Source organism: Micromonospora sp. WMMD1274 (assembly GCF_049179035.1).
In the GTDB taxonomy this organism is placed as follows: domain Bacteria; phylum Actinomycetota; class Actinomycetes; order Mycobacteriales; family Micromonosporaceae; genus Micromonospora; species Micromonospora tulbaghiae.
Map to the genome: position 1 here is coordinate 7,266,932 of NZ_JBMHMG010000001.1, position 192,513 is coordinate 7,459,444.

The 192,513-nt window shown below is 73.5% G+C and carries 142 protein-coding genes and 1 pseudogene (1 of these 143 running past the window's edge); 71 read left to right on the top strand and 72 right to left on the bottom strand.

Annotated features, from left to right (window positions below):
* Both ACN27D_RS34350 and ACN27D_RS34355 read left to right on the top strand, forming a co-directional pair.
* Window positions 1-2,339, top strand: partial view of a carboxyl transferase domain-containing protein gene (locus ACN27D_RS34350; RefSeq protein WP_421501017.1) — the end only. It extends 3,127 nt beyond the left edge of the window; 2,339 of the gene's 5,466 nt are visible here — the last part of the coding sequence; the start codon falls outside the window, past its left edge; it ends in the stop codon at window positions 2,337-2,339.
* A gap of 138 nt (window positions 2,340-2,477) precedes the next feature.
* Window positions 2,478-2,870 (top strand): SCO5389 family protein, encoded by a 393-nt coding sequence (locus ACN27D_RS34355; protein ID WP_120569497.1) that lies wholly within the window; start codon window positions 2,478-2,480, stop codon window positions 2,868-2,870.
* 39 nt (window positions 2,871-2,909) lie between these two features.
* Here the strand turns inward: ACN27D_RS34355 and ACN27D_RS34360 are convergent, their stop codons facing one another.
* Entirely contained in the window at window positions 2,910-3,314 is a 405-nt protein-coding gene (locus ACN27D_RS34360; protein WP_013286817.1) for a Fur family transcriptional regulator, read from the bottom strand.
* A 229-nt stretch (window positions 3,315-3,543) separates the two neighbouring features.
* Here ACN27D_RS34360 and ACN27D_RS34365 point away from each other — a divergent pair, with 229 nt between their 5' ends.
* From ACN27D_RS34365 to ACN27D_RS34375, 3 genes are read left to right on the top strand one after another with little or no spacing between them, the layout of a single operon-like run.
* A complete protein-coding gene (locus ACN27D_RS34365) occupies window positions 3,544-4,101 on the top strand; it encodes a copper chaperone PCu(A)C (protein ID WP_121683734.1) in 558 nt (185 codons plus the stop codon).
* Entirely contained in the window at window positions 4,098-5,324 is a 1,227-nt protein-coding gene (locus tag ACN27D_RS34370; protein WP_421501018.1) for a Dyp-type peroxidase, read from the top strand. Before ACN27D_RS34365 ends, ACN27D_RS34370 begins: the two co-directional genes overlap by 4 nt.
* A gap of 20 nt (window positions 5,325-5,344) precedes the next feature.
* On the top strand, window positions 5,345-5,932 hold the full coding sequence (locus tag ACN27D_RS34375; protein WP_421501019.1) for a copper resistance CopC family protein: 588 nt from the start codon (window positions 5,345-5,347) through the stop codon (window positions 5,930-5,932).
* Between the two features lie 117 nt (window positions 5,933-6,049).
* On the opposite strand, the gene ACN27D_RS34380 is transcribed toward ACN27D_RS34375, so the two are convergent.
* From ACN27D_RS34380 to araB, 9 genes are all read right to left on the bottom strand, one after another.
* Window positions 6,050-7,039, bottom strand: coding sequence for a LacI family DNA-binding transcriptional regulator (locus ACN27D_RS34380; protein WP_199733094.1), 990 nt, complete (start codon window positions 7,037-7,039; stop codon window positions 6,050-6,052).
* Window positions 7,040-7,356: 317 nt separating this feature from the next.
* Window positions 7,357-9,435, bottom strand: coding sequence for an RICIN domain-containing protein (locus tag ACN27D_RS34385; RefSeq protein ID WP_421501020.1), 2,079 nt, complete (start codon window positions 9,433-9,435; stop codon window positions 7,357-7,359).
* Window positions 9,436-9,683: 248 nt separating this feature from the next.
* Window positions 9,684-11,186, bottom strand: a complete 1,503-nt coding sequence (araA, locus tag ACN27D_RS34390; RefSeq protein WP_120569493.1) for an L-arabinose isomerase — start codon at window positions 11,184-11,186, stop codon at window positions 9,684-9,686.
* A gap of 26 nt (window positions 11,187-11,212) precedes the next feature.
* Window positions 11,213-12,205 (bottom strand): galactofuranose ABC transporter, permease protein YjfF, encoded by a 993-nt coding sequence (yjfF, locus tag ACN27D_RS34395; protein WP_091417258.1) that lies wholly within the window; start codon window positions 12,203-12,205, stop codon window positions 11,213-11,215.
* On the bottom strand, window positions 12,202-13,272 hold the full coding sequence (locus tag ACN27D_RS34400; RefSeq protein WP_120569492.1) for an ABC transporter permease: 1,071 nt from the start codon (window positions 13,270-13,272) through the stop codon (window positions 12,202-12,204). The genes yjfF and ACN27D_RS34400 overlap by 4 nt, the downstream gene beginning before the upstream one ends.
* Window positions 13,269-14,810 (bottom strand): sugar ABC transporter ATP-binding protein, encoded by a 1,542-nt coding sequence (locus tag ACN27D_RS34405; protein WP_121683731.1) that lies wholly within the window; start codon window positions 14,808-14,810, stop codon window positions 13,269-13,271. The genes ACN27D_RS34400 and ACN27D_RS34405 overlap by 4 nt, the downstream gene beginning before the upstream one ends.
* Before the next feature lie 73 nt (window positions 14,811-14,883).
* Window positions 14,884-15,879, bottom strand: coding sequence for an ABC transporter substrate-binding protein (locus ACN27D_RS34410; RefSeq protein ID WP_120569490.1), 996 nt, complete (start codon window positions 15,877-15,879; stop codon window positions 14,884-14,886).
* Between the two features lie 97 nt (window positions 15,880-15,976).
* Complete coding sequence (locus ACN27D_RS34415) at window positions 15,977-16,660, bottom strand: L-ribulose-5-phosphate 4-epimerase (RefSeq protein ID WP_199733093.1); 684 nt, start codon at window positions 16,658-16,660, stop codon at window positions 15,977-15,979.
* Window positions 16,657-18,339, bottom strand: a complete 1,683-nt coding sequence (gene araB, locus ACN27D_RS34420) for a ribulokinase (protein WP_421501021.1) — start codon at window positions 18,337-18,339, stop codon at window positions 16,657-16,659. Before araB ends, ACN27D_RS34415 begins: the two co-directional genes overlap by 4 nt.
* A gap of 639 nt (window positions 18,340-18,978) precedes the next feature.
* Between araB and ACN27D_RS34425 the strand changes: the two genes are divergently transcribed.
* A complete protein-coding gene (locus tag ACN27D_RS34425) occupies window positions 18,979-20,634 on the top strand; it encodes a glycoside hydrolase family 27 protein (protein ID WP_120569488.1) in 1,656 nt (551 codons plus the stop codon).
* Between the two features lie 59 nt (window positions 20,635-20,693).
* On the opposite strand, the gene mmsB is transcribed toward ACN27D_RS34425, so the two are convergent.
* The 7 genes from mmsB to rph all read right to left on the bottom strand — a co-directional run bounded on the left by mmsB (window position 20,694) and on the right by rph (window position 30,589).
* Window positions 20,694-21,944, bottom strand: a complete 1,251-nt coding sequence (mmsB, locus tag ACN27D_RS34430) for a multiple monosaccharide ABC transporter permease (protein ID WP_120569487.1) — start codon at window positions 21,942-21,944, stop codon at window positions 20,694-20,696.
* Window positions 21,941-23,479, bottom strand: coding sequence for a multiple monosaccharide ABC transporter ATP-binding protein (gene mmsA, locus ACN27D_RS34435; protein WP_120569486.1), 1,539 nt, complete (start codon window positions 23,477-23,479; stop codon window positions 21,941-21,943). The genes mmsB and mmsA overlap by 4 nt, the downstream gene beginning before the upstream one ends.
* Before the next feature lie 83 nt (window positions 23,480-23,562).
* The gene (gene chvE, locus ACN27D_RS34440; protein WP_071094585.1) at window positions 23,563-24,702 is read right to left on the bottom strand and encodes a multiple monosaccharide ABC transporter substrate-binding protein; all 1,140 of its coding nucleotides are present in this window, start codon (window positions 24,700-24,702) and stop codon (window positions 23,563-23,565) included.
* Between the two features lie 201 nt (window positions 24,703-24,903).
* Entirely contained in the window at window positions 24,904-26,256 is a 1,353-nt protein-coding gene (locus tag ACN27D_RS34445; RefSeq protein WP_252448085.1) for an endo-1,4-beta-xylanase, read from the bottom strand.
* A gap of 184 nt (window positions 26,257-26,440) precedes the next feature.
* The gene (locus ACN27D_RS34450) at window positions 26,441-27,535 is read right to left on the bottom strand and encodes a 12-oxophytodienoate reductase (protein WP_358171632.1); all 1,095 of its coding nucleotides are present in this window, start codon (window positions 27,533-27,535) and stop codon (window positions 26,441-26,443) included.
* Window positions 27,536-27,577: 42 nt separating this feature from the next.
* Window positions 27,578-27,946, bottom strand: coding sequence for a MerR family transcriptional regulator (locus ACN27D_RS34455; protein WP_091417166.1), 369 nt, complete (start codon window positions 27,944-27,946; stop codon window positions 27,578-27,580).
* Window positions 27,947-27,994: 48 nt separating this feature from the next.
* Window positions 27,995-30,589: a rifamycin-inactivating phosphotransferase gene (gene rph, locus ACN27D_RS34460; protein WP_421501022.1), complete on the bottom strand. Its 2,595-nt coding sequence runs from the start codon at window positions 30,587-30,589 to the stop codon at window positions 27,995-27,997.
* A gap of 299 nt (window positions 30,590-30,888) precedes the next feature.
* On the opposite strand from rph, the gene ACN27D_RS34465 reads away from it, so the two are divergent.
* Both ACN27D_RS34465 and ACN27D_RS34470 read left to right on the top strand, forming a co-directional pair.
* Window positions 30,889-35,037 (top strand): SpoIIE family protein phosphatase, encoded by a 4,149-nt coding sequence (locus ACN27D_RS34465; RefSeq protein WP_421501023.1) that lies wholly within the window; start codon window positions 30,889-30,891, stop codon window positions 35,035-35,037.
* Window positions 35,034-35,333: an STAS domain-containing protein gene (locus tag ACN27D_RS34470; protein ID WP_120569480.1), complete on the top strand. Its 300-nt coding sequence runs from the start codon at window positions 35,034-35,036 to the stop codon at window positions 35,331-35,333. Before ACN27D_RS34465 ends, ACN27D_RS34470 begins: the two co-directional genes overlap by 4 nt.
* Window positions 35,334-35,418: 85 nt before the next feature.
* Here the strand turns inward: ACN27D_RS34470 and ACN27D_RS34475 are convergent, their stop codons facing one another.
* Window positions 35,419-36,300 (bottom strand): universal stress protein, encoded by an 882-nt coding sequence (locus ACN27D_RS34475; RefSeq protein WP_358171627.1) that lies wholly within the window; start codon window positions 36,298-36,300, stop codon window positions 35,419-35,421.
* 21 nt (window positions 36,301-36,321) lie between these two features.
* A complete protein-coding gene (locus ACN27D_RS34480) occupies window positions 36,322-39,015 on the bottom strand; it encodes a cation-translocating P-type ATPase (protein ID WP_421501024.1) in 2,694 nt (897 codons plus the stop codon).
* A gap of 109 nt (window positions 39,016-39,124) precedes the next feature.
* Between ACN27D_RS34480 and ACN27D_RS34485 the strand changes: the two genes are divergently transcribed.
* The 4 genes from ACN27D_RS34485 to ACN27D_RS34500 all read left to right on the top strand — a co-directional run bounded on the left by ACN27D_RS34485 (window position 39,125) and on the right by ACN27D_RS34500 (window position 41,949).
* Window positions 39,125-39,937, top strand: coding sequence for a hypothetical protein (locus tag ACN27D_RS34485; RefSeq protein ID WP_421501025.1), 813 nt, complete (start codon window positions 39,125-39,127; stop codon window positions 39,935-39,937).
* Between the two features lie 41 nt (window positions 39,938-39,978).
* Window positions 39,979-40,167, top strand: a complete 189-nt coding sequence (locus ACN27D_RS34490) for a ribonuclease (RefSeq protein WP_120569477.1) — start codon at window positions 39,979-39,981, stop codon at window positions 40,165-40,167.
* A 35-nt stretch (window positions 40,168-40,202) separates the two neighbouring features.
* The gene (locus ACN27D_RS34495) at window positions 40,203-40,676 is read left to right on the top strand and encodes a hypothetical protein (RefSeq protein WP_120569476.1); all 474 of its coding nucleotides are present in this window, start codon (window positions 40,203-40,205) and stop codon (window positions 40,674-40,676) included.
* A 76-nt stretch (window positions 40,677-40,752) separates the two neighbouring features.
* Window positions 40,753-41,949 carry an MFS transporter gene (locus ACN27D_RS34500; protein WP_421501026.1) on the top strand — a complete coding sequence of 399 codons (1,197 nt, stop codon included), beginning with the start codon at window positions 40,753-40,755 and terminating at the stop codon, window positions 41,947-41,949.
* 48 nt (window positions 41,950-41,997) lie between these two features.
* Here the strand turns inward: ACN27D_RS34500 and ACN27D_RS34505 are convergent, their stop codons facing one another.
* Window positions 41,998-44,202 carry a carbohydrate-binding module family 20 domain-containing protein gene (locus ACN27D_RS34505; RefSeq protein ID WP_421501027.1) on the bottom strand — a complete coding sequence of 735 codons (2,205 nt, stop codon included), beginning with the start codon at window positions 44,200-44,202 and terminating at the stop codon, window positions 41,998-42,000.
* A 410-nt stretch (window positions 44,203-44,612) separates the two neighbouring features.
* On the opposite strand from ACN27D_RS34505, the gene ACN27D_RS34510 reads away from it, so the two are divergent.
* Window positions 44,613-46,259, top strand: coding sequence for a right-handed parallel beta-helix repeat-containing protein (locus ACN27D_RS34510; protein ID WP_421501028.1), 1,647 nt, complete (start codon window positions 44,613-44,615; stop codon window positions 46,257-46,259).
* A 42-nt stretch (window positions 46,260-46,301) separates the two neighbouring features.
* Window positions 46,302-46,802, top strand: coding sequence for a DUF421 domain-containing protein (locus tag ACN27D_RS34515; protein WP_421501029.1), 501 nt, complete (start codon window positions 46,302-46,304; stop codon window positions 46,800-46,802).
* A 66-nt stretch (window positions 46,803-46,868) separates the two neighbouring features.
* Here ACN27D_RS34515 and katG read toward each other — a convergent pair whose 3' ends face one another.
* From katG to ACN27D_RS34530, 3 genes are all read right to left on the bottom strand, one after another.
* Window positions 46,869-49,145 carry a catalase/peroxidase HPI gene (katG, locus tag ACN27D_RS34520; protein ID WP_358171617.1) on the bottom strand — a complete coding sequence of 759 codons (2,277 nt, stop codon included), beginning with the start codon at window positions 49,143-49,145 and terminating at the stop codon, window positions 46,869-46,871.
* The gene (locus ACN27D_RS34525) at window positions 49,142-49,597 is read right to left on the bottom strand and encodes a Fur family transcriptional regulator (protein ID WP_421501030.1); all 456 of its coding nucleotides are present in this window, start codon (window positions 49,595-49,597) and stop codon (window positions 49,142-49,144) included. The genes katG and ACN27D_RS34525 overlap by 4 nt, the downstream gene beginning before the upstream one ends.
* A gap of 139 nt (window positions 49,598-49,736) precedes the next feature.
* Window positions 49,737-50,738, bottom strand: coding sequence for a glycoside hydrolase family 11 protein (locus ACN27D_RS34530; protein ID WP_013286852.1), 1,002 nt, complete (start codon window positions 50,736-50,738; stop codon window positions 49,737-49,739).
* 526 nt (window positions 50,739-51,264) lie between these two features.
* On the opposite strand from ACN27D_RS34530, the gene ACN27D_RS34535 reads away from it, so the two are divergent.
* Window positions 51,265-52,848, top strand: coding sequence for a ricin-type beta-trefoil lectin domain protein (locus tag ACN27D_RS34535; protein WP_421501031.1), 1,584 nt, complete (start codon window positions 51,265-51,267; stop codon window positions 52,846-52,848).
* A 31-nt stretch (window positions 52,849-52,879) separates the two neighbouring features.
* Here ACN27D_RS34535 and ACN27D_RS34540 read toward each other — a convergent pair whose 3' ends face one another.
* The 5 genes from ACN27D_RS34540 to ACN27D_RS34560 form a co-directional block, all read right to left on the bottom strand.
* On the bottom strand, window positions 52,880-53,359 hold the full coding sequence (locus ACN27D_RS34540) for a hypothetical protein (RefSeq protein ID WP_013476423.1): 480 nt from the start codon (window positions 53,357-53,359) through the stop codon (window positions 52,880-52,882).
* Window positions 53,360-53,403: 44 nt separating this feature from the next.
* Entirely contained in the window at window positions 53,404-55,056 is a 1,653-nt protein-coding gene (locus ACN27D_RS34545; protein ID WP_396853885.1) for a class I adenylate-forming enzyme family protein, read from the bottom strand.
* A gap of 116 nt (window positions 55,057-55,172) precedes the next feature.
* Window positions 55,173-55,937 (bottom strand): ABC transporter permease, encoded by a 765-nt coding sequence (locus ACN27D_RS34550; RefSeq protein ID WP_013476421.1) that lies wholly within the window; start codon window positions 55,935-55,937, stop codon window positions 55,173-55,175.
* Window positions 55,938-55,960: 23 nt separating this feature from the next.
* On the bottom strand, window positions 55,961-56,935 hold the full coding sequence (locus ACN27D_RS34555; protein WP_121685340.1) for an ATP-binding cassette domain-containing protein: 975 nt from the start codon (window positions 56,933-56,935) through the stop codon (window positions 55,961-55,963).
* Window positions 56,936-56,983: 48 nt separating this feature from the next.
* Window positions 56,984-58,180 carry a glycosyltransferase gene (locus ACN27D_RS34560; RefSeq protein WP_421501032.1) on the bottom strand — a complete coding sequence of 399 codons (1,197 nt, stop codon included), beginning with the start codon at window positions 58,178-58,180 and terminating at the stop codon, window positions 56,984-56,986.
* A gap of 71 nt (window positions 58,181-58,251) precedes the next feature.
* On the opposite strand from ACN27D_RS34560, the gene ACN27D_RS34565 reads away from it, so the two are divergent.
* Window positions 58,252-59,190 (top strand): 3-oxoacyl-[acyl-carrier-protein] synthase III C-terminal domain-containing protein, encoded by a 939-nt coding sequence (locus tag ACN27D_RS34565; RefSeq protein WP_421501033.1) that lies wholly within the window; start codon window positions 58,252-58,254, stop codon window positions 59,188-59,190.
* A 995-nt stretch (window positions 59,191-60,185) separates the two neighbouring features.
* Here ACN27D_RS34565 and ACN27D_RS34570 read toward each other — a convergent pair.
* From ACN27D_RS34570 to ACN27D_RS34595, 6 genes are all read right to left on the bottom strand, one after another.
* On the bottom strand, window positions 60,186-61,211 hold the full coding sequence (locus ACN27D_RS34570; RefSeq protein ID WP_421501034.1) for a histidinol-phosphate transaminase: 1,026 nt from the start codon (window positions 61,209-61,211) through the stop codon (window positions 60,186-60,188).
* Entirely contained in the window at window positions 61,211-62,485 is a 1,275-nt protein-coding gene (locus ACN27D_RS34575; RefSeq protein WP_421501035.1) for an FAD-dependent oxidoreductase, read from the bottom strand. The genes ACN27D_RS34570 and ACN27D_RS34575 overlap by 1 nt, the downstream gene beginning before the upstream one ends.
* Window positions 62,482-64,182: a prenyltransferase gene (locus ACN27D_RS34580; RefSeq protein WP_421501036.1), complete on the bottom strand. Its 1,701-nt coding sequence runs from the start codon at window positions 64,180-64,182 to the stop codon at window positions 62,482-62,484. Before ACN27D_RS34580 ends, ACN27D_RS34575 begins: the two co-directional genes overlap by 4 nt.
* Complete coding sequence (locus ACN27D_RS34585; RefSeq protein ID WP_121685334.1) at window positions 64,179-65,216, bottom strand: UbiA family prenyltransferase; 1,038 nt, start codon at window positions 65,214-65,216, stop codon at window positions 64,179-64,181. Before ACN27D_RS34585 ends, ACN27D_RS34580 begins: the two co-directional genes overlap by 4 nt.
* Window positions 65,213-66,232 carry a polyprenyl synthetase family protein gene (locus ACN27D_RS34590; protein WP_421501037.1) on the bottom strand — a complete coding sequence of 340 codons (1,020 nt, stop codon included), beginning with the start codon at window positions 66,230-66,232 and terminating at the stop codon, window positions 65,213-65,215. Before ACN27D_RS34590 ends, ACN27D_RS34585 begins: the two co-directional genes overlap by 4 nt.
* A gap of 252 nt (window positions 66,233-66,484) precedes the next feature.
* Complete coding sequence (locus tag ACN27D_RS34595; protein WP_421501038.1) at window positions 66,485-67,510, bottom strand: methyltransferase; 1,026 nt, start codon at window positions 67,508-67,510, stop codon at window positions 66,485-66,487.
* 161 nt (window positions 67,511-67,671) lie between these two features.
* Here ACN27D_RS34595 and ACN27D_RS34600 point away from each other — a divergent pair, with 161 nt between their 5' ends.
* Entirely contained in the window at window positions 67,672-68,535 is an 864-nt protein-coding gene (locus ACN27D_RS34600) for a TauD/TfdA dioxygenase family protein (protein WP_121685331.1), read from the top strand.
* 7 nt (window positions 68,536-68,542) lie between these two features.
* On the opposite strand, the gene ACN27D_RS34605 is transcribed toward ACN27D_RS34600, so the two are convergent.
* On the bottom strand, window positions 68,543-69,754 hold the full coding sequence (locus tag ACN27D_RS34605) for a cytochrome P450 (RefSeq protein ID WP_421501039.1): 1,212 nt from the start codon (window positions 69,752-69,754) through the stop codon (window positions 68,543-68,545).
* Window positions 69,755-69,911: 157 nt separating this feature from the next.
* Between ACN27D_RS34605 and ACN27D_RS34610 the strand changes: the two genes are divergently transcribed.
* Both ACN27D_RS34610 and ACN27D_RS34615 read left to right on the top strand, forming a co-directional pair.
* The gene (locus ACN27D_RS34610; RefSeq protein ID WP_421501040.1) at window positions 69,912-71,075 is read left to right on the top strand and encodes a nucleotide disphospho-sugar-binding domain-containing protein; all 1,164 of its coding nucleotides are present in this window, start codon (window positions 69,912-69,914) and stop codon (window positions 71,073-71,075) included.
* Window positions 71,076-71,085: 10 nt separating this feature from the next.
* Complete coding sequence (locus ACN27D_RS34615; RefSeq protein WP_364806477.1) at window positions 71,086-72,288, top strand: cytochrome P450; 1,203 nt, start codon at window positions 71,086-71,088, stop codon at window positions 72,286-72,288.
* Between the two features lie 4 nt (window positions 72,289-72,292).
* Here the strand turns inward: ACN27D_RS34615 and ACN27D_RS34620 are convergent, their stop codons facing one another.
* Complete coding sequence (locus ACN27D_RS34620) at window positions 72,293-73,702, bottom strand: condensation domain-containing protein (protein WP_421501041.1); 1,410 nt, start codon at window positions 73,700-73,702, stop codon at window positions 72,293-72,295.
* A gap of 65 nt (window positions 73,703-73,767) precedes the next feature.
* Here ACN27D_RS34620 and ACN27D_RS34625 point away from each other — a divergent pair, with 65 nt between their 5' ends.
* The 3 genes from ACN27D_RS34625 to ACN27D_RS34635 all read left to right on the top strand — a co-directional run bounded on the left by ACN27D_RS34625 (window position 73,768) and on the right by ACN27D_RS34635 (window position 76,129).
* Complete coding sequence (locus ACN27D_RS34625) at window positions 73,768-74,448, top strand: 4'-phosphopantetheinyl transferase family protein (RefSeq protein WP_421501042.1); 681 nt, start codon at window positions 73,768-73,770, stop codon at window positions 74,446-74,448.
* Window positions 74,449-74,522: 74 nt separating this feature from the next.
* Window positions 74,523-74,804 (top strand): phosphopantetheine-binding protein, encoded by a 282-nt coding sequence (locus ACN27D_RS34630; RefSeq protein ID WP_121685325.1) that lies wholly within the window; start codon window positions 74,523-74,525, stop codon window positions 74,802-74,804.
* An 11-nt stretch (window positions 74,805-74,815) separates the two neighbouring features.
* Window positions 74,816-76,129, top strand: a complete 1,314-nt coding sequence (locus ACN27D_RS34635; RefSeq protein WP_121685324.1) for a glycosyltransferase family 2 protein — start codon at window positions 74,816-74,818, stop codon at window positions 76,127-76,129.
* 16 nt (window positions 76,130-76,145) lie between these two features.
* Here the strand turns inward: ACN27D_RS34635 and ACN27D_RS34640 are convergent, their stop codons facing one another.
* The 4 genes from ACN27D_RS34640 to ACN27D_RS34655 form a co-directional block, all read right to left on the bottom strand.
* Window positions 76,146-77,384 carry a beta-ketoacyl-[acyl-carrier-protein] synthase family protein gene (locus ACN27D_RS34640; protein ID WP_421501043.1) on the bottom strand — a complete coding sequence of 413 codons (1,239 nt, stop codon included), beginning with the start codon at window positions 77,382-77,384 and terminating at the stop codon, window positions 76,146-76,148.
* 65 nt (window positions 77,385-77,449) lie between these two features.
* A complete protein-coding gene (locus ACN27D_RS34645; RefSeq protein WP_121685322.1) occupies window positions 77,450-77,710 on the bottom strand; it encodes an acyl carrier protein in 261 nt (86 codons plus the stop codon).
* 96 nt (window positions 77,711-77,806) lie between these two features.
* Window positions 77,807-79,060 (bottom strand): cytochrome P450, encoded by a 1,254-nt coding sequence (locus tag ACN27D_RS34650; protein WP_421501044.1) that lies wholly within the window; start codon window positions 79,058-79,060, stop codon window positions 77,807-77,809.
* Window positions 79,051-80,013 carry a PaaX family transcriptional regulator C-terminal domain-containing protein gene (locus tag ACN27D_RS34655; RefSeq protein ID WP_421501045.1) on the bottom strand — a complete coding sequence of 321 codons (963 nt, stop codon included), beginning with the start codon at window positions 80,011-80,013 and terminating at the stop codon, window positions 79,051-79,053. Before ACN27D_RS34655 ends, ACN27D_RS34650 begins: the two co-directional genes overlap by 10 nt.
* A 255-nt stretch (window positions 80,014-80,268) precedes the next feature.
* On the opposite strand from ACN27D_RS34655, the gene ACN27D_RS34660 reads away from it, so the two are divergent.
* The 25 genes from ACN27D_RS34660 (at window position 80,269) to ACN27D_RS34780 (ending at window position 104,192) form a co-directional block, all read left to right on the top strand.
* Entirely contained in the window at window positions 80,269-81,639 is a 1,371-nt protein-coding gene (locus ACN27D_RS34660; protein WP_421501230.1) for a PHB depolymerase family esterase, read from the top strand.
* Window positions 81,640-81,784: 145 nt separating this feature from the next.
* The gene (locus ACN27D_RS34665) at window positions 81,785-82,165 is read left to right on the top strand and encodes an ArsR/SmtB family transcription factor (protein WP_421501046.1); all 381 of its coding nucleotides are present in this window, start codon (window positions 81,785-81,787) and stop codon (window positions 82,163-82,165) included.
* The gene (locus ACN27D_RS34670; RefSeq protein ID WP_421501047.1) at window positions 82,119-82,586 is read left to right on the top strand and encodes an SRPBCC family protein; all 468 of its coding nucleotides are present in this window, start codon (window positions 82,119-82,121) and stop codon (window positions 82,584-82,586) included. The genes ACN27D_RS34665 and ACN27D_RS34670 overlap by 47 nt, the downstream gene beginning before the upstream one ends.
* Complete coding sequence (locus ACN27D_RS34675) at window positions 82,579-83,004, top strand: DUF6069 family protein (protein ID WP_421501048.1); 426 nt, start codon at window positions 82,579-82,581, stop codon at window positions 83,002-83,004. The genes ACN27D_RS34670 and ACN27D_RS34675 overlap by 8 nt, the downstream gene beginning before the upstream one ends.
* Before the next feature lie 135 nt (window positions 83,005-83,139).
* Window positions 83,140-84,270, top strand: a complete 1,131-nt coding sequence (locus tag ACN27D_RS34680) for an ABC transporter permease (RefSeq protein ID WP_120569458.1) — start codon at window positions 83,140-83,142, stop codon at window positions 84,268-84,270.
* Window positions 84,267-84,992, top strand: a complete 726-nt coding sequence (locus ACN27D_RS34685; protein WP_252448045.1) for an ABC transporter ATP-binding protein — start codon at window positions 84,267-84,269, stop codon at window positions 84,990-84,992. Before ACN27D_RS34680 ends, ACN27D_RS34685 begins: the two co-directional genes overlap by 4 nt.
* Window positions 84,993-85,054: 62 nt before the next feature.
* The gene (locus tag ACN27D_RS34690; protein WP_421501049.1) at window positions 85,055-85,639 is read left to right on the top strand and encodes a TetR/AcrR family transcriptional regulator; all 585 of its coding nucleotides are present in this window, start codon (window positions 85,055-85,057) and stop codon (window positions 85,637-85,639) included.
* A 488-nt stretch (window positions 85,640-86,127) separates the two neighbouring features.
* Window positions 86,128-88,155: an FAD-dependent oxidoreductase gene (locus ACN27D_RS34695; RefSeq protein WP_421501050.1), complete on the top strand. Its 2,028-nt coding sequence runs from the start codon at window positions 86,128-86,130 to the stop codon at window positions 88,153-88,155.
* A 63-nt stretch (window positions 88,156-88,218) separates the two neighbouring features.
* Window positions 88,219-89,295: a class I SAM-dependent methyltransferase gene (locus tag ACN27D_RS34700; RefSeq protein WP_123109425.1), complete on the top strand. Its 1,077-nt coding sequence runs from the start codon at window positions 88,219-88,221 to the stop codon at window positions 89,293-89,295.
* Window positions 89,295-89,606, top strand: a complete 312-nt coding sequence (locus ACN27D_RS34705) for a hypothetical protein (RefSeq protein WP_120569453.1) — start codon at window positions 89,295-89,297, stop codon at window positions 89,604-89,606. The genes ACN27D_RS34700 and ACN27D_RS34705 overlap by 1 nt, the downstream gene beginning before the upstream one ends.
* Complete coding sequence (locus tag ACN27D_RS34710) at window positions 89,606-89,992, top strand: hypothetical protein (RefSeq protein ID WP_421501051.1); 387 nt, start codon at window positions 89,606-89,608, stop codon at window positions 89,990-89,992. The genes ACN27D_RS34705 and ACN27D_RS34710 overlap by 1 nt, the downstream gene beginning before the upstream one ends.
* Before the next feature lie 132 nt (window positions 89,993-90,124).
* A complete protein-coding gene (locus tag ACN27D_RS34715; RefSeq protein WP_123109427.1) occupies window positions 90,125-91,234 on the top strand; it encodes an ABC transporter substrate-binding protein in 1,110 nt (369 codons plus the stop codon).
* A 25-nt stretch (window positions 91,235-91,259) separates the two neighbouring features.
* Window positions 91,260-92,090, top strand: a complete 831-nt coding sequence (locus tag ACN27D_RS34720) for an ABC transporter ATP-binding protein (RefSeq protein WP_181726621.1) — start codon at window positions 91,260-91,262, stop codon at window positions 92,088-92,090.
* A gap of 12 nt (window positions 92,091-92,102) precedes the next feature.
* Window positions 92,103-92,963 carry an ABC transporter permease gene (locus tag ACN27D_RS34725; RefSeq protein WP_123109428.1) on the top strand — a complete coding sequence of 287 codons (861 nt, stop codon included), beginning with the start codon at window positions 92,103-92,105 and terminating at the stop codon, window positions 92,961-92,963.
* 100 nt (window positions 92,964-93,063) lie between these two features.
* A complete protein-coding gene (locus tag ACN27D_RS34730; RefSeq protein WP_358171589.1) occupies window positions 93,064-93,810 on the top strand; it encodes an SDR family NAD(P)-dependent oxidoreductase in 747 nt (248 codons plus the stop codon).
* A gap of 35 nt (window positions 93,811-93,845) precedes the next feature.
* Window positions 93,846-95,210 carry a M20/M25/M40 family metallo-hydrolase gene (locus ACN27D_RS34735; RefSeq protein WP_421501052.1) on the top strand — a complete coding sequence of 455 codons (1,365 nt, stop codon included), beginning with the start codon at window positions 93,846-93,848 and terminating at the stop codon, window positions 95,208-95,210.
* Window positions 95,207-96,034 (top strand): alpha/beta fold hydrolase, encoded by an 828-nt coding sequence (locus tag ACN27D_RS34740; protein ID WP_358171586.1) that lies wholly within the window; start codon window positions 95,207-95,209, stop codon window positions 96,032-96,034. The genes ACN27D_RS34735 and ACN27D_RS34740 overlap by 4 nt, the downstream gene beginning before the upstream one ends.
* Window positions 96,031-96,495: an Ohr family peroxiredoxin gene (locus tag ACN27D_RS34745; protein ID WP_358171585.1), complete on the top strand. Its 465-nt coding sequence runs from the start codon at window positions 96,031-96,033 to the stop codon at window positions 96,493-96,495. Before ACN27D_RS34740 ends, ACN27D_RS34745 begins: the two co-directional genes overlap by 4 nt.
* Window positions 96,482-97,471 (top strand): EamA family transporter, encoded by a 990-nt coding sequence (locus ACN27D_RS34750; protein ID WP_358171584.1) that lies wholly within the window; start codon window positions 96,482-96,484, stop codon window positions 97,469-97,471. Before ACN27D_RS34745 ends, ACN27D_RS34750 begins: the two co-directional genes overlap by 14 nt.
* Before the next feature lie 45 nt (window positions 97,472-97,516).
* On the top strand, window positions 97,517-98,374 hold the full coding sequence (locus tag ACN27D_RS34755) for an IclR family transcriptional regulator (RefSeq protein ID WP_121685366.1): 858 nt from the start codon (window positions 97,517-97,519) through the stop codon (window positions 98,372-98,374).
* Window positions 98,367-99,566, top strand: coding sequence for a CaiB/BaiF CoA transferase family protein (locus tag ACN27D_RS34760; RefSeq protein WP_252448003.1), 1,200 nt, complete (start codon window positions 98,367-98,369; stop codon window positions 99,564-99,566). Before ACN27D_RS34755 ends, ACN27D_RS34760 begins: the two co-directional genes overlap by 8 nt.
* Window positions 99,567-99,597: 31 nt before the next feature.
* Window positions 99,598-100,437, top strand: a complete 840-nt coding sequence (locus ACN27D_RS34765) for a cyclase family protein (RefSeq protein ID WP_421501053.1) — start codon at window positions 99,598-99,600, stop codon at window positions 100,435-100,437.
* Complete coding sequence (locus ACN27D_RS34770) at window positions 100,430-101,836, top strand: MmgE/PrpD family protein (protein WP_358171580.1); 1,407 nt, start codon at window positions 100,430-100,432, stop codon at window positions 101,834-101,836. The genes ACN27D_RS34765 and ACN27D_RS34770 overlap by 8 nt, the downstream gene beginning before the upstream one ends.
* 22 nt (window positions 101,837-101,858) lie before the next feature.
* Entirely contained in the window at window positions 101,859-103,322 is a 1,464-nt protein-coding gene (locus ACN27D_RS34775; protein WP_357894403.1) for a dihydroorotase, read from the top strand.
* 12 nt (window positions 103,323-103,334) lie between these two features.
* Entirely contained in the window at window positions 103,335-104,192 is an 858-nt protein-coding gene (locus ACN27D_RS34780; RefSeq protein ID WP_421501054.1) for an HpcH/HpaI aldolase/citrate lyase family protein, read from the top strand.
* Window positions 104,193-104,313: 121 nt separating this feature from the next.
* Here ACN27D_RS34780 and ACN27D_RS34785 read toward each other — a convergent pair whose 3' ends face one another.
* The 7 genes from ACN27D_RS34785 to ACN27D_RS34815 all read right to left on the bottom strand — a co-directional run bounded on the left by ACN27D_RS34785 (window position 104,314) and on the right by ACN27D_RS34815 (window position 112,885).
* Window positions 104,314-105,213 (bottom strand): ROK family protein, encoded by a 900-nt coding sequence (locus ACN27D_RS34785; protein ID WP_120569439.1) that lies wholly within the window; start codon window positions 105,211-105,213, stop codon window positions 104,314-104,316.
* Window positions 105,214-105,308: 95 nt separating this feature from the next.
* Window positions 105,309-106,763, bottom strand: a complete 1,455-nt coding sequence (locus ACN27D_RS34790) for an argininosuccinate lyase (RefSeq protein WP_421501055.1) — start codon at window positions 106,761-106,763, stop codon at window positions 105,309-105,311.
* Between the two features lie 47 nt (window positions 106,764-106,810).
* Complete coding sequence (locus ACN27D_RS34795; protein WP_252447938.1) at window positions 106,811-107,632, bottom strand: creatininase family protein; 822 nt, start codon at window positions 107,630-107,632, stop codon at window positions 106,811-106,813.
* Complete coding sequence (locus tag ACN27D_RS34800) at window positions 107,620-109,368, bottom strand: ABC transporter permease (protein ID WP_121685373.1); 1,749 nt, start codon at window positions 109,366-109,368, stop codon at window positions 107,620-107,622. Before ACN27D_RS34800 ends, ACN27D_RS34795 begins: the two co-directional genes overlap by 13 nt.
* The gene (locus ACN27D_RS34805; RefSeq protein ID WP_393380021.1) at window positions 109,365-110,438 is read right to left on the bottom strand and encodes an ABC transporter ATP-binding protein; all 1,074 of its coding nucleotides are present in this window, start codon (window positions 110,436-110,438) and stop codon (window positions 109,365-109,367) included. The genes ACN27D_RS34800 and ACN27D_RS34805 overlap by 4 nt, the downstream gene beginning before the upstream one ends.
* Window positions 110,439-110,499: 61 nt before the next feature.
* Window positions 110,500-111,552, bottom strand: coding sequence for an extracellular solute-binding protein (locus tag ACN27D_RS34810; protein ID WP_358171576.1), 1,053 nt, complete (start codon window positions 111,550-111,552; stop codon window positions 110,500-110,502).
* A gap of 250 nt (window positions 111,553-111,802) precedes the next feature.
* Complete coding sequence (locus ACN27D_RS34815; RefSeq protein ID WP_357894391.1) at window positions 111,803-112,885, bottom strand: ROK family transcriptional regulator; 1,083 nt, start codon at window positions 112,883-112,885, stop codon at window positions 111,803-111,805.
* 589 nt (window positions 112,886-113,474) lie between these two features.
* Here ACN27D_RS34815 and ACN27D_RS34820 point away from each other — a divergent pair.
* Entirely contained in the window at window positions 113,475-116,192 is a 2,718-nt protein-coding gene (locus ACN27D_RS34820) for a sugar-binding protein (RefSeq protein WP_421501056.1), read from the top strand.
* 94 nt (window positions 116,193-116,286) lie between these two features.
* On the opposite strand, the gene ACN27D_RS34825 is transcribed toward ACN27D_RS34820, so the two are convergent.
* The gene (locus ACN27D_RS34825; protein ID WP_421501057.1) at window positions 116,287-116,868 is read right to left on the bottom strand and encodes a VanZ family protein; all 582 of its coding nucleotides are present in this window, start codon (window positions 116,866-116,868) and stop codon (window positions 116,287-116,289) included.
* A gap of 588 nt (window positions 116,869-117,456) precedes the next feature.
* Here ACN27D_RS34825 and ACN27D_RS34830 point away from each other — a divergent pair.
* Both ACN27D_RS34830 and ACN27D_RS34835 read left to right on the top strand, forming a co-directional pair.
* Window positions 117,457-117,753: a DUF1540 domain-containing protein gene (locus tag ACN27D_RS34830; protein ID WP_120569438.1), complete on the top strand. Its 297-nt coding sequence runs from the start codon at window positions 117,457-117,459 to the stop codon at window positions 117,751-117,753.
* 152 nt (window positions 117,754-117,905) lie between these two features.
* Window positions 117,906-118,688: a DUF2470 domain-containing protein gene (locus ACN27D_RS34835; RefSeq protein WP_421501058.1), complete on the top strand. Its 783-nt coding sequence runs from the start codon at window positions 117,906-117,908 to the stop codon at window positions 118,686-118,688.
* 134 nt (window positions 118,689-118,822) lie between these two features.
* Here ACN27D_RS34835 and ACN27D_RS34840 read toward each other — a convergent pair whose 3' ends face one another.
* From ACN27D_RS34840 to ACN27D_RS34850, 3 genes and pseudogenes are all read right to left on the bottom strand, one after another.
* A complete protein-coding gene (locus tag ACN27D_RS34840; RefSeq protein ID WP_421501059.1) occupies window positions 118,823-120,238 on the bottom strand; it encodes an FAD-dependent oxidoreductase in 1,416 nt (471 codons plus the stop codon).
* Between the two features lie 97 nt (window positions 120,239-120,335).
* A pseudogene (locus ACN27D_RS34845) lies at window positions 120,336-120,656 on the bottom strand (ArsR/SmtB family transcription factor); the annotation flags it as partial.
* A 31-nt stretch (window positions 120,657-120,687) separates the two neighbouring features.
* Window positions 120,688-120,849 carry a hypothetical protein gene (locus ACN27D_RS34850; protein ID WP_158614806.1) on the bottom strand — a complete coding sequence of 54 codons (162 nt, stop codon included), beginning with the start codon at window positions 120,847-120,849 and terminating at the stop codon, window positions 120,688-120,690.
* A gap of 77 nt (window positions 120,850-120,926) precedes the next feature.
* Here ACN27D_RS34850 and ACN27D_RS34855 point away from each other — a divergent pair, with 77 nt between their 5' ends.
* The 5 genes from ACN27D_RS34855 to ACN27D_RS34875 all read left to right on the top strand — a co-directional run bounded on the left by ACN27D_RS34855 (window position 120,927) and on the right by ACN27D_RS34875 (window position 124,143).
* A complete protein-coding gene (locus ACN27D_RS34855) occupies window positions 120,927-121,310 on the top strand; it encodes an ArsR/SmtB family transcription factor (protein ID WP_121685380.1) in 384 nt (127 codons plus the stop codon).
* Window positions 121,311-121,389: 79 nt separating this feature from the next.
* Complete coding sequence (locus ACN27D_RS34860; RefSeq protein ID WP_421501060.1) at window positions 121,390-122,115, top strand: helix-turn-helix domain-containing protein; 726 nt, start codon at window positions 121,390-121,392, stop codon at window positions 122,113-122,115.
* Entirely contained in the window at window positions 122,112-123,197 is a 1,086-nt protein-coding gene (gene arsB / locus ACN27D_RS34865) for an ACR3 family arsenite efflux transporter (RefSeq protein WP_121685381.1), read from the top strand. Before ACN27D_RS34860 ends, arsB begins: the two co-directional genes overlap by 4 nt.
* A gap of 58 nt (window positions 123,198-123,255) precedes the next feature.
* The gene (locus ACN27D_RS34870; protein ID WP_091416802.1) at window positions 123,256-123,663 is read left to right on the top strand and encodes an arsenate reductase ArsC; all 408 of its coding nucleotides are present in this window, start codon (window positions 123,256-123,258) and stop codon (window positions 123,661-123,663) included.
* 117 nt (window positions 123,664-123,780) lie between these two features.
* Window positions 123,781-124,143: an ArsR/SmtB family transcription factor gene (locus ACN27D_RS34875; protein ID WP_121685383.1), complete on the top strand. Its 363-nt coding sequence runs from the start codon at window positions 123,781-123,783 to the stop codon at window positions 124,141-124,143.
* Window positions 124,144-124,204: 61 nt separating this feature from the next.
* Here ACN27D_RS34875 and ACN27D_RS34880 read toward each other — a convergent pair whose 3' ends face one another.
* A complete protein-coding gene (locus ACN27D_RS34880; protein WP_162958995.1) occupies window positions 124,205-124,378 on the bottom strand; it encodes a hypothetical protein in 174 nt (57 codons plus the stop codon).
* A 433-nt stretch (window positions 124,379-124,811) separates the two neighbouring features.
* Here ACN27D_RS34880 and ACN27D_RS34885 point away from each other — a divergent pair, with 433 nt between their 5' ends.
* Entirely contained in the window at window positions 124,812-125,486 is a 675-nt protein-coding gene (locus ACN27D_RS34885) for a pyridoxamine 5'-phosphate oxidase family protein (protein ID WP_421501061.1), read from the top strand.
* Between the two features lie 24 nt (window positions 125,487-125,510).
* Here ACN27D_RS34885 and ACN27D_RS34890 read toward each other — a convergent pair whose 3' ends face one another.
* On the bottom strand, window positions 125,511-126,419 hold the full coding sequence (locus ACN27D_RS34890; RefSeq protein WP_233586076.1) for an NB-ARC domain-containing protein: 909 nt from the start codon (window positions 126,417-126,419) through the stop codon (window positions 125,511-125,513).
* A 315-nt stretch (window positions 126,420-126,734) separates the two neighbouring features.
* On the opposite strand from ACN27D_RS34890, the gene ACN27D_RS34895 reads away from it, so the two are divergent.
* From ACN27D_RS34895 to ACN27D_RS34920, 6 genes are read left to right on the top strand one after another with little or no spacing between them, the layout of a single operon-like run.
* Window positions 126,735-127,178 (top strand): cupin domain-containing protein, encoded by a 444-nt coding sequence (locus ACN27D_RS34895; RefSeq protein ID WP_421501062.1) that lies wholly within the window; start codon window positions 126,735-126,737, stop codon window positions 127,176-127,178.
* Window positions 127,171-128,535, top strand: a complete 1,365-nt coding sequence (locus ACN27D_RS34900) for a class I tRNA ligase family protein (RefSeq protein WP_421501063.1) — start codon at window positions 127,171-127,173, stop codon at window positions 128,533-128,535. The genes ACN27D_RS34895 and ACN27D_RS34900 overlap by 8 nt, the downstream gene beginning before the upstream one ends.
* Entirely contained in the window at window positions 128,528-129,571 is a 1,044-nt protein-coding gene (locus tag ACN27D_RS34905; RefSeq protein WP_421501064.1) for an NAD(P)/FAD-dependent oxidoreductase, read from the top strand. The genes ACN27D_RS34900 and ACN27D_RS34905 overlap by 8 nt, the downstream gene beginning before the upstream one ends.
* Window positions 129,571-130,830, top strand: coding sequence for a lysine N(6)-hydroxylase/L-ornithine N(5)-oxygenase family protein (locus ACN27D_RS34910; RefSeq protein WP_421501065.1), 1,260 nt, complete (start codon window positions 129,571-129,573; stop codon window positions 130,828-130,830). Before ACN27D_RS34905 ends, ACN27D_RS34910 begins: the two co-directional genes overlap by 1 nt.
* 5 nt (window positions 130,831-130,835) lie before the next feature.
* Window positions 130,836-131,210 carry a hypothetical protein gene (locus tag ACN27D_RS34915; protein ID WP_252447919.1) on the top strand — a complete coding sequence of 125 codons (375 nt, stop codon included), beginning with the start codon at window positions 130,836-130,838 and terminating at the stop codon, window positions 131,208-131,210.
* The gene (locus tag ACN27D_RS34920; protein WP_120569426.1) at window positions 131,203-131,898 is read left to right on the top strand and encodes a LysE family translocator; all 696 of its coding nucleotides are present in this window, start codon (window positions 131,203-131,205) and stop codon (window positions 131,896-131,898) included. The genes ACN27D_RS34915 and ACN27D_RS34920 overlap by 8 nt, the downstream gene beginning before the upstream one ends.
* Window positions 131,899-131,959: 61 nt before the next feature.
* On the opposite strand, the gene ACN27D_RS34925 is transcribed toward ACN27D_RS34920, so the two are convergent.
* The 3 genes from ACN27D_RS34925 to ACN27D_RS34935 are packed head-to-tail and all read right to left on the bottom strand — an operon-like array spanning window position 131,960 to window position 137,044.
* Window positions 131,960-133,483 carry a class I SAM-dependent methyltransferase gene (locus ACN27D_RS34925; protein WP_421501066.1) on the bottom strand — a complete coding sequence of 508 codons (1,524 nt, stop codon included), beginning with the start codon at window positions 133,481-133,483 and terminating at the stop codon, window positions 131,960-131,962.
* A 34-nt stretch (window positions 133,484-133,517) separates the two neighbouring features.
* Window positions 133,518-135,326: an ABC transporter ATP-binding protein gene (locus ACN27D_RS34930; protein WP_421501067.1), complete on the bottom strand. Its 1,809-nt coding sequence runs from the start codon at window positions 135,324-135,326 to the stop codon at window positions 133,518-133,520.
* Window positions 135,323-137,044: an ABC transporter transmembrane domain-containing protein gene (locus ACN27D_RS34935; protein WP_421501068.1), complete on the bottom strand. Its 1,722-nt coding sequence runs from the start codon at window positions 137,042-137,044 to the stop codon at window positions 135,323-135,325. Before ACN27D_RS34935 ends, ACN27D_RS34930 begins: the two co-directional genes overlap by 4 nt.
* 167 nt (window positions 137,045-137,211) lie before the next feature.
* Here ACN27D_RS34935 and ACN27D_RS34940 point away from each other — a divergent pair, with 167 nt between their 5' ends.
* Window positions 137,212-139,242: an acyl-CoA dehydrogenase gene (locus tag ACN27D_RS34940; RefSeq protein ID WP_421501069.1), complete on the top strand. Its 2,031-nt coding sequence runs from the start codon at window positions 137,212-137,214 to the stop codon at window positions 139,240-139,242.
* A gap of 36 nt (window positions 139,243-139,278) precedes the next feature.
* On the opposite strand, the gene ACN27D_RS34945 is transcribed toward ACN27D_RS34940, so the two are convergent.
* The 3 genes from ACN27D_RS34945 to ACN27D_RS34955 form a co-directional block, all read right to left on the bottom strand.
* Entirely contained in the window at window positions 139,279-140,256 is a 978-nt protein-coding gene (locus ACN27D_RS34945; RefSeq protein WP_421501070.1) for a DUF1700 domain-containing protein, read from the bottom strand.
* On the bottom strand, window positions 140,253-140,591 hold the full coding sequence (locus ACN27D_RS34950; RefSeq protein ID WP_421501071.1) for a PadR family transcriptional regulator: 339 nt from the start codon (window positions 140,589-140,591) through the stop codon (window positions 140,253-140,255). The genes ACN27D_RS34945 and ACN27D_RS34950 overlap by 4 nt, the downstream gene beginning before the upstream one ends.
* A 94-nt stretch (window positions 140,592-140,685) precedes the next feature.
* The gene (locus tag ACN27D_RS34955) at window positions 140,686-141,030 is read right to left on the bottom strand and encodes a hypothetical protein (RefSeq protein WP_364806590.1); all 345 of its coding nucleotides are present in this window, start codon (window positions 141,028-141,030) and stop codon (window positions 140,686-140,688) included.
* A gap of 293 nt (window positions 141,031-141,323) precedes the next feature.
* Here ACN27D_RS34955 and ACN27D_RS34960 point away from each other — a divergent pair, with 293 nt between their 5' ends.
* From ACN27D_RS34960 to ACN27D_RS34980, 5 genes are all read left to right on the top strand, one after another.
* Complete coding sequence (locus ACN27D_RS34960; RefSeq protein ID WP_421501072.1) at window positions 141,324-142,553, top strand: cellulose binding domain-containing protein; 1,230 nt, start codon at window positions 141,324-141,326, stop codon at window positions 142,551-142,553.
* 288 nt (window positions 142,554-142,841) lie between these two features.
* A complete protein-coding gene (locus tag ACN27D_RS34965) occupies window positions 142,842-145,034 on the top strand; it encodes a BTAD domain-containing putative transcriptional regulator (protein ID WP_421501073.1) in 2,193 nt (730 codons plus the stop codon).
* Window positions 145,031-147,097, top strand: coding sequence for a BTAD domain-containing putative transcriptional regulator (locus ACN27D_RS34970; protein WP_421501074.1), 2,067 nt, complete (start codon window positions 145,031-145,033; stop codon window positions 147,095-147,097). The genes ACN27D_RS34965 and ACN27D_RS34970 overlap by 4 nt, the downstream gene beginning before the upstream one ends.
* Window positions 147,098-147,217: 120 nt before the next feature.
* Complete coding sequence (locus ACN27D_RS34975; protein ID WP_421501075.1) at window positions 147,218-147,613, top strand: DUF4190 domain-containing protein; 396 nt, start codon at window positions 147,218-147,220, stop codon at window positions 147,611-147,613.
* Between the two features lie 197 nt (window positions 147,614-147,810).
* A complete protein-coding gene (locus ACN27D_RS34980) occupies window positions 147,811-148,218 on the top strand; it encodes a four-helix bundle copper-binding protein (RefSeq protein WP_358171543.1) in 408 nt (135 codons plus the stop codon).
* Window positions 148,219-148,287: 69 nt separating this feature from the next.
* Here the strand turns inward: ACN27D_RS34980 and ACN27D_RS34985 are convergent, their stop codons facing one another.
* The 13 genes from ACN27D_RS34985 to ACN27D_RS35045 form a co-directional block, all read right to left on the bottom strand.
* Window positions 148,288-150,795: a hypothetical protein gene (locus ACN27D_RS34985; protein WP_421501076.1), complete on the bottom strand. Its 2,508-nt coding sequence runs from the start codon at window positions 150,793-150,795 to the stop codon at window positions 148,288-148,290.
* A 1-nt stretch (window position 150,796) separates the two neighbouring features.
* Window positions 150,797-151,432, bottom strand: coding sequence for a helix-turn-helix transcriptional regulator (locus ACN27D_RS34990; protein WP_174361720.1), 636 nt, complete (start codon window positions 151,430-151,432; stop codon window positions 150,797-150,799).
* Window positions 151,433-151,551: 119 nt separating this feature from the next.
* The gene (locus ACN27D_RS34995; protein WP_369752305.1) at window positions 151,552-151,851 is read right to left on the bottom strand and encodes a YbaB/EbfC family nucleoid-associated protein; all 300 of its coding nucleotides are present in this window, start codon (window positions 151,849-151,851) and stop codon (window positions 151,552-151,554) included.
* A 50-nt stretch (window positions 151,852-151,901) separates the two neighbouring features.
* The gene (locus ACN27D_RS35000; protein ID WP_357139920.1) at window positions 151,902-155,189 is read right to left on the bottom strand and encodes a right-handed parallel beta-helix repeat-containing protein; all 3,288 of its coding nucleotides are present in this window, start codon (window positions 155,187-155,189) and stop codon (window positions 151,902-151,904) included.
* A 4-nt stretch (window positions 155,190-155,193) separates the two neighbouring features.
* Complete coding sequence (locus tag ACN27D_RS35005) at window positions 155,194-158,247, bottom strand: hypothetical protein (RefSeq protein WP_357139918.1); 3,054 nt, start codon at window positions 158,245-158,247, stop codon at window positions 155,194-155,196.
* Between the two features lie 7 nt (window positions 158,248-158,254).
* The gene (eccB, locus tag ACN27D_RS35010; protein WP_357139915.1) at window positions 158,255-159,610 is read right to left on the bottom strand and encodes a type VII secretion protein EccB; all 1,356 of its coding nucleotides are present in this window, start codon (window positions 159,608-159,610) and stop codon (window positions 158,255-158,257) included.
* 6 nt (window positions 159,611-159,616) lie between these two features.
* The gene (gene eccD, locus ACN27D_RS35015; protein ID WP_030268281.1) at window positions 159,617-161,026 is read right to left on the bottom strand and encodes a type VII secretion integral membrane protein EccD; all 1,410 of its coding nucleotides are present in this window, start codon (window positions 161,024-161,026) and stop codon (window positions 159,617-159,619) included.
* Window positions 161,027-161,039: 13 nt separating this feature from the next.
* Complete coding sequence (gene eccCa / locus ACN27D_RS35020) at window positions 161,040-164,999, bottom strand: type VII secretion protein EccCa (protein ID WP_013476339.1); 3,960 nt, start codon at window positions 164,997-164,999, stop codon at window positions 161,040-161,042.
* Window positions 164,996-165,394 (bottom strand): hypothetical protein, encoded by a 399-nt coding sequence (locus tag ACN27D_RS35025; RefSeq protein WP_013286984.1) that lies wholly within the window; start codon window positions 165,392-165,394, stop codon window positions 164,996-164,998. The genes eccCa and ACN27D_RS35025 overlap by 4 nt, the downstream gene beginning before the upstream one ends.
* Before the next feature lie 2 nt (window positions 165,395-165,396).
* Window positions 165,397-168,924: a hypothetical protein gene (locus ACN27D_RS35030; protein WP_421501077.1), complete on the bottom strand. Its 3,528-nt coding sequence runs from the start codon at window positions 168,922-168,924 to the stop codon at window positions 165,397-165,399.
* A gap of 42 nt (window positions 168,925-168,966) precedes the next feature.
* On the bottom strand, window positions 168,967-169,803 hold the full coding sequence (locus tag ACN27D_RS35035) for a hypothetical protein (protein ID WP_121685091.1): 837 nt from the start codon (window positions 169,801-169,803) through the stop codon (window positions 168,967-168,969).
* A 132-nt stretch (window positions 169,804-169,935) separates the two neighbouring features.
* On the bottom strand, window positions 169,936-170,238 hold the full coding sequence (locus ACN27D_RS35040; RefSeq protein WP_013286988.1) for a WXG100 family type VII secretion target: 303 nt from the start codon (window positions 170,236-170,238) through the stop codon (window positions 169,936-169,938).
* A gap of 37 nt (window positions 170,239-170,275) precedes the next feature.
* Complete coding sequence (locus ACN27D_RS35045; protein ID WP_091416604.1) at window positions 170,276-170,596, bottom strand: WXG100 family type VII secretion target; 321 nt, start codon at window positions 170,594-170,596, stop codon at window positions 170,276-170,278.
* A gap of 252 nt (window positions 170,597-170,848) precedes the next feature.
* On the opposite strand from ACN27D_RS35045, the gene ACN27D_RS35050 reads away from it, so the two are divergent.
* Genes ACN27D_RS35050 through ACN27D_RS35060 form a run of 3 tightly spaced genes read left to right on the top strand, consistent with a single transcriptional unit; the run spans window position 170,849 to window position 192,349 of the window.
* Window positions 170,849-171,259, top strand: coding sequence for a YbaB/EbfC family nucleoid-associated protein (locus ACN27D_RS35050; protein ID WP_121685092.1), 411 nt, complete (start codon window positions 170,849-170,851; stop codon window positions 171,257-171,259).
* On the top strand, window positions 171,256-172,152 hold the full coding sequence (locus ACN27D_RS35055) for a WXG100 family type VII secretion target (RefSeq protein WP_421501078.1): 897 nt from the start codon (window positions 171,256-171,258) through the stop codon (window positions 172,150-172,152). Before ACN27D_RS35050 ends, ACN27D_RS35055 begins: the two co-directional genes overlap by 4 nt.
* 25 nt (window positions 172,153-172,177) lie before the next feature.
* Entirely contained in the window at window positions 172,178-192,349 is a 20,172-nt protein-coding gene (locus tag ACN27D_RS35060) for a DUF6531 domain-containing protein (protein ID WP_421501079.1), read from the top strand.
* Window positions 192,350-192,513 lie beyond the last annotated feature (164 nt).

A 192,513-nucleotide genomic window follows, 5' to 3' on the forward strand; every position in this document is an offset into this window, starting at 1 on the left:
CGCAGCAGGTACGCCGCCTCACCACCACCGTCGCCGGGCGTGGTGGCGCGGTGATGCACCACCACGTCACGTTCCGCCCGGCGGAGGGCGGCGGGATGGCCGAGGAGCGGCTGATCCGCGGCCTGCACCCGTACATCGCGCAGCGGATGCAACTGGAACGGCTGCGCGAGTTCGACCTGACCCGGCTGCCGTCGCTGGACGAGGAGGTCTACCTGTTCCAGGCGGTGGCCCGGCAGAACCCGTCCGACCAGCGGCTGGTGGCGTTCGCGCAGGTGCGTGACCTGACCGAGCTGCGGGAGCAGGACGGCCGTCTGGTGGCGCTGCCGACCACCGAGGACACGGTGGCGGCCTGCATCGACTCGATCCGCCGGGCGCAGTCGCGGCGGCCGTCGAAGTCGCGGTTCCCGACCAACCGGATCGTCGTCTACGTGTGGCCGCCGAGCGAGCTGACCCGCGAGGAGATGGAGCTGATCGCCGGGCGGGTACGCCCGACCACTGTGGGCGCCGAGCTGGAGGAGATCCTGTTCATCGCGCGGCAGCGCGACCGGCGTACCGGCGAGCTGACCAAGGTGGGCGTGCGGATCACGTTCGACGTGACCGGGCACGCGCAGCTGACGGTCGGCGAGCCGCCGGCCGAGCCGGTCGAGCCGCTGGACGACTACCGGCTGAAGGTGCTGCGGGCGGCCGGGCGCAACACGGTCTACCCGTACGAGCTGACCGGCCTGCTGGGCGACTTCGTCGAGCACGACCTGGACGCGGACCACCAGCTGGTGCCGGTGGACCGGCCGAAGGGCCGCAACAGCGCGGCGATCGTAGCCGGTGTGGTGACCACCCCGACGCTGCGGCACCCGCAGGGCGTGACCCGGGTGGTGCTGCTGGGCGACCCGACCAAGTCGCTGGGCGCGCTGTCCGAGCCGGAGTGCCGGCGGGTGATCGCCGCGCTGGACCTGGCGCAGCGGATGGGCGTGCCGCTGGAGTGGTACGCGTTGAGCGCCGGCGCCCGGATCTCGATGACCTCCGGCACCGAGAACATGGACTGGGTGGCCGCGGCGCTCAAGCGCATCGTCGAGTTCACCCAGGACGGCGGTGAGATCAACATCGTGGTGGCCGGCATCAACGTCGGCGCCCAGCCGTACTGGAACGCCGAGGCGACGATGCTCATGCACACCAAGGGCGTGCTCGTCATGACGCCGGACTCCGCGATGGTGCTCACCGGCAAGCAGTCGCTCGACTTCTCCGGCGGCGTCTCGGCCGAGGACAACTTCGGCATCGGCGGCTACGACCGGGTGATGGGCCCGAACGGGCAGGCGCAGTACTGGGCGCCGGACCTGCCGGCCGCGCGGGACGTGCTGATGGCGCACTACGACCACACGTACGTCGCGCCGGGCGAGCACGCCCCGCGCCGGGCCGTCACGATGGACCCGGTGGACCGGGACGTCTGCGGCTATCCGCACGCGGTGGCCGGCAGCGACTTCGCCACGGTGGGCGAGATCTTCTCCGCCACCGCCAACCCGGACCGCAAGAAGCCGTTCGACATCCGTACCGTCATGCGGGCGCTCGCCGACCAGGACCACCCGGTGCTGGAGCGGTGGGCCGGCATGGCCGACGCGGAGACCGCCGTGGTGCAGGACGTGCACCTCGGCGGCATCCCGGTGTGCCTGCTCGGCATCGAGTCCCGCTCGGTGCCCCGGCACGGCTTCCCGCCCACCGACGGCCCGGACACCTACACCGCGGGCACGCTGTTCCCGCGCTCGTCGAAGAAGGCCGCGCGGGCGATCAACGCGGCGAGCGGCAACCGGCCGCTGGTCGTGCTGGCCAACCTGTCCGGCTTCGACGGCTCACCCGAGTCGATGCGCAAGCTGCAACTGGAGTACGGCGCGGAGATCGGCCGGGCGATCGTCAACTTCCGCGGCCCGATCGTGTTCTGCGTGATCTCGCGCTACCACGGCGGCGCGTTCGTGGTCTTCTCCAAGGCGCTCAACCCGGACATGACGGTGCTGGCGATCGAGGGGTCGTTCGCCTCGGTGCTCGGTGGCGCGCCCGCCGCGGCCGTGGTGTTCGCCGGCGAGGTCGCCGCCCGCACCGCCGCCGACGCGCGGGTACGCGACCTGGAGGCGAAGGTCGCCGCCGCGGCCGGCACCGAGCGGGCGACGCTCACCGCCGAGCTGGACGAGCTGCGCTCGTCGGTGCGGGCGGAGAAGCTGGGCGAGGTGGCCGCCGAGTTCGACCGGGTGCACAGCATCCAGCGCGCGGTCGAGGTCGGTTCGGTCGACGCGGTGATCCGGGCCGCCGAGCTGCGTCCCCGCGTCATCGAGGCGATCGAGGCGCGCCTGCGCTGACACGTTCCATCGCCGGACGGCGGGCGGGCCTGCGGGTCCGCCCGCCGTTTCGCGTGCGCCGGTGCTTGACGGGCCGCCGGTCGCGTGGTGTGCTCAGTTGGTAATGGAAACCGTGTTCTTTAGCGCTCCGGAGGAGACATGTCGCTCACCGTTCCGCCCGCCCTGCTACACGCCGCCGAGACCGGTCCCGTGAACGAGGAGGAGTTCGTCGCCTGCGTCCGCGACTCCCTGCCGTACGCCTGGGAGACGGTCAGCCGGGTCGCTGCCGACCTGGCCGCGTCCGACGCCGAGTTCGCCGACAACGTGGTGCCGCCGCCCGGCGACGCCGAGCGCGGGCAACTGCTGCGCGCGCTGGCCAGCGACGCGATCCGCGCCGGCCTGGAGCGGCACTTCGGGGTGACGCTGGCGTTCCAGAACTGCCACCGGGTCGCGGCGTTCCGCCCCGGCGCGGGAGGCTCCGAGGCGTACCGCCGGTTCACCTCCAGCCGCGGCCAGTTGCTCAACCAGTCGCCGGCGCTGCGCAACTGCTGACCGGACGCGCGGGCGGGCCACCGCCCGCCCGGGCACCGCTCAGGCGGCGCAGCGGTCGCAGGTGCCGAAGATCTCCAGGGTGTGCCCGACGTCGGTGAAGCCGTGCTGGGCGGCGACCTGGTCGGCCCACCGCTCGACGGCCGGGCCGGCCACCTCCACGGCCCGGCCGCAGCGGCGGCAGACCAGGTGGTGGTGATGGCGGCTCTGGCTGCACCGGCGGTAGAGGTGCTCGCCGCCGGGCAACCGCGCCGAGTCGATCTCGCCGTTGTCGACGAGCATCTGGAGCGTCCGGTACACGGTGGTCAGGCCGACCTTCGCCTGCCGCTGGACGAGCATCTGGTGCAGCTGCTGCGCGCTGTGGAAGCCGTCCAACTCCCGCAGCAGCGCCAGCACCTCGGCGCGCTGACGGGTGTTGCGGGTCGCCCCGGTCGTCGCCTGGGTCACCGTCGCCTCCCTCGTCCGGGCGCCCGCCCGGCACCCTCGTCCGGCCGCGGCCGCGCCCGGCGCGCCACGTGACACCCGGAACCATTATGCCTTCCGGCCGCACCGCCGATCCCGGGTCCGGGACGCTCCGCCGCCTGCGGTGTGACGTGCCCGACCGCCCCGGCCGGAACTATCCGGCGTGCCGCGCCGACAAACGGTACGAACACCGGATCTTCGAGGGGACGACGTCATGCCCAGCACCACCAGCCGCCGCTTCCTGCGCCCGGCGGCCCTGATCGGCGCCGCCGTGCTCGCCGCGTCGGTCACCGCCTGCGGGTCCTCCGGCACGCCGTCCGCCGCCCCGCCGGGCTCGGCGTCGGCGTCGGCGAGCGCGGCGGCGGGCGTGCTCACCGTCAGCGACCCGTGGGTGAAGGCCGCCGACAAGGGCATGACCGCCGCGTTCGCAACGCTCGCCAACGACGGCGACACCGACGTCACGATCACCGGGGTGACCACCGACGTGTCCCGGGCCGAGATCCACGAGATGGCCATGACCGACGGGACGATGACGATGCGGCAGAAGCAGGGCGGCGTCGTCGTCGCCGCCCGCTCCCGGGCCGCCCTGGAACCCGGCGGCGACCACCTGATGCTGATGGACCTGACCCGCCCGGTGCGGGCCGGCGACCAGCTCGACATCACGCTCACCTTCGCCGACGGCCGGACCCAGACGTTCACCGCCGTGGCGAAGCCGTTCACCGGCGCCCAGGAGACGTACGCCCCCGGACACGGCGCGAGCCCGGCGTCATGACCGGCACCGGCACACCCGCCCGCCGGGTGAGCCGGCGTGGCCTGCTCACCGGCGGCGCGATGGCCGCCGGGGGCGCGCTGACCGGCGCGGGCGCCCTCGCCGTCGTCCGTCCCCAGGGGGTACGCCCCGACGACGCCGTCCCGGTGGCACACGTCGGCAGCGCGGTCGAGCCGTTCCACGGCACCCGGCAGTCCGGCGTCACCACCGACCCGCAGGCACACGCGGCGTTCGTCGCGTTCACGCTGCGCCCCGGCACCGACCGGGCGGCGCTCGGGCGGATGCTGCGGCTGCTCTCCGACGACGCGGCCCGGCTCACCCAGGGCCGCCCGGCGTTGGCCGACACCGAGCCGGAACTGAGCGTGCTGCCGGCCCGGCTCACCGTCACGTTCGGCTTCGGCCCCGGGCTCTACGCCGCCGCCGGGCTCGACGACCGCCGGCCCGCCTCGGTGGCCGAGCTGCCCGCGTTCGGCATCGACCGGCTGCAACCCCGCTGGTCCGGCGGGGACCTGCTGCTCCAGATCTGCGCCGACGACCCGCTCACCGTCGCCCACGCCCAGCGGGTCCTGGTCAAGGACAGCCGCCCGTTCGCCGTCGTCCGCTGGGTGCAGCAGGGCTTCCGCCGGGCGGCCGGCGCCGAGCCGGGGCGTACCCAGCGCAACCTGTTCGGGCAGCTCGACGGCACCGCCAACCCGAAGCCCGGCACGCCGGCCGACACCGCGGTGTGGGTGACTGACGGACCGGACTGGCTGCGCGACTCGACGACGCTCGTGGTGCGGCGGATCAGCATGAACCTGGAGACCTGGGACCTGCTGGGCCGCACCGACCGGGAGCTCGCCGTCGGGCGGCGTCTCGACACCGGCGCGCCGCTGACCGGCCGGGCCGAACACGACGAGCCGGACTTCGCCGCGCTCGGCCCGGACGGGCTCACCGTCATCCCCGACTTCTCGCACCTGACCCGGGCCCGCGTCACCGACGACCGGCAGAAGATCCTGCGCCGGCCCTACAACTACGACGGCGTGCCGACTCCCGAGGGGAACGCGGACAGCGGCCTCGTCTTCGCCTCGTACCAGGCCGACGTCGCCCGCCAGTTCCTGCCCGTCCAACGCCGGCTCGCCGAGCGCGACCTGCTCAACGAGTGGACCACCCCGATCGGCTCCGCCGTGTTCGCCGTACCGCCCGGCTGCCCCGAGGGCAGCTGGATCGGCCGGCAACTGCTCGGCTGACCACCACAGGAAGGCGCGTCATGCGTACCCGTTCCGTCACCGCGCTGCTCGCCGCGGTCCTCACCGCACTGCTGCTGGTCCCGGCCACGCCCGCGGCGGCGCACAACTCGCTCCAGGAGGCCACGCCCGCGCGCGACGCCCGGCTCACCGCCGCGCCGACGCAGGTCACGCTGCGGTTCCTGCAACGGCTGAACCCCTCGTTCACCACCATCACGGTCAGCGACGCCGGTCAGCGCACGGTGCCCACCTCCGCACCGGCGGTGGACGGCGCCACCGGCACGGTGACGATCGACGAGCCGCTGGGCAACGGCACCTACACCGTCGCGTACCGGGTGGTGTCCCGCGACGGCCACCCGGTCCAGGGGTCGTACCGCTTCACCGTCGCCGACCCGGCCGCGCCCGCGCCGTCCGCTCCCGCGTCGTCGGCGGCTCCCGCGTCGACCGGCACGGACGCCGCGGGCGAGCCGGATGCCTCGGTCGCGCGGTCCGGCGACGACGACCGGCCGGTCGCGCTGCTGGCCGGTGGGGCGGTCGCCGGGCTGCTCGTGGTCGCCGGGATCGCGCTGCTGGTCGCGCGCCGGGCGCGCGCTCGTCGCACTGACCACTGACGACCGGACCGCACGGCGGGATCGCGGCGGGGTGCACGGGCCCTCGGCGGGCCGGCCCCGGGTGAGTGAGCGCCGGCCCGTCGGCGGGCCGGCGACGGTGAGCGGGCCGCGAGCGGCTCAGCGGGCGGGCGGCGGGCCGACGCTGCGGCGCGGCACCAGCGTCGGCGCGATCGTCTGCCGCAGCGGCCCGACGGTCGGCGACTCGATCTGTGCCAGGAGCAGGTCGAGGCTGGCCGCGGCGACCGCGCCGAAGTCCGGCCGCACCGTGGTCAGCGGCGGGATGAAGTACGCCGCCTCGGGGACGTCGTCGAACCCGACCACGCTGATGTCGTCGGGGACGCGGCGGCCGTGCTCGTGCAGCGCCCGCAGCACGCCCAGCGCCAGGTGGTCGTTGGCGGTGAAGACGGCGGTGACCTCCGGCATCCGGGCCAGCATCTGCCCGCACCGGTAGCCCGCCGCCGCCGACCAGTCGGCCGGGACCAGCGGCGGGATCTCGGCGCCGGCCTGCCGCAGCGCCTCGCGCCACCCCTCGATCCGGCCGGCGCTGTCGAACCAGTCCGACGGGCCGGACACGTGCCACACCGTGCGGTGCCCGGCGGCGAGGAGGTGCTCGGTGGCGGCCCGGGCGCCGGCGACCTGGTCGACAGTCACCAAGGGGATCGGCCGGCGCGGGTCGCCGTCGACAGTCACCAGCGGCACGTCCTGGGGCAGCCGTTCCAGCGCCTCCCCGGCGGACTCGACCGGCGCGATGACCACTATGCCGGCGACCCGGTGCGCCAGGTGCCGTTCCACGGCGGCCGAGATGGAACGGTGGTCGAGGTCGCGGACGCTGCCGACGCTCACCGCGAAACCGGCCTCGGCGGCCGCCTGCTCCAGCGCGGCCAGCAGTGACGCCGGACCGTAGAGCGTGGTGTTCTGCGCGACCACGCCGATCACCTGGGACCGGCCGGTCACCAGTGCGCGGGCCGCGCGGTTGGGCCGGTAGCCGAGTTCGGTGATGGCGGCCTGCACCCGCAGCCGGGTCTGCTCACGCACGTTGGGATGCCCGTTGAGCACCCGGGAGACCGTCTGGTGCGACACCCCGGCGAGGCGGGCCACGTCCGTCATCGCAGGACCGCGCACGGCCACCTCACTTTCGCCACTGCCCGCGGCCACACCCGGTCGATCTCGACCGGACCGGCCCGGGTGGCGACAGTCTACGCCAGCGGTCCCATCGGTATCGGCACCGTGGATCGACCGTTCACATCGTGGCGCGGCGATATCGCGGAATCGACCGACGGCTCATTCCCTTCCGTTACGCAGCGGCGTGAACAGGCAGCTCGGGAGCTGTGGAATTGAGCCCGGGGTGCGGCATTTCCGGTGATTGCCGGTGCCCCACCCCGGGCTATTGAAGATGTGTCAACGGCCGCGAATGGTGACCGTTGTCACGGTGTTGTCAGCGAGAACTGCCGCACCGTCACCGCGCCACCCAGCGATTGGGTGGCGTAGTTGAAGAAGCCGAACCGGTACCCCATGAAGAACTGCCACGCGTTGTTGAGCGTCAGCGCGTTCCCGAGCGGTACGAAGTTCACCCCGTCGGTGCTGTAGGAGAACCGCGCCTGCCGTCCGGAGCCGGGCCGGATGTCGGCGTTGGCCCGCAGCCAGATCCGCCCGCCGGACACCGCCGCACTGGCGATCTCCGTACCGGTGCTGGTGGTGTTCCAGTTGTTCGAGCCCATGGTCAGGCCGTTCGTCATCACCACCCGCGTCGCGCCGTTGTCCCGCCGTACGCCGATCCAGGCCGAACTGTCGCGCAGCATCGCCAGGCCGGCCCGGTCACCGTCGCGCATGCCCGAGTAGTCCAGCTCGATCGTGCCGGTCGAGGTGGGGCCCTGGATGCGGTGGGTGAGCGTGTTGCGGGCCCGGTACAGGTCGTTCGTCACACTGGCGGTCTGCAGGCGCAGGCCGTTGTTCACCGACCACCTGCTGTTGTCCGGGTTGTGGTTCCACTCGTACTGCACGCCGAGCGTGGTGCCGGAGAACGTGTCGGTGCCGGTGAGCGGCTTGACCGGGCGGGTCGGCAGCGGGTTGGGGTAGCTCGCGCCCCAGGTGCCGTTGACGGTCTGCACCTGCGGCCAGCCGTCGGAGGTCCAGGTGATCGGCGCCAGCGTCGGCATCCGGCCGCCCGGGTAGGCGTCGGTGAACGCCATGTAGTACCAGGCGCCGGTCTGCGTCTGCACCAGCCCGCCCTGGTGCGGCACGCCGCCGCCGGAGATCGGGCCGGGCAGGTTGAGCAGCACCTGCCGCTGCTCGTACGGGCCGAACGGGCCGTTCGTGGACTTCAGCACGTACTGGCCGTTGGCCGGACGGGTCAGCCAGATGTAGTACGCGCGGTTGCGCTTGTAGAAGCGCGCGCCCTCCAGCGTGCCGATGCTCGACGGCGTCTGGTAGACCTGCTGGGCCCGGACCTGGCTGCGCCCGTCGGCGGAGAGCTGGGCCACGCTGATCGTGCCGTTGCCGTACGCGACGTACATGGTGTCGTTGTCGTCGATCAGCATGCCGGCGTCGTAGTAGCAGTTGGGGATGGTGGCCAGGCGGCTCCACGCCCCGTCGACGGCGCCCGCGGTGTAGATGTGGGTCTGCGCGAAGTCGATGCACCCGGCCCAGTAGAACGTGCGGTTGCTCGGCCGGTAGTTCAGCGTCGACGCCCAGATGCCGTCCACGTACGCGTGCTCACTGCTGCTCAGGTCGTACTTCGAGCCGAAGTCCAGCCGCGGTACGGAGTGCCCGGCGAACTCCCAGTTCACCAGGTCCCAGGAGCGCAGCACCGGCGCGCCCGGCGAGTAGTGCATGGTGGAGGCGGACATGTAGTAGACGTCGCCGACCCGGATGATGTCGACGTCGGCGAAGTCCTGCCAGACGGCCGGGTTGGTGAAGCTGCCGCCCGGGGTGCCCGGGTTGCCGGGGTTGTCGCCGACGCGGACGAGCTGCCACTGCTGGTTCGCGCCGTTCCAGTCGTCGTACTGGACGATGTTGCCGCCGTCGGCGGTGGAGGCGTTCTGCACCTCCACCACCTTGTTCGAGTTCCGGTTGATCAGCCGGACGTACCCGCTGTCGGAGTCGGCCAGCCGGAACTGCTGGTTGGTGCCGCCGTGGTCGGTCCACTGGACCACCGCCGCGCCGTTGGCGGTGGACGCGCCGGTCACGTCGAGCACCTTGCCCGAGTGCCGGGAGCGCAGCCGGTAGTAGCCACCGCCGGAGTCCACGAACTGCCACTGCTGCCAGGCGCCGTCGTTGCGCGTCCACTGGGTGATCCGCGCGCCGTCGTTGGTGGCCTGGTTGTACAGGTCCAGCGCCTTGCCGCTGTTGCGGTTCACCAGCACGTAGTACGCGCTGGTGTCCACAGTGGCGGCCGATACCGGCGCCGGTACGGCGCCCACCACCACGCCGCCGACAAGCAGCGCCACCACCCCGGCCAGCAGCCGGGACAGGCTTCCACGCCCACGGGACAGTCGAGCCGTCACCACGATCCTCCTTCGTCGACCGGAGCCCGGGCGCGGCGGCACGCGCCGACGACGGCGGCGTTATCGCTAACAGCGACGCCCACCCAGGCGAGAGTCGGATCCCTGGCAACTGCGGCGCAGATCGCGCCCGGAACGGCCCGCGAGCGGTGCCGGTGACCCTATCCATCGACTGTGAGCGATAACATGCCGTTCGTCAAGGCGTAACGTGCGGCCCGCCGCGCGGGCCGGCACGGACGGCGGGCGGCGGCTCAGAAACCCCGGGCGAGCCGGTAGTACGCCTGGTTCCAGCGCAGCTCGTCGGCGAAGCGGTGCGGGCGCGTCTCGGCGTCGATGACCACCAGTTCGGTCCGGGCCATCGCGGCCAGGTCGCGCAGCTCCTCCACGCCGACGGCCTGGGAGAGCACGGTGTGGTGCGGTGCGCCGGCGGTGATCCACGCCTCCGCCGAGCCGGCCAGGTCGGGCTGCGGACGCCAGACCGCGCGGGCCACCGGGAGGCGGCGCAGCGGGTGCGGCGGCGGCACCACGTCCACCGCGTTGGCGACCAGCCGGAACCGCTCCCCCATGTCCGCCATGCCCAGCACGACAGCCGGGCCCGGCGCCGCGTCGAACACCAGGCGTACCGGGTCCTCCCGCCCGCCGATGCTCAGCGGGTGCACCTCCGCGCTCGGCACGTCGGCGGCGATGCTCGGGCACACCTCCAGCATGTGCGCGCCGAGGATCAGCTCCTGACCGAACGTCAGGTCGTAGGTGTAGTCCTCCATGAACGAGGTGCCGCCCGGCACGCCGACGGCCATCGCCTTGAGCGTGTGCACCAGCACCGAGGTCTTCCAGTCCCCCTCGCCGCCGAAGCCGTAGCCGTCGGCCATCAGGCGCTGCACCGCGATGCCGGGGAGCTGCCGCAGCCCGCCGAGGTCCTCGAAGTTCGTGGTGAACGCCCGGAACCCACCGGCGTCGAGGAACGCGCGCAGGCCCAGCTCCTGGCGCGCCGCGTACCGCAGGGAGTCGTGCCGGTCCCCACCGGGCCGCAGCTCGGACGCGACGCGGTAGGTGTCGTCGTACTCCTTGACCAGGTCGTCGACCTGGGCCTCGGGCACCTGGTCGACGGCGGCGACCAGGTCGTTGACGCCGTAGGTGTTGACCGAGACGCCGAAGCGCAGCTCGGCCTCGACCTTGTCCCCCTCGGTGACCGCGACGTCGCGCATGTTGTCGCCGAAGCGGGCCAGCCGCAGCGTCCGCACCGCCGACCAGCCGATCGCGGCGCGGGCCCACGCCGCGACCCGCCCGACGACCCGCGGGTCGGTGACGTGACCGGCGACGGTCTTGCGGGCCACCCCGAGCCGGGTCTGGATGAACCCGAACTCCCGGTCGCCGTGCGCGGCCTGGTTGAGGTTCATGAAGTCCATGTCGATCTCGTCCCACGGCAGCGCCACGTTGGCCTGCGTGTGCAGGTGCAGCAGCGGCGTGCGCAGCGCGTCCAGCCCGGAGATCCACATCTTGGCCGGGGAGAACGTGTGCATCCAGGCGATCACCCCGACCGCGCCCTGCGCCGCCGCGTCCCGGCAGGCCGCGAGGATGTCCGCGCTGGAGGTGAGGACCGGCTTCCAGACCACGCGTACGGGGATGTCCGGCGACTCGTCCAGGCGCGCGGCGATCTGCCGGGACTGCTCGGCGACCTGCCGCAGGGTGTCCTCGCCGTAGAGGCCCTGGCTGCCGGTGAGGAACCAGACCTCGGGCTGGGGGTGAGTTGCCATGTTGTTGCCTTCCGCGCTAGGAACCGTCACTTGAACCGGATGCCGATGAGGCGCTGGAGGAGGATGAACGCGAACAGCAGGCCGCCGATCACGATCTTGGTCCACCAGGAGTTGAGGCTGCCGTCGAACGTGATCAGGGTCTGGATCACGCCCAGCACCAGCACGCCGAGCACGGTGCCGAAGACGTACCCGGAGCCGCCGGTGAGCACGGTGCCGCCAATCACCACGGCGGCGATCACGTCCAGCTCCATCCCGACGGCGATCAGCGGCGCGCCGGACAGCGTGTAGAACGACAGCAGGATGCCGCCGATCGCCGAGCAGAGCCCGCTGATCGTGTAGACGGCGATCCGGGTCCGCGCCACCGGCAGGCCCATCAGCAGGGCCGACTGCGCGTTGCCGCCGACCGCGTACACGTTGCGGCCGAACCGGGTGTACGCCAGCACGTACGCCGCGATCAGCACCACCGCGAACGCGATCAGCACGCTGATCGACACGAAGTTGCCGGCCGGGTCGCCGATGCGCTGCTGCGACATCGAGGTCCAGAAACCGTCGGTGATGGAGATGGAGGAGTCGCTGATGAACGTGCACATGCCCCGGGCGAAGAACATCCCGGCGAGTGTCACGATGAACGGCTGGATCTCGAAGAAGTGGATCGCGCAGCCCATCAGGAAACCGAGCGTCGGGCCGATCAGCAGCGCGATCACCAGCACCAGGGCCGCGGGCAGGCCGTCGCGCAGCAACGACGCCGACACCATCGCGGTCATCGCCACCACCGAGCCGACTGACAGGTCGATACCGCCGGTGAGGATCACGAACGTCATGCCCACCGCGACGACGAGCAGGAACCCGTTGTCGATGAAGACGTTGAAGACGACCTGGACGTTGGAGAAGGCGCGGTACTGGGACACGCCGATGCCGTACATGACCAGCAGCAGGGCGAGCGTGGCCAGCACCGGGACGTGCCGCCGGGGCAGGCTGGGCCGCCAGGACCGGCCGGTGGTCAACGACGTGCTGCTCATGCCGGCACCTGCTCCTTCTCCCGCTGCGGGGCCGCCGGGCCGGGTTCGGCCCCGCGCCGGCGCCGGCGCAGCCGGGCCCGGAACGCCGGAGCCTGGACGAGGCAGACGGCGATGACGACGACCGCCTTGAACAGCAGCGACGTCTGCGGCGAGATGTTCATGGCGTACACCGTGGTGGTCAGGGTCTGGATGATCAGCGCGCCGAGGACGGTGCCGCCGAGGGAGAACCGGCCGCCGGCCAGCGAGGTGCCGCCGATGACGACCGCCAGGATCGCGTCGAGCTCGATCCACAGACCGGCGGCGTTGCCGTCGGCGCTGGAGACGTTGGCGGTGACCATGAAACCGGCGAGCGCCGCGCAGACGGCGCTGATCACGTAGACGAGGAAGACGATGCGCCGCGACCGGATGCCGGCGAGCCGGCTGGCCTCGGCGTTGCCGCCGACCGACTCGACGATCAGCCCCAGCGCGGTGCGCCGGGTGAACGCGGCCACGAGCAGCGCGGCGGCGAGCGCGATCAGGATGGCCAGCGGCAGCGTCAGGAAGTGCCCGAGCCCGATCGCCCGGTACGGACCGGAGTTGATGGTGATGATCTGGCCCTCGGTGACGAGCTGGGCGATGCCCCGCCCGGCCACCATGAGGATCAGCGTGGCGATGATCGGCTGGATGCCGATGACCGCCACGAGTATCCCGTTCCACGCGCCGAGCACGAGCGCGGCGCCGAAGGCCAGGGCGAGCGCGGTGGCCACAGTGGCCGGGCTGTTCTGGTCGGCCGCCCCGCTGATGTGCAGGCAGGCGATCGCGCCGCTGATCGCGCAGAGCGAGCCGACCGACAGGTCGATGCCGCCGGTGGCGATGACGAGCGTCATGCCGAGCGCGACCAGGATCAGCGGCGCGCTCAGCCGGAGGATGTCGATCGGCGTGCCGTACAGATGGCCGTTCTTGACCTCGACGGCGAGGAAGCCGGGACGGTAGACGGTGTTCGCGGCGATCATGACCACGAGCACGAGTGCCGGCCAGAACAGGCGGTGGCCGGTCAGCGGGCGGAGGCGGTCGGCGACGGCGGTCATCGGGTCACCTCCTCCCGGGGCGTTCCACTGGCGATGGTGCGCATGACGCGGTCGGCGTCGAGCGTGTCGTCGTTGTCGAGCTGGGCGACCATCTCCCGGTCGCGCATGACCGCGACCCGGTGGCTCAGGCGCAGCACCTCCTCCAGCTCGGCGGAGATGAACAGCACCGCCATGCCGCCGTCGGAGAGCTGCACCACCAGCTTCTGGATCTCGGCCTTGGCACCGACGTCGATGCCGCGGGTCGGCTCGTCCAGGATCAGCAGGCGCGGCTCGGTGATCAGCCAGCGGGCCAGCAGCACCTTCTGCTGGTTGCCGCCGGAGAGGTTGCGCACCGGCAGCTCCGGGTTGGCCGGGCGGATGCTCAGCGCCTCGACGTACTTGCGGACCAGCTCGTCCTGGCGGCGGCGCGGGATCGGCCGCAGCCAGCCGCGCGCGGCCTGCATCGCCAGGATCATGTTCTCCCGGACCGTGAGTTCCGGGACGATGCCCTCGGCCCGGCGGTTCTCCGAGCAGAACCCGACGCCCTGGCCGATGGCCTGGATCGGGTTGCGCACCGGCGCCCGGCCGCCGTCGAGCCGGACCTGGCCGTGGTCGGCCCGGTCCGCGCCGAAGATCAGCCGTGCCACCTCGGTGCGGCCGGAGCCGAGCAGGCCGGCCAGGCCGACCACCTCACCGGCGTGGATGCGCAGGCTGAACGGGGCGACCGCGCCGCGCCGGCCCAGCTCGGCGGCGTCCACGAGCGGGGCCTCGTCACCGGCGTCGACGGTGGCGCGCTTCTGCTGCTCGTCGAGCCGCTCCAGCACGTCCAGCTCCTGCCCGATCATCTTCTCGACCAGGCTGAACTGCGGCAGCTCCTCGGTGCGGTACTCCCCCACGAGCCGGCCGTTGCGCAGCACGGTGATCCGGTCGGCGATGCCGTAGACCTGGTCGAGGAAGTGGGTGACGAACAGGATCGCGATCCCCTCGTCACGCAGCTGCCGCATGATCCGGAACAGCTGCGCCACCTCGCCGGCGTCCAGGCTGGACGTCGGCTCGTCCAGGATCAGCACCCGCGCCCGCACGTCGATCGCCCGGGCGATGGCGACCATCTGCTGCACCGCCAGCGAGTACGAGCCGAGCGGCGCGGAGACGTCGAGGTCGAGGTCGAGCCGGGCCAGCAGGTCGCGGGCCCGGCGGCGCATCTCGCCCCAGCGCACCGCGCCGAAGCGGCGGGGTTCCCGGCCGATGAAGACGTTCTCCGCCACCGACAGGTTGGTGCAGAGGTTGACCTCCTGGTAGACGGTGCTGACACCGGCCGCGGCGGCCTGCATCGGACCGGTGAACGAGACCTGCTCGCCGTCGAGCGTGACGACGCCCGCGTCGGTCCCGTAGACGCCGGTCAACACCTTGATCAGGGTGGACTTGCCGGCGCCGTTCTCGCCCATCAGGGCGTGGACCTCGCCCGGGAACAGCCGGAAGTCGACGTCGTGCAGCGCGCGGACCCCGGGGAAGGTCTTGCTGATGCCGGTCATGGTCAGGACCGGACGGTTACCCGTCATCCCATCGGACCTCTTCTTCGACGGTGGTGGTACGGGGGCCGCCGTCGGTTGCGACGGCGACCCCCGGGGTGACTCAGTACTTGCGGTTGGGCAGTGCCTCCTTGGCCTGCTCCTGGGTGAACGTGGTCTCCTCGGTCTCGATCCGGGCGGGCACCTCCTCGCCGGCCTTGACCTTCTTGACCAGGTCCATCAGCTGCGGGCCGAGCAGCGGGCTGCACTCGGCGATGAAGTTGAACTTGCCGTCCGCGAGGGCCTGCATGCCGTCCTTCACCGCGTCGACGGTGATGATGGTGATGTCCTTGCCGGGCGTCTTGCCGGCCGCGGTGATCGCCTCGAGCGCGCCCAGGCCCATGTCGTCGTTGTGCGCGAAGAGCACGTCGATCTTCGGGTTGGCCTTGAGGAACTGCTCCATCACCTGCTTGCCGCCGGCGCGGGTGAAGTCACCGGACTGGGAGGCGACGATCTTCAGGTTGGGGTTGGCGGCGATGGCCTCGGCGAAGCCCTTCTTCCGGTCGTTGGCCGGCGCCGAGCCGGTGGTGCCCTGAAGCTCCACGATGGTGACCGGGCCGGACGCCGCCTTCTTCTGCTCCACCAGCCACTCGCCGGCGAGGCGGCCCTCCTTGACGAAGTCCGAGCCGAGGAACGTCTTGTAGAGCGACTTGTCGGCCGAGTCGACGGCGCGGTCGGTCAGGATCACCGGGATCTTGGCGTCCTTGGCCTCCTTGAGCACGGTGTCCCAGCCCGACTCCACCACCGGCGAGAAGGCGATCACGTCGACCTTCTGCTGGATGAAGTTGCGGATCGCCTTGATCTGGTTCTCCTGCTTCTGCTGGGCGTCGTCGAACTTCAGCTCGATGCCCGCCTCGGCCGCCGCCTCCTTGATCGAGGTGGTGTTGGCGGTACGCCAGCCACTCTCGGCGCCCACCTGGGAGAAGCCCAGGACGATCTTGTCGTTGCCGTCGCCGGAACCGCCGCCGGTGTCGCTGTTGCCGCACGCGGCCATGCTGGCGGCGAGCAGCACGCCGGCGAAGGCCGCTATGACCGTGCGTGCCGTGCTCCTGCTTCTCATCGATTCTCCTCCGGGGTTGGATGTTCCGGGCGCGCGACCGGTGGGAACCGGCGCGGCCCGGGTGTGGTGGTGGGGGGGTGCGCGGCGCTGTCCGGGGTCAGGGCGCCGGCGGGCGTTGGCCGTACACGTTCTGGTAGCGGTCGTAGAGCGAGTCGATGTCGGCCGGCGCGATCGGCACCGGCTGCCCGAGCGCGCGGGCCAGGTGTGCGGTACGGGCGACGTCCTCGCACATCACCGCGGCCTTGACCGCCGCCCGGGCGTCGCGGCCGATGGTGAAGACGCCGTGGTTGCGCATGAGCACCGCGGGTGATCGGTGCCCGGACAGCGTGCTGACGATGCCCTTGCCGATGTCGTCGCCGCCGATCAGCGCGAACGGCCCGATCGGGATCTCCCCGCCGAACTCGTCGGCCTGCGCGGTCAGCCAGCACGGGATCGCCTCGCCGCGGGCCGCCCAGGCGGTGGCGTATCCGCTGTGCGTGTGCACGACGCCGCCGACCTCGGGCATCGCGCGGTAGACGTAGGCGTGCGCGGCGGTGTCGCTGGACGGGGCGCCGTCGCCGTCGACGACCGTGCCGTTGAGGTCGCAGACCACCATGGCCTCGGCGGTCAGGTCGTCGTAGTCGACCCCGCTGGGCTTGATGACCATCAGCTCCTGACCGGGTACGCGGGCCGAGACGTTGCCGGCGGTCCAGGCCACCAGGTCGTAGCGGGTCAGCTCGCGGTGCAGGCGGGCCACCGTCTCGCGCAGCGCGGCCACCTGGCGGGTCACCTCGGTGTTCATCCGACCACCTCCAGGGTCGCGGGGGCGCGGTCCGCGGCGGCGTCGACGGCCGCGTTGCGGATCGCCCGCAGGCGGAGCATGACGTCGTTCGCGCCGCGACCGAAGTGGTCGTGCAACGCGCGGTACTCGGCGTACAGGGCGTCGTAGGCGCGCACGTTCTCCGGTACGGGCCGGTAGACGGCCTCGTCGATGCGCCCCATCGCGGCGGACGCCTCGTGGATCGTCGGGTACGCCCCGGCGGCCACCGCCGCGTGGATGGCCGAGCCGAGCGCCGGGCCCTGGGCGGAGCCGATGATGCTCAGCGGCCGGTTCGTGACGTCGGCGTAGATCTGCATGAGCAGCCGGTTGGAGGTGAGTCCACCGGCCACCACCAGGTCGTCGACCGGCACGCCGGCCTGCGCGAACGCCTCGACGATCATCCGGGTGCCGTACGCGGTGGCCTCCAGCAGCGCCCGGTAGACGTCCGGCGGCCGGGTGGCGAGCGTCAGCCCGACGACCATCCCGCTGAGGTCGTGATTGACCAGCAGGGACCGGTTGCCGTTCCACCAGTCCAGCGCCACCAGCCCGTGCGCGCCGACCGGCTGGGCGGCGGCGGCCTCGGTGAGCTGCTCGTGCGAGTCGAAACCGGCCGGGGCGGCGTGGCGTACGAACCAGCCGAAGATGTCCCCCACGCCGCTCTGCCCGGCCTCGAAGCCCCAGGCGCCGGGGCTGATGCCGCCGTCGACGACACCGCACATGCCCGGCACCTCGGCCGGGTGCGTGCCGTTGAGGACGTGGCAGGTGGAGGTGCCCATGATGGCGACCAGCCGGCCGGGCCGCAACGCCTGGGCCGCGGCGGCGGTGACGTGCGCGTCGACGTTGCCGGCCGCGACCGCGATGCCCTCGGGCAGCCCGGTCCAGGCGGCGGCGCGGGCGCTGAGCGAGCCGGCCCGCGCGCCCAGCGGCAGCAGCGGACCGTCCAGCTTGGTCACGAAGTCGGCGAAGCCGGGGGCGAGCGCGGCCAGGTAGTCGGCCGACGGGTAGTGGTCGTCCTGCCGGATGCCCTTGTAGCCGGCGGTGCAGACGTTGCGCGTCTCGGCGCCGCACAGCTGCCACACGATCCAGTCGGCGGCCTCGATGAAGCGCTCGGCCCGGCGGTAGACCTCCGGGTCCTCCTCCAGGATCTGCAGGCCCTTGGCGAACTGCCACTCCGCGGAGATCTTGCCGCCGTAGCGGCCGAGCCACGGCTCGCCGCGTTCGGCCGCCAGCGCGTTGATCCGGTCGGCGTGCGGCTGCGCGGCGTGGTGCTTCCAGAGCTTCACCCAGGCGTGCGGCCGGTCGCGCAACTGCGGGATCTCGCACAGCGGCGTGCCGTCGGCGAGCGTCGGGAGCACGGTGCAGGCGGTGAAGTCGATGCCGATGCCCACCACCCGGGACGGGTCCACGCCGGCCTCGGCGAGCGCGGCCGGCACCGCGTGGCGCAGCACGTCGCGGTAGTCGTCGGGGTCCTGCAGGGCCCAGTCCGGGGGCAGCGCCGGGCCGCCGTCGGGAAGCGCGGTCTCGATGACCCCGCGCCGGTACTCGTGCACCGCCGTACCCAGTTCGGCGCCGTCACGGACGCGGACCACCAGTGCCCGCCCGGACAGCGTGCCGAAGTCGACGCCGATCACGTACCGGTCGGACGCGTCCACTTCGCTCATTTGCACCTCCGCCGTGTCACGGAGTTAGTGTTAGCGCTCACATATACATCCGTCAAGACACGTCCAAGCAACAGCTGCGTAACGAGCGGCGGCGCCCGGAACCGGCGTCCGCCGCCCCGCACGGACCGGCCCGGCCGCCGGCCCAGAGATCCACGCCGACGGCGCGGCCAGACCCCGGACCGACGGCCTGTTAGCGACAACAATCGATGGAACTTCCGGAAAATCTCTCGGCACTTCCGCCACCCCTGACCCGAGCCCTCGGACGCCGCCGCGGACCGCTCAGAGGGCCGCTCAGCGGCCCTTTTTCTCGCGACGACGCCCTCGGCAGCCGGTCGCCGCAGGCCACCCGAAGGTGGTGAGCCTATTTACAGTGTTTGATGTCAGCGATAACATTTCGCCATCCCCACACACTGTGGCGCCGCTGTCCGGGAAACCCCGGCGCCGCAGCCGGGCGGCGACGGACGGCGACCCCGTCGACCGCCGGAACCCCACCACCCACGAGCGCCCGCCGGCACCGACCGGCCGCTGGAACTGCCGTGCCGCATCCGTCCCCTGGACCACGGGCGACGCCGTGCGACCGGCGGGCCGCTCCCCTCCGGGCGCCGGCACGGACGGCGCCCGGCCACCGAGGAGGACGCAGTGCGCAAATGGACCCGACGGACGCTCGCCGTCCTGGGTGTCGCGGCGGTGGCGCTCGCTGCCACAGTCACCGACCAGGCCGTGGCCCCACGCCCCGCCCGGGCGCTGGACAACGGCGTCGCCCGGACCCCGCCGATGGGGTGGAACACCTGGAACACCTTCGGCTGCAACATCAACGAGACGCTCATCCGCCAGACCGCCGACGCGATCGTCGCCAACGGCCTGCGCGACCTCGGATACAAGTACGTCGTCGTGGACGACTGCTGGTTCAACCCGAACCGGGACGCGCAGGGCAACCTCCAGGCGCACCCGCAGCGGTTCCCCAGCGGGATGAAGTCGCTCGGTGACTACCTGCACGCCCGCGGCCTGCTGTTCGGCATCTACCAGGTGCCGCTGGACAAGACCTGCGCCCAGGTCGGCGGCGCGTTCCCCGGCGCCACCGGCAGCCTCAACCACGAGTACCAGGACGCGCGGCAGTTCGCCGCCTGGGGCGTGGACTACCTCAAGTACGACTGGTGCTCCGGCACCGGGACGATCAACGACCAGGTGGCGCGGTTCGGCATCATGCGCGACGCGCTGGCGTCCACCGGCCGGCCGATCGTCTACAGCATCAACCCCAACAGCTACCACGCCAAGACCGGGCCGCAGCGCAACTGGAGCGACGTGGCGAACCTCTGGCGGACCACCGAGGACATCACCAACGCCTGGAACACCGGCCAGACCAACGGCTACCCGATGGGCATCCAGAACATCGTCGACGTCACGGTGCCGCTGGCCGGGTACGCCGCCCCCGGCGGGTTCAACGACCCGGACATGCTCGAGGTGGGCAACGGTGGCATGAACGACACCGAGATGCGCAGCCACTTCGCGCTCTGGTCGATGCTCGCGGCGCCGCTGATGATGGGCAACGACGTACGGTCGGCGAGCGCGGCCACGCTGGCGATCCTGCGCAACGCGAACCTGGTCGCGATCAACCAGGACACGCTCGGCCGCCAGGCGGTCCAGGTCTCCTTCGACGGCACCCGGCGGGTGCTGGCCAAGCCGCTGGCCAACGGCGACGTGGCGGTCGCCCTGTTCAACCAGGGCAGCTCGACCACCACGGTCTCCACCACGGCGGCGGCGGTCGGCAAGAGCGGCAGCTCGTTCACGTTGCGCGACGCCTGGACCGACGCCACCTCCAGCAGCAGCGGCGCGATCTCCGCCAGCGTCCCGGCGCACGGCACGGTGGTCTACCGGGTCAGCGGCGGCGGCACCACCACCCCGCCGCCGGTCCCGACCACGTTCCGGCTGCGCAGCGAGTCGTCCGGCCGGTGCCTCGACGTCGACAACGCCGGCACCGCGAACGGCACCGGGACGCTGATCTGGGACTGCCACAACAACGCCAACCAGCAGTTCACCGCCAACGGGCAGGCGTTGCAGGTGCTGGGCAAGTGCCTGGACGTGCCGACGAACGCGACGGCCGGCACCCGGGTGCAGATCTGGGACTGCAACGGCGGCACCAACCAGCAGTGGACGATCAACGGCAACGGCACGGTGAGCAACGTGCGCTTCCCGTCCCTGTGCCTCGACGTCGACAACGCGGGCACCGCCAACGGCACGCGGGTGATCGTCTGGACCTGCCACGGCAACACCAACCAACGGTGGAGCCGGGTGTGAGCGGCTGCGGCCGGTGAACGGCGGTCGGCCGGACGAAGGGGCGAGCGTCCGGCCGGCCGTCACCGGGCGCCGGCGGCCCGGCGCTTGTTCCAGATGTCGAACGCCACCGCGACGAGCAGCACCAGGCCCTTGACCACCGACTGGACGGACTGGTCGACGCCCATGAGCTGCATCCCGTTGCTCATCACCGCCATGATCAGGCCACCCACCATGGCGCCGACCACGGTGCCGACGCCGCCGGTGACGGCAGCGCCGCCGATGAACGCCGCCGCGATCGCGTCCAGCTCGAACATGTTGCCCGCCGCCGGCTGGGCCCCGTTGGACCGGGACGAGTAGATCACGCCCGCCACGGCGGACAGGAAGCCCATGTTCACGAAGATCCAGAAGTTGACCCGCTTCACCCGTACGCCGGACAACATCGCCGCGGGCAGGTTGCCGCCGATCGCGTACACCTGACGGCCGAACACCGTACGGCGGGTGAGCAGGCCGTAGACGAGCACGAGCACGGCGAGCACGATCAGCACGATCGGCAGGCCCCGGGCGTGGGCGAGCTGCCAGGCGAACCACATGACCACGGCGCCGACCACCACGATCCGCAGGACGAACAGCGGGAACGACTCCACCGGCTGCTCGTGGCGCACCCGGGCGACGCGGGTGCGGAACACGCTCACCGCGTACCCGACCACGGCGAACGCGCCGATGAACAGCGTGAAGGCGTCGAAGCCCTGGCCGCCCAGCAGTCCGTTGAGGAATCCGGCGGCGACCCGCTGGTACTCCTCGGGGAACGGTGACAGCGAGATGTTGTCCAGCACGCGCAGCGTCAGGCCACGGAACAGGAGCATGCCGGCCAGGGTGACGATGAACGCCGGGATGCCGGCGTACGCGACCCAGAGCCCGTGCCACGCGCCGACCGCGACGCCCACCGCGAGCGCGGCCAGGACGCCGGCCCACCAGGGCATGCCCTCGCGGATGACGAGAACCGCCGAGACCGCTCCGGTGAGCGCCACCACCGATCCCACGGACAGGTCGATGTGCCCGCCGATGATCACGATGACCATGCCGATCGCGAGCACCAGGATGTAGGAGTACTGAAGGACGATGTTCGTCAGGTTGCCGGGGCTCAGCGAGACGCCGTCGGTGAGGACCGCGAACAGCGCCACGATCACCACCAGGGCGATGTAGATGCCGCTCTGCCGCAGGTTGCCCAGGATCAGCGCACGCGGGTCGCTGGTGCCGGTGTGCAGGGTCGCCGCCGCGCCGGTGTCCGGGGTGGCGATCTTCGAGGCGGGGGGAGGCTTCGTGCTGGTCATCGGACGAGATCCCTGTCCTTGGTCATGAGTTCCATCAGGTTCTCCTGGGTGGCCTCGGCCACCGGCATCTCCCCGGTGACCCGGCCGGCCGCCAGGGTGTAGATGCGGTCGCACATGCCGAGCAGCTCGGGCAGTTCGGAGGAGATGAGCACGACGGCCTTGCCGTCGGCCACCAGCCGGTTGACGATCGTGTAGATCTCGAACTTCGCGCCCACGTCGATGCCCCGGGTCGGCTCGTCGAGGATCAGCACGTCCGGGTCGGTGAACAGCCACTTCGCCAGCACGACCTTCTGCTGGTTGCCGCCGGAGAGCTTGCCCACCACGGACATCACCGTCGGCGCCTTGATGTTCATGTCGCGCCGGCCCCGCTCGGCGACCTGGATCTCACGGTTGCCGTCGATCCAGCCGCGCCGGGCCAGCTTGTCGAGCGCGGCGGCCGAGATGTTTCCCCGCACGTCGTCGATGAGGTTGAGGCCGTAGTGCTTGCGGTCCTCGGTGGCGTACGCGATGCCGTTCGCGATCGCCTCGGCCACCGTCCGCGCCCGTACCTCGCGGCCCCGGACGAAGAGCCGGCCGCTGATGTCGCGGCCGTACGCCCGGCCGAACACGCTCATCGCCAGCTCGGTGCGCCCGGCGCCCATCAGGCCGGCGATGCCGACGACCTCCCCGGCCCGTACGTGCAGCGAGGCCCGGTCGACGACCAGGCGGTCCTGCGTCGGGTGGCGCACCGACCAGTCCTCGATGCGCAGCACCTCGTCCCCGGGCGTCACGCTGCGGGTCGGGTAGAAGGCGGCCAGGTCGCGGCCGACCATGCCGCGGATGATCCGGTCCTGGGTGACGGCGCCGTCGGACATGTCCAGCGTCTCGACGGTACGGCCGTCGCGGATGACAGTTGTCGAGTCGGCGACGGCGGTGATCTCGCCGAGCTTGTGCGAGATCATGATGCAGGTGATGCCCTGGTCGCGCAGCCGGCGCATCAGGTCCAGCAGGTGCGCCGAGTCGATGTCGTTGAGGGCCGCGGTCGGCTCGTCGAGGATCAGCAGCCGCACCTTCTTGGACAGCGCCTTGGCGATCTCCACGAGCTGCTGCTTGCCGACGCCGAGCTGGATGACCGGGGTGACCGGGTTCTCGTGCAGCCCGACCGACCGCAGCAGCGCCGCGGCCTCCGCGTTGGTCCGGTGCCAGTCGATGAGCCCGCCGCGGCCGCGGCGCTCGTTGCCGAGGAAGATGTTCTCGGCGATCGACAGGTACGGCACCAGGGCGAGTTCCTGGTGGATGATGACGATGCCGCGGGCCTCGCTGTCCTGGATGCCCCGGAAACCGACCGGCTCGCCGTCGAAGACGATCTGGCCGTCGTAGCTGCCCGCCGGGTAGACGCCGGACAGCACCTTCATCAGGGTGGACTTGCCGGCGCCGTTCTCACCGCAGATCGCGTGGATCTCGCCGCGCCGTACGGCGAGCGAGACGTCCTGGAGCGCGGTCACGCCCGGGAAGGTCTTCGTGATGCCACGCATCTCGAGGATGTGATCGCTCATGGGTATCCGTCCTGCTCGTGGTCGTGGTGTCCGGAGCGGACGGGCCCGGTGGCGCGGGTGGCCGCCGGGCCCGTCGCCGCGGGTCAGCCGGCCCGGCCCGCGGCGACCTCCTGCTCGGTCAGGTAGCCGGAGTCGATCAGGACGGACTTGATGTCCTCCTTGTAGACGGTCTGCACCGGCAGCAGGAACGCCGGCACGACCTTGACGCCGTTGTTGTACGCCTTGGTCTCGTTGGCCTTCGGCTCCTCCTTGCGCAGGAACGCCTCGGCGGCGATGACCGCCTGTTCGGCCAGCAGCCGGGTGTCCTTGAACACCGTCGAGCTCTGCACGCCGTCGTTGATGAGCTTGACCGAGGCGACCTCGGCGTCCTGGCCGGTCACCACCGGCATCTTCTTGGCGCCGCCGCGGTAGCCGGCGTTCTGCAGCGCGGTGATGATGCCCCGGGACAGGCCGTCGAACGGCGAGAGCACGCCGTCGACCTTGCTGCCGTCGTTGTAGCTGGAGGTGAGCAGGTCCTCCATCCGCTTCTGCGCGGTCTCCTGCTGCCAGCGCAGGATGGCGGCCTGCTCGATCTTGGTCTGCCCGGACTTGACCTTCAGCGTCCCGGCGTCGAAGTACGGCTTGAGCGTGTCCATCGCGCCGTTGAAGAAGAACCCGGCGTTGTTGTCGTCGAGCGAGCCGGCGAACAGCTCCACGTTGAACGGGCCGGTCGCGGTGCCCTTGGCGCCGTCCTTGGTGAGCAGGCCGAGCCCGACCAGGAGCGCGTTGGCCTGCGCCACGCCGACCTTGTAGTTGTCGAAGCTGACGTAGAAGCTGACGTTCGGGCTGTTGCGGATGAGCCGGTCGTAGGAGATGACCGGGATCTTCGCCGCCGCGGCGGCCTGGAGCTGGCCGCTGAGCGCGGTGCCGTCGATCGGGGCGATGACCAGCACGTCCGCGCCCTGGGTGATCATCTGGTCGATCTGCTGCGACTGGGTCGGGATGTCGTCCCCGGCGTACTGGAGGTCGACCTTGTAGCCCTTCGCCTGGAGCTTCTCCTTCACCGAGTTGCCGTCGGCGATCCACCGTTCCGAGGTCTGCGTCGGCATCGAGACGCCGATCGTCAGGTCGCCGGGCTTGGCCGAGCTGGTGTCTCCGCCGCCTCCCGCGCCCTCGCCGCTGCAGGCGGCCAGGCTGATCGCGAGCGCGGCACCGCTGAGTGCGGCCAGAAGTCGTCTGCGCACGAGCGTCCTCCCTGTCGTGGCGGTCCCTGTGACACAGGTAACCCTCACGGGGAGTGTTAACGCTCACAAGTTGCCCCGTCAACCAATCGCGCGAAATGCGCATGTCTCTTTCTCGTAACAGAGACGGCAGTCCAGGTCGGACGGGACGGCGTGGCGGGGCACCGCGGGGGCGACGGCGCACCGCCCCCGCGGTGGCCCGGCTCAGGTCGCGGAGCAGGTGGGCGTCATGCCCGATCCGCTGCCGTTGCCCTGGAACCCGAACTCGGTGCTCTGACCGGCGCCCAGCTGGCCGTTGTAGTCGACGTTGGTGAACCGCACCGTGCCGCTGTTACCGCTCGCGGTGGCACTCCAGGTGTTGGTGATGCTCGCGCCGCCCGGCAGCGTCATGGTGACAGTCCATCCCCGGGTGCCCGACGAGCCGGCTGTCACCTTCACGTTGGCGACGAAGCCACCGGTCCAGGAGTTCAGCGTCACCGATGCCGTACACCCGCCCTGACCCGGCGGCGGCGTGGTCGGGTTGTTCGGCGGCGGAGTCGTGGTCGGCGGCGGGTTGTTCCCGCCCGCGTTGAGCGCGTCCAGCACGGCGTTGTACGCCGCCTTCTTGTTGCCCGAGCAGTCGAACAGCAGCGCGTTGTCCGAGCCGCGCCACGAGTCGCAGTCCCGCACGCCCCACACCGTGATGCCGGTGCAGCGCGACACCGCCAGGCAGGCGCGGGTGACGGCGGCGTAGATGTTCGCCTGGTTGCCGCCGGTCATCACGTCCAGCTCGGTGATCTGCACCTCCACGCCCAGGTCCGCGAAGCGCTGGAGGTTGGCCTGGTAGTCACCGGGAAGCGTGGTGCCCAGGTGCGACTGGAAGCCGACGCAGTCGATCGGCACGCCACGCGACTTGAAGTCGCGCACCATGTTGTAGATGCCCGTCGACTTCGCGTTGATGCCGTCGGTGTTGTAGTCGTTGTAGCAGAGCTTCGCGCCCGGGTCCGCGGCGCGGGCCGCCCGGAACGCGGCCTCGATCCAGTCGTTGCCGGTGCGCTGCAGGTTCGAGTCGCGACGCCCGCCGCTGCCGCCGTCGGCGAACGCCTCGTTCACCACGTCCCAGGCGTAGATCTGCCCTCGGAAGTGGGTGGCGACCTGGGTGACGTGGTTGATCGCGGCGTTGCGCAGCGCGCTGCCGGACAGGCCCTGCGCCCACGACGGCTGCTGCTGGTGCCAGAGCAGCGCGTGCCCGCGCACCGACATCCCGTTCGCGCGGGCGTGACTGACCAGCCGGTCGCCGCCGCCGTAGCTGAACCGCCCCTGCTGCGGCTCGGTGGCGTCCCACTTCATCTCGTTCTCGGCCACCACGGAGTTGAACTCGCGGTTCAGCACCGTGGCGTACGTGTTGTCGGACAGCTTGCCGGTGGCGACAGCGGCGCCGAAGTAGCGGCCCTTCTCGGCTGCCGCCGCGCGCAGCGTGGTGCCGGCGCTCGCGGCCGGCGCCAGGGCCACCGCCATCCCGGCGGCGAGCGCGCCGGCCAGGATGCCGGTGGTCAGCAAGGCTCTCTTTCGTCTCATGCGGATTCCTCTTCCGGGGGTTGCGCGATGGTGGTGGTGCGACTCCTCGACCCCCGCGTCCGGTGGCGGTGGTGTCGAGGTACGACCAGCGCGGCTCGCCCGGTGAGCCTTGCGGCGCTCGTGCCCTGCCATCGACTGTGAGCGATAACATCCCCCGGCGTCAACCCCTGCGGGCACCCCGGTCCTAGGGGTACACGTCCTCGTGCGCCTTGCGGTAGTCGGCGATCTCACCCAGCCGTCCGGCGGCGGCGTGCGTCACCCACGCCGGGTTGCCGAGCAGCGCGCGACCGAGCGCCACCAGGTCGAACTCCCCGTCCGCCAGCCGCGCGGTCAGGCCTGCCACCGACTCCGGACCGTCCGGGCGCAGGAAGTCCCGCCGCAGCCCGACCGAGCCCACGGTGATCGACGGCAGACCGGTGAGACGCTTCGCCCATCCGGCCAGGTTCAGCGCCGAGCCGGGGAACACGGGCTGCCAGAAGCGACGTTGCGAGGCGTGCAGGACGTCCGCGCCGGCCTCGGCGAACGCGGTGAGGATCTGCGCCAGCTCGGCCGGGCTCTCGGCGATCCGCGCGTCGAACGCCCGCTCCTTGAACTGGGAGAACCGCACGATCACCGGGTGACGCGCCGGGACCTGCGCGCGTACCGCACGCACCACGGCCGCCGGGAACGCCGCCCGCCGCGCCGGTGAGCCGCCGAACGCGTCGGTCCGGCGGTTCGTGTACGGCCACAGGAACTCGTCCAGCAGGTAACCGTGCGCGGCGTGGATCTCGATCGCGTCGAACCCGGCCCGCACCGCGACCCGTGCCGCGTCCGCGTACGCCGCCAGCAGCACGTCCGCGTCCGCTGCGGTCATCGCGTGCGGCGCCGGGCGACCCGGCTCGCGTACCCCCGAGGGGGTCCACGCCGGACGGCCGTCCACCGGCTCGCGCAGGCTGCCCAGGTGCCACAGCTGCGCGGCGATCCGGCCGCCGGCGGCGTGCACCGCCTCGACCACCCCCCGCCAGCCGGCCTCCACGGCGCCGGCGGTCATCCGGGGCACCGTGTCCTCGTGCCCGGCGCTGGGATGGTCGACCAGCACGCCCTCGGTGACGACGAGGCCGATGCCCGCCGCGGCGCGGCGCCGGTAGTAGTCGGCCATCTCCGGCGTCGGCACGCCGCCCGGCGCGCGGTTACGGGTCATCGGCGCCATCACGAAGCGGGACGGCAACGACAGTCCGGCGACGGTGACGGGTGCCAGCAGCGGCGCCACCGGCGATGCGGTGTCCAGGGTCGCGTTCATGACCCGACGCTAGGAGTTGACACCGGTGTCAAGGGCAAGCGCTCAGGCGGCCGGATCCCGGGTGTCCTCGGTCACGCTCATGTCGGACACCACGTCGTCGAGCACCGCGACGGCGTGCGCGAGCCGTGCCATCTCCGCGGTCATCCGGGTCCGCTCCTCCCGCAGCCGGTCGGTGAGCCACGAGGTGCGGATCTCCGGATCGGTCACGCAGGGCAGCAGCTCGGCCATCCTGCGGCTGCTCAGGCCGGCGTCGAACAGCCGCTGGATGAGCCGGACCCGGTCCACCGCCGACTCGGCGAAGACCCGCTGCCCGCTCGCGGTACGCATGGCGGCGAGCAGGCCCTGCTGCTCGTAGTACCGGATGGACCGGGCACTGACCCCGGTACGCGCCGACAGCTCCCCGATCCGCATCGTGCCCTCCCGCTCGCCGAACCTCCATCATCGAGCATGCCGCGCCGGTCAGGACAGCAGCTCCACGTACCCGTCGCTGCCGTGCACCCGGATCCGCCCGCCGTCGCGGATCAGCCGGGTCGCGTCCGGCACCGCCACCACGGCCGGCAGGCCGTACTCCCGGGCGATCACCGCGCCGTGCGTCATCAGGCCGCCCACCTCCGTCACCAGGCCCGCGGCGCCCACGAACAGCGGCGTCCAGCTCGGGTCGGTGTGCGCGGTGACGAGGATGTCGCCCGGCTCCAGGTCGGCGCCGGCCAGGTCCGTCACGACCCGCGCCCGTCCCTCGACGACGCCGGCCGAGACCGGCAGCCCGACCAGGGCGCCGGCGGGAGCGTCGTCGCGCCGGTACGAGCCGTTGATCGCCTCGCCCTCGGAGGTGAGGACCCGGGGCGGAGTGAGCGCCTGGTGCGCCCGGAACTCCTCCCGGCGCCCGCGGATCAGCCCGGCGTCGACCCGGCCCGTGGCCGCGACCTCGCGGAACTCGTCGAACGTCAGGTGGAAGACGTCCTCGGCGGCGGCGAGCACACCGGCGCGGGCGAGCCGGCCGGCCTCGGCCATGAGCGCCTGCTTGTAGACGGCGTAGCGGCTCACGATGTCGTACTTCGGGTACTCCCGGTAGCCGACGAACGTCCGTACCCGCTCGATCATCGCCTGCGTCTCGGCGGCCTTGCGCTCACCGTCGGGCAGCGCGCGCAGGCGGTCGAGCACCTCCCGTGCCTTCGCCTCGGCCCGCTCCCGGCCCTGCGCGAAGCGGCGCGCGGCGGCGCCCGGGGCGAAGTTGCGGACGTTGTCCAGGATCAGCGGCACCAGCGTGGCCGGGCGTTCGCTCCACCTCGGCCGGGTGATGTCGATCTCGCCGACGCAGCGCATGCCGTACCGGTCGAGGTAGCCCTCGATGGCCTCGCGCGCCTCCGGGCCGCCCGGCAGCTTCGGCAGGTCGTCCAGGAACCCGTCGTCGGCGACCTCCCGCAGGAACGCCACCACCTCGGGGTACGCGCGGATCACGTCGGCCACGTCGAGCAGCGCGAGCCCCATCTCGGAGGTGACGTTGCCGGGCGCGGACAGCGTGAGCGTGTCGGCCGCGTCGCGCTCGCCGAGCCACTCCCCCAGCTTGTCGTTGAGCCACCAGGTGGCCTGCATCCCCGCCATGATCGCCTGACCGCTCAGCGGATCGGTGAGCACCCGCTTGTGCTCGGCGAACGCCTCGGTCAGGAAGTCGAACAGCTCGGGTCCGGACCGGGTGCTGATGTCGCGGCGCAGGGCGGCGACGGACGCCTGGCTGCGCTCGACGAGCGTGGCGACGATCGCCGGGTCGGTGTCGACCGGCTGTGGCGGCCCGCCCGCGGGCGGGCCGGCCGGGGCCGGGTCCGGCGCGACCGGCAGGACGTCGCGGGCGAGGACCGTCTCCAGCGCGTCCCGGGTGAGCGGGTCGGCCCGGCCGATCATGCCCAGGAACGCGGTACGGCCCGCCGGGGTGGACAGGTGCGGCGTGGCGTCGACGAACAACCGGCTGCCCGCCTCGTGCATCGGCGCCATGGCGGTGAGCCGCCACATCGACAGGCCCAGCGGCTTCATGGCGTCGGTCATCATCTGCTGGTGGCCGACCGACAGGTAGACGTGGAACCGCCCGTCGGCGGCGGCCGCCGGCACCGGGAACAGCGTGGTGATCGGCCGGCTCTGCAGGATGTGGACGTCGTCCCCGGTCACGGCCCACTCGATGTCCTGCGGTCGGCCGAAGCGCGCCTCGATCCGCCGGCCCAGCGCGGCGAGGCGTACCGCCTGCGCGTCGGTCAGCGCGGCAGACGCCTGCCGCGCCGGGTCGACGGGAGTCTCCCGGGTGCCGCCGCCGGGCGCCGCGTGCACCGCCCGTGACTTCGCGCCGATCGCCCGGCCCACCACCGCGCCGTCGCGCACCGTGAAGACGTCCGGGTTCACCAGTCCGGAGACCAGGGCCTCGCCGAGACCGAAGCCGGCCTCCACCGACACCACCGTCCGGTTCCCGGTGACCGGGTCGGCGGTGAACATGACCCCGGCCGCGTCCGGGAAGACCATCCGCTGCACCACCACGGCCATGTCCACGGCTCGGTCGTCGATGCCGTGGCGCCGCCGGTAGGTCACCGCCCGGTCGGTGAACAGCGAGGCCCAGCAGCGGCTGACGTGCCGCAGCACCTCGGCCGTGCCCACCACGTTCAGGTAGGTGTCCTGCTGGCCCGCGAACGAGGCGGTCGGCAGGTCCTCCGCCGTCGCGCTGGACCGCACCGCGTACGCCGCGTCCGGACCGAGCCGGGACAGCGCGCCGGTGACCGCCGCCGCCACGTCGGCGGGCAGCGCGGTCCGCTCGACGGCGCGACGGACCTCGGCGGCGGCCGTCCGGATCGCCGCCGGGTCGTCCGCGTCCGCGCCGGCTAGCCGCTCCAGCGGGCCGGCCAGCGACGGCGCCCGCGCCACCAGCCGGAAGGCGTCCGTCGTGACGCAGAAACCAGGAGGTACGCGCACCCCGTCGATCCGCGTCAGCGCCCCCAGATGCGCGCCCTTGCCGCCGACCGCGCCGATCCGCGTCTCGTCGACCTCGTGCAGTTCCCACACGTACCGTCCGGTCATGCCGTGCCCCCGTTTTCGCAGCTCAACCCGCATCGGCCGATGATTGTGCGGCACGACCGGGGCCTTGCGGCAAGACCCGGGGTGCGATATATGTTGATAGTGGCGAGGAGATCTGTCTCCTTGCCTTTCGTTTTGCGGTCGTCACGTCTCCCTGCCCTGACCCGCCGCCGTCACGTGAGTCAGATCTCCCCGCCCCGGGTGGAGTGCCGGGGGCGCCACGGGGCAAGAAGCGACCACGGGGCCGCGGTGCGACGCGGCCCGGACGAGCGGGATCGGGTGGGGTGGGGGAGACTCGTGCGATGAGCGGCGCTGACACCGACCCGCGTACGCGTGCCGACGTCTTCGCCGTCGACGGTGAGATCGGGCCGGACCTGGCGCGGATCGACTGGTCGGCGCACCCACTGGGCCCGCCGGACACCTGGCCGCAGAGCCTGCGGACCGCGGTGCGGATCCTGCTGTCCTCCCGGTTCCCGATGTGGATGGCCTGGGGGCCGCAGCTCACCTTCTTCTGCAACGCCGCCTACCGGCGGGACACGCTCGGCCGCAAGTACCCGTGGGCGCTGGGGCGTCCGGCGAACGAGGTGTGGGCGGAGATCTGGGACGACATCGGCCCCCGCGTCGACACCGTCCTGCGCACCGGCGAGGCGACCTGGGACGAGGGGCTGCTGCTGTTCCTGGAGCGGGCCGGCTACCGCGAGGAGACGTACCACACGTTCTCCTACAGCCCGTTGCGCGCCGACGACGGCAGCCTGGTCGGGATGCTCTGCGTGGTCAGCGAGGACACCGAGCGGGTCATCGGTGAGCGGCGGATGGCCACGCTGCGCGACCTCGGCTCGGACCCGAGCGTCATCCGCACCGAGCAGGAGACGCTCGCGTTCGTCAGCCGCCAGCTTGCGCGCAACCCGCAGGACCTGCCGTTCACCCTCACCTACCTGTACGACGACGACGGCGGTGCCCGGCTGGTGGAGGCGACCGGGCTGGCGGCGGACCACCCGGCGGCCCCGGCCACGCTGTCCCCCGGCGACCCGGCCGCCCCGTGGCCGGCCGGCGCCCTGACCGAGGGCGATTCGGTGCGGGTCGCGCTCGACGGCCCGGCCTTCACGGACCTGCCGGCGGGTGTCTGGCCCGCCGCGCCGACCGAGGCGCTCCTGATGCCGCTGCGGCAGCAGGGCGGGGCGCCGTACGGGTTCCTGGTCGCCGGGCTGAACCGCTACCGGGCGCTGGACGACGGGTACCGCGGCTTCGTCGAGCTGACCGCCGGGCATCTGGCCACCGGCATCGCCAGCGCCCGCAGCTACCAGGCGCAGCAGCGGCGGGCCGAGGAGCTCGCCGAGCTGGACCGCGCGAAGACCGCGTTCTTCTCCAACATCAGCCACGAGTTCCGCACCCCGCTCACCCTGATCATGGGCCCGCTGGACGAGCTGCGCGGCCGGATGCAGGGCGCCGACGAGCGGGTCCGCGCCGAGCTGGACGTGATCCGCCGCAACGGGCTGCGCCTGGGCAAGCTGGTCAACAGCCTGCTCGACTTCTCCCGGATCGAGGCCGGGCGGATGCAGGCCCGCTACGAGCCGGTGGACCTGGCCGCGGTGACCGCCGACCTGGCGAGCGTCTTCCGGTCGGCGATCGAACGGGCCGGCCTCTCCTTCGAGGTGGACTGCCCGCCGCTGTCCGAGCCGGTGCACCTGGACCGCGGCATGTGGGAGAAGGTGGTGCTGAACCTGCTCAGCAACGCGCTGAAGTTCACCTTCGACGGCACGATCCGGGTGGAGCTGCGCGACGAGGGCGACTCGGCGGTGCTGCGGATCTCCGACACCGGCATCGGCGTCCCCGCCGACGAGATGCCGCGCCTGTTCGAGCGGTTCCACCGCATCGAGAACGCCCGCTCCCGTTCCGACGAGGGCAGCGGGATCGGCCTCGCTCTGGTCAAGGAGCTGGTCATGCTGCACGGCGGCGACATCGACGCGGACAGCGCGGTGGGCCGGGGAACCACCTTCACGATCCGGTTGCCGTTCGGCACCGCGCACCTGCCCGCCGACGCGCTCGCCCCGGCGGGCAGCGGCCGGACGCCGGCGTCGGCCGAGCCGTTCGTGCAGGAGGCGCTGCGCTGGCTGCCCGCCGACCCGGGCGACGCCGTCGGCGGGGACACCCAGGCTGACGGGCCGGTGCAGCCACTGCCCGGCGGGGCGCCGGCCCGCGTCCTGGTGGCCGACGACAACGCCGACATGCGGGAGTACCTCACCCGGCTGCTGCGCTCGGCCGGGCACGAGGTGCAGGCGGTCGCCGACGGGCGGGCCGCGCTGGACGCCGCCCGCGCGCACACCCCCGACCTGGTGGTCAGCGACGTGATGATGCCCCGGCTCGACGGCCTGCAACTGGTGGCCGCGCTGCGCGCCGACCAGCGCACGGCCGGCACTCCGGTGCTGCTGCTGTCCGCCCGCGCCGGTCAGGAGGCCTCGATCGAAGGGCTGGAGGCCGGCGCCGACGACTACCTGGTCAAGCCGTTCCCGGCCGCCGAGCTGCTGGCCCGCGTACGCGCGAACGTGGAGCTGGCCCGGCTGCGCAACCACCACGCCCGCTGGCGTACCGCACTCGTCGACTCGTTGCAGGAGGCGTTCTTCGTCTGCGACGAGGACGGCGCGGTCGTCGAGATCAACGCGGCGTTCACCGGCATCCTCGGCTACGGCACCGAAGGGCTGCCGTACCCGGCGGTGCACCCGTGGTGGCCGGACCGGGAGGCCGAGCCCGAGGCGCACCGCCGGGTGGCGGCCGCGTTCTCGACGCTCGTGGGGCAGACGCGGGGCACGTACACCGTGCCGGTCACCCACCGCGACGGGCACCGGATCTGGATCTCGGCCGCGTTCAACCAGGTCGACGACCCGGACAGCGGCCGCCGGATGATCGTCGGCACGTTCCGCGACGTGACCGCCGAGCACTACGCCGTGCAGCGGGAGACCGCCCTGGCCGGGCTCAGCATGCGGCTGTCGCAGGCGGACGACCTCACCGACGCGCTGCTCGGGGTGCTGGACGAACTGCGCAAGCTGTGGCGGGCCGCCGGTGTGCTCACCGCCGTCTTCGGCGACCTGCCCGCCCCCGAGGTGACCGCCACCGACCCGGCGGCACGCTGGGAAACGTTGCCGCAGGAGCGCCGGCAGGCGTTGCTCGCGCTGCGGGACACCCCGCTGCTGACGCCGGTGGCGACGCGTACGCACGGCGCCGGGATCGCCGTCGAGCACCCGTACGGCACCATGGCGCTCTGGATCGACCTGGGCGAGAAGCGGCCCTTCACCGAACAGGACCAGACCCTGCTGGCGCTGCTGGCCGGCCACATCGGCCAGGGGCTGCACCGGGTGCACCAGATCGACCAGCAGCGGGAGACCGCGCTGGCCCTGCAACGGGCCATCCTCGGTCCGGCGCAGCTGCCCGCCGGCTTCGCGGTCCGGTACTCCCCCGCCGCGATGCCGCTCAAGGTCGGCGGCGACTGGTACGACACCGTCGAGCTGCCGGACGGGCGCATCGGCATCGTGGTCGGCGACTGCGTGGGCCACGGCCTCCAGGCCGCGACGGTGATGGGGCAGCTGCGCAGCGCCTGCCGCGCCCTGCTGTTGCAGGACCCGAGCCCGGCCCGCACGCTCGTGGCCCTGGACCGGTTCGCCGCGCTACTGCCCGGCGCCTCCTGCGCCACCGTCTTCTGCGGTGTGCTGGACCCGGCCACCGGCCTGATGCGCTACTCCAGCGCCGGCCACCCGCCGGCCATCGTGGTCCGCGCCGACGGCACTCCCGAGCTGCTGCAATACGGCCGGTCCCGGCCACTTGCCGTACGCCCGGGCCAGGAACGCCCGGAGGCGGAGGCGACGGTGCCCCCACGCGCCACCCTGATGCTCTACACCGACGGCCTGGTGGAACGCCGCCGCCAGCCGATCACGGCCGGCATCGCCCGCGCCACCGACGCCATCCAGCAGGGACACCACGCGCCGGTCGAGATCCTGGCGACCGAGATCATGGAACGACTCACCCCGGACGGCGGCTATCACGACGACGTGGCGCTGCTGCTCTACCGCCACCCCGGGCCGCTGGAGCTGGAGTTCCCGGCCGAGTCGACCCGGCTGGCCGAGGTCCGCACAGTGCTGCGGGGATGGCTGGACCGCTGCGGGCTTGCCCCGGCCCACGCCTACAACATCCTGGTGGCGGCCGGGGAGGCGTGCGCCAACGCGATCGAGCACGGGCACCGCGACGATCCGGGCGGGCGGATCCGGCTGCGCGCCGCCGCCACGGCCGGCAACCTGCGCCTGAGCGTCACCGACAGCGGCCGGTGGCGAGACCGGAACCGGCCCCCCGACCCGCACCGCGGCCGGGGACTCGTGCTCATGCGCGCGCTGATGGACGACATCAGCGTCACCCCGGGGGCCACCGGCACCACAGTCGACATGCAGGCGAGGATCACGCCATGAGCACGTCTCTGACCCTGACGACGAGCGACAGTCCCGACGGCGCCCGCGTGCTGGCCGCCGTCGGCGAGATCGACATGAGCAACGCGTCCACCTTCGCCGACGCGCTGGCCGAAGCGGTACGCCCCGATGGTGAGCCTCTGGTCGTGGACCTCACCAAGGTGGAGTACCTGGACAGCGCCGGGCTGGCCGCGTTGTTCCCGCACGCCGACCGGATCACGCTGATCGCGGGCCCGCTGCTGGAGCCGCTGCTGACCATCTCCGGGCTGGCCGACCTCACCACGGTCCGCAGCGCCTGACGCCGTCGCGGCGTCAGGCGCCGTCGCGGCGTCAGGCGCCGTCGCGGCGTCAGGCGCCGTCGCGGCGTCAGGCGCCGTCGCGGCGTCAGGCGCCGTCGCGGACGATCACCAGCGGCGAGTGGGCGTGGTGCAGCACCGCGTGGCTGACCGAGCCGAGCAGCAGCCCGCCCAGGGCGCCACGGCCGTGCGCGCCGACCACCACCAGCTGGGCGTCCTTCGACTCCTCCACCAGCACCCGGGCCGGGGCGCCGCGGATCGACCGCTGCCGCACCGGCACGTCCGGGTAACGCTCGGCCCATCCGGCGATCGACTCGGCGACGACCCGCCGGGACTCCTCGGCGAAGGCCTCGGGGTCGTACACCAGCGGAAGGATGTCGCCGGGGCCGATCGGAACGGGGTACAGCCAGGCGTGCACCACGATCAGCGACGCGCCCCGGCGGGCGGCCTCCTGGTACGCGAACCCGACCGCCGCGGTGGACAGCTCGGAGCCGTCCACACCGACCACGACCGGGCCGTCGGCGCGCGCCTCGCCGCGTGTCACCAGCACCGGGCAGTGCGCGCGGGCCGACACCTGGAGCGTGACCGAGCCGATCAGCAGGCCGGCGAACCCGCCCAGCCCGCGGTGACCGAGCACGATCAGCGCCGCCTCGCGGGACTCGGCGACCAGCACCGCCGCCGGCGCGCCGTCGACCACCACGCCGGTGACCGGCACCTCCGGGGCGACCTTGCCGACCTCGGCGACCGCCTCGGCGACAACCCGTTCGGCCTGGTTGCGCAGGCCGGCGCCGGCGGGCGCACCCGGGGCCGGAGTGAGCGGCGCGCGGGTCAGCGGCCAGATGAACGCGTGCACCACCTGCAGCGGCCGGTTCCGGTCGGCGGCCTCGCGGGCGGCCACCCGGACCGCGTCCAGCGACGCGGCGGAGCCGTCCACGCCCACCACGACGGGGGCCTGCGAGTGGATCGTCATGACGTCCTCCTTCACTCGTCCTCAGCCTGCCCGTCCGGCGGCCGGCCCGGCAGGGCCGGCGGTCCCGGCGTGGGGGTCGTTGGTCCCGGCCCGCGGGGCGTTGCTCCCGCGGAAGCGGCGGGTCAGCCGCAGCACCAGCCCGGGCAGCACGCCGATCGCGGCGCAGGCGAGCAGGTCGAGCGCGCTGAGCGGGGACGTGCCGAGCAGCTCGCGCAGCGGCGGCAGCAGCACACCCGCCACCTGGAGCACAGCGGAGATCGCGACCGCCACCGGCAGCGCGAGGTTGCGCTCGCGGGAGCCCGGGGTACGGATCGCGCGGACCGCCAGCGCCACGCCGAGCTGGGCCAGGCCCAGCACCACGAACACCACCGACTGCCACGGCCGGTCGGCCGCCGCGGCCCACACCCCGGCGCCCAGCGTCGCCGCGGCGATCAGCCCGCCGGTGACCAGCACGTCCCGGCCCAGGCCGCCGCCGAGCACCGACTCCTGCGGCGAGCGGGGCGGCCGGCGCAGCGTGCCCGGCTCGGCCGGCTCCGCGCCGAGCGCCACACCGGGTACGCCGTGGGTGAGCAGGTTGATCCAGAGGATCTGCGCCGGCAGCAGCGGCACCGGCAGGCCGAACAGCGGGCCGAGCAGCATCACCGCGATCTCGGCGACGCCACCGGCGAGGGCGTACCGCAGGAACCGGCGGATGTTGTCGTAGATCCGGCGGCCCTCGCCGATGGCGGTCGCCACGGTGGTCAGGTCGTCGTCGACGAGCACCAGGTCGGAGGCCTGCCGGGCCACCTCGGTGCCGCCGCCCATGGCCACGCCGATGTCCGCGCGGCGCAGCGCCGGGGCGTCGTTGACGCCGTCGCCGGTCATCGCGACCACGTGCCCCTGGGTCTGCAGGCCGGCGATGATGTCGAGCTTCTGTTCCGGCTGGGTCCGCGCGTACACCCGGGTCTCGGGGTGGGCGCGGCCGGGGTCGCCGTCGTCGCCGTTGGCCAGCGGGTCGCCGTCGCGCCAGAGCCCGAGCCGCCCGCCGATGGCGGCGGCGGTCGCCGGGTGGTCGCCGGTGATGAGGACCAGCCGGATGCCGGCCTCCTCGAAGCCCGCGGCGATGCCGGGTGCCGCCGCGCGCAGCGGGTCGCCGACCGCGACCAGGCCCAGCGGGCGCAGGCCGGCCGGCCGGGCCGGGTCCGGCGGGGTGTCGACCACCGCCGAGGCCACCGCCAGCACCCGCAGCCCTTCGGTGGCGAGCCGGTGCGCGGCGTCGGTCAGCTCGGCCAGTTCCCCGGCGTCGGCGTCCACCAGCGGCGCGGCCAGCAGGTTCTCCGGCGCGCCCTTGCAGACCACCAGGTAGCGCCCGTCGCAGCGGCGGTGCACCGTGGTCATCCGGCGCAGGTCCTGGTCGAACGGCGCCTCCGCCACGCGGGGCCAGGCGTCGCGGGTGGTGTCCGGGTCCAGCCCGCAGCGGGCGCCGAACGTGACCAGCGCCGCCTCCAGCGGGTCACCGATCGCGGTCCACTCCGGCCGCTCGTCGGTCGGCGGCGTCACCGTGGCGTCGTTGCAGAGCAGCCCGGCGCGGGCGAGGGCGCGCAGCTCGTCCGGGGCGCTCACCGGTTCGCCCCGGTGGTGCACCTCGCCGTCGGGCGCGTAGCCGGTGCCGGTGACGGCGTAGCGGTCGTCGCCGGGGACGACGGCGTACTGCACCGCCATCCGGCCCTCGGTGAGCGTGCCGGTCTTGTCGGAGGCGATCACGGTGACCGAGCCGAGGGTCTCCACGGCGTGCAGCCGGCGGGGGATGGCCCGGCTGCCGGCCATCCGGCGCGCGCCGAGGGCGAGCGCGAGCGTGACGACGGCGGGCAGCGACTCCGGCACGGCCGCCACCACGAGGCTGACGGCGGTGACCGCCATCTGCGTGACCGGCCGCCCGTCGAGCACGCCGATGGCGAAGACCAGCCCGGAGAGCACCACGGCGGTCAGGCCGAGCACCCGGCCGAGCGAGGACAGGCGCCGTTGCAGCGGGGTGGGCGCCGGCCGGGTCGCCGCGACCAGGGCGCTGATCCGGCCCAGCGCGCTCGCCGCGCCGGTGCGCACCACGGTCCCGGTGGCGCGGCCGGTGGTGACCACCGTGCCCGCGCTGACCTCCTCCCCCGCGACCCGGGCCACCGGCACCGACTCGCCGGTCAGCGCCGACTCGTCGAGGCTGAGGCGTACCGCGTCGGTGAGGTCCAGGTCGGCGGGCACCACGTCGCCGGCTTCCAGCCGGACCAGGTCGCCGCGGACCAGGTCGGCGGCGGGCAGCACGAGGTCACGGCCGTCGCGGACCACGCGCGCGGTCGGTGCGGCGAGCCGGTCCAGCGCGGCGACGGCCCGGTCGGCGCGTACCTCCTGCACCACGCCGATCGCCGTGTTGATCAGGACGACCAGCACGATCACGGCGGTGTCCGGGTAGTCGCGCAGCAGCGTGGTCACCACGGCGGCGGCCAGCAGGAGCGCCACCAGCGGGTCGGTGAGCTGGCGGAACACCCGGCCGGCCAACCCGCGCTTGCGCGGCGCGGCCACGGTGTTCGGCCCCTCGGCGCGCAGCCGGGCGGCCGCCTCGGCCGAGCCGAGCCCGGTCGCGGGAGCCGGAGAGATCTCGGTGGGCGTCGTCGCTGTAGCGGGCCCGCCGTTGATCACCACATCGTCCTCCATGTCGTCGCCGCCCACGCCGGGCAACCCCAGCATGCCGCGTGGGCGGGCCCGGGTCGCAGGGCCGAGGGCCTGTCGGACCCGGGACCAACGGCCCCCGCGTACGGGGCGGCGCGGCGCCCGGTTCGCCGGTACCGTCGGCGCGGTGAGCCGGACACTCAGCGCCACCGGGCCGAACCCTCCGTCCCGTCACCGGGGGATCCGGTGGACGCTCGCGGTGCTCCTCGTCGCGTCGGCCGGATGCGGGAAGGGGATCGGCGAGGAGAGCGGCGACACGCTGGCGCGCGACGCCGCGGCCGTGGAGGCGAAGCAGCTCAACACGGAGCTGGGGCACCGCAACCGGGTACGCAACGCCGGGTCGATCGCGGCGGCCGAGATCGTCCGGGAGCCGCGGGACGCCGCGTCTGGCGGTGGTGCGACGGTCCGGCGGGAGGCGCTGGCCTGGTCCGGCCGCACCGCCGGGGACGAGCGGGCCACAGTCGACGTGCGGTTCGTGGTGACGGTGCCGGAGCAGCCGCCGGTGTCGATCGGCGGCGCGAGCAACACCGCCGGTGAGGCCGCCCGCTGCTACCGGTACGAGTTCGAGCTCTACCGCTACACGACGTACCACGAGATCGACTGTCCGAGCGGCCCCGCTCCCCCGCCGCCCACCGCCGCGCCGGTGCCGAGGGTGCCCGAGGACGGGCGGCAGCGGCTGACCGCCGTGCTGCGCACCGCCACCCCGGAAACGCTGGCGGGCGCCGTGCGGGCGGCCTTCCCGCAGGACTGGATCACCGTCGACACGACGGTGCACGAGGGCGCGCTCGTCGCCGCCGTCGGTGTACCGGCCGAACGGGACTGCCTGCTGCTCGTCCGCACGCCGGCCGGGAAGATCGAATCCCCCGGGTACGACCGGATCTGGCTGGAACCGGGCGAGACCGGCTGCCGGACGGGCCTGTACGTCGCGCCGCCGCGCTGACGCACCGGTTTGCCGCGCGGCCGCCGGGGCACCTGACGGTCATGACTGATCCGCAGCAGTTCCAGCGACAGCAGGAGGGCGCGCTCGAGCGCGGGCAGGTGTTCCAGGACGCCGAGGGGCGGCGTACCCGGGATCCGGGTGCCGGGGCGGAGAACGCGGAGAGCGAGGCCGACCGCAACGCCGAGCACCTGGCGCGCGGCGAGGTGGGCCCGGGCGTCCCGGAGGACTGACGCCCGACGCAGGGGTGTCAATGTAGCGTTGACGGGTGAGCCTGGCCCGCCTGTCCGAGATCGTCGCGGCCCGGGCCCGGCTGGACGACCGCGAACTCGACCTGATCGACCGGGCCCGACACGACGGCGCCACCTGGGCCGAGATCGCGCGGGCGCTCGGCCTGGGCAGCCGGCAGGCCGCCGAGCAGCGCCGGCAACGCCTCGTGGCGGCCCGGCGGGGCCGCCTGGCCGCGCTCGACCCGGCCGCCTCCCCCGACGTGCCGGCGCTCCGAGCCGCAGTCGCCGACCTGCACCGCTGGATCGGGACGGACCGCTCCTGGGACGGCCGTTTCCCCCGCGCGGCGTTGACGCGCCGCACCTGCCTGCTCGCGCTCGACGCACCGGCAGGGCCGCTGTACGCGCTGGCCACGCACCTCGCCGGCGATCTGGCCGGGGCCGGGCGCCGGCTGCCCGCGCCGGTAGGCGACGCCGCCCGCCGCATCACGGCAGTACTGTCAACGGAACATTGACGCACGCGGAAGCCATTGCCGCACCCTGACTCAACTCCCGAGGATGAGTCCTCCAGGCTCAACCCTCGGGGGACTCATGCGCCGCAACGCGTTCCTGTTCGTGGCCGTCTCGCTGCTGTCCGGCCTCGGCGGCAGCGCCATGGCCCTGGTCTCCGGCATCTGGATCCTCGATCTCACCGGCTCCACCGGGCTCGCCGCGCTGGCCGGTCTCTGCGTCTACGCGCCGACGCTGGCCGGACCGTGGCTCGGCGGCCTGCTCGACCGGGTGCCCCGGCGCCGGCTGGTGATCGGCGTCGACCTCGCGCTCGCCGCCGCGTTGCTGAGCCTGCTGGCGGTACGGGGGCCCGGCCAGGCGTGGCTGATCTACGCCGTCTCGCTCGCCTACGGCGTCGGCTACGTGCTCGTCGACGCCGGCGAGACCGCGTTGCTGCCCGCCGCGCTCCCCCCGGCCCGGCTGGCCGACGTCAACGGCTGGCGGTCGAGCGCGCAGGAGGGCATGAAGCTGGTGGCGCCGCTGGCCGGGGCGGGCCTGTACGCGTGGCGGGGCGGGCACGTCGTCGCGGTGCTCGCCGCCGCCGTACCGGTGCTCGCGGCCGCCCTGTACGGCGCCTTGCGCCTGACCCGGACCGTCCCCGCTCCCCCGGCCGCACGCCCGGCGGGAGTGCGGGACGGACTCGCCGCGCTCCTGGCCCGGCGGGCGGTACGCGTACCCGTGACGCTCGCGGCGGTGTCCATCGCGATGTCCGGCTTCACCACCGCGGCGCTGTACGACGTGGTGGTGACGGACCTGGCGCTGCCCTCGACGTTCCTCGGTGTGCTCGCCAGCGCGCAGGGCGCCGGGTCGCTGCTCGCCGGGCTCGTGGTCGGCCGGCTCGCCCGTCGCCACGGCGAGATCGCGGTCGGCGTCGCGGGTGCGGTCCTGTTCGCCGCCGGCTGTCTGGGGCGCTGCCTGCCGTGGTGGCCGGGCACCGTGGCCGCCTCGGTGGTGGCCGGTGTGGGTCTGCCGTGGACGCTCGTCGCGGCGGTCACCGCCGTGCAGACGTGCACGCCACCGGCGATGCTCGGGCGGGTCGCCGGGACGGCGAACACGGCGATGTTCGGTCCGATCACGCTCGCCATCCCGCTCGGGTCGGCGGCGGTAGCCGTCGGCGGGCGGCCCCCACTGGTGGTCGCCGCCGTGGTGTGCCTGGCCGCCGCGCTGACAGCGGCCCGGGGCGGAGGCCGCGAAGACGTCATCACCGCGTCGGAGGCCGAGGCCCGGGTCCGGACCTGACCGGATGCGGCCCGTCCCCAGGGGTGAGGGGGACGGGCCGCACGATCGTCAGCGCCAGGTGTCGCTGACGGCCCGGGTGCCGCCGGCCGGCGTGGTGAGCGTCCGGTTCGCGCCGGACTCCCAGATCACCGTGCCGTCCGGGTTCTTCTTGACGTACTTGTACTCGACGGCGGTGTTCGCGGGCAGGTCGACGGTGGCCCGCCAGACCGGGTAGGCGGCGGACGAGAGCGCGACGGCGGCGGCCGGGTTCCAGCCACCCAGCGCCGGTATGTTGCCGACGACGAACACGTTCTGCCCGTAGACGGTGGTCGCGGTGACGGAGAACGTGGTGGCGACCGCCGTGGTGACTGTGTCACCGCGGAACGTCTCGGTCACCGTGTACGTGCCGGTCGCGGGGGTGGTGAACGTCCGGTTCGCGCCGGACTCCCAGGTGACGGCACCGGCGGCGGTCAGCTTGACGAACTTGAACTCCAGGCCGGTGGACCGGGGCAGGCTGACGGTGGCCCGGTAGGTGCCGCCGCCCTGCGCGGCGAGCTTGACGCCGTTCGCGGGCGTCCACGAGCCCAGCTCGGGGATGCTGCCGACGACGTAGACGTCCTGCCCGGCGGCCAGGTTCGCGGCGACGGTGAACGTCGTGGCGATCCGGTCACCCGGGCTGACCGTGGGGGACGCGGTCGGCGAGGCCGTCGGCGACGTGGTCGGCGAGGCGGTCGGGGACGGGCTCGCGCCCGGCCGGGCGTTCACGTGGATCGCGACCGCGTCGTTGGCCGGGACGGTCACTGTGGCCCGGCCGCCGGACACGGTCACCGTGGAGCCGGTGCAGCCGCTGCCGGTGGCGACGCCGGAGATGACGTCGCAGTACCGGCCGTCGGCGAGCCCGGTGACGAAGGTGGCGGTGGTGGCGGAGCCGGAGTCGTTGATGCCGATCCATGCCCGGTCGCCCCGGTGGAAGCCGATCACGTTGCTGTTCACCGTGGTGAAGTCCGAGACGGTCTTCACCGGCCGGGCGGCGTTGGCCCAGCCGACCATGCCCTTGACGCCCGTGGTCCGGCTCAGGCAGTTCCAGGCGGCGCCGCAGACCGTGGTGGTGACCCGTCCGGTGCCGTCGTGCGGCGGGGACTGGTTGCGGTTGGACCAGGTGAAGCTGTCGTAGACCGACGGTTTGCCGTGCGGGTAGGCCAGCGCGAAGTAGTTGGCCAGCACGTAGTCGGTGCCGTTCTTGTACGACAGCACCACGCCGTCGCGCTCCAGGTCGTGGTTGGTGACCATGGAGAAGACGTTGGCGCTCGGCGCGTCGAGGTTCCAGCTCGGCACGTTCGCCAGCGCCGAGATCGAGCCCTGGAACGCCGAGCGGATGCCCTTGGCGTACGCGAAGTCGAGCACGTCGCCGTTGCCGATGTACGCGCGGGCCTGCAACGCCGGGTTGCTCGCCCCGTCGAAGATCTCCTGCGCGACGTAGGGCCGCCGGCCCTCGGCAACGGTGTCGTTCAGCTTGCCGAGGACGGCCGCGAAGTCGTCCTTGCGGATGTGCTTGACCGCGTCGACCCGGAAGCCGTCGACGCCGAGCCCGATCAGATCGTTGAGGTACGCCGCGATCTTGTTCCGGACCGCTTCCTTCTCGGTGTAGAGGTCCGACAGCGACAGCAGCTCGCAGCTGGTCACCTGGGACTCGTTGTTCCAGTCGCTGATCGTGCCGCCGGTCGGGCAGTTGTCGCCGGGGCGGTGGAAGTCGCCGTTGCCGTACGGCACGGCCGGGTAGCTGTAGCCGGAGAACTCGGTGCCGGCGTAGCCGCGCGTACCGGCCGGGTTGTTGGTGCCGGCCATGTGGTTGACCACCGCGTCGACGTAGACGCGCACCCCGGCGTCGTGGCACGCGGTGACCATGGCGGCGAACTGCTGGCGGTTGCCGAACCGGCTGTCCAGCTTGTAGGAGACCGGTTGGTACACCTCGTACCAGGGGTACGCACCGTCGGCGCTGGCGGGTAGCTTCACCGACTCCTGTGGCGGCGCCACCTGCACCGCGCCGTATCCGGCCGGTCCGAGCTGGTCGGTGCAGGCGGCGGCCACCGAGGTCCAGTTCCATTCCCAGAGGTTGGCGGTGACCTCGCTGTCGTTGAGCGCGACGGCGGCGCGGGCGGGGGCGGGGACGGTGGTGGCAGCGGCGACGGCGACCGTGCCGCCGGCCGCGACGAGCGCGGCGGCGAGCAGCAGGCGACCGGCGCGGCCACGGGGGTGTGGCCTGACGGATTGCATGGCTGGGGGACCTCTTCCGTGGGTTCGAAAGGGTGAGCGGGGTGGGGCGGCCGTCCCGGGTGACGAACACGATGCGCCATCCATGAAAGTCTTTGCAATAGCTTGCGGCAAAGTTTTCGAAACCAGCAGGCAACAGGAAGCGGTCCGGATTCGCGGCTACCAGCGGAGATCCACGCTGGACCGAGCGGCCTGCCACCGGTCGCGATTCCCGCTGCGCGGGACGCGGCGAACCGCTTTGCGGGATGCCCGCAACTTCCGAGCAGATTTTCCAACGTTTGCGGGCGGCGACTGCGACGTGAGCCGATCCGGGCCTGCCGCGGGCCGCCGGCACGTACCGTGTCGGTAGATCCCGCTCACGGACGGCTCACCCGCCGTGCCCGTGCGCGCCGTCCCGGCCCGAGGGAGATGCCGTGACCACAGCCGGTGTCCGCCGGTACGCCGTGGCCGGTGCGCCGCTGCTGTGCGACGCCCGGGAACACGGCCTGACCGGCGACGGGGTGACGAACGACCAGCCGGCGCTCGCCGCGCTCGTCGACCGGCTCGGGGACGCGTACGACGCCGACGGCCGGGCCCGGGTGATCTACTGCCCACCCGGGGTGTACGCCGTCCGCGACGCCGCCACCGTCTGGCGCAGCGGCGTGTCGCTGATCGGCGCCGGGCCGGGCGTGACCCGGTTCGTGCTGAGCAACGAGGGCAACCGGGCGCAGCCGGTCCCGCTGGCGTTCCACACCGTCGAGCAGCACGGGGCGAGCCCGGACCGGCACCTCGCCCACTGCACGTTCGCCGATTTCGAGATCGACGGCTCCGGCGTCGCGTCGACCGACTACAACCCGCTGGCGAAAGGGCTGGGGTTGCAGTACGTGACCGGCGGGACGTTCCGCAACCTGTTCATCCACCACACCGCCGCGACCGGGTTCGGATGCGACTTCCTCCAGGACACCGTGATCGAGAGCGTCCGCGTGCTGGAGTGCGGCCGGATGGACGACGGCCTGGAGATGGGCGGCGCCGGTATCGGCATCGGCATCGGCGGGTGGGGGCCGGTCGAGCGGCTGATCATCGCCGACTGCACGGCCGTCGGCAACGCCACGAACGGGATCTTCGTCGAGATGCAGCACGCGGACCGGCCCCAGCCGCGTGGCATCCGGATCATCGGCTGCCACGCCGAGGGCAACCGGTTCGGCATCTCCGACTGGGGCGCCGACGGCCTGATCGTCACCGGGTGCAGCATGGTCGGCAACCTGGAGGCCGGCTTCCAGGTCTCGGCGAAGGGCACCACGGGTGTGCCCGGCCGGGGCGGCCTGCTCACCGACTGCCTGATCGACGGCAACATGCGCGACGGGGTGAACATCGGCAACACCCGGGGCCCGTACACCGTGCGGGGCAACCGGATCACCGGCAACGGCCGCTACGGCTACCACCACCAGGATCTCGGCGAGGGCAACCGGGCCACCGCCGAGGAGATCGTCATCGAGAGCAACGACATCTGGGGCAACAGCCTCGACGGGATCCGGTCGGACCGGCCGCTGCGCGACGCGGTGATCATCAACAACCGCATCCGCAACAACGGCCGCCAGTGCGCCCCGGCCGCCACCGGCGGCGGTGAGTCGGTGCGCTACACCGAGAACACGCTCGTCGACCAGCGGGCGACCTGGCCGGAGGACGGCCACCGGGGCAAGGTGCTCCGCGTCGGGCGGCGCTTCGCGGTGGTCGCCAGCAACGACGGGACCACGCTCGTGCTCGCGTCGAACCGGCCGGGCGTCGCCAGCGCCTGGAGCGCCGACATCCCCGCTCCCGGCACCCCGTACGAGCTGCCGGGCCCGCCACCGAACCGGGCCGGTGTCACGCTGAACGCCACCTGCGACTCGGTCACGGTACGTGGGAACCTGATCCGGGACAGCGGCTCCGGCACGCAGACCGCCGGCATCTGGATCACCGAGCGCGGAAGTTGTCTGAACTGCCGGGTGGTCGAGAACGACCTGGACGGCAACCACACCGCGATCCGCGCCGACACCCCCGCCCTCGGCGGGCACTGGGAGGGCAACCACGGCGACCAGTGACCGCCCCTGGTGTGGGACGGCGGGTTCCGGGTAGGAGCGGGCGTGGGCGACTGGCGGCAGCTGCTGATCCCCGACACCCCGCTGTGGGAGATCGCGCTGCGGGGCAGCGTCGTCTACCTGACGATCTTCGTCCTGCTGCGCGTGCTGCTCAAGCGGGAGAGCGGCAGCACCGGCGTGACCGACCTGCTGGTGATCGTGCTGATCGCCGACGCGGCGCAGGACGCGATGGCCGACGACTACCGGTCCATCACCGACGGCGTGCTGCTGGTCACCGTGATCATCGGATGGGCGTACCTGCTCGACGTGCTGTCCTACCGCTGGCCCGTGGTCGCGCGCCTGGTCAACCCCGGTCCCCTGCTGCTCGTCCGCGACGGCCGCATCCTGCACCGCAACATGCGCCGGGAGCTGATCACCGAGGACGAGCTGTTCAGCCAGCTCCGCCAGCACGGGGTCGAGCGCCTGGACCAGGTCAAGGAGGTGCGGATGGAATCCCAGGGCCAGTTCAGCGTGATCACCCGGGGGAACAGGGAGCGCCGGGGCTGAGCCGGACGCGGGCGAGCCCCGGCCCGTCGCGGCGCGACGGACCGGGGCTCGGGGAGGTACGGCGGATCAGGCCAGGTCGAAGCGGTCCAGCTCCATGACCTTCGTCCAGGCGGCCACGAAGTCGCGGACGAACTTCTCCCGCGCGTCGTCGCTGGCGTAGACCTCGGCCAACGCCCGCAGCTGCGAGTTGGAGCCGAAGATGAGGTCGACCGCGGTGGCGGTCCACTTCACCTGGTCGGTCGCCAGGTCCCGGATCTCGTACACGTGCTCCTCGGACTCCGCCGCCTTCCACCGGGTGCCCGGGGAGAGCAGGTTGACGAAGAAGTCGTTGGTGAGCACGCCGGGCCGGTCGGTGAGCACGCCGTGCGCGGCGCCGCCGACGTTGTTGCCGAGCGCGCGCAGGCCGCCGACCAGCACGGTCATCTCCGGCGCGGTCAGGTTCAACATGTACGCGCGGTCGATGAGCAGCACCTCCGGCTGGGTCTTCTCGCCCGGCCGCAGGTAGTTGCGGAACCCGTCGGCGCGCGGCTCCATCACCCGGAACGACTCGACGTCGGTCTGCTCCTGCGTGGCGTCGGTACGACCCGCGTGGAACGGCACCGTCACCTCGACGCCGGCGTCCCGCGCCGCCTGCTCGACAGCGGCCGAGCCGGCCAGCACGATCAGGTCGGCGAGCGAGATCTGGGCGCCGCCGGCCGCGTTGAACTCCTGCTGGATGCCCTCCAGGGTGCTCAGCACGGTGGCGAGCTGCTCCGGCTGGTTGACCTCCCAGTTGCGCTGCGGCTCCAGCCGGATCCGCGCGCCGTTGGCGCCACCGCGCTTGTCGGTGGAGCGGTAGCTCGCGGCCGAGGCCCACGCGGTGGAGACCAGCTGGGCGGTGGTGAGGCCGGACTCCAGCACCTTCGCCTTGAGCGCGGCGACGTCGGCGTCGTTCACCAGCTCGTGCGCGACGGCCGGCACCGGGTCCTGCCAGAGCTGGGCCTCGGGCACCCACGGGCCGAGGAAGCGGCTGACCGGGCCCATGTCGCGGTGCAGCAGCTTGTACCAGGCCTTGGCGAACGCCAGCGCGAACTCGTCCGGGTTCTCCAGGAACCGGCGCGAGATCTTCTCGTACGCCGGGTCGACCCGCAGCGACAGGTCGGTCGTCAGCATCGTCGGCCGGTGCTTCTTCGACGGGTCGTGGGCGTCCGGGATGATCGCCTCGGCGTCCTTGGCGACCCACTGCTTGGCGCCACCGGGGCTGGTGGTCAGCTCCCACTCGTAGCCGAAGAGGATCTCGAAGAACCGGTTGCTCCACTGCGTCGGGCGGTCGGTCCAGGTCACCTCGAGACCGCTGGTGATCGTGTCGCCGCCCTTGCCCTCGCCGTACGTGCTCAGCCAGCCCAGGCCCTGCGACTCCAGCGGCGCGGCCTCCGGCTCGGGGCCGACGTGGCCGTCGGCGGGGCCGGCGCCGTGGGTCTTGCCGAAGGTGTGGCCGCCGGCGATCAGCGCGACGGTCTCCTCGTCGTTCATCGCCATCCGGCGGAACGTCTCGCGGATGAAGTGCGCCGCGGCGAGCGGGTCGGCGTTGCCGCGCGGGCCCTCCGGGTTGACGTAGATCAGGCCCATCTCGGTGGCGCCGACGCCGGCCACCATCTCCTTCTCGGAGGCGTAGCGCTCGTCGCCGAGCCAGGCGTCCTCGGGGCCCCAGAAGATCTCCTCCGGCTCCCAGACGTCCTCACGGCCGAAACCGAAGCCGAAGGTCTTGAAGCCCATCGACTCCAGGGCCACGTTGCCGGCGAGCACCAGCAGGTCGGCCCAGGAGATCTTCTGGCCGTACTTCTGCTTGACCGGCCAGAGCAGCCGGCGGGCCTTGTCCAGGTTGGCGTTGTCCGGCCAGCTGTTCAGCGGGGCGAACCGCTGCCCGCCGTCGCCGGCGCCACCGCGGCCGTCCTCGATGCGGTAGGTGCCCGCGGCGTGCCAGCTCATCCGGATCATCAGACCGCCGTAGTGGCCGAAGTCGGCCGGCCACCAGTCCTGCGAGGTGGTGAGGACCTCGGTGATGTCCCGCTTGAGCGCCTCGACGTCGAGCTTGGCGAACTCCCTGGCGTAGCTGAACTCCGGGCCCAGCGGGTTGCCCTTGGAGGAGTGGGCGTGCAGCACCGACAGGTCGAGCTGGTTGGGCCACCAGTCGCGGTTGCTGCGCGGACGACCGCCGGTCTTCGGGGTCGGCGAGTCGATCGCCGGGTTCTCGCTCTCGCTGCCGTGCGCGGTCACGGAGTCGTGCGCGACCGGGCAGCCGGCCGCCTCCTTGGCGTCCACGCCCTGCGGGCTGACGGGCCGGTTGTCCTGGGTGTCGCTCATCTGTTTCCTTCCGAACTGGCGGATCGCTGGGCGGTACGGTCGGCCGCGCAACCGGGACAGGTGCCCCAGTAGACGACCTCCGCCTCGTCCACCACGAAGCCGTGGTCGTCGGAGGCGGTGAGACAGGGGGCGCGGCCGACGGCGCACTCGACGTCGGCGATGGCGCCGCAGGAACGGCACACGACGTGGTGGTGGTTGTCTCCCACCCGCGACTCGTAGCGGGCCGTGGCGCCGGCCGGCTGGATGCGCCGGATCAGCCCGGCGTCGGTGAGTGCCCGGAGCACATCGTAGACCGCCTGGTGGGACACGGTGGGCTGCTCGGCGCGGACCAGGGCGATCACCGCGTCGGTGTCGACGTGCGGGTGGTCGCGCAGCGCGGCCAGCACCGCCACGCGGGGCCGGGTCACCCGCAACGAGACCGCCCGGAGCTGCGTCTCGAAGTCGGCCGTCATGCGACGACCTTAGTCCGGTCTTTTGGAATGAATCAAGTTTTTGCCCAGGTGTGTCGGCCGTCACACCAGCAGGGTCCGGGCGCACGAAAACGGGGGTGCCGCACGCCTTGCGCGCGGCACCCCCTCCCCGGAGAAGGGCTCAGGCGGCGGAACAGCTCGCCGTCGGTGTGTTGCTGTTGCCGTTCTTGTAGAGCGTGATGCCGAAGTTGTTGCCGTTGCCGTTCGGGCGCGCGGTGAGCGTGCCGCTGGTGCCGCTGATCGAGGCGTTCCAGCTGTTCTGCAGGCTCTGCCCGCCCTGGGTCTGGATGTTGACCACCCAGTTGCTGGTGCCGCTGACCGAGAAGGTCACGTTGAACCGGTCGCCCCACTCCTCGGCCCGGCTCACGCTGACCGTGCAGCCACCGTTGTTCGGCGGCGGGGTGGTCGGGTTGCCACCGCCGGTCCCACCGATCGTGATGTTGGAGTTGCCGCTGCTCTGGTAGCCCTCGGTGGCCAGGATCTGGTAGTCGTGCGATCCGAGGTTCATGCCGTAGCGCGACCAGGCGTCGAAGTGGTTGCCGGAGGTGATGGTGCCGCCCACGCGCTTCGACTGGCGGACGCTCCAGTACTGGTAGAACGTCCGGGTGCCCTCGATCGAGGGGGCGTTGACCCGCTGGGTGCGGTAGATGTCGTACGTGCCGCCGTCGGAGGACACCGAGCCCATGTAGCCGCTGCCCGGCGGGCGCCAGCTGCCCCAGCTGTCCACGATGTAGTACTCGACGAGCGGGTTGCGCGTCCAGCCGTAGAGCGTCAGGTACGCGTTGCCGGACGGGTTGAAGCTGCCGGAGTAGCTGACCGTGCGGCGGCCGCCCGGGTTCCAGCCCTTGCCGGCGACGAAGTTGTTGATGTTGCTCCACTGGGTGCTGTACTGACCACCGTTGCCCATGGTCATGGAGACGTTGCCACTGTCCTTCCAGAAGGAATAGAAGTAGCCGTTGTTGGTGCCGGTGGAGTTCGACGTGACGGTGGTGTCGGCGTAGGCCGGACCTGACGCGACGGCCGTCGCCCCGGCGGCGATCAGCGCCACGGCGCAGGCGCCGCCGAGGACCATCCTGAGGCGTCCGCGCCTGCGGATGCCCGTACGGACGGGGGCGTCTTTCATGGACGGGTTTCCTCCCTGTGACGGCTGGCGGGCGGCCAGCTTCCGGTGGCGCGAGCCGCGGGTGCTCGCCCGCCCGCGGACGGCGGGACCGGGGCGACAGCCGCGCCACGGGTGGTGGTCGGACATCGACGTCAATCGAGATACGCCGATGGCCACAGTATTGGAGCCCCGGTTCATCCTGTCAACAAGTTCCGGAAATGTTGTGGTAACCGCTGTCCGGCCCTGAACGGCCGTTACAGCTGCCGGAAAAGAGCATCCGATCAGCGTCGACATGTCGGCGAAGGGCGCCCGACCGCCATTGAAAGCGACTGGATTCCGAAACTTTTCGGACCTGTTCCGGATCAACACTGCCCCTGCTGCTCGGCGCGCGCGAGCGGGCGGGGCCGGGCCGGACAGTCCACATTTGACGGCTCGCCGGTCGGTCGGTTCAATGACGGCCGGACCGGAGTCGGACCCGATTCCGGCCGGGTGAACCGAGGACGTCGCGCACCCGTCCGGCGTACGTCATCACCGGAAGGACCGCCCTGTGACACCCGATGCCCCCGGCGCGCGCCCGCGGCCGCGCCGGATCCCGCGCGGCGTGGTCGCCGCCGGCGCCGCCGGGCTGGCGGCGCTGAGCCTGGTGGTCGCCGCCCTCAGCGGGAGCGTCGCCGCCGCCCGCGACGACGAGCCGGCCGCCCGGACCGTCTCCGCCGAGCACCTGACCGCGATCCGCACCGCGGCCCGGTCCTGCCCCGCGCTGACCCCGGCGCGGCTGGCCGGGCAGCTGATGGCCGAGTCGGGTCTGGACGCGCGGGCCGAGCGGACCGCGTCCGGCGGCCGGGGCCTGGCCGGGCTGGACGACGAGCGGTGGCGGACCTGGGCGCCGTGGCCGGACGCGCAGCGCACCGACAGCGCCGCCAACATCCTCGCGCTCGCCCACCACATGTGCGACCTGGCCGGGCAGGTGCGCGCGGCTGCCGTCCCCGGCGACCCGTGGCGGCTGTCGCTCGCCGCGTTCCACACCGAGTTCGAGGAGGTACGCGCCGCCGAGGGGGTGCCCTCGACGGCGGTCCCGTACGTCGACGAGGCAAGCCGGTACGCCGCCTACTACGGCCGGCAGGACGGTTTCGCCGAGACCGGCCCGGCGAACCGCGAGAGCGAACGCCGGCAGCCCAAGGCGGTCCCCGCCGCGTACGTCCGCCTCGTGGTGCGGGCCGGCTCGGTGTGCCCGCAGGTGCCGCCGGCCGCTGTCGCCGCGCAGCTGATGGCCTCCTCCGGTTTCGACCCGAACCTGCTCGGCGACGGCGGCCGCAAGGGCATCGCCCAGTTCCGGCCCGAGCTGTGGCGTGCGTACGGCCCGTCCGGCGCCTCGCCGTGGGATCCGCAGGCGGCGGTACCGGCGGCCGGCGCCACGCTCTGCGCGCTGCGGCGCGAACTGGCCGCGCTCGACGGCGACCCGGACCTGCTGGCGCTGGCGGCGTACCGCGACGGGACCGACGAAGTGCGCCACACCGGCGGCGACTTCGACGCCAGGACGCAGGAGTTCCTGCGCACGGTCCGGGAGTTCACCGACTTCTACGCCCTCGACGGCCGGCTGCGGGGCACGCCGGTGACTTCCGGCACGCCGTCGCCCGGCACCCGGACGCCGAAGCCGCCGGCCTCGTCGGCCGCGCGCCCGTCCACGTCGTCGCCGGCAGCGGGCACGTCGAAGGAGCCGGAGAAGCCGGCCGCACCGGTCCGCCCGGCCGGCGCGAAGCAACTCGTCGGCAAGGAGACCGGCCTGTGCGCGAGCGGCGGCAGCGGGGACGGCGTACGCGTCGTGCTGCGGGCCTGCCGGGAGGAGCGCTCCCAGTGGTGGACGTTCGCGTCCGACGGCAGCGTCCGGGTCGAGGGCGGCCTCTGCCTGGACGTGGCCTGGGGCGAGAAGCGCGACGGCGTACCGGTGCAGACGGCGTGGTGCAGCGGCAACCCGGCGCAGAAGTGGGAGTGGATCGAGAGCCAGGGCCGGCGGTCGCTGTTCAACCGGGCCACCGACCGCTGCCTGGACGTCGACGGGCACGCCGCGGGCGCACCGCTGAACGCCTGGACCTGCGTGTTCAACGTGAAACAGACCTGGTCGCTGCGCTAGCCGCGCGACCGGTCCGGCCGGCCGGACCGGATCAGGGATTCGAGCCCACGGCCAGCCCGAGCACCCCGCAGCAGGCCACGCCGACGACGGCCAGCAGGACCAGCATGACGCTGTAGTTGGACCACATGCCGAACCGGGTGACGTCGGTGCCGTAGCCGTCGTACACCCGGTTGCGCCACCCGCCGAAGCGGAACGCGAGGTGGTGCGCGGCCCCCGGCTGCACCGCGAGCGTCGTGGTGACGATCGGGACACCCATGAAGTCGGTGTACCGGATGTCGTGCGCGCCGGCCGGCACCGCGACGTGCCATGTCCCCTCGCCGGGGATGGCGACCACCTGACGGTCGATCTTGAAGCGGCTGGTCGCCGGCACGGGGATCAGATACGGCCCGCGGTTCACCGAGACGACGAGCACGCCGCAGCCGGGCGGCGGGGTGATCGGGTGCGGGTAGGCGACCAGCGGGCTGACGCCGCCGGGCATCGGCGGGTACGGCTGCGAGGGGAGGTAGGACACGGCTGGATTCTGGCACGGCCGTGCCAACCGTCGATCCCCGCCGGTCAGCCCGCGCCGGGCGCTCCGGCGTCGGCCAGCAGCCGCTGTCGCATCAGGAACTTGCGGACCTTCCCGGTCGGCCCCATGACCACGTCGTCGTCGGGGACCGTCACCACCCGGCGCAGCGTCGCGGCCACCGCCGGCCCCAGCGCGGCCCGGACCAGGCCGGTACGGTCGGCTGCCGGATCGGCGTCGGCGGTGAGCAGGAGCAGCACGTCGGTCACAGTCGTGCCGTCCTCCCCCGCCGCCGCGAGGACGGTGCAGTCGCGGACGTCCGGGCAGTGCCGGAGGATGCGCTCCTCGGACAGCGCGGTGTACAGCCAGGTGCCGCCGCCCAGGTCGACCGCGTCGCTGGCCCGGTCGACGTGGTGGTAGTCGCCGGCCGCGTCGCGGTACATCAGGTCACCGGTCAGGTAGTAGCCGCCCAGCCGCGTCCGGTACGTGGTGACCGAGTCGTTCCAGTAGCCGAGCGCCAGCGTCGGCGACTTCAGGCCGACGTGCCCCACCTGCCCCGGCGGGACCTCCTCGCCGGTGTCCACGTCGAGCAGCGCGATCTCGGCGAACGGGTACGGCCTGCCGACGCAGCGGTCGTAGCGGTCGCTGCCCAGCCGGTGGGTGATCCGGAACGCGCCGTGCCCCATCTCGGTGGAGCCGAGCATGTCGACGAACTTGGAGCCGGGGACGTCGACCATGCCGTCGCGGGTGTACGCGGGGTGGCTGCCGACGGCGACCAGCCGGCGTACGTGCGCCTCGTGCGCGCAGTCACCGGTGTTGAACCAGTTGCGCACCGAGCTGAGGTCGCGCGTGGTCAGGTCGACCCGGGCCAGTTCCGACCAGGTCACCGCGAAGCCGAAGACGCCGGTGGGACGCCACCGCTCGATCGCGTCCAGGATCGTCTCCGCGCTGCGCTCGAACGGGCCGCCCTGCGCGGACAGGCACAGCAGCTGGTAGCCGTTGCAGAGCGCCTGGTTGAGCGTGATGATGCCGGCGGCGTGCGCGGCCGGCAGCGCGGACATCTCCCGCACCTCGCCGTACGGCCGGGACTCGGTGAGGCGGACCGCGCGGATCGCGGCGAACAGGCCGTGGTGCGAGTGGACGATCGCGGCAGGCACCCGGGTGGTGCCGGAGGAGTGGGTGATGACCACCGGTTCCTCGGGGTGGTGCCGGTGGTGCGGCGGTGCCTGCGCCGGGTCGCCGGTGCCGGTCTGCGCCGCGTCGCCGAGGATCTCCACGCCGAGGTCGTGCCCGGCCAGCGCGGCGTGGTCGGCGTCGACCACCACGCCGGCCCCGCGCAGCCGCCTGATGAACTCGGCCGCCAGCGGGACCGGCATGTTGCCGTTCATCAGCGCCGGGATCGCGCCGAGCCAGGTCAGCGCCAGGAAGTTGAGGAACACGTCGGGCGCGGAGGTCACGTACACCGCGATGGGGTCGGCCCGGCGGACGCCGCGCGCCCGGAACCAGGCGGCCCGGGCCGCGACCCGGTCGGTGAGCGTGGCCAGCGACAGCGGCGTCCAGGCGGGGATGCCGTCGACGTCGGCGTCGAACGTCACCCGGGGCATGTCCATGTCGGCGCCGTGCTCGGCCAGCCTGAGCAGCACGTTGCCCGCGCCCAGCTCCATGTCGGCCGCCAGCGTCGCCCGGAAGTTGTCGGCACCCAACGAGTGGCCTCCTCAGCTGACACGCGTCACGGCCGCGCCCCGTACCGGCCGCCGAGCGGGGACACGATCAGGCTAGAGCGCCCGCCACGCTGAGACAATGGTCGATGTACGGACGGTCAGGAGACCTCGCGGTTGAACAGGTGCGACGACCAGAACAGACTGGCGGCGGCCAGCCCGGACATGATCAGCGCGCCCTGCCACACCACGGTCTGGGTGATCTGGCCGGCGAACAGCGCGCGCATGCCGTCGGTGGCCCAGGCGAACGGGTTCCACACCGCGACCCGCTGGATCCACATCGGCGCCAGCACGAGCGGGATGAGCACGCCGGCGAGCAGCGACACCGGCTGCCCGACGGTGTTCACCAGCACGCCGAGGCTGTTCTCGTTGCGCACCAGCAACGCGATGTCGTACGAGATCGAGGTGCTGAGCAGCACCATCACCGACAGCAGCGCGTACGACACCAGCAGGTTCGCCAGGTGCACCCGCAGGCCGAACGGCAGCGCCACGAGCGTGACCACGACGGCCTGCACCACGTTGAGGCACACGTGCATCAGCGCCCGGCCCAGCAGCAGGCCGGTCCGGCTCACCGGCGTCACCCGGCACCTGTCGATGATGCCCGCCCGCAGCGCGCTGAGCAGCCCGTAACCGGCGAACAGGCCACCGAACAGGCCCATCGCCACGAACAGGCCGGGCACGTAGATCCGGTACGCGTCGGCGTAGGACGCGGCGCCCCGGTCGACCATCACCACCTTGAGGAACGGCGCGAAGAGGATCAGGTAGGTGATCGGCTGGGCCAGGCTGAACGCGACCATCACCGGGTTGCGCACCATCAGGCCGGCCTCCTGCTGGAAGATCAGCCAGGTGTCGCGGACGAGTTTCACGCCGTACTCCTCTCGGCGTCCGGTCACTCGGCGAGCGACCGGCCGGTCTTGGCCAGGAACACGTCGTCGAGGCTGGGCCGGCGGGCCTCGATCGCGCCGGGCTCGATGCCCCGGTCGTAGAGCGCCCGCATGATCTGCGGGATGGCGGTGGCGGCGCTGTCCACGTAGAGCCGCAGCGTGCCGTCGACCGGCTCGGCCGCGTGCACGTACGGCGCCTCGGCCAGCAGCTTCGTCGCGGCCGGCAGGTCGCCGGTCTCGCCCGCGACGTCGGCGGCGGCGAAGTCGACGGCGACCACGTCGCCGGAGATCTCCCGTTTGAGCGCCGACGGGGTGCCCTCGGCCACGATCCGCCCGGCGTCGATGATCGAGACCCGGTCGCAGAGGCTGTCGGCCTCGTCCAGGTAGTGCGTGGTGAGGAAGATGGTCATGCCCTCCTCGCGCAGCCGCCGTACCTCCTGCCACATCCGGACCCGGCTGGGCGGGTCCAGCCCGGCGGTGGGCTCGTCCAGGAACATGACCTGCGGCGAGTGGATGACGCCGAGCGCCACGTCGAGGCGGCGGCGCTGCCCGCCCGAGTACGTCTTGATCTTGCGGTCGGCGAAGTCGTCGAGCTGGAACGCGCGGATCGCCCCGACAGCCAGCTCCCGGGCGACCGACTTCGACAGCCCGTGCATCCGGGCCTGGAGCACCAGGTCCCGCCGGGCGGTGGAGTCGTCGTAGGTGCCGCTGGCCTGCGCCACGAAACCGATCCGCCGCCGGACCTGCGCGGGCGCGCGCAGCAGGTCGACACCGGCGATGGTCGCCGCTCCCCCGCTGGGCCGGATCAGCGTGGCGAGCATCCGCAGCGTGGTGGACTTGCCCGCGCCGTTCGGGCCGAGGAAACCGACGATCTCGCCGCGCCCCACCGCGAAGTCGACACCGCGTACCGCGTCGACGTTGGTGGCGCCGCGCCCGCGCCCGACCCGGAAGGACTTGCGTAGGCCGGTGGCCTCGATCATCGAGCCTCCTCGTGCGGCACGACGCCTGCGCGGGTGCGTCAGGTCAGGCTAGTTCGGCCCCGACTGTTGGACAACGGTCGATGCGTCAGGCGCCGGGACCGTCCGTGCCAACGCGGCGAGGTGCGCCGCCGCCGCGCGGGCGCCGCCGGCCGCCGCGAACGACCTACCCACCCGGCGCGCCCCCGTCCGGTACGCGGGTTCGTCGAGCACCGCGCTCAGCGCGGCGGTCAGCTGCGCCGGAGTCGCCGAGTGAAAGGAGACCTCCAGGCCGGCGCCGGCCCGGCGCACCTGACGCGCCACCGCCGGGTGGTCGTGCCGGATCGGCGCGACCACCACCGGCACGCCGTGGGCCAGCGCCTCGGACACGGTGCCCAGTCCGCCGTGGGACACCAGCGCGTCCAGCCGCGGCATCAGCTCCAGCACCGGCACCCGCGGCGCGACCAGCACGTGCGGCGGCGGGTCGGGCACCAGGCCGGCGGCGGCGGTGAGGACCACCTGGACCCGGTCGGCGAGCGGCGCGGTGGCCGCCGTGATCCGCCGGTAGAAGTCGGCGGCCAGGTGCTCGGCCATCGTCCCGACCGTGACCAGCACGTGCCGGCGACCGGGATCCCACTCCTGCCAGGCGAACGCGGGCGCGTTCGGCCGCCGTCCCAGCGCCGGCCCGGTGAGCACGCAACGCGGCGGAAGCGGCACCGGGCCGGTCAGCGCCGTCGTGGTCAGGCCGATCACGAGGTACGGCGAGAAGCGCAGGTCGATCGTCTCGTCCACCGGCACGTCGGTCATCGCCCACACCCGGCGGACCTGGGCGTCCACCCAGTCGGTGAACTCGGGCATCTCCTCGGTCGGCGGGGTCAGCTCCAGCATGCCGACGCAGAACGTCGCCCACGGCAGCCCGCGGCGGTGCGCGGCCAGCGCGCCCGCGAGCGCGTACTGGTCGGCCACCACCACGTCCGGCCGGTACCGCTCGACCGCCGCGTCGGCGGCGTCGCGGACGAACCGGTTGGCGGGCAGCACGTGCCCCTCCCAGAGGCTGCGCACCGAGGCCGCCCCGGACGCCCCGTCGGGGGGGTAGTAGCGCTTGCCGGTGGGGAACAGCGCGGCGTCCGGGCCGACCAGCGGGTACAGGTCGCTGCGCGGCCCGACCCAGGCCACCTCGTGCCCGGCCGCCTCCAGTTCCTGGGCGATGGCGACCGGGGCGTGCAGATGGGACTCCACCGGCAACACGACGAACAGGAAGCGAGCCACGTCGATATGATCGCACGCGCGTTGACATCCACCTGTGTCACTGATCTGATCCGTGGCGTGACGGTACGCGTATGACGGCGATCGACGCCGTCTCGGTGTTCCTGCCGCAGCGCCGGGTGCCGGTCGAGAGCCTGGCCGCGCCGCTGGGCCTGAGCGACATGCAGGTCCGCCTGTTCCGCCGCTTCCACGGCCTGACCGAGGTCCGCCGCGACCCCGGGCTGTCCCTGACCGACCTGCTGCTGCGCGCCGCGGCCGGCCTCACCACGCTGTCCGCGCTGCGGCGGCGGGTGCGGTTCGTGGTGTACGGGAGGGCGTTCCCGGTGGTCACCCCCTATCCGGTCAACCCGCTGCACGAGGTGTGCCGCACGCTCGGGCTGGGCCACGCGCTCGCGTTCACGCTCACCCAGCAGTCCTGCGCGAGCGCGCTGGCCGCGATCGACGTGGCCGGGCGGCTGCTCGCGTCCGAACCGGACACGCCGGACGGTCCACCGCTCGCGCTGGTGCTCACCGGGGAGAAGGCGTTCACCCGCGACGCCCAGTTCATCCCGGAGACGTCGGTGTTCAGCGAGGGCTCCTCGGCCTGCCTGCTCAGCGCCGGTGGTGGCCGGGACCGGCTGCTCGCGTACGCCTGCCACCAGCGGGGCGAGTTCGACGTGGCAGGCGGCGAGTCCCCGGCGCGGTTCCAGCGGGCGTACCGGCCGGCGCTGGCCGAGGTGATCGGCCGGGCGCTGGACCGGGCCGGCACCGGGCTGTACGAGCTGCGGCTGGTGCTGCCGCACAACGTCAACCTGATGACCTGGAAGCGGCTGTGCCGGCTGATCGGGCTGCCGCTGGACCGGGTGCTGCTGGACAACGTGACCGAGACCGGCCACGTGTTCTGCGCCGACGCGTTCGTCAACTACCGCACCGCCCGGGAGCGCGGCCTGCTCCGGCCGGGTGACCGGTACCTGGTCGCGGCGGTGGGCGCCGGGGACGGCGCGACGTTCGCCGCCATGGTGTTCGAGCACTGACCGGCGGACGGGAGGCCACCATGGACGACGGGCTGCGCCTGCTGCGGGCCGCGCGACTCACCGTCACCGGCCCGGCCGCTCTGCTCGGCGATCCCGCGCTGCGCGGCCGTGCCGCCGAGTACGTGGCGGACCTGACCCGGCCGTACGGGCTGCGGGTGCCCGACGGTCTGTTCGACGCGCCGCCGGGGGCGCTCGGGCAGTCGTACGGGGAGATGGCCGCCGAGCTGATCCCGGCCGTCGTGCCGCCGGACGAGCCGGTGGACGTGCTGGTGCTGGCGTTCGCCGTGCACGACGTGCTGCCCGGGCGGGCCACGGCGGCGTACCTCAGTCACGTGTGCCCGGGCACGCCGATGTCGTTCGCGCTCTGCGACCAGGGATCGGCCGCGGCGTTCACCGGGCTGCGGATCGCCCGCGAGTACGGGTGCCGCCGCGCCCTGCTGGTCACCGTCGAACAGGCGGTCCTGCCGTACGACGCGGGGGTGCCCGTACCGGCCCGCCACCGGGCCGTGGCCATGCTCTGGGGCGCGCTCGCCGGCGACGGCGCGCACCGCGGCGACGGCCACGCGACCGGGGACACCGCGCGGCACGGCGGCACCGCGCGGCACGGCGGCGACGGCGCGACCGGCGGCGACGGTGGGGCCGGCGGTCCCGAGCGGATCGGGCTCGGCGGCGGGGCGCGGGTGACCGCGCTGCGCCAGCACACGGACGTCCGGGCGGACGACGTGGCCGCGCTCGCGGCGGGCGAGGTGCGCGAGCTGACGGCCGGACGTACCGATGTCGCGGTCGTGCTCGGCGCGGACCTGGCCGCCGCGTGGCCCGGCCACCGCGGTGACACTGTCACGACCGGTCCGGCGAGGCAGCCGTCCACGGGCCTCTGGTGGGCGCTGCTGGACCGTCTGGCCGGGGACGCGACGCGACCCCGGCCGGTGGTGGCGGCCGACTACGAGCCCGGCCTGGGCTACCTGAGCGTGGTCGCGCTGGAGCCGGTCGGACGGTCAGAGCCCGTCGGCGAGCGCGGCGCGCACGAACGCGCACAGCCGCTCGTTGGCCTCCGGGGAGCCGACGGTGATCCGGACCCCGGCGCCGGGCAACGCCATCACCAGGATGCCCGCCTCCCGGGCGCGCTCGGCGAACCGCACGGCCCGCTCCCCCAGCGGTAGCCACACGAAGTTGGCCTCGCTGGGCGCCACGGTGAGCCCGAGGCCGCGCAGCGCGCCGATCAGGCCGGTACGTGCCGCCACCAGTTCCGTGCACCGCCGGGTCAGTTCCGCTTCCACTTCCGGTGTCAGGCTCGCCACCGCCGCGGCCTGGGCGAGCGCGCCCGGGAAGAACACCGCCCCGGTGAGCGCGGCGGCCCGGGTGAGGCGGGGCGGCACCACGGCGTACCCGACGCGCAGCGCGGCCAGCCCGTACGCCTTGGAGAACGTGCGCAGCACGCAGACGTTGTCGTACGCCCGGTACAGGTCCATCCCGTCCGGTGAGCGCGGGTCGGTGACGAACTCGCGGTACGCCTCGTCCACGATCACCGGGACGTCGGCCGGGACGCGGTCCAGGAACGCCTCGACGTCGTCGCGGCGCAGCGCCGCCCCGGTCGGGTTGTTGGGGTTGCACAGCAGCACGCACCGGGTCCGCTCGGTGACCGCGTCCGCCATCGCGGGCAGGTCGTGGTCGTACCCGCGCATCGGGACCGGCACGGCGCGGGCGCCGGCGTTGCCGATGATCAGCGGGTAGCCCTCGAAGGACAGGGCCGGGTGAACGACGTCCGGGCGCGGCCCGAGGGACTGCACGAGGTGCTGGCACAGGCCGGCCGAGCCGGAGCCGACGAGGATCGCCTCGGGGCCCACGCCGAGCCGCGCCGACAGCGCCGCCACGAGCGCCGACGACGTCCGGTCCGGGTAGCGCTGGAGCGTCGCGGCGGCGTCCTCGACCACCCGCCGCACCCCCGGTAACGGCGGGTAGGGCGTCTCGTTCATGGACAGGTCGGCCGGCGGTTGCGTCCCGACGGCGGTGGCAGGCGTCATCATCGCTCACTTTCCGACGGGACCGGTGGGGACGTGGTGTGCGCGTGCCGGTCGGCCAGCAGCCCGAGCTGGTACAGCCGGTCGAGGGCGGAGAGCGGCCGGACGTCGGTGCCGGAGAGGTTCCCGGCGGTGAGCCCGAGCAGCCGGGGGTTGGCGGCGGTGCGGCGCATCATCCGCGCGCCGAGCAGCTTCGGCAGCCCGGACACGGCGGTGATCATGCGGGAGGCGTTGTGGCTGACGGTGGCGACGTGGTCCAGCCGGGGCCGCCGCGCCGCCTCGAAGGCCCGCAGCGCCCGGTCCACGGCGGCCGGTTCCGGCGCGCCGCCCTCGGCGGCCAGGCAGGCGGCGAGCGTCTCGGCGTCGCCGAGGGAGCTGTTGACGCCCTGCGCCGCCATCGGGTGCACCGCGTGGGCGGCCTCGCCGGCGAGCGCGAGACCCGGTACGGCCAGTCGTGCGCTGCGCAGCCGGTAGACCGCGAGCAACTGGCGCCGGTGCAGGCTCGCCCGCACGGCCGGGCCCAGCGGGCGGATCGCCGGCACGTCGGCGAGCAGCCGCTCGCACCACGCGTCCAGGTCGGCCCGGCCCCGGAACTCGTCCGGCGTGACCTGCACGTAGAGGCGGCACCGCCCGTCCGGCAGCGGGTAGACCAGGCAGAGTCCCCGGCCGGTGCGGTAGGCGGACACCTCGTCGGCCACCGCGGCGCCGCCCACGTCGAACGCGACCAGGCCGTGCGGGTACTCCCGGCGCTCCACGCCGATCCCGGCCGCCCGGCGCAGCGGCGACGACATGCCGTCGGCCGCGACCACGAGCGGCGCCGCGACGTCCCGCTCGGCGCCGTCCGCGACGACCCGGACGCCGCCGACCCGGCCGTCGCCGTCGCGCCGGACGCCGGTCACCCGCACGCCCCACCGGACCTCCACGGTGGCGGGCAGCCCGTCGGCGAGGACCGCGCGCAGGTCGCCGTAGTCGGCGCAGAGGATCTGCCGGTACGCCCCGGGCAGGCCGGCGTAGTCCAGGCAGAGCAACGGCTCGCCGTACGCGTCGCGGATGGCCAGCCGCCCGACCGCACGCGCGCCGGCGGCCCGCAGGGCGTCCAGCGCGCCCCAGGAGTCGAGGATGCGTACCGTCTCGGGCTGGAGGATCTCGCCCTTGGCGATCGAAGCGGGGGCGCGCTGCCGGTCGAGCACGAGCACCCGCAGGCCGAGCTCGCCGAGCGCGTGCGCGCAGGCCAGCCCGCCGGCGCCGGCGCCGGCCACCACCACGTCGGCGGTCATCGGGCCACCGCGTCCGGTGCGGCGCCGGATCGCGCGGCGGCGGCGCTGCGGTACTCACCGAGCGCCCGCAGCGCGAGCGCCTGGGTGATCACCGCGTTCGGGTACCGCATGTGGTGGCGGATGTAGTTGCAGACCCGGGCGGCGGGCCAGGCGCCGTCCGGTCCGGCGGCGGCCACCAGCCGGGCCACGCCCCGGTCGACCGCGTCGGCGGCGTCGGGATCGCCGGTGGCGAGCAGGCCCTGCACCGCCCAGGACGTCTCCTCGACGGTGCCGTCCGTGCCGTCGCCCGGGCCCCACGAGCCGTCGGGCAGCTGGGTGTCGCGCAGCCACCGGGCCGCGCGGCGCACCACGTCGTGCCGGGCGTGCCCGACCCGGGACAGCGCGGCGACCACCACAGCGGTGCCGGAGGTGTGGTCGCGGTACCAGAGGTTCTCGAACGTGCCGTCGGGCGCGGCGCGGGTCAGCAGCCAGGCCGCCGCCCGGGCGATCGCCGGATGGTCGTCCGGGTGCCCGGCGTCGTGCAGCGCGAGGATCGCCTGGCTGGTGATGGCCGGGCAGGGGCCGTCGTTGGCGAGCCGGGTGTCGCGGACCCACAGGCTCCACGAACCGCGGCTGTCCTGGCGGCCGGCGAGCCACGCCAGTCCCTGGCGCAGCACCGGGTCGGCCCCGGCGCCGGGGAGGCCGGCGAGCGCGGAGAGGATCTCGGCCGACTCCAGCGTGACCGGCCAGCCCCGGGCGTTCGAGTAGCTCCACCCACCCGGCGGCACGTCCAGCGCCTCGAACGCCTCCGTCTTACGGGCGGCGTGGAGGAAGTCCCGGGTGGCGTGCAGCCGGGGATCGTCGGCGTAGCCGGCCGCGATCAGCCCGGTCGCCGCGTACCCGGACCGGGTGAGGTCCAGGTTGGTGACCGCGTCCCAGGAGCCGTCGGGGCGTACCGCCCGGCGCAGCCAGCCGACTACGGCGCGGGCGATGTCCGGCGCCTCGCCGCTGCGGGCCAGGCCGAGCAGGACGAGCGCGGCCGGCCACGGATCCTCGCTCAGCGCGCCGGTGCGGCCCTCGTGGTCGTGGATCGACCGCAGCAGCCGCACCGCCGCCGGACGGGCCCGGCGAAGCGTGGCCCGGCGCAGTCGGCCGGCGGGCAGCATGTCGGCCTGCATGAGCGCGAGCCCGACGAACGGCGCGGTCCGGAACGACAGGCGCTGCCGGCGTACCCGGTCGAACAGGACGATCTCCAGCGGCAGCCGGCGCAGCGGGCCGGCCTCGGCGGTCATCCCGGCCATCGTGAGCAGTTGCCGGCACAGCAGCGAGATGGCCGGATCGGTGATCGTGTCGACGCCGCCGAGCGCGGCCAGCCGGGCCCGGCCCGCCGCGATCGCGTCGGCGCTGTCGGCGGGCGCGGTCAGGGCCAGCGCCGCGACCGCCACGGCGGTGGGTACGACCTCCGTGCCGGCGCCCACGACGCCGCCCCAGCCGCCGTCGTCGTGCTGCGCCCGGCGCAGCCACGCGGTTCCGGCGCCGACCAGGTCGGCACAGCCGGACGGGTCGGCGGCGTGCAGCGCGGCGACCGCGCCCGCGGTGCCGAGCACCGAGGCGGGCGGGTCGTCACCGAAGGCGCCGTCGGGTCGGCGGCGGCGGAACAGCGCCTCGGCGCCGTCGGTGAGAGCCTTCCCGACGGCCTCGGCGGTCACAGCGGTCATGGCGCGTCCTCCAGCGGCAGTCGACTGCGGGTGGCGAGGGTCAGGCCCGCGACCGGCGGGCCGAGTTCGTGCCGGACGCGCATGCCGCGCTGCGCCAGCCAGGTCAGCAGCACCATCGGCAGCGCGAGCGCGAGCTGCACGGCGACGCCGAGGCCGAGCCCGACGGCCGCCGAGGCCAGCACGACCCGCTCGACGACCAGGACCGAGTGGGCGCGCAGCGCCACCAGGACGGGCATCCCGTCGCGGCGCGCCACCAGCGGGGCCAGCGCGGCGACGCCGGTGACCAGGACGACGAGCACCGTGGCCAGGTACGCCACCCGCGTGCCCGCCTCGGCCAGCAGCCCGGCGGTCACGGCGGCGCCGATCGTGACGGCGTAGAGCGCCACCACGGTCCGCACGGCCACCGGCACGCCCCGTCCCACCGGCAGCGTCCGGTAGCCGCCGGCGCGGTCACCGTCGATGTCGCGCAGCGCGCCGACCAGGTTGGACATCGCGTCGTGCGACCAGAACGCGACGACGAGCGCGAGCAGCACCGGCACCGCCCAGGCCCGGTCCGGCGCGAGGCCGGCGGCGAGCGCGCCGTAGCCGAGCGCGACCGCGCCGAGAGCGCCCCGAACCAGGTTGCCGGCGATCCCCCGGGCCTTGAACCACCTGCTGTACGCGACGATGCCGCACCCGGCCAGCAGCGCCGCCACCGTGGTGCCCCAGCCGCCGAGCACGGCCAGGACGCCGAGCGCGGCGAAGCAGGCGCTGCCGCACCACAGTGCCGTGCCCGCGCGCAGCCGGCTGGACGGGATCGGCCGGTGCGGCTTGCTGCCGGCGTCCAGCTCCCGGTCGAAGTAGTCACCGAGGTAGTGGCCGCCCAGCCAGCCGGCGGTGGGCGCGGCCCAGGCCGACAGCAGCAGCCACGGGTCGCGCCGTCCACCGGCGACCGCGGCGCCGGCCAGGCCGACCAGGCCGACGTACCAGAGGGTGTAGGGCCGCCAGGTCTCCACGTGGGCCCGTAGTGCTCGCACGGCGCCGGCCGTGCTCACGCCATCTCGCTCGTCATCCAGGCCGCGATGCCGGTGAGCACGTCCGCGCTCGCGGACGGGGTGAGCACTGCCAGCTCGGCGCGGGCCCGCTCGGCGTGCTCCAGCATCCGCCGCCGGGCGCCGTCGACCGCGCCGGTGTCGCGGAGCAGGGCGGTGACCCACTCGACGTCGCCGGGGCCGGCGCCGCGCCGGTGCAGCACCGCCAGCAGCTCCACACGGGCCGCGTCGCCGACCGCGTCGTACGCCAGCAGCAGCGGCAGGGTGGGGCGACCGTTGTTGAGGTCGCTCGTCGCCGGTTTGCCGGTCCGTTCCGGGGTGGACAGGTAGGACAGCAGGTCGTCGCGGATCTGGAACGCGGTGCCGACGTGCCCGCCGTAGCGGGCCAGCGCGGCCGACACCAGCGGGTCGGCGCCACCGAGCAGCGCGCCGATGTGGCACACGGCGCGGAACAGCGAGCCGGTCTTGAGCCGGATCATCTCCGGGTACCAGCGGGCGCCCGCGTCCAGGTCGCCGACGAGCCGTTCCTCCAGCGCCTGGCCCCGGCACAGGTCCTGGCCCGCCTCGGCGAGCGCGGTGACGGCGGCGACGACCGACGCCGGGGGCACGGCCCGGCCGCCCTCCACGACGGCCCGGAAGGCGTGGAAGATGAGGTGGTCGCCGGCCACTATGGCACCGGGGATGCCGTACGCGACCGGGACCGCGGGCCGGCCGCGGCGCAGCGTGTCGGCGTCGATGATGTCGTCGTGCACGAGCGTCGCGACGTGCAGGTACTCGGTGCCGAGCGCGGCGGCGAGGACGTCCCGGGGCGACCCGCCCACCGCCTCGGCGGCGTGCAGCGTCATCATCGGGCGGAGCATCTTGCCCGCCGGCAGCAGCGCGTAGCGCACGATCGCGTCGAGCTGGTCGGGCGTCTCCGGCCAGCGCCGGCCGAGTTCGGCACGCAGCAGCCGCCCCGATTCGCTGCGGGCCAGGTCGTCGATGAAGGGCGGATATCGCGTGGAGCCAGCAACCGTCATGACGCGTCGACCCTTTCGCCAGGGATCGGCTAGTCGCCACGCGAGACGTTACCGCTCGCCCCTCCCGCGAACAACCATTGATAAATGCGCATGCACATGGGTGGCCGCAAATGTCGTGACAGCATTCTTCAGCACAATGACCGATGCCCAGAGAAATCCGCCGTTTGGCCCACGGCCGCCATGTCGATGCATATACGTCAATGTTCGGGCGGACGGGACGGCACCGGACAGGTGCGGCCCCGCCGGGCCCGCTCAGGCGCCGGCGGCGAACTCCATGAGCGTCAGCCCGTCGGTGCCGTGGTAGGTGCGCCGGGGCGCCAGTCCCGCGGCGGCGGCCAGCACGGCGAACTCGGGCAGCCCGCGCTCGCGCCCACCGACGAGCACCAGCATGCGCAGGTCGTACGGCGACAGGTGCGGCACGTGCGGCACCGTCGGCAGCACCTCGATGACGAGCACCCGGCCCGTACTCCCGGCCGCCTCGGCGCAGCGCCGCAGGATCGCGGTGGCGTGGGCGTCGCTCCAGTCGGTGAGCGCGCGGGAGACCACGTACACGTCGGCGCCGGGCGGCAGCGGGGCGAAGAAGTCCCCGACCACGGCCCCGGCCCGGTCGGCGAGGCCGCACGCGGCGAAGGTCGCGGCGGCGGTGGCCACCGGCTCGTCGCGGTCGACGAGCGTGCCCCGCAGGTGCGGATGGGCGCCCAGCACCTCCCGCAGCAGCCCGCCCGCGCCCCCGGCCACGTCGACCACGTGCCCGACCTCGTGCCAGGGGTAGAGTGCCGCGACCTCCGGCGCGGTGAACCGCTGCTGGCTGAGCATCAGCGCGTCGAAGTAGGCGCGGTGGTCCGGGTGGGCGTCGAGGTCGGCCCAGAAGTCGCGCCCGTGCACCTCCCGGTAGCCGGGTCCGCCGGTGCGGATCGCGTGCGGCAGGCCCGTCCACGCCAGGTCCATCCGCGCGCCGAGGCCGGCGAGGTCCAGGTAGGCGCCGTGGCCGCCGCCGTCGCGGTCGCAGAGCAGCTCGCCGACGTCGGTCAGGCCGAACACGTCCGGCGACACCTCGACGAACACGCCCCGGTGCACGAGGTAGCGCAGCAGCCGGCCCAGCGCGGAGACGTCCGCGCCGCAGGCGTCGGCCAGCTCGCCCAGACCGGTGACGCCCGCGGCGATCCGGTCCGGCACGCGCAGCGTCACCGCCGTGCGTACCGCGAACGGGGTGGCCAGGTCGGTGAGCCGGTCGAGCCGCTCCCCCGCGTCACCCTCGATCGGGGCATCGATCGACACCGGCGCCTCCTCCCGCGTCGCGGGCCGGCACCGCCGCCCCCGCCGGTGCGAATGCTTCCAGGCGTACGGCGGGTGAGTCAACGACGACGGCTGGTTAGGACATTCATGGACGTGGAACAATGCGCGGACCAGCCGTGGCGCGCAGACCGGAGGGATCATCGATGACCACATCCATCGCGGCCGAGGTCCGGCTCGTCTCCGGCGCGCTGGGCGCCGAGGTCCACGGCATCGACCTGAACACGCTCACCGACGAGGGCTTCGCGCTGATCCACGACCTGCTGCTGAAGCACCAGGTGGTGTTCCTGGCCGGCCAGACCGGGCTGACGCCGCAGGCGCACGTCGCGTTCGGCCGCCGCTTCGGCGAGGTGGAGCTGCACCCGTATCTGCCCCGGCTGGACGGGCACCCGGAGATCGTCGTGATCGACTCCGCCGACGGCGGCAAGGTCGACGTCTGGCACACCGACATGACGTTCCACCAGAGCCCGCCGATCGCCTCGATCCTGCACCTGATCCATCTGCCCGAGGTCGGCGGCGACACCATGTGGACCAACCAGTGCCGGGTCTACGAGGCACTCTCCGCGCCGATGCGGGACCTGCTCGACGGGCTGACCGCCGTCCACGTCATCCGGATCGGCACCGAGTTCACCAGCCGCGCCGAACATCCGGTGGTCCGGGTGCACCCGGAGACCGGGCGCCGCTCGCTGTACGTCAACCGGCTGTTCACCTCGCACATCCCGCAACTGACGCGCAACGAGAGCGACGCGCTGCTGGAGCACCTGTTCACCTTCTCCGAGAGCCCCCAGTTCACCTGCCGGTACCGCTGGCGGACCGGGGACGTCGCGGTGTGGGACAACCGGGTCACCCAGCACTACGCCGTCAACGACTACGACGGCCTGCGGCGCGGGCAGCGGATCACCGTGCTCGGCGACCACCCGGCCGGGAACCCGCCCCGGTGGGAGCACTACGTGCCGGCACCCGGCGAGCGCTACTGGCCGGGCCGGGTCAACGCGGTGGAGAGCTACTGACCGCCGGTCACCAGGTGACCGGGAAGGAGGCGATGCCGCCGTTCATCCGGTCGTGCCGCCACGGGATCTCCGCAAGCGGCACGGCAGGCGACAGCGCCGGCATCCGGGTCAGCAGCGCGCCGAGCGACAGCTCCACCTGCATCCGGCCCAGCGCCGTGCCGAGGCAGAAGTGCGGCCCGAAGCCGAACGTCAGGTGCGGCACGCCGGGCCGGCGGTCGATGTCGAAGACGTTCGGCTCGGGGAAGAACCGGGGGTCGCGGTTGCCGGCCCACGGGATCGCCATCACGCAGTCGCCGGCCCGCATCGCGACCCCGCCGAGGACCAGGTCCTCGCGGACCACCTGCACCCGGAACATGGCGCTCACCGACGTGTAGCGCAGGATCTCGTCGGTGGCCGCGGGAAGCTTGCCCGGCGCGGCGCGCAGCTTCGCCAACTGCTCCGGGTGCTGGAACAGCGCGAGCAGGCCGGCGCTCGTGGAGTTGATCTCCAGCCCGCCGAGCAGCACGCCCATGGCCAGCTCGACCAGTTCGGCGTCGGCCAGCTCGTGCGCGTCTCCGCCGCGGACCCAGGCCGAGAGCAGGTCGTCACCGGGCTCGGCCCGCTTGCGCGCGAGCTGGCCGGCCAGGTAGTCCCGCAGTTCCGCCTGCGCGGTCGCGGCGGCGGCCGAGCCGTACGCGGTGACCGAGTTCAGCCCCTCGATCCAGCCGTAGAACCGGGGCCGGTCGGCGGCCGGCACGCCGAGCACGTCGCACACCACCAGCACCGGCAGCGGCGCCACCAGCCCGGCCACCACGTCGGCCGGGCGCGGACCGGCGAGCATGGCGTCGACCAGCTCGTCCACCAGCCGCTGCACCCGGGGCCGGAACGTGCCGATGCGCCGGGCGGTGAACGCGCGGCCGGCCACCCGCCGCACCACGGCGTGCGCCGCACCGTCCATGTTCAGCTCCCGAGGGCCGCCGCCGTCCGGTGTCGCTGTCGCGCCCGGCGGAAGCCGGGAGAACCGGGGATCGGCCAGGACGGTGCAGCAGTGCTCGTAGCCGAGCACGAGCCAGGCCGCCCGCCCGTCGGGCAACCGCACCCGGCTGACCGGCTCGGCCACGACCATCTCCAGCAGCTCGGCGGGAAGGTCGCCGGTGAACGGTTCGAACGGATAGGAACGCAGCCCGGAATTGACTGTCACGGCGCCACCGGCCGGCTGATAGCGGTCCACGTCCGACATCGGCTAAGGGTCCAGCATCGGTTCGTCCGGCGTCAATATCCGCGGCATCGGTCCGCGACCTTCCGCGTACCGGTGCCGATCCCCTAGCATCGGTTCTCCAGGGCTGCCGTTTCGCCGCGCGGATTGGTGGGATTTGACTGCGCCGCTGCGAATTCTGATGTCGACGTGGGGCTGGCGGTCGCATTTCTACAGCCTGGTACCGCTCGGCTGGGCGTTGCAGGCCGCCGGCCACGAGGTGCGGGTGGCCAGTCACCCGTCGATGGCCGCCACGATCAGCGCGGCCGGGCTCGCCGCCGTACCGCTGGGCGCGGACGTCGACTTCGCCGAGGCGTTCGCGGGCCGGATCGGCGCGGTGGCCCCGCTCGCCGGTTCCGCGCCGGCCGGCACGGTCGAGCCGGCGATCACCGCCGACGGCGGGGTGGTCCGGTTCGCCGAGGCCGTCCTCGACGACCTGGTCGCCTTCGGCCGGTCCTGGCGGCCGGACCTGGTCCTCTGGGAACCGTTCAACCTGGCCGCGCCGGTGGCCGCCGCCGCGCTGGGCGTGCCGGGCGTGCTGAACCTGTGGGGGCCGGACTCCTCGACCACGCTGCGCCTGGACCCGGACGAGGTGATCGGACCGCTGGCCGCCCGGTTCGGGCTCTCCGCCGCCGACGTGCCGCTGGACGGCGTACTGACGCTCGATCCGGTGCCGCCGCCCATGCAGGTGCCGATGCGGCGCCCCGGCCGCCCGGTGCGGTTCATGCCGTACAACGGCCCGGCCGTGGTGCCGGACTGGCTGCGCCGCCCGGCGGACCGGCCCCGGGTGTGCGTCACGGCGGGCACCATGATGGCCGGCGCCGGGCTGCACGACCGGCTCGACCTGGGCGGCGTGGTCCGGGCGGTGGCCGGGCTCGACGTGGAGGTCGTCGTGGTGGTCGAACCGCGCCAGCACGAGGGGCTGGGGCCGCTCCCGGCCCGGGTCCGCCTGGCCGACGGGCACCTGGCGGTACGGCTGGTGCTGCCGACCTGCGCCGCCCTGGTGCAGCAGGGCGGGGCCGGCACCACCATGACCGCGCTCACGTACGGCGTGCCACAGCTCGTCCTGCCGCAGGTCAGCGACCAGCACTTCAACGCCGGGCGGCTGGCGGCCACCGGCGCCGGCGCCTGGCTGGCGGGCGAGCGCGCCACCGCCACCGCGGTACGGGATCTCGTCGGCGAGCTGGTCGGCGACGGCCCCCGGCGGCGGGCCGCGGCGCTGATGCGTGACCGGGTCCACGCCATGCCCTCCCCCGCCGAACTGGTGCCGACGCTCGCCGCCCTGGCTCGGGGCGGCCCGATCTGAGGAGTCGCAGATGACGCAGGAGCCACCGGCCATCACCTACCCGCTCGCGCCGGCTCCGACGATCTACCACCCGTCGCCGGACTACACCCGGATGCGCGAGACGTGCCCGGTGGCCCGGGTCGAGCTGCCCGACGGGGCGTGCGCCTACCTGGCCACCCGGCACGCCGACGTGCGCCGGGTCTTCACCGACCAGCGGTTCAGCCGGGCCGCCGCGGCCGGCCCGAACCGCCCGACCCGGGAACTGGGCTCGCTCGCCGAGGACTCGCTGATCGGGATGGACCCGCCGCGGCACACCACGATGCGCCGGGCCGTCTCGCACGCGTTCACCGTCCGCCGGGTGGAGGAGCTGCGCCCGCGGGTGGCGGCGCTCGTCGACCGGATGATCGACGACCTGGAGGCGGCCGGTCCGCCGGCCGACCTGATCACGCACGTGTCCGGCCCCCTGCCGATCTCCGTGATCAGCACGCTGTTCGGCATCCCCGACCGGGACCGGGAGCGGGTACGCCAGTGGTCGGACGCGCTCGTCGGCGACTGGGACGCCGACCCGGAGGCGCCCCGGGCCGCGCTGGAGGCGTTCCGTGAGCTGATCGACCAGCGGCGCCGCGAGCCCGGCGACGACCTGATGAGCGCGCTCATCGCGGTCTGGGACGAACACGACGACCTGACCGAACGGGAGCTGGTCTCGGTCACCGCCGGGATCTTCGTGGGCGGGCACGAGACCACCACCAACCAGCTCAACCTGTTCCTGCTCGTGCTGGCCCGCCATCCCGAGCAGCTCGCCGGGCTGCGCGGCGACGATCCGGTGGCGGTCGCCCGGGCGGTCGAGGAACTGTCCCGCTTCATCCAGCTCGGCGACAACGGGGTGCTGCTGCCCCGGGTCACGACCGAGGAGGTGGAGCTGGGCGGCGTACGCCTGCCGGCCGGCGCCGCGGTGCTGCCGGCGATCGCGTCGGCGAACCGGGACGCCACCGTGTTCCCGGGCGCGGACACGCTCGACCTGGCCCGTGTGCACAACCCGCATCTGGCGTTCGGCGCCGGCCCGCACCACTGCCTGGGCGCGGCGCTGGCCCGGATGGAGTTGCAGGAGGCGCTGGGCGCACTGCTGCGGCGGCTGCCCGGGCTGCGGCTCGCGGTCGACGAGTCGGAGCTGCGGTTCCGGCCGGGGCTGGTGGTGCGCAGCCTGGAGTCGCTGCCGGTGACCTGGGACCGGTGACCGGTCAGCCGCCCGCCGACCCGGGGGTGACCCGGGTCGGCGCGGCGGGGTCGAGAGCCGCCTCCACCGCCACCTCCTCCACGCCGCGCAGCAGCCGTTCCGCCTGCTCCTCGGTGAAGCAGCCGAAGTCGAAGATCACCTGGAGGAGGACCGTCTCCGGCTGGTCCTCGACGGTGATGAACATCTGCTCGGGCAGGTGGTCCAGCGGGCCGTCCCAGACCAGGAACGTCTCGTCCGCCCGGCGGCGGATCCGCTCGGCGGTCACCGGGTCGTCGTGCAGCCCTCCGTCGGCCGCATGCCGGGTGGTCACCCGCCGGTCGTTGATCCGGCAGGTGATCCGGGCCGGGTACCCGCGTTCCGCGTCCAGCCGGTCCGCCACCTCGGCGAGCTGGGCCGGGTCGTAGTAGGCGTACTTCCCGGCGGAGACCGCGGCCCGGCGGGCGCGCGCCACCACCTCGTCCACAGTGGTGTCGGCGGTGTCGACGCGCAGCACGCCGTTCTGGCTGAGCGGGGCGACGGCCTCGGCGAAGCCCGGCCGGAACCGGTTGCCGACGATGAGCTTGGCGGTGAGCGGGCTGACGCCGGTGGCCCGGCCGATCGCGACCGCGATGACCGCGAGCAGCACGCGGGAGGTGTCGGTGCGGGTCCGCGCCGCGACGGCCCGCACCGCCAGGTACGCCGCGGGCGAGCTGAACCGGCCGTGCCAGTACCGGTGACCCCGGCGCCCACCGGCGGCCGGCTCACCGAACGTCAGCGGCGGGACGTCGCGCAGGTGTCCGGCCCAGTGACGCACGGCCCGGTCGCTGACCCGGCGCAGCGGCGGCGTCGCCTCCCGCCGGCCGAGGTCGAGGATCTGCACGGTACGCGGGTCGGCGACCCGGCGGACCGGCCGGCCGGCCAGGCCGAGGTCGGCCAGGATCAGGGACGTGGCGGTGCCGTCCACCACGAGGTGGTCGATCGTCAGCACCCGGTGCACCAGGGCGCCCCGGTGCCGGATCACCGCCATCTTCACCGACCAGTCCCGGTAGAGGTCGTAGTGGCTCAGCAGGCGGGCGTGGCCCAGGTCGTAGGCGAACGCGGCCACGTCGGCCGGGTCGGCGTCGTCGGGTACGTCCACCACGTCCAGGACCGTCTCGCCGCTTCCCGACACGACCTGGCACGGGCCGCTCCCGTCGCCGTCGCCCAGCCGCATCCGCAACGCCGGGTGGCGGGCCATCAGCGCGGCGAACTCGGCCGCGACCTGCTCGACCGTGACACCTGCCGGCACCGGGTGGGCACCGCTGACGTTGTGCGTCCAGCCGGTCTCCCGCATGTCCTGCATGATGGCCTTCTGCCCCCAGGTCAGGGGCGCGGTGCCGGCGCCCGGCCCGGCGAACGGCACGGGAACCTGGGCCTGGACCGTCTGCGCGAACACCCGTTCATCAGAGCAACGCGTATCGGCGTGTGTCAACGTGAGCGCGCACGGTTACGCTGCCGTCCATGCGGGACGCCGTCCGGGTCTGGATCCTTGCGGCAGCGGTGCCGGCGGACGAGCTGGCCCGGTACCGGGCGGTGCTCGACGCGGACGAGCGGGACCGGGCCGCGCGGTTCGGCACCGGGGTGCTGCGGGACCGGTTCACGGTGGCGCACGGCGCGCTGCGCGTCCTGGCCGGAGGGGCCACCGGCACGCCACCGGCGGCGCTGACCTGGCGCCGGGGCCGGTACGGCAAACCGGCGCTGACCGCACCGTGGAGCGGGCTGCACACGAGCCTGTCGTACTCCGGCGGTCTCGTGGCGGTCGCGCTCAGCGAGGGCCGTCCGGTCGGGGTGGACATCCAGCACGTCGCGCCGGGCGGGGATCCGGTGTCGGCGGCCGCGCGCTTCTTCCACCCCCGGGAGGCGCGGCACGTCGCGGCCGGACCGGACCCGGCCGGCCGGGCGCTGCGGTTCACCCGGCTGTGGGCGCGCAAGGAGGCGGCCGTCAAGGCGGCGGGGGGCCGGCTGTGGCCCAACCTCGGGATGCCGGTGCACCGGGGCGACGTGGTCGAGTGCGTCGACCCGGCCGGCCCGCACCGGCTCGCCGACCTGCCCACGCCCGCCGGGTACGCGGTGGCGGTCGCGCTCGCCGGCGACCGGCCGTACGCCGTCGAGTGCCGCACCGGCCTCGGTCACGATCGGTGACGATCGCCGTACCCGTTGACACCCGCCGATGTCCCCTGCTCTGATGGCTCCATGCCGACGCGCATGATCGACTCGTGGGACCACCGGTGCTAGCACACGACGCCCCGCCCCGTGACCAGGTCGTGGCCCGCCTGACCCTGCTGCTGACCCGGATGCTCCGGCCGGACGCCCCGGTCACCGAGCAGACCCAGCTGATGGACGAGCTCGGCCTCAGTTCCTCCCTCGGCCTGGAGCTGCTGCTGGCGCTGGAGGACGAGCTGGAGATCCAGATCGACGTCGAGGAACTGGACGAGGACCGGATGGCCACGCTCGGCGACCTGGCCGACTACATCACCGCCAACTCCACCCCGCGCTGACCGGGCCGACCATGGACCGGCCCGGCCTGAGCGTGGTGGTGCCCGCGCACGAGAACGCATCAGCGCTCGACGCGACGCTGCGCTCGCTGACCCGGCAGACGCTGCCGTCCGGGGACTTCGAGGTGGTCGTCGGCGACGACGGCTCGGCCGTGGCGCTGGGCCCGGTGGTGGACGCGTACCGGGACCGGCTGCGGATCGACTACGTCCGCAGCGAGCGGAACCGGGGCCGCAGCGCCAACCGAAACGCGGCGGCGGCCCGCGCCCGCGCGGACACGCTGATGTTCCTGGACGCCGACACGGTGGCGCATCCTGGGCTGCTGCAACGGCACCGCGACTTCCACGCCGGGCGGGCCGGCCGGCCGGGGGTGCTGCTCGGCCAGCGGTACGACCTGGACTGGGCCGGCGCGGACGCGCTGCGCCGGGGTGAGCCGGTCGCCCCGTCGATGCTCGACGCCGAGCGCGGCGACCCGCGGCTGGAGGACATCGCCCTTCCGCAGCGGATGGACGACTTCCCGAGCGCGCCCTGGGTGCTGGGCCTGACCCACAACGCCTCGGTGGACCACGAGTCGTTCCGGCGGGTCGGCGGCTTCGACGAGGCGATGGTCAAGTGGGGCTTCGAGGACCTCGACTTCTTCTACCGGGTGTTCCACCTGCACGGCGCCCCGCCGGGGCTGTTCCGGCTGGACGTCGACGCACTCTCCTACCACCTGCCGCACTTCCGCAAGACGTCCAACGGGCTCGCCTCGATGGACAACATGAAGTACCTGCTGCGCAAGCACCTGCGCTACGACGTCGAGGTGCTGTACGGGCTCAACACGTTCGGCCGGCACCTGGGCCGGATCCGGCTCTACGGCCAGGCCATCGAGGCGTACCGGGCCGGTGGGCTGGGCCGGCCGGACGTCCTGCCCGCGTCGCTGCGCGACGAGCTGACGGGGAGCGCGGCCCTGGTCGTCGGCAACGGCGTGTCCGCGCTGGCCCTGGGCGCCGGGTCGCACACGTTCGACCACGACGCGCCGGTCGGCGAGACGAACTCGCACCTGCTCGGCACCGTGCTCCAGCAGTTCAAGGCCGGCGCGCTGGACGTGATCGTCAACGTCGACATGTGGCGGTGCCTGCTGCCCGAGGACCTGCCCGCGTTCCTCACCCGTGGGCTGCTCAAGGCCGACCGGATCGAGCTGGTAGCCACCCGTACCGGCCCGGACCAGCGCGCCCTGCTACCGGTGCCGCTGGTCGCCGACCTCGACTACGTGGCCGACATGCTGCGCCCGCACTTCACCGTCGCCGTCGCCGCGTACGACACCGCCACGGTGATCACGCTCCGCTGAGGTCCCCGGCCGCCGGTCAGGACGGGCGCGCCAGGACCAGGCTGACGTTGTGGCCGCCGAAGCCGAAGGAGTTGGACAGCACCGCGTCCACCGCCGCCACCCGCGCCTTCTCGCGGATGTGGTCGACCTCGCCCGCCCGCTCCGGGTCGTCCAGGTTGTGCGTGGGCGGCAGCAGGCCGCGACGCAGCGCCTCGACCGCGATCGCGGCCTCGATCACGCCGGAGACGCCGAGCATGTGCCCGGTGACGCCTTTTGTCGAACTCAGCGGCGGCGGGCCGGCCCGGTAGACCTCGGTGAGCGCGGCCAGCTCGGCGGCGTCCCCGGCCCGGGTGCTGGTGCCGTGCGCGTTGACGTACCCGATGTCGGCGGGCACCAGCCCGGCGTCGCGGACGGCCATCCGCATGCACGCGGCCGCGCCGGCGCCGTCGGGGCGCGGCGTAGTCGGGTGGTGGGCGTCGTTCGTGGCGCCCCAGCCGAGCACGTCGGCGTGGCGGTGGGCGCCGCGCGCGGCGGCGTGCGCGGCGCGTTCCAGCACGAACACCCCGGCGCCCTCGCCGAGGACGAGCCCGTTGCGGCGCCTGTCGAAGGGGCGGCTCGCGGCGGCCGGGTCGGCCCAGCCGCGGGCGAGCGCCCGGGCGTTGCCGAACGCGTACGCGAAGGTCGGGAACAGCGGCGCCTCTGCGCATCCGGCGAGCACCACGTCCGCCTCCCCGGCGCGCAGGATGCGCAGCGCCTCGCCGATCGACTGCGCCCCGGCGGCGCACGCCGTGCCGATGGACGAGGTGTAGCCGTGGATGCCGAACTTGATCGCGATGCGGGCCGCGCCCATGTTCGGCAGCGTCCCGGGCAGCATGTACGGGCTGACCCCGAACCGGCCCCGCGCGGCGCGGCCGAGCACCTGTTCCTCCAGCATGGACAGACCGCCGACGCCGGAGACGACGGCCGCGACCCGGTACGGGTCGACGTCGTGGCCGATCCGCAGTCCGGCGTCGGCGAGCGCGTCCTCGGCGGCGCGCAGCACCATCACGATCGACCGGTCCACGACGCGGGACTCCGGGCCGGGCAGCACGCTCACCGGGTCGATCGCCGGGGCGAACGCGGCGACGTCGACCACGCCGTGCAGCGGATGGCCGGTGGGCGGGCGGGAGAGCCCGGACCGGCTGTCGCAGACCGCGTCGAACACCTCGGCGGCGGTGGAGCCGACCGGGCTGACCAGCCCGATCCCGGTGACGGTGACCGGTTCGCGCACGCTCACCGGCCCCGGTGTGCCGGCCGGGCCGCCGGGACGCGGCGCGGCCGGGTGCGGTGCGCCGGCATCGGTCAGTGCGCCGAGGCCGGTGCGATGCGCGCCGCCACGGTCCGGCTGAACTCGCCGACCGTCATCATGGCGAGTTCCTCCGCCTCGTCGTCGTCGAAGGCGACCCCGAACCGGTCCTCCACGCGCACCGCCAGCTCGGCCAGGCCGAGGGAGTCCACGTCGAGCCCGGCCGGGCCGAAGACGGTGTCATCGTCGACGTCGGAGACGTCGTACTTCATCTCGGTGAGTGCGGCGAGGAGGAACGCGCGGATCTCGTCGGTCATGTCCGGTGTTTCCCTTCCACGGCGTCCTGGCGGCGCGCTCGACCTGCTCGACGGAACGTGTGAGGCGCGGAGCGGACACTCCGCGTGGCATCGACCTTACTCGATCGGGTTGGTTTGGCAAGGTGCCCGGTCGGCCAGCCGTACCGGCAGCCGGTCGTACCCGCGCAGCATCAGCGCGCGGCGCGGCCCGGGCTCGGCGGCCAGCGCCGGGAAGCGGTCCAGCAGGCGGGGCAGCACCAGTCGTCCCTCGGCGCGGGCCAGCGTCGCCCCGAAGCAGTAGTGCGGCCCGGCGCTGAACGCCAGGTGCCGGTTGTCGGTGCGCGACGGGTCGAACCGGTCCGGGTCGGGGAAGCGGCGCGGATCCCGGTTCGCGGCGCCGGTCAGCACCACCACCGTCCGGCCGGCCGTCACCGGCAGGCCGGCGACCTCGGTGTCCGCGGCGGCGTAGCGGACCGCGAAGTGCACCGGCGGCTCGTACCGCAGGATCTCCTCGACGTACGACGCGGCCAGCGACGGATCGGCGCGCAACGCGTCCCGCGCGGCCGGCCGCTCGGTGAGCAGCACCAGCCCGTTGCCGAGCAGGTTCGCGGTGGTCCGGAACCCGGCGTTGTACATGATGATCAGGTTGGCCAGCAGCTCGTCGGCGGTCATCCGGCCGGGTTCGGCGTCCAGGCCGCGCAGCAGCGCCGAGACGAGGTCGTCGCGCGGCCGCTCCCGGCGCGCGGCGACCAGATCGGTGAAGTACGCGGTCAGCTCCGCCGCCGCGACGTTGGCGGCCCGGACCTCGCGCATGGACCGGCGGCCGATCTCCAGCACCGCGTCGAACGCGCGGACCCGGGACGGGAACCACTCCCGGTCCGCCTCCGGCACGCCGAGCAGCTCGCCGATGACGTCACTGGGCAGCCGCAGCGCGAAGCGGGCCATGAAGTCGACCGGGCGGCCGTCCGCGCCGTCCGCGGCGAGTCCGTCGAGCAGGCCGTCGGCGATGCGCCCGATGGCCGGTTCCAGCGCGGCGACCCGGCGCGGGGTGAGCGCCTGGGAGAACAGGTGCCGGACCCGCAGGTGGTCCCCCTCGGCGGCGTTGAGCATCGACGACTGGAGGATCCGGATGACCTGGTGCTCGCGCCAGCGCACCCCGGCCCGGTCCAGGTAGTCGGCGCCGAGCACCCGGAAGACGGGGTCGCGCAGCACCCGGTTGACCGCGTCGTACCCGTGCACGACGAGCGCGTGCGGGTCGGCCGGCCGCAGCGCGACCGCCTCCCCCGCCTCGTGCAGCCGGGCGTAGAACGGGTACGGGTCGCGCCGCACCTCGTCACCGAGCAGCTCGTCGAGGGAGATCGTCACGCGCACGGCCGCTCCTCGCGTACGCCGGCGAGCATGTCGGCGGTGGTGTGCGCCCGGATGCCGGGCGGCACCGGGTCGGCGAACCGCGCGACGACCGCCCGGACGTGGGTCTCGGCGGCGTCGGCCAGGCCGTCGTAGACGGCCGCGAACAGGTCCCGGGCCGCCCGGCGCGGCCATCCGGTGGGCAGCAGTTCCAGCGGCAGCCGCGGGTCGAGCGTGGGAAACCGCCGGTACGTGTCCATCACCTCGGTCCGGGCCCGCACGGCGGCGGCGCCGTCGACGGACCCGAGCCGCGACACCAGCGGCGTCCACCGGCGCAGGAACGCCTCGTAGTGCCCGCTGATCGCGTCGACGTCCCAGGCGTCCACAGGAGCGCGCTGGCCGATCGCGTCCAGCGCGTCCTGCCGCCCCCGGAAGACCGTGACCGCGCCGAGGGCGAGCTGGGCGAGCCGCGCCCGCGCCGGCCCGGCCAGCTCGTACGGCGAGATCCACAGCCCGTCGTAGAGCGGCGCGAAGCCGAGCCAGCGCAACTGGCCGCGCAGCGCCCGGCGCTGGGTGCCGTGGTCCTGCGGCAGCGAGAAGGCGACGATGGTCCAGCACCCGTCCCACGCCTGCGTCTCGGCCGTGGAGGCGGTGATCCAGTTCCCGCCGGCGGACAGGTCGGCGGCGGCGGCGCGACTGAGCCGGTAGAAGCTGTTGCGGCCCTGGCGGGCGCCCTCCAGCACACCGCGGCGGGCCAGCCGGCTGATCGCCGTACGCGCACCGGCGCTGGTCACGCCGGCCTCGCCGAGCAGCGCGACGATCGCCGCGGACGGCAGCGCGGCGCGGGTACGCAGCGTGTAGTCGGTCAGGAGGGTCACCGCGACGCTCTGCGGCGAGGTGCCGGCCTGCCGCCGGGGCAGCCGCGGCGCCGGCCCCTCGTCCGGGTAGATCTCCTCGATGTCGAACGGGCTTGCCACACGCGCTCCGGACTCGGCTCAGGGACGGTGCACCGACTGTAGACGAACGCCGCCGCAGCTCATCGGAGCACATCGATTGACACTTCGGCGTCCGGCCGGAACACTATGTGCCAAACGACGGAGCCGGGCCGGGCGATCCACGTCAGTGGGTGAGGCGCGACACCGCGGCGGCCCGGGTCGCCGGCGCGGCGCGCACCCGCCCGTCCCCGCCCGCACAGGGCGATCGAAGGAGTCTCCGTGAGAATCAGAGCCAAGATGGTGGTGGCCCTGGCCGCGTCGCTGGTGGCGGCCGGCCTGGTGATCCCCGCCGTCCAACCCGCGTACGCGGCGTCGCTGACCGAGGTGACCAGCTTCGGCGACAACCCCGGCCGGATGCGCATGCACGTCTACGTGCCGGACGCCCGCCCGGCCCGGCCGGCCACAGTGGTGGCCATGCACGGCTGCGGCGGTTCCGGCCCCGGCTTCTACTCCGGCAGCGAGTTCGCCGGGCTGGCCGACCGGTACGGGTTCATCGTGATCTACCCCAGCGCGACCCAGCAGGCCGGCTTCGGCAACTGCTTCGACACCTGGTCCGACGCGGCCAAGCGGCGCGGCGGCGGCAGCGACCCGGTGTCGCTCATCTCGATGGTCCGCTACGTCCAGCAGCAGTACGGCGCCGACCCGGACCGGGTCTACGCCACCGGCAGCTCGTCCGGCGGCATGATGACCAACCACATGCTGGCGCTCTACCCGGACGTCTTCAAGGCCGGCGCGGCGTTCATGGGCGTGCCGTTCAACTGCTTCGCCGGCGCCGCCGACTATCCCCCCGGCTCCAGCCAGTGCACCGGCGGGAACATGAACCGCACCCCGCAGCAGTGGGGTGACGCGGTCCGCCAGGCGTACCCCGGCTACACCGGGCCCCGCCCCCGGGTGCAGTTGTGGCACGGCACCAACGACACGCTGGTGCCGTACTCGCTGCTCCAGGAGACGATCGAGCAGTGGACGAACGTGTTCGGCCTCAGCCAGAACCCGACGTCCACCGACACGCCGCAGTCCGGCTGGAACCGGCGGCGCTACGCCGACACCAACGGCACCGTCCAGGTCGAGGCGTACAGCATCCAGGGCGCCGGGCACAGCCTGCCGTCGGCGGGCATGGCCGCGGCCGCGGTGGCGTTCTTCGGCCTGACCGGCACGCCCGGTCCGACCACGCCCCCGCCCGGTCCGACCACGCCGCCGCCCGGTCCGACCACGCCCCCGCCGGGCCCGACCACACCCCCGCCCGGTCCGACCACACCCCCGCCGGGCCCGACCACCCCGCCGCCCGGCACCGGCGCCTGCTCGGTGAGCATCGAGCTGAACGCCTGGAACAACGGGCTGACCGAGAACATCACCGTCACCAACACCGGCACCGCCGCGGTGAACGGCTGGTCGCTGGTGTTCACGCTGCCCGGCGGCCAGACCATCACCTCGGGCTGGAACGCGTCCTACTCCCCCGCCTCGGGCCAGGTGACCGCGCGCAACCTCGCGTACAACGCGGTCATCCCGGCCCGTGGCTCGACCACCATCGGCTTCCAGGCCACGCACACCGGCAACACCGCCCGGCCCGGCTCGTTCAGCCTCAACGGCTCACCCTGCACGCTGACCTGACCGGCACCCCGCACTCCGGCGTTTCTTCCCACGGCGCCGGGGACGGCCCCGCGACCCGAGAGGTCGCGGGGCCGTTTCACGCGTGCACCAGCTCACCTGCGGCATAACGTTGAACCAAACGGTTCAGTGTCGTACGGTGAACCTCGTGGTTCAGCAAGAGACGCTCGACCGGGTGTTCGCCAGCCTGGCCGACCCCACCCGACGCGACATCCTGATCCGGCTCGGCGCGGGCCCGGCCACCATCAGCGAGCTGACCGAGCCCACCGGGATGAGCCTCACCGGCATGCGCAAGCACGTGCGCGCGCTGGAGGACGCGGGCCTCGTGGTGACGCGCAAGGTCGGCCGGTCCCGGCAGTGCCGGCTCAGCGAGGCGCCGCTGGACTCGGCCATGGCCTGGATCGCCTTCTACCGACGGCTCTGGGCGCGCCGCCTCGACGGCCTCGACGCCTATCTCACACTCACCACGGAGGACCGCGACCATGACGCTCCACATACGGGTGACACGGCACCTTCCGGGCACCCCTGACGAGGCGTTCGACGCCTACACCGACGCCGGCAAACAGAAGATCTGGTTCGGCATCCTGGACGAGGAGCCCGGCATCGTGGAGATCGACGTCGACCTGCGGATCGGCGGGAGGCAGACCGCCGTCTGGGGTCCGTCCCCCGACATGCTGTTCCGTGAGACGCAGACGTTCCTGGAGATCGACCGCCCGCGCCGGCTGGTCACCGAGTCCACGGGCACCGGCCCGGACGGCACGACCATGACCACGCGCATCGAGGTCACCTTCGAGGCGAGGGACGGCGGCACGCTGATGACAGTGGTGCAGAGCGGCTTCCCGACCCCGGACCTGCGCGACTTCTTCGCCGGCGAGGTCTGGGCCGGGGCGTTCGCCCGCATCGAGGCTTACCTGGTCCGAGAGCACGCAGAGGAGACCTCCCGTGGCTGACCTGTCCCGCACCGCCGTCGTCGCGCTCGCCACCGCCGCCGCGGTGGTCGTCAACCTGATCGTGTACGCGATCGGCAGGGCGGCCGGCGGCAGCTTCCTGTTCACCGCCGACGGCCGGCGGGTCGAGGTCGACGCGGTGACCGTCGCGGGCTTCAGCGCGCTGCCGCTGGCGCTCGGGCTCACCGCCGTCGCCCTGCTGGCGTCCCGGTTCGCCTGGGTGGTCCGGGCGGCACTGATCATCGGCCCGGTGCTCGCGGTCCTCACGATCGCCACCATGACGCTGCCCGCCGATCTGGACGCCACCAGCACGATCACGCTGGCGGTGTGCCACCTCACGCTCGCCCCGATCATCGTCGTCGCGGTGACCGCCCTCGGCCGGCGCGCGCGCCGCGCCACCACCGGCCCGGTCGCCGCCTGAGCCCGGGCGCGACCGGCCGCGCCCGCCCGCTGTCACCGGGTGTGGCCGGGTAGACAGCCACCACCGGCCCTTTTTGCCGACACCGCGTTGTTAACATGACGACATGGTGTCGACAAGTTTGAGAGGTGGCGGCTGATGTTCCTGGCCATTCGCGAGCTGGGGTTCGCGCGGCTGCGATTCGCCCTGATGGGGGCCGTGATCGCGCTGATCTCGGTGCTGATGGTGATGCTGTCCGGCCTGTCCGTCGGGCTGGTCCGCGACGGCGTGTCCGGCCTGCAGAACCTGCCGGTCACCTCGTTCGCCTTCGCCCACGGCGTGCAGCACGACTCGGCGTTCTCGCGCAGCGTGGTGGACGCCTCGGCGGTGGACACCTGGCGCGACCAGCCGGGCGTGGCGGAGGCGACCCCGTTCGGCAACACGCTCGTCAACGGGCGTACCGACGGGGGCACCGAGGTCGACCTGGCCCTGTTCGGCGTCGAGACCGACTCGTTCCTGTCGCCCGCCGTCAGCGAGGGCGACCGGCTCGGCCCGGCGGACGGGATCGTGGTGAGCCCCACCGCCATCGACGCGGGCCTGCGCGTCGGCGACACCGTGACGGTGGACCGGCTGGGCACGCGGCTGCGCGTCGTCGGCGTCACCCAGCAGCAGGACACCTTCGGCCACGTCGACGTGGCGTACGTGCCGCTGGCGACGTGGCAGGCGGTCAAGTCCGGCACCCCGGCCGGCGCGCAGACGCCGGCGCAGGCGGCTCAGGAGATCACCGCCGTCGCGGTCCGCGCGGCCGACGGCGACTCGGTGGACCTGGCCGCGGGCGACAAGGCGGCGGGCACGGAGAGCCTGACGCTCGACGAGTCATACGGCGCCTCGCCGGGCTACACCGCCGAGACGACAACGCTCCAGCTGATCCAGGGCTTCCTCTACGCGATCTCGGCGCTCGTGGCCGGCGCGTTCTTCGCGGTCTGGGCGATCCAGCGCAAGCAGGAAGTCGCCGTGCTGCGGGCGCTGGGCGCCTCGACCCGCTGGGTGCTGCGCGACGCCCTCACCCAGGCACTGATCCTGCTGGCCCTCGCCATCGCCGTGGGCATGGGGATCGGCCTCGGCCTCGGCGCGCTGATCTCCGGCGGCAACGTCCCGTTCGCGCTGCACCCGCAGAGCATCGCCGCCGCCGCGGCCGGGCTGCTCGTGCTCGGCCTGGTCGGCGCGGCAGCCGCAGTCGTCCGCCTCACCTCCATCGACCCGGCGACCGCCCTGGGAGGCAACCGATGAGCAGCCGGACCACACCGTCCCCCTCGACGCCGGGCACCACCCCGGCCGATCTCGGCCTGGTCATGCGCGGCGTCCACCTGCGGCACGGCGACGGCGCGGAGACCGTGCACGCGCTCGACGACGTCGACCTGACCGTCGCGCCGGGCGAACTGGCCGCGATCGTCGGGCCCTCCGGTGCCGGCAAGTCCAGCCTGCTCGCCGTCGCCGGCGGGCTGGCCCGCCCCGACGAGGGCACCGTCACCGTGGCCGGGCACGACATGACCGTGTCCAGCCGCCGGGCGCGCACCGAGCTGCGCCGACGGCACGTGGGGTTCGTGTTCCAGTCGGGCAACCTGCTCCCCGCGCTGACCGCCGCCGACCAGCTGCGCCTGCCGCTGCGGCTGGGCGGGCGACGGGAGCGGTCCGGGCGCGACCCGCTGGAGATGCTCGCGCACGTCGGCCTGGCCGGTAAGGCCGACCGCCGGCCGCACCAGCTCTCCGGCGGCGAGCGCCAGCGCGTCGGCATCGCCCGGGCGCTGATGACCGAACCCTCGGTGCTGCTGGTGGACGAGCCGACGGCGGCGCTGGACCGGGCCCGCAGCCACGACATCGTCCAGCTGCTCGCCCAGGAGGCGCGGGAGCGCTCGGTGGCCGTCGTGATGGTCACTCACGATCACGACGTGCTGCAATACTGTGACACCATCTACGAGATGATCGACGGCAAGCTGGCCACGAGCAGCTGACCGCGACGAGCAGGGAGCGACGCGGACCGGACACGGGCGGCGGGAGACACGGGGAGGTCGGTGTGCCGAAGATCCAAGCCTCGACCGTCGCGGAACACCGGGCCGCGCAGCGGGCGGCGTTGCTCGACGCCGCCCGCACCCTGCTCTCCGAGCACCCGGAGCAGATCCCGAGCCTGGCCGACGTCGCCCGGCACGCCGGGCTGGCCCGGTCCAGCGCGTACTCGTACTTCAAGTCCCGCACCGACATGTTCGACGTGCTGGTCGCCGACACCTTCCCCCGGTGGTCGGCCTTCGTCGAGAAGCAGATGGCCGAGGCTCGCACGCCGGGGGCGAGAATCCTGGCGTACGTCGAGGCCAACCTGCAACTGGTTGCCCGGGGCGACCACGCACTGGCCCGGGCGCTGGCGTCGGCGGGCAACAGCGAGGTGCTTGCGACCTCCAGCCGGCTGCTGCACGACAGCCTCGAGGCCCCGTTGCGCGCCGCGCTCACCGAGCACGGGGCGAGCGACCCGGACCGGATGGCGGAGCTCGTCCAGTCGGTCGTCTACGCCCTCAGCCGGATGATCGAGAACGGTCTCGACCTCACGGCCGCCACCGGCCTCGGCCGCGAGCTGCTCACCCCGTACCTGCGCCCGAACGCCGGCTGACCGCCCGCCCCTGACCTCCGGCACGGCACGACGGCGCCCGGCCGTCACCACGCCTGCTGAACAACGACGGCCCGGGTCGTCGCCGGCAGCCGCACCACGGGTGCACGCCCGGTCGACGACCCGGGCCGACGCGCGTCCGCAGCCGGCACCCGGAGACGCACCTGCGCTCCCGGAGGGCGCCCACCGACACGGTCCGGCGCAGCCGTCCGAACGATCGGCGCGGGCCACCGACCGGGGATCGGCGGCCGGCACTGTCGTCCGATCAGGAGGAACCGAACGATCGACCGCCGCATCGACGGTCATCATCGGTCACCGTTCCGCCTAGTGGAACAGCAGCTCAGAGGCGGTGCGGCGGACTAAGTTACTGATCAGTAGCCCGTTGACGGCATGTGAACCCGGCCCTACCGTTCCACTCAATCGAACGGCGTACGGTTCATCCGAACGCTCTCGGCCTCGCCGAGTGCGGCCCGAAACAGGAAGTCCGAGGCATGCCTGACGACAAGCTTCTCGCTCTTCTCTCCCCCACCAGGCTCGGTCGCCTCGCCCTGCGGAACCGGGTCTTCGTCCCCGGCCACACCACCAACTTCGGACTGAACAATGTGCCCACCCGTCGCCACGTCGCCTACCACGCGGAGCGGGCGCGCGGCGGTGTCGGCCTGATCATCACCGAGGCGATCCGCGTGCACCCCACGAGCGCGGGCCGCAGCATCAGCCTCGGCAGCTTCGACGACTCGTCGATCCCGGCGTACGCGGCGGTGACCGAGGCCGTGCACGAGCACGGGGCACGCATGTTCGCCCAGATCATGCACGCCGGACGGCAGGCCAACGGTGACGCGACCCGTACCGCCGCCTGGTCCTCGTCGCCGGTGCCGTGGGCGGCCGGCTCGCACGTGCCGCACGCGATGGGACGCCGGGACATCGCGGTCGTCGTCGAGGCGTTCGCCGCCGCCGCGCGACGGATGCGCGAGGCCGGCTTCGACGGCCTGGAGGTGCACGCCGGCCACGGCCACCTGCTCCAGCAGTTCCTCTCCCCGCACACGAACACCCGCGACGACGCGTACGGCGGCAGCCTCGACAACCGGATGCGTCTGACCCGCGAGGTGCTGACCGCGGTGCTCGCCGCCGCCCCCGAACTGCCCGTCGGGCTGCGGGTCAGCGCCGACGAGTTCCTGCCCGGCGGCCTCGACCCGGCCGCGGTGCTGGAGATCGTCGGAAAGCTGCGCGCCGAGTTCCCCCTCGCCTACGTGCACGTCAGCCACTCCGCCTACCACGGCAGCTGGTCGCTCGCGACCCAGATGGCGGACATGAGCTTCGGCCACGCCCCGTTCCGGCATCACGCGGCGCTGTTCAAGCGGGAGTTCCCGGACCTGCCGGTGCTCGCGGTGTGCCGGCTGGACAGCCTGCCGGAGGCCGCCGAACTCGTCGCCGCGGGCGAGGCCGACCTGGTCGGCCTGGCCCGCCCGCACATCGCCGATCCGCACCTGGTGCGCAAGGCCGAGCAGGGCCGCCAGCACGAGGTACGCGCCTGCCTGGCCTGCAACCAGGGCTGCATCGGCCGCCTGGAGACCAGCCTGCCGATCTCCTGCGTGGTGAACCCGGAGGTCGGCGCCGAGCGGGAGTGGGCCGACGCCTGGCCGGAGCTGCCCGGGCCGTCCGGCGCGCGGAACGTCCTCGTCGTCGGCGGCGGGCCGGCCGGGCTGGAGGCCGCCCTCTCCGCGCACCGGGCCGGGCACCGGGTGACCGTGGTCGAGGCGCGCGACCACCTCGGCGGTCAGGTAGAGGTGGCCGCGCGCGTACCCGGGCGGGAGCGGCTCGGTCTGCTCACCCGCGACCTGGCCCGCGACGTGGCGGCCGCCGGCATCCCGGTCCGGCTCGGCCACCGTGCCGGCGTCGAGGACGTGCTGGCCGGCGACTACCAGGACGTCGTCCTCGCCACCGGCTCCCGGCCCGCCCGCCGCGAGCTGCCCGGCGGCCCGCCGGTGATCGACATCTGGCAGGCCGTGGACGACCTGGCCGACCCCGGATACCGGCCCGCCGGCGCCGTCGTCGTGCTCGACGACGAGGGCACCTGGTCGGCGGCCTCGATCGCGGAGGCGCTCGCCCGCCGGGGTGCCCGGGTCCACCTCGTCTCCCCCACCGCCACGGTGAGCGCCAAGATCACCACGTACTCGCGCCTGGCGCTGCTCAAGCGCTTCGCGGACCTGGGGATCGCGGTGCACCCGATGCGGACCGCCCGCGCGGCGGGCGCCACGGCGGTGGCCCTCGGCGGCCCGCTCGCCGGCGGCGAGACGATCGTCGAGAACGTCACCACGGTCGTCGACGGCGGCTCGGCGCAGGCGGCGGACGAGTTGTACCGGCAGCTCGACGCGCTGCCCGACGGCCCCCGCGTCCACGTCGTCGGCGACGCGAACGCCCCCCGCACCGCCTTCGAGGCCGTCTACGAGGGACGCATGGCCGGCGCGTTCCTCGGCGCCTTCGACACCGCGTCCGCCCAGCGCGTGCGGTACGCCCACTGACCCGTCCACCCCGGTAGCGGTGCACCGCGGACCGGACCTCCCCCACCTGTAGAGGAGACAAGCATGCTGGACATCGAGGAGCGCCTCACCCTGGATGAGCGTTCCGCCGTGGACTTCGTCCTCGGCCTGCGCAAGCGCTGGGCGGACACCGTCTACCCGGCGCTGCGCGAGGAGTACGGCGCCACCGGCGCGTCGGCCACCACCGTCGCCGACGCCGGCCAGGTGCTGCGCGGTCTCCCGCTCTACCCGTGGTTCAGCCACCTCGAGCGGGTGCAGCAGAAGATGCTCTGGAAGGTCGCCGGCGACGCGGTGCTCAGCCGCCGCGAGGAGCTGACCGACCAGCTCACCTCGCTGCCCGAGCAGCCGAAGGGTTCGCTGGAGCTGAACCCCGACCTGGACCTGCCCGACTGGTACACCGACTACGACATCCACATCCAGCCCGGCAGCTTCTTCTCCGACGACATGTCGGCCTACGTGTACGAGTTCGGCGCGCGCATCGTCATGCTGCGCGACAACGACGGCTACAAGTTCCACACGCTGTTCGCCCAGACCGCGCTGCCCGAGCTGCCCGCGGCGACCCGGATCGTCGACATCGGGTGCGGTTTCGGCAAGAGCACCCGCCCGCTGCCCGCCAAGTACCCGACCGCGCAGGTGATCGGCGTGGACCTGGCCGCCCCCGGTCTGCGCCTGGCCCACGCCGAGGCGGAGGCGACCGGAGTCGCGATCGACTACCGGCAGGCCGACGGCCGGGCCACCGGCATCGAGTCGGACAGCTGCGACGTGGTCACCGGCACGATGGTGCTGCACGAGATGCCGGCCGCCGCGATCCGGGAAACGATCGTGGAGGCCGCGCGCCTGCTCAAGCCGGGCGGCTCGCTGCGCTTCCTGGAGTTCATGCTCACCGGCGACCCGCTGCGCGACGCCACCGTCTACGAGCACGCCGAGCGCAACAACGAGCCGTTCTTCCACGACCTGTTCGGCTCCGACCTGATCGAGGTCTGCACCGAGGCCGGTCTGACCGACGTGTCGTGGACCCCGTTCGACGAGCGCCGCAACGGCGTCCAGCCGCAGGGCTGGGGCGACCGTCCCGAGTGGCACTTCCCCTGGGCCGTACTGGCCGCGACCAAGCCGGAGGCGTGATGAGCACCGAGTTCGACTACTTCGGGGACCCCAAGGTCGGCAAGCTGCTCGACCTGGTGCTGCAGCTCTCCACCGAGCTGCACGTGACCCGCCAGCGGGTACGCGTCGTCGAGGCGCTGCTGGTCCGTTCCGGCGCGCTCACCGCGGGCGCCGTCGACGGGTTCGTCTCGACCGAGGAGGAGCAGCGGGTCCTCGACCGGGAGCGGGACGAGCTGCTGGCCCGCCTCATGCGCATCCTCACCGAGCACGGCCCCGCGGAGCACCCGCTGCGGGACCAGTGGGAGGCGGCCCTGAGCGAGAAGACCGGCTGATGAGCACACCGGACGCGCCCGGCCTGATCGACAGGTACCTGCAACTGTGCGAGGACCGCAAGCTCGACGAAGCAGGCCGCTTTCTCGCGGCGCAGGCGCGGTTGGTCTTCCCGGGCGGCCGGGAGTACTCGTCGCTGCGGGAGATGGCGGCCGCGTCGACCGGAACCTACCGGTGGGTGCGCAAGCACCGGGACCGCTACCTGGTGGGTGACGCCGACGGGCGGGTCACTGTGACCTCGCTCGGGCGGCTGTACGGGGAATGGCTCGACGGCACTCCGTTCGAGGACATCCGCTACGCGGACGTGTTCGTGCTCGACGGCGGACTCATCGTCGAGCAGCACGTCTACAACGATCTGGCCCTGGTCGCGTCGCTGCGCGACGCCTGACCGGCACTGGTCGCGCAGCAGCGCGACGCCTGACCGGCACTCGTCGCGCAGCAGCGCGACGCCTGATTCCCCCACCTCCGCCGCTCCGGCGGCGGAGGTGGTCTCCCCCGACTCATGACGAGGTGTGTGCATATGAAACGGAAGTGGGCTCTGCTCCCGGCGGCGCTGGCCGCCGCGCTGGTCCTGTCCGCGTGCGGCGGCGGCTCCGACGACGGCGCCGGTGGCGAGGGCGAGGAGGCGAAGCTGACCATGGCCATCGCCTCCGCCGTGATCGGCCCGAAGGAGGAGGTGGCCGTCTACGCGGTCGCCAAGGAACTCGGCTACTTCGCCGAGGAGAAGCTGACCGTCGAGACGATCAACGCCGACGGCTCGGTCGCCGCCCTCCAGGCGGTCGCGTCCGGCAGCGGCGACATCACCCCCGCCGACGCCGGCTCGGCGCTCGGCGCGGTGGAGAAGAACGTGCCGATCAAGGCGATCGGCGGCCTGGTGCAGAACTGGCCGTGGGTGATGGCGGTGAAGCCGGACTCCCCGATCACCGGCGGCGCCGACCTGCGCGGCAAGAAGATCGGCGTGATCAGCCTGGCCTCCGGCTCGGCCCCGTACGCCCGCGCCTACGTCAAGGCCGCCGGCCTGGACCCGGCCAAGGACGTCGAGCTGCTGCCGGTGGGCGTCGGCGCGCAGGCCGCCGCCGCGCTCAACGACGGCAAGGTCGACATGCTGGCGCTCTACACCCAGGCGTACGCGGTCATCGAGAACGCCGGCACCGAGCTGAAGTACCTGACCAACCCGGACGTGTTCTCCGGTATCCGGTCGCTGACCTTCAGCGTCGGCGCCCGTGACTTCGACGCCAAGAAGGACTCGTACGAGCGGTTCCTGCGCGCGGCGTACAAGGCGATGCTCTTCTCGGCGAAGAACCCCGAGGCCGCCATGAAGATCGGCTACAAGGTCTTCCCGCAGATCCTCGCCGGCAAGTCCGCCGACGAGCGCCTGAAGGCCGACACCGAGAGCCTCACCGCCTGGCTGAAGACGGCCACCCCGGCCAGCGGCGAGCCGGAGCAGTTCGGCGACTGGGGCGCGATCAGCGACGACGAGTGGGCGAAGACCCAGGCGTACACCAAGGAGGCCGGGCAGATCACCGGCGACGTCGACCTGAAGAAGCTGTGGGACCCGAGCCTGCTCTCCGGCGCGAACGACTTCGACAAGGCCGCGGTGCTGAGCAAGGCCGCGAACTACACCGCCTAGGCAGCGGACAGCGGAAGGGATTTCGATGGCCATCAAGGCGACGGCCCGGCGGGCGCAGACGCAGGCTCCGGCATCGGTGTCGGAAGACTCCTGGATCGAGATCGACGGGCTGGACAAGGAGTACCGGCCCCGGAAGTCGGCACCGACCCAGGCGCTGAGCGACATCAACCTGACGGTACGTCGCGGCGAGTTCATCTCGGTCGTGGGACCGTCCGGGTGCGGCAAGACCACTTTGCTGAAGATCCTCGCCGGGCTCAGCCCGAAGTCCGGCGGCGCGGTACGGATCGCCGGGCGGGACGTGACGAAGCCCCTTCCCGAGGTCGGGATGGTGTTCCAGGCACCGACGCTGCTGCCGTGGCGCACCATCTTCGACAACGTGATGGTGCCGGCGGAGATCCAGCGACTGGATCCCCGCCGGCACCGGGAACGCGCGCAGCAGTTGCTCGAGATGGTCGGTCTCAACGGCTTCGAGCAGAAGTACCCGCACGAGCTCAGCGGCGGCATGCAGCAGCGGGCCGGCATCTGCCGGGCGCTCGTGCACGACCCGGCGGTACTGCTGATGGACGAGCCGTTCGGCGCGCTCGACGCGATGACCCGCGAGTACATGAACGTGGAGCTGCTGCGCATCTGGCAGGAGAGCAACCAGACGATCGTGCTGGTCACGCACTCCATCCCGGAGGCGGTGTTCCTCTCCGACCGGGTGGTCGTGCTCAGCCCCCGGCCGGGCCGGATCGCGGAGGTCATGGACATCGACCTGGAGCGGCCGCGTGACCTGGGCGTCATGTCGTCCGACCGGGCCGGGGTCTACGTGGAGCGGATCCGCCGACACTTCAACGCCGCCGGCGTTATCGACTGACGAGGGACAGCCATGGCAACAAGCAACCTGGTCCGCGAGCCGGCCCAGCCACCGGCGCCGTCCGCCCGGCCCGCCCGGCCCGCCCGGCGCAAGTTCGACCTCCGCGAGAAGCCCCAGCTCTGGCTGGTCCCGACGGTCTTCGTCGTGGTCGTGCTGGCCTGGGAGTACGGCGTCCAGCTCATCGGCGTCGACGAGTACGTCCTGCCGCTGCCGTCGAGCGTGGTCGAGTCGCTGTGGCAGCAGCTCGGCGACGACCAGTTCTGGGGTCACTTCTGGGTGACCACCCAGGAGGCGCTGCTCGGGTTCGTGATCGGTGTCGGGGCCGCGCTGATCCTCGGCACGTTCATCTCCCAGATCAAGATCGTCGAAGCCACCCTGATGCCGTACATCGTGGCCTTCCAGACCGTGCCGAAGGTCGCCCTGGCCCCGCTGTTCGTGGTCTGGTTCGGCTTCGGCCTGACCAGCAAGGTGGTCATGGCCGCGGTGATCTCGTTCTTCCCGATGCTGGTCAACGTCATCGAGGGTCTGCGGGCGGCCGACGCCGACAAGATCCAGATGCTGACGGTGTTCGGCGCGAGCAAGACCCAGATCTTCCGGATGGTCCGGCTGCCCAGCGCGCTGCCGTTCATCTTCGCCGGCCTGGACATCGGCATCGTCTTCGCCATCCTCGGCGCGGTCGTCGGCGAGTTCATCGGCGCCAAGGAGGGCCTGGGCTACCTGCTGCTGCAGACCAACTACAACTTCGACATCGCCGGCATGTTCGCCGTCCTGGTGGTCCTGTCGGTGATGGGTCTGGTGGCGCACTTCGTGATCCGGCTGCTGCAGAAGCGCCTGGCCTTCTGGGCCGAGGACACGAAGGTGATCGGCGCGTGACGACAGCTGACGGGACCGTCGTCACGCGTGCGGAGCACCGGCCGGGCGTGGTTCACGCCCGCCCGGCCGGTGGCCGAACGGGAAAGGCAGGACACGAGACATGAACACCGACCCGAACCGGTTCGACGGGCGGGTGGCACTGGTCACCGGTGCGGCCCGCGGCATCGGCGCCCGGATCGCCGCGACCCTCGCACAGCGCGGCGCGACTGTGGCGCAGGCCGACCTGCTCGACGACTGGGCGGAGGCCGAGCTGACCGGCGGCGCGCACACCCGGCACCGGGTGGACGTCCGGTCGGCCGCCTCCTGCATCGACCTGGTGGCCGAGGTACTCGACTCCCACGGCCGCCTCGACCTGCTCGTCAACAACGCCGGGATCGTCCGGCGCGGGCCGGCGGCCACGATGTCCGAGGAGGACTTCACCGCCGTCCTGGACGTCAACCTGACCGGCACGTTCCGGATGTGCCAGGCCGCGTACCCGGCGCTGCGGCAGACCCGCGGCGCGGTGGTGAACATCGGCTCCACGAACGGGCACATCGCGGTACTGAACACGCTCGGGTACTGCGTCAGCAAGGCCGGCGTGATGCACATGGCGCGCGTGCTCGCCCTGGAGTGGGCGCCGGACCGGATCCGGGTCAACGCCGTCGGACCCACGATCGTCCCCACCGACATGACCTCCGACGTACGCGGCGACGAGGCGTACCTGGCCGACAAGATGGCGAGCATCCCGCTGGGCCGGATGGCGCAGCCGCAGGACGTCGCCAACGCGGTCGCCTACCTGCTCAGTGACGCCGCCGCCATGACCACCGGGCAGACGATCTTCGTCGACGGCGGCGTCACCATCCACTGACTTCCCCCTCTCCGACCCCTTCTGTGAGGACCACCATGCCCAAACCGGATACCGCGGCCGCTCTCGCGGCCGTCGACGCGCACTTCGACGAGTTCGTCGAGGAGCTCCAGCAGCTGTGCCGCATCCGCAGCCGCCGCCAGGAGCCGGAGCAGATGGAGGCCACCGCCGAGTTCATCGCCGGGTCGGTCCGCCGCTGGGGCGGCGAAGCCGAGATCATCCCGTGGGAGCAGTCGTACCCGTACGTGCTGGCCGAGGTGCCGGGCGAGGGTGACAAGGCGCTGCTGCACTTCACCCACTACGACGTGGAGGTCGAGCCGGCCGGTGACGACGCCGACTGGATCAGCCCGCCGTACGCGGCGGAGATCCACGACGGCCGGCTGTACGCCCGGGGCGTGGCCGACGACAAGGGCGTCGTCATGTCCCGCATCCACGCGGCGGCGGCCTGGAAGCTGGCCGGGCTGACCCCGCCGGTGACCAACCGGATCATCTTCGAGGGCAAGAAGTGGCTGCACAGCCCGGGTCTGGGCTCGTTCGTGCAGGCGCACGCCGACCGGCTCGCCAGCGACGCGGCGCTGTGGGAGAACTCCTGGCTCGACGGCGAGGACCGGCTGCTGCTCAAGCTCGCCGAGAAGGGCGTGCTCTACCTGCGGCTCACCGCGCAGACCCTGCCGCGCGACCTGACCAGCCAGAACACCGCGCTGCTGCCGGCTGCCACGGCCCGGCTGGCCGCCGCCCTGGCGCAGTTGCAGCGGCCCGACGGCACCGTGACGATCCCCGGTTTCGCCGACGACGCCCGGCCGCCGACGGACGAGGAGCGGGCGCTGCTGGAGCAGGTGGCGTTCGACGGGGACTTCCTGCGCAAGCGGGCGCAGGTCGACCGGTTCACCGGTGACCTGGACGACCAGGCCGCCGCCGTGGCCATCCGGACCGTGCCGACGCTCACCGTCGCCGGCTTCGCCGGCGGCGACATGCGCGACGACGTGACACTCGGCATCCCGTCGACCGCCTCGGCCAAGCTGGAGATCCGGCTGGTCCCCGGCCAGGATCCGGACCGGGTGCTCGGCTGCATCCGCGACCACCTGGCGGCGACCGGCTTCGGTGACCTGCGCATCGAGGTGATGGCGACCAGCCGGCCCAACCTCACCGACCACCGCGACCCGTTCGTCGCGCTGGTCGCCGACGCGGCCCGCCGGGTGTACGGGACCGAGCCGGTGATCGAGCCGTACACGCAGTGGATCGGCAACCAGGGCGTGATCGCCGACCGGCCGATCGTCGGCGTCGGCGTCTCCCGTGCCGACTCCGGTGTGGACGGCCCGAACGAGAACATCCGGCTGGACGACTACAAGGCCGGCATCAAGCACGTCATCGAGGTCATGGCGGCGCTGGCGGTGGCGGAGTGACCCGGGCCCGCGGCGTGGCCCGCCGCGCCTACGTCGACGTGCCGTGGGGTCAGGTGCACTACCGGCACGGCGGCGACGCCGACGCCCCGGTGCTGCTGATCCTGCACCAGTCCCCGCTCTCCTCGGCCACCTACGACGCGGTGATCGAGCCGCTGGCCCGCCGCGGCCTGCGGGTGATCGCCCCGGACACGCCGGGCTTCGGCATGTCCGACGCGCCGCCGCGCCCGTGGTCCATCCCGGAGTACGCGGCCGGGGTGTGGCAGTTCGCCGACGCCCTCGGACTGTCCCGGGTGCACCTGCTCGGGCAGCACACCGGCGCGATCGTCGGCGCCCAGGCGCTGATGTCCGCGCCGGAGCGGGTGCACCGGCTGATCCTCCAGGGCATCCCGCTCTACGACGAGCAGGAGCGGGCGGAGAAGAAGCGGTCGTACGCGCCCGGCTACGTGCCGGCGCGCGACGGCGGGCATCTGAAGGTGATCTGGGACCGGGTGTACGGCCTGTACCCCCGCCTGACCCCGGAGGAGGCGGACCGCCAGGTCACCGAGTACCTGCTGACCGGCCCGGACTACGCCACCGCGTACCGGGCGGTGTTCGACCACCACGTGGACACGGCCGCCCTGGACGCGCTGCCCATCGTGCTGCTGCACGGCGCCGACGACCTGCTGGACCGGATGACGCCCCAGGTGCGGGCCGCGCTGCCCGGCGCCGAGCTGGTCACCATCCCCGGTGGCACCGACTTCGTGGCCGACGAGCAGCCGGAGGCGTTCGCCGACGCGGTCGCCGCGCAGGTGAACGCCGACCTCGGGCGGGAGGTGGCGGCGTGAACGCCGGCACCCCGGTCGCCGAGGCGAAGGTCGTACCGGCGAACACGCTCTACACCGCGACCGTCGAGGTCTCCGGCGGCCGGGGCGGCAGCGCCCGGTCGCTGACCGGGTCGCTGCGGGTCGACCTGACCCGTCCCGCGCAGCGGGGTCCGGACGCGCCCGGCACCGACCCGGAGGAGCTGTTCGCGGCCGGGTACGCGGCCTGCTTCGACAGCGCGCTCACGGTGGCCGCCCGGCAGGCCGGCATCCGGCCCGGTCCGACCACTGTCACCGCCTCGGTCTCCCTCGGGCAGACGCAGGACGGCCGGTACGCGATCGCCGTGACGCTGGACGTGTCCGCGCCGCAGTGCCCGCAGGCGGACCTGGAACGCGCGGTGGAGCTGGCCGACCGGATGTGTCCCTACTCGAACGCCCTGCGGGGCAACACCGCGGTGGCGATCCGGGTCGATGGCCACCGCTGACCTGACCCGGCCCGCAGCGGTCCGCCACCCGGCGGATCCGCAGCGGCCCGCCGGCCCGATGGCCCTGGCCGCCGGGCTCGGCGCGGTCTACCTGATCTGGGGCTCGACCTACCTGGGCAACCGGGTGGCCCTGGACAGCATCCCGCCGCTGGTCGCCACCTCGGCCCGGTTCCTGGCCGCCGCGCTGCTGCTGTTCGCGGTGGCGGCCCTGCGCCGGGGACCGGCCGGGCTGCTGCTGCCCCGGCGGCAGTGGGGCGGCGTGGGCGCCAGCGGGCTGCTGATGGTCGGTGCGGGCAGCGCGCTGCTCGCCCTGGGCCAGCAGTACGTGCCGACCGGGCTGACGTCGCTGGTGGTGGCCGGCATGCCGCTGTGGGTGCTGGTGTTGCGGCTGGCGGTCGGTCCGCGCCCGTCGGCGCTCGCCGCGGTGGGCGTACTGGGCGGGGTGGCCGGGCTGGCGCTGCTGTTCTCGGTGCCGACGCAGGGATGGCACCTCGGCGGGATGCTGCTGCTGGTGGTCTCCACGATGGTCTGGGCGCTGGGCTCGACGCTGTCGCAGCGGCTGCACATGCCGGCCGACCACCTGGTCGGCACCGGCTGGCAGATGCTCGTCGGTGGCGTCGCGGTGGCGGTGGCGAGCGTGGCCAGCGGTGAGCTGGGGCGCTTCCGCCCGGCCGACGTGACGGGCCGGTCCTGGCTGGCGTGGACCTACCTGATGCTGGTGTGCACAGTGGTCGGCTTCAGCGTCTACACCTGGTTGCTGCGCAACGCGCCGATCCAGCTCGCGTCCACCTACGCGTACGTCAACCCGGTGGTGGCGGTCCTGCTCGGCATGATGGTGCTGGATGAATCGTTGTCCGGACGACAGGTGCTCGCCGGTGCCGTGGTGCTCGCCTCGGTGGCGCTCGTCATCGCGCGGGAGCGACCCCGGCAGGCCGGCGGCCTCCCGCCCGGGAAGACCCCCGTCGCACCAGCCTGACGCCCGGCGACCCCGCCCACGTACGTCGACACTGGAGGAACAGAGATGATCACGACAACGGTCGTCGAGAGCAGCGCCGGCCGGACCCGCTCCGGTCTGGGACGCGCCCTCGACATCGTCAACATCATCGCCGAACGGGCACCGGAGACCCTCGGCGTGTCGACGATCGCGCGGGAACTGGGCCTGCCGAAGGCGGTCGCCCACCGGATCCTCAAGGAGCTGGTGGCCGACAACTTCCTCACCTTCAACGAGGAGACCAAGCGGTACCGCCTCGGGACCGGCGCGCTGGCGGTGGGCCTGGCCGCGCTGCGTGCCCTGGACGTGCCGGACATCGCGCGCCGGTACCTGGTCCGGCTGGTCCGCGACAGCGGCGAGACCGCCACGCTGTCGGTGCGGCAGGGCTGGTCGCGCGTCTACATCGACCAGGTGCTCTCGCCGCACGAGGTCCGGATGTCGGTGTCCCTGGGCACCAGCCACGCGCTGCACTCCGGGTCGTCGTCGAAGGCGATCCTGGCGGCGCTGCCGGACGCCGAGGTGGACGACTACCTCGGCCACCACCCGCTGGACGCGGTCACCCCGGCGACCATCACCTCCACCGCGAAGCTGCGGGCCGAGCTGGCCCGGGTCCGCCGCCAGGGGTACGCGGTGAGCATGGGTGAACGGCAGAACGGGGCCGGCAGCGTCGCCGCGGTGGTGCGCTACGCGACCGGGCAGGTGTTCGGCTCGATCTCGCTGTGCGGGCCGCAGAACCGGTTCACCCCGGAGGTGTGCGCCGCGCACGGTGCGCTGGTCGCCGCGGCGGCGGCGGAGATCTCCGCCGAACTGGGTTTCCGGCCGCCGGCGCAGCGTGTCGCCGGCCGGACGGGTCAGGAACAGAACTGGGGAGGTGGAACAGGTGAGTGACGGACCGCTGACGGGCCTGCGGGTGCTGGACGTCTCGACGATCCTCGCCGGACCGCTGTGCTGTCAGATCCTCGGCGACTACGGCGCCGACGTGATCAAGATCGAACATCCGACCATGGGTGACAGCATGCGCGGCCACGGCAAGGCCAAGGACGGCCATCCCCTGTGGTGGAAGGAGATCTCCCGCAACAAGCGGCTGGTCGGGCTGAACCTGTCCGCGCCGGAGGGCGCGGCGCTGCTGCTGCGGCTGGCCGAGCGGGCCGACGTGCTGGTGGAGAACTTCCGGCCGGGCACGCTGGAGCGCTGGGGCGTCGGCCCGGAGGAGCTGCACCGGGTCAACCCCGGTCTGGTGATCGCCCGGATCACCGGCTTCGGGCAGACCGGCCCGTACGCCTCCCGGGCCGGGTTCGGCACGCTGGCCGAGGCGATGAGCGGGTTCGCCCACCTGACCGGCACCGCCGACGGCCCGCCCACGCTGCCCGCGTTCGGGCTGGCGGACAGCATCTGCGGCATCGCCACCTCGTCGGCCGTGATGATGGCGCTGTGGCACCGGGAGCGCTCCGGCGGCCGGGGCCAGGTCGTCGACATGAGCCTGCTGGAACCGATCATGACCGCTGTCGGTCCCGGTCCCACCGTCTACGACCAGCTCGGCGTGGTGGAGCAGCGGCAGGGCAACCGCTCGACGAACAACGCGCCGCGCAACACGTACCAGACCAAGGACGGTTCGTGGGTGGCGATCTCCACCAGCGCCCAGGCCATCGCCGAGCGGGTGCTGCGGCTGGTGGGCCACCCCGAGGTGATCGACGAGCCGTGGTTCCGTACCGGCGTCGGGCGGGTGGCGCACGCGGACCTGCTCGACGAGTACGTGGGCTCGTGGATCGCCGAGCGGACCCGCGACGAGGTGGCGGCGGCGTTCGCCGAGGCCGGCGCCGCTGTCGCCCCGGTCTACAGCGCCAAGGACATCGTCGAGGACCCGCACGTGCAGGCCACCGAGATGATCACCACGGTCGACGATCCGGACCTCGGTCCGATGCGGATGCACAACGTCATGTGGCGGATGTCGGAGACGCCGGGCCGGATCCGCTTCACCGGCCGCTCCCCCGGCGCCGACACCGACGCCCTGCTCGTCGAGGAGCTCGGCTGCGACCCAGCCGAGATCGCCGACCTGAAAGCCCGTGGCGTCGTCGCCTGACGACGCCGACAGCCGAAACGCGAGGAACCCCGTGGGCACCACTGCCAGAACCGCCGACCGCCTGCTCGACGCCGTGCAGGCCGGCGTCACGATCTACGACCTGGGCCGGCGGCTGACCGTCGGCATGCCGCAGTCACCGAACCACCCGGCGTTCGGGCTGACCCTGCCGCGCCGGCACGGCGACATGGTGCGTGCCGACGGCGGCTCCGCCGCCAACGACCTGCTGGTTATGGGCACGCACGTCGGCACGCACGTCGACGCGCTCGCGCACGTGTCCCAGGACGGCCGGCTGCACGGCGGCGCCGACGCCGCCGCGGCGCAGGTCGGCGGCCGGTTCGACGAGCTGGGCGTGCACACGGTCGCGCCGATGGTGCGCCGCGGCGTGCTGCTGGACGTGCCCGCCGCGCTGGGCGTCCAGAGCTGCGAGCCCGGCTACGAGATCACCCCCGCCGACCTGGACGCCGCGGTGTCCCGGCAGGGCACGCCGGTGGGCGCGGGCGACGTGGTGCTCATCCGCAGCGGCTGGGGTCGGCTGTTCGACCACGAGGACCGCAACCGGTACATCGGCAAGGACTCCGGTGTGCCGGGGGTCGGCGCGGACGGCGCCACCTGGCTGGCGCAGCGCGACGTGCACGCGGCCGGCGCGGACACCATCGCCTTCGAGTGCCTGCCGCCGGGCAAGGGCCACAGCACGCTGCCCGCGCACCGGATCCTGCTGGTGGAGCACGGCATCTACCTGATCGAGACGATGGCGCTGGAGGAACTGGCCCGCGACGGGGTGCACGAGTTCACCTTCGTCATGGCGCCGCTGCCGCTGTACGGCGCCACCGGCTCCCCGGTGCGCCCGCTGGCGGTGATCAGCCGTGGCTGAGCCGACCCTGGGCCGCCACCTGGCCGCCTTCGCCGCCGACACCGCCGCCGAGACGCTGCCCGACGACGTGGTCGCGAGCGTCCGCGCCCGCGTCCTGGACGTGCTCGGCCTGTGCGTGGCGGCCCGGCCGCTGCCGACCAGCCAGGCGGCGCTGGACTACGTCGCCGAGCAGGGCGGCCGGGGCCAGGCCACCGCTGTCGGACTGGACGAGAAGGTCCCGGCCGCGCTGGCCGCGTTCGCCAACGGCGTGCTGGCGCACTCGCTCGACTACGACGACACGCACCTGCCCTCGGTGCTGCACCCCAGCGCGTCGGTGGTGCCGGCCGCGCTCGCCGCCGCCGAGGCCTCCGGGGCGTCCGGGCGGGAGACCGTCGCGGCCATCGCTGTCGGCCTGGAGGTGTGCGTCCGGCTCGGCATGGCCGGTTACGACCCGGCGGCCGGCAACTCCGTCTTCTTCGAGCACGGACAGCACGCCACCTCGATCTGCGGCACGCTCGGTGGCGCGGTCGCGGCGGCCCGGCTGCTGAAGCTGGACGCCGACGGCGCGCTCGACGCGCTCGGCGTGTCCGCCTCGATGGCGGCCGGGCTGATCGAGTCCAACCGCAACGGCGGCACAGTCAAGCGGATCCACTGCGGCTGGGCGGCGCACGCGGCGGTCAGCGCCGCGCAGCTGGCCCGGCACGGCGTGACCGGGCCGCCGACCGTGCTGGAGGGACGCTTCGGCTTCTTCCAGGCGTTCCTGCGCGGCGAGTTCGACGGCGACGAGATCGTCCGCGGGCTCGGCACCGACTGGGCGGTACCGGGCATCTTCTTCAAGCCGTACCCGGCGAACCACTTCACCCACGCCGCCATCGACGCGGCGATCGCGCTGCGCGAGCGCGGGTTGCCGCTGGACGAGATCGAGTCGATCACGCTCGGCGTGCCGTCGCCGACGGTGCGCACCATCGGCCAGCCCATCGAGCGCAAGCGTGCGCCGCAGACCGGTTACGAGGCGCAGTTCAGCGGCCCGTACGCGGTGGTCGCCGGCCTGGTCGGCGGCGGCGGTCTCGGCGTGGACCTCGCCGACTTCACCGACGCCCTCGCCCACGACCCGCAGCGGCGGGCGCTGATGGCGCTGGTCGACGTGGTGGGCGACGAGCGGTGCGACGCGATCTTCCCGCACCAGTTCCCGGCCGTGCTGCGGGTGGTCACCCGCGACGGGCGGGAGTGGGTGCAGGAGGTGCTCGCCAACCGGGGCGGGCCGCAGCGTCCGCTCAGTGACGCCGAACTGGCGGTCAAGTTCCGCACCAACGCCGCCGCCCTGCCGGAGGCGACCGCCGACCGCATCGCCGAGGAGGTCCACCGGCTGGACCGGGCCCCCGACGTCCACGGCCTGATGGGCCTGATCAACCGCCGCTGAACCGAGCACGAGGAGCAACACCATGAGCACCTACGACCTGCTGCTGACGAACGTCCGCGTGGTCCGGCACGACCGGCCCGAGCCCGAGCTGATGGACATCGCGGTCACCGACGGGCGGATCAGCCGCGTCGCCCCGCAGATCGACCGGGCGGAGGCCGCCCAGGTCGTCGACGGCGGCGGCCGGCTCGCCTTCCCCGGTGTGGTCGACGCGCACCAGCACTGGGGCATCTACAACCCGCTGAGCGAGGACGCCGTCTCGGAGAGCCGCGCCTCGGTGCAGGGTGGCGTCACCACCGCGCTGAACTACATGCGCACCGGGCAGTACTACCTCAACCGGGGCGGCCGGTACGCCGACTTCTTCCCCGAGGTGCTGGCCGCCACGGAGGGCCGCTCCTACATCGACTACGGCTTCCACCTGGCGCCGATGTCGCGGGAGCACATCGGCGAGGTGCCGTCGCTGGTCGAGGAGCACGGGGTCACCTCGTTCAAGATCTTCATGTTCTACGGCAGCCACGGCCTGCACGGCCGCTCCGCCGACCAGAACTCGTTCCTGATGATCCCGGAGGGCGAGCGGTACGACTACGCCCACTTCGAGTTCGTGATGCGGGGCGTCCAGGCGGCCCGGGAGCGTTTCCCCGAGCTGGCCGACGAGATCTCGCTGTCGCTGCACTGCGAGACCGCCGAGATCATGAGCGCGTACACCAAGCAGGTCGAGCAGGACGGCACGCTGCGCGGGCTGGAGGCGTACCACGCCTCGCGGCCGCCGCACTCCGAGGGACTGGCCGTGTCGATCGCGTCGTACCTGGCGCACGAGACCGGGCTGCCGAAGATCAACCTGCTGCACCTGACCTCGGAGAAGGCGGTCGACGCGGCGCTGCGGATGGCGCGGGCGTTCCCGCACATCGACTTCCGCCGCGAGGTGACCATCGGCCACCTGGTGGCCGACATCGACACCGCGCACGGCCTGGGCGGCAAGGTCAACCCGCCGCTGCGCCCGCGCGCCGACGTCGAGGCGCTCTGGGGGTACGTCCTGGACGGCAAGATCGACTGGGTGGTCAGCGACCACGCCTGCTGCAAGGACGAGGTCAAGTTCGGTGAGCCGCGCGACGACATCTTCGTCGCCAAGTCCGGGTTCGGCGGCGCCGAGTACCTGCTGCCCGGACTGGTCACCGAGGGCAACCGGCGCGGCCTGTCGTACCAGCGGGTGGCGGAGCTGACCTCGTGGAACCCGGCGCAGCGCTTCGGCCTGCGCAACAAGGGCGCGCTGGTGCAGGGGTACGACGCCGACATCTGCCTGGTCGACCCGGACTCGACCTGGACAGTGCGCGCCGAGGACTCCGAGTCGACGCAGGAGTACACGCCGTTCGAGGGCTTCGAGCTGACCGCCCGGGTCACCGACACCTTCGTCCGCGGGCAGCACGTGCTCGTCGACGGCAAGGTGACCGGCGAGCCGGCCGGCCGCTACCTCGCCCGCCCGCAGCGGTAGGGGGAACGACAGATGGCGGTGGCGCGCAGTTACCTGTACGTGCCGGGCGACCGGGCGGACCTGCTGGACAAGGCAGCCGGGCGGGGCGCGGACGCGCTCGTGCTCGACCTGGAGGACGCGGTCACACCCGCTCGCAAGGCGCAGGCCCGGGAGACGGTCGCCGGGTACCTGGGTGCCGCCGCGCCGGCCGGCCCCGAGCTGTGGGTGCGGATCAACAGCGACCAGGTCGAGGCGGACGTCGAGGTGCTCTCCCCCGCCGCGGCCGGGGTCTGGGTGCCGAAGGCCGAGCCGGACCTGCTCGCCGAGGTCGACGCGGCGCTGACCCGCGTGCAGCGGCGGCTCGGCCCGGACGCCCCGGCGTTCCGGGTGGTGGCGCTGATCGAGACCGCCCGGGGCGTGCTCACCGCGCCGCAGGTGGCCGCCGCAGCGCGGGTGCTGCGGCTCGGCCTCGGCGAGGCGGACCTCGCCGGTGAGCTGGGGTTGCAGCCCGGGCCGGAGCGGGCGGAGTTCGCGCCGATCCGCTCCCAGGTCGTGGTCGCGTCGGCAGCGGCCGGCATCACCCCGCCGGTGGGACCGGTGGAGACGACGCTGCGCGACCCGGAGCGGCTGGAGCAGACCACCCGGGCGCTGCTGCGGCAGGGCTTCCGCGCCCGCAGTGCCATCCACCCCGGGCAGATCGCAACCATCAACGAGGTGTTCACCCCCACCGAGGCCGAGGTGGCCTCCGCCCGGGCCGTGCTGGAGGCGCTGGAGCGGGCCGAACGCGGCGGCTCCGGGGTGGCCACCGACGCCGGCGGGCGGCTGCTGGACCGGGCGGTGGTACGGGCCGCCGCCGAGGTGGTACGCCGCGCCGAGGCGTCCGCCGGGTGACACGTGACGCCGGGCCGGGAACCGTCGACGGGTGCGACGCTCCGCGCCCTGAGCCGGTCGGCGTGAACCGGGCGGGGCGCTCCCGTGCGCCCCGCCCGGCGGCGTCTTCCAGTGGTTCCGGTCAGACCACCGCGGGCTGGGCCTCGGTGGCCATGACGAGCGCACCGAGCAGCGCGGCGTCCTGCGCGAAGTCCGACAGCACGATCTCCGGCGGGTACGGCAGCGTGTGGGTGAGCCGTTCGGTCAGCAGCTCCCGCACCAGGTCGTTGCCCGCGACGCTGCCGACCAGCACGATCCGCTGCGGGTCGAGCAGCAGACAGCACGTGACGAGCTGGCGGGCCAGTTCGTCGACACGCAGGCGGAGCTGATCGCGTACCGGGCCGGGCTGCTCCGCGGCGGCACACAGGCCGGCCGCCCGGCCGTCCACCCCGAGCCGCTGCGCCAGCTCGTCCAGGGCCCGGCCGGAGAACGTCGCCTCCAGCATCGGTTCCAGGCGGGGCGGCCAGCTGAGGTCGGTCAGTCCGTAGGCGATCTCGCCGGCCGCGCCGTGGCGGCCCGGCAGCACCTCGCCGTTGACGGTGACCGCCGCGGCGACCCCCGTGCCCAGCCCGACGACGAGTCCGGGATCGGCGTCGCGCAGCGCCCCCAGCCGCAGTTCGGCGTAGGCGGCGGCCTTCAGGTCGTTCGTCACCCGCACGTGCGCCAGGTTCAGGTGGGCGCGGACCGCCTCGCCCAGCCGCAACTGTTCCCAGCCGGGCACGTTCGGCGCCAGTTCGATGCCGTGGTCGTGGACGACGCCGGGCGAGGCGATGCCGGCCGCGACGATCGTGCCGCCGGTCTGCTCGGCGAGTTCGCACGCCCGATCCAGTGCCCGGGTGAGGGCCTGCTGCGCGCCCTGCTCGGCGATCGTGGGCAGGCGCTCGGAGGCGAGCAGCCGGCCGTCGGTGTCGCCCACGCCGATCGCCATCTTGGTGCCGCCGAAGTCGATGCCGAGCAGGCGTGGATTTGCCGGTCGTTCCATGGTGATGTCAGATCGCCCTTCGGGCCGTCGGTCCAGATCACGTGGTCGCCGCGACACGACGTCCGCGACCACGGCAAGCTGCGTCTGCTGCCCCGTCACGGGCCTACCCTCGCCGCGACCGCCTCGGCGAGAGCCGCGTCGGCACGGGTCAGCCGCTCGCGCAACGTCTGCGCCCGCTCCTGCACCGCGTCGAGCATTGTAGACAGTCGTCCGACCTGGTCCCGGACGGCCGCCTCGCCGGGGCCGTCGGCCTGGGCGCGGCGCAGCACGAGTTCGGGGCGGACCGCGGCGGCCAGCAGGTCCCGTACCGCGGCGTCGTCGAGCGTCAGACCGAGGTCGGCGGCGGTGGACCGGACCAGCTCGTCGGTCCAGGTGGCCGGCGCGCCGCCGCGGACCAGCCGGCCGAGCAGCGAGTGGGCTCCGCGGAACGGCACGCCGTGGCGGGCCAGCGCGTCGGCCGCCGCGGTGGTGGTGGCGCCGGAGGCGACGATCTCCTCGCCGGACGGCGGGCGCTGCGGGTCCAGCTTCTCGATCAGGCCGCCGAGCAGGGAGAAGAACCGGTACGCCCGGTCGTCGCCCTCCCAGAGCCGGGACTGCACGTCGGTGGTGGCGTTGTTCGAGTCCTCCCACCAGGCGGCGCCGACGTTGTTGAGCACGCTCGCCGCGTCGGCCGCGGCGGCACCGGCCATCGAGACTAGGTGTTCCAGCACCACCGGGTTGCGCTTCTGCGGCATGATGCTGCTGCCCTGGGTGAACTCGCCGGGCGTGACCACCCAGCCCCAGCTCAGCCAGTCCATCAGGGTGCGGGCGAGGCGGGCGCCGGTGGCGAGCGCCTGCGCGTTGAGCGTGGCGACCCGGATCAGGTGGTCGGCGCCGGCCACCGCCTCGTACGAGTTGACGATGAGCTGGTCGAAGCCGAGCAGATCGGCCAGGCGGCGGGGCGAGATGTCCAGGTCGGTGCCGGCGAAGGCGCAGGAGCCCAGCGGCGACCGGTTCATCTCGTCCAGCAGGTCGGCGTACGCGGCGGCCTCACCGGCGAGCGCCTCGGCGTAGCCGGCGAAGACGTGCCCGATGCTGGTCGGCTGGGCCGGGCGGCGGTGCGTGTAGCCGGTGACCACCACGTCGGCGTGCCGGTCCGCGCGGTCCAGCACGGTCCGGCCGGTGGCCAGCAGCGCGTCGAGCACCTGGAGCAGCTGGTCGCGCAGCACCATCCGGAAGACGCCGGCGTCGAGGTCGTTGCGGCTGCGCGCGAGCTGCACGCTCAGCTGCGACACCTCGATGCCGGCCGCGGCGGCGAGACGCTTCTCCAGCGTGTAGTAGACGTCCTCGACGCTGCCGTCGTACTCCAGCTCCTCGGGCCGGTCACCGGTGAGGGCGACCAGGCCGCGCAGCATCGTCGCGGCGGCCTCGTCGGAGATCAGGCCCTGCTCGGCGAGCATGACGACGTGGGCCTTGCTGGCCGTGACCATCGCCGGGTAGAGGTTGGCGACGTGGTGGTCGAACACGACGCGGAGATGGTGCTGTTGGTAGACGGTCAGTGACGGGCTCATGGTGGCCTCCCGAGGTGGTGCGTTGTCGTGCGGCGTGCCGCGCGTGGTCATCCGGTCGTCTGGTCCGGCCCGTCGGCGCCGGGCGGCCCGGGCAGCGGCGCGGCGAGCCACGCCCCGACCAGCTCGCGCAGGCGTGCGCCGGCGGTGACGCGGATCCGGCCGCCGGCCTCCTCGCCGGCCAGCGAAATGTGGCCCGACCAGCCCTGCCAGGGATCCGGCCGCGACTCCACCAGCACGTACGGGTACGGGGTGGGCAGCTTCGGCTTCGGCGGCAGGTCCGGCGCCGCGTCCAGGCGCACCGCGGCCGGGTCGAAGGCGAGCACCGCGGAACTCTCGTACGCGCCGCCGTGCCCGCGGGCGGGCAGTTCCCCGAACATCCCGGCCGTCTCGTCCGGGCCGACGAGCTGGAACCAGTTCACCAGCATCATGCTGGCCCGGTGGCGCCCGGACACCCACTCCATCGCGGCGCGGACGGTGGACATGTTGGCGTCGTGCCCGTTGACCACGAGCACCCGGGTGAAGCCCGCCTCGACGATGCCGGCGAGCACGTCGGCGAGGTAGCCGACGGCGATCTCCGGGCGCAGCGCCACAGTGCCCGGCCACGGCCGGGTCTGGCCGGGGCAGGCGGCGTACGGCGTGGCCGGGAAGAGCACCGCCCGGGCGGACCCGGTGGCCAGTTCCCCGGCGAAGCCCTCGGCCAGGATCAGGTCGGTGCCGATCGGCAGGTGCGGACCGTGCCACTCGACGGCGCCGACCGGCAGCACCGCCAGGTCGGCCGCCTCGGTCACGGCGGCGAACGCGTGCCCGGGTACCCGGGTGACCGGGAGCAGCCCTCCCCCGGTCCGCCACCGCTCGATCAGTTCGTCCACTGCTCGGCCCTCCGGGTCGCGGTGCGGCTGCTCTCCAGCCGCCCGGAGAACCACATCACCACGAAGATGAGCAGCACCTGGAGCATGCCGTAGGCGGCCGCGGTGCCCAGCTCGAAGCTGTACATCCGGTTGTTGATGGCCACCGAGATCGGCACCGTCGACGAGGTGTAGATGAGCACCGAGGCGACGAACTCGCCGACGCCGTGCACGAACGCCAGCAGCGCGCCGGCGAGCACGCCGGGCAGCATGAGCCGCACGGTGATCGTGTAGAACGCGCGCAGCCAGGAGGCGCCCAGGTTGCGCGCCGCGTCCTCCAGCGACGGGTCGATCAGCGCCAGCGTCGCGGAGCTGGACCGGAACACGATCGGCAGGAACCGCACGAAGTAGGCCAGCGGCAGGATCCAGAACGTGCCGACCAGCACCTGCCCGAAGCTGAACGCGTTGCCGGTGCTGAACGCCGAGATCAGGTTGATCGCCACGACCGTGCCGGGCAGCGCCCAGGCGATCATCACGGCCACGTCGAGCAGGCCGCGACCGACGAACGTCAGCCGCCGCACCGCGTACGCGATGAGCACGCCGATCACCACGCAGCCCACGACCGCGAGGAGGCTCATCTGCACCGAGTTGAGGATCGGCTGGAACGCCTTGGGGTCGGTGAAGATGGTGACGAAGTTCTCGAACGTGTACGTCGGCGGCAGCACCTCGGTGGTCCAGGACCGGTCCGCGGAGAACGCGACGAGCGCGATCGCGCCGACCGGGGCGAGCAGGACCAGCGTGGCCAGCACCGAGGCGAGCGGGGCGAGCCAGCGGCCGATCGGGTTGGTGATCTCCCGCCGGACCGCCGAGATGCCCTTGGACTGCGACTGGTAGTTGCGCCGCCCCTCGTACCAGCGCATGGCCAGCAGGAAGATGATCGAGACGATGCCGAGCACGGAGGCGTACGCCGAGGCCATCGGCAGGTCGCCGTTGGTGCGGTTGATGTAGATCTGCATGGTCATGGTCTGACTGACGTTGAACAGCAGTGGCGCGGTGTAGGACGCCAGTGACGTCATGAAGACCAGCAGCGACGCCGAGATCAGCGCCGGGGTGAGCATCGGCAGCAGGACGGTGCGCCACACGCGTACCCGGCCCGCGCCGAGGTTGTACGCCGCCTCCTCCACCGAGGGGTCCATCCCGGCCAGCGCCGCGGAGGCGGCCAGGTAGAAGAACGGGTACATGGTGAACGTGTGCACCACCAGCACGCCGGCGATGCCGTCGAAGGCCAGGACCGGCTTGTCGGTGCCGAGCAGCGCCTGAAGGCCGCGCGGCACGATGCCGATGTTGCTGTAGAGCAGCTGGAAGGAGACGGCGCCGATCAGCGGCGGCAGGGCCGCCGGCACGAGGATGAACGCCTCGATGAGCCGCCGGCCGCGGAAGTGGAAGCGCTTGAGCAGGAACGCCATCGCCACGCCGACGATGCCGCAGAGCAGCACGCTGGCCGCGGAGATGAACAGCGAGGTGAACAGCGACTCGCGGGCCACGCCGGAGGAGGAGAGGAACTGGAGGTAGTTGTCGCTGCCGTTGGCGCTGACGCTCTCCCGGAACGTGGCGAACATCGGCTGCACGACGAAGCCCCAGAGCACCAGGACCAGCGGCAGCACCAGCAGGTAGGGGAACCATCGGGAGCCGGCTCCGCCGGCCAGGCGCCGGCCGAGGGCCGCCGCCCAGCCGGGGGCGGTCGGGGTCGCAGCGGTCACGGCTTGACCACCCAGAGCCGCTCCGGTGTGAGCCGCAGGCCCACGACGTCGCCGAGCTGGATGCCGGCGGGCGCGTCGACCAGTGCGGCCATCACCTCGGCGCCGTCGACGTCGACCGTGATGTGGGTGGCCATGCCGGTGAACTCGACGTGGCTGATCCGGCCGCGCATGGCCGCCGTGTCGTCGTCGCCGCCGAGCGCGATGTGCTCGGGGCGCGCGGAGACCAGTGCGGTGTCGCCCTCGGCGAGCCCGTGACCGGCGGGAGCGCCCACTTCGATGGTGGCGCCGCCGGGCAGGCGTACCTGGACGCGCTGCTCCGCGGCGCCGGTCACCGGCAGGCTCAGCACGTTGCTGCGTCCGATGAACCGGGCCACGAACGCGTTCGCGGGCTGGTAGTAGACCTCGTGCGGGGAGCCGACCTGCTGGACCCGGCCGGACTCCATGACCGCGATCCGGTCCGACATCGCCATCGCCTCGGCCTGGTCGTGCGTGACGTAGATCGAGGTGGTGCCGCTCTCCCGCTGGATGCGCCGGATCTCGGCGCGGGTCTCCTCGCGCAGCTTCGCGTCGAGGTTCGACAGCGGCTCGTCGAGCAGCATGGTGCGAGGGCGGATCACCAGGGCCCGCGCCAGCGCGACGCGCTGCTGCTGGCCGCCGGAGAGCGCGTCGATGCGCCGGGCGCCGTACCCGGCGAGGTGCACCTGGGCGAGCGCCTCCTCCACTCGGCGGGCCTGGTCGGCGCGGGAGACCCGGCGGACCTTGAGCCCGTACGCGACGTTCTGCGCCACTGTCATGTGCGGGAACAGCGCGTAGTTCTGGAACACCATGCCGGTGTCCCGCTTGTTGGGCGTCCAGTGCGTGACGTCGTCGTCGCCGAAGTGGATGTGACCGGAGGTCGGGAAGTAGAAGCCGGCCACCATGCGCAGCGTCGTCGTCTTGCCACAACCGCTCGGTCCGAGCAGCGTGAAGAACTCGCCCGCTCCGATGGTGACGGTGACGTCATCGACCGCCGCGGAGTCGCTCGACTTGGCGAAGCGCTTACTGACCGCCGTCAGTCGGACATCGATCATTTCGTGGGTCCTTCCAGGACGAAGCCGGGCCGTGCCGGAGCACGGCCCGGATCCGAGCGTCTTAGCCCTTGCCCTTGATCTGGGCGTTCCAGTGGGTGATCCAGGCGGTCTCGTTCTTGCCGATCACGTCCCAGTCGACGTCCATCGGCTTGAGGTCGAGCTTGGTCAGCCACTCGGGCTTCTCGGCGATGTCGACAGCGGGGATCTGGAAGTAGTCCTTGGCCAGGCTGGCCCGCAGCGCGTCGTCGAACAGGAACTCGAGGAACTTCTTCGCGCCCTCGCTGTTGCCGCCCTTGACCGCGGCCACGCCGTCGACGAGCACCGGGGCGCCCGAGGCCGGCATCACGTAGCCGAACGGCATCTTCTCGTTGGCCTGCAGCAGGATGTCCTGAAGGTTCCAGGCGCTGACCACGCCCTGCTCACGCGACATCTTCAGGTAGAGGTCGCTGGGGTTGGCGGCGTACTCGACGGTGTTGGCGTCGAGCTTGCGCAGCCAGTCGTAGCCGGGCTGCGGGTTGGACCCGTCGGCGGTGAAGCGCTGGATCATCGAGGCGTAGATCGAGCGCATGGTGCCGGAGGCGGCCACGTCCCGGATGATGATCTTGTCTTTCCACTTCGGGTCGACCAGGTCGTCCCAGTCCTTCGGCGCGGTCTCCGGGGTCAGCGCCTTGTTGTTGTACATGATGACCTCGGGCAGCAGGATCTCGCCGAACCAGCGACCCTCGGCGTCCTTGTACCGCGCGTCGATCTTCGAGGCGAACGAGGGCTGCCAGGACTCCAGCAGGCCCTCGGACGCGCCGGCGGCGAGGCCCTGCTGGGTGCCGCCCCACCAGACGGACGCCTGCGGGTTGGCCTTCTCGGCGCGGACCCGCTCGAGCACCTCCTGGGCGCCCATGTTGAGCACCTCGACCTTGCCCTTGTACTCGGGGTTCTTGGTCGTGAACTGCTCGACGACGTAGTCGGTGACCGACTTGTCGCGGGCGCTGTAGATGACGACCTTCTCGGCCGACGCGGAGCCGGAGGAGCCGGCGTCCTTGTCGTCGTCGCTGCTGCCGCACGCGCTGACGGCCAGCAGCGCGCTGAACGCGACGGCCAGGGCCAAACGACGTTTCATTGGTACCTCCACTTTGCGGGGGAACTATCGGAAGCGGGAAAAGACGGTGTGCGATCCCGACCGGAGGCGCCGGCGGGTTCGCCGGTTCCCCGGGACGGGGTCGAGGGTCCGCGGGTGGCGCGCCGGACCGGGGCGCGCCGTATCGCGCCGCGACCGGTCGTCCCAGGGACGCGGTCGCCGCGACGGTTGCGGTGACGGTGGGTGGGTGTCGGGGTCGGGGGTGTCGGAGTCGTCGGGGGTCGGGTGGTGGTCAGGGAAGCGAGGGCCGGGGCACCGCGGCCGAGAGCGCGTAGCTGATCGCTCCGTGCAGCACGGCCTGGTCGCCGAGGGTGGCCCGCCGCACCTCGGTGGGTGCCGGGGTGCGGGCGGAGACGAGGGTCTGGAGCTGGCCGAGCGCCGGGTCGTCGAGTTCCGCGGCGGCGCCGCTGAGCAGCACCAGCCCCGGGTCGACCACGCAGGCGCAGGAGAGGATGAGCCCGGCCCAGGCGCCGAGGACCTCGTCGAGGTAGGCGCGGGCGGGCGCCGACGTCGCGGCGAGCCGGCTCAGCTCCCGTACCGGCGACTCGGGCCGGCGGCCCGGGTTGAGCGCGACGACCCGTTCCGCGATGGCGTTCACCGACCACCGGGCCTCGAACTCGCCGACGCCGCTGTAGCGGCGCTCGGCCGCGCCGCCCAGCGGCAGGAAGCCGACCTCGCCCGCGGCCCCGCTGGCGCCGCGGCGGACCTTGCCGTCGAGCACGAGCCCGGCGCCGATGCCGTCGGCGACGTGGATCAGCAGCAGGTTGGCCACGTCCGCGCCGGCGCCGGCGACGCACTCGCCGGCGGCCATGAGGTTCACGTCGTTGTCGACGACCACCGGTACGCCGAGCCGCCGTTGCACCGATTCGCCGATCGGCCACGCCTCGACCAGTCCGACCGACGGCGCGAGGCGTACCGCGCCGTTGCTGGACACGCCGGGCACCGCGATGGCGACGCCGCGGAGCGAGGGCAGGTTGTCGCCGACCAGGTCGAGGACGAACTCGCAGACGGTCTCCACCACGTTCGCGCCGAGCCGCGCGACGCGGTGCGCGATGACCGCGCCCTCACTGTCGGCGATCTCGCAGCTGATCCGCGGCGGCTCCAGCGACACCGCCGCGACGAGCTCGGCGCGGGGGTTGAACTCGAGCATCTCCCGGGGCCGGCCGGTGGTGGGCGCGCCGGGGCCGCGTTCGATGAGGTAACCCTCGGCGACGAGTTCCCGCACGAGCGCGGTCACAGTCGCCGCCGAGAGGCCGGTCATCTCGGCCAGGTCCACGCGGGACAGCCGCCGGGCCTGCCGGGCGGCCAAGATCACCGAGAGACGCTTGATCTCACGGGACCGCTCACGGCTGACCGGACTGGTCGGGGCTTTGTCAGACACACTTTCTTCCTAGTGAGAAAAAATTCTGGCGTCAAGTAACGAGATGATCTCGGTCCGCCGACCAGGGAAAATTCTGCGGCCGACAAGCCGGTCGCGCCGGGGCCAGCCCGACATGTCGCGCAAAACCGAGCCCTGTGGTCCACATTGGGGTGCCAAACCTGGACAAAGACTGTCCCCATGCCACGGCCGGCCTTCCGATGATCGCCCTGAGCAGGCACGATCGTTTATTCGGATAAGGAAGAAAGTCGTCCAGAGCTATTGACGACGCCTCCGCAAGATCCCTAGGTTACGGCCCGAAGGCCTTCCGGTGGACCGACGTCACCACCGTGCGTACCGCTCACCCCGTGACGGTGCGCGAGCACCACCATCCCGTTGTCGAGCACCACGACCCCCGAGGACCCGACGGTCCTCAGTGGACAGCTGTCTGCATCACGGCCCGGCACGAGCCACGTGTCAGCCGGCCCGCGCCGGGCCGACCGTCCCCAGCCGCAGCACTCTCGCTTCGAGACGAAGAGGTATGCCCATGAGATGGCGCACCAGCGCAGCGATCGCCATGTGCGGTCTGCTGTCGTTGGGCCTGGCCACTCCGGCCCAGGCCAACCCCCAGCAAGCACCGAAGCCCCAGGCCAAGAAGTCCGACAAGCCGGTCGACCTGGACATCATGTTCATCGGCGCCCACCCGGACGACGAGGCCGGCCAGCTCGGCATGCTCGGATACTGGAACGAGTATCACGGCATGAAGGCCGGCGTCATCACCACCACCCGCGGCGAGGGCGGTGGCAACGCCACCGGTCTCGAGGAGGGCCCAGAGCTCGGCATCCTGCGGGAGGCCGAGGAGCGCAAGGCCGTCGGCTGGGCCGGCGTCGAGCACATCTACAACCTGGACGCGCTGGACTTCTGGTACACCGCCAGCGCTCCCCTGACCGAGGAGGTCTGGGGCCACCAGGAGACGCTGTCCCGGATCGTGCGGGTCCTGCGGACCACCAAGCCCGAGGTCATCCTCACGATGAACCCCTCGGCGACGCAGGGCAACCACGGCAACCACCAGAAGGCGGCCATGCTGGCCGTGGAGGCCTTCTACGCGGCGGCCGACCCGAAGGCGTTCCCGGAGCAGATCAAGAAGGAAGGGCTCAAGCCCTGGCGGGTCTCCCGCATCTTCCAGACCGGTGGCAGCGGCACCACCGGCACCAACGGCCCCGCCTGCGAGACGACGTTCACGCCGGCCGAGGCCAGCAACGTCATCTTCGGCACCTGGCAGGGGTACGAGTCGGCGCGGCACGACGGCAACCGGTGGAACACGGTCCAGACCTGGGCCCGCCGGGAGTACGTGTCGCAGGGCTGGGGCAACAGCTCCTTCCCGACGACCAACCCGGATGCCATCGGCTGCAACCGGCTGACGCTGATCGACACCCGCACGCCGTACCCGGACCCGAACGTCGGCGCCGGCACCGGTGCGCTGCAGGGCGCCACGCTGCGCGCGCCCGGCGGCCTGCCGCTCGGCACCGAGGTCCACGTGCGTCCGCGCAACTGGGAGGCCGTCGGCGGCCAGCCCATCAAGGTGGACACCGTCCTGTACGCCGAGAAGGCCATCCCGGGCGCCAAGGTCACCCTGGACGTCCCGGCCGGCTGGAAGGTAAGCGGTAACGGCAACGTCGGCACGCTCACGCCGGGCAAGGAGGTCGTGAAGACCTTCACCGTCACCCCGCCGGCGCAGGTCGAGGTGGGCACCCGCTTCAAGCTCGAGGCCACGCTGACCAGCAAGAAGGACGGCAGCGGCGTCAGCAGCGCCCGGGTGCAGGGCACCGCTCCGGTGCGCGGCACCCTGGAGCCGCTGGAGGAGATCGCCGACTTCCGCGCCTGGACCGTGCGCAACAAGACCCAGCAGCTCGACGCGCTCATCGAGTCCCTGCTGAACATCCCCAGCGGCGGCACCCGCAGCGTCAAGGTCAACCTGACCAACCACGGCACCCGCGTCGAGTCCGGCACGGTCAAGCTGAACGTCCCCGCCGGCTTCTCGGTGGCCGAGCAGCAGGTGCCGTACAGCGGCCTGCGGCCGGGCGCCAGCACCTCGGTGACGTTCACCGTGACCAACACCGACGCGTCGCTGCCGACGGCCAACCGGGCCCCGGACAACGGCGCCTACCGGGTTCAGATCGAGACCAGCTACACCGGTGGCAGCGCGAACGAGCCGGGTGCGTTCAACCTGGTGCCGACCACCACGATCCCGAAGGCCGCCACCGCGCCGACTGTGGACGGTCACGGTCACGACCACGAGTACACCGGCGAGGTCATCGACATCTCCACCCGCTGGGAGGGCACCGCCGCCCCGGCGTCGGACATCTCCGGCACCGCCCAGCTCACCCACACCGACGACGCCCTGTACGCCATCTTCAACATCACCGACGACGTGCTCGGCACCGTCCTGCCGCCGGAGGACTGCAAGCGTCCGCGGCGTAACGACAACATCGAGTTCGGCATCGACCCGCGCGGCAACTCGGCGAACACCTCCACCGTGTCCAACATGGCGCTCTTCCCGGCCACCAACGACCCGGCCAACGGGAACCCGCCGTGCTTCGCCCGAGAGCGGGACAACCACCAGGGCGGCCCGGAGACCGCGCCGGGTGTGGAGATCGCCTCCGTGGTGACCAGCAACCCGTACACGGGTTACCGGATCGAGGTCAAGATTCCGTTCAGCGTGCTGCCGGACACCATCGACCCGAGCCGGATGGGCCTGAACATCCTGGTCAACGACTCGGACACGCAGGACCTCAGCTCGCAGACCCGGGTCGGCTGGTCGACCTGGAGCGGCGTGCGGGCCGACCCGTGGCGCTGGGGCAACGCGCTCCTGCCGGACCTGCCGGCGAAGCCGTCGGCGCCGAAGGCTCCGATCATGCCCGACACCGCGGCGCTGAGCGTGGACTCGCCGCAGACCCTGCTCCAGTCCGTCTCGGACGGGGTCGCACCGGGTGGTTACGCCAAGCTGGCGGACAACACCGTGAAGATCAAGAAGGTCACCCGCAGCGCGAGCAAGGTGTCCGTGCAGCTGCAGGTGAAGAAGGCCGGCACCGCCCGGGCCTTCCTCTGGGACGGCACCCGGGTCGTGGCGGACGCCAAGGCCGAGCTGCGCAAGGACGGCACGCTCGTCCTGCCGCTGAGCGGGTCGCTTCCGGCCGGCACCTCGCTGCTCGTCTCGTACGAGCACGGCGGCGCCACCACCGCTCTGTCGAAGAAGATCTGCTGAGCGGACACTGATCGCGTCGATCTGACGCACGCGATGGGCCGGGCCGGCAGGCCCGGCCCATCGTGCCGTCCGCGTTACCCGCGCCGCACCCCGCTCAGCGGACCGGCGCCGGACCGGTGGCGGTGGCCGGTGACACCTCGGCCGGCTCGCGCCACCAGCGGCGCGACGCCAGCGCGGCCAGCCCGGCGCCGGCGGTGTTGAGCAGGACGTCGTCGACGGAGGACACCCGGTCCAGCCGCAGGACGTACTGGGTCACCTCGACCACGGCCGAGCAGCCGGCCGCCAGCGCCAGGATCCGCGGTACCGACGCCAGCGTCGCGAACCGCAGCGGGGCGAGGAACCCGAGCGCCGCGAACACCAGCAGGTTGCCGACGATCTGGACCGTCACCGTCAGCGGCCCGCCCGTCAGGACGGCGAGCAGGTCCCGCAGCGGCACCAGGCTCACCCGGCCGGGAACCACGCCGGCGCCGTCCCCCGGCAGCATGATCATCCAGACCCACGGCACGGTCCCGTAGACGATGCCCACCTCGGCCAGCGACCTGCGCCACGCCGGCCGCGTGCCGCCGCGCCGGCGGGCCAGGAGCCACACCACGAGCGCGGCCGCCGGCAACGCCGCCACCGTGAGCAGCACGACCCCGTTGATCGTGCCGAACCAGCCGTGCCATCCCTCGATCACGCCGCCTCCGCCCGGATCCGCCGGGCCCGCACCGGGCCCGCCGTCGGTCAGGGTGCCACGGCCGCGTCGAGCGGTGGCCCCGGCCGGACGCCATCGGGTACGTGGCGACCGCGCCAACCACCTCCAGATTCGCATTCGGCCGCCGGCCGGTTGCGAATCCCCCGTCGATCGCTGATTTCCCGGCCGGCATTTCGGCGCGGGCCGCAATGGTGCCGGCCGTTTCGGGACACCCGGTCGTCACGCGCTCACCCATTCCACCGCGACCGCCGGGCATCCGGCCGGTGGCAGCGAGCATAACCGCAGATGGGCCGCGGTCCGGCCGGTGGAAATCACGCATCCGCTTTCACGCCGGCAGCGGGTAAAGAAAGACTCACCTAACCAAGGTAAGCCTTATCTTCGTCGTTCGGGATTCCGCGCGGAAACGGCGGCTAACGGCCGCCAACCCCGCATTCCGTTGTTAAGGTGAGCATGATCCTCACTGGCGGCCGACGGGTTTGAGGACCGGCCGCAGGGCAAATACCAGATGGCATTCGAGCACCACGAGGGCCGGCCGTACGCGTTCGCCGGCCCACATGACTTGGAGGCACCATGAAGACCCTGTTGCAGTCTCCGCCGGTACGTGAATGCGCCGCCACCGCGTGCAGCTTCAACGACAACGGCTGTCACGCTCCCGCGATCACCGTCGCGGCGACCGCCGACGCGGCCTCCTGCGCGACGTTCGTCGAGTCGTCGCTCAGCGGCGGGATGAAGGAGGTCACCGGCGCGGTGGGCGCGTGCGCGCGGGCCGAGTGCGTCTACAACACCAACCTCGCCTGCACCGCCGAGTCGATCACGGTCGGTCCGGGCGCCACGGTCAGCGACTGCCTCACCTACCAGCCCGCCTGACAAACCGGACAGCACGTCCGTACGGGTCACGACGGTCACCGTCGTGACCCGTACCGCGTCTCCGGCACCCGACCCGCCGTTGCACAGGTAAGCCTTACCTACTAACGTCTGACCTGGGCCGACTTCACCCCTTCCCGGCCGAGGAGACAGACATGGCGTTGCACCCCGCGGGGCGTCCGGCCCCGGCGGCCGGTGTCGTCCCGGTCGCCGCCGGGCCGTCGGCGGGCGGTACGGGCACCTCCACGCCCCGCGACGCCGTCGCCGCCCGGTGCGTACTGACCGCTGCCTCCTCACTGCGGCTCACGCTCGGCGACACCACCGCCGACCTCCTCGCCGCCCACGCCGTCCTCCCCGACGGCACGGTCGTCCTCGCGGTCGACGCGATGAGCCGCACCGGCGGCCTCCTGGTCGCCGCGCGGGGCCACAGCGGCGCGGTACGCCTCGACGTGACCCACCTCGCCCCGGTCGCCGTGCGCTCCCGGGTGCGCGCCCGGCTGCGGATCCTCGGCACCGCCCGCCGGTTCGACCCGGCCGCCCTCGACTCCTGCGATCCGGCCACCGTGATGTCGCTGCTCGACCTGCCCCCGGTGGCGCTGTGGGCGATCGCGCCGGACGAGGTCGTGCTCGACCGGGCCGCCGATCCCGTCTCGGTGGACCTCGGCGCGTACCGCGCGGCCCGGCCGGATCCGATCGCCGTCGACGAGGCCGCCCACCTCGCGCACCTGACGCGCTGCCACCGCGACGTCCTCGACCGGCTCGGCACGCTCGTCGACCCCGCCGCTTCGACGCGCGTCGTCCCGGTCGCGCTGGACGCCGAGGGCATCGTGCTGCGCGCGGAGCGGCCGGAAGGCCACACCGACACCCGGTTGCCCTTCGCCCGCCCGGTCACCGCCGGCGCCGGCCTGGCCGAGGCGCTGCGGACGCTGCTCGCCTAGGCCCGGCGAGCCGATCGCGGGAGCCGGATGACGGCGGGACGAAGGCGAGCGGTGGGGACAGCCGGGACGGCGACGACGCGCCACCTGTGGCGTCCGCCGGTCGCGGGCCGGCGAGCCACTGGTGGCGACAGTCGTCAGCCGGCGCAGCAGCCGCCGGTCTGGCCGCCGGCCGGGGTGTCGAGACTGACCAGGCTGAGCGGCGCGGAGAGCAGGCCCCCGGAGATTCCGGTCGCCAGCCCTTGCGCGGCCGGCTGGGCGGCCGGGTCGGGGCCGCAGCAGCCGTCGGTGCCGGTGGAGTCGGCGGGGTTGCTGTTGCAGACGCCGGTTTCGGGCAGGTCGAGCTGGACGTCGCGGGCGGCGTCCCAGTCGCCGGCGAGAGCGGCGACGACGGAGCGGACCTGCTCGTAGCCGGTGGCCATGAGGAACGTCGGCGCGCGGCCGTAGCTCTTCATGCCGACGGCGTAGTAGCCGATCTCCGGATGTGCGAGTTCGGCGGCGCCGTGCGGAGGAACGGTGCCGCAGGAGTGCTCGTTCGGGTCGATCAGCGGGGCGAGGGCGCGGGTGGCGCCCATGACCGGGTCGAGGTCCAGGCGCAGCTCGGCCGCGATCGAGTGGTCGGGGCGGAATCCGGTGGCGGCGACGATGCGGTCCACGGTGACGGACTCGTCGGTGCCGTCGGCGTGACGCACGACCACGGCGACCCGGCCCTCGGCCGGGGTGAGGGCGTGCACGGAGAAGCCGGTGAGCAGCCGGATGCGGCCGGCGTCGACGTGGTCGCGCAGCCGGGCGCCGAGCGCGCCGCGGGCGGGCAGGGCGTCGGCGTCTCCGCCGCCGTAGGTGCGGGCCGGGCTGGCCGAGCGGATCGCCCAGATCACCTCGGTGCCGGGCTCGGCGGTGGCCAGCTCGGCCAGTGAGAGCAGGGTGTTCGCGGCCGAGTGGCCGGCGCCGACGACGAGGGTGCGCCGGCCGGCGAAACGGTGCCGGTCGGTGCCGAGCACGTCGGGCAGTGCGTGTTCGAGGAACGCCGCCGCGTCCTTCTCACCCCGGGCGGGCAGGCCGGAGGCGCCGAGGACGTTGGGGGTGCCCCAGGTGCCGGAGGCGTCGATGACGGCGCGGGCCAGCAGTTCGTCGCCGTCGGCGAGGCGGATCAGGAACGGCGTCTGTTCGCGGCCGGCGGTGCGCAGCCGGTCCAGGCCGAGCCGGCTGATCGCCTCCACCCGCGCGCCGTAGCGCAGGTGGGGCTTGAGCTGCGGCAGGTCCGCGAGGGGCTGGAGGTAGTCGGTGACCAGCTCGGCGCCGGTGGGCAGGGCGTCCTCGGCCGGGGCGACCCAGCCGGTGTCGTCGAGTAGCCGGCGGGCGGCCGGGTCGACGTTGTACCGCCACGGGGAGAACACCCGCACGTGCCCCCACTGCCGCACCGCCGCGCCGGCGGTGTCGGCGGCCTCCAGGACGAGGAAGGGCAGGTCACGCTCGCGCAGGTGGGCGGCGGCGGCCAGACCCACCGGGCCCGCGCCGATCACCACGACGGGCGACTCGTCCAGGACACTCATCGGGAACTCCTCTGTATTGAGAATTGTCGAATCAATGAGGTGCGGTGGTGCCGCGCGGACGGCACGGACCGGGATCAGGTGACGGCGCGGCCGGCCGTCAGCAGGCTTCGACCGGATCGGGCGCCGGGCGGCCCATGACGACGTCGGCGGCGGACGGGAAGCATCCGACACAGGCGTCGTTGATGCGGTAGTGGCGTGCGGTGCCGACCGGCTCGACGAGCACGAACCGCACCTCGGTGAGGATCTTCAGGTGCTGGGAGACGGTGGACTGGGCGAGCCCGACGGCGGCGACGATCTCCCCCACGCTCATCGGCCGGGCGTGGCGGGCCAGGTACTCCACGAGCTGCACCCGCGTCGGGTCCGCGAGTGCCCGGAACCACGAGGCGTAGGTCTGCGCGGTGCCGCGGTCGAGGAGGTCGAACGGTGACCCGCAGGGCGGTGGCCCCTTCTCAGCGGGGAGCGGTCAGCGCGTAGGCGGCGGTGCGGGCGCGGTCGTGGAGGCGGTCGATCCGCTGCGCGGTTGTGGACACCCGGGCACAGGAGTCGCAGAACCGGACCCCTGCCAGGACCGACGGCCGGCGGCGCGGGAAGCCGAACATGGCGAGCCTCATTTCCTCGGGGCACCCTGTCTAGATGCCTGTCTAAACAGAGATTTGCACGCTGATTAGATAGATGTCAACCTAGGGGCATGCCGAAGCACCAGGCGCCGATCCCACTCGTCGACCTCGACGCCGACGTGCCGTGCTGCCCCCCGCTGGCGCAGCGCCGGGTCCCGGCCGAGACGGCCGCGGTGCTCGCACCCGCGTTCAAGGCCCTCGGCGATCCGGTACGGCTGCAGCTCATGTCGATGATCGCCTCCGCCGACGGCGGCGAGGCCTGCGTGTGCGACCTGACGCCGGCGTTCGACCTGACCGGGCCGACGATCTCCCACCACCTCAAGACCCTGCGCGAGGCGGGCCTGGTGGACGCCGAGCGGCGGGGCACCTGGGTCTACTACCGGGCGCGGCCACAGATCCTGCGCCAGCTCGCCGGCCTGCTGTCGATCGAGCCGACCGCCGCGACGCAGCGGTAGACCGCCGCGCGGCGCCCCGCGCTTCGATCCGCTCGATGCCGGCTTGACGCTTCCAGATTGCTCAGCGATGATTGAGTCAATGGACATTGAGCCTTCATCCCTCGCCGCCCGTGCGCGGATCCACGCCGCGCTCGGCGATCCGGCCCGCCTGGCCATCGTGGACGCGCTCACCCTGGGCGACGCCTCCCCCGGGGAGATCGCCCACGCCCTGGACATGCCGACGAACCTGGTCGCCCACCACGTCAAGGTCCTCACCGACGCCGGCCTCGTCGCCCGGGGCCGGTCGGAGGGCGACCGGCGGCGCACCTACCTGCGACTCCGACCGGCTGCCCTCTCCGCTCTCACGGCGCCGCCGCTGGCGGCTGCGCATCGGGTCGTCTTCGTCTGCACCCACAACTCCGCCCGCTCGCAACTGGCCGCGGCGCTGTGGAAGCGACGCACCAACGGCGACGCCGCGTCCGCCGGCACCAGGCCGGCGCCCCGGGTCCATCCCCGCGCGGTCGCCGTGGCCCACCGCCACGCCCTCGACCTCGACCCGGCCGGCACCGCACACGTCGACGACATCGTCCGGGACGACGACCTGGTCATCGCCGTCTGCGACAACGCCCACGAGGAGCTCACCGGGCCGGTCCGCCCCCGTCTGCACTGGTCGGTGCCGGACCCGGCCCGCATCGACACCGACGAAGCGTTCGAGGCGGCCTACGCCGACCTCGCCGACCGCGTCGACCGCGTCGCCCCGCACACCGCGGCGACCTCACCCGACGCGCACGCGCCGGCACCGACGACCCACGGGAGACACCCATGAGCACCGCGACCAGAGCCGACCACGCCCCACCGGTGGTGGCCCGCCTGTCGCGCCTCGACCGGTTCCTGCCGGTCTGGATCGGCCTGGCCATGGTCGCCGGCCTGCTGCTCGGCCGGATCGTTCCCGGACTGGACGACGCTCTCGACGCCGTCGAGGTCGGTGGCATCTCCCTGCCCATCGCTCTCGGTCTGCTGATCATGATGTATCCGGTACTGGCCAAGGTCCGCTACGACCGCCTCGACACCGTCACCGGTGACCGGCGTCTCCTGGTCTCGTCGCTGATCCTCAACTGGATCGTCGGTCCCGCCGTCATGTTCGCCTTGGCCTGGGTGTTCCTGGCCGACCAGCCGGAGTACCGCACCGGTCTGATCATCGTCGGTCTGGCCCGCTGCATCGCGATGGTCATCATCTGGAACGACCTGGCCTGCGGCGACCGGGAGGCAGCGGCGGTCCTCGTCGCCGTCAACTCGGTGTTCCAGGTCCTCGCCTTCGGCCTGCTCGGCTGGTTCTACCTGTCGGTACTGCCCGGCTGGCTGGGTCTGGACGGCGCCGCGCTGGAGGTCTCCGGCTGGGACATCGCCGGCAACGTGCTCGTCTTCCTCGGCATCCCACTGCTCGCCGGCTACCTCTCCCGCCGCCTCGGCGAACGCGCCAAGGGCCGCGACTGGTACGAGCAGCGATTCCTGCCCAGGATCGGGCCCGTCGCCCTGTACGGACTGCTGTTCACCATCGTCGTCCTGTTCGCTCTGCAGGGCGAGGCCATCACCGGCCGACCGGTCGACGTGGCCCGCATCGCCCTGCCGCTGCTGGCCTACTTCGCCCTCATGTGGGCCGGCTCCTACCTGCTCGGCCGGGCCGTCGGCCTGAACTACGAACGCACCACCACCCTGGCGTTCACCGCGGCGGGCAACAACTTCGAACTGGCCATCGCGGTCGCGATCGGCACCTTCGGGATCGCCTCCGGCCAGGCCCTGGCCGGCGTCGTCGGCCCGCTGATCGAGGTCCCGGTCCTCGTCGGCCTGGTCTACGTGTCGCTGTGGGCCCGCGCCCGCCTGTTCCCCGCCCCGGAAACCCGGCCATGAGACGCCTCGACTGCGCCGCGGCACGCCGCGCGGCGACCACCGGAATCAGGGAGACCCGATGAGCGACAAGCCCAGCGTCCTGTTCGTCTGCGTGCACAACGCCGGCCGTTCCCAGATGGCCGCCGGGTGGCTACGCCACCTCGCCGGCGACACCGTCGAGGTCCGCTCCGCCGGCAGCGCACCCGCCGGCGAGGTCAACCCTGCCGCCGTCGAGGCCATGCGGGAGGCCGGCATCGACATCACCGACCAGACCCCCAAGCTCCTGCGGTACGAGACGGCGGAGTCCTCGGACGTCATCGTCACCATGGGTTGCGGTGACGCCTGTCCCGTCTTCCCGGGCAAGCGGTACGAGGACTGGAAGCTCGAAGACCCCGCAGGCAAGGGCCTCGACGCGGTACGCCCCATCCGGGACGAGATCCGCACCCGGGTGGAACGGCTGCTCGCCGAACTGCGCCGCAGCGCCTGACATCCGCCCTGACTGTTCCGCGGCCGGACGGCGGTCGTCAGCTCCCGGCGTGCAACTGACGGTGATCCGCTCCTGGTTGCGCCGGCAGGCGGCCGCCGTTGGTGCAACGATGCAAGCGTGGGAACTGCGAAAACCTCCACCCCTGCCATCTCGCCGCTTGCCGGCGAGCCGATCAAGCGTGCCGATGCCGAACGGCTCGCGGGAGTCCTGAAGGCGTTCGCCGACCCGGCCCGGTTGCGCCTGCTCAGCCTGATCCAGTCCGCTCCGGAGGGCGAGGCGTCCGTCAGCGACCTCACCGCGCCGCTCGGTCTCTCCCAGCCGACCGTCAGCCATCACCTTCGGATCCTCACCGAGGCCGGCCTGCTCGAGCGTGAGAAGCGGGGTGTGTGGGCGTACTACCGCCTGGTGCCGTCCGCGATCTCGGCGATCGCCGAGTCGTTGACGCCGCCTCGTAAACGGCCGACGAAGAAGGTCCGCTGAGCGGGGGACTGCCGGGCTGCCGCGCGTGCCCGCCGGCCTGACCGGGTCGTGCCCCGGAACGTCAGCCGGCCACCGGGAAGTTGGATCGGACGAGCGCGTCCGGGTCGTGGCGGCGCTTGACCGCCCGGAGCCGGTCGAGGGCCGGAGTGAACGCGTCGGCCCGATCGCCCCGCTGCTGAGCGTCCAGCCCCGGCACCTGGGCGGCGCCCTCGCCCGGGCCTCCGACAGCCCGCACGGCCCCGTACGCGCTCTACCTGTTCGGTGTCGCCACCGATCCGGCGGCGGTCACGGCGCGCCAGCGGGACCTGCCGTCGGCACTGCCGCTGGCACCGTGCCCGTTGGGCTGCGCGGCGATGCCCAGTCCGACCAAGCGGGCATACCGGACGAGCGCGACGACGTCGTCGGCGAAGGGTGCATCCGCATGACGGATTCGTGGGCCAATCCGGCGCGACTGCTCGGCAGCGACCTGCATCTGGAACTGGCCGGCGCCGGTGGCCGCCGGTCCGCGCTCACCCGTGCCCTGCAAGAGGCCGTCCGGACGGGAGGCTGGGCGCCGGCACCCTCCTGCCGCCGTACCGTTCCCCGCTCCCCCACCGGTCCGGTGGGCCGGCCCTTGAGGACCGCGGCCCGACCCGGTAGAAACGGCGGGGCCGACAGGAGAATCAGCCATGACCGATATCGACGGGCGGTTGTCCGCGACGCCGCGTACGACCCTGCGCCGGATGAAGGAGAAGGGGCACCGCGACCGCGCCGCCCTCTTCGGCGTGCTGCGGGCCGCCTTCGTCTGCCATCTCGGGGTGATCGTCGACGGCGGCCCGATGGTGGTGCCGACCGTCTACGGCTTCGACGACCGGCACCTCTACCTGCACGGCTCGGTGGCCAGCCGGAGTCTCACCACCGACGCCGAGGTCTGCGTGACCGTCACAGTGGTCGACGGCCTGGTCCTGGCGCGGTCGGTGTTCGAGCACGGGATCAACTACCGCAGCGCGATGATCTACGGCCGGCCCCGGTGGGTGACCGACACCGAGGAGAAGCTGCACGGCCTGCGGCTGCTGACCGAGCACGTGGCCCCGGGCCAGTGGGACCACGCCCGCCGGCCGAACCGGCGGGAACTCGCGGCCACCACGCTGCTGGCGCTTCCGCTGGCCGAGGCGTCCGTCAAGACACGCAGCGGCCCGCCGGACGACGGCGACGGCCCGGACGCCGCTCTCGGGCTGTGGGCGGGCGAGCTTCCCCTGGTCGCGCGCTGGGAACAGCCGGCGACCGACCCGGCGCTGCCGCCGACGACGCCGGTGCCGGCGCACGTCGCCGCGCGCGCCGGCACCCGCGCCGACCAGGCCTGACCGGCCGGGCGGCCCGCGGCCCGCCTACCGGAGCTGGCGGGCCACCTCCGCCAGCGGCAGGCGGGGCTGGACGGCCGCGCGGGCGGCCACCACCGCGAGCGCCCGGGGCACTCCGGCGCAGTACGCGATGATCTCCCGCACCGCCGCGCGCTCGGCGGTGAGGCGACGCTCGCCGAGGCGGGCGGCCAGCAGGTCCCACGCCTCGCCGGCGGCCAGTTCGTCGACCACGACCGGGCACGCGGCCTCGCCGACGACCAGGCCGGTGAGGCGGTCCCGGCTGGTCACGACCACCATGCAGCCGGGTACGCCGGGCAGCAGCGGCCGCACCTGGTCGGCGTCGCGGGCGTCGTCGAGCACGATGAGCATCCGGCGTCCGGCGAGCGCGCTGCGGTAGAGCCCGGTGCGCGCCGCCGGTCCGCACGGGACACCACCGGGGACGTCGAGCGCCTCGATGAGGCCGCCGAGCGCCTCCGCCGGCGCCACCGCCGCTCTGCCCGGTTCACTGCCGCCGAGCTGGACGTGCAGCACCCCGTCGGAGAACCGGGCCGCCGACCGGTGCGCCCAGCGCAGCGCCAGCGCCGTCTTGCCGATGCCGGACCGGCCGGACAGGACGCACACGACCACGCTCGACATCCGCCGCGGTCCGCCGTCGAGCAGCCGGTCGAGTTGCCGCAGTTGTGCCGTACGGCCGGTGAAGCCGGGAATCTCCAGCGGCAGTTGCATGGGGCGGATCCGGCCCGACGGCGCCGGGTTGGCGGGCAGGCCGAGGACCTCGCGGAGCAGCCGGACGGTCGCGGGCCGCGGACGGGTCACGCGCGACGACTCCAGGTTGCGGATGCTCCGGACGCTCAGTCCGGTACGGGCGGCCAACTCCTCCTGTGTCAGGTTGGCCAGTCGCCGTGCGGTAGCGATTTCATGACCCAACGTATCCATGTAGCCGATCACAGCGTCGTCTCCGTACCGGTTCTGGTGGATTCATGCCGGTGGACCACCGAAGCCGAGGCCGCTGAGCGGGCAGTCAGCGGCGACATTGCCGGTGATCTGCCGGTGAAGCTCCTGTTGGCCAGACGAGGTTAAGTCCACAGTGGGTCCGACGCTATCGACCGGAGTCGAATCGACGGTCGACGAGACGGGCCCTTCCCGGCATCGGTGCAGCGTCGCAGAAGCAGCACTTCCGGTCACTCTCCGCAAACCTCAGAACCGTCCGGCGCGGGCCCGGAGGGCAGCGCGCCGACCAGGAGGACGAACATGCGAAGGTACGTCAGCGACACCGCCGAACTCACCGACGAGTACGGCATCCGGATCGGCCGCTGGACGCAGTACCGCGATCTCGGCCCGTTGCCGTTCGACGCCATGTGGTGCGTGATCCCGCCCGGTGGCAGCAGCAGCGAGGACGTCCACCCGGAGGTCGAGTTCGCCGTGGTGACCCGCGGCACGGCCATCTACGAGGCGGGCGGCGAGAAGGTCGAGGTGCCGACCGGCGGCGTGATCCTGCTCGAACCGGAGCAGCGGCACGTCATCCACAACCCCTCGCCGGAGCAGCCGCTCACCATCCTCAGCATCTACTGGATGCCCCGGCCCGACGAGGCCGGGCAGGCCGGTGCGGACGGCGGGCAGAGCGGGGCGGACGGCGGGCAGAGCGGCGCGGACGGCGGGCAGAGCGGCGCGGACGGCGGAGCCGGCCGTGACTGACGCCGCCTCCACCGCCGGGGCGGTGCTGGTGGTGACGCCGCCGCCGACGCCGAACGGGCCGCTGCACCTCGGGCACCTCAGCGGCCCGTACGTCGCCGGGGACATCGCCGCCCGCGCCCTGCGGGCCGCCGGCCGGCGGGTGGTGACCCAGTGCGGCCTGGACGCGCACCAGAACTACGTGCTCGCCCGGGCGCAGGCGCTGGGCGAGACTCCCGCGGACACCGCCGCCCGCTACGGCTCGTCGATCCACACCGCCCTGCGCGCCGCACGCATCCGGTACGACGTCATGGCCGACCCGCTGGCCGACGCCGACTACCGCCGGGCGGTGGCGAGCCTGCTCACCGAGCTGGTGGAGGCCAAGGTGGTGGAGGTCGCTCCGGTGTCGCTGCGCGCCTGCGCGGCCTGCGGGCGGACCCTGCACCACGTCCGGGTCGCCGGGCGCTGCCCGTCCTGCGGCGCCGGCGCGAACGGCGGCACCTGCGAGGGGTGCGGCGGCTTCTGCACCGCCGCGAACCTGGTCGGCGCGCGGTCGACCTGCTGCGACGCGGCACCCGAGCCGGTCACCCGCACGGTCCCGGTGCTGCGGCTGGACGAGCACCGGGAACGGCTCGCCGAGTTCTGGTCCCGCGCGTCACTGCCGCCCCGGCTGCGGCGCCTCGTCGCGTCGTACCTCGACGGCGGGCTGCCGGAGGTGCCACTGGCTTACCCGTCGGACTGGGGCATCGAGTGGGACGACGGCCTGCGTATCGACGTCTGGGCCGAGATGGCGTTGGCCAACCTGGTGCTGCCCGCCCGCCACCTGCGGCCGGACGCGGACACGCTGGCCGGGTACCTGGACGCGTGGCGGGACGTGGACGAGCAGTGGATCTTCCTCGGGGTCGACAACGCGTTCTACTACGCACTGCTCATCCCGGCCCTGCACCTGGCCGCCGGGCTGCCCGACCGGCCGACCGGGCTGGTGGTCAACGAGTTCTATCGGCTCACCGGCGCCAAGTTCTCCACCAGCCGCGAACACGCGATCTGGGCGCACGAGTTCCTGGCCACCGAGGACCCGGCGGTGGTCCGGGCGTTCCTGAGCTGGGACCGGCCGGACAGCTACGAGTCGGACTTCCGCCCGGAGGCGTACGAGGCGTTCACCGCCCGGTACGCCGCGACCCTGGCCGGCACCACCGCCGGCCTGGACGGCGTACTGGCCGACACCGAGCTGACCCGCGGCGAGCAGGCGCTGCGCCCGGAGCACTTCGACCCCGCCACCGCGGTCCGGGCGGCGCTGGCCGCGTACCCCGGCCGGCCGGAGCGGGCGGCCCGGCTGCTCGGCATCGTCGCCGGCGCGGAACCGGCGGAGTCCGATGGGTGAGCCGCGCGTGCTCGTCGTCGGCGCGGGCGTGAGCGGTGTCCTGCTGGCCCGGCGGCTGCGGGACGCGGGCGCCGAGGCGGTCCTGATCGGCCCGCACGGGGGCGGCCCGGACGGGCGGCCCGCCGACGCGACGGCCGCGTCCGGTGGGCTGGTGCGGGCCTTCGAGCCCGATCCGGCCGCCCGGGCCCTGGCCGCCGCGAGCCTCGCGGAACTGCGGGCCGATCCGTCCCTCGCGACCGCCGCCGGGTGGCGGCGGACCGGCTCGCTCTACCTGCTCGACGCCGGGTCGGCGGACGGCGCGGACGGCGCCGAGGTGCTCACCCGGGACGAGGTCGCCCAGCGGTTCGGTTTCGCCGGGCTGCCGGACGGCACGGTCGGGATCTGGGAGGACCGGGCCGGATACCTGGACCCGGACCGGCTGCGCCGGACCGTCCTGCGTGGCCTGGACCGGACCGAGACGACACCGGTGGCCCGCCTCGACGATCGCGCGGTCGAGCTGCGCGACGGCCGCCGGCTCACCGGCGACCTCGTCGTCGTGGCCGCCGGGGCCTGGACCCCGCGGCTGTTGCGCGCCGCCGGGTTGCCGACCTCGCTGCGCACCAAGCACATCCAGTACGCCCACCACGCCACCGGCCGGGACGACCTGCCGTGCTTCGTGGACGAGACCAGCGGCCTCTACGGCCGGCCGGCCGGTCCCGGGCGCGTGCTGCTCGGGCTGCCCAGCGACAGGTGGGACGTCGACCCGCCGGCCCCCGAGCCGGACACCGCTCTGGCGGCACGGGTCCGGGCGGTGGCCGCACGACGGCTGCCCGGCGTGGACCTGCGACCGGCCGGGCCGCCGGTGAGCGCCGCCGACTGCTACAGCGAACCCGCCGGCCTGGCGCTGCGCCACGTGGCCGGCGGCGTGCAGACGTTCACCGGCGGCAGCGGCGGCGCCGCCAAGACCGTCCTGGCCGCCAGCCGGCTCGCCGCCACCGCCCTGCTGAACACCCGAACCGCGATCCCTGTCCCCCACGGCCAGACAGAGGCAGACTGATGACGCAGACCTTTCACACAGTGGGAATCGGCGCCGGGCCGGCGAACCTGAGCCTCGCGGCGATGTACGACACCCTCGCGCCGCACGACATCGCGCTGTTCGAGGCGCGGGACCGGCCGGGCTGGCACGACGGGATGCTGCACAGCGGCGTCCGCATGCAGACCGGCTGGGTCAAGGACCTGGTCTCGCTCTACGACCCGACCCACCCGCTGTCGTTCCTCAACTACCTGGTCACCACCGGCCGGGTGTACGCCCTGCTGGGCGCCGGGTTCGACACCATCCCCCGGATCGAGTACCAGCAGTACCTGGTGTGGGCGGCGGCTCAGCTGCCGCGCATCACGTACGGCACCCGCGTCGACCGGGTGGAGTTCGACGGCGCGCTGGTCAGCCGCAGCGGCGGTGCGGAGGTCGCCCGCTCCCGGCACCTGGTGCTCGGCAGCGGGACCGTCCCCTTCGTACCGGAGTTCCTGGACGCCCTCGACCCGCGGCATCTGTTCGTCGCCGACGAGCTGCACCAGCGCCTCCCCACCGTGCCGGACGAGCCGGACCTGCCGTGGATCGTGATCGGCAGCGGCCAGACCAGCGCGGAGTGCGTCGCGGCGCTGCTCGCCCGCGGGTGCCGCGACATCAGGTGGATCGGGCGGCGGTCGTGGTTCGCCCCGCTGGAGGACTCCCCGTCGGCGAACGACCTGTACCGGCCCGCCTACCAGGAGGCGTTCCTCACCCTCTCCCGGGACGTGCGGGAACGCCTCGTCTCCGGCCAGATCCTGACCAGCGACGGCATCTCCCCGGGCACGTTGCGCGGCATCTACCAGCACAACTACGAGGAGCGGCTGCGTACCGGGCGGTTCCCGGTGACGATCATGCCGAGCCGTACCGTGACCGGCGCCCGGCAGCTCGACGGGGAGGTCGAGCTGGAGTGCCTGACCGCCGGCAGCGGCGAGGAGCGGCACCGGGCGGTGAACCTGGTCGTCGCGGCGGGACGCCGGCAGGCGCCGCTGCCCTTCGACCCGGAGCTGACCGCGCTGGTCGACCTGGACGAGCGCGGCGAGCCGGTCATCGAGTCGGACTACTCGATCCGGTGGAAGCACGCCGACGACCACAAGATCTTCGTGCTGAACCGGGGGCGGTACGTCCAGGGGCTCGTCGACTCCAACCTGAGCATCCTGCCGATCCGCAGCGCGATGGTCCTCAACTCGATCGCCGGCCGTACCGTCTGCCGGTTCCGCGACGACTACCTCAGCACCCGATGGGCGTGAGCGCGATGACCACATTCGACTACGACGACCGGATCTTCGTCTCCGTCGACCACGCCGGTGACGCCGACCCGCTGCGGGGGCACTACCACCAGCGCGGCGACCTGGTCTGGGCGGAGATCTCCGGCGGTCCGGTCCGGCACGGCCGGCTCGCCGGCACCTGCGACGCGCAGGGGGTGGTGCGCTTCGCGTACGTGGAGGTGCTCACCGACGGCAGCATCGTGGTCGGCGAGTGCGAGTCCCGGCCCGAGCGGCTGCCGGACGGCCGGATCCGGCTGCGCGAGCAGTGGCGCCGGCACGGGCCGCGTCGGGACAGCGGCGTCTCGGTCATCGAGGAGGCCGCCCCGGCGCGCGTCGAGGCGAGGGAGGAGCAGCGTGTCTGACATCCAGATCGTCAGCTTCGTCGCCGCGAGCCTGCTCATCATCATCGTGCCGGGCGTCGACTTCGCCCTGGTCACCCGGCAGACCGTCCGGTACGGGCGGCGGGCCGGATTCGTGGTGCTGGCCGGGCTGTTCGCCGCCGCCCTGGTGCACGCCTCGCTCGCCACCGCCGGCCTGTCCGCCCTGCTGGTCTCCTCACCGGCGCTCTACACGGTGCTGCGCGTCGCCGGCGCGCTGTACCTGCTCTACCTGGGCGGCACCATCCTCTGGGCCACCCGGCCGCGCCGGAGCGCCCCGGTGGCGCAGCCGGTGCCGGTCGGCGCGGGTGGGGCCGGTGCCGGCACTGAGGCCGCCGCGCCGGTCCGGGACGTCCCGGCCGCCGACGAGCCGCACGTGGCGCGCCGCTCGTTCGTCATGGGCGTCACCAGCCAGCTGCTGAACGTCAAGGTGGTCGTCTTCTACGTCTCGTTCGTGCCGCAGTTCGTCAAGCCCGGCGACGGCGCGGCGGCCCGCACGGCGGTGCTGGCCGCCACGTTCATCGGCCTCGCCGTGCTCTGGTGGGCCTGCTACATCCTGCTCATCGACCGGTTGCAGCCCTGGCTGACGCGGCCGTCGGTGCTGCTGGTGATCGAACGGCTGACCGGGCTGATCCTGATCGTCCTGGCGGTGCGGATCGCGCTGAGCCACTGAGCCGCACCCACAGGCGCCCGCCGGCCCGGCCGCATCCAGCCGGGCCGGCGGCGCTGTGGTGTCAGGCGTTGCGCGGACGGTGGGCGACGGTGAGGACGTGGGTGGTCGGCCAGTCCAGCGGCCGGCCGTCCAGGTCGGTGAGGGACGCGACCGGTGCGATCCGGTTGTCGATCACCCAGTCGTTGCGGACCGGCGCCGAGGCCGGACCGATCTCGAAGCCCGCCTCGGTGAGCAGCGCCGTCCAGTCGGCGAAGCTCAGGCCGCAGAACTGCTCCTTCGTCTCCGACAGCCAGTTGTCCGTGTAGTCCTTGCGGGTCAGGTAGTCCATCGCCACGCCCAGGGCAAGGCGTACCGCGCCGTCGGCGAGCGGCTCGTAGTCGAAGCCGAACGCGAAGTCCACGGCGAACTGGTCCAGCCGCGCCCGCGTCGACAGTCCCGAGACGTACCGCCGGACCTCGGCCGAGGTCAGGTCGGCCAGGTCACGGCGGGGCGAGGCGGGGTTGTCGCCGTCGTCCGCGGTCAGCCGCAGGATCACCGGCCGGCCGGGGTCGTCCGGTCCGCACACGTCGCTGTTGATCCAGACGCCGCCGGGCACCGTGTGGTCGTGGATGCGGCGGGCGAACTGGAGCAGCGACTCCCGCTGCCGCCCGTACGACCAGATCTCGTGGGTGAGCGCGAACGTGAGCGTGGTGTCCACCGACCGGTCCTTGAACACGGCGCCGCCGAGGACGTTGCGGTGGAAGAAGTAGACGTTGGCGTTGCGGAACACGCCCTGCGCCTTCTTGTGCAGGCACTCCTGGTAGAGGTGGCGGGCCACCTCCACGCCGATCAGGTCGCTCTCCCGCAGCGCGGCCTCCCGGTCGGCCAGCTCCAGGACCGCGCCCGCGCCGCAGCCGATGTCCACGATGCGTCCGGGCTGCACGTACCGGCGCACCGAGTCCCACTTGCGTTGCGCGGCCGAGGCGAACGCCTCCACGTAGGTCCGGTAGTCGCGGGTGACCGTGAGGCCGCCCTCGTCGCCGACGAGCGGGTCGTTCACCACCGACCGGATCGCCTCGACGAGGCGGTAGCGCTCGAACACGTCGATCGTCGCCGGGTGGGTGAGCGTACGCCAGGTCTCGTCGCCGGCGGCCAGGCGCAGCAGCACGTCCCATGGCCGCTCGGGCGCCTCGCTCAGGCCCGGGTCGGCCTCGACCTGCGCGATCGCGAAGCCGAGCCGCTCGTACAGCTTCGCGACCTCCGGCGTGGAGCAGGCCACCACCGTGTCGGCGGGCGTGAGTTCGAGCCCGGTGGCCACCGCGATGCTCTTGAGCGTGACCTCCGCGAACGCGTCGGTGTACGCGGTGTCGAAGATCGGCACGGCCAGCGAGCGCAGCCCGGTCAGCACGCTGAACCGCTCGATCGCGGCTTCCCGCCTGTGGTACGCGACCGGGTTGCGCCGGGTGTTCTCGTGGTTGGCCGACGTCACCGCCCAGACCACAGTGGCCTCGTCACCGGCGAGCCGGCTCAGGTAGTCGGCCTGGAACCGGGTCAGCAGGTGATGCCGCCCCGGGAACAGCACGAAGCGGGTCGGCAGGTCGGTCATGGGCACCTCGCCTGGGCCGTGGAGCGGTCGGTGATCATACCGGGACGCGCCAGGAACGCCACAGATGGCCGTACCGGCCGTCGGCGGCCAGCAGCTCGTCGTGCGTGCCCTGCTCCACGATCCGGCCGTGGTCGAGCACGACGATCCGGTCCGCGGTGACCGCCTGGCTGAGCCGGTGCGCCACGATCAGCGTGGTACGCCCCCGCGTGGCCGCGAGGGCCGCCCGGTCCAGGTCACGCGCCCCGGCGCTGCCGGCCTCGGCGGTCGCCTCGTCCAGCACGGCGACGGCGGGCGCGGTGAGCACCAGCCGGGCCAGGGCCACCTGCTGGGCCTGCGCGGCGGTGAGCCGGTGACCGCCCTCGCCCACCGGTGTGGCAAGGCCCTCCGGCAGGGTACGCAGCCAGGTGGTGGCGCCGACCCGGTCCAGCGCGTCGAGCAGCTCGGCGTCGGTCGCGTCCGGGGCGGCCAGGCGCAGGTCCGCGGCGAGCGGCCCGGCGAAGACGTGCACCTCCTGGCTGACCAGTGCCACGTCGCGCCGGGAGACGGCCTCGTCCACCCCGGTCAGCGGCGCGCCGTCCAGGCGTACCGATCCGTCGGTGGGCGCGATGATCCCGGCGGCGATGCCGGCGAGCGTGCTCTTGCCGGCGCCGCTGGCGCCGACGAGCGCGACCCGCTCCCCCGGCGCCAGGCGCAGCTCGACGTCGGCGAGCACGAGCGGACCGTCGTCGTAGTGGTGGCGGCGCACCGTGACGTCCAGCGCCGCCGGGCCGCGCGGGCCGGCCGGCGCGGTGGCCGGGCCGGGGGTGGAGGCCGGGCCGGCCGCGGCGGGCGGTGCGGTGTCGGGCAGGCTCGCCACGCCGACCAGGCGGGCGAGGCTCGCGCCGGCCTGCAGCACCGAGTCGGACTCCAGCAGCAGCAGGCCGATCGGGTTGAACAGCCGGTGGAAGTAGAGCGCGGCGGTGGTCGCCGCGCCGACGGTGACCAGGTCGTCGCGGACCAGGAAGAACCCGGCCACGAGCACGGCGGCCAGGCCGAGGAACTCCGACCGGTTGATCCGCAGCCCGAACCGGGTGTGCAGGTTGAAGATCTCCAGCGACAGGTCGCGGGCCAGGCCGGACCGCTCGGCGATCGCTGCCACGTGCGCGTCCTCGGTCCGGTACGCGCGCACCGTCGCCGCGCCGCGCAGCGCACCGGCCATCGCCTGCGTCCGCTCACCGGTGGCGACCCGCTCGCGGGCGTAGTACGGCATCGAGCGCCGCAGGTACCAGCGCAGCGCCAGCGCGTACGCGGGCGCGGCCACCAGCCCGGCGAGGCCGAGCCGCCAGTCCAGCGCGACCAGCCCGAACACGGTGAGCACGACGGACAGCAGCGCGCCGACGAACGCCGGGCCGCTCACCGCGATCACGTTCGTCACCACCGCCACGTCGTCGCCGACGCGGGCCAGCAGGTCGCCGGTGCCGGCCCGCTCCAGCGTCGCCGACGGCAGGTGCAGCGCCCGGTCGAGGACGCGCTCGCGCAGCCGGGCCAGCACCGTCTCGCCGAGCCGGGACGCGAGCGCGGCGCCGAGCGCGGTGAGCAGGCCGGTGAGCACGGCGGCGGCGGCGATCACCGCCACCCGGCCGGCGATCCGGGAGACCGGGGCGTCGGCGATGACGTCGTCGACCAGACGGCCGAGCACCCAGGGCGCGACCAGGCCGCCCGTGGCGGCGGCGACGAGCACCGTCGCGGCGGCGGCGCTGAGGCCGGGCCGGTCGCGGAACTGGGCGCCGAGCGTGGTCCAGGTCTGCCGGGCGGACGCGACCGGCAGCAACGTCCGGGTGGGGGTACGCGGGTCAGCGGTCACCGCAGTGTCTCCTCGCGGTAGCGGGCGTCGGAGGCCAGCAGGCGTTCGTGCGGTCCCTCGGCGGCCACCCGGCCGTCCGCGATCACCACCACCCGGTCGGTGATCCGCAGCAGGGCCGGGCTGCTGGTGATCAGGAGCGTGCCCCGGGGCGCCACCCGGCGCGCTTCGGCGAGTCCGTCGGCGAGCTGCGCCTCGGTGGCCGCGTCGACGGCGGTGGTGGGATCGTGCAGCACCAGCACGGGCGGGTCGGCGTGCAGCGCCCGCGCCAGCCCGAGCCGCTGGCGCTGTCCACCGGAGAGGTTCGCGCCCCGCTCGACGAGGCGGTGGTCGAGGCCGTCGGGGTGCGCGTCCACCACGTCCTCGGCGGCGGCGGCCCGGACGGCGGCGTGCAGCCGCGCCTGGTCGGCAGGGGCGCCGGCGGCGAGGTTGGCCGCGACAGTGCCCTCGAACAGCGTCACGTCGTGCGGCTCGACCAGCACGGTGCGGCGCAGCGCGTCGACGTGCAGCTCGTCGGCGGGTACGCCGTCGACACGCACGGCGCCCCGGCGCGCGTCCGGCGGCACCCGCCCGGACAGCAGCGCCACCAGCGCCTCGGCGTCGGCCGGGTCGTACGCGAGCACACCGACCACCTCGCCGGGGCCGACGCGCAGGTTCACCCCGTCCAGTCCGGCGTGCCCGGCGTCGTCGAGGGTCAACCGCGGCCCGTCCGGGTGTGCCGGGGTCGGTGCGTCGCCGGGCCGGGTCAGCGGCTCGGCACCGACTACGCGCGCCACCCGGGCCGCGGAGGCGCGGGCCATCGCGAACAGCTGCACGCACCAGCCCATGGTCTGCACCGGCTCGGCGACGAACTGCGCGAGCCCGACCACCGTGACCAGCTCGCCGATGGTGAGCCGGCCGCGCAGGGCGAGCCAGCCGGCCACCCCGGCGACCGCCGCGAGGAACAGGCCGTTGGCGGCGGTGGTGAGCCCGAGGTGCAGTCCCTTGGTGTTGGCGGCGCGCAGCGTGACCGCGAGGGCGTTGCGGCTGGCGGCGGCGTACCGGCCGGCGGCGTGGTGCTGGGCGCCGATGCCGCGCAGCACGCGCAGGCCGGAGACGAGGTCCACGGCGAGCGCCGTGGTCTCCGCGAGGGCCTCCTGCTGGGAGGTGCTGCGCCGGGACAGCAGCGGCGCCATCCGTTGCAGGACCAGGACCAGGACCGGTACGCCGACGAGCACGCCGAGTCCGAGGGGGACGTCGATGACCAGGAGCGCGGTGGCCGCGACGGTGAGCGCGGTCACTGCGGCGACGCCGAACCCGGCCACCCGCACCACGAGCGCGGAGAGTTCGGCGTCGGAGGCGGCGACGGAGAGCAGTTCGCCGTCGCGCAGGCCGGAGCGGTGCCCGCGCGGGTCGAGCGCGCGCTCGGCGATCTCCACCCGCAGCAGGTGCGCCTCCCGCTCCACCGCGGCGTACGCCTGGCGGGCGCCGTTGCGGTAGGCGAACGCGAGCACGGCGAACAGGGCCGCGAGGCCGGCGACCGAGTACGCCAGCGCCCACGGGTCGCCGGTGACCACGGCGCGGTCGATGATCAGGCCGATCGCCACCGGCACGAGCGCCTCGGCGACCTGGTGCAGGCCGAGCAGCGTCACGCCGATCAGCACCGGCCGTCGCTGGCGGCGCAATGCCTGACGCAGCACGTACCGGGCCGTGACGGCGCCGCCGGCGGGGAGCGGGGACACGAGGGGATGCCTCCAGTGATCGAAGTGAGGACAGCCTAACCTCAGCCTCGGTGGCCGAGTCGGGTGGCACGGCTCACCACGGTCTCCGCCAGCGGGGCACGGTGACCGCCGGTAATGTTGATCAGGCCGAGAGTGCACCCATATGTCCGCTGCCCCGAGGAGCGACCATGCTCGATCACGCGTCCGGCCGCATCGACATCGCCCGCCTTCAGGAGACGCTCGACGGACCGTGGGCCGAGGTCCGTCAGGCTCACCGCAAACACCTCGACGAGCGCTTCCTGCCGGTCTACGGCGAGACGGGCGACCAGGCGCGCGAGCGGATCACCCGGCTGCTCGGCGAACTGCCGGTCGAGCTGGGCATCGCCGCGGGCTTCCCGCCCGAGTACGGCGGCCGGTCCGACATCGGCGCCTCGATCGTCGCCACCGAGATGCTCGCGCAGGTCGACCTGTCACTCATGGTGAAGGCCGGCGTGCAGTGGGGCCTGTTCGGCGGCGCGGTCGCCGCCCTTGGCACGAAGCGGCACCACGACGCCTACCTCCGGGACATCGTCGAGGGACGGATCTTCGGCTGCTTCGCGATGACCGAGACCGGCCACGGCTCGGACGTGCAGCAACTGCGCACCACCTGCGTGTACGACCCGCAGACGCAGACCTTCGACCTGCACACGCCGCACGAGGCGGCGCGCAAGGACTACATCGGCAACGCGGCCCGGGACGGGCGGATGGCTGTGGTCTTCGCCCAGCTCATCACCGGCGGACGCCGCCACGGGGTGCACGCGTGGCTGGTGCCGATCCGCGACGAGCACGGCAACCCGATGCCCGGCGTGACGATCGGCGACGCCGGCCCCAAGGCCGGCCTGCTCGGCGTGGACAACGGGCGGCTCAGCTTCGACCACGTACGGGTGCCGCGGGACATGCTCCTGGACCGGTACGCGCAGGTGGCCGAGGACGGGACGTACTCCAGCCCGATCGAGAACGACTCCCGCCGCTTCTTCACCATGCTCGGCACGCTGGTGCGGGGCCGGGTCAGCGTGGGTGGCGCCGCGTCGGCGGCCACCAAGGCGGCCCTGGCCATCGCGGTGCGGTACGGCGACATCCGCCGCCAGTTCAGTGACGCCGAGGGCGACCGCGAGGTGCTGCTCAACGACTACCTGGCCCACCAGCGCAAGCTGCTGCCCGCGCTGGCCACCACGTACGCGCTGCACTTCGCCCAGACCGAGCTGGTCGCCGCGCTCGACGAGATCCAGGGCGGCGACGGGCCGGTCGACGAGCACCGGCAGCGGGAGCTGGAGTCGCGGGCCGCCGGGCTCAAGGCGGCGCAGACCTGGCACGCCACACGCACCATCCAGGCGTGCCGGGAGGCGTGCGGCGGGGCCGGCTACCTGTCCGAGAACCGGCTGCCGAGCCTCAAGGCCGACACCGACGTGTTCACCACGTTCGAGGGCGACAACACGGTGCTGCTCCAGCTCGTCGCCAAGGGGCTGCTGACCGGCTACCGGGACGAGTTCGGCTCGCTGGACGGCTGGGGACGCGCGTCCTTCGTCGCCGAGCAGGTACGCGAGATGGTGCTGGAGCGCACCGCCGCCCGGGCGCTCATCGCGCGGCTGGTCGGCGCCGTGCCCGGCCGGGACGACGAGGTCGCCGTCACCGACCGGGGCTGGCAGCTCAAGGTGTTCGAGGACCGGGAGGAACACCTGCTCGACAGCGCGGTCCGCCGCCTGCGCGGTGGCGCGTCCAGCAAGAAGGACCGCCCGTTCGACATCTTCAACGACGTCCAGGACCACGTCCTCGCCGTCGCCGCCGCGCACGTCGACCGCGTCACGCTGGAGGCGTTCGTCGCAGGCATCGACGCCACCGCCGACCCGGCGGTCAAGGAACTGCTGTCGCGGGTCTGCGACCTGTACGCGCTGAGCGTCATCGAGGCGAACAAGGGCTGGCTGCTGGAGCACGGCCGGCTCACCCCGGCCCGGTCGAAGGCGATCACCGGCGTGGTGAACGGGCTGCTCAAGGAGCTGCGCCCGTACATGCGCACGCTCGTGGACGGTTTCGCCATCCCGGACGCGTGGCTGCACGCCGCGATCCTGCGCGAGGAGCCCGCCCGGCAGGACGAGATGGCCGCGCACGACGCCGCTGACCCGCAGGCCGCCGGCGCCGACTCGCCGGGCGGCGTCGCCGACTCGCCGGCCGCCGCCCCGTAGCCGGCCGGCCGGAGACGCCGGCGTCACGGCCCCCGGTCAGCCTCCGGGGGCCGGCGCGGGGCGCGTCCGTGCCGGTGGCCCGGGTGTCCCGGCCGGTTCGCCGTCGGCGGTCCGCGACGCGGCGTACCCGCCGGCGCCGATCGCCAGGTACAGCCCGCCGAACAGCCAGAACGCGGCGAACAGGAAGCCGCGCTCGGCCATCGCGAGGATCATGACGAGCGCGCCGGCCAAGGCGGTCAGCGCGTATCCCGCCCGGATGCCGTACGCGCACAGCGCGCCGGCCGCGAGCGGTCCGGCGATCCACAGCGCCGCACCCGCCCAGCCGACACCGACCGAGCCGCCGGCCGACGCGACCGCCACGAGCACGCCGGGCAGCGCCACGAACCCGCCGGTCAGGTAGCGCCACCACCGTCCACCGGCTCCCCGCCGCACGGCCCACGGCACGGTCGCCGCCGCCCAGGCCACCAGCGCGAGCGGGACGTGGTACAGGCCGATCTCGCCGGCCGCGCAGGCGGCCACGGTGAGGACCGTCGCGGCGGCGAACCGTGCTGCGCCGCGGACCCGGCCGGGCAGCACGAGCGGCGCGGCCACGAGGAGCGCCGGCAGCAGGGTGAGCAGCGCGATCCCGGGGCCGAACCGCCGTACGACGCCCTGCTCGCCGGAGTCGGCCCCGAGCGGGTCCACCGGCACCGCGGACGGCAGCAGGAAGCTCACGCACACGGCGATCAGCACGCCGGCCGCCAGCGCGACCACTGACAGCGTCCGGGCGGCCCGCTCCGCGCCGTCCTGGACCGGCAGGCCCAGTTCCTCCCGCGCCTGGCCCGCCACGGTGTCCGGACCGCCGAGACCGGCGAGGATCTCGGCGATGTCGCGTCCGCCGTCCAGCGCGTCGGCGATGTGCGCACGGACGTCCGCGACGATCTCGTGCGCGGCGTCCGGCGGGATCTCCGACAACTCCGCGTCGAGGGCCCGCAGATAGGTCTCCGCCGCCTCCGGGAGGCCGTCGTCGCTCATGTCTCCTCCGCCATCAGCTCGTCCACGTGCGGCTGGATCTCCCGCCACACCGCCGCGAACATCCGCAGGTGCGTCCGCCCCTGATCGGTGATCGTGTAGTACCGCCGGGCGTGCCCCTGCTCGGGCGCGACCCACCGGGTCTCCACGGTGCTCGCCTGCCGCATGCGGGCGAGCAGCGGATACAGGCTGCCCTCGCTCGCGGTCAGGCCACGGACGGCGAGCCACTCGGCCAGTTCCAGGCCGTACATGTCGCGTCGCGAGAGCAGCGCGAGCACGCAGTACTCCAGCACGCCCTTGCGGATGTTCGTGGTGATCCGCTCACGTGCGCCGTCCATGCGTCGCAAGATACCTTGTTATGCAAGACATGTGGCGCAAGGGGTCCGCGGTACGCCTCGCACGGCGTACCGCGGACCGGCGTCGCGGGGCCTGTCAGAGCGTCCGGTACGAGCCGAACGTGCCGCGCGTCGTCCAGCCCCGGAAGAGGCCGAGCCCGTACCCGTGCCCGCTGCAGTCGGCGGACTGGTAGCCGATGACGTTCTGGAAGCCGCCGCTCCAGCCGAGCAGCCAGTCGGCGTCGGCCGGGAACGGGCGGCAGAGGTCGTCCGGCGCGGCCTGCCGGGCGACCACGGCGAGCGGATTGCTGGAGTAGAAGACCAGGCCCGTGTCGGGGTTCGGGATCGTCGCCGGCTCGGCGGCGGCGGGCGCGGCGAACAGCGGGACGGTCAGGGCCGCGGCGGCGAGACCGGCGGTGATTCGCAGGGCGGACGTGCGCATTCTGTCCTCCAGGGACGGTGGGCGGCCAGGGAGGGGCGGCGGTTTCCCGCCCCGTCAGGAGCGATGCGCATCGATGCCAACGGTGCCGCAGAAAGGTTGAGTTGTCAATCAAAGCGGTGGCAAGCATCGATCAATGTGTATTGACACATTTCGTTACGGCGGTGATAGTAACTGCAAAAGCTCCCGCCGGTCCCCCTGCGGGGACGCATCGCGGCGGCGCCACACCGACGTGGCCGACACACCGCCACCACCACCATCCAGGGAGCGCCGCCACGACGTCCCCTGGAGGGCGCATGCGAAGAAGATCGAAGATCTACGCCGGGCTGGCGGCCGCCATCGTCCCGCTCGCCTCCGTGGTCGTGGCGCTCGGCGCGACACCCGCGGGCGCCGCGATCGGCGGCTCGGGGCCCTACCCCGCCGACTACGAGACCTCGTCGAGCCTGCCCAACCACACCATCTTCCGGCCCCAGACGCTCCCGTCCGAGCGCCTTCCCGTCCTGGTCTGGGGCAACGGCGCCTGCTCGGCGAACGGCCTGTCGCAGGGCAACTTCCTCCGCGAGATCGCCTCCCACGGCTTCCTCGCCATCGCCGACGGCGCACCGAACGGCTCCGGCTCCACGAACTCCCAGATGCTCACCCAGTCCATCGACTGGGCGGTGGCGGAGAACTCCCGGTCGGGCAGCAAGTACCACAACCGGATCGACACCACGAAGATCGCCGTGGCCGGGTTCTCCTGCGGCGGTCTGGAGGCGTACGCGGTCTCGAACGACCCGCGCGTCACCACCACCGGCATCTTCAGCAGCGGCCTGCTCAACGACGCCGACGACTACCAGCTGCGGAGACTGACCAAACCGATCGCGTACTTCGTCGGCGGGCCCAGCGACATCGCGTACCCGAACGCGATGGACGACTGGGGCAAGCTGCCGGCCGGGCTGCCCGCCTTCATGGGCAACCTGAACGTCGGACACGGCGGCACGTACGACCAGCCCAACGGCGGCGAGTTCGGCCGCGTCGCGGTGCTCTACCTCAAGTGGCGCCTGAAGGGCGACATCAGCGCCGGCGCCAACTTCGTCGGCCCGGACTGCGGCCTGTGCCGCAGCCAGTGGAGCGTCCAGCAGAAGAACCTGACGCTGGACGCCCCGCCGCCCACCACTCCCCCGCCCACGACCCCGCCGCCGACCACGCCACCGCCGACCACTCCCCCGCCGACCACGCCGCCACCGGGCGGGGCCTCCTGCACCGCCGTCTACGCCGTCCAGGACCAGTGGAACGGTGGCTTCGTCGCCAACGTGACGGTCACCGCCGGGAGCGCCGCGCTGACCGGCTGGCGCGTGACGCTCACGCTGCCGGGCGGCGCCGCGATCAGCTCGCTGTGGAACGGCGTGCCCAGCGGCACCAGCGGCACCGTCACCGTGGCCAACCAGAGCTACAACGGACGGCTGGCCGCCGGGCAGACCACCACCTTCGGGTTCCAGGGCACCGGAACCGGCGGCGGCGCCACCGCCACCTGCACCGGAAGCTGAGCCACCTCGTCGGGGGCCGGCGCCGGACGCCGGCCCCCGACGAGGTGAGTATCGTCTCGCCGCGACCCCCGGCCGCCCGCCGGTCCGTCGTGGACGGTCCCGGCAGGGCCCGGGAAGACTGCCTGCTAGCGCGCCCGGCAGCGGCCGAGGCGAACGCCGCACGCACCGGAAAGTCCTGCGCCGTAAGCCTTTCCGTCATCCACACGAAGTTGACATGGTTGATGGTTGGGCTAGGGTTCCGCCGAACGGTTGTCACCGAGGCAGGTATCCGGTCACCACGAGGACGGCATGACGGCACAGTGCAGTGGCTTCGACATCCGCTTGCTGGGCAATCTCCGGATCACGTACGCCGGGCGGGAGCTGCCACTGCGCTCGGCTCAGCGCCGGGCCGTCTTCAGCGCGCTGGCGCTCACCCCGGAGCGGGGCCTGTCCCGGGACGAGCTGATCACCGCAGTCTGGGGTGACCACCCGCCGGCCAGCGCGACCGGCAACCTCTACACGTACGTCTCCGCCCTGCGCCGGATGCTCGAACCGGACCGGGACAGGTGGTCCTCCGGCCGGGTGCTCACCTCCGAGGGCGGCAGCTACCGGCTGCACCTCGACGCCGACGCCGTCGACGTGCACCGCTTCGAGCGGCTCCGCGAACGCAGCCGCGCGCCCCGCGCCACCGGGGACACCGCCGGCGAACTGGCCGCCCTGGACGCCGCGCTCGCGCAGTGGCGGGGCGACGAGGCGCTCGTCGGCGTACCGGGACCACGGGCCGCCGGCCACCGGATCCGGCTGGGCGAGCTGTACCTGACCACTGTGGAACGGCGGGCCGAGCTGATGCTGGGCCTCGGACGCGGCGCCGAGGTCGTCGACCGCCTGCTCGCGCTCGTCGACCGCCACCCGGCCCGGGAGAGCCTGTACGCGGTGGCGATGCGGGCGCTGGCCGCGCAGGGCCGTACCGCCGAGGCGCTCGCGCTCTACGCCACGCTGCGGGACCGGCTGGTCGAGGAGTCGGGCACCGAACCCGCCGCCGCCGTCCGGCAGATCCACGACCAGCTGTCGGCCGGCAGCCCGGCCCCGCCGCGCGGCCCCGGCCCGGTGCCGCGGCGGCACCCCGGTTTCCGGGGCCGTTCCGCAGCGCTGGCCCGGCTGCGGTCGGCGGTGACCGGCCTGGCGGGCGGGCGCGGTGGCAGCGTCTGGATCAGCGGCGAGGCGGGCATCGGGAAGTCGGCGCTGCTGGCCGAGGGACTCAGCGGCGCGGCACCGCTCGGCGTCCAGGTCGGCTGGGCCGTCGGCGACGAGCTGGCGTACCGGATGCCGTTGAGCATCGTGCTGGAGTGCCTCTCCCTGGGCAACGACGCGGACGGCCTGCCCGCCTCGCTGCACGCCTGCTCCGGTGGGGCGCCACCGACCACGACCGTGATCGACACGGTCCAGCGGTTCGTTGTCGAACGGTGCGCCGAACGGCCGCTGCTGCTGGTCCTGGACGACCTCCAGTGGGCCGACGACATGTCGCTGCTGGTCTGGCACGCGCTGCACAAGCTCACCATGCGGCTGCCGCTGCTGCTCGTGTCCGCCGCCCGCCCGGTCCCGGCCGGATACGAGGTGCGGCTCCTGCGCCGGGTGCTGCCCCGCGACGGCACCACGCTCGTCGAACTCGGCCCGCTGGACGACGACACCGCGACCGCGCTGGTGCGCGACTGGTCCCGCCCGCCCGGGCCGGGTGCCGGCACCACGCGCTCGTTCGTCGCGGCGGCCGCCGGGAACCCGTACTACCTGCGGCATCTCGTCCTCGCCGACCACGACGGCCGGACCGCCGACACGCCCGGCCCCGAACTGACCGACGCGGTCTCCCGGCACCTGCAACCGCTCGCCGACGACACCCGCCAACTGCTGCGGGCGATCGCGTTCCTCGGCAACAACTACCTGGTCGCCGACCTGGCCGCGGTCACCGGCAGGTCGGCGCCGCAACTCGTACCGGCCGTGGAGGAGGCGCTGGCCGCCGGCGTCCTCGTGGAGGACGGGCGCCGCCTGCGGTTCCGGCATCCGGTCATCCGCCGGGTCCTGCGCGGCGCGATCCCGACCGCGCTGCGGGTGCTGATGCACCGGCAGTTCGCGCAGCGGCTCGCCGAGGCCGGCGGCGACCTCGGCCGGGTCGCGGGCCAGTTGCTGGCCGGGCCGGTGCCGGTCGACGCCTGGGTGCAGGACTGGCTGACCACGCACGCCGCGCAGCTGAGCGCCGTCGCGCCCGCGCCCGCGATCGCGGTGCTGCGGCACGCCGTCGCCTCGCCCGGCCTCTCCCCGTCGTCCCGCGAGCTGCTCACCGCGGAACTGGCCCGGGTGCTGCACCGCTGCGGCCTGCCCGCCGGGGCCGAGGCGAGCTGGGTGTCGGCGCACACCGGCGACGCCGCGACGCGCGCCGAGATGAGCCGGATCGCCGGCGTGGACGGGCCCTCCCCGAGCGTCGGACCGGCGGTCGTCGGCCACCGGTGAGGAGACTGCGCGTCACCGTTCTGGGGCCGGTACGCGCCTGGAACGGCCCGGTCGAGATCGGCCTCGGACCGGCCCGGCGGCGGGCCCTGTTCGCGATGCTGGCCGCGAACGCCAACCGCCCCGTCACCCGCGCCGAGCTGATCCGGGCGCTGTGGGGCGAGTCCGCGCCGAGCACCGCGGCGGGCAACATCTACACCTACGTCTCCGGGCTGCGGCGCAGCCTGGGCCCGGCGGGAGGGATGCTGCGTTCCGGCCGGGCCGGGTACACGTTGCGCCTCGAACCGGGCGCGCTGGACGCCGACCGGTTCGAGGCGCTGTGCGAGGCGGCGGTGGAGCCGGCTGCCGCCGGGCGGCCCGGGCAGGCCGTCGCCCTGCTCGACGAGGCGCTCGCGCTCTGGCAGGGCGAGGCGTACGCGAACGTCACCGGACTCTTCGCCGACCTCGACCGGCACCGCCTGACCGAGCTGCGGATCGCCGCGGCGGAGCGGCGGGCCCGGCTGGTCCTGACCGGCGGCGGCGACGACGCGCTGATCGCCGACCTGACCGCCCTGGTCCGCGACCACCCGCTGCACGAGCCGTTCCACGAGCTGCTGATGTGCGCGCTGCACCGGGCCGGCCGGGGCACCGAGGCGCTCGACGTCTTCCACGCGGCGCGCCGGGTGCTGGTGGGCGAACTCGGCGTCGAGCCCGGCCCGGCCCTGCGCGAGTTGCAGAGCCGGATCCTCGCCGCAGCGGCCGCACCGGCCGCACCGACTGAACCGGCCGCAGCGGCTGGACCGGCCGTGCCGGTGACGCCGGCAGCGGTGGCCGCGCCGGCCGTACCGCGGTGGGGTCGCCTGGTCGGACGCGACGGCGAGCTGGCGTTGCTGCGCGGCCTGCTGGCCGCGCTGGGCGAGGGCCGCAGCGCGATCGTGTGGATCGAGGGCGAGCCGGGAATCGGCAAGTCGGCGCTGCTCGACGCGGCGCTGCACGAGGCGCGGGCGCTGGGCCACCGGGTCGCGCGCGGCAGCGCCGAGGAACTCAGCAGCCGCTTCCCGCTGCACGTGATGCGCCGGGCGCTGCGCCTGGAGGACGTGCCGCACGACGACCCGGCCACGGCCGTCGACCGGATGCTCGACCACGTCCGCCGGCTGACCGCCGAGGGCCCGCTGGTGCTGGCCGTCGACCACCTCCAGTGGGCCGACGAGGCGAGTCTGCTGGCCTGGGAGCGGCTGGCCGCGCTGACCCGGTGGCTGCCGCTGCTGCTCGTCGCGACCGCCCGGCCCGAGCCCGGCCGCCGCGACCTGGCCCGGTTACGGCGCGGGGTGAGCACCCGCGACGGGCACCTGATCCGGCTCACTCCCCTGCCCCCGTCCGACATCGAGCAGATCTTCGGCCGGACGGTGGGCGTGCCGCCCGGCGCCACGCTGCGGTCGCTGGCGCCGCTGGCCGCCGGCAACCCGCTGTACGCCCGGGAACTGGTCACCGGCCTCGTGGCCGAGGACGGGGTACGGGTGGTCGACGGGCTCGCCGAGGTCGACGCCCGGGCCGACGAGATGCCACGGTCGCTTCTGGACACCGTGCGGGCCAGCCTCGACCACCTCTCCCCCGGCGCGCGGGAGGCGCTACGGTACGCCGCCCTGCTCGGCGACGCGTTCGCCGTCGCCGAGGTCGCGGCGGTCACCGGGCGCACGCCGTTCGACCTGATGTCCGACCTGGAGGAGGCGGTCACCGCCGACGTCCTCGTGGACGCGGGCAGCGAGCTGGCGTTCCGGCAACCGGTGCTGCGGCGGGCGCTCGCCGGCAGCATCCCCGCCGCGCTGCGACCGACGCTGCACCGGCACGCGGCGCAGGCGCTCGCGGACAACGGCGGCCCCGTCACCCGGGTCGCCGACCATCTGCTCGCCGGGCCGCCCGAGGTGGACGAGTGGCTGGTGGGCTGGCTGGTCGCGCACGGCGCCGAACTGTCCCGGCAGGCCCCGGAGCCGGCGCGCGAACTGCTGCGCCGCGCCCTGGCGAGCCCTCGGCTGCTGCAGGCGGCGCGGGCGACACTCGCCGCTCTCCTCGACGGCCCGGACCGGTAGCGCCTCGCCGCCGGGACGGGATCGCCGGGCGGACCGCGAAAAGGGCAGGCATGAGTCGACGGTGACCGGGGAAGCGGCGGCACGCAGCGTACGCCTCACGGCGTACCGGAGGGAGTGCCCATGACCGCGTCCAGCGAGCCGGCCCGCGGGGCCGGCGTTCCGACCCGTGCCGGCCGGACCCGAACCGGCGGGGCGGCCAAGACCAGCGCGGCCGCCGCGTTCGCGCTCGTGTTCGGCGTGGCCGCGCTGTTCAGCGTGCTCACCGCCATCCTCGCCTGGATCGGCGTGGTGCTCGCCATCATCGGCATCGTCCTGGGCGTCGTCGGGCTCAAGATGGCCGCGCGACCAGGGGTGACCGGTCGCGGCGTGGCGATCGGCGGGCTGGTGCTCAGTGTGATCGCCCTGCTGCTCGGGCTCGCGCTCGGCGCGGGCCTCACGACGTTCCTCAACAACGAGGGCGCGGTGGACCGGATCCAGCAGCAGGTCGACGACCTGCGCGAACGACTCGACCGTTAGGTGTCTCGCCGTCGGCCCGCCACCTCGCCGGGCAGCACGGACGGCACTCCCAGCGGGTACGGGGTGAGCGTCGCCGCGCAGACCCGCCCCACGGCTCGCCGAGCGGTACGGACAACTGCTGTTGATCGCGCTCGGAGAGGGTGTGTGACAGGAGACTTCGGGTAGGGCGGGGAGAACCGACGAGAGAGGACTGTCCGATGCCGAGCACCACAGGGCCCATGCTGGAGACGTACCCGAAGTCGATCAACCTGGATCGGGCGAAGCTGGCCGCGGCGGTCGATGCCCTCAACGACTGCGCCCAGGCCTGCACCGCCTGCGCGGACGCCTGCCTCAGCGAGGACATGGTCGCCGAGCTGACGAAGTGCATCCGGACGAACCTGGACTGCGCCGACATCTGCGCCACAACCGCCCGGGTGCTGTCCCGGCACACCGGCTACGACGCCACCATCAGCCGCACGCTGCTGGAGGCGTGCGCGACTGCCTGCCGATCGTGCGGCGACGAGTGCGCGGCGCACGCCGACAAGCACGAGCACTGCCGGATCTGCGCGGAGGCGTGCCGCGCCTGTGAGCAGCGCTGCCGGGACCTGCTGGCCACGATCAGCTGAGGACGGCACGGGCCGCCGGAACGGGGAGGGTGCCGGCGACCTCAGGCGTGACATCACCGCGCAGTACATCTAGCGCAGCCCGGGTACGCCCAGGAACCGGCGTGCGGCGGCGGCCGGGACCGGCGTACCCGGGCCGGTCCGGCGCGCGAGGTGCTGACGCAGGGCGGCCAGGGCGAGGGCGTCGAAGCGTACCCGCCCGTCGACCGGCGGCTCCTCCACCGCCAGTTCCCGCAACAGCAGCCGGGCGGGGGCGCCGGCCTCCGGCTCCTGCACCTGGAGCACCGTGAACGCCGTACCGGGCAGGAACAGGACCCGGGCCGGGACCCCGTCGCCGGTCTCGAACGCCGCCGTGCGCCGCGCGGTCGCCGACCAGATCAGCACCTCGACCGCGCCCGGCAGGTCGGCGGGCGGCTCGGCGAGCGCGTTGGTGAACCCCCAGTCGGTGAGCACCCGCCGCTGCGCGATCCGCCGCAGGTCCGCGGTGGTCAGCTCGGCGCCGGCGTACGCGACGCCGCGGTGCACGGGCAGCCGGCGTACGCCCGCGGACACGCACCTGGCGAACGGCACGTGACCGCCCGGCTCGGCGGAGCGCAGCGCCTGGTCGAGGCCGTCCCCCGCGGCGGAGAGGTAGAGGCGGACCGCGGTGGCGCACTCCGTCGCGTCGGCTCCGCCGGCGAGCGCCGGGTGCGCGGCGAGCACGTCCGCCACGTCGGCGGAGACGGCGGCGATCTCCCGGCGGAAGGCGCGCCGGAACCAGGTGCGTTCCTCGTCCAGGTCGGGCCCCGGGCGTACGCCCCGCGCGTCGTCGCCGGGGGTGCGCTGGAAGCGGACGGGCGCCGGTGCGGGGCGGTGCACCGGCAGCGTCATCGTCGGGCTGGTCGCCCAGCCCGCGCCGCCGCCGACCACCGGCCCGGCCGCGTCGGGCACCGTCGCATCGGGCCCGGTCGCGTCCAGCCCTGCGCCGTCGAGCCCGGCCACGACCGGCCCGGCCACGACCGGCCCGGCCGCGTGAGGTCCGGCCACGTCCGGCCCGACGCCGCGGAGTCCGGCCGTGCCCGACCCGGCCCCGTGAAGCCTGCCCGTGTCCGGCCCGACGCCGTGGAGGCGGGCCACGTCGGGCGCGGCCCTGTTCGGCCCGGCTTCGTCCGGCGGGGCGGCGGAGCCGGCGCCCCCGAAAGCGGCACCGCCGCCGGCTGCCTCGTCGGTCGGCGGCGCGGGTGGGCCGGCCACGGTGACCGGCACCGTCTTCGGGACGGGCGCCGGCACCAGCACCGGCGGTGCGGGAAGCGGACCGGCGGCGTGAGCCGTCGTGTGCCGGTACGTCCCGGCCTCGATCCCGCGCGCCGAGAGCCCGGGGCGTCCCGGAGCGACGACCGAGGACGGCTGCACCGCCGCGCGCCTGCGGGTCGCCGGGTCCAGCCGCTCCGCCAGGTCACCGGCCAGCTCCCGGTGGCGTTCGGCCGCGGCCGGTGCCGGATCGTCCACGACCAGACGGACGCGGTTCGGGTCCATCGGGACCGCGCGGATCCGGTCGGCGTGGCGGGGCGGCTCCGGGGCGCGCAGCCAGAGGCCGGACGGGATCACCTCGACCACCGCGTCGTGGGCGTACTGGTAGACGCGCGGGCCGACCGGCTCGCCGAGTTCCGGCGGCGCGCGGTGACGCAGGATGCGCGGCGTCACCGCCTTCGCCCCCAGCGTCTCCCGGGGCCGGTAGGCCAGCTCCTCGGCGAAGACCTGCCAGCCGGGCCGCCCGTCGGCGTCGACTGTGAACATGGCCGGGCCGTCGGGCCGGCCGCTGGGCACGCCGGTGAAGACGCGCACCGGGCTGCGCAGCAGGTCGGCCAGCGCCTGCCCGAACTGCTCGCCGTCGGGCAGCGCGACCGGGCCGTACTGGACGAAGCGGGCGTGCTCGCGGCCCTCGGGCGCCAGGCCGCGCCAGAACCGGGCGATGTCGTCCAGGCGCAGCGGCGCCGTCCCGGGGCAGCCCACCAGGACCGGCATGGCGTCCGGCAGGCACGGCATCGTCGAGGTGAGGTGGCTTCCGTGTACGGCGACTGCGGCCTCGTCGCGGCTCTCCCGGAGCCAGACACCGCCGGGCAGCGGCTCGGCGGCGCAGGTCGAGCTGATCGTCAGGTGGTCGACGGCGGCGCCGTCCCAGGCCGGTACGGGATAGCGCTTCGACTGCCAGACCGGCGTGTGGCCGCGCCGGTAGCAGACCCAGCCGCCGAGATCGGTGGCGTGCACGAACAGCAGTCCCGCCGCACCCGGGATCATCCGTCCGAACGGGGCGATCACCGGCCGGCCCAGCCGGTCGGAGAGCCACTGGCCGGCGAGCGCCCCGGTCTCCGGGCGGGCGCCGCAGACCACCAGCCGGATGCCCCGGCGCAGGCGTTGCCGGCGCAGCTCGGTCGCGACCGTGTCCCAGATGTCGAACGGCAGTTCGTGTTGCAGGTCCAGGATCACGATGTCGTTGTCGGGATCCCGGTCCACCGACAGCGCGACCGTACGGGCCTCCGTGCTGATCCGCTCGCTGGCGTGCAGCACCAGGGCGTTGCCGACGGTGTGGCGCGTGATCACCTCAGATCATGCCGGAGCGCAGGGCGTAGGCCACCGCGTGCGAGCGGTTGCGCAGCTTCAGCCGGTGGTTGAGGCCGTAGATGACGTTCTTCACAGTGCGTTCGGAGTAGCGCAGCTCGTCGGCGATCTCGTTGGTGTCGAAGCCCTCGGCCATCAGCCGCAGCACGTCGATCTCGCGCGCGGTCAGGCCGGAGGCGTTGAGCCCGTTGGGGTTGAGCACGTCGCGCTGGAGCCGTTCGATGTGCTTGAGCAGCTCACCCACCAGGTTCGGGGGCAGCACGCCGCCGCCGGAGGCGGCCGCCCGGACGCTGTGCACGAGGCGTTCGGCGGTGACCGCCACGCGCGGCAGGACCGCCACCACCCGGCACTCCACAGCGGTCAGCAGCTCCTGCTCGCTGACCTCGGTCGTGATCAGGACGACCGGGGCGCCGATCTCGGTCGCCGCGAGGCGCAGCATGGCGATCACGTCGGTGGTGAGCCGCTCCGCGGCGACGACGAGCACCTGCGCCCGCGTCCGGTCCGCGCTCTCCAGCAGCGTGATGTCGGAGCGCGACCGGAGGTGGGCGGTCAGGCCGGTGTGGGTCAGCGGGTCGGGCGCGTGCACAAAGACGGCAACTTGCTCCACAGCCATCTCCATCACTGTCAGTAGGGGCTGACAGTCTCATGGAGAGTCCTTCAGGAAATCTCCACACTCTCTTTCCCGATGGCGTCGAGCCGTGAAGATCTGCACATAACCGCTGGTCAGACTTTTTTCAGTCAGTGAAGATTGATTTCGACGGGGCCCATCTTCTCCGTTGCGAGCTTCCCGGCGTTCGCAGCGGCGGCCTGGATCGCCTCCATAATCGCCGTCTGCAACGACGCTGCGTCACGCTGCTCGTACACCCGTGGGTCGACCCGGACGGCCTGGACCTTGCCCAGGCCGCTGGCCATGACCACCACAGTGGCGTCCTGGGAGCGGCCGGTGACGATCGCCCGCTCCAGCTCCGACTGCGCGTTGCGCATCTGGTCCTCCAGGCGCTGCGCGTTCTCCATGAACTCCTGGAACGAGGGTGGGATCGGCGTGGACTCGGGCTGCATGCCGGGCCTTTCTGTGTGTGGGCGGGTGGTCAGCCGACGGCGGCCAGGCCGCCGAGCCGCTCGCCGGCCGCCGGGCCGGGCGCGGCCAGGTCGGCGAGCGCGAGGGTACGGGAGCCGGTGCGCCGGGTCAGCGCGAGCGAGAACTGGTGGGCGGCGTGGACTGTGCGCTCGGGCAGCCGGCCGGCCATCTGCGTCAGCGCGGCCCGGACGTCGTCGGGCACCTCATGACCCCGCCGCACCAGGTGCCGCAGCACGACGGTGGCCAGCTCGTCGGTGCTGAACTCGGGCACCGACCACTGCTGGCCGAACACCTCGTTCACCGCCGGCACCGCGGTCCGCAGGCTCGCCAAGGCCGCCTCCTCGCCGGTCAGCACCACCACCGGATCGCCGAGCCGGGAACGCATCCGGCTCACGAGCGCCTCGGCGATCTCCGGCGCGACGCCGGAGGAGTCGTCGACGTAGTCGAGCTGGAGCACACCCCCGGCCGCGTCGTCGAGGACCGCGTCCACCAGGCTCCCGGCCTGGCCGGGCCACTGCGGCGCCAGTTCCCGGCTCGTGCTCACCCGCACCAGCTGGCCGACCGGCACCAGGCCCAGCTCCGACAGGCATGCCGCGTACAGCCGGGCGTACTCGCTGCGGCCGCTCCCGGCCCGGCCGCCGAGCAGCACGTTGCCGGTGCGGCCGGGGCCGCGCCGGCGGTTGCGTCCCTCGCAGAGCTGCAACAGCGTGTGCCCGGCCGCCTCCTTGACGCGCTGCCCGCCGACCAGGCCGCAGATCCGCTTCCAGCTGCGGGCCGCGTTGATCGCGCCGGTCGGGTCGGTCGCCGCGTCGGGCTGCTCGCCCTGCTCGACCGGCAGGTCCTCCAGCAGCGCCAGCTCGGGTTCGACGTCGGCGGCGGTGAGCCGGTTGAGTTCGCTGTCCTTCGTGGGCGGCGTGGTCGCCAGGCGCGACGCCTGGTTGTTGATCAGCGCCTCGAACAGCTTGCGGGCCACCCGGCCGTTGCCGAACGTCGCGTTCTTCGGCACCCGGGTGAAGTACGCGGTGAGCGCGTCCACCGCGTCGTCGGTCAGCTCGTAGTAGTGCTTGCTGACCAGGTTCGAGGTGATGGTGACCAGTTCCTCGACGGAGTAGTTCGGGAACTCGACGGTACGGGTGAAGCGGGACGCCATACCCGGGTTGGAGGCGAGGAACTGCTCCATCAGCTCGGAGTAGCCCGCGACGATCACCACCAGCTCGTCGCGGTGGTCCTCCATCATCTTCATCAGGGCGTCGATGGCCTCCTGGCCGAAGTCCGGCCCGGAGCCGCCCGAGCCGCTGGACAGCGTGTACGCCTCGTCGATGAAGAGCACGCCGCCGAGCGCCTTGGTGACAAGCTCGGTCGTCTTGATCGCCGTGGAGCCGATGTACTGGCCCACCAGGTCGGCCCGCGCCGCCTCGACCATGTGGCCCTTGGACAGGATGCCCAGCTCCTTGAGCACCGAGCCGTACAGGCGGGCCACTGTGGTCTTACCGGTGCCGGGCGGCCCGGCGAAGACCAGGTGCCGGCTCATCGGCGGCATCGGCAGGCCCATCTGGAGCCGGACCTGCGACATCTTGATCAGGTTGATCAGCGCGGTGACCTCCTGCTTCACCCCGCGCAGACCGATCAGCCCGTTCAACTCGCGAAGCGGCTCGCTCAGCTCGTCCGCGCCGCTCTCCGCCGCCGTACCCTCGTCGCCGGCCACCGGGGCCGGCGCGGCGGACGGCGGACCGGCGGGCGCCGGGGTGGCTTGCGGGCGGCCCACGGTCAGCGCCTCGGTCGTCACCGTGGCGCCGGGCCCGCGGCGGACGTCCTCGCCGCCGCTGTCGCGCACCACGCACCGGGTCAGCGCCACCGGCTCCACGGTGTCCACGCCGATGCCGGCCCCGCCGCTGCCCAGCACCTCCCCGTCGCTCACCGACCCGCGGGAGCCCGCCTCGAAGACGATCCCGTCGGCCCGGGCGTCGCGCACCCGGGTCTGCGTGACGGTCGCCGACCCGGTGACCCGCAGGCCGTCGCGGGCCGCGCCGACGATCTCGCTGTCGCCGAGCTGGAGCGTCCCCTCGGCCAGCACGCCCGCACCCCGCAGCAGGGACGCGCGCAGCGTCAGGTCGGCGCCTGCGCCCACCCGGACGCAGGCCACGCCGGTTCCGGTGAGGCGGGCCTCGTGCACGACGCCCCGCGCGGGGCCGGTCAGCGCGAGCGCTGTCGCCCCGCCCGCGTCCATCACCAGGTCGGTGCCCTCCAGCGAGGCGCCGTCCTGGACCAGCACCCCGCCGCCCGTGGTGATCTCGGCGCGCAGCCGCTGGAGCACGACAGCCGACTCACCGGTGAGCACGGCGACGTTGTCGCGCGTGCCCCGCACGGTCAGCCCGAGGAAGCGGGGCGAGCCGCCGGTGACGGCGACCCCGACCGGCGCGTCCTGGACCGTGCAGTCGGTGAAGGTCGGGCGGCCGCCGCCGAGCACCTGCACGGCGGTGTGCCCGGCACCGCCGAACGTGCAGTTGCGGAACGACGGCGACGCGCCCTCGGCGATGTGCGCCGACTGCACCGCGGCGCCGGTGAACGTCGAGTCGCTGATCTGCACGTCGCCTTCGCCGCGCACGAAGACGTCCACGTTGCCGCTGCCGGTGACGGCCAGGCCGCGGATGCGCGCCCAGGCGCGCTGCTCGACCACGAGGGCGGGCTTGCCGGCCCCGGTGATCTCGCACTGCTCGATCGTGAGACGGGCGTCGCCGCCGGCACACACGCTGTTCGCGCCGGACGTGCGCAGGCGGCAGCGGCGCAGCGTCAGGGCGCTCTGCTCCCCCACCACGACGCTGCTCGTGGCGACGTCGTGGACGTCGGTGTCCTCGATCGTGCTCGACCCGGCCGACATCACCACCACACCCGCGCCCGCCGAGCTGGTCACGTCGCAGCCACGCAGCGCGACGGTGCCCTGCATCCGGGCCAGCAGCGTCACCCAGGAGGCGCCGCTGACCCGGCAGTCGTCGAGCGCCACCTCGCCCGCGTACACGTCTACCGCCGCCAGCGTCGTGTCGGCGCTGCTGAGCGTGATGCCGCGCAGCTGGGCGCCCTCACCGCGTACGACGAGGACGCTGCCCTCCTCCACCTGCACCTCGACGGTGCCGGGCCGGGCCGCGCTGATCGTCACCCGGTCACCGACCACGAGCTTCTCGACGTACCGGCCGGGGTGGACGTCGATAGTGGCGCCGGGCTCGGCCCGGGACAGCGCGGAGCCGATCGTCGGGTACGAGCCCGGCTTCCGGTCGCCCACCACAAGAACCTGCCGACTCACCGCGTCATCCCTTCCGGTCCAGCCCGGGCAGCACCCGCAGGCGCCCGCGGGCCGCCGCGCCGATGCGTACCCGGGGCTCGGCCGTGGCCCAGCGGTCCACACTGCGCCGCAGCGACGTGATCGCCAGCTCGTCGAGCGAAACCCGGTTGGAGTCGACCCGGCCGGTGTCGTCGATCTCGTTGGCGCCGATCTCCCGCAGCAGGACCGCGCCGCGCTCACCCTCGGCGGGCCGGCGCAGGTCCAGCACCTTGAAGTTCGTACCGGGCAGGAACAGCACCCGGTCCTCGACGTGCTCGTCCCCCTCCGGCTCCAGCAGGCTGGTCCGGCGGGCGGTCATCGACCAGATCAGCACGTCGGTGTCGCCGTCCTCGGACGCGCACGGCTGGGTCAGCGCGTTGACGAAGCTCCAGTCGGTGACCAGCCGCCGGTCCTGGTAGAGCGCCCACTCCCCGGCGGTCGGCGACAGCCGGTAGACGGTGGTGCCCCGGAACGACGGCATCCGGGAGACCCCGGCGACCACGCAACGCGCGAACGGCACGTGCGGCCCCTTGCGGCCGGAGCGCAGACCCGCGTCGACACCCGGTCCGCGACCGGTCAGATAGAGTCGCAGCGCTACCGAGTCGGCGAGCACGTCCTCGGTGGACACGCCCGAGCCCTGCATGCCCGGGTGCTCGGACATGATCCGGGACACCGAGCTGGCCATCACGTCGAACTCGCGGCTGAGCGTGCGGCGCAGCCATGCGCGCTCGTCGGCGAGCCCCTTCTTCTCCGACAGCAGCGCGCCCGCGCCGGCCGACGGCACCGGCTGCACCCGCGCCTCGGCGGCCACCTCCGACGGTTCGGCGTTCTCCGACGGCGTGGCGGCGTTCGACGGCTCGGCCTGTCCGTCGGGCTCGGCGGTCCGCGCGGGCGCGGCCACGTGCGACGGACCGGCTCCGGCGGGCGGAGCGGGCGGCAGGTCGACCGCGACGGCAGGCAGCGACGGCAGGGCCGCGACCGGCGCCGCCGGCCCGGCCGCCACCGGCGGCGTCGCGAGCGCCTGGCCGAAACCGGCGGGCATGGTCGGCGGCGCCGGCTCGCCGAAGCCCGCCGGCATGGTGGGCGGCGCGGGGTACGTGTCCTGTCCGGCGTCCTCGACGGGTGCCGCCGAGGGCCCGCTCCCGGAGTCGGCGGCGACCACCGGTCCGTCGGCGGCGCCAGGCCCGGCAGGTGCGGCAGGCACGGCAGGCACGGCGGGCGTGACCGGCTCACCGGCGGCGATCGGCGGCGTGGGTGCGGACACCATCACGGGCACCACCGGCGGTGCCGTCGGCAGTGGCACAGCAGGTGGAGGCGGCAGCTCGGACACGACCGGCGGCGCAGGCGGTGCGGGCAGCTCGGAGACGAGCGGCACGGCGGGCGGTTCCGGCAGTTCCGCCGCGACCGGCGGCGCAGGCGGCTCGGAGACGACCGGAGGCGCTGCCGGGAGCGGCACCGCGGGCGGAGCCGGGAGCGCGGACACGAGCGGCACCGCGGGCGGAGCCGGCAACTCGGACGCGAGCGGCGCGACCGGGGGCGGCGGCAGTGCGGGCGCGACCGGAAGCGGCACCGCGGGCGGTGCGGCCGGCTGCTCCCGGCCGGCGGGGAGGGGCGGGACCGGCGCGGGAACGGCGACCACCACACTGTCCGCCGCGGGCGGTGCGACAGGCGCGGGCGGGGCGACCTCCACGTACGCGGGCACCGGCACGGTCGCGCCCACCGCCCGCATCTCGGTCTCCAGGTCGATGACCACCTCGGCCCGGCTGGCCGGTTTCGCGCCGGGCACCAGCACCGACGCGGGCATCAGCGCGCGGCTCGTACCGGCCATGCCGTCGACGCGTGCGGCCAGGTCGAGCGCCAGCTCCCGCATCCGGTGGGCGGTGGAGTGGACGGTGTCGTCGAAGACGAGCGTGCCGCTGCCCGCGTCGAGCATCGCGGACCGGACCTGCTCGGCGTTCTTCGGCTCGGCGGTGGAGCGTACCCAGAGGCCGGTCTGCACCACCTCGACCACCGCGCCGGGGGCGAACCAGTAGACCCGGGGCGCGACCTCCTCGGCGCCGGCCAGCGGCGGACGGTGGCTGAGCACAGTGGGGCGGCGGGCCCGCGAGTTGGGGTGCGCCCGGGGCGTGTAGGACAGTTCGAGCGCGTACGGCGCCCAGCCGAACGCCCCGTCCGGCAGCACGGTACGGATCTCGTACCGGTGCGGGCTGCCGATCGGCACGCCGGTGTAGCAGGTGACGTCGGTGTTGAGCAGGTCGGCGAGCGCCTGGCCGAACGCCTCGCCCTCGGGGATCCGGACCTCGCCGAACTGCACGAAGCGCACCCGCTGGCGGTTCTCCTCGTCGAGTCCGCGCCAGAAGCGCACCACGTCGTCGAGCGACAGCGGCGGCGTGCCGGGGCAGCCCAGCAGCACGGTCATCGTCTCCGCCTGGCAGGGCACGTACGCGGTGAGCCGCTGCCGTTGCGGGTCGACCACCTGCGGGTCGCGGTTGCTGTGGATCCAGACCCCGGCCGGGATCGGCTCGATCTCGGCGGTGGCGCTGGACGGCCGGGTGTCGATCGCGGCCCGGTCCCATCGCGGCGTCGGGTAGCGCTTGGCGTCCCAGGCGGGCGGACGGCCGGGCCGGAACCGCACCCAGCCGCTGCCCGGTGCGGAGTGGACGAACAGCGTTCCGGCGGAGCCGCGTACCAGGTCGCCGTCCGGGGCGATGACGGTGCGGTTGAGGCGTTCGGAGAGCCACTGACCGGCCATCGCCGCGGAGTTGCCGTGCCGGCCGCAGGCGATGAGCCGGATGCCGCGGCGGCGGCGCGGCAGCACCCCGGCCATCGCCTCCCACGCGCTGATCGGCATGCCGTCGCCGAGGTCGAGCACGACGACGTCGTTCTCCGCGTCCTCGATCACGGACAGCGCCAGCGACTGGGCCTCGGGACTGATGGCGTCCTCGGCGTGCACCACGAGGGCGTTGCCGACGGTGTGCTGGACGACGCCCTCGGGACGGTCCTTGCCGCCGCCGAACAGGTCCCGGATCCGGGTTGCCATGATCGACCTACCCCACTTCTGCGGCCGCGAGGGCCCTCATGCCCAGCGCCGGGCCCTGGGGCACCAGCGCGAGCAGCTCTCTCGGGAAGGGAACGTTCACGACCCGGTCGAGCTTCAGCGCCCGTACCGCGTCCTGGTCGCCGATCGGGTACGCCTTTCCGTCGTCCGCGATGTACGTGGGCAGGGGTTGCGCCGCACCGGGACCGACCGGCGCCGGGAGCACCGCCATGCCGCTGCCGGGCGCCAGGAGCACTGTCGTGCGGCCGTCGGGGCGGACGCCGGAGCGGGCCAGCGGGACGAGCACCGCGGTGCTGTCGAACCGCGTCCCGTCCACCGCGCTCTGGCGCAGGCACAGCGCGTACGGGCCGGGTTCCTGCGGGGTGAGGCCGGTCAGGTCGGGCAGCCGGGTGAGCAGCGACCGGTCGGCCGACATCCGGGCCGCGGCGAGGTCGGCGGCGCTCAGCTCCACCGGCTCCTCCCCGGAGGTGGCGGTGGCCAGCAGGAACTCGGTACGGCTCAGCGGCGCGAGGCCGTCGCGGCGCAGCACCAGCAGTTGCTCCGCGCCGGTGTCGGGCCGCTGCCGGAACAGCGTGCCGATCGGGTACGAGCGGTCGCCGACCCGCCCGGAGCGGCCCTCGCCGGGGATCTCGGCCGGCGCCAGGTCCGGTCCGTCGGGCAGGAAGTCGAGCCAGTCCTGCGGGGCGGGCACCTTGCGGGTGGTGGTGGCGCCGAGCGCGGCGAGCACGGCCGGGTCGGCCACCCGGTGCCTGCGGCCGGCGGTCACCAGGTAGGTGGGTCCGTCGGCGGCGCGGACGACGGCGAAGCGGTCGGCCGGCAGCGGGACGGCCTCGGCGCGCGGGTCGAGGTTGAGGCCGAGGCGGTCGCCGGGTTCGTCGACGACGGAGCCGGGCAGGCAGGCCAGCCACGGGCCGGCGACCATCGACCCGGTGGCGACCGACTGCGGGGCGCCGTCGATGCCGATCGACGGTCCGCGCGGAACGTCCTTGATCGACTCCTTGGAGATCAGCTTCACGGTTGCGGCGCTGCCCTGGATCAGCATGGCCGAGGTCAGGTTCGGCGTCGGGCGCAGCACGCCGTCGAGGTAGACGTACCGGTTGCCGCTCTCCTTCTCCACCAGGATCACACCGCTCTTGGTGTACGCCTTGCTGCCGCCCGGGACGATCCAGCCGTAGACGGCGAACCCGGCCACGACCAGGACGCTGATCAGCACGCCGAAGGCCAGGCCGGTGACGGCACGCTGCCCGGGAATCTCCGCCGTCGACGGGTCGCCCTGCACCAGGGCGGAACTCAACCGGCCCATCATGAACTGGTGGGCGTGGACGTGGTCGCGCTGGGTCTGCACCGCCGGCTACCCGAAGAGTCCGCGGGCCCAGGCGTAGAGCCCAAGCACCTGGGCGAGCACCGGCAGCACGACCAGGCCGGTCGCGACGTCCAGCCCGCCGGCGGTGTACTCCCAGAACGGCAGCATGCGCCGCGGCCACGGCCGCAGCGCGGCCATCACCAGCGGCACCAGAAGGGCGACGAGCCCGCCGAGCAGGACGTACCGGCCGGTCGGGGCGAGCTTGTCGGAGAACATCAGGGCCACCATGAGGTAGCCGACGGTACCGGCCGCCACCAGGGCGACCCGCTGCCAGAACCCGAAGAAGGTACGCGAGCGCAACAGGATTGCACTCGATGTCACCAGCACGAGTGTCCACCCGGACCAGCCCGGCACCCGCATGGTGTGGTGCATCAGCACCGGCAGGACCAGGGCGGACGCGGTCATGCAGGCGGTCAGGTAGGTGTCCGCCTCGTCCGCGCGCGACTTGACCAGGTCGGAGTCCTCCGGCTCGATGTCGTACGACATGTCGGCGCCGGTCTTGGGCAGCTGCGGTCCGCGCAGCCGGGCCAGCTTCACCGCCGCCCGGGGCGCGATCACGATCAGCACCAGGATCACCGACACGGCCACCGCGGAGACCTGCGGCGCGGTGAGCGCGAAGCCGTCACCGGCCAGCAGCACGAGCACCACCATCGCGGCGGTCAGCGCGACGATCAGCAGCGGGGCAAACGGCATGACCGGCGTGACCGTACGCTGCGCGATCAGCAGGAACGCGGTCACCGCGACGACCGCGACGGCGGCGGCCAGCCCGGCGGCGGCGGTCCAGGCCACGCCGTCCGGGTCGCCGTCGACGGCGCTGGACGCGGCGACGGCCGCGAAGAACGCCGCGCCGCCGCCGAACAGCAGCGGGAACGCGCCGTCGGTCTGCTGGCGGGCGCTGACGATCGCCGCGGTGAACAGCCCGGCCGCGAGCACCGCGCCGGCGATCACCTGGGGCAGCACCGGCCCCCGGTCCACGAGTACGGCGGCGATCAGGCCCATCGCCACCAGGGAGAGGACGAGGAACAGCACCCGGCGGTACTCCGGCTGCCACCTGTCGGCCCGCCGGTTGACCACAGTGGCGACGCCCTCGGCCAGGTCGTCGAAGTCGAGTTCGGGCAACGGGTCCTGTGCCGGGCGCAGGTGCAGTTCCTCGCCCTCCAGCCAGTCCAGGCTCTCCGGCGTGCCGGACAGCTCGAACGGCGGCTGGCCGAGGCGTTGCAGCACCCACGACTCGTCGGGCACCTCGCCGTCGGGCACCCGGGCCACGTCGGTGGTGTGCCGCACCAGCAGCGGCATCAGGTTCGCCACCGGCATCCGGGCCGGCACGGCCAGGTCGGCCCGGCGGGCCGGCCCGATCACCGTGATCCGGCACAGTTGGTCGTTCAGCGCTGCGGTCACCAGCGAGCCTCTCTCATCGGGCCGTGTCCGACACGAAACCGGTCTGCATCAGGCGTACGCCGCGCCGGGTGACGAGCTGGGCGCGCCCGGGCGGCAGTTGACGGGGCTTCGCCTCGCCGAGGAACTTGCCCTCCTCCTTGGGGTAGGAGAAGAGCGTCGCGGGCGTGCCCAGCTCCCACATCCGCCGGATCACCGGGTCCATCATGGCCCGCATCGCGCCGGAGGTGCTCCGCGCGACGATCACGTGCAGGCCGATGTAGGCGCCCTGGGCCAGCAGCGGCAGGAGCGGGTCGAGCGTCGAGCCCATCCCGGTGCTCTTGGTCATCAGGTCGTAGTCGTCGACGATGACGAACAGCTCCGGCCCCTCCCACCAGTCGCGCTTGCGCATCCGCTCGGACGAGACGTCCGCCCCGGGCATGCGCCGGTTCATCGAGACCGACGCCTGGCCGGCCAGCTCGTGCATCTTGTCGCCGGTGAACGCGAAGCCCACCTGGTACGCGGCGCCGATCGCGGTGTCCAGGTCTCGGCGCGAGTCGCCGAGCACGACCTTCGCCCGCTCCGGCGGGTAGTGCTGCTGGATGGACCGCAGCACGAGCCGCAGCAGGTTGGTCTTGCCGGTCTCGCTGTCACCGAGGACCAGCATGTGCGGGGTGGTCATGAAGTCGTGCCAGACCGGGGCGAGACGCTGCTCGTCCTGGCCGATGACGAACTTGAAGTCGGACTCGGGCGGCGGCAGCGTCTCGACCATCAGGTGCGCCGGAAGCATCCGTACCGGCGGGGCGGCCGGGCCGGGCCAGAACGTGCCGATCTCCTCGACCACCGACTTGGTGGCTTCGGCCAGGTCGCCCACCTCGGAGCTGCCGTCCATCCGGGGCAGCGCGGCCAGGAAGTGCAGCGCCCCCGCGGTGAGGCCGCGGCCGACCTGGTTGGGCACGGTGGCCGCCTTGCGGGAGCCGTGCTCGGACTCCATCGCGTCGCCGAGCCGCAGCTCCAGCTTCGTGCCGAGCAGGTCCCGCATCCAGGTACGCAGCTCCGACCAGCGGGTCGCGGTGACGATCACGTGCACGCCGAAGGACAGGCCCCGCGAGGCGAGTTCCTGGAACTTCTGCTCCAGTTCCTGGAAGTCCTGCTTCATCGTGTACCAGCCGTCGATGACCAGGAAGACGTGCCCGAAGCCGTCCTCGATCACCCCGTCGGCGACCTTGGCCAGGTAGCTGGTCATGGAGTCGAGGCCGTGCCGCGCGAACTCGGCCTCGCGCCTCTCCATGACCTGGAGGACCTCCTCGACCGTCCGGACGACGCGGTCGCGTTCCATCCGGGTCGCGATCGAGCCGACGTGCGGCAGGCCGGCGATCGAGGCGAGACCACCGCCGCCGAAGTCGAGGCCGTAGAACTGCACCTCGCGCGGCGTGTTCGCCAGCGACAGCGCCAGGATCAGGCTGCGCAGCAGCGTCGACTTGCCGCTCTGCGGGGCGCCCGCGATGCCGACGTGGCCGTCCGCGCCGTTCAGGTCGACCACCAGCAGCTCGCGCAGCTGCTCGGCGGGCCGGTCCACCACGCCCACCGGCACCCGCAGGCCGCCCTGGACGGCCGGGTCGTCGATGGTCATGCCGCGTACCGGGTCGGGCAGCACACTCGGCATGAGCGAGTCCAGGCTGGGCGCGCTGGACAGCGGCGGCAGCCAGACCTGGCGGGCCGGTGGGCCCGAGCCGGCGAGCCGGTCCAGCAGCACCTCGACCAGGCTCGGCCCGTTCGCGTCGGCGGCGGGCTCCTCGACCTGCTCGGCCGGGCGCTCCGGCCCGGGGTCGTGGCGCACCGCGACCTGCCGGGTGGTGAACGGCACCACGTCCGCGGTGGGCTCGTCCCCGGCGTCCGCGACGCCGCCGCGGCGTCCACTTCCGGTGTACGCGCCGGAGACGTACGCCGCCTTGAAGCGCACCAGGTTCGTGGTGTCCACCTTCAGGTAGCCGTTGCCGGGCTCGGGCGGCAGCTCGTACGCCGCGCCCACGCCGATCACCGACCGCGACTCCATCGAGGAGAACGTGCGCAGCGCCAGCCGGTACGACAGGTGTCCCTCGACCCGGTTGATCCGCCCCTCGTCCAGGCGCTGGGAGGCGAGCAGCAGGTGCACGCCGAGCGACCGGCCGAGCCGGCCGATGGACACGAACAGGTCCATGAACTCACTCTTGCTGGACAGCAGCTCGCTGAACTCGTCCACGATGATCAGCAGCACCGGGAAGGGCACGAGCTGGGCACCGTTGCCGCGCGCCTTCTCGTAGTCGAACAGCGAGGCGTAACCGCTCGCGCGCAGCATCTCCTGCCGCCGGGTCATCTCGCCGTTCAGCGCGTCCTGCATCCGGTCGACCAGCGGCAGCTCGTCGGCCAGGTTGGTGATCACCGCCGAGGTGTGCGGCAGCTTGTCCATGCCGAGGAAGGTGGCGCCGCCCTTGAAGTCGACCAGCACCAGGTTGAGGATCTCCGAGCTGTGCGTCGCGGCCAGGCCGCAGACGAGGGTACGCAGCAGCTCCGACTTGCCCGAGCCGGTGGCGCCGATGAGCAGGCCGTGCGGCCCCATGCCGCCCTGCGCGGACTCCTTCAGGTCCAGCTCGATGACCTCGCCCTCCTCGGTGACGCCGATCGGCACCATGAGGCGGTTGCGTTGCGGTGTGCGGGTACGCCACAGGGCCTGCACGTCGAAGGTCATGGCGTCGCGGATGCCGAGCAGCGTGGTCAGTTCGAAGCTGGTGTCCAGCGGCTCGTCGGAGACCTCCAGCGTGCCGCTGGTCCGCTTCGGCGCGATGATGCGGGCGAGCGCCTCGCACTGGGTCTGGTCCAGGCCGTCCCGCTTGGCCGAGCCGGTCGTGGCGCCGGCCGGGAACTCCACGACGTCGTCGGTGACTGTCAGCCGCAGCACCTTGGGGCCGCCGGGCATCGCGCCGGTCAGGTCGAGCAGCACCACGTTGCGGATGCCCGCGCCGAGCAGGCGGGAGCTGTCCGGCAGGTCCACCAGATGCGCGACGATGACCAGGAACGGCTCGCTGGTGGTCGGCCTGACGGCCCGGTCGTGGTCGCCCCGGTCGGTGATCTCCGGGCCGAGCATGTCCATCAGCGCGTCGTGGCTGCCGGCGAACATCCGGACCGGACCCGCCGCGTCGTACGCGGTGGGGTGCGCGTTGTGCGGCAGCCACTTGACCCACTCCCACGGGCCCCGGTGCACCTCGGCGGCGAGCACCGCGATCCGCAGCTCGTCCGGGGCGTGGAACGTGGCGAGCTGCGCCACCATGGCGCGGGCCAGGTCGATCGCCGGGTCGATCGCGCCCTCGAACTCGACGCTGGTGAAGCTCGGCAGGCCGACGGAGGTGGGGATGCCGGACACCGTCCGGTACGCCTCGGAGAACCGCCGCAGCGAGATCGACGACAGCGGTTCGAGGTCCTCGATCGGCTTGGTGGACGGCGGGTTGAACTTCAGCATCGCGGTCTGCCGGCCGAGACCGATCCGGACCCGGCCGAAGTCGTCGTGGCTGGGCCGGCGCTCCCACAGCCGGCTGCCCATCGCGATCGACCACAGCCAGCCCGGCTGCGGGTTGTTCCACAGCACGTGGCGGCGCTGCTGGTCGGCCGCCTCGCGGGCCTGCTTGCGCAACTGCCCGATGTAGCGGAGGAAGTCGCGCCGCTCGCCGCGCATCTTGCGCTTGCGCTCGGCGGCCGCCCGGCCGATCTGCATGACGCCCATGAGCAGCATGCCGCCGGCCATCGCGCCGCCCATCACGTACATCACGGGGGTGCGGTTGTAGAGGCCGAACATGGCGAGCATCGCGCCCATGCCGAGGCCCATCGGCACGACCATCGCGAACGAGCGGAAGTCGAGCGGGGCCTCCTCCGCCATCAGCGGCGGCTCCTGGAGCTCGATCGAGCCTTCCGGCGCCTCCGGGCCGGGCGCGCGGGGCGGGCGCTTGACGGTGACCGTACTCATCCGATCGTCCCCGCATCGGCGCCGTCGCCGCCCCAGACGGTACGCTCCTGGCGCAGCAGCTTCACCGCGTAGCGGTCGTTGCGGTAGCGCTCGGCCACCTTGACGTCGTCGTCCTCCTCGGCCTGGCGCTTCTTCTCCTTCTCCGCCCGCTCCTCCTCGTCCCTGCGGCGTCGCTCCTGCTCGGCCCAGAACGCCTCGGCGCGGGCGGCCGCCGCCTTCTCCTCCTCGGCCAGCGACGTCGTGAACTCGGCGTCGCTGACGCCGGGCTCGCCGCACCGGCGCATCTTCTCCAGGTCGGCGCTGAAGAAGTCGAAAGTGCCGCCGGCCGGCCGGGGCGCCTTCGCGGGCGTGACCCGCCGCCACACGGCGCGCGGGGGCTGCGGTGTCTCCGACATGGTCACCCTTCCCTGCCGTCGTCCGCTGACGTACCGGTCAGCCAGTCCGCGTCGCTGAGGTCGTCCCAGTCCGTCGTGTCGTCGGGGTCGTCGTCCGGGCGGACCAGCGGCACGTGGTCGTCGGCCGCCGGCCGGGCGCGGTCACCGCCCCAGACGGCGTCGTCCTCGCGCAGCCCGGCGGCGGGCTCCCGGCCCGCGCCGGGCTCGCGGTCGTCGTCGCGACCGGAGCGCCGGACCGTGCCGGTCCGGGCCGGGTCGTCGGGGTCCGCGCCGGCCGCCGCGCGGCCGGTCGTCTGCGGGCCGGGACCGGCGAGTCCGGCCACGGCGGCGGTGCCGGCCAGCCCGAGCGCGCCGGGGACCGCGACCGCCACCTCGCCCTCGGCCACGGCAGCGGCCACGCCGGCCTTCCGGTGCGTCCCCTCCGGACCGCCGCCTCCCGGCGGGGCCGGCTGGTTCCCCGGCGCGGTTGGGTTCCCCTGCGCGGGCGGACTCGGCTGCGCGGGCTGGTTCGGCTGTGCGGGCTGGTTCGGCTGTGCGGGCTGGTTCGGCGCGGCTGCCTGGGCGGGCGGGTTCGGCACCGGGCCTGGCTGGGCGGGCAGGCCCGGCTGGCCCACGATCACCGGAGCCGCCACGACACCGCCGGCCGCCGGCTCCGCGACGGCCGGAGGCGGCGCGACGGCCGGAGGCGGCGCGACGGCCGGAGGCGGCGCGACGGCCGGAGCCGGTGCGACAGCCGCGGGCGGCGCGACGGCCGCGGGCGGCGCAACAGCCGCGGGCGGCTCGGCCCGCGGCGGCGGTTCCACCGCCGGGGACAGGTCGACCACGGTCGGCACCTCCACCGCCGTCGGCGGTGCGATCACCTCGGGTACGGGCGCGCCCGGCGACGTACCGCCGATGCCGGGCACGGGCGCTGCCGGAACCTCCGGCGCGGCCGGCTCCTCGGCGGCGGCCCCCGGCACGCCCGGATCTCCGGCTACCTGCGGACCGGGTTGCGAGCCCGGCACGCCGGTGACCGGCGCGGAGCCGTCGAGTCCCGCGCCGCCGCCCGCCGTCGCGTCGCCCGGCCCCGGCGGCGGGCCGGGCACGCCGGCTACCGGCGCGGAGCCGTCGAGTCCCCCGCCACCGGCCGCCGTGCCGCCGCCCGCCTCCGGCCCGCCGTCCCCCGGTCCGGCCGGAGTCCAGTCGGCCTCGTCCGTCCGGATCAGTCCGGACGCGTCGGGCGCGGTCCGGGGTGCGGTCCCGGCCGGCGCGTTGGCGCCCGGCGGGCCGGCCACCGGCGGCACCACACCGGCCGCCGGCGGCACCACACCGGCCGCCGGCGGCGTCGCACCGGTGCTCGGCGGCACGGGAGGCGCGGAGTGGGCCGGCTCCCCCAGCCCGACACCGCCCGCGTCCGCTCCGGTGGGCGCCTGCGGTGTGCCGGTGTCGGGGGTCGACGGACGCCAGTCGTCGAGGTCGGCCTGGATCAGTCCGGAGGCGTCGGGCGCGTCCGGCACACCGCCGCCGGGTGTGCCCGCACCGGCGCCCGGCGCACCCGGCGCTCCGGGCATCATCGGCATGGCGGGGCCGGCCGGCGCCGCCACCGGCGAGTCGACGCCGACGCCCGGAGCCACGGGCGGGGCGGCGGGGATCTGCGGGCCGTCGACGCCGAGCCCGTCACCACCGGCCGGCGCACCGCCCGACCCGTCCGGTACACCCGCGTCCACGCCCACCGGTCCCCAGGTCTCCGGATCGCCGCTGACGAGTCCCCGGGCGTCGGGCGACTCGGCCCCGCCGGGATTGTTCGCGCCGCCCGCGGGCCCCGGCATGCCGGGCATGGGCGGCATGCCCGCACCGAGCCCGGCGCCGCCGGACGAGGCGCCGGCCGGCGCGCCGGGGACCTGCACGCCGTCCAACCCGGGTGACCGCCAGTCCGCCTCGTCGCCCTCCACCAGGCCCTTGGCGTCAGGGGCCTCGGGGACACCGGATCCGCCGCCGGCACCGGCACCGGGAGCGCCCGCGCCGGGCATGCCCGGCATCATCGGCGACTGGAAGCCGCCGCCACCGGGCACGGCGCCACCGGGGGCGGCCGGGATGTCCACACCGTCGACTGCGCCGGGGACGAAGTCGTCGCTGTTGCCGAGCAGCCCGTTCGCGTCCGGCTTCTCCGGCAGGCTCGGGCTACCGCCCGCGCCGGGGCCGGCGCCGCCGGGTGAGCCGAAGCCGGGGACGCCCGGCGCGGTGAAGCCGCCGCCCGGTCTGCCGATGCCTGCACCTGTGCCGGCCCCGGGCTTCGGGCCGCCCACCTCACCCGGTCCGGAGAACGACGGCGGCTTGACCGAACCGGCGCCGCCCGCGCCGCCGCCGAGGTTGGCCGAGCCGGGCGGCTTGATGCCCGGCGGAACCACACCGGGGACGAACCCGCCCGGCACGCCGCCGCCACCTGGTAGGCCGCCACCGCCCGGGAAACCGGCTCCCCCCGGCCCGTTGATGCCCGGTGCGTCGAAGCCGGGCAGCCCGCTGCCGCCGCCGGGCGTGGGACCACCGATCGCACCGGGGCCCGAGAACGACGGCGGGGTGAAGGTCCCCGGTCCCTGGCCGGTGCCCGGTCCGCCGGTGCCGGGCCCACCGGACAGGTTCGGCGGGGTGATCGTGGGCACCGTGATGTTCGGCGGCGCGTTGACCGGCGGAGTGGTGACGCCACCGATGGAGGGCGTGGTGAACACCGGCGGGGGGACCGTCGGCGGGGGCGTGAGGTTCGGCGTCGTGAGGTTGGGGGTGGTGAGGTTCGGCATCGTCGGCGTGGTGATGCTGGGCGTGGGCATGGTGACCCCGGACGTCCCCGCCCTGTCGGTGGTCATCCGGTACTTCTCGGCGACCGTGTGGACGACCTCGGACATCTGCTGGGCCATCGGCTTCTCGTACTCCGTGCCGCTGATCGGCACCGGGCCGCTGCCGCTTCCGACGCCGTTGTCCGAGGCGATCGACGCCCAGGCGCGGTCCAGGTAGGTGATCGTCTGCTGGGCCCAGGCCAGATGGTTGGCGGCGTCGTAGAGCTGCGACGGCAGCGAGTTGCGGTTGGTCGAGGAGTTGATGCTGTTGGCCGCCGTGGTGGAGTCCGGGACCGCGCCGCCGGCCAGGTGCTCTGCCTGCTTGCCGAGCAGGTCGGCGTAGTAATTCATCTTGTCGCGGAACCCGTTGGCCGCCGGCCCCTTCCACGCCTTGTCGTCGCCGACCATCGAGGTGACAGCGGTACGGATGGTCTGTTCGAGCCAGATCAGCAGGTCCTGGGTCGCCTGGAAGGCCTGCGCGGTCTCGACGACGGACCGGACGCTCACCAGCGTTTTGGCATGGTCCTGCCCGCTCTCGGTGGTCAGCGCGGCGCCGCCGTTCACCGCGGCCTCGAGCTTCCGCCAGCCCCGGGTCTCCTTCGCCCAGGTCTGGTAGTCGTACAGGTCGCTGACGGGGATCACCTTGGGTGGGAAGGTGGCCGCCTCCTCCGCGGGGTCGTTCCAGCCGTCGAGCTTGCTGTCACCGAGACCGTTGCCCATGCCCTGTCCCTCTTCGCGAGCGGCGAGACCTGTCCGCCCGCGTCAGTTTCCGTCGGTCTTGACGATCTTCTGGCCGTAGGTGCTCAGGTTGTCCAGGCCCTTGAAGGAGTCACCCATGATCTCGCCGAGCTTGTCGGTGGTCAGCGCGTTCAGCTCTTCGAGGTTCTCGTACTCCGCGGCCATCTTCAGCAGGGCGGCCTGCACCGCGAGCAGGGCGGTGTTCATGTTGACGAGCATGTCCTTCATGTCGCCCTTGACGCCGCCGTCCTGGGCCGTCGCCCCGACGATCGCCTGCCGCAGCACCTCGGCCCGGGCGAAGGCGCCGGGACGCGGGTCGATCGCGCCCACCTGGTCGGCCGTGGTGAGCAGGATCTTCCCCGCGCCGGTGATGCTGCCCAGCACGTCCTCCGCGAACCACTTCAGGGCGGCGGTGTTGACCGCCACGCCACTGGTCGAGGCGGTGTCACCCTTGAACGTCGGGTTGATCGCCGGCGGTTTGAAGCCCGAACCGGTCTGGATCTTGTCGTCGATCCAGTCGGACTGGTCGGTGAACGCGGGCGGCTTCACGTTCGACGGGTCGGTGATGTTGTCCTTGTACGTCTTGACGAGGTTTTTCCAGCCGTCGGTGTCGAGGATGTTCTTGTCGTACCAGTCGCGGGCCTCGATCCACTCCGGATGCTCGGCGCGGACCTCGTCCTTCCACTTCTCGTAGTTCACGCCGGTGCGATTGTTCTGGTTCTTGTTGTAGAACGCCATCCAGGAGTCGTGCGCCGCCTGAACGGTGCCCTCCGGCTTGTTGAGGGCGGCGTCGCCCATGCCGTAGGCGTTCATCGCGCTGATGGCTTTGTCGTTGGGGTATCCCCAGTCAATGCGGGCCATGGAGCTCACTCCACTCGAGAGTCGACGACGGAACGTTGGCACAGACCCCAGCGGCCCGGGTCGTCTAGCTCACCGGGCCGGGGACGGACGACGTGGGCCGCCACGCCGCGTCCGCGGCGGCCGTCCGGCGGTTCAGCCGCCGCGGACGTCGTTCCAGATCATGGCGTGACGCTGCTCGGTGGTGCCGTAGTTGTCCGAGATCTGCAGCAGCGTCATCCGGGCCTGCTCCAGGTAGCCGACCATCGAGTCGGCCGCCTGGTTCCAGGCCAGCTTCGAGACCTTGTACTGCTCCTGGGCGGCACCGGTCCACTGGGCGAGGCTGGCCTCGACGGTGCGCTCCATCTCCTCCAGCGACGACTGGATCTGGCCGTTGATGCGGTTCATGTCGGTCAGCACGGCGTCTGCCTGCACGAAGTCGAAGGTGTAGTTGGACATGTCGGTCCTCTCGGGAGATCGGGGGTCGGGGTGCGGCTCAGATGCCCGGCAGGGCCGCGCCGAAGGAGTTGGCCACGCTCGACGCCTCGTCCTCGGCCGTCTGGTAGCCCTTGGTGGTGACACCCATGACCTCGAGCATGTTGAGCAGCTCGTTGATCACCCGCTGGAAGGCGTTCTCCCAGTTGTCCATGGCCTGGTTGAAGCCCTGCGACGCCTGGCCGGTCCAGGACGAGATCAGGATGGCCATCTGCCCGTTGACCGCGCGCAACTGGCCGGTGAATTCGGTGGCCTTGTCGGAGAACTCCTGGGCAGCCCGCTGCATACCCTCTTCGGTGGTGCTGACGATCGGCATCGTCACGGCCGGACTCCTCGTGTCAGGGAACGGTGGCAGGGAAGAGTGTTGATCCGCGGCCGTGCCCGGCGGCAACCCGGTCGCGCCACCATGTCCGAACGTCACCCAACATTGCACGGCAGCGCCCCCGGCACGGGCGGCGCCGGCCGACAGCCCGGGAAGAGTGGTTGCACTTTCATGCACTGATCCCCGGCCGGAGTTCCGGCGCGACCGGGGCGGCGTCTTCACTGGACCGCGACGTCGAGGGAGTGGTCCGTCGTGAACTACAGCGAGCGCATCGAAGGCCTGTTCCAGGAGTACGAGCGGCAGCGCAACAGCCTCGCCGAGATGCAGGCCCGGATGAGCGCCCTCTCGGCCACCGCGACGTCACCGCGGCGCGAGGTGAGCGTCACCGTCGGCCAGAACGGTGTGCTGACCGACGTCCAGTTCCCCTCCGGCGCCCACAAGCGGCTCACCACCGCCGACCTGACCCGGCTCATCCTGGAGACCTACGCCGACGCCAAGGAACAGGTCATGAACCAGGCGGCCGAGGTGCTGGCGCCGGTGCTGCCGGACGGCCTCGACGCCCACAAGCTGGTCCGGGGCCAGGCCGGGGCCGACGCGTTCCTGCCCAAGGAACCCCGCATGGTGACGAGCGTGCGGGAACTCCTGACCCGGGGGCCCGAATGATCAGCAACAATCCCGGCGGGCGGCTGTGGGTCGACCCGGACGGCGTGGAAGGGCTCGGCCGGGCGTACGAGTCGCACGTGCAGCTCTACGAGTCCTACCTCGCCCAGTTGACCGCCCTGCGCGCCCGGTACGCCAACGCCTGGGGCGACGACGACATGGGCGAGCAGTTCTCGACCAAGTTCCTGGAGGGCCTGGACAACCTCGAAGCGATCATCGGCGGCGTCAAGGGCACCCTGCACTACACCGCCCAGGGCCTCACGGAGAGCGGCCGGGCGTACCGGGAGGCGGACGAGGCCGCCCTGGACGTCAGCCGGAAGATGGCCAAGGACTTCGACCGCCTGGACGGCCCCACGTACGCGACGCGGACGGCCGTCACGGGCCGGGTGCTGGAGCCCACCGCGGAGGGTGAGCCGCGCCGGCGCCATCTGCTGTCCCGCAAGCTGGCGGTCAGTGAGCCGGCCGGTGAGCCGGTCACCGAGCAGGCCCGGCTCCTTCCGCAGCAGCAGGGCACGCCCATGCGGTCGGTGCGGCCCGCCGAGCCGCTGCTCCCGGTCACCGCCGCCCTGCCGGCCATCTCGTCCTACTTCGTGCAGCCGGAGTACGCGACCGCGCACGTCGGCGGCCGGCCGCTGCCCGAGGAGTACCGCCTGATCGCGCTCAACCCGTTCGAGGACGGCAGCACCCGGGTGGACGCGAACCTCTACGACTCGATCACCCCGCTGACCGGCACACCCGTCACCACCCCGGACGGCAGGACGATCGATCCCGGACAGGGCCGGTTCTTCGTCGTCAAGGAGAACCCGGCCGTGGACCCCACAGCGCCCGGCTACCAGCCGCTGTACCTGAGCTACGCGCCCGACGGCACGCCCACCCCGATCATCCCCGGCGCCTGAGCCACCCACCGCGCCCCGCCAGGACATGCCCGACTTCCACATTCCCAACGACCCGCAGTGGCAGTGGGCGTACGACCTGATCCTCGTCGCCGTCGGCGAGGAGTACCCGAAGGCCGACCCCACCGCCCTGCGGGCCATGGGCGACGAGCTGTACGCGCTCAGCAGCACCATCCTCAACGGGATGGGCGCCACCGCCAACCTCGGCTACGGGCTGGCCGGGAGCCTGTCCGGCCCGGCGATGGACGCGTTCCAGCAGTACCAGGTCGGGATCACCAGGAACGTGCCGGCCGGTGGCAACATCGCGCTGGCGCTGGGCGGCTCGGCCTACAACTTCGCGCTGGACTCGGAGAACACCCAGTACAACATCGTCATCGCGGCCTTCACCCAGGTCGTGGAGATCGCCATCGCGCTGGCCTCCGGCTTCGGCGCGGCGGCGGTGCCCGCCCTGATCAAGATCGGTCAGGAGATCGTCGGAGCGTTGATCAGCCTGTTCCGCCAGCGGCTGCGGAACATGCTGATGCGGCTGGCCTGGGAGGCGTTCCAGGAGGGCCTGGAGGAACTCTGGCAGAGCGCCGCCGCCCAGGTCACGCAGATCATCGAGGGCAACCGCAAGTCCCTCGACTACAAGGATCTGGCGATGGCGTTCGCCGGTGGCGCCTTCATCGGCGCGGGCGTCAGCGGCGTACAGATGATCGGCGGCAAGTTCTTCCCGAAGATCAACAACAACGTCCTGTCGCGGGAAGGGCTGTCGGCGCTCGCCGAGACGCTGTTCGAGGGCCTGTTCACCATGATGGTCGGCGGCGGCGGCTTCAACCCGTGGGCCACCATGAGCTCGTCGATGATCGGCGGGATGGCCCACCACTACGCCACAGTGGTCGGCCAGAGCTACGGCCCGGGCGCCGCTGCCGGAGCGCCACCGCCGACGATCGAGACGAACAACCTCACGACCACCGCGCCCACGCCTCCGCCCACGGCCGTGGACGGACCACCCGTTCCCCCGCCCGTCGGCTCCGCCGCCGGACCGGGCAGTCAGGGCGGCGGTCCGGGTCCACAGCCCTCGGGTGGGCCGGTCGCCGGGGGTGGCGGTGCCGGGCAGGGGTCCGGGCAGGGGTCCGGGCAGGGCGATGCCGGGAGTCAAGGGCCGGCGCAGCAGGGCTCCGGGAACCAGGGCCCCGGCAGTCAGGGCACCGGCCAGGGCAGCGCCGCTCCGGGCACCCAGCCCTCCGAGGGCCAGACCCCGGGCGGGCAGACTCCGGGCGGCCAGGCCGCAGGCGGTCAGACCCCGGGCGGTCAGACTGCGGGCGGGCAGACTGCGGGCGGGCAAGCCCCTGGCAGTCAGACCGCTGACGGCCAGATCGCGGGCGGTCAGACGCCGGGCAGTCAGACCTCGGGCGGTCAGACCCCGGGCAGCCAAACCGGGGGCGGGCAACCCGCGGGTGGCCAAACCGCAGGCGGGCAAACGGCGGGCGGGCAGACGGCTGATGGCCCATCGTCGAGCAGCCCCACCGCTGATGGCCAGACCGGCGGAGGTCAGGTCCGCGACGGCTCACAGGACGGGGCCCAGAACGGCAGTACGAGCCCGAGCGGCAGCACGAGCCCGAACGGCGCCGGAAGTCAGAGCCCGAGCGGGCACGGCACCGCCGGTCAGGGCGCCGACGGCGACCCGCGTGGGGTCGGCGGTGCGGCCCCGGGGTCGGGCCCGCTCGCAGGCGGCGAGGTCACCACCCCGCGCGCCGACTCGTCGGGCACGCCGAACGGCACCCCGGCGGGCAGCGGCACCGGTACGCCCACGACCGGCACCCCGGCGGGCAGCGGCACGCCCACGACCGGCACCCCGGCCACGGTCGCGGACGTCACGGCTCCGTACGGCGGCGGCCTTCCCGGTTTCGATGCTCCGACGCCGAGCAGCGGGCCGACCGGTCTCGACACACCGGCGCCTGTGACGTCGCCCGCCGCCACCCCCGGCCCGGCGGCTGTCCCGGCGTCGCCGCCCAGCCAGCCGGCCGGCGCGGCCACGACAACCGGCGACCCGGCACCGTCCACCGTCACGCCGAGCGCCGGCACTCCGGCCACCGTCATGCCCGGCCCGGCCGCACCGACGACCACCGCACCGGCCACCGTCACGGCGAGCACGAGCACACCGTCCACCGCCACGACGAGCACCGGCACGGCGAGCACCGGGGCGACGTCCACGAGCCCGCCGTCCACGAGTTCACCGACCAGCACGCCGAGCACCGGCACGTCGACCCCGAGCACATCGACCACCGGCACGTCGCCGTCGACCCCGACAAGCACCGGCGAGCCGACCGCTCCCTCGCGTGACGTCGTCAGCACCGTGGAGGCGCCCCCACCGCCACTGGCACCCGTCGAGGGCATCTCGGTCGACGGTCCGGCCGTGGTCGCCTCCCCGGCGACCGATCCCGGTGCCGGCGCGACGCCCGCACCGGAACCGGCGGTCGCGACGCCCGGCCCGCTCACCTCCACCGCCGTCGACACCACGACGGTCGGCGTCCCGTCGGGCGTTCCGGTGGAAGCCGACGGCCGAGGCACGGGGACGGACGGGACCGGCGCCGGACCGACGGGTGCCGTGGACACCGCGCCGACGCCGGACGGCCCGACGACAGGGCAGCACGACACGGCCGGTCCGGCGCCGGACGGGCCGCAGGGCATTCCCGCGCCGCTCGCCGTCGCGGACCTACCCGCGCCCACCCGGGCCGGGCCGAGCCCGCAGTTCCGGCAGGCCAAGGCGAGCGCGGAGCCGAAACGACTGCGCACCGAACGGTACGTGCCCTGGAAGGACACCGTCGTCCCCGGCACGCACCTGCTGCGCGGCGAGATCACGACGATCGACTTCATCACCCGGGAGTTCACCGCCGACGGCCGGGACTACCGGTCGTTCGACGTACACCTGGATCTGGTCTCCAAGAACGACCAGATGTCTCCCCGGGAGCTACGGGACTTCGCCGACGCGGTGCAACGCACCGTGGACGAGATGGTCAACGGCCGGTACACGCTGCCCGACGGCCGCCTGCTGCACATCGACCTGGTCGTCGACACGCCGCCGTGGCGCGACGGCATGACCCGTGACTGGCAGGCCGACCCGCGACGCAACCCGCCGGTCGAGGTGACCTCGGAGACCGGGGTGGGCACCGACCAGCACCGGTGGAACACCGGCGACCGCCTGCCCGTGATGGTGCACGAGGTGATGCACTACCTGGGGGCCAAGGAGGGTCACCAGGCCCCCGAGCACCTGTTCACCACCGTCGGCCGCCCGGGGGTGATGGGTCTCGACGTCGACACCCTGCCGGCGTCGCCGGAGCAGGCCGCGACCTCGACCGGGCCGACCGGCTATCTCACCGCTGTGGACCTGGCGACGATCCACGACGCCGCGCTGACCGCCGGCCCGGTGCGCGACCTTCCGGTCCCGCGGACGCCGCACGACCAGACGCCGGACCCGCGTCCGAACCCGCAGATTCCGTCCCGCGCCCCGGCCCCGCCACCGCCACCACCGCCGGGCATGCCGGGCATGCCACCGCCGCCACCACCCGGCGTGCCGGGCATGCTCCCACCGCCGCCACCGCCGGGCATGCGGCCACCACCCGGCGCGCCGCCACCGCCGCCGGCCGGTCCCACGACCCAGGCCGTCGACCTGACCCCGACGGACCTCTCACCCGCCACGCTGCGCAGCCGTGCGCCGCGGCCCGTGCCGACCCCCGTCGGCCAGAAGCTGAACGAGAAGTACGACGTCGTGCACGTCGTGGACCAGGGATCGCCCGGCCTGGGCCACCAGGCCGCGACGATCGCGATGCTCGACGGGCTGGCCGCCACCGGCTACCGGGGCACGGTCGTGCTCACCTATCCCGGCAACAAGACGCCCTACTACGCCGCGCAGCTCGGGCGGCAGCAGGAGTTCGAGACCCCGGCGGGCTCGTACGACCTGTTCCATCGGGAGTGGACCGGCCACCGCGGCGGGATGGACGTCGTCATGCGCCCGCAGGGGCCGCCCGGCACGCGCGAGGAGGCCTGGAAGACGACGGACTGGCCCGGCGCGCCACGGGCCAAGGCGTGGCAGGTGGCGCGGCAGCAGGAGTTCCGGGACAAGAAGGTCCGCGAGCAGAACCACACCCAGAGTCTGCGCCTGGACGAGGTCGGCAGCAGGCCGCTCCCAGAGGGCGACGTGTTGACCGTGCTGCCGGCCGTCGACGTACCGAAGAACGACGACGGCTCGGAGCGGACCGCGGAGCAGAAGCAGGAGTGGTTCCAGCAGGCGTGGGCCGGTCCGCTGCGCGACGCCGCCGGTGGCAGGGACCACGACGTCGTCACGCTCCAGCCGTTCCTGTGGGACCAGTTCCCCCGGCAGGTCCGCAGCGCGGACGGGACGATCACTGATCTCGACCGGGCCTCGACCGGGGTGCCGGCCTACCGCCGTCCGCCGCCCGCCGATCCGCCGCCCGCCCGGGACGTCATCACCACCACCGGCATTCCCGGGGCCGACGACCTCGCGGCCCTGGTCGACGACGACGCCACCGACGTGGTGCTCGTCTACTACGGCGACACGCCCGACACTCCCCCGCACCAGGCGGTCGTCGACCGGCTGGCCGCCGCCGCCCGCCCCGACCGGCCGACTGTCGTCCTGGTCCTCGGCAACAGCGAGCGCGGCTTCACCACGAGCAACGCCGACGTCCACGTCGCCGCGCTGCCCCGCGTCACACCGGAACAGATGGCCGGGCTCCAGGACCGCGCCACGCTCGTGGTCACCGAGGGTGCGAACACCTGGCAGGAGTCCCTCGCGGCGGGCAAGCCCACGCTCTCCGTGACCGGGGCCGCGGGTGACACCCGGCCGTGGGAACACGAGCCCGCACCGGTCCGGGACGACTCCGCCCGAAGTGGCCACGACCTGCTCGTGAACGCGTCGGAGTACCTGCGCAGCGGCGGCGACCCCGCCCCGGTGCGGGACTTCGTCCAGGACGACGACGGCGGCGTGCGGACGTACTTCGACGGGTGGCGGGACGCGCTCGGCCGGACCGGCTCCGACCAGGTCGACCAGGCCCTCGCCACGGTCACCGGCCTGCCGCTGGACCCGGACGCCCGCCCCCGCACCGACACCGCGCCGGCCGCTCCCCCGGTCGACGACACCTTGCGCGTCCCGGGAGTCCCGCCGCCCCGGCTCGCCGCGCCCAAGACCCGCGACGAGATCGACCGGGCGCGCGCCGCGCAGCACGACACCGCGCCACGCCGGGTCGCGAACACCAGCGCGTACGACGTCATCGACCGTGGGCCCCATCCCGACACCCGCGTGCCCGACGTGGTCGCGCGCTCGTACGAGCGGGCCGGCCTGCCCCTTCCGGCGGGCGACCGGCCCCGCCCGCGCCTCGACGCGGTCGACAACCGGATCGCGTACGACCATCGGGTGCTGGACGTCGACGGCCGCAGGGTGCAGGACTTCACGGTGAAGGTCTTCCTCGACGCCCGGGACGACACGGCGGCGGCCGCGCGGCCGGACGTCGAGACCCGGGTACGCGACGCGGTCGACCGGATCTACAACCAGGGCTTCCGGATCGGCGCCGATCAGCTGAACGTCACTGTGGAGTTCACGACCCGGCCGAGCGACGCGCACGCCACCGTCGCGCTGCACGGCACCCGGTCGCCGACCACCCAGACCAGCTGGTCGACGCACTCCTCCGACCTGGATCTCGCGCACGAGATCGGGCATTTCCTCGGCCTGCGCGACGAGTACCCGGTGGCGGACCGCGCCCTGGACGGCACGTTCGTCAAGGGTGACAACTCGTTGATGGCGACCACCACGCCGGACCAGGACCCGCGGCTGCTGGCGCGCAACGTGAACCGGATCGCCGGTCAGCGGTCCGACGTGCTCTCGCCCGACCGCGGCGGACTGCCGCCCCGCACGGTGCCGGTCCGGTTCGAGCCGGTACGGGTGGTCGGCGGCCGTAACGCGCGGTTCGACGAGCTGACCCAGCACACCCGCGAGGTCGGCCCGGGCAACTACCGGCAGGAGACGGCCGACCTCAGGGACGAGGGCGCGCCGATCGGGTTCGTCGTCAACTCGATGCTGCCCGCCGAAGACGTCGACCAGATCCCCGAGGTGGTCCGCGCCGTCACCGAGGGCCTGGACCCGGGCACCACAGTCGTGTTCATCTTCGGCGTCAACACCACCGCCGAGGTGCCCGACCTCGCCTTCCGGGAGGCGGTCGCCCGGGCGGCCCGGCTCGCGGAGAGCCTCGACGTACCGGTGGCGGTGAACGGCTACGCCGTCGGCACGAAGAACGGCAAGTTCCCGTACGGCCGCACCCGCAACCAGGTGCTCCGCGACCCGGACACGGTGGCCGCGATCCAGGGCCTCGCGCAGGGCGGCCCGGACGGCGGGGCCCGGCGCTACCCGTACGTGTCGATCCAGGACTTCGACCTGGGCGCCCGTACGACGGCCGACGGCACCCACGTCTTCGACCGCGTCGACCGCGAGACCCGCTTCGACCCGGACGCGACCGGACCGCAGGACGAGCCACCGGCCCGGCCTCTGATGATCTCCGGCGGTTACCGCGTCGGTGACACCGAGGAGCTGATCCGGCGCACCCGGGAGCGGCTGGAACGACGCGCGCGCGACCACCGGGCGAGGATCGACGACCTCGCCCCGGGCGACGATCGCACGACCGAGGAACAGAAGCTGGCCGCCGTGCGCAGCGGCCTCGCCAAGCTCGACACGCAGGCGGGCCGGGACGCCTTCGTCCGGGACTTTATTACAGCCGTGGACGAGGACATGCGGTCCCGGGACCGGCAGGCCACCGTCCACCCGATGCTCCCGTACTCGCCGGAGCCGAACCTGTTCGTCGACGGCCTGCTCACCCTCGGCCGGCCCGAGGTGCGGTTCGGTGACGCGGGCGCGGAGTTCCTCCTGCTGGCCGAGAGCCTGCACCAGGCGTACGGCGAGGAACTGGCCGTCGCCCACGGCGCGGCGACGCCGGCGGACCTGCCCGCTGACGTCCTCACCGTCGACGTCCAGGTCGAGTCGCAGAACAACAGGCATCCCGACCGCGACATGGCCTTCATGACGGACTTCGTGGGCGCCGCCACGCCCACCGACCTGTCCCGGCTCGCGGCCGAGTTCGCCGTCGGCAACTTCCTGCCGCAGTCGCACGCCGTGCCGACGAACGTCAACCGGCAGCTGTTCTACACCGAGGGCACCGGCTTCAAGGAGTACCGGGCCGACCTGCGCAAGCCGGCCGTCGCCGCCCCGAAGCCGTTCGCCGCGCCCACCGACCTGTTGCCCGGCCCGTCGTGGACGTGGCAGCAGACGCTCACGCCGCAGCAGCTCCGGCAGCTCGGCGCGCAACCGCACAACCGGTACCTCACCGCCGTCTCGCTGCCGGCGCCGGGCGCCGCCCCGGCACCGGCGGTCCCGCCCGCCGTCGACCCCGACCTGGACCCGGCGCGACCGGCGCGGACCGTGGGCCTGCCGAACAGCCAGCGCCTCGTCGCCGCGCACCTGCTGGCGACGTCCGACGACGCCGGCACCGTCCAGCAGGAGTTCGCCGCCGCGACCGCCGTCGCCGACCGCGGCGGGCTCGGCCGGCAGCCGGGTTCCCTCTACGACACGATCGCCGCCGAGATGCCCGGCGACGACGCGGACGACCTGCGGATGCGCACGCTGCGCGCCGGCCGGGACGCGATGAGCCTCGACGAGGCCGCGGCGATGCGGCAGCGCAACCCGTACGACAACGGCCATTTCGTCCGCGCCGTGCTCGCCCCCGACCCCGGGCCGCAGCGCCGCGACACGCCCATCGACGACGCCGAGCGGCGACGCATCGCCAACGCGTACGACGTGGTCGAGTTCGCCGCCGCCCGCGGCACCCAGGTGCACCTGATCGTGTACGACGACCCGGCCGGGCCGCCGCGCGACCACCCGGTGGTCGGCGCCAGGCCGCGTGCCCGGCTGGAGCTGCTGCGCACGATCGACCCGTCGGGTCACGTCACCTACGCACGCCATGTGCCACCGCCGTCGACCCCGGCGAGCGACACCGACAGCGACGGCGACAGCGATTCCGGCGGCTTCGACCTGTTCGGCGACGACGACGGCTACGGCGGCTTCGGCGACGGCTTCGCCGACCACGACAGCGACGGGGACCGCGACGGCGACGGAAGCGACGACGGTCTCGTCACGTCCGCGCCGGCCGACGACCCGGCCGCCCGGTCGACCGTCGACGCCACCACCGCGGAAGAGACCGCAGCGGAAGAGACCCCCGCCGGCGAGGACACCGCGGGCGGGACGTCGTCGGCCACCGGGACCACCCCGGCGCTTCCGTCGCCCGACGCGGTACGCCGGAGCCTGCCGTCGTACCTGCGGGAGAGCCGCACCCTCGGCCTCGCCGAGCAGTTGCGTGCGACCGAGAACGCGGCGCTCGGCACGGCGCTGCGGACCCTCGACCCCGGCCTGTCCGACGACGTGGTCGCCGCGGTGGAGGCGGACAGCCGCGACGACGTGGACCAGTTCCTCGGCGAGGGCCGACCGTATCCGGTCACGATCGGCGGGCGCCCCGCCGAGCTGCGGGTCACCGCCGTCCTCGACTGGGACGCGCTCACCGTGGACCGGGCCCACGACGACCCGCGCAAGGTCACCGCCAAGACCCGGGAGAACCTCACCCACACGCTGCGCCACAACCGGGACCGGCACGTCGAGCCGAAGGCGACTGTCACCGCGATGCCCGGTGTCGTCATCGGGGTCGGCGGCTCGGTGCCGACGGCGCCTACCGTCGAGTACTCCGCCGCCCACAAGGACACGTACACGTCCACCACCACTGTCAAGGTCACCGGACTGACCGAGGTGACGGTGCCGATCCGGTTCGTGGCCCGGCTCGTGCGGCCCGGCCGTCCCGCCGCCGAACCGGTCGAGACCTCGGGGAGCGTCGCTCTCGCCGTACACACGGGGTTGCGGACGGCAGACGCGACCGCCACCGCCGCCGCGGACCGTGCGCTCGACGCGCCGGTGCCGGCCCGGTTCGGGGTGGAGAGTGTCCGGAGCCGGCCGGCCGATCCGGGCGCCACGTTCTTCGACCAGGTGGAGGCGATCCTCGCCGAGGACGGCATGGCCGACCTCGTCCGGATCGGCGCGCCCGGCCGCCCGGTGATGCAGAAGCTGCTCAGCGACGCGACGTTCTCCGGCAGCCTGCCGGCGATGGTGGTCACCGACCCGACGAACGTCCACGACGGCTGGGTGCGGTCGGGTTCGCTGCCGCGCGCCGCGCGCACCGGCTGGCGGCGTTTCTTCCCGGGCCGGGCCCGGCAGGTCGAGGTCCGCCTGGTCGCCCGGCAGGTCGAGGAGGTGGAGCGGGTCGACGGGCTCACCCACGTCGACACGTCCGCGTTCGGCGGCGAGGGCACGAGCGCCGCCGCCACCAAGCGGCCGTGGGGTCTGTGGGGCCTCGCCGGCGCCGGAGTGGACGCCGCGCCGCTGAGCCTGGTCGTCGGGCCGCGCGTCGGTGGCGGCCGGGAGCGTGGCGCCGCCCAGACGATCGCCGAGCGGACCGGCGGCAAGCAGACGGTGACGGGCACCGCGCCCGGCGTCCGCTACCGCGTCGAGTACGGCGTCCAGGTGCGCGTCCTGGGCCGCGCGCCGCGGATGCTGTCCGGTTCCGTCGACGCGCTCCAGTGGACCACCGGCGACCGGCTGCCCGGCACCGCCCTCGACCCGGACGGCCGGGAGTGGCGCGGACGGCGCGGCGCCGACCGGACCCACTTCGCACCGGCACGCGTCGAGCAGGGCGAGTCGTTCGGCGGCGCGTACCTGACCCGGGTCGGCGACCGCAGCCTGTACGAGACGGTCGCCGACGCGGTGCGGTCGGTGCCCGGTCACGAGCGGTTCCGCCTGGCCACCCGCGACGAGATGCTGCGGCACTTCGGCGACGAGCAGCTCGCCGACGGGCTGACCCCCGAGCTCCAGGCGGCGCTGACCCGGTCCACCGACCTGCGGACGCAGCTCTCCCCCGACCAGCTGCGTCACCTGGCGGACCGGATCGTCGGCCCCGGGCTGAAGATCCCGCTGATCCGCACCGGCACGTTCCACGACCACGTCACTGTGGTGACCATCCGGGGCAGCCTCGGCGACGTGTCCGACGGCGACCTGCTCGACCACGACAAGATCGGCACCGCCGCCAAGCGGACCGCCAGGTCCACGGTGACCAGCGCCCGCGACGACAGCCGGTCGGCCGAGCTGAGCCTGGAGCCCCGCATCCTCGGCCCGCTCGGCCAGGCCGCCTCGACGCTGCTCGGCGGCCCGCGCGCCGCGCTCACCTGGGGCACCACCGACGAGAGCGCCGTCACCGGCGGGCAGTCCACCGAGAGCGACCACGGGCCGGCGCTCGACGACGACGGCAAGCCCACCGGGGTACGGCTGCGCGAGTTCGCCGCCACCCTCGACCTCACCGTCAGCACCCGGTCCACGGTGCGGGTCAACCAGGCCGGGCGGCAGCTGTCCCTCGGGACGTACGGCCGGGACGTGCCCACCGTCGTCGCCACGTCCGAGCAGCGTCCCCGCACGCACCGCCTCGACGTGCGCATGCTGGTCCCGGAGACGCGCGTGTCCCGGCAGCGCCCCGCTGCGGAGCCCGGCCCGGTCCCCCGCGACGTGGAGACCATGGCGTACCCGCCTCCCCTGAGCCGGCTGACCGGCGGGCCGCACGATCTCGACGGACGCCGGGTGGAGTCGTTCGTCGGCGCCGACCGGTTGCAGGAAGCGGTAGTCGACACGCTGCGCGACGCCGGCCGGGACGACGTCTACGCGGTCGAGGACGGCCTGATCTCCACAGTGGTCGCCGATGAGCTGTCGCCCGAACGCCTCACCGGTGACGCCGAGCTGTTCAGCCGTCCGCTGGCACTGAGCAACCTGTGGCACGGCCGCCGGGCCGCCGACGCCCGCGCCGACGTGCGGATACGGCTGCGGCCCACCAACCCGACGGTGCTCGACGGCGCCGAGTTCGCCCGGGTCGAGCGGACCTTCGCCAGCGGCACCGCCCGCAAGAGCACGAACGCGCGCGCGATCGAGCTGAGCGTCTCCGGCACCGGCGTCGCCTCGGTCAGCGGGCCGGTCACCGACCACGGCGGCAGCACCGGCCGGCCCGGGGGCGCCGTCATCCTGTCCGTCACGCCGTGGCGGCGGGCGTGGGGGCGGATCAGCGAGCGCAGCGTCTCGGGCGTGTCCAAGCTGCGCCTCGGCGCCGGCCGGGCCGAACGCGAACTGCTGGTGCGGGTGGACGTCGAGGCGGAGGTGGTCGCCGAGGCCCGGCACGACAGCAACCTGCGTCCACTGGGCCGCTGGCCCGGCGCACCGGCCCGGCGGGCCGGCCGGCGGCTCACCCTGCCCGGCGCGGTCGTCATGCGGATGACCCCGGCGGAGCTGAAGCAGCTCCAGGACCGCGACCGCGCCCGCCGGCACGGCACCGCCGACGTACGGCTGCAACTGGAACACGCCGAGCGGGCCGGGACGCTCCGCGCCGACCAGGACGAGCAGCGCGCGCGGATGGCCCGCGAACAGGCCACGGAACGCGGGAACCTGCTGCGGCGGCAGCACACCGAGCAGCGCGACGCCCGCGCCTACGTCGACCGGGTCCACCGGGACCGCGCGGTCGGCGCGGCGGCCCGGCAACTCGTCGACGACTCCTTCGCCGCACTTCAGGACCGCCACCGGCGCGAACTCGGCGAGCTGACCGCCACGCACGACCAGGCCACGCAGGCGCTGCTGGCGGCGCAGGAGCAGGAGCGGGCCACGCAGGCCGAGCACCAGCAGCGGGAACGCGACCTGGTACGCGAGGCACAGCAGCGGCGCGACGAGGACGCGGCCGGCCCCGGCACGACCGCCCACGCGGCACAGCCGGAGTTCCGGCCCGGACCGCGACTGTCGCTCGGCATCGGCGGCGTCACCACCCACATCGACCTCACCGACCGCATCCCGCACCTGCGGCGTGCCCTGGCCCGGGAGTCGAGCGAGGAACTCGCCCAGGCGATCCTGCCGTCGACCCGGGACCGCGGCCCGAACGACCCGATCCGAGGGCTCGGCAGCACCGGCTTCCTCGGCGCCGCCCACCTGCACCTGGCCGACGCGCTCAACGGCGGCCGGAGCGAGACGGTACGGCTGGAACGGCGGTTCCGGGGCGCCACGTACCACGTCACGCTCACCGCCGAGCCGGTCGGCGAGCCGAGCTTCACCGGCATCGACCTGGTCGACGAACTGTCGGTCACCGACCGCGCTGTGGTCGGCGAGGCGCACACCCGCACCACCTCGCGAACGGCGGCGCAGGTCACGCTGACCGGGCGGGCGCAGGGCACCGAGACCGACCGGGTCGACGGCGACGCCACCCGCACCACCGGGCACGGCCCGGCCTCCGGCACCGTGGCCGCCGGGCTCACCGGCACCGCGGCCCTCGGCAACCAGGCCACCAAGTCGACCGAGCGCACCGGCCGCACGTACGAGCAGTCGCTGACCGTCTCCGGTCCGGTGCCCACGTACCGCGGGCCGGTGCGCCTCACCGTCACCGTCACCGGCAGAGGGCTGCCCGAGGGCGGCGTGTCGGTCCACGCGGTCCACGACGTCACCACGTACTCGGCGACCGAGGGCAGGGAACCGGCCGCCTCCGGCCCGGTCACACCGGTTGCCGCCGAGCAGACCACCGACGAGGGGCGGCGGCTGTGGCGCGAGGAGGCCGGGTTCGACCGGCTGCCCGAGCCGGGCCGGTTCGCCGTCGAGGACGTCCTGGTCGACCTGCCCGGCCTGCACGAGGCGGCCCGGCAGGCGCTCGTCGCCTCCGGCGCCGCACCCGGCCGGGACGTCGACGCGGCGCTGCGCGACACGCTGACCGTGAGCCGGATCAAGGCGCTGCCGGCGATGCTGAACGGCGCGTTCCCGCTGCCGATGCCGGCCGGGCTGGGCCGCGACCTGTTCCTCGACGCCCGCCTGGTGGCCCGCCCGAAGCTCCTGCGCGCGGACGCCACGCTGAAGATCGGCGGCTCGGCGAAGCGCAGCGCGGACACCGAGTACGAGCAGACCGCCGGCCGTTCGTTCGCGCTGAAGACGGCCGGGCCGCTCGTCGTCGGCGGCGTCGGCCATCCGGGCGGCGCGAGCCGGGTGGGCGAGCGGCAGGACTTCGCGGCCGTGAACGCGGCCACGCTGGTCGAGCAGCAGCTCTACCGGACCGACCCGGGCGCCCAGGTGAAGGACGAGGGCAAGGTCGCCGCCGCCACGACCGGCAAGCCGGCCCGGCGCACCGACCCGGACGACAAGCTCACCGCCGCTGTCGAGTACGACGTCGAGTTCCGTTTCGTCGCCCGGTCCCGCGACGCCGCCGGCAAGCACCGGGCCGGCACCGAGGTCCGGGTGCCCGGCGGCTTCGTCGTCCGGCTGGACGAGGCGGCGGCCCGGGACGTCACCGGCCGGGACCTCCCCCCGGGTCTGCGTACGTCAGCGCTCGCCGTCGCCGACGCGGCGAAGACGCTGTCGGCCGCGGCGGCCCGCCTGGACGGGCTGACCTCCCGGACGGACGCGGACGCGGAGGCCGTCGCCGAGGCCGAACGGGCCCTGACCGAGGCCGAGAACGCCTGGTGGGACGCCTACCGCGCGCACGAGGCCGAGGTCGCCCCGCCACCGGCCCCGGCACCGCCGGTGGACGTGCCCGCCGCCGAGGTGGCCACGCCCACCGCGCAGGCGCCGGTCGTCGGCGACCCGGTCGACGTCACCACCGGCCGGGTCCTCTACACCGAGGTCGACGCCCGGCTCCCCGGGCTCACCCTGGAACGGACCCACCGCTCCGACTACCGGTGGGGCCGCTGCTTCGGCCCGACCTGGGCCTCCACGCTGGACCAGCGCGTCGTCACCGACGGCACGTACGCGCGGTTCCTGGCCGCCGACGGCTCCATCCGCACGTACCCGATGCCGGCCGAGGGCGACGAGGCGCTGCCGGTCGTCGGCCCCGGCGGGCCGCTGCGCCGGCTGGCCGGCGGCGGCTGGCTGCTCACCGAGCCGGGCCGGTCGCTGCTGTTCGCGCCCGCCGACGCCCACGGCGACTCCTGGCTCACCGACGTGGTCACCGACCGCACCGGGTGGCGGATCGAACGCACGGCCGACGGCACGCCCGGCCTGCTGCTCTCCGCGTCCGGCCTGGTCGTGGTGCCGCACCTGGCCGGCGGCCTGGTCGTCGGCGCACACGTCCGCGCCGCCGACGGCACCGTCCACCTCCCCTCCTTCGGCTACGACGACAGGCGGCGCCTGGTCGAGGTCCGCAACTCCTCCGGACACGAGACGCGGCTGCGCTACGACGACGCGGGCCGGCTCGTGCGCTGGCAGGACCGCAACGGCGAGTGGTTCGGATACGACTACGACGAGGCGGGCCGCTGCGTCCGGGCCGGCGGCGGCGGTGACGTCCTGCGCTACTCCCTGCGCTACGACGACGGCGTCACGCACGTGACGAACTCGCTGGGCGAAGTGACCCGGTACGAGTTCGACGAGCGCCACCTGGTCACCGCGATCGTCGACCCGCTGGGCGCGACGGTCCGGCAGGAGTGGGACACGGCGCACCGGCTGCTGTCGCGCACCGACCCGCTCGGTCGCGTCACCCGCTTCGACCACGAGGCGCGCACGCTCACGCTCCCGGACGGCTCGACCCACCCGGTCCCGCCGCGCCCGCCCGCGCACGCGGACGACATCGAGTTCGACGCGCTCGGACGGGTCCGGGCGACCCGGGCCCCGGACGGCGCGGTCACGACGTACGGCTGGACCGCCGAGGGGGATCTCGCGTGGCGGGTCCGCCCGGACGGCTCCACGCAACGGTGGTTCTACGACGGTGAAGGGAATCTGGTGGACGTCATCGACGCATCAGGAAGGGCGGTGAGCTTCGAGTACGGCCCCTTCGATCTACCCACGGCACGGGTGGATCAGGCGGGGAACCGCACCGAGTTCACGTACGACACGGAACTACGGCTCATCGGGGTGACGAATCCGGCGGGCCGGACGTGGCACTACGAGTACGACGCGGCAGGCCGGCTGTGCGGGCAGACCGACTTCGACGGCCGTACCCAGCGCTACGAGCACGACGAGGCGGGCCGGCTGGTCGCGCACACCGACGCCGCCGGCACCGTCACCCGCTACCGCTGGGACGCGCGGGGCCGGGTCGTGGAACGCCGGGTCGGCGACGCCGTCACCCGCGTCGAGTACGACGCCGACGGCCACGTGGCGGCAGTGCTCAGCCCGGACGCGCAGGTGCGGTTCACCCGCGACGCCGAGGGCCGGGTGCTGTCCGAGACGATCAACGGCCGGACCGTGCGCACCTCGTACACCGCCTCCGGCGCGGTCGAGGCGCGCACCACGCCGTCGGGCCGGTCGAGCCGGTGGACGTTCGACGCCGACGGCCGCCCGGAGAGCCTGACCGCCGGGGAGCACCTGCTCGGCTTCACCCACGACGACGCCGGCCGGGAGATCGGCCGGACCGTCGGCGGCCTGGTCACGCTGCGGCAGACCTTCGACGCGGCCGGGCGGCTCACCGGGCAGCACATCGCCGACGCCGCCGAGCGCCGCTACACCTACGACGCCGCCGACCGCGTCACCGCGATCGCCGACTCGCTCGCCGGTGACCAGTCCTTCACCGCCGACGACACCGGCCGCATCCGGGCCGTCGACGGGGACGTCCCGCAGCGGTACGACTACGACGAGGCCGGCAACCTGGTCGGCGCCGGTGGCGGGCGCTGGGAGTTCACCGGCACCATGCTCGTGCGCTCCGACGACGCGACGTTCTCCTACGACGCGAAGGGCCGCCTCACCGGCCGGGTCGACGACGCGGGCGCGTGGCGCTTCGAGTGGGACGCCGAGGACCGGCTGGTCCTGGCCGTCACGCCCGGCGGTGACCGCTGGCGTTACCGCTACGACGGCTTCGGCCGGCGTATCGCCAAGCAGCGTCTCGGCGACGGCGACCGGGTGCTGGAGGAGGTGTCGTTCGCCTGGTCCGGTGACCTGATGCTGGAGCAGACGCACCGCGACGCCGCCGGCGCCACCACCACGACCACGTGGGACTACCGTCCGGACGCGGCGGTGCCGGTCGCGCAGACCGACGACGGCACGCTCCGCGCGGTGATCACCGACACCATCGGCACCCCGACCCACCTGGTCGAGCCGGGCGGCGGGCTGCGCTGGTGGTCGCGGGGCGACCTGTGGGGGCGCGGCGCGGACCGGACCGCGACGCCGCTGGCCTTCCCCGGCCAGTACGTCGACGCCGAGACCGGCCTGCACTACAACCGGTTCCGCTACTACGACCCGGCCACCGGCCGGTACGTCAGCCCCGATCCGCTGGGCCTGTCCGGCGGCCCGAACCCGACCGCGTACGTCAGCAACCCGCTGACCGTGGCCGACCCGCTGGGCCTGACCAGTTGCACGCCCGCTCCGACGACGCCGCACCCGCTGGCCGCTGTGGAGCCGGCGCTCGCCGCGCCCTCCGACCAGACGCCCAGCAGCCTGCCCACGAACGCGGCACCACCGCCGCCGAGCGCGCTCTACGGCATGCCGACCTGGGTGCGGGAGGCCAGGCGCAACCCGGACGGCACCGTCACCTACGAGTACGTGGAGCGCGACACCCCGTCGCCGCCGCCGCTGAGCACACCGGTCGGACAGGTCACCGCGCAGGCCCAGGCCTGGTTCGACACTGTCGGTTTCGCCTCGCAGACGACGCTGGCCGACACGTCCTCGACGGCGTACCAGAGCTACCAGAGCATCCGTTCCGACCTGTACGCGAGCACCGGGCACCGCCCGCGTACCGGGCCGCGCAGCAACCGGGACGGTCACTTCAACGAGCCGATGGTCGGCAACCGCCCGTACAACAACGCGGAGGGGACCGGCCTCGGCGACCGGATCGGCGCGGAGTCCGACGGCGGTCGCCGGACCGCCAGCCAGATCGCGAACTACCTGCGGGGGTTCACGCAGATCGACTCCATCACCAGTGCCGCCGGGCGGGAGTTCGCCGCTGTGGTCACGTTCGCCGAGCAGGCCCGTGGCTACACCCAGGAGCGTCACGAGGCGGCGAACGCGCTCCAGGAGATCCACTCCCTGGCGAGGAGCGAACGCGCACAGCACTACTGGGAGAACGTCGGTCACTGGTACGGCCCCGCCCGTCGCGGTTACGCCAGCGAGGAGGACTACGTTCCGCCGTCGCAGCGGCCCCGGCCCGATCAGCTGATCACCGGTGAACGCAGGCGGCAGCGGACCACGACGCACGCCTACGCCGTCGACGGCGAGCCGAGCGGCAGCCGGGACCGGAACGACAGGTCGCGCAGCCCGCGGGACCGCAGCCGTCCCAGCGGCAGCAGCCACCGCCGGGGCCGTCGTCAGGAGTACGGCTTCCAGGGGCAGCAGACCGGTCCGGTCAGTATCGGCACCGCCTCCGCCGCGACGCAGGCGGACACCACGACGCCACTGGCCGAGCAGCTGGCGGCGGCGCAGGGCGACCCGCAGGCGCAGGCCCGGATCCTCGACACCTTCCGGGACGCACTGTCGCGGAACGTCACGTTGAGCAACGGGTCGACGTTGCAGATCATGGCCGCCAACTCGCACGGCGACACGGCCAACACCGACGTCGACCTGGAGACGCTCAACGACGCGGACCGGCGGCACCTGCGGCAGATCCACCAGTCCCGTGACAGCGGCAACCAGAACGACTGCATCACGCTCACGATGGCGGTCGACAGCTACAAGCAGTCCGGGTTGGTCACCCAGATCCCGCCGCAGACGCAGCCGAGGGAGCTGAGCGACCTCCAGAAGCAGTACCCGGGGCGTACCACCGAGGAGGTCGGCACCCTCCAGGGGCTGGTGGACGCGCTCGGCGCCATGCCGAACGGCACCAACGGCATCGTCGGCTTCCGCACCGGCGGACCGGGCACCGTCGGCCACGTGGTGAACGTGTCGAAGGACTCGCAGGGCCGGGTGACGTTCGAGGACTCGCAGGTCCCCGGTCTGGCCACGCTGCCGCAGATCGGACCGGACGGTTCCGTCGTCCTCATCCGGACCAGCGACCCGGCGCCGGGCCCGTCCTCCGACGTGGACATGGCGTCGGTCCGCGACGCGGACTCCGACGTGGACATGGCCTCGGTCCGCGACAGTGACTCCGACGTCGACATGACCTCCGTCCGCGACAGTGACTCCGACGTCGACATGGCCTCCGTCCGCGACGCCGACAGCGACGTGGACATGACGGACTTCTCGCCGACCACCGAGACGTTCGCCGGTGTGGCGCCGGAGGCGGTGGCGAAGACCACCGCGCAGACGCCGACGGTGGGTGACCCGATCGACGTCACCACCGGCCGGATGATCCTCACCCACACCGACGCGGTCATGCCGGGGCTCACGCTGGAGCGGACCTACCGCTCCGACTACCGGTGGGGCCGGTCGTTCGGCCGCGCCTGGGCCTCCACCGTCGACCAGCGGATCGTCGTCGACGGCGAGCAGGTCCGCTACCTGGCCGCCGACGGCTCGCTGCTCACGTACCCGCTGCCCGCCGAGGGCGAGGTGGCGCAGCCGGAGACCGGCCGGACGCTGCCGCTGCGCCGGCTGGTGGGCGGCGGCTGGCTGCTGACCGACCCGACGTCCGGCCGCAGCCTGCTGTTCGCCGCGGTGTCGGACACCGAGTCGCTGCTCACCGACGTCACCGACGGCGGCGTCCGCTGGACGATCGTCCGCGACCGCCGGGGTACGCCGACCCGGCTGCTGTCGTCCACCGGGGCCACCGTCGCGTTCACCTCGTCCGCCGGGCTGGTCACGATGGTCTCCCTGCCCAACGCGGCCGGTGACCTGACGGTGGCGTCGCAGTTCGGCTACGACGGCGACCTCAACCTGGTCGAGGTGACGAACTCCTCGGGCGACCCCGAGCGCTTCACGTACGCCGACGGGCGGCTGGTGCGCTGGGAGGACCGCAACGGCGAGTGGTACACGTACACCTACGACGGGGCCGGCCGGTGCGTCGCCACCGACGGCAGGGGCGGCTACCTGCGTTACCGGTTCGACTACCAGCCGGGCCGCACGGTGGTGACCGACTCGCTCGGCGCGGTGCGCACGTACGAACTCAACGACCGCTTCCAGGTGGTCGCGGAAACCGACGCGCTCGGCGCGACCACGCGCAACGTCTGGGACGAGGCGTACCGCCTGCGGTCCACGACCGACCCGCTGGGCCGCACCACGTCCAGCGAGTACGACGCGCTCGGGCGGCTGATCGCGGTCACCCGGCCGGACGGCAGCCGGTCCACCACCACGTACGACGAACTCGGTCGCGCGGTGTCCTGGACCGACTTCGACGGCAGCACCCGCAACCGCCAGTTCGGCCCCGACGGGCTGATGGTCGCCGAGGTGGACGCCTCCGGTGAGGTGGTCCGGTACGAGCAGCCGGCCGCCGACGGCCGGGGCACGACCACCCACGTCGGACCGACCGCCGTCGTGCGCGACGCGGCCCGCCGGATCACCTCGGTGAGCACCGGGCAGGGCGAGACGGAGTACGTCTACGACACGCTCGGCCGCCTGTTCAGCATGCAGGACGACACCGGTCTCACCGAGTTCGGCTGGACGCTGGAGGGTGACCTGGCCTGGCGGGAGAACCCGGACGGCTCGGTCGAGGAGTTCCTCTACGACGGCGAGGGCAACCTGGTCGAGTGGGTCGACGCCACCGGTCGCCGGACGTTCCGCGAGTACGGCGCGTTCGACCTGGTCACGGCCGAGATCGACGACGAGGGCAACCGCACCGAGTACGCGTACGACACCGAGCTGCGGCTGGTCCGGGTCACCAACCCGGCGGGCGCGACGTGGAGCTACACGTACGACCCGAACGGCCGGATGGTGTCCGAGACCGACTTCGACGGCCGCACCCAGCGGTACGTCTACGACGCCGCCGGGCAGCTCGTCGAGCGCACCGACGCGGCCGGCGAGGTCACGCACTACACGTACGACCTGCTCGGCCGGCTCGTGGAGCGGCGCACCGGCGAGTCGGTGACGCGCCTCGCGTACGACGCGGCGGGGCGGGTCGTCCCCGCCGAGGGTGACGCCTCGCCGATCCGGCCGGAGCACGACGCCGGCGGCCGGGTGGTCACCGAGCCGCTGAACAGCGCCACGGTGTCCACCTCGTCCGGCGGCTCCCTGCCGGAGCCGCGCACCGCTCCCGTACCCCGGCGGTGACCCGCCGCCCGCCCCGGCCGTCACGGCGGCCGGGGCGGGCACCCCGTCCGACCACCATCGACAGAGAAGGACCACCTGATGAACGCCGACGACGCCCGCACCCGGGCGCAGGCCGCGCTGCGCCGGCTGGAGAACCCGGCGCAGCCGCTGACGCTGCTCGCCCC

What these genes read in the sequence shown, in the direction of transcription:
- ACN27D_RS34355 (WP_120569497.1), top strand. Translation starts at nt 2,478, where the DNA reads ATGTCGCTCACCGTTCCGCCCGCCCTGCTACACGCCGCCGAGACCGGT.
- ACN27D_RS34365 (WP_121683734.1), top strand. Translation starts at nt 3,544, where the DNA reads ATGCCCAGCACCACCAGCCGCCGCTTCCTGCGCCCGGCGGCCCTGATC.
- ACN27D_RS34370 (WP_421501018.1), top strand. Translation starts at nt 4,098, where the DNA reads ATGACCGGCACCGGCACACCCGCCCGCCGGGTGAGCCGGCGTGGCCTG.
- ACN27D_RS34375 (WP_421501019.1), top strand. Translation starts at nt 5,345, where the DNA reads ATGCGTACCCGTTCCGTCACCGCGCTGCTCGCCGCGGTCCTCACCGCA.
- ACN27D_RS34380 (WP_199733094.1), bottom strand. Translation starts at nt 7,039, where the DNA reads ATGACGGACGTGGCCCGCCTCGCCGGGGTGTCGCACCAGACGGTCTCC.
- araA (WP_120569493.1), bottom strand. Translation starts at nt 11,186, where the DNA reads ATGGCAACTCACCCCCAGCCCGAGGTCTGGTTCCTCACCGGCAGCCAG.
- yjfF (WP_091417258.1), bottom strand. Translation starts at nt 12,205, where the DNA reads ATGAGCAGCACGTCGTTGACCACCGGCCGGTCCTGGCGGCCCAGCCTG.
- ACN27D_RS34400 (WP_120569492.1), bottom strand. Translation starts at nt 13,272, where the DNA reads ATGACCGCCGTCGCCGACCGCCTCCGCCCGCTGACCGGCCACCGCCTG.
- ACN27D_RS34405 (WP_121683731.1), bottom strand. Translation starts at nt 14,810, where the DNA reads ATGACGGGTAACCGTCCGGTCCTGACCATGACCGGCATCAGCAAGACC.
- ACN27D_RS34410 (WP_120569490.1), bottom strand. Translation starts at nt 15,879, where the DNA reads ATGAGAAGCAGGAGCACGGCACGCACGGTCATAGCGGCCTTCGCCGGC.
- ACN27D_RS34415 (WP_199733093.1), bottom strand. Translation starts at nt 16,660, where the DNA reads ATGAACACCGAGGTGACCCGCCAGGTGGCCGCGCTGCGCGAGACGGTG.
- araB (WP_421501021.1), bottom strand. Translation starts at nt 18,339, where the DNA reads ATGAGCGAAGTGGACGCGTCCGACCGGTACGTGATCGGCGTCGACTTC.
- mmsB (WP_120569487.1), bottom strand. Translation starts at nt 21,944, where the DNA reads ATGACCAGCACGAAGCCTCCCCCCGCCTCGAAGATCGCCACCCCGGAC.
- mmsA (WP_120569486.1), bottom strand. Translation starts at nt 23,479, where the DNA reads ATGAGCGATCACATCCTCGAGATGCGTGGCATCACGAAGACCTTCCCG.
- ACN27D_RS34445 (WP_252448085.1), bottom strand. Translation starts at nt 26,256, where the DNA reads ATGAGACGAAAGAGAGCCTTGCTGACCACCGGCATCCTGGCCGGCGCG.
- ACN27D_RS34450 (WP_358171632.1), bottom strand. Translation starts at nt 27,535, where the DNA reads ATGAACGCGACCCTGGACACCGCATCGCCGGTGGCGCCGCTGCTGGCA.
- ACN27D_RS34455 (WP_091417166.1), bottom strand. Translation starts at nt 27,946, where the DNA reads ATGCGGATCGGGGAGCTGTCGGCGCGTACCGGGGTCAGTGCCCGGTCC.
- rph (WP_421501022.1), bottom strand. Translation starts at nt 30,589, where the DNA reads ATGACCGGACGGTACGTGTGGGAACTGCACGAGGTCGACGAGACGCGG.
- ACN27D_RS34465 (WP_421501023.1), top strand. Translation starts at nt 30,889, where the DNA reads ATGAGCGGCGCTGACACCGACCCGCGTACGCGTGCCGACGTCTTCGCC.
- ACN27D_RS34470 (WP_120569480.1), top strand. Translation starts at nt 35,034, where the DNA reads ATGAGCACGTCTCTGACCCTGACGACGAGCGACAGTCCCGACGGCGCC.
- ACN27D_RS34475 (WP_358171627.1), bottom strand. Translation starts at nt 36,300, where the DNA reads ATGACGATCCACTCGCAGGCCCCCGTCGTGGTGGGCGTGGACGGCTCC.
- ACN27D_RS34480 (WP_421501024.1), bottom strand. Translation starts at nt 39,015, where the DNA reads ATGCTGGGGTTGCCCGGCGTGGGCGGCGACGACATGGAGGACGATGTG.
- ACN27D_RS34490 (WP_120569477.1), top strand. Translation starts at nt 39,979, where the DNA reads ATGACTGATCCGCAGCAGTTCCAGCGACAGCAGGAGGGCGCGCTCGAG.
- ACN27D_RS34500 (WP_421501026.1), top strand. Translation starts at nt 40,753, where the DNA reads ATGCGCCGCAACGCGTTCCTGTTCGTGGCCGTCTCGCTGCTGTCCGGC.
- ACN27D_RS34505 (WP_421501027.1), bottom strand. Translation starts at nt 44,202, where the DNA reads ATGCAATCCGTCAGGCCACACCCCCGTGGCCGCGCCGGTCGCCTGCTG.
- katG (WP_358171617.1), bottom strand. Translation starts at nt 49,145, where the DNA reads ATGAGCGACACCCAGGACAACCGGCCCGTCAGCCCGCAGGGCGTGGAC.
- ACN27D_RS34525 (WP_421501030.1), bottom strand. Translation starts at nt 49,597, where the DNA reads ATGACGGCCGACTTCGAGACGCAGCTCCGGGCGGTCTCGTTGCGGGTG.
- ACN27D_RS34530 (WP_013286852.1), bottom strand. Translation starts at nt 50,738, where the DNA reads ATGAAAGACGCCCCCGTCCGTACGGGCATCCGCAGGCGCGGACGCCTC.
- ACN27D_RS34555 (WP_121685340.1), bottom strand. Translation starts at nt 56,935, where the DNA reads ATGATCGAGGCCACCGGCCTACGCAAGTCCTTCCGGGTCGGGCGCGGG.
- ACN27D_RS34565 (WP_421501033.1), top strand. Translation starts at nt 58,252, where the DNA reads ATGACGGCGATCGACGCCGTCTCGGTGTTCCTGCCGCAGCGCCGGGTG.
- ACN27D_RS34570 (WP_421501034.1), bottom strand. Translation starts at nt 61,211, where the DNA reads ATGACGCCTGCCACCGCCGTCGGGACGCAACCGCCGGCCGACCTGTCC.
- ACN27D_RS34575 (WP_421501035.1), bottom strand. Translation starts at nt 62,485, where the DNA reads ATGACCGCCGACGTGGTGGTGGCCGGCGCCGGCGCCGGCGGGCTGGCC.
- ACN27D_RS34580 (WP_421501036.1), bottom strand. Translation starts at nt 64,182, where the DNA reads ATGACCGCTGTGACCGCCGAGGCCGTCGGGAAGGCTCTCACCGACGGC.
- ACN27D_RS34590 (WP_421501037.1), bottom strand. Translation starts at nt 66,232, where the DNA reads ATGACGGTTGCTGGCTCCACGCGATATCCGCCCTTCATCGACGACCTG.
- ACN27D_RS34600 (WP_121685331.1), top strand. Translation starts at nt 67,672, where the DNA reads ATGACCACATCCATCGCGGCCGAGGTCCGGCTCGTCTCCGGCGCGCTG.
- ACN27D_RS34605 (WP_421501039.1), bottom strand. Translation starts at nt 69,754, where the DNA reads ATGTCGGACGTGGACCGCTATCAGCCGGCCGGTGGCGCCGTGACAGTC.
- ACN27D_RS34610 (WP_421501040.1), top strand. Translation starts at nt 69,912, where the DNA reads ATGTCGACGTGGGGCTGGCGGTCGCATTTCTACAGCCTGGTACCGCTC.
- ACN27D_RS34615 (WP_364806477.1), top strand. Translation starts at nt 71,086, where the DNA reads ATGACGCAGGAGCCACCGGCCATCACCTACCCGCTCGCGCCGGCTCCG.
- ACN27D_RS34625 (WP_421501042.1), top strand. Translation starts at nt 73,768, where the DNA reads ATGCGGGACGCCGTCCGGGTCTGGATCCTTGCGGCAGCGGTGCCGGCG.
- ACN27D_RS34635 (WP_121685324.1), top strand. Translation starts at nt 74,816, where the DNA reads ATGGACCGGCCCGGCCTGAGCGTGGTGGTGCCCGCGCACGAGAACGCA.
- ACN27D_RS34645 (WP_121685322.1), bottom strand. Translation starts at nt 77,710, where the DNA reads ATGACCGACGAGATCCGCGCGTTCCTCCTCGCCGCACTCACCGAGATG.
- ACN27D_RS34660 (WP_421501230.1), top strand. Translation starts at nt 80,269, where the DNA reads ATGGTGGTGGCCCTGGCCGCGTCGCTGGTGGCGGCCGGCCTGGTGATC.
- ACN27D_RS34670 (WP_421501047.1), top strand. Translation starts at nt 82,119, where the DNA reads ATGACGCTCCACATACGGGTGACACGGCACCTTCCGGGCACCCCTGAC.
- ACN27D_RS34680 (WP_120569458.1), top strand. Translation starts at nt 83,140, where the DNA reads ATGTTCCTGGCCATTCGCGAGCTGGGGTTCGCGCGGCTGCGATTCGCC.
- ACN27D_RS34685 (WP_252448045.1), top strand. Translation starts at nt 84,267, where the DNA reads ATGAGCAGCCGGACCACACCGTCCCCCTCGACGCCGGGCACCACCCCG.
- ACN27D_RS34695 (WP_421501050.1), top strand. Translation starts at nt 86,128, where the DNA reads ATGCCTGACGACAAGCTTCTCGCTCTTCTCTCCCCCACCAGGCTCGGT.
- ACN27D_RS34700 (WP_123109425.1), top strand. Translation starts at nt 88,219, where the DNA reads ATGCTGGACATCGAGGAGCGCCTCACCCTGGATGAGCGTTCCGCCGTG.
- ACN27D_RS34705 (WP_120569453.1), top strand. Translation starts at nt 89,295, where the DNA reads ATGAGCACCGAGTTCGACTACTTCGGGGACCCCAAGGTCGGCAAGCTG.
- ACN27D_RS34710 (WP_421501051.1), top strand. Translation starts at nt 89,606, where the DNA reads ATGAGCACACCGGACGCGCCCGGCCTGATCGACAGGTACCTGCAACTG.
- ACN27D_RS34715 (WP_123109427.1), top strand. Translation starts at nt 90,125, where the DNA reads ATGAAACGGAAGTGGGCTCTGCTCCCGGCGGCGCTGGCCGCCGCGCTG.
- ACN27D_RS34720 (WP_181726621.1), top strand. Translation starts at nt 91,260, where the DNA reads ATGGCCATCAAGGCGACGGCCCGGCGGGCGCAGACGCAGGCTCCGGCA.
- ACN27D_RS34725 (WP_123109428.1), top strand. Translation starts at nt 92,103, where the DNA reads ATGGCAACAAGCAACCTGGTCCGCGAGCCGGCCCAGCCACCGGCGCCG.
- ACN27D_RS34730 (WP_358171589.1), top strand. Translation starts at nt 93,064, where the DNA reads ATGAACACCGACCCGAACCGGTTCGACGGGCGGGTGGCACTGGTCACC.
- ACN27D_RS34735 (WP_421501052.1), top strand. Translation starts at nt 93,846, where the DNA reads ATGCCCAAACCGGATACCGCGGCCGCTCTCGCGGCCGTCGACGCGCAC.
- ACN27D_RS34750 (WP_358171584.1), top strand. Translation starts at nt 96,482, where the DNA reads ATGGCCACCGCTGACCTGACCCGGCCCGCAGCGGTCCGCCACCCGGCG.
- ACN27D_RS34755 (WP_121685366.1), top strand. Translation starts at nt 97,517, where the DNA reads ATGATCACGACAACGGTCGTCGAGAGCAGCGCCGGCCGGACCCGCTCC.
- ACN27D_RS34775 (WP_357894403.1), top strand. Translation starts at nt 101,859, where the DNA reads ATGAGCACCTACGACCTGCTGCTGACGAACGTCCGCGTGGTCCGGCAC.
- ACN27D_RS34780 (WP_421501054.1), top strand. Translation starts at nt 103,335, where the DNA reads ATGGCGGTGGCGCGCAGTTACCTGTACGTGCCGGGCGACCGGGCGGAC.
- ACN27D_RS34785 (WP_120569439.1), bottom strand. Translation starts at nt 105,213, where the DNA reads ATGGAACGACCGGCAAATCCACGCCTGCTCGGCATCGACTTCGGCGGC.
- ACN27D_RS34790 (WP_421501055.1), bottom strand. Translation starts at nt 106,763, where the DNA reads ATGAGCCCGTCACTGACCGTCTACCAACAGCACCATCTCCGCGTCGTG.
- ACN27D_RS34805 (WP_393380021.1), bottom strand. Translation starts at nt 110,438, where the DNA reads ATGATCGATGTCCGACTGACGGCGGTCAGTAAGCGCTTCGCCAAGTCG.
- ACN27D_RS34810 (WP_358171576.1), bottom strand. Translation starts at nt 111,552, where the DNA reads ATGAAACGTCGTTTGGCCCTGGCCGTCGCGTTCAGCGCGCTGCTGGCC.
- ACN27D_RS34820 (WP_421501056.1), top strand. Translation starts at nt 113,475, where the DNA reads ATGAGATGGCGCACCAGCGCAGCGATCGCCATGTGCGGTCTGCTGTCG.
- ACN27D_RS34830 (WP_120569438.1), top strand. Translation starts at nt 117,457, where the DNA reads ATGAAGACCCTGTTGCAGTCTCCGCCGGTACGTGAATGCGCCGCCACC.
- ACN27D_RS34835 (WP_421501058.1), top strand. Translation starts at nt 117,906, where the DNA reads ATGGCGTTGCACCCCGCGGGGCGTCCGGCCCCGGCGGCCGGTGTCGTC.
- ACN27D_RS34840 (WP_421501059.1), bottom strand. Translation starts at nt 120,238, where the DNA reads ATGAGTGTCCTGGACGAGTCGCCCGTCGTGGTGATCGGCGCGGGCCCG.
- ACN27D_RS34850 (WP_158614806.1), bottom strand. Translation starts at nt 120,849, where the DNA reads ATGAGGCTCGCCATGTTCGGCTTCCCGCGCCGCCGGCCGTCGGTCCTG.
- ACN27D_RS34855 (WP_121685380.1), top strand. Translation starts at nt 120,927, where the DNA reads ATGCCGAAGCACCAGGCGCCGATCCCACTCGTCGACCTCGACGCCGAC.
- ACN27D_RS34860 (WP_421501060.1), top strand. Translation starts at nt 121,390, where the DNA reads ATGGACATTGAGCCTTCATCCCTCGCCGCCCGTGCGCGGATCCACGCC.
- arsB (WP_121685381.1), top strand. Translation starts at nt 122,112, where the DNA reads ATGAGCACCGCGACCAGAGCCGACCACGCCCCACCGGTGGTGGCCCGC.
- ACN27D_RS34870 (WP_091416802.1), top strand. Translation starts at nt 123,256, where the DNA reads ATGAGCGACAAGCCCAGCGTCCTGTTCGTCTGCGTGCACAACGCCGGC.
- ACN27D_RS34885 (WP_421501061.1), top strand. Translation starts at nt 124,812, where the DNA reads ATGACCGATATCGACGGGCGGTTGTCCGCGACGCCGCGTACGACCCTG.
- ACN27D_RS34890 (WP_233586076.1), bottom strand. Translation starts at nt 126,419, where the DNA reads ATGGATACGTTGGGTCATGAAATCGCTACCGCACGGCGACTGGCCAAC.
- ACN27D_RS34895 (WP_421501062.1), top strand. Translation starts at nt 126,735, where the DNA reads ATGCGAAGGTACGTCAGCGACACCGCCGAACTCACCGACGAGTACGGC.
- ACN27D_RS34905 (WP_421501064.1), top strand. Translation starts at nt 128,528, where the DNA reads ATGGGTGAGCCGCGCGTGCTCGTCGTCGGCGCGGGCGTGAGCGGTGTC.
- ACN27D_RS34910 (WP_421501065.1), top strand. Translation starts at nt 129,571, where the DNA reads ATGACGCAGACCTTTCACACAGTGGGAATCGGCGCCGGGCCGGCGAAC.
- ACN27D_RS34915 (WP_252447919.1), top strand. Translation starts at nt 130,836, where the DNA reads ATGACCACATTCGACTACGACGACCGGATCTTCGTCTCCGTCGACCAC.
- ACN27D_RS34925 (WP_421501066.1), bottom strand. Translation starts at nt 133,483, where the DNA reads ATGACCGACCTGCCGACCCGCTTCGTGCTGTTCCCGGGGCGGCATCAC.
- ACN27D_RS34940 (WP_421501069.1), top strand. Translation starts at nt 137,212, where the DNA reads ATGCTCGATCACGCGTCCGGCCGCATCGACATCGCCCGCCTTCAGGAG.
- ACN27D_RS34945 (WP_421501070.1), bottom strand. Translation starts at nt 140,256, where the DNA reads ATGAGCGACGACGGCCTCCCGGAGGCGGCGGAGACCTATCTGCGGGCC.
- ACN27D_RS34950 (WP_421501071.1), bottom strand. Translation starts at nt 140,591, where the DNA reads ATGGACGGCGCACGTGAGCGGATCACCACGAACATCCGCAAGGGCGTG.
- ACN27D_RS34955 (WP_364806590.1), bottom strand. Translation starts at nt 141,030, where the DNA reads ATGCGCACGTCCGCCCTGCGAATCACCGCCGGTCTCGCCGCCGCGGCC.
- ACN27D_RS34960 (WP_421501072.1), top strand. Translation starts at nt 141,324, where the DNA reads ATGCGAAGAAGATCGAAGATCTACGCCGGGCTGGCGGCCGCCATCGTC.
- ACN27D_RS34965 (WP_421501073.1), top strand. Translation starts at nt 142,842, where the DNA reads ATGACGGCACAGTGCAGTGGCTTCGACATCCGCTTGCTGGGCAATCTC.
- ACN27D_RS34975 (WP_421501075.1), top strand. Translation starts at nt 147,218, where the DNA reads ATGACCGCGTCCAGCGAGCCGGCCCGCGGGGCCGGCGTTCCGACCCGT.
- ACN27D_RS34980 (WP_358171543.1), top strand. Translation starts at nt 147,811, where the DNA reads ATGCCGAGCACCACAGGGCCCATGCTGGAGACGTACCCGAAGTCGATC.
- ACN27D_RS34990 (WP_174361720.1), bottom strand. Translation starts at nt 151,432, where the DNA reads ATGGAGATGGCTGTGGAGCAAGTTGCCGTCTTTGTGCACGCGCCCGAC.
- ACN27D_RS35005 (WP_357139918.1), bottom strand. Translation starts at nt 158,247, where the DNA reads ATGGCAACCCGGATCCGGGACCTGTTCGGCGGCGGCAAGGACCGTCCC.
- eccCa (WP_013476339.1), bottom strand. Translation starts at nt 164,999, where the DNA reads ATGAGTACGGTCACCGTCAAGCGCCCGCCCCGCGCGCCCGGCCCGGAG.
- ACN27D_RS35025 (WP_013286984.1), bottom strand. Translation starts at nt 165,394, where the DNA reads ATGTCGGAGACACCGCAGCCCCCGCGCGCCGTGTGGCGGCGGGTCACG.
- ACN27D_RS35030 (WP_421501077.1), bottom strand. Translation starts at nt 168,924, where the DNA reads ATGGGCAACGGTCTCGGTGACAGCAAGCTCGACGGCTGGAACGACCCC.
- ACN27D_RS35035 (WP_121685091.1), bottom strand. Translation starts at nt 169,803, where the DNA reads ATGGCCCGCATTGACTGGGGATACCCCAACGACAAAGCCATCAGCGCG.
- ACN27D_RS35040 (WP_013286988.1), bottom strand. Translation starts at nt 170,238, where the DNA reads ATGTCCAACTACACCTTCGACTTCGTGCAGGCAGACGCCGTGCTGACC.
- ACN27D_RS35055 (WP_421501078.1), top strand. Translation starts at nt 171,256, where the DNA reads ATGATCAGCAACAATCCCGGCGGGCGGCTGTGGGTCGACCCGGACGGC.
- ACN27D_RS35060 (WP_421501079.1), top strand. Translation starts at nt 172,178, where the DNA reads ATGCCCGACTTCCACATTCCCAACGACCCGCAGTGGCAGTGGGCGTAC.